The following is a 230,170-nucleotide window of genomic DNA, read 5'->3' as shown; positions in this document are numbered from 1 at the left end:
GTTCGCTCTTACGGGGTGCGGGGTGCTGGTGCTCAGAGGTGGGCGTACACGTCGTCCAGGGAGATGCCGCGGGCGACCATCATCACCTGGACGTGGTACAGCAGCTGCGAGATCTCCTCGGCGGCCGCTTCCTTGCCCTCGTACTCGGCGGCCATCCAGACCTCGGCGGCCTCCTCGACGACCTTCTTGCCGATGGCATGGACGCCCTTGCCGACCAGCTCGGCGGTGCGGGAAGTGGCGGGGTCGCCGTGGGCGGCCTTCTGCTGGAGCTCGGTGAAGAGCTCCTCGAACGTCTTCTTGGACATGGTGACGCTCAGCCTATGCCACATATCCGTTTCGTCAGCGCCAGGGTTCAGATACTGAGCGGAGGGTGGCCGCGGTCGCCACGGCCGCCGTCACCGCCTCGTGTCCCTTGTCCTCGCTGGAGCCTTCGATGCCCGCCCGGTCCAGGGCCTGTTCCTCGGTGTCGCAGGTCAGCACGCCGAAGCCGACGGGGACGCCGGTCTCGACCGAGACCTGGGTCAGCCCCTGGGTCACGCCCTGGCACACGTACTCGAAGTGCGGCGTGCCGCCGCGGATGACGACGCCGAGGGCCACGATCGCGTCGTAGCCGCGGCCCGCCAGGACCTTGGCGACCACCGGGAGTTCCCAGCTGCCGGGGACCCGGAGCAGGGTCGGCTCGTCGATCCCCAGGTCGTGCAGGGCGCGCAGGGCGCCGTTGACCAGACCGTCCATCACCTTGTCGTGCCACTGCGCCGCGATGACCGCGACCCGAAGGTCGCCCACATTGCGTACGGACAGCTCCGGTGCGCCCTTGCCGCTCACGTTCGTGTGTCTCCTCGTTGTGCTACTGGTTGCTGCAGGTGGACACGGGGGCCGTGTCCAGCCAGGGCAGGTCGTGTCCCATCCGGTCCCGCTTGGTGCGCAGGTAGCGGAGGTTGTGCTCGCCCGCCTGTACAGGCATCGGCTCGCGGTCGGAGACCTTGATGCCGTGCCGGACGAGGGCGTCGCTCTTGTCGGGGTTGTTGGTCATCAGGCGGACGCTGGTGATCCCGAGGTCCGTCAGGATCTGCGCGCCGGCGCCGTAGTCGCGGGCGTCGGCGGGCAGGCCGAGTTCGAGGTTGGCGTCGAGGGTGTCGCGGCCGTTCTCCTGGAGTTCGTACGCGCGCAGCTTGGAGAGCAGGCCGATGCCGCGCCCCTCGTGTCCGCGCAGGTAGACCACCACTCCCCTGCCCTCGGCCTGGATGCGCTGCAGGGAGGCGTCCAGCTGGGGGCCGCAGTCGCAGCGCAGGGAGCCGAACACGTCACCGGTGAGGCACTCGGAGTGGACGCGGACCAGGACGTCCTCGCCGTCGCCGATCTCGCCGTGCACGAGGGCGACGTGCTCGACGCCGTCGACGGTGGAGCGGTAGCCGTACGCCGTGAAGGTGCCGTGGGCGGTGGGGAGCCGGGTCTCGGCCTCGCGACGGACGGTGGGCTCGGCGGAGCGGCGGTAGGCGATGAGGTCCTCGATGGAGATGATCGTCAGGCCGTGCTTGCGGGCGAACGGGATCAGCTCGGGCAGCCGCAGCATCTCGCCGTCCTCGCCGGCGATCTCGACGATGGCGCCGGCCGGGCGCAGCCCCGCCAGGCGGGCGAGGTCGACGGCCGCCTCGGTGTGGCCATTGCGGACGAGGACGCCGCCGGACCTGGCGCGCAGCGGGAAGATGTGGCCGGGGCGGACGAGGTCCGACGGCTCCGCCGTGCCGCTCGCGAGGAGCTGGAGCGTGGTCGCCCGGTCGGAGGCCGAGATGCCGGTGGTCACACCGTGCGCGGCGGAGGCGTCCACGGACACGGTGAACGCGGTCTTCATCGACTCGGTGTTGTCGTCGACCATCTGCTGGAGTCCCAGCCGGTCGAGCTCCTCGGGCTCCATGGGGGCGCAGATCAGGCCGCGGCACTCGCTCATCATGAACGCGACGATCTCGGGCGTGGCGTGTTCGGCGGCGATGACGAGGTCGCCCTCGTTCTCGCGGTCCTCGTCGTCGACGACCACGACGGGGCGGCCCGCGGCGATGTCGGCGATGGCCCGCTCGATGGGGTCGAGCTTGAGGTCCTCGAAGCCTTCGGTGCTGTACAGGATCGGTGCCGTGGTCATGCCGGCGCTCCTTCCAGGACGGGCCGCGCGTCCTCGCGGGAGCGCAGCCACCAGTCGCGCATGCCCCACAGGACGAGTGCGCCGTAGATGACGTAGACGAAGCCGGAGAAGGCGTAGCCGTTCGCGAAGTTGAGGGGCACGCCGACCAGGTCGACGAGCAGCCAGGCGAACCAGAACTCGACCATGCCGCGCGCCTGGGCGTACATGGCGACGATGGTGCCGACGAAGATGTAGGCGTCGGGCCAGGGGTCCCAGGACAGGGTGGGGTACGCCTTGAAGAGCAGCGCCACCGCGACGGTGCCTGCGGCGGCCGCGGCGATCATCGCGCCGCGCTCGCGCCAGGTGGCGAACCGTACGGCGATGTGGCCGTCCTTGGTCTGCCCCTTGCCGCGCTGCCACTGCCACCAGCCGTACAGCGCGACGAGCATGACGACCGCCTGCTTGCCGGCGCTGCCGGTGAGGTGGCCGAAGAAGGCGCCGAAGAGGATCAGGCCGGCCAGGAACTGCACGGGCCAGGTCCATATGGAGCGTCGCCAGCCGAGGGCGAGGGCGGCCAGGCCGAAGAGGTTGCCGATCATGTCCGACCAGAGGATGTGCTGGCCGAACAGGGTGAAGGCCTCGGAGTTCAGCGAGTTCACTTGGCCGTCGCCCCTTCGGAGGAGAGCCGGTCGCCCAGCATCCGCTCGACGTACTTCGCGATGACGTCGACCTCGAGGTTGACCGGGTCGCCGGGCTGCTTCAGGCCGAGCGTGGTCAGGTCGAGGGTGGTGGGGATGAGGCTGACGGTGAAGTAGTCGGGGCCGGCGTCGACGACGGTGAGGCTGATGCCGTCGACGGTGATGGAGCCCTTCTCGACGACGTAGCGGGAGAGGTCCGCGGGGAGCGAGATCTTCACGATCTCCCAGTTCTCGGACGGCTTGCGCTCCAGCACCTCGCCGGTGCCGTCGACGTGACCCTGCACGATGTGCCCGCCGAGCCGGGCGCCGACGGCGGTGGGACGTTCGAGGTTGACGCGCGAGCCGACGGTGAGGGCACCCAGGCTCGAGCGGTCGAGCGTCTCCGCCATGACGTCGGCGGTGAACTCGTCGCCCTCGTGGTCGACGACCGTGAGGCAGACGCCGTTGACCGCGATGGAGTCGCCGTGCTTCGCGCCTTCGGTGACGACGGGGCCGCGCAGTCGGAAGCGAGACGCGTCGTCGAGGCTCTCGACAGCCGTGACGTGGCCCAGCTCTTCGACGATTCCGGTGAACACTTCCCGGGTCCTCCTGCCTCATTCGGGCACGGACTCCGGGGCTGTCGATGACGACAGAATGTACGAGCAGGGACACCGGGGGCGACGCCGGACAGGGCTCGCCTCCATGACGAACCGGTACGGCGGCGCGCACGAATGCCCGCCCGCCGCGCACTGCCTCCCATCCGGACTTTAACCGTCGGTCCAGGAATTTCACCTGGTCAACCGGCCGCTGGAGGCGACCGGGTCGCGGACTGTAACCGCCGGTTCGGACTTTCACCGACCCCGGAGTGCGCTGCTTCTGGTACAGGGCCAGTGTGCCACGCCTGATCGGCGTCCATGCGGGCGAATGCTGTGGGGTGCCTCACAGGCTGCATGGCTGGATTTCTTCGATCGGGGATTGGTCCATACCTATTGACGCACTGGTCTAGTCCTCTCTAGTGTCAGCGCAACTTCCGCGGACACGAACGCCATTGGGGTTCGGGAGGCCTCGGAGTCTGCAGAACCCCGCCCAGACGACCCGGCGGCGGTGACGACGGCCCTTGCCCGCCGCCGGGTCTCCCAAGTCCCGCTTCCGGTGGTTCTGGCAGGGTGACGGCATGACGACCGCGACCGCCGACGAGTTCGAGACCCACCGCCCCCGGCTGTTCGGCCTGGCCTATCGGATGCTGGGCTCCGCCGAGGAGGCCGAGGACACCGTCCAGGACGCCTATCTGCGTTTCAGCGGCGCCGACCGTGCGCGGATCGAACATCCGGCGGCCTGGCTCGCCAAGGTCGTCACCAACCTCTGCCTCACCCGGCTGACTTCGGCGAGGGCCCGGCGCGAGCAGTACGTCGGGCCCTGGCTGCCGGAGCCCGTGATCACCTCGGACGGCACGCTCGGACCGCTGGAGTCCGCCGAACAGCGCGACGCCGTGTCCATGGCGATGCTGGTCCTGCTGGAGCGGCTCACACCGACCGAGCGGGCCGTGTACGTCCTGCGGGAGGCGTTCGCTTACGGCCACCGGGAGATCGCCGAGGTGCTGGACCTGACCGAGGCCAACTGCCGCCAGCTGTACCGGCGGGCGGTCCAGCGGGTGGGTGAGGCGCGGTCGCGGTTCGAGCCGGCTCCCGAGCGGCAGGAGGAGCTCGTCGCGTCCTTCGTGGCCGCGGCCCGGGACGGTGATCTGGCCCGGCTGGAGAAGCTGCTGGCGGCCGACGTGGTCTGGTCGAGCGACGGTGGTGGCAAGGTCTCGTCGGCCCGGCGGCCGGTCGAGGGCCGGGAGAAGGTGTCCCGCTTCCTGGTGGGCGTGGTCGAGCGGTTCATGGAGGGCGTGCGCTTCACGACGGCCGAGATCAACGGCGAGCCGGCGGTGGCCGCCTGGGCGGGCGACACGCTTCTCGGCGTGGTCGCGCTCGAACTGAGCGACGGTCTCGTCGTGCACGCCCGAGCCGTGGTGAACCCGGACAAGCTGGGCTTCGCGGGCCGTCAGCTGGCCGGGGCACAGAAGGCCCCCTGAGGCCGGCTGTCACATTCCGCACCAGGTATTCGGTCCCAGTTGACGAGGGGCGCTCCACCCGGGAGCGCCCGGCGTCCGAAGGGGCTGAACAGCATGACCACCATTCTGGTGACCGGCGGCACCGGAACACTCGGCCGGCTCGTCACCGAGCGGTTGCGCGCGGACGGGCACGAGGTGCGGGTGCTGAGCCGGCACGCCCAGCCGTACGCCGTCGATCTGCGCAAGGGGGGCGCCGGTCTGGACGCGGCGGTGGCGGGCGTGCACACGATCGTGCACTGCGCGAGCTCGCCGGGCGGTGGCGACGAGGAGGCGGCGGCGCATCTGATCGCGGCGGCGCGCAGGGCGGGCGTACGGCACCTGGTCTACATCTCGATCGTCGGCATCGACCGGGTGCCGTTCGGCTACTACCGGAGCAAGCTGGCCGTGGAGGGGCTGATCGAGGAGTCGGGGCTCGGCTGGACCGTGCTTCGGGCGACGCAGTTCCACGACCTCCTCGTACGGGTGTTCGCGATCCTGTCGAAGTCGCCGGTCATGCTGCTGCCGGCCCGGGTGAAGGACCAGCCGGTCGAGGTGGCGGAGGTCGCGGACCGGCTCGCCCAGCTGGCCCTCGCGGCCCCCGCGGGGCGGGTCGCCGACATGGGCGGCCCCGAGGTACGGACCCTCGATTCCCTGGCCCGCGCCTACCTCAAGGCGACGGGACGGAAGCGGGCCGTGGTGAACGTGCCGCTGTGGGGGAAGGCGTACCGGGGGTTCCGCTCGGGCGGACATCTGACGCCGGAGCGGGCGGTGGGCAAGGGGACGTTCGAGGAGTATGTGGGGCGGATTGGGGGGCGGGGGCGCTGACCGGCGCTTCCATGGGGTGTGGGTGGCCTGGCGGTTGGTCAGGGCGGGTGGGCGTGGGTGGCGCTTGATCGGCGGCGGTCCGGGGCGCGGATTGAGCGGCGCCTGAAGGCGGTCCAGGGGCGGTAGGCCCTGAGCAGCGCTTCCCAGGCAGGGGCTCGGCCAGGCTTCCAAAGGCAGCGGCGACTGCCCGGGCGGGCGCGAGTGCCGGCGGACGGCGCCTGATCGGCGGTCCGAATCGGCGGTCCGAGGGGGACAGGCTCTGAGTGGCGGGTGCCAGGGACGGCCGCGCCCTGACCAGCGACTCCAGGCACGGCTACGCCCTGAACGGCACTCCCGGCCAGTCGGTCTGCCTCTGCAAGGGCCCGCCCTTGGAGGGGCGTTGTAGGTGGGAGCGGGCGGGTTACCGTTCCGGCGGTGCGAACAGGTCGTCCTGGGCGGCGTCCCGTGCGGTGAGCAGTGCGCCGCGCAGCACGGCGCCGCCGCCCAGTCCGCTGGGTCGGACCACCGTCACCAACGGCGACATCCGCCGGACCCGCTCCTCCACACGCCGGGCCAGCACGTCCCCGCCGGCCTGCCCGACCTCTCCGCCGAGGACCACGCAACCGGGATCGAGGATCGCGACCACCGAGGCGACACCGATGGCGAGGCGGTCGGCGAGAGCGTCGAGAAAACGGTCGGCGGAGGCCGGGCCCTGAGGTTGTTGGGCGGAGGCCGGACCATGAGGCTGGTCGGCAGACGCCAGGCCATGAGACCGGTCAGCAGGCGCCAGGCCATGAGACCGCTCGGCAGACGCCAGACCGTGAGACCGCTCGGCAGCCACCGCGTCGCGATGTGGGCCGGCGAACACCACGGGGCCGGAGGCATGGGACGCCTCGGCGGGTGTGCCGTAGGGGCGGGACGGCTCGGCAGGCCGCGCGGTGGTGGGATGCAGGTCGGCCCGCCCCGGGGTGTTCGAGGGGCGTGCCGCGGCTGGGCCGTCCGCACTGTCGGTCGCCTGCGTCGCCGCTGCCCGCTCGTCGACGGCGGCCGAGGCAGGGGGCGCTGCGTCCGAGGGGCTGGTCGTCTCGGCCCCTTCCGGGCCGTCGTAGGCGGGCGTCGGGCTTCCCCGCCCCGCAGGCCGCTGACCCGCTCCCTCGCCGACCAGCGCCACGGCTTCCCTGACCACCCCCGCCGCCGGCGGCTCGTGCACAGCGGCGCTCTCCAGGCTCAGACCGTGCGCGCCCGCCAGCTCCACCACCGCCGCCGACCCCGCCAGCGAGTGGAATCCCCCCTCGCAGTCCACCGCCGACGGCAGCCCCACCGTGCCCGGCACCGGCAGGAACCCGATCTCGCCGGTCCCGCCGGAGGCCCCGCGGCGCAGGGCGCCGTCGAGGACCACGGCCGCGCCGGTGCCGTGGCCGAGCCACAGCAGGACGAAGGTGTCCCGGCCCCGGGCCGCTCCGTCGCGCTGTTCCGCGAGGGCGGCGAGGTTGGTCTCGTTCTCGACGTTGACGCGGGCCTCGGGAAACCGTTCCTGAAGCGCGGCCACCAGGCGGCGGTGCCATGCGGGAAGGCCGGTCGAGTCGCGCAGCTCACCGCTGGCCGGGTCGATGAGGCCCGGGGCGCCGATGCCCACGGTATGGAGCCGGTCCGCGCCCGCCTCCTTCACGACCCGCTCCACCAGCGCCACCGCCTGTTCCACGGCGGGCCCGGTCCCCGTGTCGCCGCCGATCGGCACCGACGCCTCCGCGAGCACGGCCCCGACCAGGTCGGACACGACCACCGAGACGCCCTCGGTACGCACGTCCAGCGCCGCCAGATGGGCGCGGTCGGCGACGATGCCGTACAGCTTGGCGTTCGGCCCGCGCCGCTGTTCCCCCGCCTCGCCGACCACCGCGATCAGGCCGGCGGCGGTGAGGCGTTCGACGAGGTCGGCGACGGTCGGCCGGGACAGGCCGGTCAGCTGCTTCAACTGCCCTGCCGTCAACGGGCCCTCCTGCTGGAGCAGGCGCAGGGCGAGCCGGTCGTTGATGGCCCGGGCGGTGCTCGGGGATGCGGGCATGCCGGGATCCTCCCACGGCTGGTTTATCCGCTATCTATCAGGCAGGGTCCCTGATAGTTTACGGCGGCGACCGCAGGCCCGGAACCGACAGTGGGCCGCGAACCAGGGAGGGGCCGCAGAATGAGCGCAGTGGTCGACGAACAGCGCGAGGTCAAGCGCGCCCGGTACGCCGTGGCGGCCGTCTTCGCCGTGCACGGCGCTGTCACCGGCTCGTTCGCGACACGGGTGCCGTGGATCCAGGACCACGCCGGGGTCAGCCCCGGACAGCTGGGGCTGGCGCTCGCCTTCCCCGCACTCGGCGCCTCCGTGGCGATGCCGCTGGCCGGCAGCATCAGCCACCGCTTCGGCGCCCGGAACGCCCTGCGCGGACTGATCGCCCTGTGGACCCTGGCCCTCATCCTGCCCTCGATCGCCCCCAACCTGCTGACCCTGTGCCTGGCCCTGTTCGCCTTCGGCGCCACGGCGGGCATGGCGGACGTGGCGATGAACGCGCTCGGCGTCGAGGTCGAGAACCGCCTCGACCGGTCGATCATGTCCGGGCTGCACGGCATGTGGAGCGCGGGCGCCCTGATCGGCTCGGCGGCCGGCACGCTCGCGGCGCACCTGGGCACCGACGCCCGGCTGCACCACGCACTGGCCGCGGCCGCCCTCACCTTCCTCGGCGTCCTGGCCTGTCAGTGGGTCCTCGATCTTCAGCCCGCCGAGGACGAGGAGCCGCCGCCCCGGTTCGCGCTGCCGCCCCGTTCGGCGCTGCTGATCGGCGCGGTCGGGTTCTGCGCAGTCTTCGCGGAGGGCGCGAGCCTGGACTGGTCGGCGGTCTATCTGCGTGACCAGCTGGGGACCTCGGCCGGTCTCGCGGCGGCGTGCACGACCGGCTTCACGCTCACGATGGCGCTCGCCCGGATCGCCGGCGACAAGGTGGTGGACCGCTACGGCGCCGTGCGCACGGTCCGGTGCAGCGGCGTTCTCGCCACGCTCGGCGGGGTGCTGATCGTCGTGTCGGACCATCCGGCGGTGGCGATGGCCGGGTTCGCGCTGCTGGGCCTGGGCATCGCGGTGGTCGTCCCGCTGTGCTTCGCGGCGGCGGGACGCAGCGGCCCCAACCCCAGTCAGGCCATCGCGGGCGTCGCGACGATCACGTACACCTCGGGTCTCGTCGCCCCCAGCGCGATCGGCGGTCTGGCCCAGGCGACCAGTCTGATGGTGTCGTTCTGCGTGGTCACCGTTCTGGCCTCCGGCCTCGCCGTGTTCGCGGGCGTCCTGCGCGCCGGCGACCGCGAGCGCCCTCAGGTCGGCCGCCCCGAGGCGGCCGTTCCCGACCCGCGCCCCTGAGGGCCGCGACCGCGGCATCCCCATCGGGCTGGTACGCCGCCCGTCCGCTTCAGGACGGGCGGCCGTCCGGCGCGTCGTGAGCGGCCGGAAGCTCCCGTCCCAGGCGTGCGAGGGGGGACAAGGCCATCACCACCGGGGACAGCATCATGCCCGCGGCCGTCACCAGGAGGCTGGTACGCAGCCCCCACTCTTCGGCGAGGAATCCGCCGAGGAGTGAACCGAGCGGGGTCATCCCCATGCCCACGAACGTGATGGTCGCGGCCGCACGGCCTTGCATCCCGTCCGGGGTGACGGCCTGCCGGACGGCCATCACCGTGACGTTCACCAACTGGCCGCCGAACCCGAACACGAAGCCGACCGCGAGGAGCACGGGGACCGTCACCGCGGAGGAGCCGTGCAGTGCGGGTACACACAGGAACGCACCGTCGCCGAGTGCCGCCGCGCACACGAGCACCGCGCCATGACCGAACCGGCCCGGCAGGCGGGCGGCCAGCAGTGAGCCCAGGAGGGCACCCGGTCCCGCCGCCGCCAGCGCCAGCCCTACGACGGTGCCCGACAGGTGCAGTTCCCGCGGCAGGAAGAGCAGGTAGACGGTCATCATGGCCGCGAAGGAGAACTGGAAGGCGGCCGAGGCGAGACACACGGTCCGCAGCGCGGTGTCGCCGACGACGAACCGCAGACCCTCATGGATCCGCCGCCAGACCCGAGGGGGGCGTGCCGGGCGCTCCGGGAGCGATTCGGCTCGGCGGATCCGCCGGATCGACAGGAACGACAGCGCGAAGAACAGCGCGCCGGAGGCGGCCGCGACCGGGGCCGAGAACAGGGACACCAGCGCACCGCCGAGGGCGGGGCCGCCGATCTGGGCCGCGGACCGGCTGCCCTCGAGCGCGCTGTTGCCTCGCACCAGTTGGTCACGCCGCACCAGCCGTACGAGAGACGCCTGGTAGGCCACGTCGAAGAACACGGACAGGGCCCCGACGGCGAAGGCGAGCGCGAGCAGGCCGGGCAGGCCGAGCCAGCCGAGGAGACCGGCCAGGGCGGCGGCGCCCAGGGCCAGGGCCCGACCGGCGTCCGTGAGCACCATCGTCGTACGGGTCCGCCATCTGTCCACCCACGCGCCGGCGAAGAGCGAGAGCAACAGGATCGGCGCCTGCCCCACCGCACGGAGGACACCCAGCTGGCCGGCACTGGCGTCGAGCGTCAGGACGGCGAGCAGCGGCAGAACCACGAGACTTGCGTGTTCACCGAGTTGGGAGGCCGTCTGCCCCAACCAGAGACGACGAAAGTCGACGTCCCGCCACAGGCTTGACGGAACAGGCCGATCGGAACCGGATACAGCGGAGGAAGCGGACGGCACGGGATCCCTTGGGTCGCCGACAACGAGGCCCGCCGCCGAGCACTCGAAAGGTGCACCGGCAGATCAGGCAGGGAAAGGCTCGCTGTGCCGCGACATCAAGGGCAGCACGCGATGACAGGCCGGTCAGGGCCTACAACGTCAACGCGCGCTCGGAAGACCGACCATGTCTCAGCTCCTCGTGGACGACTCGCCGGGCCCGGACTCTAGCCGTCGGCGGGCCGACGCGACAGTCGGCATCACGTCACCTTCGTCAGCCGGACGAGCCGGCTGCCAGTGCGCGAAGCCGGCTTGTCGGCCAGGCCGCCCAGCCCGCGCAGCGTCGTCCGCACCGCCGACCTTCAGGAAACCCGCTGCGGGACCTGCCGCTCTGCTCCTCCCGCCGCTACCGCTTCCGCTCCGTCATGTCAGGCCAGCTCCGCGCCGGAGGCGACGACCACGCCGTACGCGTCGGCGATGGCCGCCAGCGCACTGCGGTGCAGCTCGTCGGCGGACACGTCCACGATCGACCGGGTGGCGCACGCGTCCGCCGGAACGGTCGGCTTGTTGCCGCGCAGCGCCGCCGACGCCGCGGTGTACGCGATGCACATGTGGGTCATGAAACCGGCGACGATCACGGTCTCGTTCCCGGCCTCGTCCACGAGCTTGCCGAGTTCGGTCCCGTGGAAGGCGTCCGGGGCCTGCTTGACGACCACGGGCTCGCCGTCCATCGGCGCCACATCGGGGTGGATCGCGCCGGTCTCCGCACGGATGTCGTAGGGCGAACCCTCGCCGTCGTCGTGCTGGACGTGGATGACCGCGGCTCCGGCCCGGCGGGCGCGGGACAGCAGGTCCGACGCCGCTTCCAGGGCGGGCTTCCAGCCGTCGAGTTCCATCACACCGCGGGTGTAGGTGTTCTGGTAGTCGACGAGGATGAGCGTCGAGGAGGCGAGGGCCGCCGGGGTGGTGTCGGCGCCGTCGAGTTCGCGCAGCGTCTTGCTTGCCACAGGTCTTCTCCAGGGTTGTTCCGGGGACTTGAGTAAGTTGTCCGACAGACCGCTGTTCAACAGACCGTTGAACACACATACGACGCTATGGGGCGCACCGGGATGTCGGCAATGACGCACTGTTTGCAGAAACCGACGCCCGTGTCCGTGAGCGAGACGGGGCTGCAGGTGGGGACCGTGAACCGGTTGATCGTCGTCGTGCTGTTCGAAGGTGTCGACCTCCTCGACGTCACCGGCCCGCCGGAGGTGTTCTCCCTCGTCCCGCGCGAGACCACGGAGCGAGTCGGCTACGAGGTCGTGCTGGCCGCCGAGACACCGGAGCCGGTGACGACGGCGGCGGGTGTGCGGATCCTGCCCGACACCACGTTCGACGAGGTCGGCGCACGGGCGATCGACACCCTGCTGGTGCCCGGCTCGGTCGAGGTCGACGGCGAGCACCGCATCCACCCCGTCGTCGAGCCCGGCACGGTGGCCCGGGTGAAGTCGTTGGCCGCCCGCGCCCGGCGCGTGGCCTCGGTGTGCGTCGGTGCGCACCTCCTCGCCGCCGCGGGGCTCCTCGACGGCAAGCGCGCCACGACGCACTGGTCCACCGCCGAGCGGCTCGCCGCCGACCATCCGGCGGTGCGGGTCGACCCGGATCCGATCTTCATCCGCGAGGCGGGCGAGGTCTGGACCGGCGCGGGGATCAGCGCCTGCCTGGACCTGTCACTCGCGCTGGTCGCGGAGGACTTCGGCGAGGCCGTCGCGCTGGGCGTCGCCCGCCAGCTCGTGATGTACATGAAGCGGCCCGGCGGGCAGGCGCAGTTCAGCGTGCCGTTGGAGCAGGTGTCCACGACGCGCCGTGTCGAAGATCTCCGGCACCACATCCTGAACAACATCGACCGGCCCCTGACCGTCCCGGACCTGGCCGCGTACGCGCATGTCAGCGACCGGCAGCTGACCCGGATCTTCAAGACCGAACTCGGCACGACCCCGCACGCCTACGTCGAGGCGGCCCGGGTGGAGCTGGCCGGAAACTTCCTGGAGACCACCGACGACACACTCGAACGGATCGCCTCCCGCTGCGGGTTCGGCACCGTCGACACCCTGATCCGGGCGTTCCGCCGCCGCCTCGCCACGACGCCGAGCGAGTACCGGGCCCGGTTCCGCGCCGCCCGGCCCACGCCGTAGAGCGCCTTCCCTCAGCGCGCCAAGTCATAGGCGTACGACGCCGTGAAGGTCCCCGGCCTCCCCTTGCACCCGTCCGACTCCCCCGGCAGCTTCACCCACAGATAGGCGTCGATCCGCGCCTCACCGGTACTCAGCGTCGGCGCCCGGCCCAGCTTGCGGCCCGCCGGATCGCACCACTCCCCGTCCGCCGGAGCCCCGGCGCCGTTGCGGCTGGTGTCGATGACGGCGCCCAGACCCGCCGGGCCGCCGAGGGCGTCGAGGACCTGTCGGTCGTAGGCGATCTCGTCGCTCGTGGCGTGGAAGTTGGAGACGTTGCTGAAGATGCCGTCGGAGGACGCGGCCGAGGCGGCGCCGGCCTGCTTCAGCCGCTCCGCCTGCTTCGCGGGCGTGTTCCAGCCGGAGTGCCCGGCGTCGTAGTACACGCGCGCCTTCGGGTTCGCCTCCTTGAAGGCGCGGCCCGCGCGGGCCAACGAGGCGAAGCGGTCGGCGCGTTCCCTCGCGGAGAGGCACTCGGACTGGGCGACGGCGTCGGGCTCCAGGATCACGATGACGTCGCCGGAGCCCAGCCCCGCGGCGAACCTGTCGATCCAGGCGTCGTACGCGTCGAGGTCGGGCGCCCCGCCCTCGGAGTACCCGCCGCAGTCACGGTCCGGTATCGCGTACGGCACGACCACCGGCACCCGCCCCAGCGCCGCGCCGCCCGAAGTGACCGCGCGGACCCGGGCGGTGACGGTCTGCGGTGTGAAGTCGGCGAACCACACCGCGGCCGGCTGGGCGGCGATCCGGGACTCGATGACGGCGTGGCGCGGGTCGCCGGCGTGGGCGCGGACCCATTCGAGGACCTGGGAGTCGGGGTGGCGGTAGAGACGGGCGGACACCACGGCCGGCTGCTGCTTCCGCTCGGTCCTGGTCGGCGAGGGCGTGGGGCTCGCGGGACTCGTGGGGCGGGCCTGCCTCCTCGGTGTCGGTGAAGCGGCCGTCGGCGAAGGGGACTTGGTGACCGACGGGGAGGCCGAGGGCACGAGCGGCAGGGGCTCCAGGCTCGGCGAGCGCGTCGTCGCGGGCGGCCCGGCCTCGTCGGAGCGCCCCCTGTCGTCGAGCGCGGAGATCATGCCGGTCGCGGAGCCGACGGCGACCACCGCGAAGGCGGCCACGACCATGGCGTGGCGCCGTACCGCCCTCCTGCGCTCGGACCTGCGTGCGGCCAGTCGCTGGGCACGTAAGCCTGGCACGGTCCTGCTCCCCCTCCCCCGACAGCGAGCGCGTTCCCCCGTTCTGGGGAAGCGCCGGGCCCGCCGACACTCCCGCCAGCCTAAAGCTGGGACTCTGCCCCCATGGCGCAATGCGAACAATTCACCACACCCGTGGACGCGGTCATCTCCCGTATGCGCGCCCTCGACGCGACCCTGCCCCAAGCCGACGGAGTCGCGGTCTTCAACCGCGTCTACCTCACCGTCACGGAGGCGGTCGACCGGCACATCGACGGCGGCCGGTTCACGGACGCGCGGGCCGCGATCACGCTGGACGTGCGGTTCGCGGAGCGGTATCTCGCGGCGGTGCGCACGGCCCAGGAGGAGGGGCGCCCGCCCGCCTGCTGGCGGCCCCTGTTCCAGATGCGCCGCCATCCCGGCGTACGTCCGCTGCAGTTCGCGCTCGCGGGCATCAACGCGCACATCGGGCACGACCTGGCGCTCGCCGTCGTGGACACCTGCCGTAGCCTCGACTGCGAACCCGCCGAGCTGGAGGACGAGTTCGACCGCGTGGGTGATCTCCTCGTCTCGCTGGAGGAGCGCATCCGCGAAGATCTGATGCCGGGCCCCGACCTGTTCCAGATCGCCGACCCGCTCACCCATCTGCTCGGTTCCTGGAGCCTGGAGCGGGCCCGGGACGCCACCTGGTCGGCGGCCCGCGCCCTGTGGGCGCTGCGCCGACTGCCGGACCTCGCCGAGGAGTTCACCGAGCGGCTGGACGGGGCGGTGGGGTTCGCGGGACGCATGCTGCTCACGCCACTGCCGGACTGATCCGGCCACTCCCGCGCCGAGGCATCTCAACCAGTAGATGAACGTTGTACGTTCGACATGACTGGACCTCTTGCGAAGGAGCACAGGCATGGCGACTCGGCTCGGACTCGCACTCCCCCAGAACAGGCAGTACGACCTCGGCAGGGACGTCCCGGACGTGGCGCGCGCCGCCGAGGCGGTCGGCTACGAGAGCCTGTGGGTGTACGAGCGCGCCCTGTTCCCCGAGCCCGCCACTCAGGGCCTGTACGGCATCGAGGGCCTGCCCTGGCCGGACGACTACCGCGGGGTCGCCGACCCGCTGGTCACACTCACGCTGGCGGCCGCGGCCACCGAGCGGGCCCGGCTCGGCACCAGCGTGCTGGTGGCCCCGCTGCACGTGCCCTTCCAGCTCGCCAAGTCGCTCGCGACCCTGGACGCGGCGAGCGGCGGCCGCCTCGTCGCGGGCCTGGGCACCGGATGGTCGCACGACGAGTACGCGGCCGCCGCCGTCCGTCCCTTCGAGGAGCGCGGCCGGGTCCTCGACGAGGTGCTGGAGGTCTGCCGCGCGGTCTGGGGCCCGGACCCGGTGTCGTACGACGGCCGGATCACGAAGATCGCCCCCGCCGTGGTCGGCCCCAAGCCGGCCCGGCCCATCCCGATCCTGCTCGCCGCCGCCACCCCCAAGGCGCGCCGCCGGCTGGTGGACCACGCCGACGGGTGGATGCCCGTCGCCCTGAGCGCCGAGTCGCTGGCCGAGCAGTGGCAGGAGTTGCAGGACCTGGCGGCCGAGCGGGGGCGCACGGAACCGATCCGGACGGTCGTGCGCACCAACGCGCGCTATTCCGCCAAGGGTTACGAGGGCCCCGACCGCCCGCCCTTCCACGGCAGCGTGGACCAGATCGTCGAGGACCTGGCCGCGTACGCCGAGGTCGGCCTGGACGAGATCTTCGTCGACCTCCAGAGCACCGTGCGCGACGCCCAGGAACTCAAGGACGTCGCCGCTCAGGTGTACGAGAAGGCGCGGGCCGCCGGGATCTGATCCGCCTCCAGGTGGCTCAGTCCTCGGGCAGCTCGACCGGCGCGATCTCGTCGTACAGGTCGCCCGGCCCCGGGTTGGTCGGGTCGGTGGCCCCGCCGAAGTGGTGCATGACGCCCCAGACCGCGTTCAGCGCGGTCTGGATCGCGCCCTCGGCCCAGCCGGCCGTCCAGGAGATGTCGTCACCGGCGAGGAAGATGCCCCGCTTGTCCTCGGCCAGCCGGTCCTGCATGAAGTGCGTGAACAGGCGCCGCTGGTAGCGGTAGTGGCCCGGCAGGTTGGCCTTGAACGCGCCCATGAAGTACGGCTCGTTCTCCCACGACACCGTCACCGGGTTGCCGATGATGTGCTTGCGGATGTCGACCTTCGGATAGATCTCGCCGAGCGACTTCAGCATGACCTCCATCCGCTCGTTCGCGGACAGCGGCAGCCACTTCAGGCTGTCGTCGCACCAGGTGTACGACAGGCAGATGACGGCGGGCTTGTCCGGACCGTCGTCGAGGAGGTAGGTCCCGCGGGTCATACGGTCGGTGAGCGTCATCGACATGACGTCCCGGCCGGTGTCCTCGTCCTTGTCCAGCCAGAAGGGCCGGTCGACGGGCACGAACAGCTTCGAGCTCTCCATGTAGTGGGTGCGCTCGATGGCCGTCCAGTGGTCGATCGGGAACAGCGAGTCGTCGCAGGCGATCTTCGACAGCAGCATCCAGGACTGCGCGGTGAAGACGGCCGCCTGGTAGGTACGGATGTCGCCGTTCGCGTCGGTCACGGTGATCCGGTTGCCCGCGGTGCGGTGCAGCCGGGTCACGGCCGGGCGGGGCGCGCCGTCCTCGTGCAGGCTCGCCAGCGAGGTGCCGTGGGCCCAGTGGACGATCTTCTCCGGCTCGCGCTCCCACAGGCGCAGCGGCAGCTGCTGGGAGCCGCCGACGATGCCGCGGTGGTGGTCGTCGGCCTCGGTGTAGACGACGCGCAGGATCTCCAGGATGGAGTTGGGGAAGTCGGTGTCCCAGCCGCCGGTGCCGAAGCCGACCTGGCCGAAGATCTCGCGGTGCCGGAAGGACTTGAAGGCCTCGGAGTCGCAGAGGAAGCCGTAGAAGGTCTGGTTGTCGAGCTTCTCGACGAGCTTCGCCCAGATCTCGCGGATGCGCGGGACGTCACGCTCGCGCATGGCCCGGTTCATGTCGGAGAAGTCGGCGCCCTCGTCGAGGCACTTGTTCCACGCGGCGGCGACGTCCCGGTAGACCTGCGGGAGGTCCTCGATCGTCTCGGCGTAGTGCGACTCGCCCTTGAGGTCGACGACCGTCGAAGGGGTCGCCTCGGCAAGAGGGTTGGGGAAGGGACGGGTCTGAAGGCCCACGAGGTCGATGTAGTGCTGGAGGGCCGTGGAGGACGGCGGGAAGCGCATCGCGCCCATCTCGGCGGTCAGGCCCTCGGTGCCCGGGCCGTCGAAGCCGACGGTCCGCAGCCGCCCGCCGATCTGGTCGGCCTCGTACACGACCGGCTTGAGGCCCATCTTCATCAGCTCGTACGCGGCCACGATGCCGGAGAGCCCGCCGCCGATGACCGCGACCTCGGTGCCGTGCTCCGTCGCCGGTATCTGGCCGAGGCCCGCCGGGTGGGCGAGGAAGTCGTCGTACGCGTACGGGAAGTCCGGGCCGAACATGGTGATCGGCGGCTGCTGCTCGTCGGCGTGCTGGACGGCGTTGGGCACCGTGGACGTCATGGGGTGCGGACTCCTTGCACAAACAGGGACTTCGGGGGCGAGGGGGGGGTGAGGCTCAGATCAAGGAGCCGTAGAGACCGGGGCGGCGGTCCCTCAGATACGGGTTCGCCTCGCGGGAGGCGGCGAGGAAGACGGGGTCGACGTCGGCGAGCACGAGCTCCTCACCGCGCCCGGCACGGGTGCGCGCGACCCCGTCGGGGCCGGCGAGGGTGGAGAGGCCGACGAACTCGAACTCCCCTTCCTGACCGGCCCGGTTGACGTACGCGACGTACATCTGGTTCTCGAAGGCGCGCACCGGGATCATCGACTCGGCGACGAACTGGAAGGGGTGCATCTGCGCGGTCGGCACGACGAGCAGGTCGGTACCGGCGAGGGCGTGGGCGCGGACGTTCTCCGGGAACTCGACGTCGTAGCAGATCAGAATGCCGACGCGGAGGCCGTCGATCTCGGCCTGGACGACCGGCTGGTCCCCCGCCGTGAAGTGGTCGCGCTCGAAGCAGCCGAAGAGGTGGGTCTTGCGGTGGTTGGCGAGCCGGGTGCCGTCGGCGGAGATCAGCTGGGCGGAGTTGAAGACGGCGTCGCCGGACCGCTCGGGGTAGCCGTAGGCGATCGCCAGGCCGTGCCGGGTCGCCGTCTCGGCGATCGCGTCCGCGCAGTCGCCGTCGGCGGGCTCGGCGAGGCGGGCGATGTCGTCGCCGATCGCGTACCCGGTCAGGAACATCTCCGGCGCGACCAGCAGCCCGGCGCCCGCGGCGGCGGCACGGCCCGCGGCGTCGTCGAGCACCTTGAGGTTCTCGACGGTCGAGCCGGGTCGGCCGGAGCTCTGGAGCAGGGCGGTGCGCATGCGTGATCCTCACCGGGCGGAAGGGGGTTTGGGGGCCATGTAGAAGGTACGGGCGGCTGACCAGGGCGGACAAGGAGGAGCCGTTGCGCGCCGGTGAGCGGTTCGTTGCGTCGGCCACGGGTCCGGCGGCGATTCGTTGCGCACCCTCGGACGGAGGTCCCGTCCTCCTCGGAGCGGAGGGGCGTACGGGCCTCCCCGCCGTGCGGCGGAGGCGGGGTCCCGTCCTCGGTGCGATGTGGCGGGGGCGGGCCGCCGCGAGAGTGGTGGCTGTCCGGTTGACCTGCGGAAAGGACCGCCATGAACCGCCGTACGAAGACCGTTGTGCTGTGCTGTGCGCTGCTGTTGCTCACCGCCGGAACGGTCGGTCCCGCCGCCACCGCGACGAGCGGACCGCCTCAGCGCGAGGCCGCCGCGCTCACCGGCACCGCCAAGCTGCACCGCTCGGCGGGGGACGACATCACGTTCACGTTCGACGCTCACCTCGCCGCCGCGGACAAGGCAGACCCGATGAAGGCCACCGGCACCTTCGAGTTCAGCCACTACCTCAACGACTGGGGCGCCCGGGCGAAGGCCAGGGTCGACTGCCTCATCACCGGCGGCAAGGTGGCCGTCGTCTCCGGCGTCATCACCGACTCCGACCTGCCCGGTGCCGAGGGCAAGCGGGTCGGCGTCACCGTGCACGACCTCGGCCGCCATGACCGGCTCGGCTACAGCTGGGCCTCCACGGGCCGCCCCGGCGCGGGGCAGGAGCCGCCCAAGTGCGTGAGCTCCGCCCCCTTCGAGAAGGTCAAGAACGGGACGGGCGACTTCACGGTCGTGCCCTGGCAGCCCGAGCTCTAGCGAGGACCAGCGCCGTCACCAGATAGGGAACCGCGAGCACAGCGAAGACGGTGCTGTGCGCCGCGCCCGCCCCGACCAGCGCGTACAGGCCGAACGTCGCGACGGTGGCCGCCTCCGTGCCCAGACCGGCCACGGAGGTGAGCGTGGCCCGGCGGGACTCGTCGATACGGTGCTGGAGGCGGGCGTCGGCAAGCACCTCCGCCACCTGGAACCCGCCGAAGGCGAGGCCGACCAGCGCGATTCCGGCGGTGCTGCCGGCCGCGGCTCCCACGGCCAGGGCGAGCGCGGAGCCCGCGAGCAGCGCCGCGAGCCCTCTGGTGCCGAGGCGTTCGGCCGGCCCGGTCAGCAGGCTTCCGGCGGTGACGCCCGCCCAGATCAGCAGGATCAGATAGGGCACGGTCGCCTCGGCGACGCCGAGGTCCCGGACCAGCAGCGGGGTGTACTCGTCGAGCGCGCCCCAGACGGCGGCGACGGCGGGGACCAGCAGCAGCGCACCGCGCACGGAACGGTCCCCGCGGACCTCGGCGAGTCCGGTACGCAGCGTCGTCGCCCAGCTGTCGCCCCCGGTCTCCGGCGGCACCCGGTGCTCCGGGAACCGGGTCGCCGTGGCCGCGGTCAGCAGACAGGCCAGGATGCTCGCCGCGCCGACGGCCGGATATCCGCCCAGGGCGACGACGGGTGCGGCGAGACCGACGGAGGCCATCGTCGCCACCAGCCGCGCGGCCCGGGCCCGGCCCATGACCCGCGCATACCGGTCGGCGGCACCCAGCCTCTCCAGTTCGTCGTACACCAGCGCCTCCAGCGCGCCGGAGCCGAGCGCTCCGCCGGCGCCCCACAGGACGAAGCCGAGCGCGAAGGCCCAGTACGACGGCACCAGCACCCACAGCCCGAAGCCGACGGCCGTGAGCAGCGGTCCGAGCCACAGCAACAGCCGCCGCGAGACGGCGTCGGCCCAGGCGCCGGAGGGGACCTCCAGCAGGACGGCGGTCACCGACCACAGGGCGAACAGGGAGGAGATCTGCCAGAGCGACAGGCCGGTGTCGGCGAACAGCAGCGCGTACACCGGGTAGAGCAGGACGAAGTCGTCGAGGAACGAGTAGCCGTACAGCGTGGCCGTGAGCCGCCGGACACCGGTGGCGGGCACACGCGCAGGTGAGAGTGTCATGAGGCCTTCCCGCAGGGACTGTTCGGACACCGGGGGTACGGCGTCCGAGGCGGCCCTCGGGAGGCACGGCTGGTGGATCAATGTCGCCAGGTCATGGCACCGATGGTAGGCGGACCGGGGGCAGGGGCGCAGCGAGAATTCCGCTGTGGGCACCCTCCGCCGGGAGGAGTCCGACGCCACGTGTCTCCGCCGAGCGGCGACGGAGGTCGGCCCTCGGGGGGACGCCGGTGTGCGGGGCCCCGCGCGAGACTGCCGGCATGGACGCCACCGAGATCCACGACCTGCCGTTCGTCGACGCGCACACGTCGATCGTCGCCGCGCCGCCGGACGCCGTCTGGCGAGCCATCGCAGACACCGTGGACCACCACTTCGCGAACAGGCCGGCCGCGGTCGCCGCGCGCCTCCTCGGCTGCGCCGACCGCTCGCCGACCCCCGGCTTCCCTGTGGTCACCGCGGAACCGGGGAATGAGCTGGCCCTCGCCGGAAGCCATCGCTTCTCGACGTATGCCTTGGTCTTCCGCCTGGAGGAGGCCACCAAGGGGCACACCCGGGTGCGCGCCGAGACCCGGGCCACGTTCCCTGGCCCGGCAGGCCGCCTCTACCGGCTCCTCGTGATCGGGACGCGCGGCCATGAACTGGCTGTACGGCGCATGCTGACGACCGTACGCAAACGCGCCCTCCAGGGGCGCGGGGAACTGCGCGACGAGCCACGATGAAGCTGCAGGCGGGCGACGGCACGACGCGGCACTGCCCCACGCCGCACCACCCGCGGAGCGCTACGTAGGCGACCCGGAAGAAAACCGCCGCAGCAACGGCGAAAGCACCAACACCGACTTGGTCCGCTCCACGAACGGCTCCCCCGCGATGCGCTCCAGCACCCGCTCGAAGTGCCGCATGTCGGAGGCGAAGACCTGCACGACCGCGTCCGCCTCACCGGTGACGGTCGACGCGGCCACGACCTCCTGATACCGCTCCAGCCCCCGCTGGATCGTCTCCGGCGAGGTGTTGCGCCGGCAGTAGATCTCGACGAACCCCTCGGTCTCCCAGCCGAGCGCCGCCGGATCCACCCGGACGGTGAACCCTGTGATGGCTCCGGTGGCGCGCAGCCGGTCCACGCGCCGTTTCACGGCGGGCGCGGACAGGCCGACGAGTTGCCCGATGTCCGCGTAGGAGCGGCGGGCGTCCTCGGCGAGGGCGTGCACGATGCGTTCGTCGAGATCGTTCAGCACTGCGGGTGGTTCACTTCACTTCTGACATGGCAAGACGGGACCGGCGATAGCCGTACAGGAAGTAGAACACGAGACCCGCGGCCATCCAGAACCCGAAGACGACCCAGGTCACGGTGTCCAGGCTGAACATGTTGTACGCGCAGAACAGGAAACCCAGCACCGGCAGCACCGGCCCGAACGGCACCCTGAACGTGCGCTCGAGCTCCGGCCGCTTGTAACGCAGCACGATGACGGCGATGTTGACCAACGCGAAGGCGAAGAGCGTGCCGATGCTGGTGGCGTCGACGAGCTTGCCCAGCGGGATGAGTGCGGCGAGGACACCGCAGAAGAGGGACACGATGACCGTGTTGAGGCGGGGCGCGCCGGTCTTGTGGTGGACCTTGCCGAGCGCCTTGGGCACCAGGCCGTCGCGGGACATCGCGAAGAGGATGCGGGTCTGGCCGTACAGCACGGTCAGGACCACGCTCGCGATGGAGATGACCGCGCCGAGCGCGAGCAGCGTCCCCCAGAAGGACTGGCCGCTGACGTCGTTCATGATCGCGGCGAGGGAGGCCTCCGAGCCCTCGAACTTCTTCCAGTTCCAGGCGCCGACGGCGACACCCGCGACGAGCACGTACAGCGCGGTGACGATGATCAGCGACAGCATGATCGCCCGCGGCAGGTCCCGCTTGGGGTCCTTCGCCTCCTCACCGGCGGTGGAGGCGGCGTCGAAGCCGATGTAGGAGAAGAACAGCGTGGCACCGGCGGCGCTCACGCCCGCCATGCCGAGCGGCATGAAGTCGGAGTAGTTGCCCGACTTGAAGCCCATGAAGCCGACCGCGCAGAACAGCACCAGCGCGGCGATCTTGACGGCGACCATGATCGTGTTGGCGCGGGCGGACTCACGGACGCCGCCGAGCAGGAACACCATCGCCAGCAGGACGACGATCAGGGCGGGCAGGTTGATGATCCCGCCCTCCCCGGGCGCCGAGGACAGCACGGCCGGGATGGTGACCCCGATCGTGCCGTTCAGCAGCTCGTTGAGGTACTCGCCCCAGCCGACGGCGACGGCGGCCACCGACACGCCGTACTCCAGCACCAGACACCAGCCGCAGACCCAGGCGACCAGCTCACCCATCGTTGCGTATGCGTACGAGTACGAGGAGCCCGCGACCGGGATGCTGCCCGCCAGCTCGGCGTACGACAGGGCCGAGAACAGTGCCGTGAGGCCGGCGATCACGAAGGCCAGGGTGACCGCGGGGCCGGCCTCCGGGACGGCGTCGCCGAGGACGACGAAGATGCCGGTGCCGAGGGTGGCACCGATGCTGATCATGGTGAGCTGCCACAGCCCCAGGGAGCGCCGCAGGGACCCTCCCTCACCCTGGCCACCCTCCGCGACCAGGTGTTCCACGGGCTTGCGACGCATCAGGCGCGCGCCGACACCCGGGGACGGTGGGCCGGTCTGAGTGCGGTTGTGCGGGGGTGCGCCTTGGTCGAGCACGCGCTGACTCCTTCGTCGCTGCCTCTCAGGGCGGCGGGGACCGGCGGCACCCTGCGACAGCAGGAACCCATCGAGCGGGGTCCCTGCCACGCCACGTACGAGGCGACAGCCTATGAGGAGCGGCGTTGCCGTCGTAATGCAGCAACCTTGCGCGTACCCGAAAGATCATTGCGTTCCTCGGGCCTGGGTGAGGGTTCGTTGCGCGGTGGCTTTCGACCGTTGCGCGGGAGCTGCTCAGAGCAGTTCCTTGACGAAGAAGGTGCACGCGTCGACGCAGTCGCGCAGCCGGCCGTCGTCGGTCTCGTAGGACCAGCGGTCGTAGTAGTCGATCAGGGGCTCGTAGCCGAGCCGGGCGTAGAGGGCGGCGGCGCGCGGATTGTCCTTCGCGACGCCGATGCCGACCGTGGTGATCCCGCGTTCCGCGGCGAGTTCCTCGGCAGCATGGATCAGTGCGGTACCGATGCCGCGCGAGCGCAGTTCCTCCGGCCACACACCGAGTCCGTTGATCTCCGGGCATCCCGGCCGCGCGGCACGCACTGCTGCGGCGTCGCAGCCGGTCCAGCGCATCTCCACGTGCCCGACGGGCAGCCCCTCGAGCCAGGCGACGAGGTACGTGCCCTCGCCCCGCTCCTGACGCGCGAACCGGCGGGCGTGGAACGAGCCGACTCCCTGCGAGCCGATGTGTTCGTCGAGCAGCGCCACATCGGCGGGCCCGCAGACCGTGATCTCCATGGGCCGACGGTAGCTCGCAGGGCATGCGAACGGCCCCCGATTTTCCCGGCGGACGGGACAACGGGGGCCGTAGGAAAAGGAGTTGGCGTCAGCTCCAGCTGGCGTGCAGCGGCTTGCCCTCCGCGTAACCGGCGGCGCTCTGGATGCCGACGACGGCCTTCTCGGCGAACTCCTCGAGAGAGCCCGCACCCGCGTAGGTGCAGGACGACCGCACGCCCGCGATGATCGAGTCGATCAGGTCCTCCACGCCCGGGCGGTCCGGGTCGAGGAACATGCGGGAGGTGGAGATGCCCTCCTCGAACAGGGCCTTGCGGGCGCGGTCGTACGCCGACTCCTCCGACGTACGGTTGGCCACGGCCCGCGCGGACGCCATGCCGAAGGACTCCTTGTAGAGCCGCCCGCTGGCGTCCTGGTGGAGGTCGCCCGGCGACTCGTAGGTGCCCGCGAACCACGAGCCGACCATCACGTTGGACGCACCGGCCGCGAGCGCCATGGCGACATCACGCGGGTGCCGGACGCCGCCGTCGGCCCACACGTGCTTGCCGTACTTCTTCGCCTCGGCGGCACACTCCAGCACCGCCGAGAACTGCGGCCGGCCGACCCCGGTCATCATGCGGGTCGTGCACATCGCGCCCGGGCCGACACCGACCTTGATGATGTCGGCGCCCGCCTCGATCAGATCCCGTACGCCCTCGGCGGCGACGATGTTGCCCGCGACGATCGGCACCTGCGGGTCGAGCGCCCGCACGGTCCTGATCGCGGCGATCATCGACTCCTGATGGCCGTGCGCCGTGTCGATGACGAGGGTGTCGACGCCCGCGTCGAGCAGCTGCTTGGCCTTGCCCGCGACGTCGCCGTTGATGCCGACGGCGGCCGCGATGCGCAGCTTGCCGTTGGCGTCGACGGCCGGCGAGTACAGCGTGGCGCGCAGGGCGCCCTTGCGGGTGAGGATGCCGGCGAGGCGGCCGCCCGCGTCGACGGCGGGGGCGTAGCGCCGGTTGTGGTGGTCGAGGGTGTTGAAGGCCTCGCGCGGGTCCTGGTCGGCGTCGAGGAGCAGCAGGTCCCGGGACATGACCACTTCGAGCTGGGTGAAGCGGTCCACGCCGGACAGGTCGGAGTCGGTGACGACGCCGATCGGCTTGAAGTCCTCGTCGACGACCACACCGGCGTTGTGCGCGCGCTTGGGCAGCAGGGCCAGCGCGTCGGCGACGGTCTGGTGGGGGGCCAGCACGATCGGGGTGTCGAGGACGAGGTGGCGGCTCTTGACCCAGGAGACGACCTCGGTGACGACCTCGATCGGGATGTCCTGCGGGATGACCACCAGGCCGCCGCGCCGGGCCATGGTCTCGGCCATACGGCGGCCGGCGATGGCGGTCATGTTGGCGACGACCAGCGGGATCGTGGTGCCCGTGCCGTCCGGGGAGCTGAGGTCCACGCCCTGCCGCGAGCCGACCGCACTGCGGCTCGGCACCATGAAGACGTCGTCGTACGTCAGGTCGTACGCGGGCTGGATGTCGTTGAGGAAACGCACGTGCTGCACATCCCAGTCGATCAGAGGTGGCCCCCGGACAGGTCAGCCAGGGGGAAGAGCACGTACTTCATTGTCCCATGCTGACCGGATTGCGATGCACGGTCGCTTCATACGAGCAGGTCAGAGGGGTCCTAGGAGGATCCTCCGAGAGCAACCGTCACGGAGAGTGCCGGCGTCCGGTCCACCGCCTCGGAGAAGACGTCCTGAGCGATCTCCCACTCGTCGGGCCGCGCCTTCGCATACGGCCGCCAGTTCCGTACGACGATCAGCAGCCCCTGCTCGACGGCACCCTCGGGCCAGACGGTGTGGTCGGAGAGGGAGTCGGCGAGGGCGTCCCAGTTGCGGCCGAACCAGTCGGGCAGGTCCAGGGCGCGGGCGCAGCGGTCCATCAGGCCCGCCTTGTCCGTGACCCCGTCGAGGTCCAGCGTGACCACGAGCTGCGTCATCTCAGTACCGCCAAGGTCGTAGTGATCGTGATGAACGAAGGGGCGGCCCCAGGCGGACCGCCCCTTATTCTGACACCCCGTCAGTTTCCGTCGGGATCGGCCCGGTTGAGCGCGGGCTTCGGCGTCTGTCCCGCCGTCATCAGCACGTCCGCCGCCGCCGTGTCCGTCACCAGGCTGGTGACGAGCCCCGACCGCAGCACCGCGTCGATCGCGGCCGCCTTGCGCTGCCCGCCGGCGATCGCGACGACCTCGGGGATACGGCGGAGCTGGTCGGCCTTGACCGTGATGCACCGCTCCCCCAGGTCCCGTCCGACCCGGCGTCCCTCGGCGTCGAAGAGGTGCGCGGACATCTCGGCGGCGACGCCGAGGGAGGCGTAGTGCGCCCGCTCCTCGTCGCTGAGCATGTCGTGCACCGTGGAGATGCCGGGCTCCCAGGAGCCGATGGAGACGCAGGCGACCGTGACCTTGTCGAAGTACTCGAAGGCCCGGGCGATCCCGGTCTGGTGACGCAGCGCCGCCGCGGTGGCCGCGTCCGGCAGCAGCATCGGCGCGTAGATGGGGTGGGCGTCGCCGCCGGAGACCTGGGCGGCACGGCGCACCGCCTCGACCGAACCGCGTTCGGCGGTTCCGGCGTCGTACACACCGGTCAGCTGCACCACCGTGCAGGGCGGCAGCCGGTCGAGGGCGGCCGCCATGTGGATGGTGGACCGGCCCCAGGCCAGGCCCAGCACATCCCCCTCGTTCACGAGTTCGCCGAGCAGGTCGGCGGCCACTTCTCCCAGGTTCTCCGGGTCGGGCGACTCCTCGGCCTCGGCCGGGGACTCGACCACGACGGCGTGCCTGAGGCCGTAGCGGGCGCGCAGCGCGTCGGAGCGCTCCGCGTCCAGCTCGGCCGGCACACGGATCTCGATACGCACCAGATCCCGTTCGAGAGCGGTCTCCAGGACCCGGGCCACCTTGAAGCGGCTGACGCCGAACTCCTCCGCGATCTGGATCTTGGACTTGCCCTCGAGGTAGAAGCGGCGGGCCATGGCCGCCGCCTGCACCAGCTCAGCGGGTCCCATCCGCATGGCTGACCGGCCCGCCGACATACCCGACACGGCGATCTCCTCACTGCTGTTCACACTCTGGATTCGCCGTTCATCCTTGCAGATCCGGCGCTCTTGATCCGCCCTGATGGCGGCCGTTCACGTTCCCTTGGTTCAGTGGTCGCATGCCCAGGCCGCGGTCTTCGTGACCGCCTCCGCCTGAGCGCGCAGTGCACGGACCGCTTCGGCCGGGTCCTCGGCCCCGTACACCGCCGATCCGGCGACGAAGACATCGGCGCCCGCCTCGGCGCACCGCTCGATGGTCGAGGCGGAGACCCCGCCGTCCACCTGGAGCCACAGCTGAAGTCCGTGCTTGCTGATCAACTCGCGGGTGCGGCGAATCTTCGGAAGCATGATGTCGAGAAACGCCTGACCACCGAAGCCCGGCTCGACCGTCATGATCAGCAGCATGTCGAGCTCGGGGAGCAGATCCTCGTACGGCTCGATGGGCGTCGCCGGCTTGAGCGCCATGGAGGCACGCGCGCCCTTGGCCCGGATCTCCCGCGCCAGCCGCACGGGTGCCGCGGCGGCCTCGACATGGAAGGTGACGGAGGAGGCCCCCGCTTCCACGTACTGGGGCGCCCACCGATCGGGGGCCTCGATCATCAGATGGCAGTCCAGCGGGGTGCCCGTCGCACGGGCCAGCGACTCTACGACCGGCACGCCGAGCGTGAGGTTCGGGACGAAATGGTTGTCCATGACGTCGACGTGGAGCCAGTCGGCTCCCTCGACCGCCTTCGCCTCGTCCGCGAGGCGGGCGAAGTCGGCGGACAGGATGCTGGGGTTGATCTGCGGGGCCATGACCCAAGACTGCCATGCCGGAGCACGAATGTTCGCGCCGGTACAGACCTGAGACGTTCATCGGATGTTGTGTCCGGTTCGCGCGCGCCATGCCGGGCGGCCGACCGGCTCCGCATACGGCTGGGGGGATGGCCATGACGGGGACCCAGGACGAGCGCCGGTCAGGGTCGGGGCGGCGGGGCGTCGCGCACCTGGTCTGCGGCCGACGCGCCAAGTGGGTGGTGCTCGTGCTGTGGCTGGCGGCGCTGTTCCTGACGGCGCCGTTCGCCCAGAAGCTGACCGACGCACAGGACAACGACGCGGCCTCCTGGCTGCCGGGGTCGGCGGAATCCACTCAAGTCCTGGAGATCTCCGAGAACTTCAGGCCGGAGCAGATCCCCGCGGTCGTCATCTACGCCCGCGACGGCGGACTGACGGCACCGGACCGGGCGGCGATCACCGAGGACGTGGCCGCGCTCAAGCAGCTGAGCGACCACGGCATACGGGGCTGGGAGACCCGGGGGCCGGTCTTCGACCGCGAGGCGGACCCGCGCGCGGCCCAGGTCCAGGTCCCGATCACCATGGACGAGAAGGGCTGGGACCGCATAGCGCCCGCCGTCGACTCCATCCGGGACATCGTCGGCGAGGGCGACGGCGGACTGGCCGTCCACATCACGGGCCCGGGCGGCACGTCCGCGGACTTCGCGGAGGCCTTCGAGGGCATCGACTCCACGCTGCTGCTGTCGGCGATGACGGTGGTCATCGTCATGCTCCTGCTGACCTACCGCAGCCCGACCCTGCTCCTGGTCCCCCTCATCTCCGTGATCGTCGCCCTGTTCACCGCACAGGCCTTCATCTACTTCCTCGCGGAACACGGGGGCCTGACGGTCAACGGCCAGAGCGCGGGCATCCTCACGGTCCTGGTCTTCGGGGCCGGCACGGACTACGCACTCCTCCTCGTGGCCCGCTACCGCGAGGAACTGCGCCGCCACGAGGACCGCCACGAGGCGATGGCCCTGGCCCTGCACCGCGCGGGCCCGGCGGTGATCGCCTCCGGCGCGACCGTCGTACTGAGCATGCTGGTCCTGCTGGCGGCGGACATGAACTCGACGAGGGGCCTCGGCCCGGTGGCCGCGATCGGCGTGACGGTGGGCCTCCTGGCCATGCTCACCCTCTTCCCCGCCCTCCTCGTCATCTGCGGCCGCTGGATCTTCTGGCCGGTGATCCCGCACCTGGGTACGGAGAACCCGGACGAGCGAGGCGTCTGGGCCCGCATGGGCCGCCGTATCACCCACCGCCCGCGCATGGTCTGGGCCGTCACGGCCATCGCCCTGGCGATCTGCTCCCTCGGCCTGATCCAGCTGCGCGCCGAAGGGCTGAGCAACGCCGACGCCTTCACCGACAAGCCGGACTCGATCACCGGCCAGGAGGTCTCCGCACGCTACTTCCCGGCCGGCAGCGGCGACCCAATGGTCATCGTCAGCAACCAGGCACAGGCCGTACAGGTGGGCCGCGCGGTAGCCGAGACACGGGGCGTCATCCCCGACTCACTGGGCCTTCCCCCGGGCACCAAACCCTCGTACGACGGCAAGGTGCTCTTCGAGGCGACGATGTCGGCCCCCTCCGACAGCGAGGCCGCGAAACAGACCGTCGAACGGGTCCGCGACGCCGTCCACGAGGTACCGGACGCGGACGCCCAGGTGGGCGGCGGTACGGCGGCCTTGCTGGACATGGACAAGGCGACAACCCACGACAACGTACTGATCATCCCGCTGGTCCTGCTCGTGGTCCTGCTGATCCTCTGCGCCCTGCTCCGCGCCCTGATCGCCCCACTCCTGCTGATCGGCACGGTGATCCTGTCGTTCGCCGCCGCGCTGGGCATCAGCGCCCTGGCCTTCCGCCACCTCTTCGACTACGCGGGCGAGTCGACCGACTTCCCGCTGTTCGTCTTCGTCTTCCTGGTGGCGCTGGGCATCGACTACAACATCTTCCTCACGACCCGCATCCGCGAGGAGGCCACCCACCAGGGCACCCGCCCCGGCGTAGTCACCGGCCTCGCCGCCACCGGCGCCGTCATCACCTCGGCCGGCCTGGTCCTCGCCGGCACCTTCGCCGCCCTGGGCACCCTCCCCATGGTCGCCTTCGCCGAAATTGGCTTCGCGGTCGCGCTGGGGGTGCTCCTGGACACGTTCATCGTCCGCTCGGTCCTGGTGACGGCCTTGTTCCTGGACGCGGGCCCGAAGGTCTGGTGGCCGCATCGGCTGGCGCGGGAGGACGGGGGGAGGGCGGCGGTTCCGGGGGTGGAGGAGGGGGTGGCTGAGCGGGGAGGTTGAGAGATGGCCGGGCCATACCCACGGCCAACGGCACCTCTCAACGCCCGTCCGCACCATCCAGCCCGTCCGGCGTTTGAGGACGAGGCCCCTTTTAAGGGCCGAAGCGGGGTCTGGGGCGGCAGCCCCAGCGGGGTCCAGGGGCGGAGCCCCTGGCGGGGCCGAAGGGGCAGCGCCCCTGGGGATGGGACGGGTAGGGGCGGCGGGGGCGAACAACAGCCACGGCCCACACCGACACCGGCCGCCGAACAACCGACACCGCGCCGCACCCCCCGCCTCAGCCCACCTGGCCCGCCCGGTCCACCTGACCCACCTTCCGAATCAACGCCAAATACATCGCATCCGTCCCATGCAGATGAGGCCACAACTGCACATCCGGCCCCTCCCCCAACTCCGGCACCCCCGGGAACAGCCCCCGAGCATCGATCAGCTCCGCATCGGCCCGCTGCTTCAACACGTCCTCGACAACGGCCCGAGTCTCCGCGAGATGCGGCGAACACGTGGCGTACCCGACCACCCCACCCACCCGCACAGAATCAAGAGCGACCTGCAACAGCCCCCGCTGCAGAGGCGCAAACCCCTCCAGGTCCTCCGGCCGCCGCCGCCACCGCGCCTCCGGCCGCCGCCGCAGCGCCCCGAGCCCGGTGCACGGAACATCCATCAGCACCCGGTCAAAACTCCCGGCTCGCCACGCCGGCCGCGTCCCATCACCAACGATGACCTGATACGGCCCCGGATTGCCCTCAAGTGCCTTGGCCACAAGCCCCGCCCGATGCGGCTGCTTCTCGGACGCGATCAGCATGGCCCCACGCTCAGCGGCCAACGCCCCGAGCAACGCCGCCTTTCCACCGGGCCCGGCACACCCGTCGAGCCACCGCTCATCGGGCCCGTCGAGAGGAGCGTTGGCAAGGGCGAGCGCAACCAGCTGACTCCCCTCGTCCTGCACCCCCGCACGCCCTTCCCGCACGGCCTCGATCGCCCCCGGCTCGCCACCCTCGGCCAGCCGCACGGCATACGGCGACCAACGCCCCGGCACAGCGGCCTCCTCGCCGAGCAGCTCCGCGGTCGTGGCCCGCCCCGGCCGCGCGACCAGCGTCACCTCGGGCCGCTCGTTGTCAGCCTGCAGCAACCGCTCGATCCCGGCCCGCCCGCCACCGAGCGAGTCCCACAGCGCCGAGACGACCCACCGGGGATGCGAGTGCACGACGGAGAGATGGTCCTCGGGATCCTCGTCGTAGGGCGGAGCGACCCGTTGGATCCACCCGTCGAGATCGTGCTGCGCGACTTTCCTCAGCACGGCGTTGACGAACTTGGCCCGCCCGTCCCCCAGCACGACTCGCGCGAGCTCCACGGACGCGGAAACGGCGGCATGCGGCGGAATCCGCGTCCCCAGCAGCTGATGCACACCCAGGCTCAGCACATCGAGCACCGGCGGGTCGACCTCACGCAGTGGCCGATCCACGCAAGCGGAGATGACGGCGTCGTACGTCCCCTGCCACCGCAGCGTCCCGTACACGAGCTCGGTGGCGAGCGCGGCGTCCCGCCCGTCGAAGTCGCCCTTCTCCCGTGCCTTGCGCAACAGCGGCGGCAGCACGAGGTTGGCGTACGCGTCTCGCTCGTCCACGGCACGCAGCGCCTCGAAGGCGAGAACGCGGACGGGGTCCTTCTTGGGCCGTCGGTAGGGCTTGCCGGGTTTGCGGGGCCGACGGGAGGTGTCGCTCACGAAAAAGGTGCTCCGGATTGCTGGATGAGATGTACGACCAGCCTACGTCGCACCGCCGGCCCGGCGTACGGCTGGTACACCCCGCGGCCGTCCCGTCGGTCAGCCCCGTCGATCAGCCCACGTCGGACAGGCCCCGGTCAGCCCCGTCGGTCAGCCCACGTCGCACAGGCCCCGGTCAGCCCCCGAGGCTCTCCCCATCGGTCAGACCCCGATGGCCATGCCTGACGTTCAGACGCCGAGGCTCTCACCGTCCCCGATCCGCACGCCCCGCGCCCAGTCCGCGGCCCGCATCGGCTTCTTGCCCTGAGCCTGCACCCACAGCAACTCGACGGCGTACGACCCGGTCCCGACGTACACGTTGTTCTTCCCGACGGACAGCACCCCCGGGGCGAGATCGTCCCGCCCGGGCACCGGCTGCACCTGGATGAGCTTGAGCCGCTCGCCGCGGAAGACGGTCCAGGCACCGGGCGCGGGGGTGCACCCGCGCACGACACGGTCGACGCGCAGGGAGGGAGCACTCCAGTCGATGTGGGCGTCCTCGACGTTGACCTTGGGTGCGAGGCTGATCCCCTCGGACGGCTGCGGTACGGCCTTCAGCGTGCCGTCCTCGATCCCGTCCATGGTCGCGGCGAGCAGCCCGGCGCCCGCGAAGGCGAGGCGGGTCAGCAGATCGCCGCTGGTGTCGGTGGCCCGGACCTCCTCGGTGACGGTGCCGTAGACGGGTCCGGAGTCGAGCCCTTCCTCGATGAGGAAGGTGGAGGCCCCGGTGATCTCGTCGCCCGCCATGATGGCGTGCTGCACGGGGGCGGCCCCACGCCAGGCGGGCAGCAGCGAGAAGTGCAGGTTGACCCAGCCGTGGGCCGGGATGTCGAGGGCGACGCGCGGGAGCAGGGCGCCGTAGGCGACGACGGGACAGCAGTCGGGGGCGATCTCCCTGAGCCGCTCCAGGAACTCGGGGTCGCGCGGCTTGGCGGGCTTGAGCACCTCGATCCCGGCATCCGCGGCCCGCTCGGCCACCGGGCTCGCCACCAGCCTGCGCCCACGCCCGGCCGGCGCGTCGGGCCGCGTGACGACGGCGGCCACCTCATGCCGCCCGGAGGCGATCAGAGCGTCCAGAGCGGGAACGGCGACCTCGGGGGTACCGGCGAAGACAAGCTTCATGGGTGGGTACGGGCCTCTCGGGCGGGGTTGGTTGGGCAACACACAAGTCTATGGGGGCGGGGCACAGGGGCTCACGTCGGCAGCACCGCAAACGAATGCGCCCCCTGTGAGCCCCGCGGGAGAGTCCGGCCGCTCGGCCAACTGGAAGCGTGTGATGCGAGGACAGGCACCTGACTGAGGCCGAGGACCGAGGCGCACCATCCCACCCGGGGGCGTAGGCATATGCCCACACGCCCCCAATGCGTGACCCGCGGAGCGCTCCCGCGTTGGTCAAGAAAGAGTTGACCACAACGGGCCGCATGCGCCGAATTCGCGGCCCTCTCCTTTTCACGCCGGTTCGAGAGGCTTGTTCATGGCCGACCACGCAACCCACGACGCCCAGGCTCGGGCCAGCCTGCACTTGCTGGTGCGGGACATCGAGCGGGTCCGCCGGCAGGTGGACGCACTGCGCACGCTCACCGCCCAACTGGGCAACGTCTACCGCCCGCGCCGCTCCGGTCCCTCCACGGGCTTCGTCGTCTACGGACGCGCCCCCGCCCCGACGGTCCGTCTCGCCCAGGAGCTGCGGGACAGCGTCGAAACCCTGGTCACGGCAGCCGTGGACTTCGACCGCTCACTCGGCTTCTCCTGGGACGCGGTGGGTTCCGCCCTCGGCGTCACCAAGCAGGCGGTCCACCGCCGCTACGGCGCCCGTCGCGCCGCCGCCCAGTCGGCGGCGGAGACCGAGCGGACGACCGAGCCTTCGGGATCCCGGACGGTCAACGTCACGACCGCCCTCCCCCCGGTGCCGACGGTCCCCGCGGCCCGCTCCATGCCCACGCAGCCGACGGCCGGCAGTCCCGCCCTCCGCGACGAGGCCCGACCCACGGCGTTCCCCGGCCCGCGCAACGGCTGACGCCTCCTCACTCTGCCCTCCTGGAACGCGACCGGGAGGGCAGCGGCATGCCGGGACACCGGAAGGCCGGTCTCATGGCCAGGACAACCGCACCCAGGACACCCGCGAGCCCGCAGGCACCAGGCACCAGGCACCAGGCACCAGGCACCAGGCACCAGGCACCAGGCACCAGGCACCAGGCACCAGGCACCAGGCAGTGTCCGCCGATGTCAGGCAGCGGGCAGCGTCACCCGATGTCAGGCGGATCAACCCGCACCCGCACCGCGGCCACGTCTCCCCCTCCCCGCGCCATCCGCGCCGCCTGCGCGGCCTTCAACGCGGCAGCCAACGCGGCCCCTCTCCCGGGCGGCACCCGGATCAACGCCCGGTCCCAGTGCTCCCCGGGCGGCGGTGCCCCCACCCGCCGCGGCCGCCCCACCGCCGTGACGGGCAGTGGCACGGGCCCCAACACCTCGGCCTCCGGCGGCATTTCGACCGTACGGAGGAACTCTGTGACCGCCTCCCCCGGCCCGGCCACGGAAGCCATCCGGGACACCGGCGGAAACCCCAACTCGGCCCGCTCGGCGAGCTCCCGCACCGCATGCCCGACGGGATCCCACCGCACCAGCGCCTGCACAGGCCGCAACGTGGGCTCGGCGACGACGACCACCGTCCCCCCGGCGCCCTGCGGCCGTACCAGCGAGGCGGCCCCGATCCACCGCCGCAACGCGTCCTCGCCCGCCCGCAGATCGGGCCGCCCGAGCATGGCCCAGCCGTCCAACAGCAACGCGGCCGCATACCCGCCCTCGGCAACGGGCTCGGCCCCCGGCGTGCTCACCACCAGCGAGGGAGTGCCCGGCACGGTGTCCAGCACATGCTCACGCCCGGAGGTCCGCACCGGAACCGCGGGAAAGGCCCGCCCCAACTCCTCGGCGGTCCGCCGCGCGCCCACCACTTGGGCCCGCAACCGGAACCCGCCGCACTCCGGACAGTGCCAGCCACCCTCCTCACGCCCACACCACCCGCACCGCAGATCCGCCCCCGAGCCCCGCGCCTCCAGGGGCCCGGAACAGTGCCGGCACCGAGCCGGCGCCCGGCAGTCGGCGCAGGCCATCCGCGGCACGTACCCGCGCCTGGGCACCTGTACGAGGACCGGCCCCTGCCGCAGCCCCTCCCGCACGACCTGCCAGGCGAGAGTCGGAAGCCGGGCGGCCCGAGCGGCCTCGTCCCGCGCGAGATCCGCATCCCCCACGGTCCGTACGAGCGGAGCCGCGCCCCGCACCCGCTCCCGGCCGGCGACGAGCGGCCGGGCCCAGCCGCTCTCCACGAGCTGGGCGGCCTCGACGGTGCAGCTCCAACTCCCCAGCAGAAAGCCGCACTTGTCCTGCGCGGCCCGAAGCAACAGCACTTCCCGCGCATGAGGCTGCGGGGCGTGCTGCTCGCTGTGGCTGTCGTCACCGTCGTCCCACAGCGCGACCAGCCCAAGGTCCTGCACAGGCGCGAACATGGCGGCCCGAGTCCCCACGACCGCCCGCACGCTCCCCCGCCGCACCGCGAGCCACTCCCGATACCGCTTCTCGGGCCCGGCATCAGCGGTCAGCACCGCATGCCGCCCCTCGCCCATGAGCGCCGTCAGGGCGGCATCGACCCGCGCGACGGCCCGCCCATCCGGCAGGACGACCAGCGCTCCGCGCCCGGAGGCCAGCGTCGCGACGACGGCCCGAGCCAGCTCCTCACTCCACTCGGGCCCGGGCAGCGCATTCCACACGGCCCGCGGCGCACCCCCGGCAGCCAGCGCCTCCAAAAAGAAGGCCCCCCGCTCGTACCGCCCCCAGGACCCCACCTCGGGCCTGCCAGGAGCCGGAAGCGCTGCCGGCGAGGGACGCTGCTCGGCCCGCGCACTGCGCGGCGGCACGGCCAGCTGCAACACATCGGCAAGCCCTCCGGCATACCGGTCGGCGACGGCCCGCGCGAGCCCCAACAACTCCTCACTCAAAACCCGCTCAGGCGAAACGACCTGCGCGAGCGCCGCGAGGGGCCCGGAGTAGTCGGACTCCGCGAGCCGCTCGACCAGGAACCCGTCAATGAGCCCCCCGCCCTCACGCCGCCCTTCCCGCACCCGATGCCGCCCGGCCCCGAACCGCACCCGCACCCGCACGCCGGGCTGCGCGTCGGCATCCAGCTCCTCCGGCACGGCGTAGTCGAAGTACCGATCAAGATGCAGCACACCCTTGTCGACCAGCACCCGCGCCACAGGCAGTTCCTTGGCCAGCGCGGCCCCCCGCCACGTCCGCGGCTTGGCCTTGGGCACCTTGGCCTTCCGCACACTCTCCCGAATAAGCGCAAGCTGCTCGGGCGGCGCCCCCTCGGCCCCACCACCCGTCTGCCCGTTCTCGCTGCTCACGCTTGCATTCTTACCAAACACCACTGACAACCGGCGGTGCCCGATCTCCCCCACGACGCCGGAACGCACTCTGCCTTGGCCCACTCGACCCCACCGTCCGGCCCTCGAACCGGTCGGCGGCCGGATTCGAACCAGCGAGGGGCTCCAGGGCACGGCCGTAGCACCGGGAGATCACCCGCGTACGATTCCGCAAGCACGTCTGGCCGGCCATTTCCGTGATCGTTTCAGCCGCCGACTTCGCGCCACGCTTTCCGGCGGCCTCCGGCTCGGTATCAGAACTGGAAACGGGAAACTCCGCTGCCCGCCTTGCTCGCCTGGATCAACAGGCCGACGCTGAGGGGGCCGGAAGGACCGAGAGACCAGGGGCGTCGGCCCAAGGGGGGAGTCAGGTGCTGGAGCAGCCACCTGTGTTCGGCGCGGAGTTACGGCGCCTGCGCATCGCGGCCGGGCTGACACTGACGCAGCTTGCGTCCTCTGTCCACTACAGCAAAGGACAGCTCAGCAAGATCGAGACGGGCCGCAAGCGTCCCTCCCCCGAACTGGCCCGCCTCTGCGACGCCACCCTCGGCGCACACGGCGCTCTCGTCGCACTGGCCCTCACACGACCGCAGAGCAACGCCGCAGGAGCCGTGCCCCGCGGGGAGGCGGAGACCGAGGACTGCCCGAGACCACAGGGTGCCCCGTCGCGCCGGCAGGTGATCGCCGTGGGCGCCGCCACGGTCCTGGCGACCGGGCCGACCGACCAGGTGACGGCAGCCGGCGGCCGGCGCCCGGACACGGCCGCGTTCGGCCTCACCGCCCCGGGCGAGCCCCTGTTGAGCGCCCACCGCGCCCTACTGGACCAGTACCGCCGTCTCGGCCAGGTGTCGCCCCCGAGCGCGGTGCTGCCCGTGGTGGCCGAGCAGACGCGTGCGCTGCGTGCGCTCGCGACCCGGACGGGTTCCCGGACCGGCCCCCAACTGCTCGCCCTGGCCGCGCGCTTCGCCGAGTACACGGGTTGGCTGTCCCAGGAGGCGGGCGACGAGAGCGCCGCGCTGCGCTGGACCGCGCACGCCGTGGACCTGGCCGCGGCCTCCGGGGACCACGATCTGGCGTCGTACGCCCTGGTACGCCGAGCGCTGATCACGTACTACCGCGGTGAGGCCGGCGACACCGTCGCCCTGGCCGAGGGCGCGCGCTCCGACCGCCTCCCGGCGCGCATCCGAGGGCTGGCGGCCCAGCGCGAGGCACAGGGCCACGCGCTCGCGGGCGACCACGACGCCTGCATGCGCGGCCTGGACCGAGCGCGCGCACTCCTCTCCAAGGACGTCGGTCCGAGCCCGGGCGCCCCGGTCCTGGGCACGACGCACCTCGTCGATCCGGTCACCATGATCACGGGCTGGTCTTTGGTGGACCTGGGCAGGCCCCGCGCGGCATCCGAGATCCTGGACCGTGAGTGCGCCCGGCTCCCTGCCGACGCCTGGCGCACCCAGGTCCGCTACGGCGTCCGCCGGGCTCTGGCACACGCGCTGGCCGGAGAGATCGACCACGCCTGTGAGCTCACCGAGCGACTGCTCCCGCTCGCCGTGAACGTGTCCTCGGCGACCGTCGCGACGGACCTGCGACGCCTGTCGCGCACGCTGTCCCGCCATCCCCGCAACCGGTCGTACCTGGCCGTGGCCCCACGCCTCACGGCAGCCCTCGTCCCCGCGCCTTAGCGGCACCGCCGCCTTCCCGTCCTCACGCCGTTCCGATCCCGTGCCCTTGAGCCAGAGAGGTCGATCCGCCATGCCCGACGTCTTCATCAACTACCGCTCCGGCGACGGAGAGCAGGCCGCCGCCACGATCGAGGAAGTCCTGTCCGCCCGGTTCGGGAAGGACCGCATCTACTACGCCAGCAAGTCGATCCCGCCCGGCACGCCCTTCGACGGCCATCTGATCCACGGCGTGCGGCGCAGCGGGGCGCTCCTGGCCCTCATCGGCCCCGCCTGGATCGGGCACGAGGCGCTGCGGAGCGACGGCGACTGGGTGCGCAGGGAGATCCAGGAGGCATTCCTTTGCGACATCCGGGTCATCCCCGTCCTGCTCGGACGCAGGACCGAGCGCCCTGCCAGGGACGACCTGCCTACCCCGCTGAGGAAACTCGCGGACTGCCAGAGCCTGCGTTACGACCACCAGAACAAGGAGTACGACCTGAAGCAGATCGGGGACACGCTGGCGAGGCTCGTCCCGGAGCTGGCCGCGGTCGACCGTGAGGCGGACGCCGAGCAGCCGCCCTCCGCCCCGAACCACAACACCGCGGGTGACGTGTACGGAGCGTCGGTGCAGGGGAGCACGGTCAACGGGGACATCAGCACCGTCCGGGAGGCCCACGGCCCCGTTCACATCGGCCCCAGCAACGTCCGTATGGGCGGCGGCGGCAATTACTTCCAGGGCGGCAACCAAGGCAGTATCCGGCAGAACTTCGGACGCTCGCGTGCCGAGGAGGACGACGAGCAGTGAGCGATCGAAACAGGGACATTTACCACACCAGCGTCCACAATCACTTCGGAGCCGCCGAGCAGCAACCCCTCCTCAACGCTCCGCCCGCCGCACCTCGCCGTGTCGCCGACGATCAACTCGTCCGATTGCAGCGCCAGTTCGCGCGTCCCCACGGGATCAATGCGGCGTACGACGTCCTGGCGGGCGAGCACACCGTCATCCTGCACGGGACGCCCGGCAGCGGACGGAACTCGGCCGCCCGCGTGCTGCTGTGCGAGCTCCCGCGCGACGGCGGCACATATCACGAGCTCACGCCGGAGAAGCCCGAGACGACCTCCGGGCGGTGGCTCTCCCTCGACCTCGTCGGTGAACAGGACCGCATGCTGCTCGACCTGTCCTCGTCGGACGAGCGGACCTGGCAGGCCGTAGAGGGAGAGCTGTCCGAATTCCGGTACGAGGTCCTGCGCAAAGGCGCGTTCCTCGCGCTGGTGCCGCCACACCAGTTCGAGGAGCAGCTGTCGCCGCAGTTCGCGCAGTTCCGCAGGGAGATCGGCCGGCCCGACGCGTGGGAGGCCCTCAACCGGCATCTGTGGCTCGTCGGAGTGCGGAAGAGCGTCCGGGGTCTGGCTCCTCCCGCCTTGCATACGTACCTGGACGCCGGGCCGCCCATGCACGAGCTGGCCCGGCTGGCCGAGCGCATCGGCGTCGCCGCCCGTGGGCAGGGTGACTTCGCCGCTTGGTGCGAGACCGCCCTCGCGGCCCAGACCGACCGCACACGCGACGTGACCGAGGCCGTACAGCGACTGCGCAAGGGCAGACAGCGCGCCCTGTTCCTCGCCATAGCCATGTTGGACGGCGCGCGCCCCGAAGCCGTGCACCGCGCCACGAACCTCCTCGTCGACGAGGCCGGCTCCGCCCATGACGACCGTCCGCTCCTGGAGCACAAGGCCCTTTCCCTACGGCTGGAGACGGTGGGAGCCGAACCGGGCTCGGACTCACGGGTGCGTTTCGCTCAGCCCGGCTTCGCGGCGGCAGCGCGTCGCCACTTCTGGACCGACCTGCCCGACGTCCGGAAGCCGCTGAGCGCCTGGTTGAACAAGGCCCTGAAGCTGCGTGAACTCGACGAGACGGACCGGGCGAAGCTCGTGGTCCGGTTCACCGACCTGTGCCTGAGCACGGGCGAGTTCGAACAGATCACCAGAATCGTCGAGCGGTGGACGCAGGACTCGTCCCACCGCCCGACCGAGGTCCGAGCCGCCGCTCATCTCCTCAAGCACGGCGTCGAGGACGAGCAGTGGCACGGCGACTTCAGGTCGAAGATCTACGACTGGAGCATCGGCCAGCCGCCGAAGCATCTGCGCGAAGTCCTGGTCGAGGTCTGCGCGAAGGTGATGTCGATCCACCACCCGGAACCCGCACTCGTGCGCCTCCATCACCTCGCCCGCAACGAGCCGCATCCGGGTGTCGTGGCCCGCAGGGCCCTGCTCGACTACGTGAACCAGGACGTCCGGCTGAAGCGCCGCCTGCTCGCCAGGCTGGCCACCACACAGGCCGAACGGCACCACCGTGCCGACGCCGATCTGTTCCTCGACTTCGCGGGGTTCCCCGATGACTTCCTCCTCGCGGCACCGACGCGGCAATGGCTCACCACGTGTTGGCGCATGGCCTTCGACCTGCTCCCCCCGCCTCGATGGGCACCCTGCACCACGAACTGGCTGGCCACGGCGGACCAGGTCGACTGCGAGCAGCTCGTCGAAGCAGCCCTGACCATCCTGGTGGACGCGGCCGACGCACGCTATCCGGTGCTCAGCCGTATCTACGCGGACGCCCGCCGGACCGTCTCACCCGAACTGGCCTCCCGCCTTCTGCGATCGATCGACACCGCGCACCGCGCCCGCTTCACACCCCGGGCGCCCGACCTGGAGGTGTCCCCTTCATGAGCTCCGGCCAGAAGACCGTCTCGGCGTTCCTCAGCATGATCAGTGCGCTGCTCGTCCTCATCCTCGGGCTGACACTGCGCTGGCCGCTATGGATGTGGCTGAGCGCGATCGCGGTGCTCCTCGCCACTTGGTCCATCGCTACGCACTCGGCGATCCGCGCACGCAAACGCGACCCCTTCCCACCCGGGTCGCTGATCGAGCAACCGGCTCCCCCGCCCGTGGAACGCCAGGAGCAGTACGTGAGCCGGGTCCCGCTGGCGAGCAGAGAGGCCGACTACTACTTCCTGTTCTCCGCCCGTGTGCGCTGGATCCCCATCGACCCCATGACCAGTGACCAGTCGGTCAACCCCGGCGCACTGGCCGTGGAGTCCGTACTCGCCCGCGCCGGCCGGATCACGGCGACCATGCACCCGTTCAAGAGCTCCCTCGTCCAGCATCAACTCAACGCCGCGCTGGCCGTCATGGAGCCGGACCGCGACGGCTATCTGCGTGCGATGGCGCTGGAGGTCGAACTGACGCTCACGGACGAGGACCAGGAGCGGCTGGACCGGTTGGCGGCGATCCGCAAGGACGAGGCCGTGTGGGAACACCAGCGCAGGTACGAGCAGAGCAAGCGCGAGTACCTGGGCGATGACGTGCTCACGAGCACGGGCAGCGCGGTCGTGTGGTGGCTCGCGAAGAACGACGATCACGTCGAGAAGACCGTGAAGGACATCGGCCTCCTGGCCAGGCTCTCCTCTGCGGCGAACGACCGGGAGATCGACGAGCCCTTCCGGTACCTGGTCCCGGAGGCGTTTCCGCCTCCCCCCGGGCAGGACTGGGCGATGGCGGCCCCCGTCCAGGAGGAGCCCCCCGTCGAGCGCCCGGCCACCACGCCTGCGGACCTCTTCTCCGACTTCTTCCGAAAGGTCGGATTCCGCCCCGGAGAGGACGAGGTCGCACTTGTGGCCGATCAGGTCGCGATGGCGATCGCCTCTCGGGACGCCGTGACAGCGGAAGAGATACGCCGGCGCTTCGGCGCTGTGCAGACACCTCCGCACACGAACGGTGCCGGACCCGCCCCGGCAACGGAGGACGACACCGGCCACCAGCCCTACGACGGCTGACACACGCCGAGGCCCGGCCCTGGTAGGGGGCCGGGCCTCGCAGGCACCGAAAGGTGAGGCCTTACAGCCCCACAGCCTTCCGCAACGCCTCCACCCGATCCGTCCGCTCCCACGTGAACTCCGGCAGCTCACGGCCGAAGTGACCGTAGGCGGCCGTCTGTGCGTAGATCGGGCGCAGCAGGTCGAGGTCGCGGATGATCGCGGCCGGACGCAGGTCGAAGACCTCGTCGATGGCCTTCTCGATCTTCTCGGCGTCGATCTTGGCCGTGCCGAAGGTCTCGATGAACAGGCCGACCGGCTCGGCCTTGCCGATCGCGTACGCCACCTGCACCTCGCAGCGGGAGGCGAGGCCCGCGGCGACGACGTTCTTGGCGACCCAGCGCATCGCGTACGCCGCCGAGCGGTCCACCTTGGACGGGTCCTTGCCCGAGAAGGCGCCACCGCCGTGACGGGCCATGCCGCCGTACGTGTCGATGATGATCTTGCGGCCGGTCAGGCCCGCGTCACCCATCGGGCCGCCGATCTCGAAGCGACCGGTGGGGTTGACCAGGAGGCGGTAGTTCTCGGTGTCCAGCTTGATGCCGTCGTCCAGCAGCGCCTTCAGCTCCGGCTCGACCACGAACTCCCGGATGTCGGGCGCGAGGAGCGAGTCCAGGTCGATGTCGCTCGCGTGCTGCGAGGAGACCACGACCGTGTCCAGGCGGACCGCCTTGTCGCCGTCGTACTCGATGGTGACCTGCGTCTTGCCGTCGGGGCGCAGGTAGGGGATGGTGCCGTTCTTGCGGACCTCGGAGAGGCGCTTGGACAGGCGGTGCGCCAGGAAGATCGGCAGCGGCATCAGCGTCGGCGTCTCGTCCGTCGCGTAGCCGAACATCAGGCCCTGGTCACCGGCGCCCTGGCGGTCCAGCTCGTCCTCGTCGCCCTCGACCCGGGACTCGTACGCCGTGTCCACGCCCTGCGCGATGTCCGGCGACTGCGCGCCGATCGAGACGGAGACGCCGCAGGAGGCGCCGTCGAAGCCCTTCTTCGAGGAGTCGTAGCCGATCTCGAGGATCTTGTTGCGGACCAGCGTCGCGATGTCCGCGTACGTCTTGGTCGTGACCTCTCCGGCCACGTGCACCAGGCCGGTCGTGATCAGGGTCTCGACGGCGACCCGAGAGGTCGGGTCCTCGCGCAGAAGCGCGTCGAGAATGGTGTCGCTGATCTGGTCAGCGATCTTGTCGGGGTGACCCTCGGTCACGGACTCCGAGGTGAACAGGCGACGGGACACAACGCTCCCTGTGGTTGCAGCGGCTGCTGGCTGATCATTGGCGGACGGGACGGGGGCTGCGCCCGGCGTCGTCCGAGGACAGTTTATCTGTCGCGTTCGGCCGCGGGCCCCCTGTCTCGCCTCTCGGGAGCGCTGTGACCTGCGGCACGGGCATTCTGCCCAATGCCGCACGCCCTTGGCCAGGGGCGCCACACCCGAATCGAGCAAGGCTCTAGAGAGAGCCGCAGCGCATCAAACATTCACATCAGTCGCCGCGTCACCAGGTCCCACACGATTTCGGCCAGGGCCTCCTTGGGCCCGTGCGGTACGGGGGTCTCGCTGCCGTCGGCGCCCAGGACGACCGCCTCGTTCTCCTCCGAACCGAAGGTCTTGCGCTCGCCCACCTCGTTCACCACCAGGAGGTCACAGCCCTTGCGCGCCAGCTTTTTGCGGCCGTTGGCCAGGACGTCGTCCGTCTCGGCGGCGAAGCCGACGATCACCTGGCCGGGGCGGGCGCGGTCGGCCGAGATCTCCGCGAGGATGTCCGGATTCCGCACCAGGACGATGGGGTCCGGGTCCTGGCCGTCCTTCTTCTTGATCTTTCCGGCGGCGTACGTGGCCGGGCGGAAGTCCGCGACCGCGGCCGCCATCACCACCGCGTCGGCGTCCGCGGCCGCCTTGAGGACCGCTTCGCGCAGCTGTACGGCCGTGCCGACCTGTACGACGTCCACGCCCGCCGGGTCGGGCAGGCCGGTGTTCGCCGCGAGCAGCGTGACCCGGGCGCCCCGGGCGGCGGCGGTGCGGGCGAGGGCGTAGCCCTGCTTGCCCGAGGAGCGGTTGCCGAGGAAGCGGACCGGGTCGAGCGGCTCGCGGGTGCCGCCGGCGCTCACGACGACGTGCCGGCCCTTGAGGTCCGTCTCGGTGACGCCCCGGGCCAGGACCCGGCGACAGACCTCGAAGATCTCCGCGGGCTCGGGCAGTCGGCCCTTGCCCGTGTCGACGCCGGTGAGGCGCCCGACGGCGGGCTCGATGACGACGGCGCCGCGGCGGCGCAGCGTCGCCACGTTCTCCTGGGTGGCCGGGTGCTCCCACATCTCGGTGTGCATGGCGGGCGCGAAGACGACCGGGCAGCGGGCGGTGAGCAGGGTGTTGGTCAGCAGGTCGTCGGCGAGGCCGTGCGCGGCCTTGGCGAGTGTGTCGGCCGTGGCCGGGGCGACGACCACCAGGTCGGCCTGCTGGCCGATGCGGACGTGCGGAACCTCGTGGACGTCGTCCCAGACCTCCGTCGAGACGGGATGGCCGGACAGGGCGGACCAGGTGGCGGCGCCGACGAAGTGCAGCGCGGAGGCGGTGGGCACGACGCGGACGTCATGCCCGGACTCCGTGAGTCTGCGCAGCAGCTCACAGGCCTTGTACGCGGCGATGCCGCCGCTGACCCCCAGAACGACCTTGGGCTTGTCCACCGGGCCTCCACTCATCGAACCGACGACTCCATGACACACCACAGGCCCGACAGCACGCTGCCGGGCCTGTGGAAAAGCCAGCTCAAAGCTGAAAATACTACTTACTTCGCGAGGCTTACTGTGCCGGGCCCTCGACGGCCTCGGACGTCAGGAGACCCGCGTTGATCTCGCGCAGGGCGATCGAGAGCGGCTTCTCGTGGACGTGGGTGTCGACGAGCGGACCGACGTACTCGAGGAGGCCCTCGCCGAGCTGCGAGTAGTACGCGTTGATCTGGCGGGCCCGCTTGGCCGCGTAGATCACGAGGCTGTACTTCGAGTCGGTGGCCTCGAGAAGCTCGTCGATCGGCGGGTTGATGATGCCCTCGGGCGCGGAGATGGAAGAGGACACGCTCTACCTTCCGATGGATGGGAAAGATTCAGTGCGACTGATCAGGCCTGAACGAAACGATCAAACCTCGACGGTCAGTCACGATCACACAACGTCCATCAAGGCTAGCAGCTCGCGCGCCACGTCCTCGACGGAGGTGTTGACCAAGGTCACGTCGAACTCCGGCTCGGCCGCCAGCTCGACCTTCGCCGCGTCCAGACGGCGCTCGATCACCTCGGGCGGCTCGGTGCCACGTCCGGTGAGTCTGCGCACGAGCTCCTCCCAGGAGGGAGGAGCCAGGAACACCAACTGGGCCTCGGCCATGGACTCGCGGACCTGCCGGGCGCCCTGGAGGTCGATCTCCAGGAGCACCGGCTCACCCGCCTCCAGCCGCTCCAGCACAGCCGCACGCGGCGTGCCGTAGCGGTTGCCGGCGAACTCGGCCCACTCCAGCAGCTCGCCGTTGGCGATCAGCTTGTCCATCTCCTCGTCGGTGACGAAGAAGTAGTGGACTCCGTGCCGCTCGCCGGGGCGGGGCTTGCGGGTCGTCGCCGACACCGAGAGCCAGACCTCGGGGTGTTCCTTGCGCATATGGGCGACGACCGTGCTCTTGCCGACCCCGGAGGGGCCGGAGAGCACGGTCAGTCGCGGACGTTCACTCATGCAGCGATTATTCCAGCAATCCCGGAGTGCCCGGGACTCCCGGTCCGGAGTTACCCGGACTCAGGAGCCGGTGCTGCCGAACTCGCGCTCCAGGGAAGCGATCTGGTTCGAACCGAGGCCACGCACGCGGCGGCTCTCGGAGATGCCGAGTCGCTCCATGATCTGCTTGGCGCGGACCTTGCCCACGCCCGGCAGGGACTCGAGCAGGGCGGAGACCTTCATCTTGCCGATGACGTCGTTCTCCTGGCCCTGCTTGATGACCTCGTGAAGGGAGGCGCCGGAGTGCTTGAGTCGATTCTTGACCTCGGCCCGCTCCCGGCGAGCCGCGGCGGCCTTTTCGAGCGCGGCTGCGCGCTGTTCAGGGGTAAGGGGCGGAAGAGCCACGCCTACGTCACCTCGGATGTTGAACTGTCGGATACGGACCGGTGAGGAACCTAGTCGCCCCACACCTGGGGAGCCACGAGCAACACGCTTGCCCGTTCACTCTCGTCGGAGACTAGCGGCCAAGTCCGCCAGAGTCAGCGAGAACAGAGGAAAAGTCCTGGTCAGCCTCCGTCAGGCCGGACATTTAGGACATAATGCCCCGGATTTGAGGATGTATTCAGACTCAAGTCGCCGCCGAGCCACTCATCGGAGGACTCGGCAAGCGGCTCGAACGATCCTGACGGCAGTCAGTCGACCGACACAGCCGCTCGGATCTCATCAGCGAAGCGTGACGCCGCGTCACGCAGCGCGACGACGTCGGGCCCGTGCCGCAGCACACCCCGGCTGACGTTCGGGACGACGTTGCGCACCGCCGCACCGAAGACCCGGGGAAGATCGGCGGGGGTGGCTCCCTGCGCCCCGATGCCGGGCGCGAGGAGCGGGCCGTTGATGTCGAGGTCGTACGTCGACAGGTCGCCGAGCGTGGCTCCGACGACGGCCCCGAAGGAACCCAGGGGGTCCTCCCCCGAGTTCTCGACAGCCAGGTGCCCGAGCATCGTCGCGCCGACGTTACGACCGTCCGCGCGGATCGCGTGCTGGACCTCGCCGCCCTCCGGGTTCGAGGTCAGTGCGAGCACGAACAGACCGGTGCCGCTCTCGCGCGCCAGCGCGATCGCCGGCGACAGCGACCCGTAGCCGAGATACGGCGAGACCGTCAGCGCGTCCGAGAACAGCGGGGAATCTCTCCGGAGGAAGGACTCGGCGTACGCGGCCATGGTCGAGCCGATGTCGCCGCGCTTGGCGTCCATCACGACCAGCGCCCCGGCCGCCCGCGCCTCCTCGACCGACTTCTCCAGGACGGCGACACCGCGCGACCCGAAGCGCTCGAAGAACGCGCTCTGCGGCTTGAGCACGGCCACCCGGTCGGCCATCGCCTCGACGACCGTGCGGCTGAACCGCTCCAGGCCGCTCACGTCGTCGTCCAGGCCCCACTCGGCGAGCAGGGAGGCGTGCGGGTCGATGCCGACGCACAGCGGGCCCCGCTCGTCCATCGCGCGGCGGAGGCGGGCACCGAAGGGTTCCAGAGCTGTCATGCGGCTTCCTCGGCCTTCCTGACGTCGGCGCCGACCGCGTCGGCGAGGGTGGCGTACGGGCTGGTGCGCAGGCGCGCGGCCAGCCCCTTGTGGATGGTGCGGCCCCAGAAGGGCCCCTCGTAGATGAAGGCGCTGTAGCCCTGGACCAGCGTGGCGCCCGCCAGGATCCGCTGCCAGGCGTCCTCGGCGTTCTCGACGCCTCCGACGCCCACGAGGGTGATCCGGTCGCCCACGCGCGCGTACAGACGCCGCAGCACCTCCAGGGAGCGTGCCTTCAGGGGCGCGCCGGAGAGGCCGCCGGTCTCCTTCACCAGAGAGGATTCGGATTTCAAACCGAGCCCCTCGCGCGCGATGGTGGTGTTCGTGGCGATGATCCCGTCCAGACCCAGTTCGACGGCCAGGTCGGCGACCGCGTCGACGTCCTCGTCGGCGAGGTCGGGCGCGATCTTCACCAGGAGCGGGACACGGCGGTTCGCGACCGTACGGTCGGCGGCCTCGCGCACGGCGGTCAGCAGCGGGCGCAGCGCCTCGGTGGCCTGCAGGTTGCGCAGCCCGGGCGTGTTCGGCGAGGAGACGTTGACCACCAGGTAGTCGGCGTACGGTGCCAGGCGCTCCGTCGACTTCACGTAGTCGCCGACGGCCTCCGTCTCCGGGACGACCTTGGTCTTGCCGATGTTGACGCCCACGACGGTCCTGAAGACGGGCTCGCGGGAGGCCAGACGGGCCGCGACGGCCAGTGAACCCTCGTTGTTGAAGCCCATGCGGTTGATCAGCGCCCGGTCCTTCACGAGCCGGAACAGCCGCTGCTTGGGGTTGCCCGGCTGCGCCTCCCCCGTCACGGTGCCGATCTCGACGTGGTCGAAGCCCAGCATCGACATCCCGTCGATGGCGACCGCGTTCTTGTCGAAGCCGGCGGCGAGCCCGAAGGGGCCGTGCATGCGCAGGCCGAAGGCCTCCGTGCGGAGCTCCTTGTAGCGGGGCGCGAGTGCGGCGGCGACGAACGTGCGCAGCACGGGGATGCGGACGGCGAGCCGGATCCAGCGGAAGGCCAGGTGGTGCGCCTGCTCCGGGTCCATCCGTTTGAAAACCAGACGGAAGAAAAGCTTGTACATGTCGGTGTCCTCTTGAAGTCTCTGGTGACCTCATGAAGAGGGGGACACCGTTTCCGGTGTCCCCCTCGTCGGCTGCTAGTCGCGGGCCGCGGTCAGGTGTTCCGCGTGTTCCTGGAGCGAACGGACGCCCACGTCACCGTGGTTGAGGGCGTCGATGCCCTGGACGGCGGCGGCGAGTGCCTGAACCGTCGTCAGGCAGGGCACCGACCGCGCCACGGCCGCCGTACGGATGTCGTAGCCGTCGAGGCGGCCGCCGGTGCCGTACGGGGTGTTGACGATGAGGTCGACCTCGCCGTCGTGGATGAGCTGGACGATGGTCTTCTCGCCGTTCGGGCCGGTGCCCTCGGACTGCTTGCGCACGACCGTGGCGTTGATGCCGTTGCGCTTGAGGACCTCGGCCGTGCCGGACGTGGCGAGCAACTCGAAGCCGTGGGCGACGAGTTCACGCGCCGGGAAGATCATCGAGCGCTTGTCGCGGTTGGCGACCGAGATGAAGGCGCGGCCCTTGGTCGGCAGCGGACCGTAGGCGCCCGCCTGCGACTTGGCGTACGCCGTGCCGAAGACGGAGTCGATGCCCATGACCTCGCCCGTGGAGCGCATCTCCGGGCCGAGGACCGTGTCGACGCCACGTCCGTGGATGTCGCGGAAGCGCGACCACGGCATCACGGCCTCCTTGACGGAGATCGGCGCGTCGAGCGGAAGTTCGCCGCCGTCGCCGTTCGCCGGGAGGAGCCCCTCCGCCCGCAGCTGGGCGATGGTCGCGCCCAGCGAGATCCGGGCGGCGGCCTTCGCCAGCGGCACCGCGGTCGCCTTCGAGGTGAAGGGAACCGTACGGGACGCGCGCGGGTTGGCCTCCAGGACGTAGAGGATGTCGCCGGCCATCGCGAACTGGATGTTGATCAGGCCGCGGACGCCGACGCCCTTCGCGATCGCCTCGGTCGAGGCGCGCAGGCGCTTGATGTCGAAGCCGCCGAGCGTGATCGGCGGCAGGGCGCACGCCGAGTCGCCGGAGTGGATGCCGGCCTCCTCGATGTGCTCCATGACGCCGCCGAGGTAGAGCTCCTCACCGTCGTAGAGCGCGTCGACGTCGATCTCGATCGCGTCGTCCAGGAACCGGTCGACGAGGACCGGCCGCGAGGGGCTGATCTCGGTCGACTCGGCGATGTAGGACTCCAGCCGGGTCTCGTCGTAGACGATCTCCATGCCGCGTCCGCCGAGGACGTACGACGGCCGCACCAGGACCGGGTAGCCGATCTCGTCGGCGATGGCCTTGGCGCCGGCGAAGGTGGTGGCGGTGCCGTGCTTGGGGGCCGGCAGGCCCGCCTCGGCGAGGACGCGTCCGAACGCGCCCCGGTCCTCGGCGGCGTGGATGGCCTCCGGGGACGTACCGACGATCGGCACGCCGTTGTCCTTCAGCGCCTGCGAGAGGCCCAGCGGGGTCTGGCCTCCGAGCTGTACGACGACACCGGCGACGGGGCCGGCCTGCTGCTCCGCGTGGACGATCTCCAGCACGTCTTCCAGCGTCAGCGGCTCGAAGTACAGACGGTCGGAGGTGTCGTAGTCCGTGGAGACGGTCTCCGGGTTGCAGTTGACCATCACCGTCTCGTACCCGGCGTCGCTCAGCGCGAAGGAGGCGTGGACGCAGGAGTAGTCGAACTCGATGCCCTGGCCGATGCGGTTGGGGCCGGAGCCCAGGATGATGACGGCCGGCTTCTCACGCGGGGCGACCTCCGTCTCCTCGTCGTAGGAGGAGTAGAAGTACGGCGTCTTCGCGGCGAACTCGGCGGCGCAGGTGTCGACCGTCTTGTAGACCGGGCGGATGCCCAGCGCGTGCCGCACCTCGCGCACGACGTCCTCGCGCAGCCCGCGGATCTCGCCGATCTGCTGGTCGGAGAAACCGTGCCGCTTGGCCTCGGCGAGCAGGTCGGGCGTCAGCTCGGGCGCCTCGGCGAGCTCGTCGGCGATCTCCTTGATGAGGAAGAGCTGGTCGACGAACCAGGGGTCGATCTTCGTGTACTCGAAGACCTCCTCGGGCGTGGCGCCCGCGCGGATGGCCTGCATGACGGCGTTGATACGGCCGTCGGTGGGCCGTACGGCCTCGCGCAGCAGCTCGGTCTTGTCGCCGGGCTCGCCGACGAACGTGAACTGGCTGCCCTTCTTCTCCAGCGAGCGCAGCGCCTTCTGGAAGGCCTCGGTGAAGTTGCGGCCGATGGCCATGGCCTCGCCGACCGACTTCATGGTGGTGGTCAGCGTGGAGTCGGCCTGCGGGAACTTCTCGAAGGCGAACCGGGGCGCCTTGACGACCACGTAGTCGAGCGTGGGCTCGAAGGAGGCCGGGGTCTCCTGCGTGATGTCGTTCGGGATCTCGTCGAGGGTGTAGCCGACGGCGAGCTTGGCGGCGATCTTGGCGATCGGGAAGCCGGTCGCCTTGGAGGCGAGGGCCGAGGAGCGCGACACGCGCGGGTTCATCTCGATGACGATCACGCGACCGTCCTCGGGGTTCACCGCGAACTGGATGTTGCAGCCACCGGTGTCGACGCCGACCTCGCGGATGACGGCGATGCCGATGTCGCGCAGGATCTGGTACTCGCGGTCGGTGAGCGTCATGGCGGGCGCCACGGTGATCGAGTCACCCGTGTGCACGCCCATGGGGTCGAAGTTCTCGATGGAGCAGACGACCACGACGTTGTCGTGCTTGTCGCGCATCAGCTCCAGCTCGTACTCCTTCCAGCCGAGGATGGACTCCTCCAGGAGCACCTCGGTGGTCGGCGAGAGGGTGAGGCCCTGGCCGGCGATGCGGCGCAGCTCCTCCTCGTCGTGCGCGAAGCCGGAGCCGGCGCCGCCCATGGTGAAGGAGGGACGGACGACGACGGGGTAACCGCCGAGCGTCTCGACGCCCGCGAGGACGTCCTCCATGGAGTGGCAGATGACCGAGCGGGCGGACTCGCCGTGCCCGATCTTGCCGCGGACGGCCTCGACGACCTCCTTGAACAGGTCGCGGTCCTCGCCCTTGTTGATGGCCTCGACGTTGGCGCCGATCAGCTCGACGCCGTACTTCTCGAGGGTGCCGGCCTGGTGCAGTGAGATGGCCGTGTTGAGGGCCGTCTGACCGCCCAGGGTCGGCAGGAGCGCGTCCGGGCGCTCCTTGGCGATGATCTTCTCGACGAACTCCGGGGTGATCGGCTCGACGTAGGTGGCGTCGGCGATCTCCGGGTCGGTCATGATCGTCGCCGGGTTGGAGTTGACGAGGATGACTCGCAGGCCCTCGGCGCGCAGGATGCGGCACGCCTGGGTGCCGGAGTAGTCGAACTCGGCGGCCTGGCCGATGACGATCGGGCCGGAGCCGATGACCAGGACGGACTGGATATCGGTGCGCTTAGGCACGCTGGCCCTCCATCAGGGATACGAAGCGGTCGAACAGGTAGGCGGCGTCGTGCGGGCCCGCTGCCGCTTCGGGGTGGTACTGGACGCTGAAGGCCGGCCGGTCGAGGAGGTGAAGGCCCTCCACCACGTTGTCGTTGAGGCAGACGTGGGAGACCTCGGCGCGGCCGTAGGGGGTGTCGGAGACCTTGTCGGTCGGGGCGTCGACGGCGAAACCGTGGTTGTGCGCGGTGACCTCGACCTTGCCGGTCGTACGGTCCTGCACGGGCTGGTTGATGCCCCGGTGGCCGTACTTGAGCTTGTACGTGCCGAAGCCCAGCGCCCGCCCCAGGATCTGGTTGCCGAAGCAGATGCCGAAGAGCGGGGTGCCGCGCTCCAGGACCGCCTGCATGACGGAGACCGGGTGGTCGGCGGTGGCCGGGTCGCCGGGGCCGTTGGAGAAGAACACGCCGTCCGGGTTCACGGCGTAGACGTCCTCGACGCTCGCCGTGGCGGGCAGCACGTGCACCTCGATGCCGCGCTCGGCCATCCGGTGCGGGGTCATGCCCTTGATGCCGAGGTCGACGGCGGCGACGGTGAACTTCTTCTCGCCGATCGCGGGGACGACGTACGCCTCCTTGGTGGCGACCTCGGCGGAGAGGTCGGCGCCCTTCATCTCGGGGGCCTGGCGCACCTCGGCGAGCATGGTGCCCTCGTCGGGCAGCGCGTTGCCGGAGAAGATGCCGACGCGCATGGCGCCGCGCTCACGCAGATGGCGGGTGAGCGCGCGCGTGTCGATGCCGGAGATGCCTACGACGCCCTGGTGGCGCAGCTCCTCGTCCAGCGAGCGCTTGGCGCGCCAGTTGGACGGCACGCGCGCGGGGTCGCGCACGACGTACCCGGCGACCCAGATCTGCTTGCTCTCCGGGTCCTCGTCGTTCACGCCGGTGTTGCCGACGTGCGGGGCGGTCATCACGACGACCTGGCGGTGGTACGACGGGTCCGTGAGGGTCTCCTGGTAGCCGGTCATGCCGGTGGAGAACACGGCCTCGCCGAAGGTCACCCCCACGGCCCCGTAGGCGCGGCCGCGGAAGATCCGGCCGTCCTCCAGGACGAGTACGGCGGGAGCCGCCTTGTGCCTCCGCGAGGCGGTCCCCTGGATGGAGGTCGTCATCGTTCGGCGCCTTCCGTGCTGTTGGTGTTGATCATGGAGTTAATGAGGTCGACCCACTCGTTGTGCTCGGCCGCGTGGTCCGAACGGAACCCGGAGTCGATCAGCCGGTCGCCGTGCGCCCACGTCACGACCAGCAGACCGCCCTCGGTCAGGACCTTGCCGGCGATGCCCTTGTCCAGCCGGGCCTCCCGCAGCTGTGCGGCCGGGACGAAGAAGTCGGCCGCCCCGGGGCGTACGACGTCCAGTCCCGCGTCCGTCAGCGTGAGCTCGACCCGGCTGCGGGTGCCCAGGCCGTGCGCCACGATGCGGTCCAGCCACTGACCGGCGGTGGTCGAGCCGTGGTAGCGGCCGCTCATGCTCAGTCTGGCCGGGCCGGGGTCGTCCGGCGCGCTGGGCAGCTCCGGCAGGTCGCCCTGGAGCGTGCCGCGCCACTTCCAGCCCTCGCGCATCAGCCAGTAGACGAGCGCGACGAAGAGGGCGAGTCCGACGACCCAGCCGACGCGGGCGGCCCAGTCGGTCACTTCGGCCGACTTCTGTTCGGCCGCGAGTCCGGTGCCGGCTGCGAGCAGTGTTGCAGGTGTCACGTGAGCTTCCCGTCGACGAGCGTGGCCTTGCCCCGGAGCCACGTGTGCGTCACACGGCCCGGCAGCTCACGCCCCTCGTACGGAGTGTTGCGGCTGCGCGAGGCGAAGCCCGCGGGGTCCACGGACCCACGGTATTCCGTGTCGACGAGCGTGAGGTTGGCGGGCTCACCAGCCGAGACGGGACGCCCGTGGCCCTTCGCCTGCCCGATCTCGGCGGGCTTGAAGGACATGCGCTCGGCGACCCCGGCCCAGGTGAGGAGCCCGGTGTCCACCATGGTCTCCTGCACCACTGACAACGCGGTCTCCAGGCCGACCATCCCCATGGCGGCCGCGGCCCACTCGCAGTCCTTGTCCTCGTGCGGGTGCGGGGCGTGGTCGGTGGCGACGATGTCGATCGTGCCGTCGGCGAGGGCCTCGCGCAGTGCCAGCACGTCACGCTCGGTGCGCAGCGGCGGGTTCACCTTGTAGACCGGGTTGTACGTGCGCACCAGCTCGTCGGTGAGGAGCAGGTGGTGCGGGGTGACCTCGGCGGTGACGTCGATGCCGCGGGACTTGGCCCAGCGGACGATCTCGACGGATCCGGCGGTCGACAGGTGGCAGATGTGGACGCGGGAGCCGACGTGCTCCGCGAGCAGGACATCCCGGGCGATGATCGATTCTTCGGCCACCGCGGGCCAGCCACCGAGCCCGAGCTCGGCGGAGACGATGCCCTCGTTCATCTGCGCGCCCTCGGTCAGCCGCGGCTCCTGCGCGTGCTGGGCGACGACGCCACCGAAGGCCTTCACGTACTCCAGCGCCCGCCGCATGATCACGGCGTCGTCGACGCACTTGCCGTCGTCGGAGAAGACGGTGACCCCGGCGGCCGACTCGTGCATGGCCCCCAGCTCGGCGAGCTTCCTGCCCTCCAGGCCGACGGTCACGGCGCCGATGGGCTGCACATCGCAGTAACCGTGCTCCTGGCCGAGCCTGTAGACCTGCTCGACCACACCGGCGGTGTCGGCGACGGGGAAGGTGTTGGCCATGGCGAACACGGCCGTGTAACCGCCGGAGGCGGCCGCGCGCGTGCCGGTGAGGACGGTCTCGGAGTCCTCGCGCCCGGGCTCACGCAGGTGGGTGTGCAGGTCGACCAGGCCCGGCAGCAGCACCTTGCCCCCGGCCTCGACGACCTGGGCGCCCTCGGCGCTCAGAGCGGCACCCACCTCGGCGATGGTTCCGCCCTCGATCAGCACGTCCTGCGGCTCGCCGCCGAGCACCTTCGCACCACGGATCAGGATCTTGCTCATCTGTCTTACTTCTCCTCGGTACGGGTGTGAGTGACGGCGGGCACGTTCTTGGAGTCGACCACCGCGCCGCCGAGCAGCAGGTACAGAACGGCCATCCGGATGGACACTCCGTTTGCGACCTGCTCGACAACGGTGCAGCGGTCGGAGTCGGCGACCTCGGCGGTGATCTCCATGCCGCGGACCATCGGGCCGGGGTGCATCACGATGGCGTGCTCGGGCATCTTCGCCATGCGGTCGCCGTCGAGGCCGTAGCGCCGCGAGTACTCGCGCTCGGTGGGGAAGAAGGCGGCGTTCATGCGCTCGCGCTGCACGCGCAGCATCATCACCGCGTCGGTCTTCGCCAGCGTGCTGTCGAGGTCGTACGACACCTCGCAGGGCCAGGTCTCGACGCCGACCGGCACCAGGGTCGGCGGGGCGACGAGGGTGACCTCGGCGCCGAGGGTGTGCAGCAGGTCGACGTTGGAGCGGGCGACGCGGCTGTGCAGCACGTCGCCGACGAGCGTGATGCGCTTGCCGGCGAGGTCCTGGCCGAGCCCGGCGTCCCGGCCGACGAGCCGGCGGCGCATGGTGAAGGCGTCCAACAGGGCCTGGGTGGGGTGCTGGTGGGTGCCGTCGCCGGCGTTGATGACGGCCGCGTCGATCCAGCCGGAGTTGGCGAGGCGGTACGGCGCTCCGGAGGCGCCGTGCCGGATGACGACGGCGTCGACGCCCATGGCCTCCAGGGTCTGGGCGGTGTCCTTCAGGGACTCGCCCTTGGACACGCTCGACCCCTTGGCGGAGAAGTTGATCACATCCGCGGACAGCCGCTTCTCGGCGGCCTCGAAGGAGATACGCGTGCGCGTGGAGTCCTCGAAGAAGAGGTTGACGATCGTGCGGCCGCGCAGGGTCGGCAGCTTCTTGATGGGCCGGTCGGCGACCCGGGCCATCTCCTCGGCGGTGTCGAGGATCAGGACGGCGTCGTCGCGGGTGAGGTCGGCGGCCGAGATGAGATGACGGTGCATCTGTCAGGCTCCGTAAGGAAGTTCGGGAGATTACGGGCAAGTGCGGGCATGCCGAGGAGCGGCGTCCCCGCCGGCTTGCTACTGGGTCTGCTTGGCACCGAGCAGCACGGTGTCGCGACCGTCCTCCTCGGCGAGCTGGACCTTGACCGTCTCCCGCAACGACGTGGGGAGGTTCTTGCCGACGTAGTCGGCACGGATGGGCAGTTCGCGGTGGCCGCGGTCGACGAGGACCGCGAGCTGGACCGCGCGCGGACGGCCGATGTCGTTCAGGGCGTCGAGGGCGGCGCGGATGGTGCGGCCGGAGAAGAGGACGTCGTCGACCAGGACGACGAGGCGGCCGTCGAGTCCGTCACCGGGGATCTCCGTGCGGGCCAGCGCACGCGGCGGATGCATGCGCAGGTCGTCGCGGTACATGGTGATGTCGAGCGAGCCGACCGGGATCTTGCGCTCGGTGATCTGCTCGAGCTTGGCGGCGAGCCGCTGGGCGAGGAAGACGCCGCGGGTCGGGATGCCGAGGAGCACCACGTCGTCGGCGCCCTTGGCGCGCTCGACGATCTCGTGGGCGATGCGGGTCAATACCCGCGCGATGTCAGGGCCTTCGAGGACGGGCCGGGCATCGGACGCTTGCGTGTCCTGCTGCTTGTCCATACGAAAAGGACCTCCTTCTCCGCCTCACGGGACGGACCTTAAAGGACGTCTGGTTTGCGCCATCCACCGTAGCAGGCCGGGGAGCCACCCCCATTCACCCACTTGGCCCAATCGGCCACCGATAGCACGGAAGCGTCGGTGTGGACCATTCGGCTTGACGCGCCAGAGTAACGCTGCGTAACCTCACAGTGAGTTACCAACCGCGCGGCATGGAACCCAAGCCAGCCGCGTCGACACAGTGTCCGGGGAGCTATATGTCCAGCGAATACGCCAAACAGCTCGGGGCCAAGCTCCGGGCCATCCGCACCCAGCAGGGCCTTTCCCTCCACGGTGTCGAGGAGAAGTCCCAGGGACGCTGGAAGGCCGTCGTGGTCGGTTCGTACGAGCGCGGCGACCGCGCCGTGACCGTGCAGCGCCTCGCGGAGCTGGCGGATTTCTACGGCGTTCCGGTGCAGGAGCTGCTGCCGGGCACCACGCCGGGCGGCGCCGCCGAGCCGCCGCCGAAGCTGGTCCTGGACCTGGAGCGGCTGGCCCACGTACCGGCCGAGAAGGCAGGTCCCCTGCAGCGCTACGCGGCGACCATCCAGTCGCAGCGCGGTGACTACAACGGCAAGGTGCTCTCGATCCGCCAGGACGACCTGCGCACACTCGCCGTCATCTACGACCAGTCCCCCTCGGTTCTCACCGAGCAGCTGATCAGCTGGGGTGTGCTGGACGCGGACGCGCGCCGCGCGGTCTCCCACGCCGAGGAGAGCTGAGCCCACCACGGGTTCGCCCCAGTCAGCAGAAACGTGGGGGGGGGGGGGGGGGGGGGGGGGGCGGGGGGGGGCCCCCCCCCCCCCCCGCGGGGGGGGGGGGGGGGGGGGGGGGGGGGGGGGGGGGGGGGGGGGGGGGGGGGGGTTTTGGGGGGGGGGGGGGGGGCCCGGGGCCCCCCGCGCCCGCGGCCCGCCGTAGGCGGGCCGCCTTGATCCGTGTGCCCCATCGATCTGTCCTTCGCGCAGAAGACCGCCGAAGCTGCCGTCGCCGCGCTCGGTGAGGACATCCGGGAATGGCCGGACGCCAACCCGATCAACCTCCAGGACCGTGCCTACGTCGGCGTGGCCTCCATGAACCACCAGTCCCAGCCCGGCTTCACCCGCATCCGCACGCCCTTCGTGTCCGGCAAGGACGCCGCCTACATCGCGGCCCGTACCGCGCACCTCACCGCCGACCCGGCCGACCTGCTCACCGCCCAGAGCCCCGGCGTCGGCCTCACCAAGCCCACCCCGCCCATGGCGGCCTGACCCCAACTCCCCGCCATTCGAACGTTGTTGAAAGGAGGTGAACACCCTATGTCTGAGGACCGGATCACCCAGCGCACCGTGACTGTGGTCATGGGCATCATCGCCCTCCTGGCGTTCGTCTTCTCCTTCGGTAACGTCTGGGCCCTGGCCCTGCGCCTGGGCGTCCCCGCCCCCATCGCACCGCTCATAGCCCCGATGGTGGACCTGTCCGTGGTCGGGCTCCTGGTCGCGCTGCGCTACCTGTCCCTGCGTGGCGTTCCGCCCGAGCAGATGAAGGCGGCCACCCGCCTCATGCACGTGTCCGGCCTGCTGACCCTGGCCCTCAACATCGCCGAACCCATCGTCGCCGGGCACTACGGCCGCGCCGCTGTCGACGCCGTGGCTCCCCTGCTCCTCCTCGGATGGGGAGCGGTCGGCCCCCAGCTCCTGCGCTCCTTCCACGCGGTCACCGTCGGCGCCACCGCCACGGCTGCCGAGACCGAACGGGCCGAGAACCCAGCCCCGGCCTCCGCCAACCTGGAACCCGTCTCGACGCCCGCACCCGCCACACCCAGACCGGTTTCCGACCGGCCCCGGTCGCTGCGGTCCCCGCCCCGGCCCCCGCCGCTCCCCCGCCTGTGGTCAAGGTGCCTGAGCCCCTGCTGGCCGAAGCGCGCTCCATCGCCGCATCGCATCAGGCCGAGCACGGCGAACCCATCACGGCGGCCCAGCTCAAGAGGCGGCTCGGCATCGGCCTGCCCATGGCCACCGCCCTCCACGCCGCCCTGTAGCGCCGCGCCCTCCGCCGGCCTTTCCGGCACCTCCCACCCTCGCCCGCCCCTGGGCCCACCCCGTCATGCCTGCGGGCAGCAGCCCGAGCGCACTGATCGCTGCTGCCCGCAGGTCCCACCCTCGCGCCAGAAGGGAGACCCCGCCACCCATGCGCCGCCCCCTCGACCTACGGCACATGATCAGCCCCAGCCTGCGGGACCTGATCGAACTGGCCAACACCCACGACTTCGACCGCGTCACCGAACAGGTCCGCAACCTGCACGGCTGCACCAGCCCCATCAACCTCCACGGCTTCACGGTCACCACCGACCCGGCCACCAAGGAAGTGATCCGCTCCTACCGCTCCGAAGACGAACCCTCCGGACGCCTGCTGACCACCTGCGGCAACCGCCGCGCCTCCCGCTGCCCCGCCTGCTCGCGCGTCTACGCCGCCGACACCTACCACCTCATCAAGGCCGGACTGTCCGGCGGCAAGAACGTCGCCGAAACCGTCCGCGACCACCCCCGCGCCTTCGTCACCCTCACCGCCCCCTCCTTCGGCCGGGTCCACAACCGCAAAGCCGACAGCGCGGGCAAGCTCCGTCCCTGTGCCTGCGGTGAAACCCACGCCGAAGACGCCCCCGAACTCGGCACCCCTCTCGACCCGACCACCTACGACTACACCGGCGCCGTGCTGTGGAACGCGCACGCCGGTCAGCTGTGGGCACGCTTCACCACCTACCTCCGCCGGGCCCTGGCCGAACGCCTGGGCATGACGCAGAAGGCGCTGAACGCCGCTCTGCGCGTCTCCTTCGCGAAGGTCGCCGAATACCAGAAGCGCGGCCTGGTCCACTTCCACGCCGTTATCCGCTTCGACGGACCCGACGGTCACACCACTCCGCCTCCGCCCTGGGCCACCTTCGACGTCCTCAAGGCCGCCGTGGGCCTGGCGGTCAAGCGTGCTCGCCTCACCGTCGCCTCCGACGCCATCGGTGAACGCGTCATCGCCTGGGGCCGCCGGTTCAGGGTGGACCCCATCACCGCCCTGGGCAACGGCGAACTCACCGACGCCAGGGTTGCCGAGTACACAGACGCCAAGGTCGCCGGATACGTCGCCAAGTACGCCACCAAGAACGCCGAAGGCGCGGGCACGGTAGACCGCACCCTCATGTGCCGCCCCTGCTCCGGACGCGGCTACGTACGCGGCCCCGACGGCTTCCACGACCGGTGCGACGACTGCGACGGCACCGGACAGGCCGAACCCATCAAGGCCCTGCCCGTCCAGCAGCACGTACGGCAGATGATCCGCACCGCATGGGACCTCGGCCATCTGCCGGAGTTCGCGCACCTCAAGCTCTGGAAGTGGGCCCACATGCTCGGCTTCCGCGGCCACTTCTCCACCAAGTCCCGCGCCTACTCCACCACCCTCGGCGCCCTCCGCGACGTACGCCGAGCCTGGCGCCTCGCCCAGGCCGAAGCCGCCCGTGCCCGCGCCGGCCTCCCCAACACCGACGAGAACACCACCCTCGTCACCGCCTCCTCGTGGACCTACCTCAGCAGCGGCTACCGCCCCGGCGAAGAACTCCTCGCCGCCCAGGTCCGCCACGACATAGCCCACACACAACGCCTCAAGCAGGAAGGGCTGGTGCCCGCATGACGACGGCCGTGCTCACCGTGGACCAGGTCGCCGAGCGTCTCGGCATCAGCCGGTGGAAGGTCCACGACCTGATCCGCTCGCGCGAACTCGCCTCCTTCAAGATCGGCCGCTGCCGCCGTGTCAGCGAATCCGCCGTGCACGCCTACATATCCCTCCAGACCGAACAGGAAGCCGCCTGATGGCCAAGCCGAAGAAGAACGCCAACAACGAGGGCACCATCTACGAGCGGAAGGACGGCCGTTGGGAAGGCAGTGCGTACGTGCTCACGACGGACGGCACGTACAAGCGGCGCAGTGTCTACGGCAACGTGGGATGAAGCGCACGAGAAGCTGACCAAGCTCAAGGCCGACTCCATCAACGGTCTCCCGGTGGCCACCAGCAAGATGACGATCGCCGAGTACCTGACGTACTGGCTGACGAACGTCGCCAAGGGAAAGGTGCGCCGGACCACGTACGTCAACTACGAGTCGCTGGTGCGCAACTACGTCACCACGGAGTTCGGCAAGAAGAAGCTCGTGCGACTCACCGCCCGCGACATCCGGGCCTTCCTCGCGAAGACGGCGGCCACCTGCCAGTGCTGCGCGCAGGGCAAGGACAAGAAGCGGCCGGAGCACAAGCGGCGCTGCTGCGCCCTCGGCAAGTGCTGCAAGAAGCTCCCCTCTGATCGGACCGTGCGCTTCCTGCTGGTGATCCTGCGTGCTGCTCTCCAGCACGCCGTACGTGAGGACGAGTTGCCCCGCAACGTGGCCCGGAACGTGGAGCTGAGCATGGGAACGAAGCGCGAGATCGAACCGCTCACGGCCAAGGAGGGGCGTCAGCTCCTGGCGGCGGCCCGTGACAACCGGCTGTGGGCCGCGTACGAACTGGCGGTGCGCATCGGCCTGCGGCGCGGTGAGCTGCTGGGGCTGCGCTGGTCGGACGTCGACCTTCACGAAGGAGTCCTCACCGTCCGGCAGGCCCTACAGCGGGTCGGCGGTGAACTGCTGATCGTCGCGCCGAAGACTCAGCGTTCGGCCCGTCGCGTGGCCCTGCCGTCCGAGTGCGTGACGGCACTCCGCGCCCAGCGCGCTCAGCAGCTCGCCGACAGGAAGGCGGCCGGTCACAACTGGAAGGGAACGGGCCAGGGCCTCGTCTTCACTACGAAGAACGGGACGCCCATCGAGCCGCGTAACCTGAACCGCTCCTTCGAGGCGCTGTGCGTCCGCGCCAGCGTCCGCAAGGTCCGCTTTCACGACCTGCGCCACACCTGCGCCTCGCTCCTCCACGAGCAGGGCGCCGACGCCCGCATGATCATGGAAGTACTTGGCCACAGCTCGATCCGCGTGACCATGGACATCTACACCTTCGTACGGCTCGACTCGCAGCGTTCCGCCTTCGATCGCGTCGGCGACGCGCTGAGGGCTGACGGCAACGATCCGGACGATGATGACGGCGCGGCCGGTGTCCCCGTAGCCGTCTGATCGGCTCCTCATCCGCCCTTTGAGGCGGTTGCCGTCAAACACTGCCGTCAAGGCAAAAATCAAAGGCCCTGTGGATCACTCCACAGGGCCTTTGACGTGCTGTGCACTCGGCAGGATTCGAACCTGCAACCTTCTGATCCGTAGTCAGATGCTCTATCCGTTAAGCTACGAGTGCTTGTTCTGTTTTCCCGCCGCTCCCGGCCCTTTCGGCCCGCTCGCGGCGACAGGAAGAACATTACATGACTGCCGCCGCCATGTGAAATCCGTTAGCCGTACCCCTTGTGACCTGCGGAAACGTCTCAAAGAGCCCCTCGTCGGCCGCATGGCGTCCCACCCCCGTCGAACCAACGAAGCCCCGGTCCGAGGACCGGGGCTTCGTGATCAGGCGCGGAGGCGGAGGGATTTGAACCCTCGATGGGCTTTAAGGCCCAAACCGCATTAGCAGTGCGGCGCCATAGACCGGACTAGGCGACGCCTCCAGCACAGCCGCTCGCGCGAGCGCGAGTGGTGCGTGCAGATGATGACACAGTCGAGCGGGGTGTCACCAATCGGCTCCCACGGTACTAGGCAGGGAGGCCGCAGGGCAAAGCCCTTCCCGGCGCGCTTCGGGAGACTTCGGGCCGGTGGGGCGGTGCGCAACATCCGGGGGCGTACGGCGTTAGTCAGGTCATGTTGCAGGCCAACCGTTCCACCCCGGCCCGGCGCCTTCGCCGGGCTCTCCTCGTCGCCGCCGGTTCCCTCGCGGCCGTCGGCTCCACCGCCGTCGGGCCCGCCTCCGCGCAGGCCCAGACCGCGCCCCTTCCCCTCGCGCCCTCGGCCCTGAAGGACCTGGGCCGCTCCGGCGATCACCTCACCGTCACCGTCCGCAACACCGGCGGCAGCGGTGGTGGTGATCGAACCTATGAGCTGTCCTGCCACCCGGCGGGCGGCGATCATCCCGACGCCCGCGGCGCGTGTGCCGCGCTCGACCGCGGCACCCGGTGGGGCAGGGACGTCTTCGCGCCCCCGTCGCAGGACGGTTTCTGCACCATGCAGTACGGCGGGCCGGCCACCGCGCATGTCACCGGTACCTGGGCCGGGCGCCCCGTGGACGCGCGGTACGACCGCAGTGACGGGTGCCAGATCGCCCGCTGGGACCGGCTCGTGCCGCTCCTTCCCGACCTGCGGAGGGAAGGGCAGCGGTCGTAGCCGGGGAGGAGGGCCGGGGAAGGACTGCCGTGCGGTTGACGTACCCGCGTGTCGTCATCGGTCGCACAGGCTTTCCATACCGGACGCACCGAGTCCGTAAAACTCCCGCGAAGGTCTCGCAAAAGCTGGAGTGAAGCCGGACGGGAGCCGGAAGGACGTCTGCACAGGCGGTCATACGTTCTGGGTCACTTCGTCGTGCGACCTCCCTCTCATCCGGCGTCGCGAGCGCAACCCCAGCCCTTAGACTCCCTCGCGTGACACGCTGCGGGACGGTTGGCAAGATGGCCCGAGCGGTCGGCAAGGTGCGGTAACAGGGAGGAAGCGTCTCGTGAGCAGCAGGCCATCCCGAGGCGCTGCTCGCCTCGCAGCCATACTCGACGCGCTTCCCGACGCATTGGTGCTGGTCAACGCCAACGGGACCGTCGTCAACGCCAACACCATCGCCCTGGAGGCCTTCGAGGCGCCGGGGACGGCGTTGGTCGGGCGCGGGCTGCTCGATCTGCTGCCCCACTTCGACTCCAAGCTGATTCCGGGCTCCATGCGGCGGCCGGATCACATGGATCCGCAGGGGCGGACCAAGCCGACCCGGATGATGGCCCGGCGGACCGACGGCAGCGAGTTCCCGGTCGAGGTCACGTCCGCGAATCTTGAGAACGGGCAACAGGCCTACGACAGCTACGGCTACACGGGTGACGAGCTGCTCATGCTCGTCGTGCGGGACCTTTCCGGGACCGTCGACACCGAGGCCGAGCTGGCGCGTTCGCAGCGGCAGACCGAGATGATCCTGCGGGCCGCGTCGGAAGGTGTCGTAGGGACCGACACCGAGGGGCGGATCGTCCTCGTCAATCCGGCCGCCGCTCAGATACTGGGTTACCGGGCCAGTGACCTGGGTGGACGGGAGCTGCACACGCTCGTGCTGCACTCCCGTGCCGACGGGTCCCCCTTCCCGTACGAGGAGTCCCCGCTCGCCGACACCCTGCGCTCGGGGCGCAAGCACCGGGTGCGGGGGCAGGTGCTGTGGTCCAAGGGCGGGGACAAGGTGTCCGTCGACCTGACGACCGCGCCCGTCCGCGACGGCGACCAGCTCGTCGGCGCCGTGATGACCTTCGCCGACCGGCGGCCCTACGACGCCCTCGCCGAGGAGAAGGCGGCGGAGGACGAGCGGCATGCCCAGGAGCTGGAACGGCTCGCCGAGGAGCACGCCTCCCAGCTGACCGCCCTGCGGCAGAAGCAGGTGGCCGAACTCGAGGAGCTCAAGGAGCGGCACGCGGAGGAGCTCGCCGCGGGCGAGGAGCGCTACGCCGCGCTCGGGGAGCGGGAGAAGGACCGGTACGAGGCGCTGGCGGGCCGGCATGAGCAGCTGCTGACGCTGCTCGCGCGTTCGCTGCGGGGTCCGCTCGACGAACTCCGTCGTGAGCTGGCCGCGCTCGCCGCGGACGACGCGGGCCAGTTGTGGCCCGAGGCCAACCAGGTGCTGCACCACCTCTCGGCCGGATACTCGCGGATCACGACGCTGATCGACAACGTCCTGGGCTACCAGCGGCTCGACTCGGACGGCGAGGGGGTCACCCGTACGAAGGTGATGCTCGACGCCGTCGTCGCCGCGGGTGTCGACGGGGCCGTCGAGCTCATCGGGCCCGGGCGGGTGCAGTTCGCGGTGCACGCGCCGCCCATCGAGGCCGAGGTCGACCCGCAGCGCCTCGCCACCGCGCTCGCGCATCTCGTCGCGGATGTCGCCGGCGTCGACGCCACCGGCAACTCGCCCGTGTCGGCGGGCGGTTACATGGACAACACCGTGGTCGTCGCGGCGGCCCAGCGCGGTGAGGTCGTACGGATCGAGGTGCGTGGGCCGTACACCGGGGGAGACCCGGTGCACGAGCCGATCGTGCGCGGGATCGTGCGGGCTCATGGTGGTGTGCTGCAGACGCACGAGGTGCCGGGGATGAGCGGCAGTGCGTACGTCCTCGAAGTGCCGATCGGCGGTGGGGCCGGGGCCGTTCCCGCCACTCCCGTCGAGGCCGGCGCGGCTGAGGCCGGTGACGGGACCGAGGCCGCCGTCGAGGGCGGCGAGCAGGGTGCCGGGGGCGGTCGGCGGCGGGCCCGGCGGTCCTCCGTCGACGCCTTCCTGGAGAGCGACACGCCCGGTGCCGAGGCCGAGGCAGGCGACGCCGAGGGCGCGGCGCCCACCGGTCGGCGGCGCAGGCGGGCGGCCGCGCCTGCGCCGGAGCTCCCGCAGGGCGCGGGGGACGGCGGCGAGGGCTCCGGCGGTACCGGGCGGCGGCGCGGGCGACCGGCCGAGAGCGGTGACGGCGGCGAGGGCGGCCCGGACGGCCAGGGCGGTGTCGCCGAGGGCTCCGTCGTCATGGCGGGCGAGCACGCTGCGGGGACCGCAGCCGTCGGCAACGGGCTCGGCGGGACCGTACCCCCGCAAGGCGTGCCCGCACCCAGTGGGCGACGTGCCCGGCGTGACGGCGGCGAGCAGCACGCGCTGCCGCCCGCGCTGCCTGCGGGCGGTGACGCCGCTCAGCCGGGTTCCGAGGTCGCTACGGCCGGTTCGGGTGAGGGCCCCCAGCCGACCGGGCGTCGGCGGCGTGCCCTGGCCGCGGCGGCCGAGCGCGGTGCCGCGCAGGCGCAGGAGACGGGGCCTCGTCAGGTGTTCGCGCTGCCGCCCGCCGCGGCGGACCGGACTGCCGCCGCCGACGGTGCGGACGGTGTGGACGGTGTGGAGGGGCAGGGCGGCGCGGAGCCGACTCCGGCCCCGGGTTCGGCTCCGGCCATGACTCCGACCACGGCTGCGGGTGCCGCTGCGGCTGCGACGGCTGCCGGGGCGGCCATGACTCCGGCTTCGCCTGGGGCTCCGGGCCAGATGCCGGATGCGGTTCCGGGTGCGGTTCCGGGTGCGGTCCCGGGTGCGGGTCAGGTGCCGGGTCAGGTGCCAGCTCCTGCGCAGGGTCAGGCCCCGGGTCAGGTCCAGGTTCCGGAGCAGGTACAGGTTCCGGCTCAAGCCCAAGTTCCGGGTCAAGCCCAGGTCCCCGGGCAAGGGGCCCCCGGTGACGTACTCGTCGACGAAGGCCGGCACGATGCCGTGTCGCACGACCAGTCCGAGGACCACACCCCGCCGCAGCCGCATCCGACCAGCGCGCCGACCGGGCGTCGTCGCCGGGCCGTGGGTCAGCCGGCGGAAGCCGCCGGGGCGCCGACGCAGGCTGCCGCCGGTCAGGGCGTGCAGCAGGGTCAGCCCCAGCCGGTGCCTGGCCAGCCCGCCTCCGCGCAGCCGGTGCCGGGCCAGCCCCTCCCCACCGAGGCAGCCCCGGCGCAGGGCGCCCCGGCCCCCCAGCCGTGGCCCGCTGCCGACGACACCTCCGGCGCGGGGACAGCCGTACCGGCGAACGTCGCCGCGGCGACCCCCGCGCCCCCGCACGCGGCCGGTGCTCCCGTCCCGCCGCAGGGCGCCGTCGGCCCCGTACCGCCGAATCCGAACGCAGCTCAGCAGGCGCAGCCCCAGCCCGCCCCGGGCACGCCTGCTCCGGGCACGCCGTTGCCTCCCGAGGCTGCCGCGGCGGCCCAGGCCCCCCAGCAGCAGCGTGCGGCGCAGCCGCTGCCTGCCGAAGCCGCCGCCGCTCCGGGTGCCCCCGTCGACCCGAACTCGACGCAGGGGCGGGCGATCAGTGTGCGGACGCTGGGGCAGGGAGTGCCCTTCACGCGGCAGGCGGCGCAGGTGCAGCAGCCGTCGGCGACGCCTCCCCCGCATCAGACCAGCGGTGGACGGCGCCGCAAGCTGGGTACGCCGCCCGACCCCGCCACCCGGACCGGCGCGCCGGCGGAGCAGGCGGCACGGCCGCATCCGCAGGCCGAGCAGCCGGTGCCCGCGCAGCCGGTTCCCGCCCCGTCGCCGCAGCCGTCGCTCGGCGGGCAGTCCCAGCCGTCGCAGGCCGGGCAGTCGCGGCTGGCGCCGATGACCGAGGGCGCCGGGCGGTCGTACGCCATAGGCGCGCCGGACGAGAACGCCGCCGAGGGACCCGAGCCGCTGGACGGGCCGGGCGGGGCCGTCGAGGTCGCCGACACTCCGCGCCCGCAGCCGATGGACGACGAGCTGCCGCCGGAGCCGCTGGACAACCCGCGGCGGCTGCTGGTGTGGCCGGCGCCGGACGTGACGACCCAGCAGGCGCTCAGTGACCGCGGCTACCGGCCCGTCATCGTGCACTCGCGCGAGGAGGTCGACGCCCAGATCGCGGCGTTCCCGGCCGCGCTGTTCGTCGATCCGCTGACCGGGCCGATCACGCGGACCGCGCTGCAGTCGCTGCGGCAGGCCGCCGTCGCGGCCGAGGTGCCGGTGATGGTGACGGCGGGGCTCGGACAGGCCTCACGGGAGGCGGCGTACGGCGCCGATCCCGCCGTCCTGCTGAAGGCGCTCGCGCCCCGGGACAGCGAGCAGCATCCACCGCGTGTCCTGCTCATCGAGGAGCACGCGGAGATCGCGCTGGCGTTGACCGCGACGCTGGAGCGGCGCGGGATGCAGGTGGCGCGGGCCGCGAGTGACGCCGACGCGGTGGCGCTGGCGGGCGACTTCCGGCCGAACCTGGTCGTGATGGACCTGATGCAGGTCCATCGGCGCCGGGCCGGGATCGTGGACTGGCTGCGTGCGAACGGACAGCTCAACCGCACCCCGCTCGTCGTCTACACCGCCGCCGTCGACCAGGCCGACCTGCCGCGGCTGGCCTCCGGCGAGACGGTGCTGTTCCTCGCCGAGCGGTCCACCAGCGGTGAGGTGCAGTCCCGGATCGTGGACCTGCTGTCTCGGATCGGGACGAACTGACCAACCGGCCGGCCGACGTGCGTCAGCGCGCGACGAGCCTGCGCGCCGCTTCCTTGACCGAGGCGCGCAGGCGGTCACGGTCACTGTCCTCGCCGCCCACCAGGATGCGGCTCATCTGAGGCACGACGGTGGCCCAGTTGGCCATCGCCACCAGCAGGAACAGCAGGTCCTGGGCCGGGATCGCGTCGGTGATCACGCCGCGGTCCTGGCCGTCGCGGACCGCGGCGACCTTGTGGGCGTAGTGCTCGTGGCGCTCGGTCTCGTCGGGCAGTTCCGTGCTGCCGTACTGGATGCCCTCCCAGTAGAGGAGGCGCAGCAGTTCGGGGTGGGCGGCGTGGTAGTCCATCAGCCGGTCCAGCCAGCCCTCGATGTCGTCCGGGTCGACCGGGACGGCTGCCGCGAGATCGACCATGGAGCGGCCGAGGACCTGGGAGAACAGCTGCGCCTTGTTGCCGAAGTAGGCGTAGATCAGCTGCTTGTTGGCCTTGGCCTCGGCCGCGATGCGGTCGATACGGGCGCCCGCGATGCCGTACCGGGCGAACTCGGCGACCGCCGCGTCGAAGATCCGGGCCTTGGTCGCCTCGGGGTCCCTTACTGCCATGGGATCAGGGTAGCGGGTAAGTAACCAACTGTTTGGTTGACGAGAGGGCGTGTGCGGCGCAGACTGTCGACAGGCATTCAACCAACCAGTTGGTTGCTAGAGACCCAGTTGGTTGCCAGAGAAGGCTCGAAGGACTCGAAGACTCGGAGGAGTCACTCCGCTCATGGCATCGACCACCACAGCTCACCCCCTCCGTACGCCCACCCCGGAGACGACGACGTCCCGCCTCTTCCTCCCCCTCATCGCCCTGTGCTCCGCCGTCACGGCCGCCAACATCTACCTCGCGGCCCCGCTCCTCTCGGTCATCGCCCAGGACTTCGGGACCGCTCCCTCGGCCGTGGCCTGGATCGCCTCGGTCGCACAGTTCGGCTACGCCGCCGGCCTGCTCTTCTTCGCCCCGCTCGGCGACCGCGTGAGCCGGCGTCCGCTGGTGGCCGTGCTGTCGCTGGCCACGACGGCGGCCCTGGCCGCGGGCGCGGCGGCGCCCGGGACCGGCGCGCTCGCGGCCGCGGTCCTCGTCGCCTCCGCCGCGACCGTCGTACCGCAGCTGCTCGTTCCGCTCGTCGCCGAACGCGCCCCCGCCGAACGCCGCGCCCGCCATGTCGCCGCCGTCATCGCGGGCCTGTTCACCGGCATCGTCGCGGCCCGCGTCCTCGGCGGCCTGGCCGGTCAGGCCTTCGGCTGGCGGTGGGTGTTCGTGGGGGCGGCCGTACTCACCGGCGCACTCGGCCTGCTGACGGCCACCGTCCTGCCGGCCGAGCGCCCCCGCCGCACCGGCGGCCTCTTCTCCGGTCTCACCGAGATGCCGGGCCTGGTGCGCCGCTCCCCCGACCTGTGGCGCGCATGCGTACGACAGGCCGGCATGTTCGGCGCCTGGAGCGCCCTGTGGACCTCACTGACGCTGCTGCTGACGGGCAAGCCGTACGACCTCTCGACCGCGACCGCCGGGCTCTTCGGCCTCTTCGGGCTGGCGGCGAGTGTCGTGGCGCCGCTCGCGGGCGGCCTGGTCGACCGTTTCGGCGCCGCCAAGGTCGTACGGTCCGCGTATCTGCTCGCCGCTCTGTCCGTGCCGCTGTTCTGGCTGGGCGGGCACGTGATGGTCGCGCTGTTCCTGGCCGCCGTCGCCATCCACGCCGCCCTGGTCGCCTCCCACGTCGCCAACCAGACCCTGGCCCTGACGACCACGACCTCCCCCGCGACCGCCAACAGCGCCTACGTCGTCGCCGGTTTCGCAGGCGGCGCCACCGCCTCGGCCCTGGCGGGCTTCGCCTTCGGACATTTCGGCTGGGGCGGAGTGTGTGCGGTGGCCGGGGTCTGGCTGGTGGTGGGGTGGGGGGTGACCGCTGGGCGGCGGTGACGATGACGGAGGGCGTGAGTCGTACGGCGGTGAGGGTGCCGTTTCTCGGTGGGTCGTGCGGTGCCGTACGTCGGTGGAGCGTACGGCGGTGCAGGTGCCGTACCTCAGGCAAGCCGTACCTCAGGCAAGTACTCGGCGGCCGGGACGAACCCGCCTCGTCCCGGCCGCCGTATGCGGGTCAGAGCTGGGTGACGTCCAGGTCGCCCTCGGCGTACTGCCTGCGCAGCACCTTCTTGTCGAACTTGCCGACGCTCGTCTTCGGCACCGCCGGGATGACCGTCCAGCGCTCCGGGAGCTGCCACTTGGCGATCTTGCCCTCGTCGGCGAGGAAGGCGCGCAGCGTCTCGAAGTCGGTGGTGGCGCCCTCCTTGAGGACGACGGTGGCCAGCGGACGTTCGCCCCACTTGTCGTCGGGGACGGCGACCACGGCGGCCTCGGCAACGTCCGGGTGGGACATCAGCGCGTTCTCCAGCTCGACCGAGGAGATCCACTCGCCGCCGGACTTGATGACGTCCTTGGCGCGGTCGGTGAGGGTGAGGAAGCCGTCGGGGGAGATGGTGCCGACGTCGCCGGTCTTCAGCCAGCCGTCCTCGCTGAACTTGTCGGCGGGGCGCAGGGGTTCGGCGTCGGGGCCGTTGTAGTAGGCGCCCGCGATCCAGGGGCCGCGCACCTCCAGCTCGCCGGCCGACTCGCCGTCCCAGGGGATGCGTTCGCCGCCGGGGCCGGTGAGACGGGCCTCGACGCTCGTCGGGAAACGGCCCTGGGTGAGGCGGTACGCGAACTCCTCCTCCGTACCGACCGCATGCGCCGGCGGCCGGGCGACCGTGCCGAGCGGGGAGGTCTCCGTCATGCCCCAGGCGTGGCAGACCCGCATGCCCAGCTTGTCGAACGCCTCCATGAGCGAGGGCGGGCAGGCCGAGCCGCCGATCGTGACCTGGCCGAGGGTGGAGACGTCCCGCGGCTTCGCGGTGAGCTCGGCGAGCAGGCCCTGCCAGATGGTGGGCACGGCGGCCGCGTGGGTCGGCTTCTCGCCCTCGATCATCTCGGCGAGCGGCGCGGGCTGCAGGAAGCGGTCCGGCATCAGCATGTTGACGCCGGTCATGAAGGTGGCGTGCGGCAGTCCCCAGGCGTTGACGTGGAACTGCGGGACCACGATCAGCGAGGTGTCCTGGTCGGTCAGGCCCATCGACTGGGTCATGTTGACCTGCATGGAGTGCAGGTAGACCGAGCGGTGGGAGTAGACGACACCCTTCGGGTCCCCGGTCGTGCCCGAGGTGTAGCACATGGAGGCGGCCTGACGCTCGTCCAGCTCCGGCCAGTCGTACGTGGTCGGCTTGTCGGCGATCAGCTCCTCGTACTCGTGCACCTGCACGGCCGCCCCCGCCAGCGCGGAACGGTCACCCGGCCCCGACACCACCACGTGCTCCACCGTCTTGAGGTGCGGCAGCAACGGGGCGAGGAGGGGGAGGAGCGAACCGTTGGCGATGACCACCCGGTCGGCCGCGTGGTTGACGATCCAGGCCAACTGCTCGGCCGGGAGGCGGAGGTTGAGGGTGTGCAGGATCGCGCCCATGGAGGGGATCGCGAAGTACGCCTCGACGTGCTCGGCGTTGTTCCACATCAGGGTCGCGACCCGCTCGTCGCCGGCCACGCCCAGGTCCTCGCGCAGGGCGTGCGCCAGCTGTGCCGCACGAGCGCCGACCTCGGCGAAGGAACGGCGGTGCGGCTCGGCCTCTCCGGTCCAGGTGATGACCTGCGATGAGCCGTGGATCGTCGACCCGTGGGTCAGGATCCTCGAGATCAGCAGCGGTACGTCCTGCATGGTGCTCAGCACGGCGTCCTCCCGGGGCGACATTGCCTACGCGGTAGTAAGGGTTGCGGAGATTCTGCGCGCATACCGCGCGGTATGTCACTAGGGGCGGGTGATCGATCATGTCACGTTGCGTTCATGGCGCCGTGACGATACGGGGGAGGCGGGGTCCCTTGGGGCGGGGCAGTCGGCCGGTGTGGGCTGGAGGGCCGACGGGGTGGAATGGCGGGCCAGCGGGGTGGAATGGGGGCCGACGGGGTGGAGGTGGGTTATGGGGCCGACTCGGTGGCCGACCTGGCCGGCGCAGCAGGTGACAGAGCCGCCGCGGGCCCGGGGGGAGGGCCTCACCGTCAGCCTGCGCCGGCGCCTAGCGGACCAGCCCCAGCTCAGGGTCCTCGCGCAGCTTCCCGAGCGCTCGTGACACCGCCGACTTCACCGTGCCGACGGACACCCCGAGCACCTCGGCGGTCTGGACCTCGCTGAGGTCCTCGTAGTACCGCAGGACGACCATCGCCCGCTGCCGGGCCGGCAGCCGCATGATCGCGCGCCACATCGCGTCGTGCAGCGCCTGCTTCTCAGCCGGGTCGTCGTGGCCGGGGGTGGGCTCCGGCTCGGGCAGCTCGTCGCAGGCGAACTCGTCGACCTTGCGCTTGCGCCACTGCGATGTCCGCGTGTTCAGCAGCGCCCTGCGCACATAGCCGTCGAGCGCACGATGGTCCTGGATGCGCTCCCAGGCGACGTAGGTCTTGGTGAGCGCTGTCTGCAGCAGGTCCTCCGCGTCGCTCGGGTTCGCGGTCAGCGAGCGGGCGGTACGCAGCAGCACCGGCTGGCGGGCCCGCACGTACGACGTGAAGGAGGGATACGTCGCATTCGGCAGGGACCGCGTCGCGGCGTCGGAAGCGCTGGTGCAGACGGGTGTGGTCATGGCTCCACGCTATGAGCGGGCCCTGCTCCAGCGGATCGGCCGCAGGTGCCGAAGCAACGTCCGCCTCAGGTTGTAGGGGTGGGGCTGACTCCACCTCCTGAAGGTGGACGAGCAGGGGACACCTACTGCGGGATTACCCCTGGGGGTCACCCGTCGGTGGCAAGGACCAGCCCCGACGTCGGCACGCCCGTGCCCGCCGTCACCAGCACCCGCTCCGCCCCGGGTATCTGGTTCACGGATGTCCCCCGCACCTGTCTCACCCCCTCCGCGATGCCGTTCATCCCGTGCAGATACGCCTCCCCCAGCTGCCCCCCGTGTGTGTTGAGCGGCAGCCGCTCCTCGGCCACGAAGTCCCCGGCCTCCCCCTTTCCGCAGAACCCGAACTCCTCCAGCTGCATCAGCACGAAGGGGGTGAAGTGGTCGTACAGGATCCCCACGTCGATCTCCCCCGGCCCCAGCCCCGCCGTCCGCCACAGCTGCCGCGCCACCACGGCCATCTCCGGCAGACCGGTGAGGTCGTCCCGGTAGAAGTTCGTCATCTGCTCCTGCCCTCGGCCGGCACCCTGGGCCGCCGCCGCTATGACAGCCGGGGGACGGGGCAGGTCACGGGCCCGCTCGGCGGACGTGACGACGAGTGCCTGGCCGCCGTCCGTCTCCTGGCAGCAGTCCAGCAGCCGCAGCGGCTCGACGATCCAGCGCGAGACCGCGTGGTCGGCGAGGGTGATCGGTCTGCCGTGGAAGTACGCGGCCGGGTTGGTCGCCGCGTACTTGCGGTCGACGACGGCCACCTGCCCGAACACCTCCGGCGTCAGCCCGTACGTGTGCAGATATCGCTGGGCCGCCATCGCCACCCAGGAGGCCGGCGTGAGCAGCCCGAACGGCAGCGACCAGCCGAGCGCCGCCCCCTCCGCCGACGGCTCCCGGTGCTGCACTCCCGACCCGAAGCGCCGCCCCGACCGCTCGTTGAACGCCCGGTAGCAGACCACCACCTCCGCGACCCCGGTCGCCACGGCGAGCGCTGCCTGCTGGATGGTCGCGCAGGCCGCGCCGCCGCCGTAGTGCACCCGGGAGAAGAAGGACAGCTCACCCATCCCGCAGGCCTGGGCCACGGTGATCTCCGGGCTGGTGTCCATCGTGAACGTCACCATCCCGTCCACGTCCCCCGGCGTCAGCCCCGCGTCGTCCAGCGCGGCCTGCACCGCCTCCACGGCCAGCCGGAGCTCACTGCGCCCGGAGTCCTTGGAGAACTCGGTGGCCCCGACACCGACAATCGCCGCCCGCCCGGCAAGTGTGTCCCGCACACGCATGCTCATGCCGGGCCCTCCGGTGATGCGGTGACCGTGGCCGTCGTCGAAGCGCTGCCCGCCGCTCCCGCTGACATGCTGTCCGCCGCCCTCGCCGGGACGGTGACCGCAGTCCCAGCCGGGACGGTAACCCTCACCGTGCCGGTCACGTGTCTGCCGATGCCGTTCGCGCCGACCACCCGTACCGTCGCCGTGTCGCCGTCGACCTCCTCGACCGTGCCCGTCAACACCATCGTGTCTCCCGGGTAGTTGGGCGCCCCGAGTCGTATGGCCACCTTGCGCAGCACGGCCGTCGGTCCGAAGTGGTCGGTGATGTAGCGGCCGACCAGGCCATTGGTCGTGAGGATGTTCATGAAGATGTCGGGAGAGCCCTTCTGATGGGCCAACTCCGCGTCGTGGTGCACGTCCTGGTAGTCGCGCGAGGCGATGGCACCGGCCACGATCAAGGTGCGGGTGATCGGGACCTCCAGCGGTGGCAGTCCGTCACCGGCCTTGATGCGGTTCCCCGCCACGCCCTCACCGGCGCTCATGTGACCACCTCCCGAATGTGCTGAGACTCCTGAGCGCGCCAGACCGGCAGCACCAACTCCTGGTCGTGCTCCTGGAATTCGAGCCGCACCGGCAGCCCGATCCTGACCTTGTCGTACGGCACCCCCACCACGTTGCCGATCATCCGCACGCCCTCGGCCAGTTCGATCAGGCCGACCGCGTAGGGCGGGTCGAAGGCGGGAAACGGTGGGTGGTGCATCACGACGTACGAATAGACCGTCCCCTCTCCACTCGCCTCGACCTTGTCCCAGTCCAGGCCGCCGCAGGCGTTGCAGCCGGGCAGCCAGGGGTGGCGCAGGGTGCCGCAGGCGGTGCAGCGCTGGATGAACAGGGTGTGCCGCTGGACGCCCTCCCAGAAGGCGGCGTTGTCACGGTTGACCACGGGGCGGGGGCGAGCAGGCTGCTCGCGTGGCCCCGACTGACCGGCCTGACGTGGCTGACCTGCCTGACGTGCCTGACCGGCCTGGCGTGCCTGACCCGCCTGACGTAACCGGTCGGGCCGATGCAACCGGCCGGCCTGGCGTATGGGTGCGTACTTGAGGATGCGGAAGCGGTGGGTGCCCGCCAGGTCGGTGCCGACGCGGATGTCCATGCGGGTCGTGACGAAGTAACCCGTGCCGAGCTTCGTCGTCTTCCTCTCCGAGACCGACTCGATCACCGAGTCGAAGGCGATCTCGTCCCCGGGCCGCAAGGGTCGTAGATACTCCTGCTCGCAGTCGGTGGCGACCACCGAGGTGTAGCCCGCCTCGTCGAGCAGCCCGAGCAGTTCCTCGTAGGCGTGCGCGCGTCCCGTATGGCCGGAGAGGCCGCTCATGGTCCACGCCTGGAGCATGGTGGGCGGAGCTATGGCGTCCAGCCCCGAGTACGCCGGGTTGGTGTCACCCATGGCCTCGCACCAGTGCCGGATCATGGGCGCGTTGACGGGGTCCTTGCCCACGCGCGACACAGCGGCACGCTCCCCCTCGTAGGCCTTCAGCCGCGTCTCGAACTCCTCGCGCGCTTCCGCCTCATGGCTCACCGCCGGCTCGTAGCTCACCGTCGCCCCCTCGTCCTCATCGCCCCACGGCGCATCGCACTGACACTTCTGGTACACCGCGAACACCGATCCGGTTCCCACGAGTTTTTGGGAACATCGCGAGGCGGTCGGGGTTCCGTGCCCAGACCCCGGTTCCCGGTCCCATCCCCAAAAACGAAGATTTCTGACTGTCCGTCAGATGCGTACCACTGTCAAGGCTGCAGCGGGCCGTCGAAGGCACCGGAAGACCGGCGCAGCCCGCCGGATGACTGCCGAAGCCCGCCGGATGGCTGCCGAAGCCCACCGGAAGACCGACGCAGCCGCACCGGAAGACTGCCGAAGGCCACCAGAAGACTGCCGAAGCCCACCGGCGGGCCATCGAATAGCCAGGAGGAACACGGAAAAACGCCTGCGCGGCGGCACCGAAGTACCGCCGCGCAGGCGCGTTGCACCCCACAGCACACCCCACAGATCCGAGGGGGCCGGCGCCTGAGCACCGGGGCGCCGGCCCCCTCAGCTCACCACCAGAGCGGAGTGAAGTTGACGGACGTGTTGTCGTCGCCCTGATTGACGGCCGTGAACGCGGAGCCGTTGACCTGGGCCGTGTTGCTCTGGTTCGAGGCACCGGAGCCGGTCGCCTGCTGCTGTGTGGTGGACGAGGTGCCGTAGTTGTCGCCGCCGACCCCGCTGCCGATGAGGCCCTGGGCGGCGTTCGTGACGGCCGCGCTGGATCCGTCGTCCGCGAAGGCACCGTTGTCCGCCGTCGCCACGCCGGTGAACAGTACGGCGGCGAGCGGGAGTGCGGAGACGGCTGCGATGACGCGGGCGGTACGGATGCTTGCCATGTTGTTCCTCCAGAACAGGTGCGCCCAGGCTCCCCGCCGGACGCGTAGGTAGTGCAGAAGTACTGGTCGTTCCAAGGCAGTTGGCCGACCGCCCTGGAGCTGTGCACGACGTCGCGAGATCAGAGTTGCCCACCGAATCCCCGGCGAACCACCCCGGAAGCCGCTATTCGCCCTGAAGCGTGATGACAAGTCGATAAACCCCTTTCGCCACTTCTAGCCGTCCAAGACGGGGTGGTACGGACAGCTCCACCTCAAGCCCCACAAGGGACGAAAGGTTCCAGCAGGCCGCCGACGAACCTCCGTCGACCGGCGGGTCACCCGGCGAGTCGCGCGGCGAGCCACAGTCCACCCCTCTTTCTTTTTTCGAACGTTCGTACGAACATGGAGTCATGGCCACCACCGACCGGCAGGCCACGACGCTGGCCCTCGCACACGCCCTGTCAGCCGCCGAACGCGGACTGGCCGTCATCCCCCTGTCCCGGACGAAACTCCCGGCCCTGCGCTCCCCGCACCGCGACGACCCCGGCCCGGTCCCCTGCCACGGCGAGTGCGGCCGCTTCGGACACGGCGTCTACGACGCCTCCACCGATCCCGCCCGCATCCGTGAACTCTTCGCGGCCGCCCCCTGGGCCACGGGCTACGGCATCGCATGCGGACTGCCCCCGCACCACCTGATCGGCATCGACCTCGACACCAAATCCGGTACGGACTCCTCCACCGCCCTGCGCGAACTGGCGCTGCGCCACCTGTTCACGATCCCGCCCACGGTGGTCGTCCTGACCCCCAGCGGCGGCCGCCATCTCTGGCTGACCGGCCCGCCCGACGTCGTCGTCCCCAACTCGGCGGGCCGCCTCGCACCCGGCATCGACATCCGCGGCGCCGGCGGCTACCTCGTCGGCCCCGGCTCCCGCACCGACCACGGCGTCTACAGCACCGCCCCCGGCACCTCCCACATCGCCCCCGCGCCCTGTCCGCGCGCCCTCCTGCGCCTTCTGCTCCCTCCGCCCCGCACGCACCACTCCACGCCCCCGTCGACAGGCGGTCACGGGCAGGGACTCGTCCAGTTCGTGCTCGCCGCCCACGAGGGCCAGCGCAACACCCGCCTGTTCTGGGCCGCCTGCCGCGCCTACGAGGACGGCATCGGTCCCGCCCTCACCGACCCCCTCCTCGAGGCGGCCCTCAACACCGGCCTGACCGAACGCGAGGCCCGCGCGACGATCGCGTCGGCTGCGCGGATGACGGGGCACCGGCCCTGACTAGGCACTGGCCTTGACGGGGCACCGGCCCTGACTGGGCACCCGCCTTGACGGGGCGCGCGGGCCTCGGCGCGCGCCCGATGAGGCGTCTCGGGGTCCTCAGGCGCCCGTCAAGGGACGTCCGGTGCCCGCAGGCGCCTGACCGGCACCTTGAAATTCACAGGAGCTCGATGCACCACCGCCCTAGAGTGCCGACCATGTCGCTGACCCGCGTCGTCCTCGCGTCCGGCCGCTCGCTCGACCTCTCCGAGCTGCGGTTCTCCTCGACGTACGGCGGAATGCTGGAGGGCTACCCGTGCAAGCCGGTCAACGACATGAAGATCAAGGGACTCGTCCGCGCCGCGGAACACGCCCACCCCGCCGTGCCGGTGCACCTCGTTCCGCCACCGCGCGAGTATCCCGACCAGTACGCGGGCGCGTTCGGCCCGGTCGAGGTGCTGCCGTCGGTGGCTTGCGTGGGCGCCTTCCACTCCACGGCCCTCGACCGTGACCACGACCCGGTCCTGTACCGCTCCGCCCTCACGATCATCTGGTTCCAGCCCACCGCGCGGGTGCCGTCCGGCTGCGACGCGGAGGAGGCACTGCGGGAGGTCGACTGGGAGGGGCTGGCGCGGGACTACGAGCTCTGACCCCACTCCCGGACGACAGCCGTGGCTGAGAAATCGGCTTGCCCCGAAGGGGAACCTGTCTGCCAGGGTCGGCCGATGACCACTTCCCGATGTGACCTGATGCGCTGGCAGTTCGATCTCACCTGGGCGTTGTTCGAGTACCACCTCGAACGGCTCCGCCCCGAGGACTTCCTGTGGGAACCGGGACCCCACTGCTGGACGGTGCGCCCGGCCGCCGACGGCACCTGGGTACCGGACTGGGCGGACACCGAGCCCGATCCCGTCCCCGTGCCGACCATCGCCTGGGTCAGCTGGCACATCGGCTGGTGGTGGAGCGTGGCCGCCGACCATCTACGGGGCCGAGCGCCCCGGGAGCGGACCGACATCACCTGGCCCGGAGACGGCCCGGCGACCGTCACCTGGCTGCGCGACCTGCGCACGGACTGGCTGGCCGCGCTGGAACGGCTCGACGACAGCGACCTGGACGCCCCGGCTACGTTCCCCTCGCCGAACGACCCGCAGTACACCGTCGGCCACATGATCGGCTGGGTGAACGCGGAGCTGATGAAGAACGTCGCGGAGATCGGGCAGTTGAGGCTGCTGCTACGGGCGCAGGAAGAGAAGAAGTCGTGAGACACGCCAAGGGCCGGCCGCCCTCATGATCTGCGAGAAGGGGTGCTCGGAAATCCGGGCCCCCCTTCTCACCTGGCCTTATGCCGTCTTACAAGCGGTGGGTGTGGGATTTGAACCCACGGTGACATCGCTGCCACGACGGTTTTCAAGACCGTTCCCTTAGGCCGCTCGGGCAACCCACCTCAGCCCCGGCCACCAGGGGCGGAGCGGGTACAGCGTACCGGCCGCGAGCGTGTCGCGGGGTTCGTGGTCCGTATGGGGCGCGGTTGCTCCAGTGCCGTGGGGGTCGGGCGGGATGAAAAGGGCTCGCCGTCACGTGTCGTCGCCCAGGCGGACCCCGTTGACGGCGGTGTCGAAGACCTGCCGGTACTCGTGCCATTGCTCGTCCGGCGCGGAGAGGTAGATCACGTACTGGGTGCCGTCGGAGCTCGCGAAGGCCAGCTCCGCCGCGCGGTACTTCCGTGCTCTGCCGTCGAAGGTGAACTCCCAGTACCCGGCAGGCCGGTCCCGGAAGGTCGTCTCGGCCATCCTCACCCGTTCGTAGCCGGGGTTGTCGCGGGCTGTCTGTTCCTCTTCCGTCTCACGCCAGTGCTGCAGCGGATCGGTGCCCGCGAACTCGACGACGTTGACCCGCAGGCCCACCAGTTCCGACGGGTCTATGTAGCCGACTTCGCCGCCGGACAACGTCTTGCGGGTCCAGCCGTCCCGTACGGGCACGGAGATGCCGGTGTCCGGCTTCTCGAGGTGGTACCCGGCGGGCACCGGGGGCACGGTGGGGCTGGTACTGGGGCGGGGGCTGGTGGTGCCGGAGGGAGTGGACGCCCCGGAGCCGGAGGCGTGCGTGCTCGGATCGTCGGCGCTGACCTTGAGCCACCACACTGCGCCGCCCGCCAGACAGGCGGCGAGTGTCACCGCCAGGACCGACCGCACCACCGTACGGCGGCGGTTGCCCTTGCCCTTGCTCTCGCCCTTGCCGCCGGGAGGCGCGAGACCCTCGGCGCGGTCCGGTCGCGTGGGGGAATCGAGGCGGGCGGTCCGGGGGCCGGTCACCTCGCGCAGGCGGCGTTCGACCTCGTGTACGTCCATGCGCTGTTCGGGATCCTTGACGAGCAGACCCTCGATCACCGGGGTCAGGTCACCGGCCCTGCGTGAGGGCTCGTACGGATCCGTGGCGATGGCGTACGCCGTCTCGATCGGGGTGTCGCGGCGGAACGGGTCGCGCCCCTCGACCGCCTGGTACAACGTCGCCCCCAGGGCCCACAGATCACTGGCGGGACCGGTCTCGGGATGCGCGCCCCTGAGCCGCTCGGGGGCCAGATAGCAGATGGAGCCGATCAGTTCGCCGGGCTTGGTCAGCGAGGACGTACCCGACTCCATGGCGATCCCGAAGTCGGTCAGGACGATCCGCCCGTCGTCACCGAGCAGCACGTTGGCGGGCTTGACGTCCCGGTGCAGGACCCCGGCGTCATGGGCGGCGCGCAGGGCCGCGACCATGGCCATGCCGATCCGGGCCGCCTCCTCGGGTGGCAACGCACCGCGCCGCTCCAGTACGTCGCTCAGCGTGACCGAGGGGACGTACTCCATGACGATGCACGGCAGCCCCTCGTCATCGACGACGTCGTGCACCACGATCACGTTGGGGTGGGTGATCCGGGCGGCGCTGCGGGCCTCGCGGCGGGTGCGCTCGTAGAGCGTGCGGATCTCGTCGTCCTGCAGGTGCGGCGGGATGTGCAGCTTCTTCACGGCGACGTGGCGGCCGAGCAGTTTGTCCTCGGCACGCCAGACGGTTCCCATACCGCCGCTGCCCACCCGCTCCACCAGCAGGTACCTGCCGCCGACGAGCCGCCCGAGATCGGACACCGCGAGACCGCCCCCTTGTCTGCTTACCATTCGCGGCTCCGCTTCCCATTCGCGAACAGTCGAGGTCGAGAAGGCACCATAGCCCATCCGAACGTATGGACACGGTCGCCCCCGAACGGCAACTTCCCGCGCGGGCAACGCAATCCAGAGCCGTTACCGTCCGACGAACAGCTCCCTGGCCGTCCGGTCCGTGCCGTCGCCTCGGCGAACGACAGTGAGAACGGATCTGAGAACGGATCTGAGAACGACAGTCAGACGGGCGCCTTCCCGGCGGCGAGGACGCGTGTGCGTCGCGTCCTGGTTCCCGACCGTCCGGAAGGCGCCCGCCCCTCCCCGAGGCAAGGGCAGCAAACAGGGCAACAAACGAACACGCGCGCGTACGTCGGCTCTGGTCGGAGCCGGACGTACGCGCGCGCGGCCGTTGTGTCAGCTGTCGCCGGTGCGGGAGCCCAGGGTGAGTTCGACCGTGTGGGACTGGCCGCCGCGTTCGTAGGTGATCGTCACCTTGTCGCCGGGCTTGTGCGTCCAGATCTCGCCGATCAGGGTGGGGCCGGAGTCGATCACCCGGTCGTCGAGCTTGGTGATGACGTCGCCGGGCTTGAGGCCGGCCTTGGCGGCGGGACCGCCCGCCTCCACGGCGTCCGAGCCGCTGGCGCCCTGTTCGGTGATCTTGGCGCCGTTGGTGGTGTCCTCCAGGGAGACGGAGGCACCGATCTTGGCGTACACCGGCTTGCCGGTCTTGATCAGCTGCTTGGCAACGTACTTGGCCTGGTTGATCGGGATGGCGAAGCCGAGGCCGATCGAGCCGGACTGGCTGGTGCCGCCCAGGCCGTTGGCGGAGGACTGGATCGCGGAGTTGATGCCGATGACGTTGCCCTGCGCGTCCAGCAGCGGGCCCCCGGAGTTGCCGGGGTTGATCGAGGCGTCCGTCTGCAGGGCGCTCATGTAGGAGGCGTTGCTGCCCGTGCCGTCGCTGGAGGCCACCGGGCGGTTCTTGGCGCTGATGATGCCCGTCGTGACCGTGTTGGAGAGGCCGAAGGGGGCGCCGATCGCGATGGTCGAGTCGCCGACCGCCACGTCGTCGGAGTTGCCCAGCGTCAGCGGCTTGAGGTCCGACGGGGCGTTCTTGAGCTTGATCACCGCCACGTCGTAGCCCTGCGCGTGGCCGACTACCTCGGCGTCGTACTTCTTGCCGTTCGGGAACGTCGCCGTGAGCTTGCCGCCGTCCACCGCGTCGGCCACCACATGGTTGTTGGTGACGATGTGGCCCTCGGTGTCGAAGACGAAGCCGGTGCCGGTGCCGCCCTCGCCGCTGCTGCTCTCGGCCTCGATGGTGACGGTGCTCGGCAGCGCCTTGGCGGTCACGGACGCGACCGTGCCCGGGTCGCGCTTGATGTCGCCACCGCTGTCGGCGGCGGAGACGGTCGTCGAGGAGCTGGTGTCGTCGTTCTTGGCCAGGGTGTAGCCGAGGCCGCCACCGAGGCCGCCCGCGACCAGCGCGGCGATGAGGACCGCGGCAAGCAGTCCACCGCGCCCGCGGCCGGACTTCGGCGCCGGCTGCTGGTAGGTGGCACCCCAGCCGAAGCCCGCACCGTCACCGGCACCAGAACCCGCACCGGCACCGGCACCGGCACCGGCACCGGCACCCCCTGCGACGGCACCGCTGTCGGCGTACGGCGGGGTGGGCGGCGGCGGAGGCGGCCAGGAGGCGTCGGGGGCCGAGCCCTGGGAGGCGGGCGGCTGCGCTCCGTTCGAGGCGGCCGGGGCGGCGGGCGGCTGGGCGCCGTTGGCAGCCGCTTCGGCGGCGTACGGCTGAGCCCCGTTCGCGGCAGCCTCGGCGGCGTACGGCTGAGTGCCGTTCGAGTTGGCCGGGGCGCCGTTCGGCACCGGCGGGAGCGGAGCGGTCGGGGCGGCATCGCCCTCGGGAGCCGGGCGCTCCTGGGATGCCGGAGCAGCAGGAGCATCCACCGGCACGGGAGGTGCGGACGGGGCCGGGGGTACCGCGGCGCCCTCGTTCTCGGTGCTCACAGCTTCTCTCCTCGATCCACGGCTGTAGTTTTCGGTCGCACTCGGTCACGCCCGTTCACGCCGATGAGTACTCGTCGGCGGTAGGTGCGCTTCAGCTGTGCATGTCTTTTTGTATGCCGTCAGCTTTTCCCACAAGCCGTCAGAGCACCATAAGCGGTGGCTGTGGGTCCACGGCCACTCTTTATATAGGGCACTTCCGGCGAAACAGGCGCAATCCCAGCATCCTCAAGACTGCTTCGGCCGCACGTCTACCCGCCTGCGGTGGGACCATGACGCGGTGACCCACGCACGGCAGCAGCAGATCCAAGTCGTCGCCCACCGCGGAGCCTCCGAAGACGCTCCCGAGCACACCCTGGCCGCATACAAGAAGGCGATCGAGGACGGCGCGGACGCCCTCGAGTGCGATGTGCGCCTGACCGCGGACGGCCATCTCGTCTGTGTCCACGACCGCCGCGTCAACCGTACGTCCAACGGCCGCGGCGCGGTCTCGGCCCTGGAGCTCGCCGAGCTCGCCGCCCTGGACTTCGGCTCCCGCAAGAACCGCGACTCGTGGAAGAACCGGGCCGAGGAGCCCGACTGGGAGTTCCGGCCCGAGGACCCCGAGGACACCTCCGTCCTCACCCTGGAGCGGCTGCTGGAGCTCGTCGCCGACGCGGGGCGGCGCGTGGAGTTGGCGATCGAGACCAAGCACCCGACCCGGTGGGCGGGGCAGGTCGAGGAGCGGCTGCTGGTCCTGCTGAAGCGGTTCGGGCTCGACACACCCGTCTCGGCCGAGGAGTCCCCGGTGCGTGTCATGAGCTTCTCGGCGCGCTCGCTGCATCGCGTGCGTGCCGCCTCGCCGACGCTGCCGACCGTCTATCTGATGCAGTTCGTCTCACCCAGGCTCCGGGACGGACGGCTGCCCGCGGGCGTCGGCATCGCCGGCCCCTCGATCCGGATCGTGCGCAGTCACCCGGCGTATGTGCAGCGCCTGAAGCGGGCCGGCCACCAGGTGCACGTCTGGACGGTGAACGAGCCCCAGGACGTCGATCTCTGCGTCGAACTGGGCGTCGACGCCATCATCACCAACCGCCCCCGCGCGGTGCTGCGCCAGCTGGGCCGCTGACGCACACACACGCGCGCGTGGCCGACGCACGGTCAAGGCGGCCGACGCACGGCCAAATCGTGCTCGGCGTACGGCCAAATCGCGAAGTCGGCTCAGGGCAAGAGCGTGGCTCGGCGCACGGCCAGGGCAAGTGGCCACAGCAAACCGCACACCCGGAAACCCCTAAAACCTCATCAATCCCTGCACAACCTCTTGACCCCGGAGTCCCTTCAGCCCCATCCTCCACTCTCGGTCACACCGTCGAATTCCAGCCATCTCGATTACAGGGAGTGCTCCGGCGCGTTCGGTCCGTATTCGATCGTTGCGAGTGCGTCACCGGACGTTGATTGGCCGGTTTCCGGTACAGGCCAATGGGGCATCCACACCGTGGCGTGGGGCAAAGGAGGTCTCGGGGGTGGCGTTGGTGGTGGCACAGGAGGTGCCCACGTCGTCGAGCATGGCCGTTCCCCATGGCCCTGCGGGCGTGGGGGAAGCGAGACACCGTATGCGCTCTCAGTTGCGCAGGGGTGGCGTGTCGGAATCGGTCATCGACGACGCCGTACTGATTCTTTCCGAACTCTTGAGCAACGCCTGCAAACACGGCCGGCCGCTCGGTGACGCACTGTCCGGGGACGGTGACGTGCGGGCCGCCTGGCGCGTGGACGCGGGCGGCAGACTCACCGTGGAGGTGACGGACGGCGGCGGGCCCACCCGCCCCGCTCCGGCCACGCCCTCGGTCACCGCGCACGGCGGCCGCGGGCTGAACATCATCACCGCTCTCGCCGACGACTGGGGCGTACGGGACGACGCCCGGGGTGAGGTCACGGTCTGGGTCGTGGTCCACGACGACGTTCATGATCCGGATGCCGGGCACCGCCGCGACGACTTCGCTACGCGCGTCGCTGCGCCGACGGTGGGCGCGATGTCCGGCCTCGACTTCGCGGACGCCTTCGACGACCTGGACTGACGGCACGCTTCCGACACAGGCACTGCTCCGGCAGACGCTGCTCCACCAGAGGCCCTGCTTCCGGCACGAGCCGGTGGGTTGTCCACAGGCTCCCGTCGCGCATGGCGTGAACGGCTAGGCTCGCGCCGTACGAGACGAGCCGTAACCGGGAGACACCCACGATGGCCAAGAAGCGACCCCAGACCAAGGCCAAGCGCCCGCAGCTCAGCGACGAGGAGATCCCGGTCGTCGGCGCACGCGAGCCCTGCCCCTGCGGCAGCGGCCGGCGCTACAAGGCCTGTCACGGCCGGGCCGCCGCGCACGCGGTGACCGAGCTGGTGCACCGCCCGTTCGAGGGGCTGCCGGGCGAGTGCGACTGGGTCGCGCTGCGCGAACTGGTGCCGGCCGCCACCGTCGAGCTGCCCCTGAAGGGCGGCCTCCCCGAGGGCGTCCCGTCCGTCACCCTGGCCACCGTCCTGCCGATGGCCTGGCCGGCCCTGCGCCGCGACGACGGCTCGGTCCTGCTGGGCCTGCAGAACGACACCGCGTCGGGCGACATCAGCCGCGACCTCGCCGACACGCTCCAGCAGGCCCTCACCGCGCCGCCCGGCACCCCGGTCCAGGGCCGCCGTGCCCCGGCCGACGGTCCGCGGCTGCAGGATCTGCTCGACCCCGAAGGCGCGTTCGAGCCAGTTGTGCACACGGGCTTCGAGTTCTGGGTACCGGACGCGGAGAACGCCACTCCGGAGGTGGCCGCCTCCCTGGAGCGGGCCAACGCCGCGGCCATCCCGACCGTGCGGCTGACCGGCGTGGACTCCGCCTACTGGTGCGAGACGCCGGAGAAGAACCACCTGCGCTGGGTCATGCCGCACCCCGAGGAGCAGCTTCTGGACGCCCTCGCGCGGCTGCACGCGGCAGGGAAGTCGAACCTCGGCGAAGGCACCCGTCTCGTGGGCTCCTTCCGCGCTCACGGCCTCACCGTGCCGGTCTGGGACCTGCCGAGCGGCGTCGGCGCGGAGGACGTGGAGAAGCCGGCGGCGGAGTTCGCCGAGCGCCTCGCCGGGGCCCTGGCCACCGACGCCCCGCTCACCGCGGACGAGCGTCGCGCGCGTGGCGGCCTGACCAACCGGCAGGTCACGCTCAGCTGACGAGCACTGCGGAGATCGGGTTCGGCTGAACGGCCGTTCAGCCGAACCGGCCCGCCCGGGAAGGGTGAGTCCCCTCACAACTCCCATGCGGAGCAAGGGAATCCGTGACTGGAAAGCCCGGATCGAATTTGCGAACCGCCGATCTCTTGTTACCGTTCGAGTAGCCCGGTTGCTGGTGCATCCCCCGTCGCCAGCAACCGGGTCTTTCCATGTGCGCACTCCTTTACGGAATGACGCCGCCTGTCAACCGCCCACAGCGGTCCCGGAATTGCCCGGCGAGGAGTTGCTCGCGGAGCGCAGCAGCAGCGGACCGCTCCCGGCCCGGGACGCGAACTCCGCGACCGCCGTGTAGGCGTCCAGATTCCCCCGAGTGCGCTCCCGAGGCGTCTCGCACGTTCCCGGCTCGTCCTCGGCGCCCCCGGCGCAGCGCATCTGCACCGTGCGCCCACCGGGCCCCATGAGACTCAGCACGGAGTCCAGCGCGCCGCCGGTCGCGTTGCGGAAGTAGGTGCGCGCCCAGGTCTCGTCGCCCTGCGTGAGGACACAGGTCTGCGCCTCGACGCCTTCGGGGGAGGTGAGTTCGGGACCGCAGCGGGCGGCGGTGGCAAGGCCCAGGCCGAGCAGCAGCGAGGAGTCGACGGACTCGGCGGCGGGCGCCTTGGCGTCGGCGGGACGAGACGGGCGTACGGCACCGTCCTTCGGAGCACGGGGGGAGGGCCGTACGGCCTCATGCGCGGACGTGCGTGCGGCGGCCCGGCTCGCGTCGACGACCTGGCCGGCGGCCGCCCAGGCCAGCGGCAGGGCGACCGCGGCCGCCGCGACGGACGCGAAGGCGATCAGACGGACTCTTCTACGATTCGGCCCGCGGCGATGCGACGACGGTGCCCTATTTCCCCTGATTTGACGCGGCATACAGCGGAATGTAACGACCGCTCGGGCATGCGCCGTTCCGCGCGCGCCGTTCGGCCCTACAACTCGGGCGCGCTCACACCCGTACGAGTGAGGGCCTCAACCACGGCATCCACCACCGCCTCCACGTCCGGCACCCACGGGGAGGCCGAACCGGGCAGCGGGGCGCGCTGCCAGCTGATGGAGCCCTGGCCCGTCTCGGACGGGGGAAGGGCGATGTAGCCGCCCTCGCCGTGGAAGCGGAGGGAGCCGGGGACGAAGTCCTTGGCGTAGAGCAGTTCGCCCAGTTGCTCCATGGAGTAGGGCTTCACGAGGATCGCCCAGCGGGCGGGCGAGGCGACGACCGGGCCGAGGCGCATGCCCATGCGGTCGAGTGCGGTGAGTGCGTGAGCGGCCGGCAGGGCGGGGAGGCTGACCGCGCAGGGTGCCGTGCCGCCGGTGGCGAGGATGATCGGGGCCGTGGGCCGGTTGGTCCACCACCAGCGCACCATGCGCTCGTCGGTGGTGGCCGCGAGGAGGCCGGGGTCGAAGGGGTGGGCGCCGGGCACCGTGCACTCCGGGTCGGGGCAGCCGCAGCGGGAATGCCCCTGCGGGTGCGTCGTCACGCCCGGGAGTACCGGCCAGCGCCATTCCGTCGCGAAGGACAGGGCCGCGCTGATCAATTCAGGCCTCCCGTCGCCGCGCAGGAGCCTGCGTCGCCTTCCGAGGATCTCGCGCATGAGCGCTCGTTCCTTTCCGTTGCACCGCTGGCAACACCGTGGTCACATCACACCATGTGTCGATCACTTCACTGTGCGTACCTGTTGGCGCATCACACCCCTGCCTTGGGCAAGGGAAACCCCTATGGGCCGAACGCTGACTGCTTCCGCGGCCACCTCGCCCGTACTGCGTCTGTCAAAAGCATGGGCGTGGCGTGGGGTGGCGAAGTCTGGCGTTTAGCGTCGCGCGTATTTCTCTTCGCCTCCGCCGCGGGAGGATGGGGCCGGCCGCCGGTGGCTAAGACGCCCGGGTCCGTCACCAGGTTCCGGGTGGTTGTCAACCACCCCTGGTCTTCACCGAGTACGTACCCATCACGACCGCTGTGACGCTCCGTGGAGCGAAACCAGTCGACCGCAATACCCCGTTCCCTGAGGCAGTTTTAGGCCAACTTTGCCTTTATGCAAGAGGTCTACGCCGAGTGCTCTGGTTACCCACGGACACCAGGAATCCCGGCAGGACAATGCTGGACATCCCCTCACGAGTGCGTGTACATGTGGAGACACTGCTACCGGCGCAGAATGACATGGGGGTTTGCGATGCTTTTGAGCAATACGCACCGGCCGGAAAGCCGGACGCCATGAACGCCCCTCACCCTCCGAAAGTGGCCGGAATCGATTCAACGGTTCCCTCGCCCGCACACACTGTCGCGCCCACGCCCGCGGCGTCGGGAACCGCAGCGGTCCCCCCACCCCACGCACCAGGGGCGCTTCTTCAGGACCGTCTCGCCGGCTGGGTCTCGGACCTCACGACACTCCACGAACTCACCGAGCGCCTGGCCCGCACGGACGCACTCGCCGAAGCCCTCCAGGAACTGCTGCGCGCCGGAGCCGCCCTCGTGGGTGCCCGGCGCGGCCTCGTCGTGCTGGAACCGGCCGACGGGCTGGGCCCGGACAAGACGATCGGGCTGGGCCTCGCCCGCGCCGACCTCGGTCACATCGAGACCGTCCCGCGCAGCTCGCTGTCGTTCGGCAGGATCCTCGACGGTCTTCCGGGCGGTGACGGCGAGATCGCCGAGCCCGACCTGTTCGCCGCGGACGGACTCGACCCGCGCCACCGCGAGGTGGCCGCCCGCCTCGGCTACGCCGCGAGCTACGCGCTCCCCCTGTCCACCGAGACCGCCGGCCGCCTCGGCGCCGCCGTGTGGCTGTACGACGAGCCCGCCGAACCCGCCGAACGCCAACGCCACCTCGTCGGCCTGTACGCCCGCTACGCCACCGAGCACCTCGCCCGGCTCCTCGAAGTCGAGCGCACGCGCGCGTGCATGAAGACGATGGCCGAGGAACTGCTCCCCTCCCGCCTGCCCCGCATGGCCGGCGTCCAGCTCGCCGCACGGCACCGCACCGGCCCGCGCGGGGGCGGCGACTGGTACGACGCGCTGCCGCTGCCGGACGCCGCGCTCGGCCTGGCCGTCGGCTCGGTGACCGGGTCCGGGCCCAGCGCCATCGCCGCGATGGGACGGCTGAGGGCCAGCCTGCGGGCGTACGCCGTCATGGAGGGCGAGGACCCGGTCGCGGTCCTGTCCGACCTGGAACTGCTCCTCAGACTCACCGAGCCGGCCCGCTGCGCCACCGCCCTGTTCGCCTACTGCGAGCCCGCCCTGCGCAAGATCACGCTTGCCGGCGCCGGGCACACCCCGCCGCTGCTGATCGGCGACCGGCGCACGGAGTTCGTGGAGACCTCCGTGTCCGCGCCGCTGGGCATGCTGGCCTGCTGGGAGGCGCCGAGCGTGGAGCTGACGGTGGAAGCCGGAGAGACGGTTCTGCTCTACACCGACGGCCTGCTGCACCGCACCGGCGACCCCACCGACCGGGCGTTCACCCGGCTGCACTCGGCGGCGGCCGGGGTGCCGAGGGCCTTGCGGCACGATCCGGACGCGGTCGTCGACCACGTCCTGCGGACGGTGCTGCCGAACGGGCTGGACGCGGCGGACTCCGAGGAGGACGTGGTGCTGCTGGCGGCACGGTTCGAGTAGGTGGCCGTGAGCGGCCATAACAGGTTCCCTGGCCGCGGCATGGCAACTCTCGGTGACGTCCCCTTCTACCCTGAGCTCCCCTCTGTACGACCGTACGATGGACGGGGTCCAGTGCCGTATCAAGGAGGATGACCGTGGCCGACGAGCTCGATCCGGAGACCCCGGAGACTGAGTCGGAAGAGCCGATCAAGCAGCGGAAGAACGGACTGTACCCGGGCGTGTCCGACGAACTCGCCGAGAACATGAAGTCCGGCTGGGCCGACACGGAACTGCGCGACCTGGAGCCGATCCCCCAGGCCGCCGAGACCGCCGCACGGCGCGCCGCGCTGTCCGCGCGCTTCCCGGGTGAGCGTCTGGTGATTCCCGCGGGCAACCTGAAGACCCGCTCGAACGACACGGAGTACGCCTTCCGGGCGTCGGTCGAGTACGCGTATCTCACCGGCAACCAGACCGAGGACGGCGTGCTCGTCCTGGAGCCCGTGGCCGACGGTCACCAGGCGACGATCTACCTCCTGCCGCGCTCCGACCGGGAGAACGGCGAGTTCTGGCTGTCCGGCCAGGGCGAGCTGTGGGTCGGCCGCCGGCACTCGCTCACCGAGGCGGAGAAGCTGTACGGCATCCCGGCCTCCGACGTGCGCGAGCTGGCGGACAAGCTCCGCGAGGCGACGGGCCCCGTGCGCGTGGTGCGTGGCTACGACGCCGGCATCGAGGCCGCGCTGACCGACAAGGTCACCGCCGAGCGGGACGAGGAGCTGCGGGTCTTCCTGTCCGAGGCGCGGCTGGTCAAGGACGACTTCGAGATCGGCGAGCTGCAGAAGGCCGTCGACTCGACCGTGCGCGGCTTCGAGGACGTCGTGAAGGTCCTCGACAAGGCCGAGGCGACGTCCGAGCGCTACATCGAGGGCACGTTCTTCCTCCGCGCGCGCGTCGAGGGCAACGACGTCGGCTACGGCTCCATCTGCGCGGCCGGTCCGCACGCCTGCACGCTGCACTGGGTGCGCAACGACGGGCCCGTGCGCTCGGGTGATCTGCTGCTGCTCGACGCGGGCGTCGAGACGCACACGTACTACACCGCCGACGTCACGCGGACGCTGCCGATCAACGGCCGGTACAGCGAGCTCCAGAAGAAGATCTACGACGCCGTGTACGACGCTCAGGAGGCCGGTATCGCGGCGGTGAAGCCGGGTGCGAAGTACCGGGACTTCCATGACGCGGCCCAGCGTGTGCTGACCGAGCGGCTCGTGGAGTGGGGGCTCGTCGAGGGGCCCGTGGAGCGGGTGCTGGAGCTGGGGCTGCAGCGGCGATGGACGCTGCACGGGACGGGGCACATGCTCGGCATGGACGTCCATGACTGCTCTGCGGCGCGGACGGAGACGTACGTGGAGGGGGTGCTGGAGCCGGGGATGGTGCTGACCGTCGAGCCCGGCCTGTACTTCCAGGCCGACGACCTGACCGTGCCGGAGGAGTACCGGGGGATCGGGGTGCGGATCGAGGACGACATCCTGGTGACCGAGGACGGCAACCGGAACCTCAGCGATGGGCTGCCTCGGCGGTCGGACGAGGTCGAGTCCTGGATGGCGGCGCTGAAGGGCTGACGTTGCATTGATGGCCGGATACCCAGAGGGGTGTCCGGCCATCATTGCGGTCTGCGGGTTGTGGGGGCTGGTCGCGCGCACGCGGCGGTAGCCGCATATCGGTACAGCCCCGCGCCCCTAAGGGGGTTGGGATGGACCTGCATCTGGAACTGGCCGTCGGCGACGGCCGTCGTGCCGGGCTTGAGCGGGCGCTGAGGGACGCCGTACGAGACGGACGGCTCGCTCCCGGGGAGCGGTTGCCTGCCACGCGGCGGTTTGCCTCCGAGCTCGGCATCTCGCGGAACACCGTGAAGGCGGCATACGACCAACTTGTCGCCGAGGGATATCTCACCGCCCGGCAGGGGGCCGGTACGCAGGTGGCCTCGCTGCCTTCGGCGGACGCAGAGGCGGCCAACGGCGCCGCACGCGCGCGTGAGCCGCGGTTCGATCTGCGGCCGGGGAGTCCGGATGCCGGGGCGTTTCCGGCGGCTGCCTGGTTGCGGGCGTTGCGGCGGGCCATCGCCACGGCGCCCTCGCCGGCGTACGACTACGGCGATCCGCGCGGTCGTATCGAGTTGCGGACCGCGCTGTCGGGGTATCTGGGGCGGGCGCGTGGGGTGATCGCGCCGCCGGAGCGGATCGTGATCACCTCCGGGTATGTGCAGGGGTTGGCCCTCCTCACGCGCGTGCTGGAGGGCGGCGTCATCGCCATGGAGGATCCGGGGTTGCCGTTCCATCGGGAGGTGGTGCGGCGCAACGGCGGCGCCGTCGTGCCTGTGCGGGTCGACGAACGTGGTCTGTGCGCCGAGGAGTTGGGGGACTGCGCTGCCGTCGTCGTCACGCCCGCGCACCAGTACCCGACCGGTGTGACCCTGCACCCGGAGCGGCGGCGGGCGCTCAGTGACTGGGCACGCGCGCGTGGCGGGCTGATCGTCGAGGACGACTACGACGGGGAGTTCCGTTACGACCGTCAGCCCGTAGGCGCGCTGCAGGGGATGGCACCGGGGCAGGTGGCGTACCTGGGCACGGCCTCGAAGACCCTCGGACCCGCGCTGCGGCTCGGCTGGATGGTGCTGCCGCCGCACCTGGTCGACGCCGTGGCCGACGCCAAGCTGCACAGTGACCATCACACCGAGTCCATCGGCCAGTTGGCGCTCGCCGAGCTGATCGACAGCCACGCCTACGACCGTCATGTGCGTGCCTGCCGGCTGCGGTACCGGCGGCGCCGGGATCAGCTCCTGGATCGGCTGGGGGCGCACCGGCATGTGCGGGGGATCGCGGCCGGGCTGCACGCGCTGGTGGAGGTCGACGACGAGGCGCGGGTGCTGGCGCGGGCGGAGGAGGAGGGGCTCGCGGTGGGGCATCTGGGGGAGCACTGGCATACGCCGGGCGGCGCCGAGGGGCGGCCGCAGGGGCTCGTCGTGGGGTACGGGACGCCTCGGGAGCGGGTGTATCCGCAGGCGTTGGAGGTGCTGGGGAAGGTACTGGGGCAGGTGCCGGAGCGCGGTTGAATTGGGGCAGTGAAAGGGCCGGTGATTGGGCCTGATGAAGGGCCCACTGCTTCCCTAGTGTCGTCTGCGTGACGAACTCCCTCGTACCGCCCGCCGGTCCCCAACGCCTCCTCGCCCTCGCCCAGTTGAGCAACTCGGTCGGGGACGGCGCCTACTACACGACATCGGCCCTGTACTTCACCCAGGTCGTGGGCCTCGCCCCCGCGCGCGTGGGGATCGGGCTGACCGTCGGGTGGGCCGTCGGCTCGCTGGTCGGGGTTCCGCTGGGGCGGCTCGCCGATCGGCGTGGTCCGCGCGGTACGGCGGTGCTGCTGGCCCTGGCGACGGGGCTTGCGGTGGCGTCCTTCACGGTCGTGCGCGGCTTCGTGCCCTTCGTGCTGGCCGCGTGTGTGTACGCCGCCGCGCAGTCCGGGCTCGGGGCGGCCCGGCAGGCGTTGCTGGCGGGGCTGGTGCCCGCCGGGGAGCGGACCGGGCTGCTCGCGCATCTGCAGTCGACGCTCAACGCCGGGCTCGCGGTGGGTGCGGGGCTGGGCGGGCTGGCGTTGCACGCCGGGACGCGAGCCGCGTATCTCGGGGTGTTCGCGCTGGACGCGGTGAGCTTCCTGGTGTGTGCGGGGTTGTTGACGCGGGTGCCGGCCGTGCGGCCTGGGCCGGTGCGGAAACGTCACGGCGGCGGGGTCCTGCGCGACCGGCCGTATGCCCTCGTCGCGCTCCTCAACACCGTGCTGCTGCTCCGGCTGCCGCTGCTCAGCCTCGTGCTGCCGCTGTGGATCACCCGCAGGACCGAGGCGCCCGCCTGGCTGGTCTCCGCGCTGTTCGTGCTCAACACCGGTGCGGTGATGGTCTTCCAGGTGAGGGCGGCGCGCGGCGTCACGGGCCTCGCCACCGCCACGCGCGCGGTGCGGCGTGCGGGCTGGGTGATGCTCGGCGCGTGCGCGGTGTTCGCGCTGTCGGCGGGCGCCTCGCTGTGGGTGGCCGTCGGTTTCCTGGTGGTGGGGGCGGTGCTCCAAGTGGTCGCCGAGATGGGGCAGTCGGCGGGTTCCTGGCAGCTGTCGTTCGACCTGGCTCCGGAGAGTCGCGTCGGCGAGTACCAGGGCCTGTTCGGGACCGGCGTCACGATAGCCCGCACCCTCGGCCCGCTCCTGCTGACGGCCCTGCTGGTGGAGTGGGGGACGCCGGGCTGGCTGTTGCTGGGCGGGGCGATGCTGGCGGCGTCGTACGCGATGGGACCGGCGGCTCGGTGGGCCGCCGGTCGCCGGGCGCGCGAGGCCGTCAGGCGGCCCGTGCTCGTGCCGTGACGGGCAGCGCGTCCAGGAACAGCGCCCCCGCGAGCAGCCCCGCGCTCCCCCGTGGGCTCCACGCGCGCGCGTGCAGGTCGGCATCGAGCGCGACCAGGGCCGCCGCGCCGGCCTCGGTGGCCGTACCGCCCGCTTCGAGGACTCCGCGTGCGCCCGCCTGGACCTGCCGTAGGCCGAGGGGGCCCGCGGTGTACAGCAGTTCGGTGTCCTGCAGGGTGGACATCACGGTGAGCAGGGCGTCCAGGCGGGCCTGCTCCTCCGTGGCGCCGGCCGTGCGGGCGGTGGCCAGCGCGTCCAACGCCCGCCGTACGTGCGGGAATCCGGCCCGCGCCTCGCCCCGGGCCCCGGCGGCGCCGTACTTCGCGGACACCGAGGAGCCCCGGGAGGGCCTGCGCGGGGCGCGCTTGTCGGGGTGCGCGGCGATCCGCTTGGCGGTGGCGGCCACGTCCCGCGCCCCGGCCCGGGGGTCCAGCGCGGCCGCGGCGACCAGCAGGCCCAGCGCCCACAGCGCGCCCCGGTGGCCGCCGCCCGCGAGGTGCACCGAGTGCTCGGTGCACCTGCCGATCGCACCCAGTTCGCTGCGGAGCGCGGGCGTCGGCTCGCCCGTACGCCGGGCCGCGGCGGCCATCGCTGCGAGGCCCGGCGTGAGCGCCTTGGCCGACCAGCGCAGCAGGCGGTGGTCCCGGCGGGTGGCAGGGGCGCCGAGGTCGCGCGGGTCGGGCAGGCCCGGCTTGGGCGCCAGGGCCAGTTGTCCGGTCAGCGCGGTCACGGCGGCCTGCGCCAGCGCCTCGTCCTCGCGGCTGCTCATGGCCGTACCTCTACGAGGAGGCCGAGGCGGAGGCCGACGGGGCGTCGCTGGGCGGGGCGCCCGTCGGGGCACCGCTCGGCGGCGTACCGCCCTCGCCGCCACCGCCGCCGCTGCCCGCGCCGGTGTTCTCGGCGTCCGGGTCGACGCCGATGGTCAGGAAGCCCTTGTAGCCCTTGGACGGGTCCTTCTTGTGGACGGCCTTGAGGGTGAGCAGGCCGCTGGAGGCGCCGCCGCCGTCGTAGACCATGTCGTTGTCGAGGGTGGTGTAGCTGCCGGAGTGCTTGGAGTAGGGCTCCAGCGTGAAGATCTCCTCGGCTATGTCGTCGGCGAAGAACAGCTGGCCGGTGTAGTTGACCTTGCCGCCCTCGTAGGTGCCGTCCTCCTTCTGACCGCCGGTGTGCACCTTGAGGTGGATGTGGCAGGTGCGCGGCGTGTACCAGCCCGGGAAGATCGTCTCGAACTTGACGACCCCGTTGGCGCCCGCGATCTGGTAGCCGCGCAGATACGTGTTGTCGTTGGCGGTCGAGCCGTCCTCGCTCTCGGCGGGCGCGGAGCCGCCGGGGTTGGCCGTGGTGTAGCCGGAGTAGTAGCCCCAGGCGTCGCAGTGCCAGATCTCCACGGCCGCGCCGGAGACCGGGGTGCAGCCGTCGGTGGCGTCGACGACGGTGAGGCGCAGCGTCAGCGGGACACCGCTCTTGCCCTCGGTGATGTCCTTCCTGACCAGGGCGTTGTCGAGGTAGTAGGGGCCTTCGGTGACGCTCGACATCAGCGTCATGCAGCTGCCGGCGCTCTCCGAGGCGGTGGTGGAGGCCGTCGTGGCGGCGTCGGCCGTGGTCGTGCCGGTGTCGGCGAAGGCCGCCTGGTAACCGGCGACGGCGAGCCCGCCCGCCGCGACCGTTCCTCCGGTCACCGCGAGGGCGCGGCGCCGGGTGATCGACTTGCCCGTGTGGTTTCCCGTCATGACCGGGAAATTAGGGACGCCGTCCGTCAGGAGCATGGGGTGGCGCTGTGCGGGGACTGTGAGTCCTGAGGAAGCTGAAGTCGGCGGCACGGGGTGGCGGTTGGCGAGTCGGTCAGCCGTAGGGTTCACTGCACGCTTCTTCGGCTCCCGCGGTCAGGTCGCCGACGGGCTGGCCCAGTTACCGGCATCCACCGGCCGCGAGCGGTGACGCGGCGCGCTACACCGCCACCAGCGGGGCGTCTTCCCTCCATTTGAGGATCTTGTCGAAACTCACCACCGCTCCGCCCCGCCCCGGCTTGTTGCCGATCTGGACGTGGTCGGCCAGTTCCTCGATGAGGCAGAGCCCCCGGCCGTGTTCGGCGTCGGTGGCCACCGGGCGCGGGGCGCGCGGCGGTGCGGTGAAGCCGGGGCCCGAGTCCGTGACCTCGATGTGGCACTTCTCGCCGTCGAGGTAGGCCGTGACGCGGTAGGCCTGGGGGGAGCCGTCGGGCGCGGTGTCGCCGCCGTGCTCGACGGCGTTCGCGCAGGCCTCGCTGAGGGCGACGGAGAGGTCGTACGACACATCGGGGTCGACGCCCGCGGTCTCCATGGTGCCGATCAGCAACCGCCGGGCGAGCGGCACGCTCGCGGCTTCCCGCCGCAGATGGAGTGACCACCAGATGCTCATGCTCCAGCCTCCTGGCCGCGGCTCGACATACCGTTACGTATTGCCGCGAGTGCCCCGCTGTAAGCACATCATTGACGTGATGCCGCCCATATGGTCGATGCGCCCACAAGGGAATCGGTGTATGTGGGGGCGGCCCACACCAGAGAGTGATCTTCCGGTCGTACGGCTCCTATTGCCTCGTACGTCTTCAACCGGCCCGTACGTCATCTTGCGGACCTGCCGTATGGCGGCCTCAAGGCCAGTGCGATGATGACCCCGCCATGACTGCCCCCCACCCGCGCACGGCGCGCTCCGGAAGTGATCTCCGGATCCTGCGGGCCGCGGTGTTCGCCGCGGTCTGTGTCGTGCTGGCCGCGGTGGGGCACGTGCTGGGGTCCTGCGCCGCGATCCCGCTGTGGACGCTGGGCGCCGGGTTCCTCGGTGTGCTTCTGGTCACGGTGCCGTTCGCGGGACGCGAGCGTTCGCTGTCCGGGATCGCGGTGCTGCTCGCGGTCGGCCAGACCGTCCTGCACACCCTGTTCGGGCTCGGGCAGCACGGCGCGAGTGCCGGGGCGGCCACGGCCACCGGAGCCTCCTCCGCGTCCGCCTCCGTGTCCGACGCCGCGCTCGTGGAGCAGGCGGCGCGGCTCCTCTGCGGGACCGCCGCGGCGGCGATCAGCCCGGCCCAGGCCCAGCGGCTCCTCACCGAGGCGCGGATCAGCCCGGCCACCGGGGTCCATGCCTCACATCCGTCGATGGACGCCCTGTCCGGCATCACCGACTCCGCCACCGGATCCAGCACTTCGCTGCTGCCGTCCCTGCCCATGGTGCTCGCCCACGTTCTCGCGGCGGTCCTCGCGGGGTGGCTGCTGCGGCGCGGGGACCTGGCCCTGCTGCGCATCGTCGAGATGTCCACGCTGTCGGCGCACTCGGTCGCCGAGGGGGCGTCCGTACGATCCCTGCGCGGGGCGCTCGCGCTGGTACGCGCCCTGCGTGCCGGGCTGCCGGGCGCGCCCGAGGCGGGCCCGTGCATCCGGTGCGCCGACTGGTTCGGCCCGTCCGAGCCCCGCACCCTGGCACTCCAGCACACGGTGATCAGGCGCGGCCCGCCGGCCGCCGCACTCGTCCTCGCCGCCTGACGCGACGCGACCGCCACTCCACTGAGGTGGGCTGAGGGGCCGCCGTCGTGCGGCACACGCGCGTGCCCGAGTTTCCGATCGAGGGAACAGCTCCTTTTCGCCGTTCCGCTGCTTTCCCGCCTGATCGGGCACCCCTGCGCACGCGTACTCCTCTTCACCACCGAAATCTCGAATCTCACCCACAGTGGAGTGCTCCGAATGAAGGCCTCTCGCATCGCCGCCGCAGGCGCCCTCGCCGGCACGGCCGTGCTCGCCCTGTCCGTCCCCGCCTTCGCCCACGTCAGCGTGCAGCCGGAGGGAACCGCCGCCAAGGGCGGTTACGCGGTCGTCGACTTCAAGGTGCCCAACGAGCGCGACAACGCCTCGACCACCAAGCTCGAGGTCACCTTCCCGACCGACCACCCGCTGGCCTCCGTGATGCCGCAGCCCGTTCCCGGCTGGACGGCCAAGGTCACCAAGTCCACGCTGGACAAGCCGCTGGAGATGCACGGCAAGAAGATCACCGAGGCCGTCACCAAGGTCACCTGGACCGCCGACGGCAAGGGCATCGAGCCCGGCTTCTTCCAGAAGTTCCCCGTCTCCGTCGGCACCCTGCCCGAGGACACGGACGAACTCGTCTTCAAGGCCATCCAGACGTACTCCAACAAGGAGGTCGTGCGCTGGATCGAGGTCCCGCAGGACGGCCAGGAGGAGCCGGAGAACCCGGCCCCGGTGCTCGAGCTGTCCGCCGCCGAGGACGGTCACCACGGCTCGTCGTCGTCCGACGAGGCCTCCGACTCCGACGACGCCGAGGCCGCCTCCGCGAAGACCGCCGCCGCCGAGCCCGCCGACAGCAGCGACACCACCGCCCGCGTCCTGGGCGTGGTCGGCATCGTCGTCGGCGCGCTGGGCGTTGCGTACGGCGTGGTAGCCGGGCGTCGGCGCACCGACGCCTGACGCCCCCTTCGGTTCACGGCGCGCGCCGGGGCACGCCCCCGGTGCGCGCCGGAGCTCTCACAACTGGGACATTTTTTTCTATGTGTAAGAAGACTCGTCATGCGTAAGAAGACCTTCGCCGCGGCCGCACTGCTCGCCGCCGCAACCCTGACCCTCTCCGCCTGCGGCAGCGGCCCCGACAGCGGCGACTCGCCCGTCTCCGTGGTCTCCGAGGAAGCCGGCTCGGACAAGGCCGCCATCGTCCTCGACAAGCCGTTCGAGAAGCCGGACCTGGTCCTCACCGACACGAACGGCAAGAAGTACGACCTCCGCAAGGAGACCCAGGGCAAGCCGACGCTGATCTACTTCGGCTACACCAACTGCCCGGACGTCTGCCCGCTGACGATGAACAACATCGCCGTCGCCAAGAAGCAGCTGCCCAAGGCGCAGCAGGACGAGCTGCGCGTCGTGTTCGTCACCACCGACCCGGAGCGCGACACCGCCTCCGCGCTCGGCAAGTGGCTCAAGGGCATCGACCCGCAGGTCGTCGGGCTGACCGGCGACTTCGACACCATCCAGGCCGGCGCCCGCACCCTCGGTATCAGCATCGAGCCGCCACACAAGGACAAGAACGGCAAGATGGTCTCCACCCACGGCACCCAGGTCGTCGCGTTCTCGCCGAAGACCGACGCCGGGTACGTCCTCTACACCGAGGACGCCCAGGTCGACGACTACACCAAGGACCTCCCCAAGCTCATCAAGGGGGAGAAGCCGTGAGGCGTCTCGTCGCGCCCGTCGCGGTACTGACCGGGGCCCTGGTCCTCGCGGGCTGCGGTTCCGGTGACTCCAAGGCCGAACTGTCCGTCAGCGGCGCCTACATGCCGCAGCCGGTCTCCGACTCCATGGCGGCCGGCTTCCTGACGGTCACCAACAAAGGCGGTACGAAGGACGAGTTGACCTCCGTCACCAGCGACGTCGGCGACGTGACCGCCCACGAGACCGTCGGCTCGTCGATGCGGGAGGTCAAGGACATCGACGTCCCCGCGCACGGTCGGCTCGTGTTCAAGAGCGGCGGCAGCCATCTGATGTTCGAGAACCTGAAGCGGAAGCCGAAGCAGGGCGAGAAGGTGACCGTCAAGCTCCACTTCGCCGAGTCCGGCACGGTGACGGTCGAGATACCGGTGAAGTCCGCGACGTACAACCCGACGACCGGACACTGAGGGAGAGAACGCCTTGACCCAGACCACCGCCCCCCGTGTCCGGACCCTGGCGCCGCCCTCCCGCGTCCGGACCCCGGTACTGCTCCCGCGTGCCCGGATGCTGGTGCTGCTGTTCCTGGCCGCCACCGGCCTGCTCCTCGCCGGTGCCGGGCCGGTCTCCGCGCACGCCGCGCTGACCGGCAGCGACCCCCAGCAGGGGGCGGTGGTCGACAAGGCCCCGACGCAGGTCTCACTGACCTTCTCCGAGAAGGTCGCCCTCTCCGACGACTCCCTGCGCGTGCTCGACCCCAAGGGCAAGCGCATCGACCGCGGCGGCCCGGCCAACCTCACCGGCACGACGTACGCCGTGAAACTCCACAGCGGCCTGCCCGACGGCACGTACACCGTCACCTACCAGGTGGTGTCCGAGGACAGCCATCCCGTCGCCGGCGCCTACACCTTCTCCATCGGCGCCCCCTCACAGACCACCGTCTCCGTCTCCGGCCAGACAGCGGGCGGCGGGATCGTCGGCGCGCTCTACGGGTTCGGGCGGTACGTGTCGTACGCCGGCTTCATCGTCATGGTCGGCGCCGCCGCCTTCGTGCTCGCCTGCTGGCAGCGCGGATCGGGGGTGCGGGCGCTGCAACGGCTCGTCGTCTCCGGCTGGCTGGCGCTGACCGCCGCCACGCTCGGGCTGCTGCTCCTGCGCGGCTCGTACACCGGCACCGGGAAGCTCGGCGACATCTTCGACCTGGACCTGCTCGGGCAGGTGCTGCAGACCAAGACGGGTGCCGCGCTGGTCTCCCGGCTGCTTCTGCTCGCCGCCGCGGCACTGTTCATCGCCGTGCTGTTCGGGGCGTATGACAAGCGGGAGGAAGAGGAGAAGCGGGACCTCACCTTCGGGCTCGCGATCGGCGGGACCGTCGTGGCGGCAGGGCTCGCGGCGAGCTGGGCGATGTCCGAGCACGCCTCGACCGGGCTCCAGGCCGGGATCGCGATGCCGGTCGACGTCGTCCACCTGCTGGCCGTCGCGGGCTGGCTCGGCGGGCTCGCCGCACTGCTCGTCGCGCTCTACCGGGCACCCGCGGACACACCGGTCGACGCCTCCGCCGTACGACGGTTCTCGCGCGTCGCCTTCGGCAGCGTGCTCGCGCTGGTCGCGACCGGCATCTACCAGTCGTGGCGGCAGCTCGGGTCGTGGTCGGCGTTCACCGGGACGCGATACGGGCAGTTGCTGCTGGTCAAGATCGGGCTCGTGGTGCTGCTGGTCGGGATCGCGTGGATCTCGCGGCGGTGGACGGCACGGCTGGCGGAGACGGTCGTGGTGGAGCCGCGGAAGGCGAAGGGCGCGGCTGAGGGCGAGGAGCAAGCGGGCGCGGTCGGGACGGACACCGCTGAGGTCGAGACGGACACGGTCGAAGGGGAGGCCGGCGAGAGCGAGGCCGTCGAGGGCGAGAGCGGGACGGACACAGTCGAGGGCGAGGACAAACCCGTCGAACGTGGGGCTGTCGAGGGCGAGCGGGAGCACGCCGTCGCGCAGGCCACCACCTCGGCCTCCATCTCCACCTCTGGCAACCAGGCCTCCGCACCCGCTTCCGGCAAGCAGGGCGCCTCGGCCGCCGTCCCCGGCGAGAAGGGCGACGAATCCAAGGCGGGCGACTCCCGGCGCGCCGCCCAGCTCGCCCGGCAGCAGGCCGCGATCGACACGGCACGGCAGAAGCAGCAGCGGGACGCCGACCCGAACCGGTTCGGACTGCGCCGCTCGGTGCTGGCCGAGGCGGGTGTCGCCGTCGTCCTGCTCGCCGTCACCACCATGTTGACGTCGACCGAACCGGGGCGGACGGAGGAGGAGGCCAAGGCGGCCACGTCGGCCGCTTCCGCCGACGCGTCGGCGGCCGGGGCGCTCACCCTGGACATGTCCTTCGACACCGGTGGCGAGGACGGCAAGGGCGTCGTACGGATCGACCTCGATCCCGCGCGCGTGGGCGGGAACGAGATGCACGTCTACGTGGACCGGCCCAACGGCCGCGCCTTCGACGTTCCCGAGGTGAAGGTCGCCTTCACCCTCGAGTCCCAGGACATCGGTCCGCTGCCCGTGGTCCCCGACCACATCACCACCGGACACTGGTCGGCGAACGGAGTGCAGATCCCCATGGCGGGCGAGTGGAAGATCGCCGTCACCGTGCGGACCTCCGACATCGACCAGACCACCGTTTCCAAGAACGCGCAGATCGGCTGAACCGCACCATGGCTGACCAGTCCATTCCGGAGGCCCGCAGCCCCGAGAAGGCACTTAATGACGGCGTTCTGGAAAACGCCCCCAGGGACGACGACGCCTCCCCCAAGGAGGGCATCTCGCGGCGTCGGCTGCTCGGGACCGCCGGTGCCGGCGGGCTGGTGCTCGGTGCGGCCGGCGGCGCCGTGGGATACGCCGCCCGGCCGGCCGAGGCGACACCGCTCGCCTCGCTGGGCGCCGATCAGGTGATGTTTCACGGGAAACATCAGCCCGGCATCCTCCAGCCACTCCAGGCACGCGGCCATGTCGTCGCCTTCGACCTGGCGGCGGGCGCGGGCCGCAAGGAGGCGGCGGCATTGCTGCGCCGCTGGTCCGAGACGGCACAGCGGCTGATGGCGGGCGAGGCGGCCAAGCAGGACGACACGGATGTGGCCCGGGACGCCGGGCCGTCGTCGCTGACGATCACCTTCGGCTTCGGGTACAGCTTCTTCGCGCGGACCGGCCTGGAGAAGGAGCGGCCGGTCTCCCTGGACCCCCTGCCCGACTTCTCCTCCGACCAGCTCGACAAGGCGCGCAGCAACGGGGACCTGTGGGTGCAGATCGGCGCCAACGACGCCCTGGTCGCCTTCCACGCCCTGCGCGCGATCCAGAAGGACGCCGGCCAGGCCGCCAAGGTGCGGTGGCAGATGAACGGCTTCAACCGGTCGCCGGGCGCCACCGCGCACCCGATGACGGCGCGCAATCTGATGGGCCAGATGGACGGCACGCGCAATCCGAAGCCGACGGACGCCGACTTCGACCAGCGCGTCTTCGTGCCGGAGTCCGGCTCGAAGGACCCGGCCTGGATGGCGAACGGCTCCTACGCCGTCGTACGCCGTATCCGCATGCTCCTCGACGACTGGGAGCAGCTCTCGGTCAAGGAGCAGGAGGACGTCATCGGGCGCCGCAAGTCCGACGGGGCGCCGCTGTCCGGGGGCACCGAGACGACCGAGATGGACCTGGAGAAGACGGACAAGGCAGGGAACCTGGTCGTTCCCCTCAACGCCCACGCGCGCATCACCCGGCCCGACCAGAACGGTGGCGCGGCGATGCTGCGGCGCCCGTTCTCGTACCACGACGGCATCGACGCGGACGGGGTGCCCGACGCGGGGCTGCTGTTCATCTGCTGGCAGGCCGACCCCCTGCGCGGATTCGTCACCGTCCAGCGCAAGCTCGACCGCGGCGACGCCCTGTCGCAGTTCATCCGGCACGAGGCGAGCGGGCTGTTCGCCGTGCCGGGCGGGGCGGCGGAGGGCGAGTACGTGGGGCAGCGGTTGCTGGAGGGGTGACGCCGGGGCGAATCGTGGTGAGGCCGACGCCGGGGTGACGCCGGGGGGGGCGAATCGCGGTGACGCCGACGCCGAGGTGATGCCGGGAAGCGGATCGCGGTGACGCCCACGTCGGGGTGGCCCTTTCGACGGCCGGGTGAGATCTGCACGCCGCGTTCCACAAGGCCCATTAGGGTGAGGTCATGCCAGCGAGCTACGCCTATCTCGGCCCCGAGGGCACCTTCACCGAAGTCGCCCTGCGCACCCTTCCCGAGGCCGCGACCCGGGAGCTGATCCCGTACGTGTCCGTTCAGTCCGCGCTCGACGCTGTGCGCGTCGGCGAGGCCGAGGCCGCGTTCGTACCGATCGAGAACTCCGTCGAGGGCGGGATCACGACCACGCTCGACGAGCTGGTCGCGGGCAAGCCGTTGATGATCTACCGCGAGGTGCTGCTGTCGATCACCTTCGCACTGCTGGTCAGGCCCGGCACCAAGCTGTCGGACATCAAGACGGTCTCCGCACACCCGGCCGCCCAGCCGCAGGTGCGCAACTGGCTGAAGAAGAACCTCCCGGACGCCCACTGGGAGTCCGCCGCCTCGAACGCGGACGCCGCGCGCCTGGTCCAGGAGGGCCAGTACGACGCCGCCTTCGCGGGCGAGTTCGCGGCCGCCCGGTACGGCCTGGAGGCCCTGGAGACCGAGATCCACGACGCGGAGAACGCCCAGACCCGGTTCGTGCTGGTGGGCAGGCCGGCCCGGCCCGCGGCGCCGTCCGGCGCGGACAAGACGTCCGTCGTGCTGTGGCAGCGCGACGACCATCCCGGCGGGCTGCGCGACCTCCTGGGCGAGTTCGCCACGCGCGGCATCAACCTGATGCTGCTGCAGTCCCGGCCCACCGGCGCGGGCATCGGCAACTACTGCTTCTGCATCGACGCCGAGGGACACATCTCCGACCGTCGGGTGGCCGAGGCGCTGATGGGGCTGAAGCGGATCTGCCTGGAGGTGCGGTTCCTGGGCTCGTATCCGCGCGCGGACATGACGCCGGGAGATGTACGGCCGCCGCGTCTGGGGACGTCGGACGAGGCGTTCGTGTCGGCGGCGGACTGGGTGGCGCGGTGCCAGGACGGGCGGTTCTGAGCGGCCCGTGACGAGCGTTCGGGACCGGCCCGGTGGCGGCTGGTTCCGACGGCTCCCGCACAGGTTTCACGCCAGTACTACCAGCTTATTGTCGTTATCCACAGGCGTTATCCACAGGTACTCATCTCGACCTGGGGACAAGTCGACAAGCAAGGGTGAGTCTGTCGACAAATCGGTCCTTGGGGCGATCAGGCGTCCACCCTTGCGCAAGTCACCCTTCGTCCACTCTTTTCCTTTGAGCAATCCTTTGGAGCGACCGCTTTCCACTCGAAAGTGCGGATGGATAGAGTTTGTCCTGGGAATCCTCGACTCGCTCGACGCGTTGCGGAGTGATCGATTCCGACATCCACAGTCCATCCACACACCCTGTGGATAACTCTTCCCCGGCTGGGGATCCCTGTGGACAACGACGGCCCAAATCCCGTTCTCCACAAGGGAATCGAGTCAACCGGCCGCCGCGCGCCTGCCCCGTTCCAGGGAGTGAGACGCCTTTTATTGACACACCTCGCAATTCACTCATAGCGGAACGTAAGCCGTGGCCCGGAATAGTGAGTCGTGGGCTGTCACCCCGCCCCGGTAGCCTTGAGCGCGTGATTGACCTTCGCCTGCTCCGTGAGGACCCCGACCGAGTGCGCGCCTCGCAGCGCGCCCGTGGAGAGGACGTCGCGCTCGTCGACGCCCTCCTGTCTGCCGACGAGCGGCGCAGGTCGTCCGGCGTCCGCTTCGACGAGCTGCGTTCCGAGCAGAAGAACCTCGGCAAGCTCATCCCCAAGGCCTCCGGCGACGAGAAGGCCGAGCTGCTGAAGAAGGCGAGCCAGCTGGCCGCCGACGTCAAGGCGGCCGACGCCGAGCAGACCGAGGCGGACGAGGAGACCAAGCGCCTCGCGCTCCAGCTCGGCAACCTCGTGCACCCCGACGTCCCGGTCGGCGGCGAGGAGGACTTCGTCGTCCTGGAGACGCACGGCACCATCCGCGACTTCGGCGCCGAGGGCTTCGAGCCCAAGGACCACCTGGAGCTCGGCGAGGCGCTGGGCGCCATCGACGTCGAGCGAGGCGCCAAGGTGTCCGGCTCGCGCTTCTACTACCTCACCGGCGTCGGCGCCCTGCTGGAGCTGGCCCTGGTCAACGCGGCGATCGCCCAGGCCACCGAGGCCGGCTTCACCCCGATGCTCACCCCGGCGCTGGTCCGCCCGCGCGCCATGGAGGGCACCGGCTTCCTCGGCCAGGCCGCGGAGAACGTCTACCACCTGGAGAAGGACGACTACTACCTGGTCGGCACCTCCGAGGTCCCGCTCGCCGCGTACCACATGGACGAGATCCTCGACGCCGAGAAGCTGCCGCTGCGCTACGCGGGCTTCTCGCCCTGCTTCCGCCGCGAGGCGGGCACGTACGGCAAGGACACGCGCGGCATCTTCCGCGTGCACCAGTTCGACAAGGTCGAGATGTTCTCGTACGTCGCCCCCGAGGACGCGGAGAACGAGCACAAGCGGCTCCTGGACTGGGAGAAGCAGTGGCTCACCGGCCTCGAGCTGCCCTTCCAGGTGATCGACGTGGCCTCGGGCGACCTGGGCGCGTCGGCGTCCCGCAAGTTCGACTGCGAGGCGTGGATCCCGACCCAGGGCAAGTACCGCGAGCTGACCTCGGCGTCCAACTGCGACGGCTTCCAGGCCCGCCGGCTGTCCGTCCGCATGCGTGACGGCAAGAAGGTGCAGCCGCTGGCGACGCTCAACGGCACGCTGTGCGCCGTACCGCGCACGATCGTGGCAATCCTGGAGAACCACCAGCAGGCCGACGGCTCCGTCCGGGTCCCCGAGGTGCTGCGCCCCTACCTGGGCGGCCGGGAAGTCCTGGAGCCGGTGGCCAAGTGAGCGAGGCGGCCCCCGAGGCTTCCGGCGAGGTGTCCGGGGGCTTCCCGTACAAGCTGATCGCGACCGACCTCGACGGAACGCTCCTGCGCTCCGACGAGTCGGTCTCCCAGCGCACCCGTGACGCCCTCGCCGCGGCCACCGCGGCGGGCGCCGCGCACATCGTCGTGACGGGCCGCGCCGTCCCGTGGACGCGGCACATCCTCGACGACCTCGGCTACGAGGGCCTCGCCGTCTGCGGTCAGGGCGCCCAGGTGTACGACGCCGGCGAGCACCGCCTGCTGACGTCGGTGACCCTGGACCGACAGCTGGCGGGCGTGGCGCTGGCCAAGATCGAGGCGGAGGTCGGGCCGCTGTTCCTGGCGGCGAGCCGTGACGGGCTGGACGGCGACGTCCTGGTCGGCCCCGGCTACGCGGTCACGGGCTCGCTCCCGTCAACTCCGTTCACGGACGCCTCGGATCTGTGGAGCGCCCCGCTGAACAAGATCTACATACAGCATCCGGATCTGTCCGACGACGAGCTGGCAGAGGCCGCCCGCCAGGCCGCCGGCGGCTTCGTCACGGTGGCCATGGCGGGCGAGGGCATCGTCGAACTGCTGCCCCTGGGCCTGTCCAAGGCAACGGGCCTGTCGCTGGCGGCCCGCCGCCTCGGCCTGAAGGCCGTCGACACGCTCGCCTTCGGCGACATGCCGAACGACATCCCGATGTTCGCGTGGTCGGCCCGTGGCGTGGCCATGGCCAACGCGCATGAGGAGCTCAGGGCAGTGGCGGACGAGGTGACGTCTTCCAACGAGGAGGACGGCATCGCGGTGGTGCTGGAGCGGTTGCTCGGCTGACGCCGGTGACCGCTGCCGGTGGTCGTACCCGCGTGACTGCGGGCCTCGTGCCGTTGGGGCGGGACGGGTGGGCGCGGCGGCACCTTGCAGCGCCGAGTTCCACGTCCTGCCCGCCCGTCCCAACGCACGGCGCCCCTGTGTGAGGGGCGGAAAGTGGGAAGGCGGCCCACGCCGACGCTGCGCGCCGCGTGCTCGAAGCGGCCGCCCCGGGCAGTTCCCCGTGCGGTACGGACTCTACGGAGGGGTAGCGATTACTCCGGAGTCCGCCGCCGACTGCCCTGTCGGGAGCTCGACGTACTGCCGTGCATGGACATCGCCGAACTCCTCTCCCAGTACGTGGCGCCGAACTCGCCGTCCGGCGGTGTGGACACAACCACTTTGCCTGTACGACGAGTTGGGCGCCACTGATTAAAAGCCCTGGTGAGGCGCCGCACCCCGGTAACCGGAGGCGCCCCTCACCGGCGGCGCCACTTGCGTCGGCGCCCCTTGCTGAAGAACCATCCGGCGGGCGGCTCGTCGGAGCGCCACGGCTGCGGCTCGGGCTTCTCGCGACGCCAGCGGGCGGCCAGCATGCGGGCGCGGGCGGACGGTTCGGAGGTCTCGGCGGACCGTATGAAGTCCTCGTCCAGGACGAGGTCGTCCCAGTCGTCTGCCATCCCCGTTCCTCTCAGCCGACCGTTCCCATGTGCTCAGTGTGCCCGGACAGTGGTGAAGCCTCCGTCAAGAGCGGGCCCCGTCAAGGGCCCGGCTCTTTACGTCTCACGGACGAGTCACTCCTCACCGGCGAGCGTCAGCGACCGCAGCTTCTGTCCCGCGTACCAGGTCGCCACCACCGTGACCACGGCCAGCAGCACCGTCGCCGTCGTCAGGCCGACGTCCGACGTCACCATCTCCCCGCCTGCGACCTTCTGCGCCACCGCCAGCGCCCACTGCTGGACGCTCAGCGTGCGCGCCCCCTCCACCAGGGAGCCGAACAGGGCCTCCCAGACGAGCGCGTAGACGAGCCCGAAGACCACCGCGTGCCGGGACACCGTGCCGAGCAGCAGGAAGAGGGCGGCGTAGGCGATGGAGGCGACCAGCGCGGCCACCGTGTAGGCGACGGCGATCTGCTGGCCGTTGCCGTTCAGGATGAACCCGGCGATGAAGGTGGGCAGGGCCGAGAACACCATCGTCACGGCGATCGCCACGATCAGCTTGGTGAAGATGATCGTCGACCGTTTCACCGGCTTGGACAGCAGATACACCACGGAGCCGTCGTCGATCTCGGGCCCGATCGCGCCCGTGCCGGCGATGACGCCGATGATCGGCACCATGGTGGCGAGCGCGAGCCCGCCGAGCAGGTCGGAGGCGGTCTGGTCGTCGGCTCCGGCGAGAGCGCGCACCACCACGGAGACCGCGATGAGCAGCAGCGGCAGCGCGCCCAGGATGAGGGCCCGGCGGCGGCCGAGCAGTGCTCGGTAGGTGAGTCGGGCGACTGTGGGGTCGTACATCTTGGCCTCCTACGCCGCGACGAGATACGAGAAGACGGACTCGAGGGACTCGTCGGACGGCGAGACCGTGAGCAGACGGATGCCGTGGTCGCGCGCCACCCGCGGCAGCAGGGCCGTGAAGCGGCCGAAGTCGACCGCCTGGATGTGCAACGCGCCCTCGGCCAGGTCGACCTCGATCCCGGACGTCGACGGATCGGCGATCAGCGCGGCGGCGAGAGTACGGTCGTCGCTGGAGCGCACCAGGTAGCGGTGCGGGCGGTCGGTCATCAGGCGACGGATCTTGCGGAAGTCACCGCTGGCCGCGTGCCGTCCGGCGACGACCACCTCGATGTGCCAGGCGAGTTGCTCGACCTCTTCGAGGATGTGGGAGGAGAACAGCACCGTGCGGCCCTCGTCGCCCATGCGTCGCAGCAGGTCCATGAGTTGCATGCGCTGGCGCGGGTCCATGCCGTTGAAGGGCTCGTCGAGCAGGAGCAGCGAGGGGTTGTGGACGAGGGCGCTCGCCATCTTCACGCGCTGGCGCATGCCCTTGGAGTACGTCTGGATCTTGCGGTCCTGCGCGTACTCCATCTCGACCGTGGCCAGGGCCTTTTGGGCGGCCTTGGCGCCCAGGCCGTGCAACTCGGCGTTGGCGACGACGAATTCGCGCCCGGTGAGGAAGTCGTACATCGCCTCGCGCTCGGGGACGATGCCGATGTGCTTGTAGATCGACTCGTTGCGCCAGACCGGCTGTCCATCGAGGGTGACGGTGCCGGTGGAGGGGGCGAGGAAGCCGCCCATCATGTTGATGAGGGTGGACTTTCCGGCGCCGTTGGGGCCGAGGAGGCCGGTGACGCCGGGGCCGATCGTCATGGTGATGTCGTTGACGGCGACCACGTTGCCGAACCAGCGGGAGACGTGGTCGATGGAGAGCGTGGTCACAGTCCGACCTTTCGGTAGCGGCGCATCAGGAGGCCGTAACTCGCAGCGATCAGGCCGAGGGTGACGAGGACGTAGACGACGCCCACGCCGTCGCTCGGGCCCACACCGCCGGGGAACGCGGAGCGCGCGCCCAGGAAGGCCGACTGCACCCCGTCGATGAGGGTGACCGGCGAGAACAGCCCGATCCAGGCGATGGCGCCGCTGCTGCCCCCTCCGTCGCCGAGGGACTGGGCGTGCGCGATGGCCTGGAGGGTGGACACCGCGCCGTAGGAGATGGTCAGGACGGCGATCACGGCCGCGATGCCGAAGCCCCGGCGCGGGGTGACGGATGCGATGACCAGGCCGAGGCCGGCGAAGAGCAGAGAGAGCAGTGTCACGGAGACGAGTCCCTGTGCGAATCCCTTGGTCTGGTCGGCGAAGTCGAGCTTGGCCAGCAGCGCGCCCACGTAGAGCACGATCAGCGGGGCCGCGGTGAGGATGAACAGCGCGGAGGCCAGCGCCGCGAACTTCGCCCGTACGTAGTCGGCGGTCTCGATGGGCCGCGAGAAGTACAGCGGTACGGTCTTGAAGCGCAGGTCGCGCGAGACTGACTGGGGTGCCTGCGAGGCGACGTACAGGCTGATGACGGCCTGCATGATGATCGCGTAGCGCGTGTAGTCGACGGGCAGGTCCTTGGCCTTGGTGGCGACCGCGACGGCCACCATGATGGCCGCGGGCACGCACATCACCACGAAGAGCAGCATCGGCAGCACCTTGGACTTCACCGAGCGGCCGAGGCCGTAGGCGCCGCGCAGGGACTGCGAGTAGAGGGACCGCGTGGCGTAGGAGCGGCCTAGGCGGGGGCCGTCGTAGCTGCGGTAGCCGATGTTGTGGATGCGGGTCTGGTCACCCGGGTGTGTCGCTACGGGATGTTCAACCGCCATGGCCGACCGCCTCCTTCCGCTGTGCGTCGGTGCTCTGCTCGCTGCCCTGCTCGGTGTCCGTGAAGACCTCCGAGATGTGGTGCCGGCGCTGTTCCATGCGCACCAGGCCGAGGCCGAGGTCGGCGACCACGTCGCGCACCAAGTCGTAGGTCTCGTCGCCCCGCGCGGTGAGCAGCAGGATGTGGCCGGCGCCGGGAAGGCCGCCGCTGCCGTCGAGAACGTCCACCCCGCGCGCGTGGAGTGCGTCGCGCACCGCGCGGGTGCCGTCCGGGTGGTCGTCGGTGTCGGTGACCTCGATGGCGAGGGTCGTCGTGGTCTGGGTGAAGTCGGTGGTGGAGCTGGACCGCAGGAGCTTGCCGCCGTCGATGATGACGACGTGGTCGCAGGTGCGCTCCAGTTCGCCGAGGAGGTGCGAGGTGACCAGGACCGAGATGCCGAAGTCGGTGTGGATACGTCGGATGAGGCCGAGCATCTCGTCGCGGCCGACGGGGTCGAGGCCGTTGGTCGGCTCGTCCAGAAAGACCAGCTGCGGGTCGTGCACCAGGGCCTGCGCCAGCTTCACACGCTGCTTCATACCGGTCGAGTAGCCGCCGATGGGGCGGTAGCGCTCCTCGTACAGACCGACGTGGCGCAGCGTGTCCGCGGTGCGCTCGCGCGCGGCCGTGGGCGGCAGGCCGGACATGCGCGCCATGTGCACGACGAACTCGGTGGCCGAGACGTCGGGCGGCAGACAGTCGTGCTCCGGCATGTACCCGACGCGCTCGCGGATGGCGCCGCCCTTGGTGGCGACGTCGAGGCCGAGCACTTCGGCGCGGCCCTCGGTGGCGGGGGACAGACCCAGCAGGATCTTGATCAGTGTGGACTTGCCGGCTCCATTGGCTCCGACGAGTCCGGTCACACCGGGCCCGACGTCCACGGAGAGCCGGTCAAGCGCGGTCACCCTGGGGAACCGCTTGCTCAGGCTTTCGGTCGCGATCACAGTCACGCTTCGAAGGTAGTGACACGGGCCACGCCGGTCGTCACCCCGCAGAGCTGTCTTGGGATCAGACTCCAGGACTACGGGGCCCTAGGGGTCACCCCTGAAGTCGAACAACTCGGCCCAGGTTTTCCACATCGTCGGAGACGTCGGCGGGGGTGTCCCCGGAGACTCAGCGAGGTTTTCCACAGCCCTCGGCGACCCTATTGACGCAGCCTCTAACAACTGTCACATTCACCGGTGTCAAGTTACGGGCACGTACCGCAGTCAGCGTGGACGAAGTGGGGCGGTGGCATGACTACGGCGGCGACAGGCGAACTCCGTGCGGATTCCGCGGAATTGCGGGGGTTCAGGCAGGTCCAGCGGTTGGCGTACGAGTGCGCCGAGGCCGTCGCGGCGCGGCTGGAGCCGGGTATCACCGAGCGCGAGGCGGCGCGTATGCAGCGCGAGTGGCTGCTCGAGCGCGGTGTGCGGGACTGGTTCCATCTCCCCTTCGCCTGGTTCGGGGACCGCACGGCGTTCGTGGACTTCCGCATCCCGCTGCAGTTCTTCCCCACCAACCGCCGACTGGAGCCCGGGATGCCGTTCATCCTGGACATGGCCCCTGTGTACGACGGCTACACGGCCGACATCGGCTACTCGGGCTCGCTCGGCATCAACCCCGTCCAGGACAAGCTGATGGCCGACCTGGAGGCGCATCGGGAGCTGATCCTTCGCGAGGTGCGTGAGCGGCGGCCGCTGCGGGAGATCTACGAGGACGTGGACCGGCTCATGGTCCGCCAGGGCTATGCCAACCGGCACCGCGCCTATCCCTTCGGTGTGATCGCGCACAAGGTCGACCGGGTGAAGCAGCGCCGCTGGTCGGCACATGTCTTCGGGTTCGGCACCCAGTCCCTGAAGGGCCTGGCGAGCGACGCGCTGCACGGTCACCGCGAGGGCTGGTCCCCGCTGTGGTCCCCGTACCGCTTCTCCGACCACCCGCCGCAGCCGGGCCTGTGGGCGGTCGAACCACACCTGGGCTTCAGGGGTACGGGCGCTAAGTTCGAGGAGATCCTGGTCGTCACCGACTCCGCGGATCCCGAGGAGAGCGCCTTCTGGCTGGACGACGATCTGCCGCATGTGCGGCGCTGGGCGGAGGAGAAGTGACGGTGCCGGTGACTCTTCAGGGCGCGCGTGAACGCCGGGTGCGCACCGGCGGGGTCGAGCTGTGCGTCGCCGAGCTGGGCGACCCCGGGCAGCCGACGGTGATCCTCGTGCACGGCTATCCGGACAGCAAGGAGGTGTGGTCCGAGGTCGCGCCGCGGCTGGCCGACCGCTTCCATGTCGTGCTGTACGACGTCCGCGGCCATGGCCGCTCCACGGCACCGAAGCCGCTGCGGGGCGGCTTCACGCTGGAGAAGCTGACGGACGACTTCCTGGCCGTCGCGGACGCGGTCAGCCCGGACCGGCCCGTGCATCTGGTGGGCCACGACTGGGGCTCGGTGCAGTCCTGGGAGTTCACCACCGTCAAGCGCACCGAAGGCCGGATCGCCTCCTTCACCTCCATGTCCGGCCCGTCCCTCGACCACTTCGGTCACTGGATCAACAGGCGCCTCAAGCACCCCACCCCGCGCCGGATCGGCCAACTCCTCGGCCAAGGCGCCAAGTCCTGGTACGTCTACGCGCTGCACACGCCCGTGCTGCCCGAACTGGCCTGGCGCGGCCCTCTCGGCAAGAGCTGGCCAAGGCTGCTGGAGCGCTTCGAGAAGGTGCCCGGCGCCGGCTACCCGACCCCGTCCCTGCCGACGGACGCGGCGCACGGGGCGTGGCTGTACCGCGACAACGTACGGGCCCGGTTGCGCCGTCCGCGCGCGGACGCGTACGCGCACGCGCCCGTGCAGCTCATCACGCCCCTCGGGGACGCCTTCCTGTCGGAACGGCTCTACGACGAACTGGAGCTGTGGGTTCCGCAGTTGACCCGGCGCACGCTTGCGGCGAAGCACTGGATCCCGCGCAGCCGCCCCGATCAACTAGCTGCCTGGATCACGGAATTCGTGACCTCCGTGGAGGGCGGGCGGCCGGAGGCGGTGACGGGGACGGGGAAGTACGCCGACCGCTTCGGCGGGCAGCTCGTCCTGGTCACCGGCGCCGGCAGCGGCATCGGGCGGGCGACGGCGTACGCGTTCGCCGAGGCAGGCGCGCGCGTGGTGGCCGTCGACCGGGACGCCGAGGCCGCGGCCCGCACGGCCGAGATGTCCCGTCTGATCGGCGCCCCCGCGGCCTGGGCGGAGACGGTCGACGTCTCCGACGAGCAGGCCATGGAGAAGCTCGCCGAGAAGGTCGCCACCGAGTACGGCGTGGTGGACGTCCTGGTCAACAATGCAGGGATCGGCCTGTCGGGCTCCTTCTTCGACACCACACCGGAGGACTGGAAGAAGGTCCTCGACGTCAACCTGTGGGGCGTCATCCACGGCTGCCGCCTGTTCGGCAAGCAGATGGCCGAGCGCGGCCAGGGCGGCCACATCGTCAACACCGCGTCGGCGGCGGCGTACCAGCCCTCCAAGGCACTGCCCGCCTACAGCACCTCCAAGGCAGCCGTACTGATGCTGAGCGAGTGCCTGCGCGCGGAGCTGTCGGGCCAGGGCATCGGTGTCACCGCGATCTGCCCCGGCTTCGTCAACACCAGCATCACCTCGACCGCGCACTTCGCCGGCGTCGACGCCGAGGAGGAGAAGCGGCGCCAGAAGAAGTCCGCGCGGCTGTACGGGCTGCGGAATTATCCGCCGGAGAAGGTCGCCGACGCCATCCTGCGGGCGGTGGCGCGGGGCGAAGCCGTAGTTCCCGTGACGCCAGAGGCACGTGGGGCGTACCTCATGTCGAGGTTCACACCGAGAGTGCTGCGTAGGATCGCGCGATTGGAGCCGCCGCTATGAGCTCGGCGATGGGCGGCGAGTTCGGCGCCACCCCTACAAATGCAGCGCCACCGCCACGAGTTCGGCACCACCCCTATGAGTGAGGTCAGCCGCTTCGCCGACCAACGCGGTGAGGCCGGCCACGCGGCCGGCGGGCCGGCCCCTCCCGCCTACCGGATCGAGGACCTCGCGCACCTCAGCGGTGCCACCGTCCGCACCATCCGCGCCTACCAGGACCGAGGCCTGCTCCCTCGCCCCGAGCGCCGCGGCCGGGCCAACGTCTACTCCGAGGCCCACCTCGTCCGCCTGCGCCAGATCGCCGACCTCCTCGACCGCGGCTACACCCTGGCCTCCATCAAGGAACTCCTGGAGGCCTGGGACGCCGGCCGGGGCCTCGGCGGGGTGCTCGGGCTGGTCGCCGAGGTGGACGGGCCGTGGACCGACGAGGAGGCGGTAAGGATCTCGCGCGCCGAGTTGGACGAGCGCTTCGGCGGCGCCCCGGACGACGCGGCGGTGGCCGATGCCGTGGACCTCGGCGTCCTGGAGTCGGTCCCCGGCGACGAGGATTCTTTCCTCGTTCCGAGCCCTCAAGAACTCGCCGTGGCCGTTGAGTTGCATGCGGCCGGGGTTCCTCTGGCCGCGATCTCGGGCCACCTAAGGGAGTTGAGAGGTCAGGTCGAGCACATCGCCGCCCGCTTCCTGGAGTTCACCACCGAACATGTCTTCGCCCGTTACCTCGACGGCCCACACCGTCCGACCGACGCCGAAACGGCCGAGGCGGCCTCTCTCGTACGACGGCTGCGACCGCTCGCCCAGCAGACCGTGGACGCGGAACTCGCTCGTGCCATGCACCTGTTGGCCGTGCGGCACCTGCGTCAGCGCCTGGACTCGGGCGACACCCCGGATCTGCGGAATCGGACGCGTTCCGTGACCCTCCCCGTCGACACGATGGCCGCCGTGGAGAGGCTTGTTGGCACCGAGCAGGCTTCGTCCTTCATCGCGCTGGCGGCCGAACGGGAGGTGCGTGCCCGCGCCTTGGACCAGCTCGCCACAAGTCACATTGCGTCAACTGACCTTGACGAAACCTCTTGAGGCGACGGGTCGTTGTCCACAGAATCGCCAATTCCCCTGTGGATAACCGCACTTGGTTGTGGATCAAACATCCGGAGCGAAATCATTCGCGTGATTCACACCGCTCCCGGCACGCTGGTCGCATGGACGAAAGACGCATTGTGAAGGTGTCGAAGTACCTCTCGAAGCACCTGCGCCATCAGCCCGAGCGCATCGGGCTCACGCTCGACGAGGCCGGCTGGGTCGAGATCGACACCCTGATCGCCGCCGCGGCCGCGCACGGATTCCGGTTCACCCGAGAAGAGCTGGACCACGTGATCGCCGCCAATGACAAACAGCGCTTCGCGATCGAGGGCACCCGGATCCGCGCCAGCCAGGGCCACAGCATCGACGTCGACCTCGGACTGCCCCCGGCGACGCCCCCGCCGTACCTCTACCACGGCACCGTGGCCGGCAATCTGGACGCGATCCGCGCCGAAGGGCTGCGGCCCATGAACAGGCACGACGTGCACCTCTCATCCGACCGCGAGACCGCCACGCGGGTCGGCGCCCGGCGCGGCCGCCCCGTGGTGCTCTCCGTGGACGCCGGCGCCATGCAGCGCGACGGCCATGTCTTCCACGTCAGCGCGAACGGCGTGTGGCTGACGAAGGCGGTGCCGCCGGAGTATCTGCGCTTTCCCGAGTCGCACTGACCCTGCGCCCGGCAAGATCAGTGGTATGGACCATTGCAGGGACCGTCACAAGGAACACCTCCCCACTACCGAAGCCGCCGTCACCGCCCTCCGAACGGTCGCCGCGGAGTACGGGCGCGAGATCGAGGTGAGCCATGACATCGGCGCCGACCAGACCTTGCGCCGCAGCGCCGCGGGCGTCGGAATCACCACGGACCGGGACGGCTCACTGCCCCACGAGGCGTACGTCGAGTTGGGCGGCCTGCCCCGCGTGAGCGTACGGCTCTATCCGGAGGACGACGCGCTGATCACCGTCGGGCGTCGAATGCCCCGACGTCCGGCGCGACGATGTGCCCGCCTTCCTCCGCTCCCTCTACGACGGCCTGGCCAACGTCAAGGCGCGCCGCTTCCCGCCGGGCCACTTCCTGATCGTGCCGCTGCCGGGCGACCGCACGTATCGGGAGTACATGCCGATGATCGGCCTCACTCCGTGGCTGAGCAGCCGCGTGCGGTGACTGTTTCACGTGAAACCCGTGCGGCCGCTTAGGCTCGACAATATGAGTCTGCGCCTGAGCACCGTGATCCTCCCGTACCGCCGCTGGTCCGAGGGGGGCCGCGAGGCATGGCAGCGCGCGGAGCAGCTCGGCTTCCACACCGCGTACACCTACGACCACCTGTCCTGGCGCACCTTCCGGGACGGCCCGTGGTTCGGTGCCGTGCCGACGCTGACCGCCGCCGCGGCCGTCACCGACCGTCTGCGGCTCGGCACCCTGGTGACCTCGCCGAACTTCCGGCATCCGGTGCCCTACGCCAAGGAACTCATCTCCCTCGACGACATCTCCGGCGGTCGCTTCACGCTCGGCGTCGGTGCGGGCGGCTCCGGATTCGACGCCACCGTGCTCGGCCAGGACCCCTGGACGCCGCGCGAGCGGGCCGACCGGTTCGCCGAGTTCGTCCAGCTGCTGGACCGGCTGCTGACCGAGGACTCGGTGTCGTACGAGGGCGACTTCTATTCGGCGCACGAGGCGCGGAACATCCCGGGCTGTGTGCAGCGCCCCCGGCTGCCCTTCGCGGTCGCCGCGACGGGACCGCGCGGACTGCGGCTCGCGGCGCGGTACGGGCAGGCGTGGGTGACCACGGGCGACCCCAAGCTGTACGAGAACGGCACTTCTGAACAGTCGGTTCAAGCCATTCGTGGACAAGCCGAGAAGCTGGCCGACGCCTGCGCCGAGATCGGCCGGGACACCGCCGACCTCGACAAGGTCCTGCTCACCGGTTTCACCCCTGACCGCGGCCGTCCGCTGGAGTCCCTCGACGCGTTCGTGGACTTCGCGGGGCGCCATCAGGAACTGGGATTCACCGAGATCGTGGTCCACTGGCCGATCCCCGACTCCGACTTCGCGGCCGACGAGAAGGTCTTCGAGCAGATCGCCATGGAGGCGGCGGCTCAGCTGCGGTGAACCGGTCGCGCGCGACAGTGCTGGTCAGGGCCGCGTGGGCAGGTATCGCAGGGGCAGTTTCTCCTCAGGTGCCGCCTCAGATGTGCGGACTGCCGCACGGTCGTGCAGGCATATGCGGGAGAATGACCCGGTGACCTCAGCGACTCGACAGCCCCAGACCCCGGCCGCCGCCGCTGTCCGCCCGCGGCTCATCGCCACCGACCTGGACGGCACCCTTCTGCGGGACGACAAGTCGGTCTCCCCCCGCACGGTGGCCGCGCTGGCCGCCGCCGAGGACGCGGGCATCGAGGTGTTCTTCGTCACCGGCCGCCCGGCCCGCTGGATGGACGTCGTCAGCGACCACGTCCACGGTCACGGCCTCGCGATCTGCGGCAACGGCGCGGCCGTGGTCGACCTGCACGGCGGTCCCGGCGCCCACCGGTTCGTGAAGGTGCGGGAGCTGGCGCGGGAGAACGCGCTGGACGCCGTACGGCTGCTGCGCGAGGCGGCTCCGGGCACGGTGTACGCGGTGGAGCAGACGTACGGCTTCTACCAGGAGCCGGACTATCCCAAGCTGCACATGGAGATACCGGACGAGCTCGCGCCGGCCGAGGACCTCCTGGCGCCGGACGCCCCCGGGGCCGGCGAGCCCGTGCTCAAGATCCTCGCCTACCACCGCACCCTCGATCCCGACGCCTTCCTCACCCTCGCCCGCCTCGCCATCGGGGACCGCGCCAATGTCACCCGTTCCAGCCCCAGCGCCCTGCTGGAGATCAGCGGCCCCGGCGTCTCCAAGGCCAGCACGCTCGCCCTGTGCTGCGCCGAGCGCGGTATCTCGCACGAGGAAGTCGTGGCCTTCGGGGACATGCCGAACGACGTCGAGATGCTGACGTGGGCGGGCCAGTCGTACGCCATGGGAAATGCGCACCCGGATGCCGTCGCCGCCGCGTCGGGGCGGACGGTCGCCAACAACGAGGACGGTGTGGCGGTCGTGATCGAGGAGCTGCTGGCACGGCGGGACTAGACCCGGGCCGACCTCCTATCCCATCTCGACCCCCCGCGCCGCCAACCACCGCACCGGGTCCACCGCCGAGCCCATCTCCGCGGTGATCCGCACTTCGAAGTGCAGGTGGGGCCCCGTGGAGTTGCCGGTCGTGCCCGTCTGGCCGATCCACTGCCCGGTGTCCACGCGCTCGCCCTGGTCGACGGCGGCGGAGGCGAGGTGGGCGTACTGCGTGTAGTAGCCGTCCGCGTGCCGGACGACGATCTCCATGCCGAAGGCGCCCCCGCACGACACCCTGACCACGCGCCCGTCCCCGACCGCCCGCACCGGCGTGCCGATCGGCACCGCGAAGTCCTGCCCGGTGTGCTGGTTCGCCCACCGAGCCCCGCCGCTGCCGAACGCCGCGGACAGCTCGTACGACTCCACCGGCGCGACCCACTCGGTCGTGAAGTCCGTCCGCGGTTGGTCGAGGCGCACGGCACCGGCGCAGGAGCCCGCGGCCACGGAGGCGTCGGCCTGCCCCTGCAACTGCCACCGCGCCGCTTCGAGCTTCTGCTCGATGCCCTTCTTCAGCTCGGCGAGCTCGGCGTTGCGCCTGTCCAGGGCCTGCCAGGCCGCCTCGGCCCTCGCCTCGTCCGCGACCAGCCGGGCCTCGGCGCGACGGTTCTTCTCGATGGCGTTGCTGACGGCCAGGTTCGTCTGCGAGAAGACGTGCTGACCGCGCATCAGCTGGTCCGGGCTCTTGGCGAGGATCAACTGCGCGGTGAGCGGCATCCCGCCGCTGCTGCGGTACTGGGCGCGTGCGATCCGGCCCAGGTCCTCGTGCAGGATGCCGATCTGCCGTCGCTCGCGGTCGAGTAGCGCCTCGATCCGCCGTGCCTTCGCCCGCTGCGCCTCGGCCTTCTGCCGCCCCGCCTCGTACCGCTGCGTCGCCAGGGCCGCGTCCTCGTACAGCCGCGCCACCTGCGCTCCGAGGCCCAAGTCACCGCCGGTTCCCCCGCCGTCGCGGGCGGGGGTGTCCTTCCCGTCACCGGCGGCGTCGGCAGCCGGGGCCACGAGGAGGGCCAGCGCGCACAGCAGCGCCGGAACGAGCAAGCGTTTACGGCGATATGAGCGCATGTCAGCGATCCTGGCCCGCGGACCGGGTCCGGGTCTCGTTCGGGTCGTACGCCTGGGGGACTTCTTGCTGCGGACGGGTCAGTACGGCTGTTGACGCGGCGTCGACGAGCGGTCCCCCGCCGGACAGCACTCACCCACGGCCACGGGCCGGTCGCGCGCTACGCCGCCCCCACCAGGGAATCCGCCTCCTCCTCCCGCTCCACCATCCCCCGCAGCGGCCCGTCCACAGCGGCCAGCTCCGCGAACGTCCCCCGCTGCACCACACGCCCCTCGCCCAGGACGACCACCTCGTCCACCGCTTCCAGACCGGCCAGTCGATGGGTGATGAGCAGGGTCGTACGGCCCTCGGTGGCGGCCAGCAGGTCGGCGGTGAGGGCGTCGGCGGTGGGCAGGTCGAGGTGCTCGGCGGGCTCGTCGAGCACGAGGACGGGGAAGTCGGCGAGCAGTGCACGGGCCAGCGCGAGCCGCTGCCGCTGTCCGCCCGACAGCCGCGTCCCGTGCTCGCCCACGAGCGTGTCCAGCCCGTCGGGCAGGCTCTCGGCCCAGTCGAGCAACCGGGCGCGCTCGAGGGCGTCCCGCAGTTCGGCGTCGGTGGCGTCCTTCCTGGCGAGGAGCAAGTTCTCGCGCACGGAGCTGTCGAAGAGGTGCGCGTCCTGCGCGCACAGACCGACGAGCCGCCGTACGTCGTCGCCGTCCAGCGCGTACGCGTCCACGCCGCCCAGCGTGTAGGAGCCCGCGTCCGCGTCCAGGAAGCGCAGCAGGACCTGCGCCAGCGTCGTCTTGCCGGACCCGGACGGGCCGACCACGGCGATCCGGCGCCCCTCGTCCAGGGTCAGGTCGAGGCCGGCGAGCGCGTCCCTGCCCTGCCCCGCGTGACGGGTGGTCAGGCCCCTGACGGCGACCGGGAAGGGCGACGCGGGCGCCTGCCGGGGCTGCTCCGGCTCCCGTACGGGCCCGGGGGCGTCCAGCACCTCGTACACGCGCTCCGCGCTCTTGCGCACCCGCTGCCGGTACTGCACGGCGAGCGGCAGCCCCAGGACGGCCTCGAAGGCAGCCAGGGGGGTCAGGACGACCACGGCCATCGCCACGCCGCCCAGCCGCCCTTCGGCGACCGCCTGGGCGCCCACGAGGGCGGTGGCGGCGACGGTGAGCCCGGAGACCAGCGCGATGAGTCCGTCGCCGAGCGCGGTGGCGGTGGCGGCCCGCGAGGCGATCCGGGTGAGCACCCCGTCGGCCCGCCGCACTTCGGCCGTACGGCTGGGCAGGGCGCCGGCGACGGTGAGCTCCGCGGTGCCGGTGAGCAGATCCGTCACGCGTGTCGCGAGCACCCCGCGGGCAGGGGCCAGCCTGCGCTCGGCACGGCGGGCGACGGCACCCGTGACGAGCGGGACACCGGCCCCGGCCGCCAGGAGCCCCACCGCGAGCACGGCACCGGCCTCGGGCAGCAGCCACGCGGTGAAGCCGACGGCCCCGGCGGACACCACGGTCGCCGCGGCCGCGGGCAACAGCCACCGCAGCCAGTAGTCCTGCAGCGCGTCCACGTCGGCGACGAGCCGCGACAGCAGATCGCCGCGACGCGTGCGGCGCAGCCCGGCGGGCGCGAGCCGTTCCAGCCGCCGGTACACGGCGACCCGGGTGTCGGCCAGCATGCGCAGGACAGCGTCGTGCGACACCAGCCGCTCGGCGTAGCGGAACACGGCCCGCCCGATACCGAAGGCCCGCGTCGCCGTCACGGCCACCATCAGGTACAGCACGGGCGGCTGCTGCGAGGCCCGCGAGATGAGCCACCCAGAGGTCGCCATGAGCCCGACGGCGCTGCCGAGCGCGAGGCTCCCGAGCAGCAGCGCGAGGGCGAGGCGACCGCGCCGGGGGCCGGACATGGCGCGGACCCGGGCAAGGGCACCCCGTGCGTCTGCATCCGTCGCGGGAGACACGGCCTCGGTGTCGTCCGTAACGGAACCTTCGTGCGCTTCCCGCTCGATCGGACGGACAACGGACGCCCCGGGCAAGGCCTCTGCCTGCACAGGTGCCACGGCTTCCGCGAGCCGCACCACCCGGTCTGCAACGCCCAGCAGCGCCGGCCGATGCACCACCAGCAGCACCGTCCGCCCCACCGCCAGCCTCCGCACGGCCTCGACGACCTCGGCCTCGGTGGCCCCGTCGAGCGCGGCCGTCGGCTCGTCGAGCAGCAGTACGGGCCGGTCCGCGAGGAACGCCCGGGCCAGCGCGAGCCGCTGCCGCTGCCCCGCGGACAGCCCGGTCCCGTCCTCACCCAGCACGGTGTCGACGCCCCGGGGCAGCGCGTCCACGAACTCCAAAGCCCCGGCGTCCCCCAGCGCACGTCGCACGGCGGCATCGTCCGCGTCAGGGCGCGCCAGTCGTACGTTCTCGGCGATCGTCCCGGCATACAGATGCGGCCGCTGCGGCACCCAGGCAATGCGTGAGCGCCATTCCCGCAGATCGAGTTCGGCGAGATCGACTCCCCCGACCAGCACCCGTCCCTCGGCGGGCCGCACGAATCCCAGCAACACGTTCAGCAGCGTCGACTTGCCCGCGCCGCTCGGCCCGACGAGCGCGACCGTCTCCCCTGGCTCGACGGCGAGAGACACGTCCGCCACGGCGTCGGTGGACCGCCTGGGGAAGCGGACGGAGACGCCCTCGAACGACACCGTCCCCGTCGGCACCGCAGCGGTCCCCGAGGCCGGCACCGGAGTCTCCAGCACCTCGAAGATCTCCTCGGCCGCGGCCAGCCCCTCGGCCGCCGCGTGGTACTGCGCGCCCACCTGACGCAGCGGGAGATAGGCCTCGGGCGCCAGCACGAGGACGACCAGGCCGTCGTACAGATTCATCTCGCCGTGGACGAGCCGCATGCCGATCGTCACGGCGACCAGGGCCACCGAGAGCGTCGAGAGCAGTTCCAGCGCGAAGGAGGAGATGAAGGCGATCCGCAGGGTCCGCATGGTCGCCCTGCGGTACTCGCCGGTGATCCGCCGGATCGACTCGGCCTGCGCCTTGGCCCGCCCGAACACCTTCAGAGTCGGCAGCCCGGCGACGACGTCCAGGAAGTGCCCGGACAGCCGGGACAAAAGCCGCCACTGACGGTCCATCCGGGACTGCGTGGCCCAGCCGATCAACATCATGAAGATCGGAATCAGCGGCAGGGTGCCGACGATGATCGCCGCCGAGACCCAGTCCTCGGTCACGATCCGGGCCAGCACGGCCACGGGCACGACCACCGCGAGCCCCAACTGCGGCAGATAGCGCGAGAAGTAGTCGTCGAGGGCATCGACTCCGCGCGTGGCGAGGGAGACGAGCGAGCCGGTTCGCTGTCCGCTCAGCCAGCCGGGCCCCAGTGCAGCCGACCGCTCCAGCAGCCTCACCCGTAGCTCCGACTTCACCGCCGCGCTCGCACGGTGAGCGGCGAGCTCGGTGAGCCACGCAACGACCGCGCGGCCGACCGCGACGGCCGCCAACAACAGCAGGGGAGTGCGCAGTTCAGCGGCGGACATCCCGTGCTCGAACGCCCCTACCACCGCCTCGGCGATGAGCATCGCCTGTGCGATGACCAGCACCACACCGACGGCACCCAGGCCGACGACCGCGATCAGGAAGAGGCGAGTGGTGCGGGCGTATCGGAGGAGACGCGGATCGATCGGTTTCACGTGAAACATGCCCTTCGGTCCAGGGCGGGGTGTTTCACGTGAAACATCGTGAACCACCCCGCCCGCAACGGACTCAGTGCGTGGCCCCCGCAGCGGCGTCCGCGGCAATGTGCTGCGTGCCGATCCGCTTGCGGAACACCCAGTAGGTCCAGCCCTGGTAGAGCATGACAATCGGCGTGGCGATCACCGCGCACCAAGTCATGATTTTCAGGGTGTAGGGGCTCGACGAGGCGTTGGTGACCGTGAGGCTCCACTCGTCATTGAGCGAGGACGGCATGACGTTCGGGAAGAGCGTCAGGAAGAGCATCGCCACGGCGGCCACGATGGTCACACCGGAGAAGGCGAACGACCATCCCTCGCGCCCGGCCTGGTTCGCCAGCAATGCCGCCACCAGCGCGGCTACGGCCACCACGAGAGCGACCAGGCTCTGACCGTCGCCGTTGTCGACCTGCGTCCAGAGCAGGAAGATCAGCGCCAGCCCAGCGGCGACGAGACCGACCCACAGGGCCAGAGACCGAGCCCGCTCCCGGATCTCCCCGACGGTCTTGAGCGCGGTGAACACCGCCCCGTGGAAGGTGAACAGCGTCAGCGTCACCAGACCACCGAGCAGCGCATACGGGTTGAGCAGGTCCAGGACGGTGCCGACGTACTCATGACTCTGGTCGAGCTTCACGCCCCGCACGATGTTGCCGAAGGCCACACCCCACAGGAACGCCGGGATCAGCGAGCACCAGAAGATCGCGTGCTCCCAGTTGCGCTGCCAGTTCTCCTCAGGCCGCTTGGCCCGGTACTCGAAGGCCACGCCCCGGACGATCAGGCAGACCAGGATGAGGAGCAGAGGCAGGTAGAACCCGGAGAAGAGCGTGGCGTACCACTCGGGGAAGGCGGCGAAGGTAGCACCGCCGGCTGAGAGCAGCCACACCTCGTTGCCGTCCCAGACGGGGCCGATGGTGTTGATCAGCACCCGCCGCTCGGGCCGGTTACGGGCGAGCAGCTTGGTGAGGACGCCCACCCCGAAGTCGAAGCCCTCCAGGAAGAAGTAGCCGATCCACAGGACGGCGATCAGGACGAACCAGACGTCGTGAAGTTCCATGACTGTGCAGCTCCCTCGGCCTAGTACGAGAAGGCCATCGGCTTGTCGGCGTCACGGGAGTCGCCGCCGATCTTCGTGGGCGGGTTCAGGTCGGCCTCCGTCAGCTCGGGCGGCCCGGCCTTGATGTACTTCGCCAGCAGCTTGACCTCGACGACGGCGAGGATGGCGTAGAGCGTGGTGAAGACGATCATCGAGGTGAGGACTTCGCCCTGGGAGACGCCGGGGGAGACCGCGTCACGGGTGCGCAGGACGCCGTAGACGACCCACGGCTGGCGGCCCATCTCGGTGAAGATCCAGCCCCAGGAGTTGGCGATCAGCGGGAAGGCCAGGGTCCAGATCGCGATGCGCCAGTACCACTTCGTCAGCTTGGGGCCGAGCGCCTTCTTCGGGAGCAGCACCAGATGCGGCACCTCGTCATCTCCGACCCTCAGGTGCCGCGGCAGCAAGAACTTCTTGCGGGTCAGCCAGAGCCCGATCAGACCGATGGTGAACGACGCCATACCGAAGCCGATCATCCAGCGGAAGCCCCAGTAGGCGACGGGGATGTTGGGCCGGTAGTCGCCGGGCCCGTACTTCTGCTGCTCGGCCTTGTTGACGTCGTTGATGCCCGGGACGTACGAGGTGAAGTCGTCCTTGGCCAGGAAGGACAGCAGGCCCGGAATCTCGATGGCGACCTTGTTGTGGCCCTTGTCCACGTCGCCGATGGCGAAGACCGAGAAGGGCGCCGGCTCCTCGCCGTCCCACAGCGCCTCGGCCGCGGCCATCTTCATCGGCTGCTGCTCGTACATGATCTTGCCGAGGACGTCGCCGCTGATCGCGGTGAGCATGCCGCCTATGACGACGGTGACCAGGCCGAGCCGCAGCGAGGTCTTCATCTCACGGATGTGCTTCTTGCGCAGCAGGTGGAAGGCGGAGATGCCGACCATGAACGCCCCGCCGGTGAGGAAGGCCGCCGAGAGGGTGTGGAAGGCCTGCGCAAGCGCGGTGTTCTGGGTCAGCACGAGCCAGAAGTCGGTGAGCTCGGCCCGTCCCTTCGCCTCGTTGATCCGGTAGCCGACCGGGTGCTGCATCCACGAGTTGGCCGCGAGGATGAAGTACGCCGACAGGATCGTGCCGATGGAGACCATCCACATACAGGCCAGGTGGATCTTCTTCGGCAGCTTGTCCCAGCCGAAGATCCACAGGCCGATGAAGGTGGACTCGAAGAAGAAGGCGATCAGAGCCTCAAAGGCGAGCGGAGCACCGAAGACGTCACCGACGAAGCGGGAGTAGTCGGACCAGTTCATGCCGAACTGGAACTCCTGCACGATGCCGGTGACCACACCCATCGCGATGTTGATCAGGAAGAGCTTGCCCCAGAACTTCGTTGCTCTGAGGTACTTCTCCTTCTCCGTGCGCACCCAGGCGGTCTGCAGCCCGGCCGTCAGGGCGGCCAGCGAGATCGTCAGGGGGACAAACAGAAAGTGGTAGACGGTGGTGATACCGAACTGCCAGCGCGCCAGAGTCTCCGGCGCCAAAGCCAGGTCCACGTCGCCGCTCCTTACCTACGCTTGTGAAAGCGTTCACATTCACAAGCAATTATGCAGCACCCACTTTCCGTCCCCTGAGGGGGGTCCCTCATAAGGGTCAACCTCTTGGCGCGAACTTCAACATATTGTTGAATCGCCTGCATGCAGACACAGACACCGCTACGGATACGGATCTCCTGGCCCGCGGGACACCTCACCGCGGCCCTCGACGACACCCCGACCACGCAGGCCCTCGCCAAGGCCCTGCCCCTCGTCTCCACCGCCCGCACCTGGGGCGAAGAGGTCTACTTCGACATGGGCGTCGCCGTTCCACGTGAAACCAACGCCCGACAGGTCGTCGACCCGGGCACGGTCGCCTTCTGGACGGACGGAGACGCGCTCGCTCTCCCCTACGGGCCCACGCCGATCTCGCGAGACGACGAGTGCCGCCTCGCGAGCCCGTGCAACGTCCTCGGCCACATAGACGGTGACCCCCGCCTGCTGGCAACCGTCCGCGACGGCGACCCCGTGCGCGTGGAACTCGTGGACTCCTGACCTGCTTGCGGAGCCCTACAGCTCCTTGGCTGCTCGCGGAGCCCTACAGCTCCTTGCGGAACCCTTCCGCCACCTTCAGGAAGATGTCGTTCGCCTCGGCCTCCCCGACCGTCACCCGCACACCCTCGCCCGGGAACGGTCGGACCACCACGCCGTGCTGCTCGCACGCCGCCGCGAAGTCGACCGTGCGCTCCCCCAGCCGCAGCCACACGAAGTTGGCCTGGGTCTCGGGCACCGTCCAGCCCTGGGCACGCAGCCCGTCGACCACGCGATTGCGCTCGCACACCAACGAACCGACCCGGCCGAGCAGTTCATCCTCGGCGCGCAGCGAGGCGATGGCCGCGTCCTGCGCGAGCTGGCTCACCCCGAAGGGCACGGCCGTCTTGCGCAGCGCCGCCGCGACCGGCTCATGGGCGATCGCGAAGCCGACACGGAGGCCGGCGAGGCCGTACGCCTTGGAAAACGTCCGCAGGACACAGACGTTCGGCCGCTCACGGTAGATCTCCACACCGTCCGGCACCTCGGGATCGCGGATGAACTCGCGGTACGCCTCGTCGAGCACCACGAGCACATCGCCGGGCACCCGGTCGAGGAACCGCTCCAGCTCGGCCCGCTTCACGACCGTACCCGTCGGATTGTTGGGGTTGCAGACGAAAATCAACCTGGTGCGGTCGGTGATGGCGGCGGCCATCGCGTCCAGGTCGTGCACATCACCCGGGGTCAGCGGCACCTTCACGGACGTGGCACCGCTGATCTGCGTGATGATCGGGTACGCCTCGAAGGACCGCCAGGCGTAGATGACCTCGTCGCCGGGTCCGGAGGTGGCCTGCAGCAGCTGCTGGGCGACGCCGACCGAGCCGGTGCCGGTGGCCAGGTGGGAGGCCGGCACGCCGAAGCGCTCGGACAACTCGTTCATCAGCGCCGTGCACATCATGTCCGGGTAGCGGTTGAAGGACGAGGCGGCGGCCGTCACGGTCTCCATCACGCCGGGCAGCGGCGGATAGGGGTTCTCGTTGGAGGACAGCTTGTAGGCCACCGGACCACCGGCCGCGGCGGGCTTGCCGGGCTTGTAGGTCGGAATCCCCTCCAGCTCGGCGCGCAGCTTGGGGCTCGTCTCGCTCACCGCAGTCCTCCTCGCGACCACCGACGGCCCATCACCACCGCCGGCTCCAATACTCCTCACCTTATGAGGATTCCGCGCCGATGCGTACAGGTGTGACGCCCTCGAGTGCAGACCCCTTCTGCCACACCAGCATCAGGGGCATCGTCGTACGAAGTTGTACGAATTGGGGGGGCGCGTCACACATATATCTATGCGCCGGTGGCTCGCGCCGTGGCGCGCATCCCCCGTGAAGGTGAGTTGAGACCTCTTCGAAACATCGGGCACTTGGCAGGCCCATGCGCGCCGACAAGTCAGGTCTTACGATTGGAACGTTCAACTCCCTTGCTTTCCAAGGGGATTGATGATCTATGACCTTGCAGAAACGTGCCTGTCAACGCGTGCATATGCGTCCGCACTACCCCACCGCATGAGCCCTACTATCGGCTCGCCATGACAGCAGCAGGGAAGCACCAGGTGAGCCGCGCGGAAACCTCACGCCGAGGCAGTCGACCCGGCCGGGCCGGCATCAGAGACGTGGCCGCCGCTGCCGGAGTCTCCATCACGACCGTCTCCGACGCCCTCAACGGCAAGGGCCGGCTCCCGGACGCCACCCGACGCCATGTTCGCGAGGTCGCCGACCGGCTGGGCTACCGGCCCTCGGCCGCCGCCCGCACACTCCGTACCGGCAAGTCAGGTCTCATCGGCCTGACCGTGACGACATACGGGGATGAACCTTTCACCTTCACGGAGTTCGCGTACTTCGCCGAGATGGCCCGCGCGGCCACCTCGGCCGCGCTCGCCCGCGGCTACGCCCTGGTGATCCTCCCCGCGACCTCGCGCCACGACGTCTGGTCGAACGTCGCCCTCGACGGCACGGTCGTCATCGACCCGTCCGACCAGGATCCGGTCGTCAGCGAGCTGGTCAGACAGGGTCTGCCGGTCGTCTCCGACGGCCGCCCGGCCGGTTCGCTCCCGGTCACCGCCTGGGTCGACAACGACCACGAGGCCGCCGTACTCGGCATCCTCGACCACCTGGCCGACGCGGGCGCCCGCCGGATCGGACTGCTGACGGGCACCACGACGGACACGTACACCCACCTGTCGACCACCGCCTATCTGCGCTGGTGCGAGCGGGTCGGCCAGGATCCGGTGTACGAGGCCTACCCGGCGCACGACCCCTGCGCCGGCGCCGTCGCCGCCGACCGGCTGCTCGCCCGCCCCGACCGCCCCGACGCGGTCTACGGCCTGTTCGACCCGAACGGCACCGACCTGCTCGCCGCCGCCCGCCGCTACGGCCTGCGCGTACCGGACGATCTGCTTCTGGTCTGCTGCAGCGAGTCCACGGTGTACGCCAACACCGAGCCGCCCATCACCACGCTCTCCCTGAAGCCGCGTCGCATCGGCACGGCCGTGGTCCAGCTCCTCATCGACGCCATCGAGGGGGTCGCGTCGGACCAGCCGGTCGAGCAGGTGATACCTACCGAGCTGATCGTGCGTACCTCGTCCCAGCGACGTCCGCCGCGTACGACGGTCAGCCCACCTCGGTCACCCGAGGAGCGGTAGGAGCTGGTCGGGGGAGGGCACAAGCAGGTCGAGGAGCGAAGAAAGCGCGGTCATCGGGCGGCCGAAGCCGTGCCCAATCGGGGCGAAAGCCGCGGTGAACAGGAGTCCTGCTCCGATTCACCACCCCTGGGTCATCACATGGCGCGATCGGCATTCCTATGATGGGCCCACGACACCCGCGGGCCGCTGCGACCAGGCAGTCCGATGCGGTGCAGCTGCGGCGCGATGGTGGAGGGGTCTGATGACTCAGGGGGCCGGTCAGGGACCCGAGATGGAGCGGACGGCGACGTTGCGCGACTTCCGAGTGCCCGCTTACGTCCACGAGACCGGTCCGTACGCCCACAGCATGCACCCGGGCGACGTCGCCCCACCCCTCGACGAGGCCTATCCGGAGGGCTACACGCCCACGGAGCGCGACCTGCCCGTGATCAACCGCGGTGACACCCTTCAGGTGACCGTCGACCCCGCGTCCGTGCCGGCTCCGCAGCCGGCGGACAGTCCGGGCCCGCTCTTCGTCGTCGGTGATGTGCACGGCTATCTCGACGAGTTGGTCGCCGCCCTCCAGGAGAAGGGCCTCATCGACTCGGCGGGTAACTGGTGCGCGGGCACCGCCCGGCTGTGGTTCCTCGGCGACTTCACCGACCGCGGCCCCGACGGCATCGGCGTCATCGACCTCGTGATGCGGCTGTCGGCGGAGGCCGCCGCGGCCGGCGGCTACTGCAAGGCCCTGATGGGCAACCACGAGTTGCTCCTGATCGGCGCCAAGCGGTTCGGCGACACCCCGGTCAACTCCGGTGCGGGCACCGCCACCTTCCAGGCCGCCTGGCTGCTCAACGGCGGCCAGAAGACCGACATGGACCGTCTCCAGGACCACCACCTGCAGTGGATGTCCCGGCTGGACGCCATGGAGCAGGTCGACGGCCATCTGCTCGTGCACTCGGACACCACCGCCTATCTCGACTACGGCGACTCGATCGAGGCGGTCAACGACACCGTCCGCGAGACGCTCACGCGCAACGACGCCGACGAAGTCTGGGACCTGTTCCGCAAGTTCACCAGGCGGTTCTCCTTCCGCGACGAGGGCGGCGCCGACCACGTTCGTTCCCTGCTCGATACGTACGGCGGCACCCGCATCGTTCACGGCCACAGCCCCATTCCGTACCTGCTGGGCGAGGTCGGCTCCGAGGAGGGCGAGGACAGCGCCGGGCCCGTGATCGAGGGACCGCACGTCTACGCCGACCGCCTCGCGATCGCGATGGACGGCGGCGTGACCATGGCCGGGAAGCTGCTGGTCCAGCAACTTCCCCTGGATATCTGAACGTTCACCGGGCAGACGTCCCCCATGGCGCAGTGACGGAAGACGGCGCAGGCCAGGGCCCAATTTTGTCAAACCCCCTGTCACCGTGTGCCGTCACCGCTCTACCATCGGCTTATCCGTAGCAGGCTCCCCTCCGTTTCTGCCCGACGGCTCGTTGGCATGCGAGCCCCAAGCCCTACGGAGCATCGGGGGATGCACATGAACAGCGTTCCGCAGCACCTGCACAGCGAGGACCGCCAAGAGTACGAGCGGATCCTCGATGAGGCGCTGCGCTCCGCACCACACCGCCCGGAACTGTCCGCTGTCGGACAGCGGCTCAACTCCGAACAGCTGCGCACCATGGCGCTCAACGCCACCGCACTCATCACGGCGGCCGCGGCGACCGAGTACCAGCACTATGTGAAGGTCCGCGAGGAACTGCGCCAGCCGGCGCCGTCCACCCCGCCGTCCACCCGCGAGTCCAGCTCCACCGAGCCGGGCACGGGTGCGATGGGGCTCGCCACCACCATGGGAGAAGTCGCCGAGACCGCCGGCCCCGGCGTCGTCGCCGTGGTCGCCGTCCTGGCGCCCGTCCTCGCGGGCACCGCCGCGGCGATCTTCCTGCTCGTCGGCTACATCCTGAAGATGCTCGATCCCGAGCCGGCGTTCGCCCAGACGATGCTCACCACCGGATGGGTGTTCGGCGCCGTGGCGGCGGCCGCGATCCTGGTCGCCGCCGTCGGACTCCTGCTCACCGCCCTGCGCAACCGGCCGGCATTCGACGGCGGTCCGTACGGCGAACTGAGCGAGGAGGTGGCCCGGGCCAGGGAGGCCTGGCGCGAGGCCCTCCTGGAGCGCGGCATCCTGCCCTTCCTGCGGGAGGCGCTCGCCGACCCCGGCACGGCATCGGCACTGCACCGCACACCACCGTCGACGCCGGCCGGCCGTATCCCGAACCTGGGCTACGACCGCCCGGGTTTCAGCAGCCCGGACGACGGCGGCTCCCGGGGCTCACGGCCGAGCTTCTCCAGCCCGGACTACACGAGCCCGGACTTCGGAGGGCCGGAACACCAGCCGGAGTAGTGCCCCGGCTTGCGCCGCCGCCGTAGGAGGGCCCCCGTCAGGGGACCCGCCTCCACGGTGGAGCCCCGGGAGACCTCCTCGGGGGGCGCAGGCCGAGCACCTGGCAGCACGCCCGAAAGCGGGACAGCGCGCCAGGCGCCGAGGCATGGCGCCCTGGGTCAGGACGTCGAGGTCAGTCCGCCATCGGCAGGTACACCCGGTTGCCGGCCGCCGCGAACTCCTTCGACTTCTGAGCCATGCCCTCCTCGATCTCCTCCTGGGACCCGCCGTGTTGGCGACGGATGTCCTGGGAAATCTTCATCGAGCAGAACTTCGGCCCGCACATGGAGCAGAAGTGGGCCGTCTTGGCGGGCTCGGCCGGAAGGGTCTCGTCGTGGAACTCCCGTGCCGTGTCCGGGTCGAGAGCCAGGTTGAACTGGTCCTCCCACCGGAACTCGAAGCGGGCGTCGGACAGTGCGTCGTCCCACTCCTGCGCACCGGGATGCCCCTTGGCGAGATCGGCCGCGTGGGCGGCGATCTTGTAGGTGATGACGCCGGTCTTGACGTCGTCACGGTTGGGCAGGCCCAGGTGTTCCTTGGGCGTGACGTAGCAGAGCATGGCCGTGCCCCACCAGGCGATCATCGCGGCACCGATGCCGGAGGTGATGTGGTCGTACGCCGGCGCGACGTCAGTCGTCAGCGGACCGAGCGTATAGAACGGAGCTTCATCGCAGATCTCCTGCTGCAGGTCGATGTTCTCCTTGATCTTGTGCATCGGGACATGTCCCGGGCCCTCGATCATGGTCTGTACGTTGAAACGCTTGGCGATCGTGTTGAGTTCCCCGAGCGTCCTCAACTCCGCGAACTGCGCCTCGTCGTTGGCGTCCGCGATCGAGCCGGGCCTGAGGCCGTCACCCAGCGAGTACGTGACGTCGTACGCCGCGAGGATCTCGCAGAGCTCCTCGAAGTTCTCGTACAGGAAGCTCTCCTTGTGGTGCGCCAGGCACCACGCCGCCATGATGGAGCCGCCGCGGGAGACGATGCCGGTCTTGCGGTTGGCGGTGAGGGGTACGTACGGCAGGCGCACGCCCGCGTGGACCGTCATGTAGTCCACGCCCTGCTCGGCCTGTTCGATGACCGTGTCCTTGTAGATCTCCCAGGTCAGCTCCTCGGCGCGGCCGTCGACCTTCTCCAGCGCCTGGTAGAGCGGCACCGTGCCGATGGGCACGGGGGAGTTGCGCAGCACCCACTCACGGGTGGTGTGGATGTTGCGGCCGGTCGACAGGTCCATGACCGTGTCGGCGCCCCAGCGGGTGGCCCAGGTCATCTTCTCGACCTCCTCCTCGATGGAGGAGGTGACCGCGGAGTTGCCGATGTTGGCGTTGACCTTCACCAGGAACCGCTTGCCGATGATCATCGGCTCGATCTCCGGGTGGTTGACGTTGGCGGGCAGCACGGCACGGCCTGCCGCGATCTCCTCGCGGACCACTTCCGGAGAAACGTTCTCCCGGATGGCCACGTACTCCATCTCGGGCGTGATCTCGCCGCGGCGTGCATAGGCGAGCTGCGTGACCGCCCCGCCGTCACGGCTCCGGCGCGGCTGGCGCGGCCGTCCGGGGAAGACCGCGTCGAGGTTGCGCAGGCCGCCACGCGGCGAGGTGTGCTTGATCCCGTCGTCCTCGGGACGAACGGGACGGCCCGCGTACTCCTCGGTGTCGCCGCGGGCGATGATCCAGTTCTCCCGCAGCGGGGGCAGCCCCCTGCGGACGTCGGTGTCGGCGAGTGGATCGGTGTACGGGCCGGAGGTGTCGTACAGGGTGACCGACTGCCCGTTGGTGAGATGCACCTGGCGGACCGGCACCCGCAGATCGGGGCGTGAGCCCTCGACATACGCCTTGTGCCAGCCGATGGACTTCCCGGCCTCCTCGGACTTGTCGTCCTGAACGGAGGCAGGCGTGCGCGCGTCCTTGATGGTCATGAGACCTACTCCCTACGCCGGCATTACCCGGTAACAGGTTCGGCGGTCGACGCAGCGGTTTCCGTCTGCCGACGTTTCGTGGGGAACGTCACTCTCTTCGGATGATGTTCCACGTGAAACATCGCAGGGACGGAGGTCAGCGCCCTCTCAGCCCGGTGCTCCGAGCTCCCGCGTGTACAAAGGTGGCTCCACGCTAGCGTCAATTCGGGCGCGGTGAACAGAGGGCCCCGCTCGTTCTTGCGATGATCGGTCGGTGACCACGACGCATGAGCCTCCGTACCCACCGCCCGAGCCGCCCCACGGCTCCGGCTTCGGAAACGGTCCCAGAAACGGCCCCACGCGGGCCAACGGCCGTACAGACGGCCGGGGTTCGGAGGTCGCCGGAGGCAGATACGACGGTGGGTACGGGCCTGGTCCCGGAAGCGGCCATGGCAATCCAGCGGCTGGTTCCGACGGCTGGCACGAACACGGAAATGGGGCCGGTGGGATGCAGGGACACGGAAACGGGGGCGGTGGTGGGCACGGGCGTGGGCCCGGATCCGGCGGCTTCCGCGGTCCCGGCTCTGGTGGCCTGCATGATCAGGGCAGCGGCGGCGGCTCAGCGGGGCAGGGGCCCGGTCCGGGTGACGGTCACGATTCCGGTGGTGGCCATGGGCACGGGTCGGGATCCGGCGGATCGCATAGCGGCGGTAACGGCGGCGACGGTAGTGGCGGTGGCGGGGGGCATGCCCACTCCCACAGTCACGCCCACGGTCCCGCTGCGCCCGTCTCCCGGCACCTGCGCAAGGTCATCGCGGCGATCCTGATCCCGTTCGCCGCAGCGGTGGTGGTGGGGCTCGCTGTGCTGTGGCCGGGCGGTGCCCCGCCGCACGAGCGTACGGGGGTCGGCTTCGACCGGCAGACGTACCAGGCCACAGTCACCAAGGTGGTCGAGGTGAGCTGCAAGGACGTCGGCGCCTCTGGAGTGCCCCCGACCGGCGACACCTCCACTGCCGAGGGTTCCTCCGCGGTGCAGCAGGAGAACGGCACCTGCAAGAAGGCGACGATCCGCGTCGACACAGGCAATGACAAGGGCCGCACTTTCACCGAGATCGTGCAGCCCGACCAGTCACGCCAGTTGCACGAGGGCCAGGACGTCGTGGTCGCCTATGAACCCTCCGCGCCCAAGGACCTGCAGTATTCGGTCACCGACGTGAACCGCAGGGTCCCGATGGCGCTGCTCGCCGGCATCTTCGCACTCGCCGTCGTCCTGGTGGGCCGGATGCGCGGTGTCATGGCGCTGGTCGCGCTGGCCATCAGCTTCCTGGTGCTGACCTTCTTCATCCTCCCGGCGATCCTGCAGGGCTCGAACCCGCTGGTCGTGGCGGTGGTGGGGGCGAGCGCGATCATGCTGATCGCCCTCTACATGTGCCACGGGCTGTCGGCCCGTACATCCGTGGCCGTGCTCGGCACACTGCTCTCGCTGCTGCTGATCGGCCTTCTGGGCTCGGGGTTCATCGACTGGGCCGCGCTCACCGGCAACACGGACGACAACACCGGTCTGATCCACGGGCTGTACCCGTCGATCGACATGAGCGGTCTGCTGCTCGCCGGCGTCATCATCGGCTCGCTGGGTGTCCTCGACGACGTGACGGTCACCCAGACGTCCGCGGTCTGGGAGCTGCACGAGGCCAACCCGACGATGGGCTGGCGCGGGCTGTACCGCGCCGGTATCCGGATCGGCCGCGACCACATCGCGTCCGTCGTCAACACACTGGTCCTCGCCTACGCCGGCGCCGCGCTGCCGTTGCTGCTGCTCTTCTCGATCGCGCAGAGCAGCGTCGGCACGGTCGCCAACAGTGAGTTGGTGGCGGAGGAGATCGTGCGCACGCTGGTGGGCTCCATCGGCCTGGTCGCGTCGGTGCCCGTCACCACGGCTCTCGCCGCCCTGGTGGTCTCGGCCGACCGGCCGGAGCGGGGGGCGTTGCCCGCAGGTGCCCAGCCGGTGCCGACGGGCGGGCAGTCGGGGCAGGGACAGCCTTCGGGACAGCAGGCTCCGGGCCGGGGCGGGCGGGGACGACGCCGTAAGCGGTGACGGCCACGGCTGCCGATCCCGCCCAGTCGGCGGCCCGCTCATCCGACGGAACACGGCGCACGCCCGCGAAGAAGAAGCGTTCCCGCGCGCCCCGGCAGTGCCCTCTCAGCGCCGCGGCGAAGCGTTACGCCACTCCCTCGCCGCTGTAACGCGTCAGCCCGCGCTCTGCTCCTCCGCCAGGATGCGGTCCAGGGCCTCGTCGAGGTGTGCGTCGAAGTCGGCGAGCGCACCCTCCTGCCCGAGCGGCACCAGCTTGTCGGTGCGGTCGAGGAAGGCCACCAGGGGCGCCACCGAGGAGCGGAACAGCGCCTGATCGGCACCGACCTGAAGCCGGATCAGGACGTCGCCCAGCGTCTCGGAACCGGCCGGTGAGACCCGTACATCTCCCTCCCCGCACGGTCTGCCCACCCCGTCGACCAGCAGCTCGCGGCCGAAAGCCCAGGTCACGGGGGCATCACCGGGCAGGTGGAAGGTCAGCCGTACGGCATAGGGATCACAGGTCTCGTAGCGCAGCTCCACCGGGATGCGGAAGGAGAGCTCCTCGGACACGAGAAAGCTCATCATGACCTCTGCCTGTACGGACTCGCGCATCGCCTACCCCGTCGTTTGCCTTCGACTGGCCGGGAACGGACCCGACACTGTGGAATCTTGCTGAACGTACACGAGAGATCACAAGGAGTGAGTTTTCAGATACTGATAGAGATTGCCAGTGACCCGAGGAGCCGCCCGACCTCGTCCTGCAGCTGCCGTGCCGCCGAGAGCAGCCGGTCGGCCTGATGAGCGGGGAGGGAAATGGCCATCGTCGCGGCCGTGGTGCCCACCGTGATCGGAATCGCCGCGCACACCGTGCCCAGCGCGTATTCCTGACGCTCGGTCACCGGCTCCATCCGACGCGTCCGTTCGAGGCGTTGCAGCAGCGTGCGGCTGTCGCGCACCGTGTACGGGGTGATGGACTGCACGGGATGGCGGTCGAGGTGATCGCGGCGGGCGTCCTCGTCCAGCTGGGACAGCAGGCACTGGCCGATGGCGTGCGCGTGGCCGGTCTCCCGGAAGTCGGCCCATTCCTCGACCGCCGGATTGCCCGGCGTGTCCGAGACGCACATGACCTCGATCTCGCCGTCGCGGTACTGGGCGTAGTAAACGGGGACACCGATGGCATCACGCCATTGGGCGAGTGCTTCGGCGACCGTGCTGCGACGTTTCTGCTGGGCTCCGCTGCTGCCCAGCCGAACCGCCGCCTCGCCGAGGAAGAACAGGCCCTTGTCCCGGCGCAGATAGCCTTCGTGAACCAGGGTCCGCAACAGGTGGTACGCGGTGGGCAGCGCGAGGCCCGTCTCGCGGGCGAGTTGCTTCGCGGGAGCGCCGTACTCGTGCTCGGCGACGCATTCCAGCAGGCGCATCGCACGCTGGACGGATCCGATGAGCGTCGCGGAGTGCGGCTGCTCGGGGGATGTCGGGGAGGCCTGCCTCGGTACCTTGGGTACGGAGGAGCGCGACCGTCCGAGGGGTGCGTGGGGTTCTGAGGGTGCGGTGTCAACCGTGGCCAAGGGTCACTCCCAAAGGCGCGAGGGGGGAGCCCGTGCGGGGGAACACGGGAGGGGGTGCACGCCGCTCGCGGGGGCGTCCCCGCGTCGATTTCCGGACTCTATTCGTCCGCCACCGCTCACAGACGCCCCGCCCGGAAAACTTCCCTCGCCCGAGGGAACCGGTGATTCCTGTTACCGCCACCCCGTCCCCACGGCCCTCATCAGCCGCTGCCGACCCTCACCAGTCGCTGCGCGACGACGAACTCGACGTGAACTTCCGTACGACGTAGATCAGTCCACCGACCAGTGCCACGAAGACCAACAGCTTGAAGAGCAGTCCGATGACGAACCCGACGACACTGGCTATCAACCCGCCGAACACGACCAGGGCGATGACAGGCACCGCGATCCACTTCACCCACCACGGCAGTCCTGCGAAAATCTCACGCATCGCCCTCGTCCTTACCTCTCAGCCCGTCACAGTGCCGGGTCCGATCCTTCGAATCTGCTGATTCCCTGCACTCGATGCTAGGGCTGCCAGGTGCCCCGGCGGGGGCCTCGCAGCCCTTGTCCTCCCCTGATCGATCCCCTAGGGAACCCCGAGGCCAAAGGTCAGCTTTCGGGCGGAGAGAACACCACGAGCACCCGGAGGTCCTCGCTGATGTGGTGGAACTTGTGGGCGACCCCGGCCGGCACATACACCACACTGCCGCGCGCCACCTGTGTGGTCTCCATGCCGACGGTGATCTGAGCGCGCCCGCTCACAACGAAGTAGACCTCGTCCTGGTTGTGCGGCTTCTGTGGATCGTGCTCGCCGGCGTTGAGCGCGTACAGACCGACCGACATGTTCCGCTCCCGCAGAAACTGCAGGTAGGCGCCCTCATTGGCGGCGCGCTCCGCCTCCAGTTCATCCAGCCGGAATGCCTTCATCGCTCTCGTCCGCCCTTGTCACAGTGCCCGTGGCCGATCTCGTCTGCCACGATCAGACACATGAAGAATTTCGTAGTCAAGACGATCGCCAACGCGGGGGCCCTGGCGGTCGCTGTGTGGCTGCTCGACAAGATCACCCTCACCGGTGACAGCACGGGCAAGAAGATCGGCACCCTGCTCATCGTCGCGCTGATCTTCGGCGTGGTGAACTTCCTGGTCAAGCCGATAGTCAAGCTCCTGAGCCTCCCGCTGCTCATCCTGACACTCGGCCTGTTCACACTGGTCGTCAACGCGCTCATGCTGCTGCTGACCTCGTGGCTCGCGGACAAGCTCGACCTGAGCTTCCATGTCGAGGGCTTCTGGACCGCCGTACTCGGCGGCCTGATCATCTCGATCGTCTCCTGGGCGCTCAACGTCGTCCTGCCCGACGGGGACTGAACATCCGATGACCTACCGCGTCTGCTTCGTGTGCACCGGCAACATCTGCCGCTCCCCGATGGCCGAGTCCGTCTTCCGCGCCCGCGTGGCGGAGGCCGGGCTCGACGGCTTGGTCGAGGTCGACAGCGCCGGCACCGGCGGCTGGCACGAGGGCGACCCGGCCGACCCGCGCACCGTCTCCGTCCTCGAGGAGCACGGCTACGACGGCGGCCACACGGCCCGGCAGTTCCAGCAGTCCTGGTTCGCCCGCCTCGACCTCGTCGTCGCGCTCGACGCCGGGCATCTCAAGGCGCTGCGCCGCCTCGCGCCCTCGCCGGAGGACGCGGCGAAGGTGCGGCTGCTGCGCTCTTACGACCCCGCCGCGGGTGAGGACCTCGATGTACCCGACCCGTACTACGGGGGCCGGGACGGCTTCGAGGAGTGCCTCGAGATGGTGGAGGCGGCAAGCTCAGGCCTCCTCACGGAGGTCCGCGAACAGGTGGAGGGGGAGGCGGCATGAGCGGTACGGGTCCTCAGGGGGTGCCTTCCGGGGGCGGAGAGGGCACGCGCGCGGTGCGGGCCGGGCTGCCCGAGCCGGTCAAGTACGAGCCGACCCTGCCGGGTCCGGTGTTCGCCGCCCACTACCACCTGCCGGGCGAGCCCACGGGGCCGTACACCTACGGCCGCGACGAGAACCCGACCTGGACCCGCCTGGAGCGCGCCATCGGCGAGCTGGAGGCGCCGGGGGAGGACGGTGTCGAGACGCTGGTCTTCGCGTCCGGCATGGCCGCCACCTCGTCCGTGCTCTTCTCCCAGCTGCGCGCCGGGGACGCGGTCGTCCTGCCCAGCGACGGCTACCAGGCGCTGCCCCTGGCCCGGGCGCAGCTGGAGGCGTACGGCATCGAGGTGCGCACGGCGCCGACCGGCGGGGACGCCCAGCTCGGCGCCCTGGACGGCGCGAAGCTGCTGTGGATCGAGAGCCCGTCGAATCCCGGCCTCGACGTGTGCGACATCCGACGGCTCGTCGAAGCGGCACACGCGCGTGGCGCACTCGTCGCCGTCGACAACACGCTCGCGACGCCGCTCGGGCAGCGGCCACTGGACCTCGGCGCCGACTTCTCCCTGGCCAGCGGCACCAAGCAGCTGACAGGGCATGGCGACGTACTGCTGGGATACGTCACCGGCCGCGACGCCGATGCCATGGCCGCCGTACGGCGCTGGCGCAAGATCGTCGGGGCGATTCCGGGGCCCATGGAGGCCTGGCTCGCGCACCGTTCCCTCGCCACGCTCCAGCTGCGTGTGGAGCGGCAGAACGCCAATGCCCTGGCGGTCGCCGAGGCGCTGAACAACTGGCCGGAGGAGCTCGGGGTGCGTTATCCGGGGCTTCCCGGCGATGCCTCTCACAAGATCGCCTCGCAGCAGATGCGATCATACGGGTGCGTGGTCTCCTTCACGCTGCCCACGCGCGCGCGTGCCGAGCGCTTTCTCGACGCCCTGCGGCTCGTCGACGACGCGACCAGCTTCGGCGGGGTGCGATCCACGGCCGAGCGACGCGGACGCTGGGGCGGCGACGCCGTACCGGAGGGCTTCATTCGTATGTCGGTCGGCGCGGAGGATCCCGAGGATCTGGTGGCCGATGTGCTGCGCGCGCTGGACGAATCGGCGGAGTGATCGGGTTCGCCCCGGCAGCTCCGCCCTCCGGCTGCGTAGAACGGTAGAACGGACGGTCCGAACCTCCCCCCTCGTGGCTCGGACCGTCCTCGGTTCTGCGCGCGAAGAACCGCGCGAACAAGGCTAGTTGACTCTCTGTCAGTGTCCAATCACAGTAGCGACAGCGACCTATCGACTTATTTATAGTTGGGCCCTGCCCTGGGGGTGGGGAGAAGGGCGGGGAAGGGGAGGATGTGGCATGGATCTGGCCTTGTTGCGCACTTTTGTGACGGTGCACCGGGCCGGCTCCTTCACCCGTGCCGCCGCGCTGCTCGGGCTGTCACAGCCGGCGGTGACCTCCCAGATACGCACCCTGGAACGACAGTTGGGCCGCCCCCTGTTCCTGCGGCAGGCCCGCGGAGTGACACCTACGACCATCGGAGACGAACTCGCCCACAAGGCGGCACCGCACCTCGACGCCCTGGTGGAGATCGCCGAGACGGGTCTGGACGACGAGTCCTCCTTACGCACCCTGCACCTCGCCGGCCCTCCTGAGTTCACCGCCGAGCGGGCACTGCCCGCCCTCACCGAGCTGACCGGCGAAGACGGCCAAGGCTTCGCCCTGCGCACGTCCTTCGGCAACGCCGAGGAGACCCTCGAAGGGCTGGCCGCCGGGCATCACGATCTGGCCATCTGTACGGCCCGTCCACGTGGCGCTCTGCTCACGGCGGCTCCGCTCTGCGACGAGGAGCACGTCCTCGTCGCCGCTCCCCGCTGGGCCGACCGGATCGGCTCGGGGACGCTGCGCCTCAAGGGGGCACACGCGCTGGAGGAGATCCCCGTGGTGGAGGTGCATGAGTCCCTGCCCTTCGTCTCCCGCTACTGGGCTTCGGTCTACGACTCCCGACCCGCCGCTCCGGGCACCGTGATCGTCCCCGACCTGCGCGCGGTCCTCGCCTGCGCGGCCGCGGGGGCAGGGCTGGCCGTGTTGCCCCGCTATCTGTGCGCGGACGCCTTGGAGCGCGGCGACGTCGTCGCCCTGCACGATCCGCCGGTGCCGCCACTGCGGACGTACTTCCTGGTGGTCCGCACCGGCACGTTGGCGATGCCGCACATCGCGCGGGCCCACGAGTGGTTGCTGCGAGCGGCTTCCGACTGGTCCTGAGCAGGGCATTGAGGTCTGTGACGCCGTGAGCTCGACCGGTGACTTCTTGCGATGTTTCACGTGGAACCAGCCGGGCCACATTTCTCCCATGACCGTCCGACCCGTGGTCAAGCGCACCGCACGCGCCGTTCTCCTGGACGGCGACGATCTGATCCTGATCAAGCGCACCAAGCCTGGTCTGGATCCCTACTGGCTCACTCCCGGTGGTGGGGTCGAGCCGACGGACACGACTGTCGTCGAGGCCCTGCACCGCGAGGTGTACGAGGAACTCGGCGCCAAGATCATCGACGTGGTGCCCTGCTTCGTCGACACCGTCGAGCACATAGGCGAGGACGGCGGCGCTACGGGCGTGAAGGTGCAGCACTTCTTCGTCTGCCGCCTGGAGTCGATGGACCCGTCCTTGCGGCACGGCCCCGAGGTGGACGAGCCCGTCGGCGAGTACGAGATCGTACGGGTGCCGTTCACCCGGGTCGGGATCGCCTCTGTCCATCTCGTACCGCTGTCACTACGGCACTACCTGGACGGGAACATCGAGGGCGTCCGCGCCATGCACGCCCCCGACCTGGGCTGACACCGACGGCCGGGTCGGCTTTGGCGCGCTCCTCAGTCCCCGGTGGTGACGAGTTCCTCCACCGAGTCATGGCGTATGCGCTCGGACGGAACGCCCACGTGCCTCAGCGCATCCACACCGCTGCGGATCATGCCAGGCGGTCCGGAGACATAGGCGTCGTACTCGGTCCAGGGCCCGTACTCGCGTATGGCATCGGGAAGCTGGAGCAGTCCGTGCCGGTCCACGACGGGGCGGACCTCCAGCCAGGGGTGGGACTGCTGGAGTCGGAGCATCGTGTCGATGTCGTACAGGTCCTGATGGGTACGGGCGCCGTAGAAGACCTCTACAGGTCGTCGTTCGCCGTGCTCGGCGACGTCTTCGACGAGTGCCTTGATGGGCGCTATGCCAGTACCTCCGCCCACGCAGAGCAGACCGCTGTCGGTGGTGTGGTCCACGGTCATCGAACCTGTTGGCGGGCCGAGCCGGATGATGTCCCCCGGCCGGGCCCGGTGCACCAGCGCGTTGGAGACCCAGCCCGCGGGCACGGCTTTCACATGGAACGTCAGCAGGCCGTCGGAGCGGGGTGCGGAGGCGAAGGAATAGTGCCGCCAGATCCGCGGCCACCAAGGCGTCTCCAGGCTCGTGTACTGCCCGGCGAGGAAGGGGTAGGGCTGGTCTGGGCGGACGGTGACGACGGCGATGTCCGAGGTCCTGAGGTCGTGTGACACGACCTCCGCGTACCACCAGGCGGGGGCGCGCAGTTCGTCCGCGGCCGCCGCGTCGATCATGACCTGCGAGATCTTCGTGTACGCCCGCACCCAGGCGACTTCCGTCTCCGCGTCCCAGACGCCGGCGGCGTACTTGTTCAGCGCGCCGATGAGGCACTCGCCGACGGCCGGGTAGTGCTCGGGGCGGGTGCCGTACTTGCGGTGACCACGACCGAGGTTCTGCAGATAGTCGACGAGGACGGGCGTGTTGTCGATGTGCTCGGCCGCGGTGAGCAGCGCCTTGAGCAGCCGGTCGCGCTGGGTGTCCATCGCGGCCGGGAACAGGGAGCGCAGGTCGGGGTGGCGTACGAAGAGCAGCGCGTAGAAGTACGAGGTGACCTTGTCGGCCACGGGAGCGACCTCGGCCATCGTCCGACGGATCAGGAGGGCGTCCGGGGAGGCGGGTTGGGCCGGGGCGGGGCGCTGGGTAGGTACGTGCAGTTGGGGGGAGGGCGGCGATATGGGGCTGGAGCCTGATATCGCCGAGTGGGCGGTGGTGGCCGGGGCGGCGGCGGGAGCAGAGGGCGCTCGGCTTGGGGTAGGGGCAGGTGCAGCCGGCCCTTGGCTGCCGACTGTGGCGGGAGCGGGCGTTGGGGCAGGCGTCGACAGTGGGGGCGCCGGCGGCAGGTGACCCGGAGGGGGCATGCCGGGCGTCGCTATCCCAGTAGGCGCCTCTCGCTCCGGGGGCAGTGTGCCGTGGCTCGCGCGGTAGGCGTCGGGGGAGCCGGGCCCAGGGCTCCAGGTCGGGTCAGAGGACGCGTTCGATGCTCGGCCGGGATCGCCGGCGCCGTATCCGGGCCCGAGGGGGGTCCGTTCCGGGGCCGGGCGTGAGGCGGGGTCCGGTGTTCCGGGACCGGCGTCGGCGTCGGCGTCGGCGTCCGCGGGGGTCGGCGCTGCCGGGCCGACCGCCGTGGCAGGCTGTGTGCCGTCCTGGGCCGACGGCGACGTGTCGTCGCCCGTCGCCGTCCGGCCGACCGGGCGCATCGCGGCCAGGCGGCGGCCGTCGGCCGTCTCCTGTTCGCTGCCCGGAGTCGTCGCCGGCTGCTTGCGCGGAGTGAACCAGCCGCCCCCGCCGCCGGAAGTGCCGTTGTCGGCCGACGTGGTGGTCGGAGCGTCCATGGTGTGCCTCGCCTCGAACATCTTTCGGTCGGTCTGCGCACTTCCTCGGTCGGAATGTGCCTGCTTCCCCCCGTGACGGCTTGCTTTCCCCCGTTCGTTACCGCGACCAATACGGCCACATTCAACCCGTATTCACACTCGGTACGGACAAGTAAGGCGAGAGTGTGACATTGGCCGCAGTGCTCTCACCGCAGCGTCCCACCGCGCCTGGGCGCTCCGGCCGCATACCCGTGAATGCGGGTCTTCGATCTCTCCGTCCCGTTAGGCTGCATTGCCTTGCGCTCGGTCCGCGTTGGGAGTCTGCATCACAGCTCGGACACGAACCGGAGTCGACCCTACCGGCCGATGCCCCGATCACAAGTCCCCCCTGCCTCCCTCACGAATTGGGCGAGGCAGCGAACGACTAATTCCTTCAATTACCGGCTAGTGCGCACCAATTCATAGGCTTCCCACAGATCCATCCCCATGTAGGTGTGGGTCGCGAGGCCGGCGAGATGACTGTCGGCGTTGACAGCGACGGAGACCGGGACGGCACCGAAGAGGTCCTTGTCCGACAGCGAGTCGCCATAAGCGACGCAATCGGCCCGCGTTACCCCGAACTCCTCACAGAGCCGGTCGGCGATGAGGACCTTGGCCGCGGCACTGAGAACTCCGGCCGGGTCGACGGGCTCGGTGAACGGCACTGCTGGAAAGCGCGAGCCGTACGCCGCGTGCGCGCCCCAGCCCGTCAGCCGCTCCACGAAGAAGGAGGGCGAGAGCGATACGACCGCGCAGTAGTCACCCTGTCCCCTGATCTCCGCCCAGACCTCACGGATCCGGGCCAGCCAAGGAGCGCCCTCGAAAGCGGCCGCCACATGAGCGTCGGTGAGATCCACCCAGAGCGCGTGTACCCGCGCCGCATACTCGGGCGGCCCGATCAGCCCTGCCGAGATTTCCCGGTCAAGCGCCACGGTCTCGGCTTCCAGCCCGAGTTGCCGCGAGATCTCGACAGGGGCAGAAGTTCCATGCAGAAGCGTGCCGTCGAGGTCGAAGAGGTGAAGTCTCGCCATGGGCCTTGAGGCTAATGGGATGCGCTCTGTAACCCCTCGCCGGAGACCGTCATGGCCGGAGACCGTCTTTGCTTGAGGCTCCTGCCCTTGATGATCGCTCGCCTGCTCGATGCCGGCCGTTTCTCCATGTTTCACGTGAAACACCCAGCGTCCAGAGGCACGCTGTGCGTCGGCCCACGACATGGCCAAAAGCTCGTACGTCTCCCTGTAAACGGCTGGACGACCAGGGCCGTCGTCAGACAGCCTGACCTGCGTGCCGACTCCTTCCCTCGCCGCTCTGCCCATCCGCCGTCTGACGCCTCGCGATCTCATCGCCTGCGCTGACTTGTCCGAGGATCGGGGCTGGCCCCGTGAGGAACACAAGTGGGGGTTCCTCCTCACTGCCGGGAAGGGCTACGGCATCGACGACCCCGACGGCGGGCTCGTCAGCGCCTGCGTCGTAACGGAGTACGGGCCGGGACCGCACGACCGCCTCGACCTCGGGGCCATCGGCATGGTCCTGGTCGCCGAGCGGCATTCCCGCCAGGGCATCGGGCGTCGGCTGATGCGTCACGTCGTCTCCGCGATGGGCACGACACCGCTGACGCTGCACGCGACGCCGAACGGCCAACCGCTCTACGAGGAACTCGGCTTCAAGGTCACCGGCCGGGCGGAGATGCTGTGCGGGCACTTCACGCCCGGCCCCTCGGGGCCGTCGGTCGTCACGCGCGGCGCCACCGCTGAGGACCTCACCGAGATCCTGCGGCTCGACGAGGACGTGTTCGGCGCCGATCGCACGCACATCATCACGCGGCTACCTGCGTTCGCCGACCAGCTGCGCGTTGCCGAGGAGAACGGCCGGATCATCGGATACGCGGGGGCCTGGCCCAACATGGCCACGCAGGTCGTGGGCCCGCTGATCGCCCGCGACACCGAGACCGCCAAGGCGCTGATCGCCTCCCTCGCCGCTCACAGCGACCGCCCGTTGCGCACCGACATCGACGTACGCCACGAGGAGTTGCTGGCCTGGGCGAAGGAATGCGGTCTGGCCTCCGTCGCCTTCAACGCGGTCATGACGTACGGCATCTCGGAACTGCCCGGCGACTGGACCCGGCGGTTCGCTCCGCTGACGGTGGCGGCGGGCTGAGACTCTCACGGGAGACGCCGGTCCCGTCGGGGACCGGCGTCTCGTTGTCGATGGCTTCGTTGCTGGTGGCTCCGTTGTCGACGCCTTCGTTGTCGATGCTGGGAGTCGTCGATGCTGGGGTGTCGTCAGGCGAATGCCTCGATCGCGGCCTTCGCGAAGTGATGGTCCTGCTCCGGCGCTCCGCCACCCACCCCGATCGCGCCGATCAGCCGGCCGTCCCGATGGATCGGCACACCGCCCGCGATGAACAGGAGCGGTCGGTCGAGCGCGGTGGGCAGGGTATGGAAGAGACCGCCAGGCTGTACGGCGTCGACGAGATCGGCAGTGGGGGCGTCGAGCTGGAGTGCCGTGTAGGCCTTGCGGGTGCTGGTCTCCCCGGAGATCAGCACAGCCCGGTCGTCCCGTCGGAATGCGAGCAGATGGCCGCCGGCATCCAGGACAGTGACGCTGACGGTCACCCCGGCGCTCTCGGCGGCCCGGTGGGCCGCGGCTACGAGGACATCGGCGTCCTGGGTGGTCAGAGGGGCAACGGCGGTGGCAGTGCTCATGAGGGCTTTCTCCTCGGGTGTGGTGCGTGGTGCTGAGGTGGTGCTCAAGGTGCCGGAGGTGCGGGAGCGGCCCTGACCCCGCACGCAGTTCGTCTCAGTGGTGTATGGCGGCGGCTCGCTGCTCGGTGGGCGCGGTGGCCGTGAGGACGGTGCTGGAGGATGCTGCGTCCCGGCGCTCCAGTGCGGCCGAAAGGAGAGCGAGCAGCAGCGCGGCCGCGGCCAGGGCGGCGCCCACCCAGTTGGGGGACGTGTAGCCAAAGCCTGCCGCGATGACGATCCCGCCGAGCCATGCGGAGAGGGCATTGCCGAGGTTGAAGGCGCCGATGTTCACCGCCGAGGCCAGCGTCGGGGCGCCGTGTGCCTGGTCGAGGACGCGCTTCTGCAGTGGGGGGACGGTGGCGAAGCCCAGGGCGCCGATCAGCGCGATGGTGACGGCAGCGAGGACCTTGTTCTGGGCCGTGAGCGTGAAGAGCGCGAGCACGACGGCGAGGGCGCCCAGGGAGACGTACAGCATGGGCATCAGCGCGCGGTCGGCGTACTTCCCGCCGACGAGGTTTCCGCCCACCATGCCGAGCCCGAAGAGGACCAGCAACCAGGTGACGGAGCCGTCGGCGAAGCCCGCGACATGGGTCATCATCGGTGCGATGTAGGTGATGGCCGCGAAGACGCCGCCGAAGCCGAGGACCGTCATCGCCATGGCGAGCAGGACCTGGGCGTTCTTGAACGCGGCCAATTCGTGGCGGAGACGTACGCCCTGGGGCTGGGGCAGGTCAGGGACGAGCTTGGCGATGCCGACCAGGCCGACGACGCCGAGGGCGGCGACGATGCCGAAGGTGACGCGCCAGCCGGCAGCCTGCCCGACGAACGTGCCCAGCGGGACGCCGACGACGTTGGCGACGGTCAGGCCGGTGAACATCATCGCGATGGCCCCGGCCTTCTTGTCCGGGGCGACCAGGTCTGCCGCGACGACCGAGCCGATGCCGAAGAAGGCGCCGTGGGCGAGCGAAGCGACCACACGGCCGATCAGCATGACGCCGAAGTTAGGAGAGAGAGCGGACAGCAGGTTGCCGACGATGAACAGTCCCATCAGCAGCATCAGCATCCGCTTGCGGGAAACCTTGGTGCCAAGCACGGTCATCAGTGGAGCGCCGAGGACCACGCCGAGCGCGTAGCCGGTCACGAGCAGCCCTGCCGTGGGGATGGAGACCCCGAAGTCGCCCGCGACCTCGGGCAGCAAACCCATGATCACGAACTCGGTCGTTCCGATTCCGAAGGCCCCGATCGCGAGGGCCAGAAGCGCGAGAGGCATGTAGGAGTACACCTTCCCAAAAATTGCAAGAGCGCTTTACGACTGATGACAATACTTGCAAACGCGTCATAGTTGCAAGCGCGGACTATCCCACTTCTGCTCTACTCTGGCTTCAGCCGCTCTGGCCCGGAGGAAAAGCCATGACCGCCACGGACCCCACGCTCACCGCCCTCGCCCAGGGCTGGTGCGCCCTCTCCCTGCTGCACGGCAGGATCGAGGCGCACATCGAGCGCGCCCTGCAGACCAAGCACGACCTGAGCGTGCGCGAGTACTCCCTGCTCGACGTGCTCGGCCGCCAGCACGACGGCGAAGGCGGGCACCTGCAGATGAAACAGGTCGCCGACGCCGTCGTCCTCAGCCAGAGCGCCACCACCCGGCTCGTCACCCGCCTCGAGGACCGCGGCCTGCTCTCCCGCTACCTCTGCCCCACCGACCGCCGCGGCATCTACACCGACGTCACCGACGCAGGCCGCAAACTCCTGGAAGAGGCACGGCCGACCAACGAGGCCGCATTGCGCGAAGCCCTCGACGAAGCCGCCAAGAACCCCGAACTCGCCCCACTGGTCCGGGCCGTGGAGACGCTTCCGACCCCCGCATAGGGTGCGAATATGGGAGACCTTGAAATACGAGCCGCCGTCGCCGATGACGTCTCCGCGATCGTCGGCATGCTCGCAGACGATCCGCTGGGCGCCCAGCGCGAATCACCGGAGGACCTGACGCCTTACCTCGCCGCACTTGAGCGGCTCAGCAGCGATCCGAACCAGCACCTGGTCGTCGCGGTCCGTGAGGGCCGAGTCGTCGGCACGCTCCAGCTCACGGTCATTCCCGGGCTGTCCCGCAAAGGCGCGGCCCGCTCCATCATTGAAGGCGTACGCATCCACGCCGATGAGCGCGGCAGCGGCCTCGGCACGCAGCTCATCGAGTGGGCGGTCGCCGAATCCAGACGCCAGAACTGCCAGTTGGTGCAGTTGACCTCCGATAACACGCGTACAGACGCCCATCGCTTCTATGAGCGGCTCGGCTTCACGGCCTCGCATGTGGGCTTCAAGCTCACGCTGTGACTTGGTGAAGGCGCCTGTTTCACGTGAAACAGGCGCCTTCACCAAGCGGTCAGAACGAGCCGCTCCCCCGCCATCCGTCGGGATCCACGCCACCCGGCACTGCAGCCCCCTCGTCGTACGGCTGACGCGTGAAGACGAACGACCCGAGGTCCAGATGGTCGACGGCGCCGTTCGGTCGTCGCACGGCCTTCAGGAGCTCGCCTGCGTAGTAGCCCTCCAAGCCCGTCCATGTGCCGTCACCGTTGGCCCGGAACCGGGAACGGCGACCCTTGCCGGACAACGGCTCCAACGAGACCAGCCCGTCGGCCGTCAGCCGCAGACCGAAGGCATGGGTTCCCCAGTACCACTGACCTGCCAACTCCAGTGCCGCTGATTCGACCTCGTGCATCGGACGCCAGGGCTCGGGGATGCGCGGCTCGGCCTCGGCGACGATGCGGACGAGGTCGGCGGCCACGGAGAACAACAGAGGGCCAGAAGTGCAGTTGGCCAGGACGATGGCCGCCACATCGTCCTCCAAGCCGACAGTGAGGCAGGCAAGGAAACCTGGCAGGGAGCCCGTGTGTCCGACCAGGGTCCTGCCGTCCTGATGCCGGATCTCCAGCCCCAGGCAGTACGCATAACCGCTCGCCACGTCCGCCGCCTCCGGCGGAGCGGCCGGCGTCCTCATCTCCCGCAGCGACTCGGCGCTCAGCACACGGTCGTCGCCCTTGGCCAGAAAGACCGCGAACCTAGCCAAGTCGCCGGTCGTCGACCACAGTTGACCAGCCGACGCCATCAGGCCGAGGTCTTCGACGGGCTCGGGAAGCATCACATCGGCCCAGGGATGCACCGCCCAGCCGCCCGCGTGCGGCGCCTGCGGTCGCGTACTCGTGCGATGCAGGCCCAGGGGTTCGAGCACTTCACGCCGGAGTACGTCCTCCCAGGAAGCCCTCCGAAGCTTCTCGACGAGCGTGCCCAGCAGCGCGTAGCCGGGGTTCGAGTAGTGGAATCGACGGCCGGACGGGTGCAGGAGGGGCTGCTCGCCCAGGACGTCGGAGAGCCCGGGCCGCAGTGATGCGGGGCTCCGCTCCCACCACGGTCCCGGCGTCTCGGCCGCCAGCCCACTCGTGTGCGCGAGTAGTTCGGCGATGGTGGCCTCCCCCACACCTGTCCCGGGCAGATGCTTCTCCAGCGGGTCACCGAGGTCGAGCAGTTCCTCGTCACGCAGGCGCAGGACGAGAAGCGCCGTGAAGGTCTTGGTGATCGAGCCGATTCGGTACTGCACGTTCTCGTCCGGCGCGTGCCCGTCCACCGACGTACGCGAGCCGTGCCACACGGTCCGGCCGTCCCGTACAACTGCGGCGACCAGCGAGGGCGCACGCCCTTCGGACTGTGCCACGGCGATGCGGTGCAGCAGCGCCCGGCGGGTGGTGGGGAGCAGCTCTTCCTGAGATGTCGTCATGCCCCCAGTCCACCCTGGTGGACTCTCGGGAGTCGAGCGCATATCCCCGGGTGAGGTGGATCATGTCTGTGCCATGTCCACGAACCGCGAGTAGTGGCCCTGGAAGGCCACCGTGATCGTCGCCGTCGGGCCGTTACGGTGCTTGCCCACGATGATGTCCGCCTCGCCGGCGCGCGGCGACTCCTTCTCGTAGGCATCCTCACGGTGCAGCAGGATCACCATGTCGGCGTCCTGCTCGATGGAGCCGGACTCACGCAGGTCGGACACCATCGGCTTCTTGTCCGTGCGCTGCTCGGGGCCACGGTTGAGCTGCGAGAGCGCGATCACCGGGACCTCCAGCTCCTTGGCCAGGAGCTTGAGATTACGGGACATGTCCGAGACCTCCTGCTGACGGCTCTCGGAACGCTTCGAACCACCGGCCTGCATCAGCTGCAGATAGTCGATGATCACGAGCTTGATGTCATTGCGCTGCTTCAGCCGACGGCACTTCGCACGGATCTCCATCATCGACAGGTTCGGGGAGTCGTCGATGTACAGCGGCGCCGCCGATACCTCGGGCATGCGCCGCGCCAGGCGTGTCCAGTCCTCGTCCGTCATGGTGCCGGAGCGCATGTGGTGCAGGGCCACGCGCGCCTCGGCCGACAGCAGACGCATCGCGATCTCGTTGCGGCCCATTTCCAGGGAGAAGATGACGCTCGCCAGGTTGTGCTTGATCGACGCCGCCCGCGCGAAGTCCAGCGCAAGCGTGGACTTACCCATGGCGGGACGGGCCGCGATGACGATCATCTGGCCCGGGTGCAGACCGTTGGTGAGCGAGTCGAGGTCCGTGAAGCCGGTGGGCACACCCGTCATCTCGCCGCTGCGCGAGCCGATCGCCTCGATCTCGTCGAGCGCGCCCTCCATGATGTCGCCGAGCGGCAGATAGTCCTCGCTGGTGCGCTGCTCGGTGACCGCGTAGATCTCGGCCTGGGCGCGGTTGACGATCTCGTCGACGTCGTCGTCGGCCGCGTATCCCATCTGCGTGATGCGGGTGCCGGCCTCGACCAGGCGGCGCAGTACGGCGCGCTCATGGACGATCTCCGCGTAGTACTCCGCGTTCGCGGCCGTCGGCACCGTCTGGACGAGGGTGTGGAGATACGAGGCGCCGCCCACCTTGTTGATCTCGCCGCGCTTGGTGAGCTCGGCGGCGATCGTGATGGGGTCGGCCGGCTCGCCCTTGGCATAGACGTCGAGGATCGCCTGGAAGATCGTCTCGTGTGCGGGCTTGTAGAAGTCGTGGCCCTTGAGAACCTCGACGACATCGGCGATGGCGTCCTTGGACAGGAGCATGCCGCCGAGGACGGACTGCTCGGCGTCGAGATCCTGCGGCGGAACCCGCTCGAAGGCCGACCCACCGCCGTCCCACTCGCCGTTGTCCCGGCCGCGATCATGCTGCTCGCCGCGTCCCCCGGCCCCGTCACCGCGTCGGCGGGAGGCAGGCAGACGATCACTGGGACCGCTGTCGGCCCACGGGTCGTCCAAGGGCTCGGAAATGCTCAACCGAGCCACCTCCTCCCGTCCGCCGAGCGGACCTCGCCGTGCCCTCAGTTCTACGGCACGCCACTGACAAAGTAAGAGGCCCAACTCCGGTTCAGGCTCGCCGGTTTTGTGAGGTTTTCACGGTCGGCGGACGGAGCGGGCGCCGGACAACGGTAGGCCCGCAGGCACCGTCAGCCAATCTGGTTATCCACAGGCCATGTGGACGACGGCCCGGATGCTGTGGAGAACTCCACAAAACCTGTGCACGAGGCGGTGGACAGCCCTGTGAACAAGCCTCACAAGAATTCCAGACACCCACGCTGACCTGCTCATTTACCGTCCACCGGCTGTGCAGAAGAAAAACTTCCCCAGTCGGACCAAGATCGCTTCGAACGGTACACAGAAGTACACAGCACGAGACGGTGAGTAAGGGTCACAACTGCATTGCATCTCTTACCTGTGGACGATTAGATTGGTGGCCATGACACAGGCCCCCGCGACTCCTACGGCCACACGGCGAAAGCACGACCGAGAGATCGTCGCACTCGCCGTTCCGGCCTTCGGCGCGCTCGTCGCCGAGCCCCTCTTCGTCATGGCCGACAGTGCGATCGTCGGCCATCTCGGCACCGCACAGCTCGCCGGACTCGGGGTCGCCTCGGCTCTTCTCATGACAGGCGTCAGCGTCTTCGTCTTCCTCGCCTACGCCACCACGGCCGCCGTTGCCCGACGCGTCGGCGCGGGTGACCTCCAGGCCGCCATCCGCCAGGGCATGGACGGCATCTGGCTGGCTCTCCTGCTCGGTGCCGCCGTCATCGCAGTCGTTCTGCCCACCGCGCCGTATCTCGTGGAACTCTTCGGCGCCTCGGACACAGCAGCCCCCTACGCCACCACCTATCTGCGGATCTCGACACTCGGCATACCGGCCATGCTCGTCGTACTCGCCGCCACCGGCGTCCTACGCGGACTGCAGGACACCAAGACTCCGCTCTACGTCGCCGTCGCTGGCTTCGTCGCCAACGCCGCCCTCAACGCGGGCCTCGTCTACGGCGCCGACCTTGGCATCGCGGGCTCCGCCTGGGGCACCGTCATCGCCCAGTGCGGCATGGCCGCGGCCTACCTCGTGGTGGTCGTCCGCGGAGCCCGCAAGCACGATGCTTCCCTACGCCCCGACGCAGCCGGGATAAGGGCCTCCGCACAGGCCGGCGTGCCCCTGTTGGTCCGCACCCTCTCTCTGCGGGCGATCCTGATGATCGCCACGGCCGTCGCAGCCCGCCTCGGGGACGCCGACATCGCGGCACACCAGATCATCCTGTCGCTGTGGAGCCTGCTCGCTTTCGCGCTGGACGCCATCGCCATCGCCGGGCAAGCCATCATCGGCCGCTATCTCGGTGCCGGCGACGCCGAGGGCGCCCGAGCCGCCTGCCGCCGCATGGTGGAGTGGGGCATCGCAGCCGGCGTCGTACTCGGCCTGCTCGTGGTGATCGCCCGACCGATCTTCCTGCCGCTGTTCACCAGTGACACGGTCGTCAAGGAAACGGCGCTTCCCGCCCTCCTCGTGGTGGCGCTCTCTCAACCGATCTGCGGCGTCGTCTTCATCCTGGACGGCGTCCTGATGGGGGCGGGTGACGGTCCCTACCTGGCGTGGGCCATGGTGCTCACCCTGGCGGTGTTCACCCCGGTGGCCCTACTCGTCCCCGCGTTCGGCGGCGGTCTCACCGCAGTCTGGGCAGCCTTGACGCTGATGATGACGGTGCGCATGCTGACCCTCTGGGCACGCACGCGCTCGGGCCGCTGGATCGTCACCGGCGCGACGCGCTGAATGTTTCACGTGAAACACGCTGTTTCACGTGAAACGGGCCAGATCCGCTCTCTGTGCAGCGAAGGGGCCGTACCCCGCCGGGTACGGCCCCCTCATTCAGCTGTTCAAGCCGAGCGCAGCGATCAGGCCGCGACGACCTCGATGTTGACCTTGGCGGCAACCTCGGGGTGCAGACGCACGGACGTCTCGTGGGCGCCCAGAGTCTTGATCGGCGCACCGAGCTCGATGCGGCGCTTGTCGACCTCGGGGCCACCGGCAGCCTTGATCGCCGAGGCGACGTCGGCCGGGGTGACGGAACCGAAGAGACGACCGGCCTCGCCGGAGCGGACGGCCAGACGGACCTTGACGGCCTCGAGCTGGCCCTTGATCTGGTTGGCCTGCTCGATGGTCTGGATCTCGTGGATCTTGCGAGCACGACGGATCTGCTCGACGTCCTTCTCGCCGCCCTTGGTCCAGCGGATAGCGAACTTCCGCGGGATCAGGTAGTTGCGAGCGTAACCGTCCTTGACGTCGACGACGTCGCCCGCGGCACCGAGGCCGGAGACCTCGTGGGTGAGGATGATCTTCATGTGTCGGTCACCCTTCCCTTATCGCGCGGTGGAGGTGTAGGGCAGCAGCGCCATCTCACGGCTGTTCTTCACGGCCGTGGCGACGTCACGCTGGTGCTGCGTGCAGTTGCCGGTCACGCGGCGGGCACGGATCTTGCCGCGGTCGGAAATGAACTTCCGCAGCATGTTCGTGTCCTTGTAGTCCACGTACGTGACCTTGTCCTTGCAGAAAGCGCAGACCTTCTTCTTCGGCTTGCGCACAGGCGGCTTCGCCATGGTGTTTCTCCTGTGTGATCAAGAAGTTTGGGTACGACCCGCCCCTCGGCCCAAGGCCTAGAAGGGGGGCTCGTCCGAGTAGCCGCCACCGCCGCCGCCGGAGTTTCCACCCCAGCCGCCGCCACCGCCCTGCTGGCCACCGGCGGGAGCACCGGTCGCCCACGGGTCGTCAGCGGGAGCGCCGCCGCCCTGCTGACCGCCGCCGGGGCCACCGCCCCAGCCGCCGCCACCCTGGCCGCCACCGCCACCGCCGCCGTAACCACCCTGGCCACCGCGGCCGGCGGTCTTGGTGACCTTGGCCGTGGCGTTGCGCAGGCTGGCGCCGACTTCCTCGACATCCAGCTCGTAGACCGTGCGCTTGACGCCCTCACGGTCCTCGTAGGACCGCTGCTTCAGCCGGCCCTGCACGATGACGCGCATGCCTCGCTGGAGCGACTCCGCGACGTTCTCCGCCGCCTGACGCCAGACCGAGCAAGTGAGGAAGAGGCTCTCGCCGTCCTTCCACTCGTTCGTCTGGCGGTCGAAGGTGCGGGGAGTGGACGCGACACGGAACTTCGCGACCGCCGCACCGGAGGGGGTGAAGCGCAGCTCGGGGTCATCGACAAGATTGCCGACGACCGTGATGACGGTCTCGCCTGCCATGGGGGAACCTCTCGGCGGGTTTGCTGCTGGCTGCTTGTGCTGCTACTCGAATCCCGAGATGAGCTGAGCGGGAAAGCTCAGTGGGTCTCGGGACGGAGGACCTTGGTCCGGAGGACCGACTCGTTCAGGTTCATCTGGCGGTCGAGCTCCTTGACGACCGCAGGCTCGGCCTGCAGGTCGATGACCGAGTAGATGCCCTCGGGCTTCTTCTTGATCTCGTACGAGAGACGACGACGGCCCCAGGTGTCGACCTTCTCGACCTTGCCGTTGCCCTCACGGACGACGGAGAGGAAGTTCTCGATCAGGGGGGCGACAGCGCGCTCCTCCAGATCGGGGTCGAGGATGACCATCACCTCGTAGTGACGCATGTGGAACCCACCTCCTTTGGACTCAGCGGCCACGGTCGTTCCGTGGCAGGAGGGTTGTGATGCGTACGCAACGGTATCGGCCGCCACTGACAATCGGAGGTGACCTCGCGGTTCCCCGAGCTGGCCCGGGCAGACACCGGTGCAGACGGTACACACTACCTGCACACCGGCGTCCGGTTGAAATCCGGGCGCCGTCACCGACAATCTGTACACATCGGGTGTGTATGGCGCTACGATGCGCCGCCTTCCGCAGGAGGTGCCCTATGGCACAGGCAATGCGACCCAACACCGTCGGAGGCCTTTTCGCCACGGACGGAAAGCCCCACCCTCTCCAGGACACCCTGCTCGCGGTGACCCTGGTGCTGGGCATCACGGCCTTCGTCACGGCGATGTTCCACCACCTGCACCTGCTCAGCTCCTGGACCGGTCTGGTGGGGATCCTCACCGGCGCGTACGGCCAGTGGATCTCGGAGACGACCCGCGAGCGCTTCGGGCTGATCATCGGCCTCGGCGCCTCGGCGGTCGGCTTCTTCCTCGGCATGGCGCACGGCGGCCTCTTCGGCGGGGTCTTCTGACGCCAGGGCACCGTCCTCCGAAGAACCGGCCACGGAGACTGCCCTCCGAACACCGGTAGAACAGCGCATAGAACACCACCGAACGCCTCGGTGGCCCACGGGGCCGGGGCGAAGCTTCCATACGCCCAGTCGGGGCGCTCCCAAGGCGCAGTAGGCTTCGGCGCGAGAGCCGGAGCCCCTGTACCCATGGGGACACACCAGCCCGAGGAGCGCCCCGAATGAGCCTGACCCTGAGGACGATCAGTCGCGAGCAGCATCTGGCATACATCCAGAGCCTGCCGTCGGCGAGCCACATGCAGGTTCCGGCCTGGGCGGACGTCAAGGCGGAGTGGCGCTCGGAGAGCCTCGGCTGGTTCGACAAGAGCGGCGAACTCGTCGGGGCCGGCCTCGTCCTCTACCGGCAGCTGCCCAAGATCAAGCGCTATCTCGCCTACCTGCCCGAGGGCCCGGTCATCAACTGGTTCGCGCCTAATCTGACCGACTGGCTGGAACCGATGCTCGCGCATCTGAAGCACCAGGGCGCCTTCTCCGTGAAGATGGGCCCGCCGGTGATCATCCGGCGCTGGGAGGCCACCTCCATCAAGGCGGGCATCCAGAACCCGGACGTGAAGCGACTGAGGGACATCGAGGCCGACTTCATCGAGCCGCGCGCCTTCGAGGTCGCCGACAAGCTGCGCCGTATGGGCTGGCAGCAGGGCGAGGACGGTGGCGCCGGCTTCGGCGACGTCCAGCCCCGCTACGTCTACCAGGTGCCGCTGGCCAACCGGTCCCTCGAAGAGGTCCACAAGAACTTCAACCAGCTGTGGCGCCGCAACATCAAGAAGGCCGAGAAGGCCGGCGTCGAGGTCGTCCAGGGCGGTTACCAGGACCTCGCGGAGTGGCAGCGCCTGTACGAGATCACGGCCGTGCGGGACCATTTCCGGCCGCGTCCGCTGTCGTACTTCCAGCGCATGTGGACGGCCCTCAACACCGAGGACCCCAACCGCATGCGGCTGTACTTCGCCCGCCACAACGGTGTGAACCTGTCGGCGGCGACAATGCTGATCGTCGGCGGGCACGTCTGGTACTCCTACGGCGCCTCCGACAACATCGGCCGTGAGGTCCGGCCCTCGAACGCGATGCAGTGGCGGATGCTGCGCGACGCCTACGCGCTCGGCGCGACCGTCTACGACCTGCGCGGCATCTCCGACTCGCTGGACGAGACCGACCACCTCTTCGGCCTGATCCAGTTCAAGGTGGGCACGGGCGGGCAGGCCGCCGAGTACCTCGGGGAGTGGGACTTCCCGCTGAACAAGTTGCTCCACAAGGCGCTCGACATCTACATGTCGCGCCGCTGACCTCCCGTTCTCTGCTTCGATACCGTCAACTGCTGCACCGGCGATAGCTTCCATACCTCTGATACACCGCAGCCACGAGAAAGGTTCCAGGTCCGGCCATGGCGCTCACGCTCTACGTCGACACCGCGCGCTGGCGGGCGCACCACAAGCACGTGCAGGAGCAGTTCCCGGGACTCGTCCCGGTCTGCAAGGGCAACGGCTACGGGTTCGGGCACGAGCGGCTGGCGGAGGAGGCCACGCGACTGGGCTCGGACGTCCTCGCCGTCGGTACGACGTACGAGGCCGCACGCATCAAGGACTACTTCGGCGGTGACCTGCTGGTACTGACGCCGTACAGGCGCGGCGAGGAGCCTGTACCGCTGCCCGACCGGGTCATCCGCTCGGTGTCGTCGGTGGACGGCGTGTACGGCCTCGTCGGCGCCCGCGTCGTCATCGAGGTGATGTCCTCGATGAAGCGGCACGGCGTGAGCGAGCGCGATCTGCCGCAGCTGCACGCTGCCATAGAGAATGTACGGCTCGAGGGGTTCGCCATCCACCTGCCGTTGGACCGTACCGACGGCTCGGACGCCGTCGAGGAGGTCATCGGCTGGATGGACCGTCTGCGTGCCGCGCGGCTGCCGCTGCACACGATGTTCGTCAGCCACCTGAAGGCCGAGGAACTCGCCCGCCTGCAGCAGCAGTTCCCGCAGACCCGCTTCCGGGCCCGTATCGGCACCCGGCTGTGGCTGGGGGACCACGAGGCCACGGAGTACCGCGGAGCGGTCCTGGACGTCACGCGCGTCTCCAAGGGCGACCGCTTCGGCTACCGGCAGCAGAAGGCGGCCTCCGACGGCTTCCTGGTGGTCGTGGCGGGCGGTACCTCGCACGGGGTGGGTCTGGAGGCCCCGAAGGCCCTGCACGGCGTCATGCCGCGCGCCAAGGGCGTCGCCAGGGCCGGCCTCGCCACCGTCAACCGGAACCTTTCTCCCTTCGTATGGGGCGGCAAGCAGCGCTGGTTCGCGGAGCCGCCGCACATGCAGGTCTCCATCCTGTTCGTCCCCTCGGACGCTCCCGAGCCGAAGGTCGGCGACGAGTTGGTGGCCCATCTGCGGCACACCACCACGCAGTTCGACCGGCTCGTCGACCGCTGACCGAACGCCGTCGGCACTGAAGCGACCTCCGCTCGGCACTCCGTAACGGGGGAAGGCCGTACACGGACTCTTCCGTGTACGGCCTTTCGCGTGCCCTGTCTACGTCCTGTTCGCTCAGAGCGAACCGCCGGTCGCCCCCTGCTTGCCCCACTCCACTTGCGGTGCGTCGAAGTGGGCCGCGTGCCGCGGGGGATGGGCTGCGGGGCCGAGCACGAACACGTCGTCCGCCCGGTCGAGCACGCCGCCCGAGGGATCGTCGTCACCGCCTCGGCGCACCGGGTCACGTTCCGGCATGAGGATGTCCCGTACGACGACGGCGCACAGGTACAGCGTCCCGAGCAGGTGCACGCCGATGGCCCAGTGGTAGCCGTCGGGCGGCAGTCCCTTGTGGGCGTCCCCGCTGGTCGTGTACGCGAGGTACATCCAGATCCCGAGGAAGTACGCCACCTCGCCCACCTGCCAGATGAGGAAGTCCCGCCACCTCGGCCGGGCCAGCGCGGCCAGCGGCACCAGCCACAGCACGTACTGAGGCGAGTAGACCTTGTTGGTGAGGATGAACGCCGCGACGATCAGGAAGGCCAGCTGCGCGAAACGCGGACGTCGCGGCGCGGTGAGCGTGAGCGCGGCGATGCCGGCACAGCACACCAGCATCAACAGGGTGGCGAGCGTGTTGACGGTTTCCGTGCTCAGCGGGTCCGTGGAGTTCTGGGCCATGATCAGCCAGAAGGAGCCGAAGTCGACGCCTCGTTCCTGGCTGAACCGGTAGAACTGCGACCACCCGTCCCAGGCGAGGAGCATCACCGGAAGGTTCACGACGAGCCAGGCGACGGCAGTGCCGCCCAGCGCCTTCCCGAAGTCCCGCCACTTGCCCGCACGCCAGCACAGGACGAGCAAGGGGCCGAGGAGGAAGACGGGATAGAGCTTGGCGGCCGTGGCGAGCCCCAGCAGGATGCCGAAGGCGAGGGAGCGGCCGCGCGACCACATCAGCATCGCGGCGGCCGTCAGTGCGACGGCCAGCAAGTCCCAGTTGATGGTCGCGGTCAGCGCGAAGGCGGGCGCGAGGGCGACCAGCAGTCCGTCCCAGGGGCGCCGGGCGTGCGTGCGGGTCACACAGACGGCGATGACGGCCGCGCACACCATCAGCATCCCGGCGTTGACCATCCAGTACCACTGCTCCTGGTCCTGGATACTGCCGCTGCCCGGCGTGAGCCAGGACGCCACCTCCATGAACACACCGGTCAGTACCGGATATTCGAGGTACTGCATGTCGCCGGGGAGCTTGTCGAAGTACGGCACCAGCCCGTCGGCGAAGCCGCGCCCCTGGTAGAGGTGCGGGATGTCCGAGTAGCAGGCATGCGTGTACTGCGAGCTGGCGCCGAAGAACCATGCGCCGTTGTAGCAAGGGGCCTTCTGGACCAGACCGAGGGCGAACATGCCGATCGCCACGAGCGCGACGATGCGCACGGAAGTCCACCAGGACGTTCCGAGCAGGGCACGCCGTCCGATGGGGCCACCGATCAGCTCACTCCCGCTCGCGGCGACCTCGTCCTCCTTGGTCGGCCGCACCGGGTCCGGCTCGTGCACGCTCGTGGGCGTCGTCTCTGCACTGGGCATGGGGCACATCCTGCCGTACGTGTCTGAGAACGGTGCGAGGGCGACGGTGTGCGACGGCTGAGTGTTTCACGTGAAACCGACGTTTCACGTGAAACAGCACCCCGCCTGAAGCCCGGCCGAGGCACCGTTCGAGGGTGTGGGAGAGGGGCTGGACAGCCGTATAAGCGGCAAAGGCCGGTGGCCGGCACCCCCACTTCATGGGTGCCGGCCACCGGCCTTCTCGCGTCAGGTGAGACCGCCGGTCAGCCTGATGGTCCGCCGAAGATGCCTCCATTGCCGTTGGCATTGCCTCCGGAGTTATCCGTTTCCGTCGCCGTGGGCGTAGGTGTTGAAGTCACGCCCCCGTCCGAGCCACCGTTCTGCCCACCGTTGGCGGTGTCGCACTGCCAGCTGAGGTCGTCACAGGTCTCGCTAGGTGTCGGCGACGGCGAGATCAGCGACTCAGAGGGCGACGGCGACGGGCTCGGGCTCTCCTCGACAGTCTCGGTGGGCGTCGGCACCACGGTCGGCGTCGGCGTGTCGTTGATGATCTCGCCGATGGGTTCGGCCTCCGGGAAGGGCTCCAGAGTTCCGTAACTCTTCATCGCCTCGATCATGTAGTCCTTCCAGACCTGAGCCGGGATGTCACCACCGTGGATCGACGTCACGCCACCGGTGCCGTTCATGGACAGCAGCTTGCCCTTGGCGGGGTCCGTCCGGAACAGGGTCACGGCGGTGGACAGTTCCCTGGTGTACCCGACGAACCACGCCGACTTGTTCTCGTCGGTCGTACCCGTCTTGCCGGCCACCGGGAAGCCGATGTCCGCGACCTTCTTACCGGTGCCGTTCTGGACCACGTTCTCCAGGACGTCCGTCACGTTGTTCGCGATGTTGGCGTCCATGGCGGTCTGCTTCGCCGGGGGCTCGAAGCCCTTGAGCTCCTCACCATCCTTGATCACCTTTGTGACGGAGTACGGCTCGTAGTGCGTGCCCTCGTTGGCGAAGCTCCCGTACGCGTCGGCCATGCGGATGGCGCTCGGCGTCGACGTACCCAGCGAGAAGGACACGTTCCTGATGTTGGCCTGGTCGAAGAAGCTCGACGAAATGCCCATGTCGTTCGCGAGCTTCTGGGTGTTGGACAGGCCCACGTCGATGCCCAGCTGCGCGAACGGGCTGTTGATGGACTGCTCCATGGCCTTCTCGAGCGTCACCATGCCCCAGGCCTTGGTGCCCTCGTTCTTCTGCCGGAACGGCTTTCCATTGTCGCCCATGATCGGGTCGCCGTTCTGGTTTTTGATCACCAGAAGGTCGTTGCCGTTGTACTTGGCCAACGGCGAGAGCGGCTCTCCATCGGTCTCGTAGGTCCCGTACTTCATCGCGGCGGCCAGCACGATGGGCTTCCAGGTCGATCCGACCGGCACACCCAACGTGTTGGCGTTGTTGGAGTAGTGACCCTTGTCGTAGCCCTCGCCGCCGTACAGCGCGACGATCGCTCCGCTCTTGGGGTCGACCGACGCGCCGCCGAACTGGACGTACTTGTCCTTCTCGCGTTTCTTGGGGTCGAGGAAGCTCTTCTGCGTCTTTTTGACGGCCGCCGCCAGCTCGTTGACCTTCTTCCTGTCGAAGGTCGTGTAGATGCGGTAACCGCCCTTCTCCAGGTCCTCGGGGGACAGGCCCGCCTTCTTGGCGACGTATTCCTTGGCGATGTCGATGAGATAGCCGCTCTGCCCGGACAGGTTCGAGTTCTGCTTCTTGAAATCCGGGAAGCTGCCGACCTTGCCACGCTCGGCCGCTGACATGCGCCCCACCTCAACCATGCGGCCCAGGATCCACGACCAGCGTTCCTTGGCCCGCTCGGTGTTGGCCTCCACCGTGGCGCCCGACCCCACACCGCCGTCGGGGTTGTAGAAGTTCGGGCCCTTCAGTACGGCGGCCAGGAAGGCGCACTGCGAAGTAGTGAGGTCCTTGGCGTCCACGCCGAAGTACGCCTGGGCCGCCGCCTGGATGCCGTAGGCGTTTCGGCCGTAGTAGGCGGTGTTGAGGTAGCCGGCCAGAATCTCGTCCTTCGACATCTTCTGGCCGACCTTGATGGAGATGAACAGCTCCTTGAACTTACGGGAGATCGTCTGCTCCTGGCTCAGGAAGGTGTTCTTCACGAACTGCTGGGTGATGGTCGAACCACCCTGCGTCTCGCCACCCCTCGCCATGTTGAGGAGGGCACGCCCGATACCCGCCGGGTCGATGCCGTTGTCCTCGTAGAAGGACGCGTTCTCGGCGGAGACCACCGCGTCCTTCATCTCCTTCGGAATCTCCGCGTTGCTCACGAGCTGACGGTTGGTCTGACCGCCGGTCGACGCCATCTGCTTGCCGTTGGACCAGTAGAAGACGTTGTTCTGAGCCAGGGCCGTGTCCTGTGCCTTCGGGATGCCCACCATGGCGTACCCGAAGCCCGCGGCAGCGACCAGACCGCCCATGAAGGCGAGGAACGCCCCCGCGACAAGCCGCCACGACGGCACCCAACGCGCCACCCCATACTTGCCCGCGCGCGGATAGTCGACGAACCGCTTCCTGCCGGGCGGGGCCGCGCGTCCTCTGCCGCGCCCGGGGCCGTTCGGCCCGCCGGGAGCGGCACGGCGGCCGCCCCGGCCCGGTTCGGCCGCTCTGCGGCGGCCGGCTCCACTTCTCTGGGCCGCGCGGCGTGCCTCGGCGCGGCCGCCGTACGGCCGTTCCTCGCCTCCCGAACCGCTGGAACCCGACCCGTACGAGTCGGAAGGAGATCCGGTGGCGCCTCGCGGTGCCGCTCGGCGGCCGGCGGACGAGCCGGGCTGGCCGCGTCGGGCCGCGGCACGTCCGCCTCCCTGCGGCTGCGGCGGTTTGCGACGGTGCTCGCTCATCGAACGACTACTCCTCGGGCAGGCGCACCTCTGGGCGCCTGGCAACGGCGGCTGATTTCCGGTCCCCCCGAAGTACGGATGCGGTCGGTTCCGCATTCACCCGTACTGCACCAAGGACGACGACGCCCTCAGGTGTCACTCGGTTCCCGGTGGTGTGCATGGCGCACAGACTACGCACCGTCAAAGCCCACCCAGCCCCGAACTTCACCCCAAATCCGGCAACTCGCTCCACATGAATCGTTGATGTGATCCCGTTCACCGTTCCCCCACTTGTCGCGTCCGGAAGGCCGTTCTATCGTCGTGATGTATCGAGTCGATACATCAGCGCGAGATATGACGAGGAGGCGAGGGGATGAGCCGACGTTCCGGGATCCTCGAGTTCGCCGTACTCGGACTGCTCCGCGAATCCCCGATGCACGGCTACGAGCTGCGCAAACGACTCAATACGTCACTGGGTGTGTTCCGTGCGTTCAGCTACGGCACGCTCTATCCCTGCCTCAAGACGCTGGTCGCCAACGGCTGGTTGATCGAGGAAACCGGGAACACCGTCGAGGACGCCCTCGCCGCACCACTCGCAGGACGTCGCGCCAAGATCGTCTACCGGTTGACGGCGGAAGGTAAGGAGCACTTCGAGGAACTGCTCTCACAGACCGGCCCCGACGCGTACGAGGACGAGCACTTCGCTGCCCGATTTGCCTTCTTCGGACGCACGCCGCAGGACGTACGCATGCGCGTACTGGAGGGCCGCCGCAGCCGGCTGGAGGAGCGCCTGGAGAGGATGCGCGCCTCCCTGGCACGCACTCGGGAGCGCCTCGACGACTACACGCTTGAGCTCCAGCGCCACGGGATGGAGTCCGTGGAGCGCGAAGTGCGCTGGCTGAACGAGCTCATCGAGAGCGAGCGGGCCGGGCGGGACCTGAAGGGTTCCGCTTCCGGGGGGTCCGCTCAGCAGGACACGACATCTGGAGAGCCGGGCGATCTGCCCCGTTCCGGGGGTAGTCCCGGAACGGATTCGCCCGGCGACACCGCCACGTGAGAGCCCAGTCAGGGCCTCACTCGTACACACAGGGAGCAACCGGAATGGGTTCGGTTCGCGTAGCCGTCGTCGGCGTTGGCAACTGCGCCGCGTCGCTGGTTCAGGGAGTCGAGTACTACAAGGACGCCGACCCGGCGTCCAAGGTCCCCGGCCTGATGCACGTGCAGTTCGGCGACTACCACGTCCGTGACGTCGAGTTCGTCGCCGCCTTCGATGTCGACGCGAAGAAGGTCGGCCTCGACCTCGCGGACGCCATCGGTGCCAGCGAGAACAACACCATCAAGATCTGCGACGTGCCGCGCACCGGCGTGACCGTCCAGCGCGGCCACACCCTCGACGGCCTCGGCAAGTACTACCGCGAGACCATCGAGGAGTCCGCCGAGGCCCCGGTCGACGTCGTCCAGGTCCTCAAGGACAAGCAGGTCGACGTCCTCGTCTGCTACCTGCCCGTGGGCTCCGAGGACGCGGCGAAGTTCTACGCCCAGAGCGCCATCGACGCCAAGGTCGCCTTCGTCAACGCCCTGCCGGTGTTCATCGCCGGTACGAAGGAGTGGGCGGACAAGTTCACCGAGGCGGGCGTCCCGATCGTCGGCGACGACATCAAGTCCCAGGTCGGCGCGACCATCACGCACCGCGTCATGGCGAAGCTGTTCGAGGACCGCGGCGTCATCCTGGACCGCACGATGCAGCTGAACGTCGGCGGCAACATGGACTTCAAGAACATGCTCGAGCGTGACCGCCTCGAGTCGAAGAAGATCTCCAAGACGCAGGCCGTCACCTCCCAGATCCCCGACCGGGACCTCGGCGAGAAGAACGTCCACATCGGCCCGTCCGACTACGTCGCCTGGCTCGACGACCGCAAGTGGGCCTACGTCCGCCTCGAGGGCCGCGCCTTCGGTGACGTCCCGCTGAACCTGGAGTACAAGCTCGAGGTCTGGGACTCCCCGAACTCCGCCGGCGTCATCATCGACGCCCTGCGCGCCGCGAAGATCGCCAAGGACCGCGGTATCGGCGGCCCGATCCTCTCCGCGTCCTCGTACTTCATGAAGTCCCCGCCGGTGCAGTACTTCGACGACGAGGCCCGCGAGAACGTCGAGAAGTTCATCAAGGGTGAGGTCGAGCGCTAAGCAGACGGCGCCGCACTAAGAACGCTCCTGCCAGAGCTGCTGAGGGTCCCCGGGTTGCACCACCCGGGGACCCTCCCCATATGTGAGGCTGTGCCCCATGTCCGTCGTACGCGACCTGCGGGTCCTGCTGCGCTTCCGGAACTTCCGGCGCCTGCTCGTCGTACGCCTGCTCTCGCAGGGCGCCGACGGCGTGTACCAGACCGCGCTCGCCACGTACGTCGTCTTCTCACCGGAGAAACAGACCTCGGCCGCCGCGATCGCCTCCGCAATGGCGGTACTTCTCCTGCCGTACTCCCTGGTGGGCCCTTTCTCCGGCGTCCTGCTGGACCGCTGGCGCCGCCGCCAGGTGCTTCTGTACGGCAGCCTGCTGCGCACGGTACTGGCTTCGGCGACAGCCGTGCTGATCATCACCGAGGTACCGGACTGGCTCTTCTACGTCTCCGCCCTGTGCGTCACCGCCGTAAACCGCTTCGTTCTGTCCGGCCTGTCCGCCGCGCTGCCACGCGTGGTCGACGACGAGCGTCTGGTCATCGCCAACTCCCTTTCCCCGACCGCCGGAACGCTCGCCGCGAGCGTAGGTGCCGGTCTGGCCTTCCTCGTACGACTGGTGGCCTGGGACTCCGATGCCGCCGTGGTGCTCCTGGGAGCGGCCCTGTACCTGTGCGCGGGGCTGGCGGCACTGCGCATGTCACGAGAACTGCTGGGGCCCGACCGGGAGTTGGTGCAGCCGCGCCTCGCAGCGGCGGTCTCCGGCACCGCGCGCGATCTGGCGGCAGGGGTACGCCATCTCGCAACGCCGCCGCGGAGGGAGGCCGTCTGGGCACTGTTCACGATGACTCTGATGCGCTTCTGCTACGGCGCCCTGTTGGTGACGCTGCTGATGCTCTGCCGGTACGCCTTCTCTTCGAACGCCGATGACGGACTCGCCCTGCTGGGGGTGGCGTTGGGGATTTCCGCCGCCGGCTTCTTCGCGGCGGCCGTGGCGACACCGTGGGCGGCGGCACGGCTGGGCTCCGGCCGCTGGATCGCCGTGTGCGCGGGGGCCGCCGCAGTCCTGGTGCCCGCACTCGGCCTGCCGTTCGCCACAACTCCCATGCTGGCCGCGGCATTCGTGCTCGGCCTGACGACACAGGGGGCGAAGATCGCGACGGACACGATCGTGCAGGCCTCCGTCGAGGACGGCTTCCGCGGCCGGGTCTTCTCCGTCTACGACGTGCTGTTCAACGTCGCCTTCGTCAGTGCCGCCGGCGTCGCCGCCCTGATACTGCCGCCGGACGGCCGCTCGACACCGCTCGTTGTCGCAGTCGCCGTTATCTACGCGGCAGTTGCTGGCGCTATGGGCCGCTTCGAACGCCGCTCGGTGTCACATCAATGACACAGAGCCACTCCCGGCCGCTCAAGTGTCAGTGGGGACCGATAACTTACGTGCGTCTTATTTCCGCGCTCAGTTCGCGCGACGCACCCAAGTTCTAGGGGGACCCCCAAGTGACAACTCCGCCGCCCCAGGGCAACCCGTACGCCCAGGGCCAGAACCCGTACGCCCAGGCTCAGCAGCCCTACGGCCAGCCCCAGGGCCAGGCCCCGTACCCGCCCCAGGGCGGGTACCCGCAGCAGCCGGGCCAGCCCGGGTTCCCCCCGCAGGGGGCGGCACCGTACGCGCCGGTTCCGCCGCAGCAGCCGCGCCGCGGCTTCAACTTCAAGACGATCAAGAACATCCTTGCCGTCGTGGCCGTCAGCATCATGATCATCGTCGGCTACATAATGAGCCAGGACGACGCGAAGAACGCCGCGGAGGGCGATTGCCTGAAGGCCCCGTCATCGTCGGTCTCGGATGACACCCTGGAGGTTGTGGACTGCTCCTCCTCCGAGGCCGAGGTGAAGGTACTCAAGAAGATCAAGGGGCACTACACGTCACTCACTGCCCAGACCGAGTGCAGCAAGGTGGAAGGGTCCACCAGCCTCTACACCGAGACGATGAAGACAGGCACCAGCGACGACGAGTTCCTGCTGTGCCTCAAGGACCTCTGATCTGATCTCTCCAATGCGCTGAGGGGCGGTGTTTCACGTGAAACACCGCCCCTCAGCGCATCTGGGCGCATGTTTCACGTGAAACATGCGCCCGTTTCACAGCCTCAGCCTTGCTCGGCCCACCATTCCTTGAGCGCCGCAACCGCCTCGTCGTGCGACATCGGCCCGTTCTCCAGCCGAAGCTCCAGCATGTGCTTGTACGCGCGACCAATAACGGGCCCCGGCCCGACGTCGAGGATCTCCATGATCTGGTTGCCATCGAGGTCGGGACGGATGGCGTCCAGTTCCTCCTGCTCCTGGAGCTGAGCGATCCGCTCCTCCAGGCCGTCATAGGCGCGGGACAGCGCGGTCGCCTTGCGCTTGTTGCGCGTCGTGCAGTCCGAGCGGGTCAGCTTGTGGAGGCGGTCCAGGAGCGGGCCGGCGTCACGGACATAGCGGCGGACGGCGGAGTCCGTCCACTCTCCGGTGCCGTATCCATGGAAGCGCAGGTGGAGTTCGACCAGACGTGAGACGTCCTTCACCAGCTCGTTGGAGTACTTGAGCGCCGTCATGCGCTTCTTCGTCATCTTCGCGCCGACCACCTCATGGTGGTGGAACGAGACCCGGCCGTCCTTCTCGAAGCGGCGCGTGCGCGGCTTGCCGATGTCGTGCAGCAGCGCGGCGAGCCGGAGGGTCAGGTCGGCGCCGTCCTCCTCCAGTGCCATCGCCTGCTCCAGGACGATCAGCGTGTGCTCGTAGACGTCCTTGTGCCGATGGTGCTCGTCGCTCTCCAGGCGCAGCGCCGGCAGCTCGGGCAGCACACGATCCGCGATCCCCGTGTCGACCAGCAACGTCAGACCCTTGCGGGGGTACGCGGACAGGATCAGCTTGTTCAGCTCGTCCCGCACTCGCTCCGCCGAGACGATCTCGATGCGCTGGGCCATCTCCTTCATGGCCGTCACCACCTCGGGAGCCACCTCGAAGTCGAGCTGTGCCGCGAAGCGTGCGGCCCGCATCATGCGGAGCGGGTCGTCCGAGAAGGACTCCTCGGGAGTGCCCGGCGTACGCAGCACACGCTCCGCCAAGTCCTCCAGACCGCCGTGCGGGTCGATGAACTCCTTCTCCGGAAGGGCGACGGCCATCGCGTTCACGGTGAAGTCACGCCGGACGAGGTCCTCCTCGATCGAGTCGCCGTACGACACCTCGGGCTTGCGCGAGGTCCGGTCGTACGCCTCCGATCGGTAGGTGGTCACCTCGATCTGAAAGCATCGGTCAGCGTCTCCGACGCGGGCGTCCTTCTGGGCCCCGACCGTGCCGAAAGCAATACCGACCTCCCACACGGCGTCCGCCCACGGGCGCACGATCTTCAACACGTCCTCGGGACGAGCGTCGGTCGTGAAGTCCAGGTCGTTGCCGAGCCGGCCGAGCAGCGCGTCCCGGACCGACCCGCCGACCAGGGCGAGTGAGAACCCGGCCTCCCGGAAACGGCGGGCGAGGTCGTCGGCGACCGGGGCAACCCGCAGCAGTTCACTCACCGCGCGGTGCTGCGCCTGGCTCAGGGCGCTGGGCTTGTCTTCGTTGGCGTTCGGCACAACAGAAGAGGGTACGTGGCCCGGGCGACCGGCATCGCCTCCATTAAACGTGCACATCCGAGGGCGCAGACAGCTCCGCAAATACGGGCACAAGGCCTGCCCTTACGACGTACGAAAACGCTCCCCTTTATAGGGGCACATACGGGACATGCCGACGGTCTGAACCGATCTTGTGGAGCAGACCGCGGCACTTCCCCTCAGCGCGCATCGTTACCATGCGTGGACGCACATTCCGACGACCACTGACGACGACGAGGGACGGGCGAGCGCGTGGCCGAGGCGGCAGACTTCCAGGGGATGAGTCCCTCACCTGCCCGCCGGTGGCTGCGGCGCACCGGAGCACTGATCGCCGGGGCGCCTCTGCTGGCCGGCCTGCTCCAGCTGCCCGCGGCCACGCCCTCGCACGCCGCCGGGCAGGACTCCCTGAAGGCCGCCTCCGGCTCGGGCACGGTGGCCGTCGCTGTGGACTCGCTCACCCCCTCTGTCCCCGGTGACGGCGACACACTGACCGTGTCCGGCACGGTGACCAACAAGGGCAAGCAGGCGGTCACCGACGCGCAGGTCGACCTGCGCCTGGGGTCCGCGCTGAACACGCGCTCGGACATCGACACGGTCGCCCAGCGCGCCGGCTACCAGGACGGCCTCGACGGGGCACCGGTGGGCGGGAAGTACGTCAAGGAGTTCTCCAAGCTCACTCCGGGCGTCTCCCAGCGCTTCAGCATCTCCGTGCCGGTCGACGATCTGGACCTCGGAAGAGACGGGGTCTACCCGCTCGCCGTCTCCCTGTCCGGCGAGACGTCCGCGCAGCCCTGGGATCAGGTGCTCGGCATCCAGCGGACCTTCCTGCCGTGGCAGCCCGACGGGGCCGACACGAAGACCCGTACGACGGTGCTGTGGCCGCTCATCTCCACCGCGCACATGACCGCGCAGACGGGGTCGAACGAGTCACAGACGCCGGTCTTCGGCAACGACGACCTCGCCAAGGAGATCTCACCCGGCGGCCGCCTGCAGCAGCTCGTGTCGCTGGGCAGGGAGCTCGACGTCACCTGGGTGATCGACCCCGACCTGCTGGCCTCCGTGGATGCGATGACGGACAACTACCGCGTGCAGGGCGAGGGCGACACGACCACGGCGGGCACCCATCAGGCGGTCGCCAACCAGTGGCTGGCCGAGTTGCAGGAGGCGGTGCAGGACAAGGAGGTCGTCGCCCTGCCCTTCGCCGACCCCGACCTGGCCTCACTGGCGCACAACGGCACCAACGTCACCGGCTCGCTGAACCACCTCAAGGAAGCCACCGACGTCGCCGCCGACACGGTCGAGTCCATCCTTCACGTGGAGCCGACCACCGACTTCGCCTGGCCCGTGAACGGCGCCGTCGACCCGTCCATCGTCAAGGTCGCCACCTCCGCCGGCGCGGACAAGGTGATCACCCGCAGCGACAGCCTGGTCGAGACGAGCGGCCTGCCCTACACGCCCTCCGCGGCCCGCCCCATCGGCGGCGGCACGACAGCGGTCGTCGCGGACGCCAGGATGTCCACGTTGTTCCAGGGGAACCTGACAAGAGCGTCGAGTTCGACGCTCGCCGTGCAAAGGTTCCTGGCCCAGAGCCTGGCCCTCAATCTCCAGTCGGACAAGCAGCGCAGCATCGTCGTCGCCCCACAGCGCATGCCGACGGCAAGCCAGGCCCAGGCTATGGCCGAGGCGGTGACGGCACTCCAGGACGGCACGTGGTCCCAGTCCCAGGAGCTCACCGCCGCGGCCACGGCCAAGCCCGACCCCGGCGCCACCACGAAGGTGCCGGCCGCCTCCCGGTACCCCTCCTCGCTGCGCAAGCAGGAGCTGCCGCGATCGGCCTACGAGCAGATCGCGACCACGCAGGACAAGCTCGACAAGTTCAAGGTCATCCTCAGCAAGGAGGCCCGCGTGGTGACGCCCTTCGGGCGTGCCATGAACCGCGAGATGTCCACGTCGTGGCGCAGCCGCTCCGGGGAGGCCGCGGACTATCGCAATGCCGTGGAGGCGTACATCGACTCCCTGGCCGGCCAGGTCACGCTGATCGACAAATCGGAGACCAAGCTCTCCGGCCGCAGCGCCACGATCCCCGTGACGGTGCAGAACAACCTGGTGCAGGGCGTCGAGCACCTGGTGCTCCGGCTCACCTCGAAGAGCCCGAGGCGCCTCGAGATTGATGACGATCGCTTCTCCGAACAGCGCGTCACGGTGTCCGGCGGGCACAGCCAGACGGTGAAGTTCCCCACCTCGGCTCAGGCCAACGGCCAAGCCACGGTGGTCGCCCAGCTGTTCACGGAGGACGGCCAGCCGTACGGCGCACCCGTCACCTTCGACGTGAAGGTCACCGAGTTCACGGCCACCGTGATGCTGGTCATCGGCGGCGGCTTCCTCCTGCTCGTCCTCGCCGGCTTCCGGATGTATACGCAGCGCAAGCGCGCGGCCGCGCGTACGGCAGAGGAGAACGACGCCACGGAGACAAGCGAGGCCGACGGCGGACCGGAGAACCAGGAAGGCCCCGAGGACCGTCTCACGCCCGAGGACTTCCCTGAGGAGGAATCCGGCACCGGTACCCGGGCAGCCGCCCCGGAGCAGCAGCCGAGTGACCTGACACCGGACACCGCAACGGAAAGCGCCGACCCGTCCGGCACGGGTGAGAGAGTGGACCGTTGAGCGATGTCGTGGCCGGTGGGCCCGGGACGATGAGGTGGGGTAGCCATGAACGCGCCGTACGACGGTGACCGCGGCCAGGCCGCGGGCAGCTCGGGGCACCCCGAGGGCCCGCCGCCCGAGCACGGCCAGGTGCCACCGCAGCACCCCGCGGACATGTACCTCCAGGACACCTACGACCAGGACCCCTACCGGGCCCAGGACCTCACCGCCCAGGACCCGGTCGCCGAGGCCTTGTACGACCGTGCCGCCCACCCGCCGCCCCCTCCGGGCACGTACCAGCCGCAGCAGCCGCTGTACGGCCAGCCGCCGCAGTCGCCGTACGCCCCCGACCCGCATGTATGGGCTCAGACCCCGGCGCCCGAGCCGGACAGCCCGAACCAGTACATGCCGTACGGCGACGATCCCCGCACAACCCAGTACGTGGGCGTCGACGACCTCGTCACGCACTCCACCGAGGAGCGCCCCGAGCACGACGCCTTCGCTCACCTCTTCCGCGACCAGCAGCAGGGCGGGCATCCGCAGTACCAGCCGCCGACGGTTCCGGCACCTTCCCAGGCACCGGCCCCAGGCCCGGCTGCGGGGCCGACTGGGGGCTCGTACGAGGCTGCTACGCCGTCTGCCGCGCCCGAGGCGACCGCGGCATCGCCCGCTCCCGCCCCGGCACCTGCCGCGAAGAAGGGCGGGCGGGCCGGCGGGCTGCTGAAGTCGAGCGCTGTGATGGCGGCGGGGACGATGGTCTCCCGCCTCACCGGGTTCGTCCGCTCCATGATGATCGTCTCGGCCCTGGGCCTCGGTCTGCTCGGTGACTCCTTCCAGGTCGCCTACACGCTGCCGACGATGATCTACATCCTGACTGTCGGCGGCGGCCTCAACTCCGTCTTCGTGCCCCAGCTCGTGCGCGCGATGAAGGACGACGAGGACGGCGGCGAAGCGTACGCGAACCGTCTTCTGACCCTGGTGATGGTGGCTCTGGCCGCGCTCACCACTCTGGCGTGGTTCGCCGCGCCGCTCCTGGTCCGTGCACTGTCCAACCCCGTGGCCACGGACCCCGCGGCCAACGAGGTCGCCATCACCTTCACCCGCTTCTTCCTGCCCTCGATCTTCTTCATGGGCGTCCACGTGGTGATGGGCCAGATCCTCAACGCCCGCGGCAGGTTCGGCGCGATGATGTGGACACCGGTCCTGAACAACATCGTCATCATCGTGACGCTCGGCTTGTTCCTCTGGGTGTACGGCACCGCGGAGCACTCCGGTATGAGGGTCACGACCATCCCGCCGGAGGGGCAGAGGCTTCTCGGCGCCGGTGTTCTGCTCGGCCTCGTCGTCCAGGCTCTCGCGATGATCCCGTACCTGCGCGAGACCGGCTTCCGGCTGCGGCTGCGCTTCGACTGGAAGGGGCACGGCCTCGGCAAGGCCGCCATGCTGGCCAAGTGGACGATCCTGTTCGTCCTGGCCAACCAAGCGGGTGCGCTCGTGGTCACCCAGTTGTCCACTTCGGCCGGCATCGACTCCCGCGTCGACGGCACCGGCTACGCCGCCTACGCCAATGCCCAGCTCATCTGGGGCCTCCCGCAGGCCATCATCACCGTCTCTCTGATGGCCGCCCTGCTGCCCCGCATCTCCCGCTCAGCCGCCGAGGACGACGCCGGCGCGGTGCGCGACGACATCTCCCAGGGCCTGCGCACGACGGCGGTCGCGATCGTGCCGCTCGCCTTCGGATTCGTCTCACTCGGCGTCCCGATGTGCACGCTGATGTTCGGCTCCTCGGGCACCAGCGAGGCCACGAACATGGGCTTCATGCTGATGGCCTTCGGGCTCGGCCTGATCCCCTACTCCGTGCAATACGTCGTCCTGCGTGCCTTCTACGCCTACGAGGACACCCGCACGCCCTTCTACAACACGGTCATCGTCGCGGCGGGCAACGCTATCGCTTCAGCCATCTGCTACTTCGTCCTTCCGCCCCGCTGGGCCGTGGTCGGCATGGCCGCCTCGTACGGCCTGGCCTACGCGATCGGCGTCGGTGTCGCCTGGAACCGGCTGCGCAAGAAGCTGGGCGGCGACCTGGACGGCGCCCAGGTGATGCGGACCTACGCGAGACTCTGCATTGCCTCGGTGCCCGCAGCACTGCTGAGCGGTGCGGCCTGCTACGGGATCGCCCGGACCCTCGGTCAGGGCGTCCTCGGCTCCTCCGCCGCCCTGCTGGCGGGCGGAGCCGTGCTCCTCGGCATCTTCTTCGTCGCCGCACGTCGGATGCGCATCGAAGAGCTGAACTCACTGGTCGGCATGGTTCGCGGGCGCCTGGGTCGCTGAAGCTGGGGTATGCGCACAACCATCGTCCGCCACCGTGTGTCGTGCATAGCGGCGGACTGTGGGCACAATTGGTTCGGCGTCGGACGGCGCGCACGGAGTCGTACGGCGCGCAATAGATGGGGAGGCAGGAACGACGGTGGCGGAACGGAGCACGGCTGCCGTCGACGTGGCAGACAACAGCGGCGACGAGCCGCTGACCGCTCAGGCGGACCAGTCCACGGCCGACGGGGTGGCCAAGAATCGGGAGCGGGACACGGACACCGACGAGGCACAGGGGAGTGGCGGGACCGAGGGTCCCGGAAAGGCCTCACCACCCGAGCTGCACAGCGGCCACAAGCTCGCCAGACGCTATCGCCTCGAGGAGTGCGTCACCCGTCTGGACGGTTTCAGCAGTTGGCGTGCGGTCGACGAGAAACTCCGTCGCGCCGTCGGCGTCCACATTCTGCCCGCGGACCATGCGCGGGCCCGTTCCGTGCTGGCCGCGGCCCGCTCCTCCGCGCTGCTCGGTGACCCCCGCTTCGTCCAGGTCCTCGACGCCGTCGAGGAGAACGACCTCGTCTACGTCGTCCACGAGTGGCTTCCCGACGCGACCGAACTGACGACGCTGCTCGCCTCCAGCCCGCTGGAGGCGTACGAGACCTATCAGATGGTCACGCAGGTGTCCGCCGCCATGGCCGCCGCCCACCGCGAGGGCCTGGCCCACCTCCGCCTCAACCCGAACGCCGTACTGCGCACCTCCTCCGGCCAGTGGCGCATCCGCGGCCTCGCGGTGAACGCCGCACTGCGCGGCATCAGCTCCGACACCCCGCAGCGCACCGACACGGAGGCCATCGGCGCGCTGCTGTACGCCGCGCTCACCCAGCGCTGGCCGTACGAGAGCGACGCCTACGGCCTGTCCGGGCTGCCCAAGGACGTCGGCCTGATCGCCCCCGACCAGGTGCGTGCCGGCGTCCACCGTGGTCTTTCCGAGCTCACCATGCGTGCGCTGGTCAACGATGGCGCGACCGCGTCCCGGCACGAGTCCGCGTGCGCGACGCCGGAGGAGTTGGTGAAGGCGATCGGCGAGATGCCCCGCATCCGTCCGCCGGAGCCGTCGTTCACGGCCCCACCGGAGTACCAGCGCACGACGTACCAGCAGGGCACGTACGGCCGCCAAGCCCAGCATCCTGGCGCCACCCAGCCGGTCCCGACCCCGCCGCCCCCACTGCAGAGCCGCACGGGCAAGGCCCTGAAGTGGGCCGTCTCGGCCCTTCTGATCGCCGCTCTCGGCCTTGGCAGCTGGCAGCTGGCCGATGCGCTCATGGACCAGGGTGGCAAGTCCGAGGACAACAACCAGACGCAGACGACGGATGAGGACGGCGGCGACAAGCCCGCTGCGCCCCTGAAGCAGGTCCCGATCGACAGTGTGCAGGAGTTCGCGCCGAGCGGGTCCGGGATACAGGAGGACGAGGTCCAACTCGCCGTCGACGGCAAGGCGGACACCGCGTGGGTCACCCCGCAATACCGGGGATACCCCAACTTCGGGAACCTGCCGCAGCGCAAGGAGGGCAGTGGACTGATCCTGGACCTCGGAAGCGTCAAGAACGTGTCCCGCCTCGACATCACCATGTATCGCAGCGGGCAGACCGCCGAGGTGCTGGCAGCGGATGCCGATGCCTCGGCTCCCACATCCCTGAGTGAATTCTCCCAGCGGTTGACCAAGCTGTCGTCCACCGGCTCGAGCCTCCAGGTCGAACTGAAGAAGCCGATCCGTACCCGGTACGTTCTCATCCACATTACGGAACTGCCGGAAGACGGGTCTGCGGATCTGTTCCGCGGTGGCATCTCGGAGGTCGAGATCAAGGGCTGACGGAAGCCAAGGCTCGCGATGTGCCTGAGGGCCTGCGCTCAGGACTTTCTCCACGATGCCGCGAACTCGCCTAGAGTTGCCCACGGGAGGGGCCGATGGCAGAGGACGCCGGATACGGCGATGCAAGCGACCAGCACCTTCTCGCCTGCCATGTAAAAGGCGACCCCGATGCCTTCGGTGAGCTCGTACGCCGTCACCGCGACCGGCTCTGGGCGGTGGCGCTGCGGACGCTCGGTGACCGCGAGGAGGCCGCTGACGCCGTCCAGGACGCCCTCGTTTCCGCCTACCGGGCCGCCCACACCTTCCGAGGCCAGTCGGCCGTCACGACCTGGCTGCACCGGATCACGGTGAACGCCTGCCTGGACCGCGCCCGCAAGGCCGCCTCCCGGAAGACCTCCCCCGTCGACGACACCGAGCGCCTGGAGCAGTTGCTGGAGCCCCACGAGGAGGCATCGGCTCCCGCAGAGCGCAACGATCTGCACCGCCAGCTCCTGGAGGCCCTCGGCACGCTCCCGCCGGACCAGCGCGCGGCGCTCGTTCTGGTGGACATGCAGGGCTACCCGGTCGCGGAAGCAGCCCGGGTCCTCGATGTACCGACCGGCACGGTCAAGAGTCGATGCGCACGCGGCAGAGCCAGACTGCTGCCTCTACTCACTCATCTACGGCCGGAAAGTGCCGGTGGTGGCAAGGACCCCGGCGGGAGGCGGAACCGGACGCAGGGGACATCCGTCCCACCGGCAGCGGGTCCACAGACCACGGAGCAAGCCACGGAGCCGCGCGATACCGGGCCGAGTGATTCAGCTGCAGTGAAGGGCGGAGGTGGGCGAGCGTGACTTCCACGACAGACACGGCCGGGCACCCGGACGTCGCCGAGCTCTCCGACCTCACCGAGGGCCTTCTCCCCCCGGCCAGGACCGCAGATGTACGGCGGCATCTGGACGAGTGCGAGCTGTGCGCGGACGTCCACGCATCACTTGAGGAGATCCGGGGACTGCTCGGCACGCTACCCGGACCGACGCGCATGCCCGCCGATGTCGCGGGACGGATCGACGCGGCCCTCGCCGCAGAGGCGCTGCTCAACGCCACGGCGCCCGATGACGTCGACCAGCCAAAGCTCTCCGGCGCCGCCCGCTCGGTCTCGGGAGCGGACGACAGCACGCATGTTTCACGTGAAACATCGGTAACGACAGACCGTCCGGCAGGCCGTGCCCGCTCCTCGACCACCGGCCCTGGCCGCAAGGACCGCAAGAAGGTCGGCCGACGCAAGGTCGCGGTTCTCAGCGCCGCATTCACGGCCGCCGCCCTGGGTCTCGGCTCTGTGCTGCTGACCTCGCTGATGGGGGGCGGAGGGGCCGGTCCATCGGCCGGCGGCGGGCAGACCTCCGCAGACACCTTCTCCGCAGCGAAACTGGAGAAACAGGTCTCCGATCTCCTCGCCAAGCGCGAGAGCTCCCCAGGTAGCTCCCGCGCTCCGGAACGGAGCCTGGGCGTGGAAGGCGGGCCCGACACCAAGAGCCCCCACGTCCTGCGTGAGATCACGGTGCCCGAGTGTGTCAGGAAGGGCATCGGCCGGGATGACGCGGCGCTCGCCACTGAGGAAGGCGTCTACGAGGGGAAGGACGCTCTGCTCGTCGTGCTGCGCGATGCCTCTGACGTCACCCGGGTCACCGCCTACGTCATGGACGCGACGTGTGTGAAGCAGCCGTCATCGACCACGGCCAAGGTTCTCCTGAAGGACTCCTACGCACGCTCCTGAGAAGTCGGCGCTTCGTCTCCCTCAGGCGTGACAACTCCTACAGTGTGGCGTCACCGTGTGCCCGGACACAGTGGGAATGCGCGCCCCTTAGGATCCGTTGGGTGGGGTGAGAGTTCTGAAAGGCGCTCCCCCGGTCCGACGACGCAGTCCAGAGACGAGGAATCAAGCCGTGAGCGACGTCCGTAACGTGATCATCATCGGCTCCGGGCCCGCCGGCTACACGGCGGCGCTCTACACCGCGCGCGCGTCGCTGAAGCCGCTCGTGTTCGAGGGGGCCGTCACCGCCGGCGGTGCGCTCATGAACACGACCGAGGTGGAGAACTTCCCGGGCTTCCAGGACGGCATCATGGGCCCCGAGCTCATGGACAACATGCGGGGCCAGGCGGAGCGCTTCGGAGCCGAGCTCGTCCCGGACGACATCGTCAACGTCGACCTGAGCGGTGAGATCAAGACCGTCACGGACACCGCGGGCACGGTTCACCGAGCGAAGGCCGTCATCGTCGCCACCGGCTCGCAGCACCGCAAGCTTGGTCTGCCGAACGAGGACGCGCTCTCCGGCCGCGGTGTCTCCTGGTGTGCCACCTGCGACGGCTTCTTCTTCAAGGACCAGGACATCGCCGTCATCGGCGGCGGCGACACCGCGATGGAGGAGGCCACCTTCCTCTCCCGCTTCGCCAAGTCCGTGACCATCGTCCACCGCCGTGACACCCTGCGCGCCTCCAAGGCGATGCAGGACCGCGCCTTCGCCGACCCGAAGATCAAGTTCGTCTGGGACAGCGAGGTGGCCGAAGTCCAGGGCGAGCAGAAGCTCTCCGGCCTGAAGCTGCGCAACGTCAAGACCGGCGAGCTCTCGGACCTGGCGGTCACCGGCCTGTTCATCGCGATCGGCCACGACCCGCGAACCGAGTTGTTCAAGGGCCAGCTGGAGCTGGACGAGGAGGGCTACCTCAAGGTCGACGCGCCCTCCACGCGGACCAACCTGACCGGTGTCTTCGGCGCCGGCGACGTGGTGGACCACACCTACCGCCAGGCCATCACCGCGGCCGGCACCGGCTGCTCCGCCGCCCTCGATGCCGAGCGCTTCCTCGCCGCCCTCGCGGACGAGGAGAAGGCCGAGCCCGAGAAGACCTCTGTCTGACCCCCACCCACCCCACCACGCACCAAAGTTAAGGAGCCCGCCGTGGCCGGCACCCTGAAGAACGTGACCGATGACTCCTTCGAGCAGGACGTCCTCAAGAGCGACAAGCCCGTCCTGGTGGACTTCTGGGCCGCCTGGTGCGGACCGTGCCGCCAGATCGCGCCGTCCCTCGAGGCGATTGCCGCCGAGTACGGTGACAAGATCGAGATCGTCAAGCTGAACATCGACGAGAACCCGGGTACGGCCGCCAAGTACGGCGTCATGTCCATCCCGACGCTGAACGTCTACCACAACGGCGAGGTCGCCAAGACCATCGTCGGCGCCAAGCCGAAGGCCGCGATCGTGCGCGACCTCGAGGACTTCATCGCCGAGTGACGTTTCACGTGAAACACGAATGGGCCAACCCTGATGGGTTGGCCCATTCGCTTTGAGGGGGCAGCTCGCTCTACAGCGGCCTCAGCGCCGGTTCCTTCTGCACTGCTCCCAGAAGCCGGTCGATCGCCATCTCCACGTCTTCCTTCCAGGACAGGGTCGTCCGCAGCTCCAACCGCAAGCGCGGAGAGGTGGGGTGAGGGCGAACTGTCTTGAAGCCCACGGCCAGCAGATGGTCCGCAGGAAGAACACACGCAGGCTCTTTCCAGCGCGCGTCTCCGAAGGCCTCGATCGCCTTGAAGCCCCGCCGCAGTAGATCCTTGGCGACCGTCTGGACCATCACCCGCCCCAGCCCCTGACCCTGGTAGCCCGGCATGATGAACGCGGTCATCAACTGCACCGCGTCCGGTGAGACGGGGCTCGTGGGGAAGGCCGTCGAGCGCGGGACGTAAGCAGGTGGGGCGTACAGCACGAAGCCGACCGGTACATCGTCGACGTAGACGACCCGACCGCAGGAGCCCCAGTCCAGCAGGACGGCCGAGATCCAGGCTTCCTTCTCCAGAGCTGCAGTGCCGGCTTTTACCGCGGCTTCACCGCTGACCGGGTCCAACTCCCAGAAGACACACGCCCGACAGCGCTTGGGAAGGTCCTGAAGGTTGTCCAGCGTGAGCGGTACGAGCCGACGGCCCATGAAGGCTGTTCCTCGCTTCCTTCGCCCGCGGCGTCGCGAGCGGCTGTCAGGGCGCTCCGTTCCCTGAGCAGGCTGCCGACGAACCCGCCGACCGCGCCCAGCCCAAGGCCCGCGCTCACCAGTCCGGTGCGGCTCACCATTCGCATGGACCCCGCCTCCCCTAAGAGGTCTGCCAGGTGGATGCGCCATACCAGAACGCATCGTATCCATGATGCGATTCCATCGATACCGTCAGAAAGCAAAGAGCGGGCCGTGTTCCGGTACACACCGGACACGGCCCGCGTGGGTAGGCCGGGAAGCAAAACCGGCCTGCCGCCTCAGGCTTCGGCTTCCTCCGCGTCATCGTCGAGGAGACTCTTCTGAAGAGCCAGCCTCTCGCCCGGAGCGAGCGTGCTGAGGATCCTCTCGAGGTCCTCCGGGGAGGCGAACTCGACGGTGATCTTGCCCTTCTTCTGGCCCAGTTCGACCTTCACCCGAGTCTCGAAGCGATCCGAGAGCCGGGTCGCGAGATCGGACAGCGCGGGGGAGGGAACCGAGCCGGCCCGCGGCCCCCTGGAACGCTGGGTCTTCTGCGGCCGGGAGCCCATCAAGGTCACGATCTCCTCGACGGACCGGACCGAAAGCCCCTCGGCCACCACCCGGTACGCCAGCCGCTCCTGCTCCTCCGGATCCTCGACGGAGAGGAGTGCCCTCGCATGCCCGGCGGAGAGCACTCCGGCGGCGACCCGGTTCTGCACCTTCGGCGAGAGCTTCAGCAGGCGCAGGGTGTTGGAGACCTGCGGACGGGAACGGCCGATACGGTCCGCCAGCTGGTCATGCGTGCAGTTGAAGTCCTTCAGCAGCTGATCGTAGGCGGCCGCCTCTTCGATCGGATTCAGCTGAGCACGGTGCAGGTTCTCCAGGAGGGCATCCAGGAGGAGCTTCTCGTCGTCCGTGGCCCGCACGATCGCAGGGATCGCATCAAGGCCGGCCTCACGGCAGGCCCGCCAGCGCCGCTCACCCATGATGAGCTCGTACTGTGCGGGGCCGATCTGCCGCACGACGATCGGCTGGAGGAGACCGACCTCCTGGATGGAGGTGACGAGTTCCTGCAAGGCGTCATCGTCGAAGACCTCACGCGGCTGCCGCGGGTTCGGCTTGATCGCATCGAGGGGGATCTCCGCGAAGTGGGCGCCCATGGGAGGCGCAGGCGTCTCCACGGCGCCGTTCAGCGACGGCTCCTCGGTTTCATGTGAAACAGGCGGCAGTGTGGCCACCTTCGCCGCGGCCACCCCGCGCTCTGTCAGCACCGGGACAGCGGCCGGGGACGGGGAGGCAGCACCCCCCACCGCAGCCGGGGCCACCGTCTTCTCTGTCGGTGCAGCAGGGATCAGTGCGCCGAGACCACGACCCAAACCCCTCCGTCGCTCGCTCACTGGATCCCCTCCACCATGCTCGGGTTGCTCTGGGCGCCGATATGGGCGTGCGTCGGGTCGTAACTGACGCCAACACCCCTCAGCGCGATTTCTCGTGCCGCCTCAAGATAGGACAGGGCACCGCTCGATCCCGGATCGTAGGTCAGCACCGTCTGTCCATAGCTCGGCGCCTCGGAGATACGAACCGAGCGGGGAATGCTCGTCCGAAGCACCTCGTCGCCGAAGTGATTGCGCACCTCGTCCGCGACCTGGGACGCGAGCCGGGTCCGGCCGTCGTACATGGTCAGCAGGATCGTCGAGACGTGCAGGGCGGGGTTGAGGTGCCCCCGCACCAGGTCGACGTTGCGCAGCAGCTGACCGAGGCCCTCCAGCGCGTAGTACTCGCACTGGATCGGGATCAGGACCTCCTGCCCGGCCACCAACGCATTGACCGTCAGCAGGCCGAGCGAGGGCGGGCAGTCGATGAGGATGTAGTCCAGCGGCTGCTCGTAGGCCTGGATGGCCCGCTGCAGTCGGCTCTCACGCGCCACCAGGGACACCAGCTCGATCTCCGCACCGGCGAGATCGATCGTGGCGGGGGCACAGAAGAGTCCCTCGACGTCGGGGACCGGCTGGACAACTTCCGCGAGCGGCTTGCTCTCGACCAACACGTCGTAGATGGAAGGCACTTCGGCGTGATGGTCGATCCCCAGGGCTGTGGACGCGTTGCCCTGCGGGTCGAGGTCAATGACCAGCACACGGCTGCCATGAAGGGCCAGCGACGCGGCAAGATTGACGGTCGTTGTCGTCTTGCCCACGCCCCCCTTCTGGTTGGCGACCACCATCACGCGGGTCTGCTCGGGCCGTGGCAGGCCCTCGCCGGCGCGGCCTAGAGCTTCCACCGCCAGTTGGGCAGCACGACCGATGGGAGTGTCGTCCATCGGGGGCGGTGTTTCACGTGAAACATCCTCCCCCATCGACTCGGTACGGGGACCGGGGACCGGATCGGTCATCGGTCCCGCGATGTTGGCGTCGGACCGCAAGGATTCACTCTCCTCGACTTCAGGCTCGCAATGAACAGAGCCTCCCATGTCTTCGGGGTCGTGAACCAGTGAGGCCTGTTGTTCTGTGGAGAAATCCACCTCTGTGGACAACTCCGTGCCCCTCAAGGGGGACGGAGCGTCATCGGAAGCAGCTCCTCCAAGGGATCCGAGGGGCTTTCGGTCGCGGGGTTCGGCCGCAGCGCGGCCGCGACTGATGATGCCGTGCAGCAGTGAGCGACGTTTCACGTGAAACACGATGCACAGCAGCCCTGGCTGAACTGTCGCGACACTCCGGCGTGCGTAGGTTTGCCAGCTTGTGTGGAGTACGTCTCGTCGTCAGGACGGATCAGCGTCGCCGACGCGCGCGACCCGTCCTGGCCGCCTTCGCCCTCTTCGCAGCGAAGCGCACACCGCCCGGGCTCTCCCCGACCTCGACGCGCACGACCGTGGACATCGGGTCCACCACGCCCTCCCCGACATGGAGGATCGACGTCTCTACCGCGCCCAGCTTGCTCAGAGCCGTCGCCGCGCTCTTCAGCTCCTCTTCCGCCGTGTCGCCCTTGAGGGCGAGCATCTCACCGTAGGGACGCAACAGCGGAATGCCCCAGGTGGCCAGCCGGTCCAGCGGTGCCACCGCACGCGCGGTGACGACATGCACCGGCGTCAGCTTCCCCATGACCTCTTCGGCACGACCACGGACGACCGTCACATGATCCAGGCCCAGCAACTCCACGACCTCCGTCAGGAAGTTCGTACGGCGCAGCAGGGGCTCCAGGAGCGTGATCTTCAGGTCCTCGCGCACGAGCGCCAGGGGAATGCCGGGTAGTCCGGCACCCGAACCGACATCGCACACCGTCACGCCCTCAGGCACGACCTCGGAGAGCACCGCGCAATTCAGGAGATGCCGCTCCCACAAGCGGGGCACCTCACGCGGGCCGATCAGGCCGCGCTGCACACCCGCCTCGGCGAGCAGTTCGGCGTAGCGGACCGCATCAGCGTAGCGATCGCCGAACACCTCACGCGCCTGCTCAGGCGCAGGGGGGAGCTCCGCTGCCTCCGTCACGGGGACCGTCCTTCCGTACCGCCGGCGCCCGGGCGCCGGCCACCAGAACCACCAGAACTATCAGGCTGACAAAGTTCGGCCCCGCCTGCGGGCAGACGGGGCCGGGGGAACGTACGGGCCGATCAGGCAGGAAGCACGACGACGAACCGCTGCGGCTCCTCGCCCTCGGACTCGCTGCGCAGGCCCGCGGCCTTGACCGCGTCGTGCACGACCTTGCGCTCGAACGGCGTCATCGGCTTCAGCTTCACGGGCTCACCGGAGCTCTTGACCTCGGCGGCGGCCTTGGCACCGAGCTCAGACAGCTCGGCACGCTTCTTGGCCCGGTAGCCCGCGATGTCCAGCATGAGCCGGCTGCGGTCTCCGGTCTCCCGGTGCACGGCCAGACGCGTGAGCTCCTGCAGCGCCTCCAGCACCTCGCCGTCACGCCCGACCAGCTTCTGCAGGTCTCGGCTCCCCGCGTCGCTGATGATCGAGACAGCGGCGCGGTCAGCCTCGACGTCCATGTCGATGTCGCCGTCGAGATCGGCGATGTCGAGCAGACCCTCGAGGTAGTCCGCCGCGATCTCACCCTCCTGCTCCAGGCGGGTCAGGGTGTCTGCACCCTCGGCAGCGGCGGAGGTGGTGCCTTCCGTCACGGGATGGGCTCCTTCTTACTTCTTGGACGGGGACTTGGGGCGCTGCGGGCCGCCCTTGCGCTGCCCGGACTGGGCCTTGCTGCGGGCGCCGCCGCCGGGCTTCTGCGCGGCCTTCTTGGCGCCCTCGGGCTTGACGTCCTCGGGCTCGTCGGACTTCTTCAGCGACGTCGGCTCACCGGCCTGCTTCGGACCGCCACCCTGACGCTGGGACTTGCTCTGCCGCTTCGGCTGCTGACGCTTGGGAGCGGCAGCGGTGGTCGGCGTACCGTCCTCGGTCACGGTGGCAACAGCGCCCTCGCTCTTCACCACGGTGCCATCGGCCTGCGCCGCGAGACCGGCCTTGTTCAGTCCGTTGATGAACTTGCGCTCGTACTCGTTGCGGTCGCGGCCCTTGGCCACGATGGCCTTGACGATGGCGCGCTCGCCGCGGCCGCGGGTCTTGCCGTGGTGCGTGACGTGCTTGGTCAGGCGCTCCAGGTACGCGGCCTGAGCCGTGGAACCCGGGGTCGGGTTGTTGCGGATGACGTACATCTGCTGGCCCATGGTCCACACGTTGGTGGTCAGCCAGTAGACGAGAACACCGACGGGGAAGTTGATGCCGAAGACGGCGAACATGATGGGGAAGACGTACATCAGCATCTTCTGCTGCTGCATGAACGGCGTCTTCACCGTCGTGTCGACGTTCTTCGTCATCAGCTGGCGCTGCGTGTAGAACTGCGACGCCGACATCAGGATGATCATGACCGCGGTGACGATGCGGACCGTGGTCAGCGAGGCTTCGAGATCCGCGACGGCCGAGGAGCTATCGGTGAACTTCGCGGCCAGCGGGGCACCGAAGATGTGCGCCTTCTGCGCGCTCTGCAACAGACTCTGGTTGATGACACCGATGGTGTCGTTGTTCGCGATGCTGTTGAGCACGTGGTACAGGGCGAAGAAGAACGGCGACTGCGCCAGGATGGGAAGGCACGAGGAGAGCGGGTTGGTACCCGTCTCCTTGTACAGCTTCATCATCTCTTCGGACTGACGCTGCTTGTCGTTCTTGTAGCGCTCCTGGATCTTCTTCATCTCCGGCTGGAGCGTCTGCATGGCCCGGGTCGCCTTGATCTGCTTCACGAAGAGCGGAATCAGGCAGATACGGATCAGAATCACCAGGGACACGATGGACAGGCCCCAGGCCCACCCGGTGTCATCGCCGAAGAGAGCGCCGTACACCTTGTGGAACTGGACGATGACCCAGGAAACGGGTGTCGTGATGAAGCTGAAGAGGCTGGCAATCGTGTCCACTAATCATGCTCCTTGGACATGGGACGGGGTCTCTGCGGCCGGGCTCGGAGGGACTTTCCCTTCGGTGGCCGTTTCGGCGGCGGAGTGCCCGCCCTTGCGTGCGCGCCAAGCGTTGCGCAGCATCTCGTGCCACCGAGGACGCTTACGCGGCGGGACATGGTCCACCCCGCCCAGCGACCACGGATTGCACCGCAGGATGCGCCAGGCGGTGAGCGCCGTGCCCTTGATCGCACCGTGCCGGTCGATGGCCGTATAGCCGTAGTGAGAGCACGACGGGTAGTACTTGCACACCGGCCCGAGCAGCGGACTGATCGTCCACTGGTACAGCTTGATCAGAGCCAGCAGCGGGTACTTCATCGCGCGCCCCCTCCCAGCAGCCGCTGCAGAGCGGCATCCAGGTCTTGGGCCAGCTGTGCATGGTCGGCGTCACCCGCACCGGGCAGCGCTCGTACGACTACCAGGCTACCGGGGGGCAACTGGTCGACTCGATCGCGCATCAGATGACGAAGCCTGCGCTTCACCTTGTTCCGCACGACCGCGCCGCCCACTGCCTTGCTCACGACGAAACCCGCACGCGTCGGGGGAGCGCTCTCCCCAGGCGCGTGCGGGTCCGTGGCACCGCTACGAAAGTGGACGACGAGGTGCTGGCGTCCTGCCCTGCGTCCTCGTCGAACCGCGGTCGCGAAGTCCTCGCGCCGCCTCAGCCGGTTCTCGGTGGGCAGCACGACGTCATGACCTGACCGGGATCAGGCGGACAGACGGGCGCGACCCTTGCTACGGCGGGACGCGAGAATCGCGCGGCCGGCACGGGTGCGCATACGCAGCCGGAAGCCGTGGGTCTTCGCGCGACGACGGTTGTTCGGCTGGAAGGTGCGCTTGCTCACTCGGGGGCTCCAGAAATAAATCGGTAGTTGCGGGGTGCCGTCCTGGCTGTCACCGTGCGCCCACGAGTAGCTCGCAGTAACGCCCGAGTGCACCGCTTCCCGATCACCGAAACGCGATCTGTGCCCATCGGAGGCAGGCGGCAGCAGCCATCGACAACTCGACCTGGTTACGGTACGCGCGGCTGCGCCATCCGGTCAAACCAGCGGTCACCGGGAGACACTATCCACAGGCTGGGGACAACAACTTGAACCGCACCCGTCGCCCTGACTACCGTGGCTGAACTCCGATTCGTTCCCTTGTCCCCTTGAATCTGGGTCCACCCGATTTGAATCCCGACCCGTCCCACCATCACACGTTCGTGGGACCCGTGAGAGAGCGTGCCCTGTGGCTGACGTACCTGCCGATCTTGCCGCAGTGTGGCCACGAGTACTGGAGCAGCTCCTCGGTGAGGGCCGCGGACAGGGGGTCGAGGCGAAGGACGAACACTGGATCCGGCGCTGCCAGCCGCTCGCGCTGGTCGCCGACACCGCCCTGCTCGCCGTACCCAATGAATTCGCGAAGGGCGTACTGGAGGGCCGTCTGGCCCCGATCGTCAGCGAGACCCTGAGCCGCGAATGCGGCCGTCCCATCCGCATCGCGATCACCGTCGACGACTCCGCCGGCGAACCCCCGGCCCCGCCGGCGCCCCCTGCCCCGCCCCAGCCCCGCTACGAGGAACCGGAGCTCCCCTCGTACGACGGCTACGGCCGCCGCCGCGCCGACGACCACCGGTCCGGCGGCTCCAACGACCCCCTGCCCACAGCCCGCCCGGCCTACCCGAGCGAGTACCAGCGCCCCGAGCCCGGCCCCGGCAGCTGGCCGCGCCCGACGCAGGACGACTACGGCTGGCAGCAGCAACGGCTCGGCTTCCCGGAGCGGGACCCGTACGCATCGCCGTCGCAGGACTCCTATGCACAGGACTCGTACGCACAGGACTCCTACGGCCCACCCTCCCAGGACTACCGCCCGCAGCCCATGGAGCGGCCGTCGTACGACGGACACCGTCCCGACTACGAGCAGCAGCGGCCCGACTACGACCAGCCGCGCGGCGACTACGACCGTGACGGCCGTCGCGAGCTGCCCGAGCCGCCCCCGGGCTCCGGCCATGTGCACCGCGGCGGCCCCGTCGGCGCGAACCTGCCCACCACCGGCGCCCCCGGCCCCCTGGCCGCCCAGCCCGCGCCGGCGCCCGGGCCCAACGAACCGACCGCGCGTCTGAACCCGAAGTACCTCTTCGACACGTTCGTCATCGGCGCCTCCAACCGCTTCGCCCACGCGGCCGCGGTCGCCGTCGCCGAAGCACCCGCGAAGGCCTACAACCCCCTGTTCATCTACGGGGAGTCGGGCCTGGGCAAGACGCACCTGCTGCACGCGATCGGACACTACGCGCGAAGCCTGTACCCCGGCACGCGCGTGCGGTACGTGAGCTCGGAGGAGTTCACCAACGAGTTCATCAACTCCATCCGCGACGGCAAGGGCGACAGCTTCCGCAAGCGCTACCGCGAGATGGACATCCTGCTCGTCGACGACATCCAGTTCCTGGCGGACAAGGAGTCGACGCAGGAGGAGTTCTTCCACACCTTCAACACGCTCCACAACGCCAACAAGCAGATCGTGCTCTCCAGCGACCGGCCGCCCAAGCAGCTGGTCACGCTGGAGGACCGGCTGCGGAACCGTTTCGAGTGGGGTCTGATCACCGACGTCCAGCCGCCCGAGCTGGAGACGCGTATCGCGATCCTCCGCAAGAAGGCGGTCCAGGAGCAGCTCAACGCCCCGCCGGAGGTGCTGGAGTTCATCGCCTCCCGGATCTCGCGCAACATCCGCGAGCTGGAGGGCGCGCTGATCCGGGTGACGGCGTTCGCGTCGCTCAACCGGCAGCCGGTGGACCTGGGCCTGACCGAGATCGTCCTCAAGGACCTCATCCCCGGCGGCGACGACGCGACGCCGGAGATCACCTCGACGGCCATCATGAGCGCGACCGCCGACTACTTCGGCCTCACGGTCGAGGATCTGTGCGGCAGCTCGCGCGGCCGCCAGCTCGTCACGGCCCGCCAGATCGCCATGTACCTGTGCCGCGAGCTGACCGACCTGTCGCTGCCGAAGATCGGCGCGCTGTTCGGCGGCCGCGACCACACCACGGTGATGCACGCCGACCGCAAGATCCGCAATCTGATGGCCGAGCGGCGCTCCATCTACAACCAGGTCACCGAGCTGACCAACCGCATCAAGAACGGCTGACACAGACAGAGCCACGACGTCGAGGGCGCCCCCGGGACGAGTTCCCGGGGGCGCCCTTCTTCGTCCCGCGGCCACCCGCTGTTCGATTACCTGCCGCGTTACGGTCTCTCTCCACAGATTCGGTGACTTTTTCCCGTCCACATCCTGGGGACTGGGAAGTTGTCCAGATCGTGTCCACAGCTCCCTGGGTCGGGAGACCATCAAGCGAGGTCAGGCGCCTGTGGATTGGTGGACGAAGGATCTCCACAGACTGTGGACAGCGCGTCGATCCACAGGCTGTGCATGAAGTTGTCCACCGACAACCCACAGGCTGAGGATGGTTGTCCCCAGTGATCCCCAGCTTCTCCACATCGCTGTCCACTGTTCGGCAACGCGACGCGCCTCCTCACCGTGTCGAGTGAAAGCCGTCACATGGAGATGCCGGGTTGGGCTGTGGGAAAGGTGGGTAAAGCTGGGGACGGCACTGGGGAGAAGTCGCCCCAGCCTGTGCACGGCGTGTGCAGAACTTTCCGTTCTCCACAGAGACGCCCAGTTGTCCACCGCCTCCGCCCACAGGGCCCGTGGACAAAATTTCCCGCCTGACCTGCGAAAACAGGGTTATCCACGGTTTCCACAGGCCCTACTACTACTCCCAACTAGAGAGAGCTGGGAATCCGTTTCGAAGAGGGCCCTGTGCACAACTCGCTGCTCGGCTCCCGGCTGCCCCTCGTCACGACTTGACCCCGAGAGGCACCTACTGTCAGTGGGGTGCGTCAGACTGGTCCCGGTGTCCTTCCCCTCACTGGGGCCGATGACACCGAGACAGACGACGAAGCCAGGCAGGCCGAGAAGCGCCGGCAACAGCAGGAGGCGGCAACAGTGAAGATCCGGGTGGAACGCGACGTACTCGCGGAGGCCGTGGCCTGGGCGGCGCGCAGCCTCCCGGCCCGTCCGCCGGCGCCTGTCCTCGCCGGCCTCCTCCTCAAGGCCGAGGACGGCCAGCTGAGCCTGTCCAGCTTCGACTACGAGGTGTCCGCGCGCGTGTCCGTGGAGACCGAGGTCGAGGAGGAGGGCACGGTCCTGGTCTCGGGCCGCCTGCTCGCCGACATCTGCCGCGCTCTGCCCAACCGCCCGGTGGAGATTTCCACAGACGGTGTACGGGCGACCGTGGTCTGCGGCTCCTCGCGGTTCACACTCCACACCCTGCCTGTGGAGGAGTACCCGGCACTGCCGCAGATGCCGAACGCCACGGGCACCGTCCCCGGCGAGGTCTTCGCGTCCGCGGCCGCCCAGGTCGCCATCGCGGCCGGCCGTGACGACACGCTGCCCGTTCTCACCGGTGTGCGGATCGAGATCGAGGGCGACACGGTGACGCTGGCGTCCACCGACCGCTACCGCTTCGCGGTCCGCGAGTTCCTGTGGAAGCCGGAGAACCCGGAGGCCTCGGCGGTCGCCCTGGTCCCGGCCAAGACGCTCCTGGACACCGCCAAGGCGCTCACCAGCGGTGACAGCGTCACGCTGGCGCTGTCCGGCTCGGGGTCGGGCGAGGGCCTGATCGGCTTCGAGGGCGCCGGGCGTCGTACGACGACCCGCCTTCTGGAGGGCGACCTCCCGAAGTACCGCACGCTGTTCCCGACGGAGTTCAACAGCGTCGCCGTGATCGAGACCGCCCCCTTCGTGGAGGCCGTCAAGCGCGTGGCCCTGGTCGCCGAGCGCAACACCCCGGTGCGGCTGAGCTTCGAGCAGGGCGTGCTCATCCTGGAGGCCGGTTCCAGCGACGACGCACAGGCTGTGGAAAGGGTCGACGCCCAGCTGGAGGGCGACGACATCTCGATCGCCTTCAACCCGACGTTCCTGCTGGACGGCCTGAGCGCCATCGACTCCCCGGTCGCCCAGCTGTCCTTCACGACGTCCACAAAGCCGGCGCTGCTGAGCGGCAAGCCGGCGGTGGACGCGGAGGCGGACGAGGCCTACAAGTACCTGATCATGCCGGTGCGCCTGAGCGGCTGAGCGCCCCGGTCGCCGTGAGTTGTCCACAGGCCGGTGGAGAAGTGTTCCCGGCCTTGGGGAAACCGCAGGTGAGGGCGTACGTATGAGCGCGTATGCCCACAGCTGTGCGCGGACGTCCGGGTTTAGGCTCGGACGCGGGCACGAGGGTGCCCCAGGGGTGCGAGGGCGCCCCGCACGCCACACAGCGACCTAAGGAACACAACTGATGGAGCTCGGTCTCGTCGGCCTCGGCAAGATGGGCGGCAACATGCGCGAGCGGATACGCCGCGCGGGCCACACCGTCGTCGGATACGACCGCAACGCGGACCTCGCCGATGTCCACAGCCTGGAAGAGCTTGTGGGCAAGCTCTCGGGCCCGCGGGTGGTCTGGGTGATGGTCCCTGCCGGTGCCCCGACCCAGTCGACCATCGACGAGCTCGCCGAGCTGCTGGAGCCCGGTGACGTCGTGGTGGACGGCGGGAACTCCCGCTGGACGGACGACGAGCGGCACGCCGAGGAGCTGGCGGCCAAGGGCATCGGTTTCGTCGACTGCGGCGTCTCCGGCGGCGTCTGGGGCCTGGAGAACGGCTACGCGCTGATGTACGGCGGCGACGCGGAGAACGTCGCCAAGGTGCAGCCGATCTTCGACGCACTCAAGCCCGAGGGTGACTTCGGCTCGGTGCACGCCGGCAAGGTGGGCGCGGGGCACTTCGCGAAGATGGTCCACAACGGCATCGAGTACGCGATGATGCAGGCCTACGCCGAGGGCTGGGAGCTGCTGGAGAAGGTCGACTCCGTGACCGACGTCCGGGAGGTCTTCCGCTCCTGGCAGGAGGGCACGGTCATCCGTTCCTGGCTGCTGGACCTCGCGGTGAACGCCCTCGACGAGGACGAGCACCTGGACAAGCTCAGGGGTTATGCACAGGACTCCGGTGAGGGACGCTGGACTGTGGAAGCCGCCATCGACCACGCGGTGCCGCTGCCGGCGATCACCGCGTCGCTGTTCGCGCGGTTCGCGTCCAGGCAGGACGACTCCCCGCAGATGAAGATGATCGCGGCGCTGCGGAACCAGTTCGGCGGCCACGCGGTCGAGACGAAGTAGCCGTCGAGCACGACCGCCGCAAGCGGCCGTCGGGAAGCTGTCGGCAACGGCCGTCGGAGAACAGAACACGTAATCCACACCCTGGGGATGGCACCCTGGCACCCTCAGGAGTGACCCGGTTGTCCACAACTGGGGAAAGTTGAAGCACACGTTGGGGGAGGTCGGCGAACGACCATGCACGTCACGCATCTGTCGCTGGCCGACTTCCGCTCGTACGCCCGGGTCGAAGTCCCACTCGACCCGGGCGTCACCGCCTTCGTGGGCCCCAACGGCCAGGGCAAGACGAACCTCGTGGAGGCCGTCGGCTATCTCGCCACCCTCGGCAGCCATCGCGTCGCCTCCGACGCTCCCCTCGTCCGCATGGGCGCCGACCGGGCGATCATCCGCGCCCAGGTCAGGCAGGGCGAGCGGCAGCAGCTGGTCGAGCTGGAGCTGAACCCCGGCAAGGCGAACCGGGCCCGTATCAACAGGTCCTCGCAGGTCAGACCCCGTGACGTGCTCGGCATCGTGCGGACCGTCCTGTTCGCGCCTGAGGATCTCGCCCTGATCAAGGGCGACCCCGGTGAGCGGCGCCGTTTCCTCGACGAGCTGATCACCGCCCGCTCTCCGCGCATGGCGGGGGTCCGCTCCGACTACGAGCGGGTCCTCAAGCAGCGCAACACCCTCCTCAAGACGGCCGCGCTGGCCCGTCGGCACGGCGGCCGCACGATGGACCTGTCCACCCTCGACGTCTGGGACCAGCACCTCGCACGCGCGGGTGCCGAGTTGCTCGCCCAGCGCCTGGACCTGATCGCGGCGATCCAGCCGCTGGCCGACAAGGCGTACGAGCAGCTGGCTCCCGGCGGCGGCCCTGTCGCCCTGGAGTACAAGCCGTCGGCTCCCGGCGAGGCGCACACGCGCGATGACCTCTACGAGCAGCTGATGGCGGCGCTCGCCGACGCCCGCAAACAGGAGATCGAGCGCGGCGTCACCCTCGTAGGCCCTCATCGGGACGATTTGCTTCTCAAACTCGGTCAGCTGCCCGCCAAGGGATACGCCTCGCACGGTGAGTCCTGGTCCTACGCGCTGGCGCTCCGCCTGGCCTCGTACGACCTTCTCAGGGCCGAGGGAAACGAACCGGTGCTGGTCCTGGACGACGTCTTCGCCGAGTTGGACAGCCGGCGCCGCGAGCGTCTGGCCGAGTTGGTCGCGCCCGGTGAGCAGGTCCTGGTGACCGCCGCGGTCGACGACGACGTACCGCATGTGCTGTCGGGGGCGCGGTACGCCGTGGCCGAGGGGACGGTGGAGCGCGTATGAGCGAGCACCCGTCGAAGAACCCGTCCGAGGACGCCCCCAAGAAGGCGGCCGAACCCTCCGGTGTCGACCTCGCGCGCGTGGCGCTGCGGGCGGCCAAGGAGCAGGCACGCGCGCGTGGGGACGCGGCGCGGCAGAAGAAGCAGGCGCGGCGCGGGGGCCTGCGCTCCGGCGCGCGGGCGGACGGCCGCGACCCCTTGGCGCTCGGCGCTGCCATTAACCGCTTGATCACCGAGCGGGGTTGGGAGACCCCGGCGGCGGTGGGCGGGGTGATGGGCCGTTGGCCGCAGATCGTGGGCGACGACGTCGCCAAGCACTGTGTGCCGGAGAAGTACGACGAGGACGAGCGGGTCCTGGTCGTGCGCTGCGACTCGACGGCGTGGGCGACGAACCTGCGATTGCTCGCCCCGACGCTGGTCGCCCGCCTCAATGAGGACCTCGGTCATGGCGCGGTGCGGCAGATCAAGGTGAACGGCCCCGGCGGCCCCGCCCGCCGTTACGGCCCCCTGCGCGCGCCCGGCAGCACCGGTCCCGGCGACACCTACGGCTGACCGGACCGGCCGGCACGCGCGTGTCCGGCGTCGGTGGTGGGGGCGAGCGGCGGCGTCCGTGTCGTCGTGATCCGGGCTGCGGAGCCACCGCCACAGCAGTCCCGTCGGCCCCTTTTTCCACAGGTGATGGACATCACATCAGTGGTCGTCGGCGGTCCCGGCGCAGGGTCGGCGACCCCCTTGTCGTACAACCGCACGCGGTTGCGAATCGCGACCTGACTCCGAAGTAGCCAAGGGTTGACGGTCGGAAGCGCTGAGTGCCTCCCTGAGCCTCTTGGAGCCCCCTTCCGTATATCGGGAGTCGGCCGAGCCGGGTTCAGGGCGCCACATGCGGACTCAGGTACCGGCAAACCCCCATCACTGTCGGCGCAACCGGTAGACTGGAGGCCAATCCCGCCCCAATCGTGGGGACCGTCCGGGAAAAGCTGAGCAACGCTGATCAAGGCTTACCAACGCAACATGCCGCAGCCGCTCCGGCAACCCGCCGACGAGCCTGGCTCGTGCTGTGCCAGAAAGGGCGCTTCGTGGCCGATTCCGGCAACCCCAACGAGAACATCCTGTCCACCGACGCCGGCGCCAACGGCGCGGTGACCCCGTCGAACGGCGAGGTCACCGCCTCGTACGACGCCAGCGCCATCACCGTCCTCGAGGGTCTGGACGCGGTCCGCAAGCGCCCCGGCATGTACATCGGCTCGACCGGTGAGCGCGGACTGCACCACCTCGTGTACGAGGTGGTCGACAACTCCGTCGACGAGGCGCTGGCCGGCCACGCGGACACCATCGAGGTCACGATCCTCGCCGACGGCGGCGTGCGCGTCGTCGACAACGGCCGTGGCATCCCGGTCGGCATCGTGCCCTCCGAGGGCAAGCCGGCCCTCGAGGTCGTGCTGACCGTGCTGCACGCGGGCGGCAAGTTCGGCGGCGGCGGCTACGCGGTCTCCGGTGGTCTGCACGGCGTGGGTGTATCCGTCGTGAACGCGCTGTCCTCGAAGGTCGCCGTCGAGGTCAGGACCGACGGCCACCGCTGGACGCAGGACTACAAGATGGGCGTCCCCACGGCGCCGCTGGCCCAGCACGAGGCCACCGAGGACACCGGCACGTCGGTGACCTTCTGGGCCGACGGTGACATCTTCGAGACCACCGAGTACTCCTTCGAGACGCTCTCGCGGCGCTTCCAGGAGATGGCGTTCCTCAACAAGGGTTTGACGATCAAACTCACTGACGAGCGCGAGTCGGCGAAGGCCACCTCCGGGGCGGACGAGGCGGGTGCCGACGAGAAGGCCGAGGTCAAGACCGTCACGTACCACTACGAAGGCGGCATCGTCGACTTCGTGAAGTACCTCAACTCCCGCAAGGGAGACGTGGTGCACCCGACGGTGATCGACCTCGAGGCCGAGGACAAGGACAAGAGCCTCTCCCTCGAAGTCGCGATGCAGTGGAACAGCGGCTACAGCGAGGGCGTGTACTCCTTCGCGAACATCATCCACACCCACGAGGGCGGTACGCACGAAGAGGGCTTCCGCGCCGCGCTGACCTCGCTGATCAACAAGTACGCGCGCGACAAGAAGCTGCTGCGCGAGAAGGACGACAACCTCACGGGTGACGACATCCGCGAGGGTCTGACCGCGATCATCTCGGTGAAGCTGAGCGAGCCGCAGTTCGAGGGCCAGACGAAGACCAAGCTGGGCAACACGGAGGCGAAGACCTTCGTGCAGAAGGCGGTCTACGAGCACCTCAACGACTGGCTGGACCGCAACCCGAACGAGGCGGCGGACATCGTCCGCAAGGGCATCCAGGCGGCCACCGCGCGCGTGGCGGCCCGCAAGGCCCGCGACCTGACGCGTCGTAAGGGCCTGCTGGAGACGGCGTCCCTGCCGGGCAAGCTCTCCGACTGCCAGTCGAACGACCCCACCAAGTGCGAGATCTTCATCGTCGAGGGTGACTCCGCCGGCGGTTCGGCCAAGTCCGGCCGTAACCCGGAGTACCAGGCGATCCTCCCGATCCGAGGCAAGATCCTCAACGTCGAGAAGGCGCGGATCGACAAGATCCTGCAGAACCAGGAGATCCAGGCGCTGATCTCCGCCTTCGGCACGGGCGTGCACGAGGACTTCGACATCGAGAAGCTCCGCTATCACAAGATCATCCTGATGGCGGACGCCGACGTCGACGGCCAGCACATCTCCACACTGCTGCTGACCTTCCTGTTCCGCTTCATGCGGCCCCTGGTCGAGGCCGGGCACGTGTACCTCTCCCGCCCCCCGCTGTACAAGATCAAGTGGGGCCGGGACGACGTCGAGTACGCCTACTCGGACCGTGAGCGTGACGCGCTGATCGAGATGGGCCGTCAGCGCGGCAAGCGCGTCCGCGAGGACTCCATCCAGCGCTTCAAGGGTCTCGGCGAGATGAACGCCGAGGAGCTGCGCGTGACCACGATGGACCAGGAGCACCGCGTCCTCGGCCAGGTCACCCTCGACGACGCCGCCCAGGCCGACGACCTGTTCTCGGTCCTCATGGGCGAGGACGTCGAGGCCCGCCGCCAGTTCATCCAGCGCAACGCCAAGGACGTCCGCTTCCTCGACATCTGAGTCGGTCTCAGCTGACCGCACCAGGAAGGACCTTCACCAGCAATGACCGACGAGAACACTCCCGTCACTCCTGACGAGGGACAGACCCTGCGTGTCGAGCCCGTCGGGCTCGAGACGGAGATGCAGCGCTCGTACCTCGACTACGCGATGTCCGTCATCGTCTCGCGTGCGCTGCCCGACGTCCGCGACGGCCTCAAGCCCGTCCACCGCCGCGTCCTGTACGCCATGTACGACGGCGGCTACCGCCCCGAGCGCGGCTTCTACAAGTGCGCGCGCGTGGTCGGCGACGTCATGGGCAACTACCACCCCCACGGCGACAGTTCGATCTACGACGCCCTGGTCCGCCTCGCGCAGCCGTGGTCGATGCGGATGCCGCTGGTGGACTCCAACGGCAACTTCGGCTCCCCGGGCAACGACCCGGCGGCGGCCATGCGCTACACCGAGTGCAAGATGGCGCCGCTGTCGATGGAGATGGTCCGTGACATCGACGAGGAGACCGTCGACTTCACGGACAACTACGACGGCCGCTCCCAGGAGCCGACCGTCCTGCCGGCCCGCTTCCCGAACCTGCTGATCAACGGTTCGGCCGGTATCGCGGTCGGCATGGCCACCAACATCCCGCCGCACAACCTGCGCGAGGTCGCGGCCGGCGCCCAGTGGTACCTGGAGAACCCCGACGTCTCGCACGAGGAGCTGCTGGACGCGCTCATGGAGCGCATCAAGGGCCCCGACTTCCCGACCGGCGCCCTCGTGGTGGGCCGCAAGGGCATCGAAGAGGCGTACCGCACCGGGCGCGGCTCCATCACCATGCGCGCGGTCGTCGAGGTCGAGGAGATCCAGAACCGCCAGTGCCTGGTGGTCACGGAGCTGCCCTACCAGGTCAACCCCGACAACCTCGCGCAGAAGATCGCCGACCTGGTGAAGGACGGCAAGATCGGCGGCATCGCGGACGTCCGCGACGAGACGTCGTCCCGCACCGGCCAGCGCCTGGTCATCGTGCTGAAGCGCGACGGTGTCGCCAAGGTCGTCCTGAACAACCTCTACAAGCACACGGACCTGCAGACGAACTTCGGTGCCAACATGCTGGCGCTCGTCGACGGCGTCCCGCGCACCCTCTCCCTGGACGCGTTCATCCGCCACTGGGTGACGCACCAGATCGAGGTCATCGTCCGCCGCACGCGCTTCCGCCTGCGCAAGGCCGAGGAGCGCGCCCACATCCTGCGCGGCCTCCTCAAGGCCCTGGACGCCATCGACGAGGTCATCGCGCTGATCCGGCGCAGCGACACCGTCGACATCGCGCGCACGGGCCTGATGGACCTCCTGGAGATCGACGAGATCCAGGCCAACGCCATCCTCGAGATGCAGCTGCGCCGACTGGCCGCCCTGGAGCGCCAGAAGATCGTCCAGGAGCACGACGAACTCCAGGCGAAGATCACCGAGTACAACGAGATCCTGGCCTCGCCGGTCCGCCAGCGCGGCATCGTCAGCGCGGAACTCGCCGCGATCGTCGAGAAGTACGGCGACGACCGCAAGACCATGCTGGTGCCCTACGACGGCGACATGTCCATCGAGGACCTGATCGCCGAGGAGGACATCGTCGTCACGGTCTCGCGCGGCGGTTATGTCAAGCGGACCAAGACCGTCGACTACCGCGCGCAGAAGCGCGGCGGCAAGGGCGTACGCGGCACGAAGCTGAAGGAAGACGACATCGTCGACCACTTCTTCGTCTCGACCACGCACCACTGGCTGCTGTTCTTCACCAACAAGGGCCGCGTCTACCGGGCGAAGGCGTACGAGCTGCCGGACGCCGGACGTGAGGCGCGCGGCCAGCACGTCGCCAACCTGCTGGCCTTCCAGCCGGACGAGGCGATCGCCGAGATCCTCGCGATCCGCGACTACGAGGCGGCGCCGTACCTGGTGCTCGCCACGAAGGCCGGACTTGTGAAGAAGACGCCGCTGAAGGATTACGATTCGCCCCGCTCCGGCGGCGTGATCGCGATCAACTTGCGTGAGCGCGAGGACGGTTCCGACGACGAACTGATCGGCGCCGAGCTCGTCTCGCCCGACGACGATCTGCTCCTGATCAGCAAGAAGGCACAGTCGATCAGGTTCACGGCCACGGACGAATCGCTGCGCCCCATGGGCCGTGCCACCTCCGGCGTCAAGGGCATGAGCTTCCGCGAGGGAGACGAGCTGCTCTCGATGAATGTTGTTCGAACCGGTACGTTCGTGTTCACTGCCACCGACGGTGGGTACGCGAAGCGGACCCCTGTCGACGAGTACCGCGTCCAGGGCCGCGGCGGCCTCGGTATCAAGGCCGCCAAGATCGTGGAGGACCGCGGTTCGCTCGTCGGGGCGCTGGTGGTCGAGGAGACCGATGAGATCCTCGCCATCACGCTGGGCGGCGGTGTGATTCGTACGCGAGTCAACGAGGTCAGGGAGACGGGCCGTGACACCATGGGCGTCCAACTGATCAACCTGGGCAAGCGCGATGCCGTGGTCGGTATCGCTCGTAACGCCGAGGCGGGACGCGAGGCGGAGGAGGTCGACGGCGATGTGGCCGTCGACGAGACCGCCGAGGGTGCCGCGACCACCGGCACGGACGAGGGTGAGGCACCCTCGGCCGAGTAGCACGAGGAGAGAGTCATCGTGAGCGGAGCCACGGGCGCCGGATCGTCCGGTACCTCGACCGGTTCTACGGCCGGCAAGGACACGGACGGCGGCGGCCGTGGCTCCGCCGCGCGTGCGGCGGACACGCACACGACCCAGCTGAAGGCGATCAAGTCGCCGGCGAAGGACTCGCCCGCGCCAGAAGCACCTGGATCCCAGGGGGGAACCGTGTCGGACACCCGAGGCTCGCAGCCCCAGCAGTACGCGGCCGGCGCGGGCCCTGCTGCTCCGGGCGCCCAGCCGCAGCCGCAGCCCACGCCGACAGGGGCGCAGCAGGCGGCCTCCGCGCCCTCGGCTTCACCGCTGCCGGGGGAACGGCAGCCGCAGCAGCCCTCCGGGCCCTACCACCCCCCGCAGGCCTACCAGACGCCCGCTCCGGAGAGCGCGGTACGCCGGCCGCGCACGGGGGCGGGAGCACGCACGACGCCGCGCACCCGCAAGGCGCGCCTGCGCGTGGCCAAGGCCGACCCCTGGTCGGTGATGAAGGTCAGCTTCCTGCTCTCCATCGCGCTGGGCATCTGCACGATCGTCGCGGCCGCGGTGCTCTGGATGGTCATGGACGCGATGGGCGTGTTCTCGACGGTGGGCGGCACGATCTCCGAGGCGACCGGCTCGAACGAGTCGAACGGCTTCGACCTGCAGTCCTTCCTGTCGCTGCCGCATGTGCTGATGTTCACGTCGATCATCGCGGTCATCGACGTCGTCCTCGCGACGGCGCTGGCGACGCTCGGCGCGTTCATCTACAACCTCTCCGCCGGCTTCGTGGGCGGCGTCGAGCTGACGCTCGCGGAGGACGAGTGAGGGTGACCGAGGCCGGATGACGGTTGCCGCCGGAGACGGTTTCAAACCTCTCCTGGCGGTCCACCGACAACCGATTTTGGGACTGCCCATGTCGTGCGCTAATCTTCAAGAGTCAGCGCGCGGGACACACCGCAGAGCGCGGCGGGGCTATAGCTCAGTTGGTTAGAGCGCATCCCTGATAAGGATGAGGCCACAGGTTCAAATCCTGTTAGCCCCACCAGCCAAAAGACCCCCGGACCATCGTCCGGGGGTCTTTTGACATCTCCAGTTGACATCACCATGGACGCCAACCGCGGTGATCGGCTGCGGGCAGCCGATCAGCGGGGCCTCCGGCAGCTCTGCGAGCATCGTCACAGACGACTCAATCCGGGCGCCGAGTTGGATGCCGAGCCCTGGGAGGCTCAGGATGACGCCTGTGTCCGGGTGTTGAGGGGCGGCTTCCTCCACCGCCTGCGCAGGTCGTCGGCGGCTGTGCGAGGGGCTTCCAGCTGGATGAGGAAGGCGACGATCTGCTGGACGCATGCTGACCAGGACAGCGGCGGTCTGTGACAAGGCCTGGTCAGCCTGCTCCTCAATGGAGGCTGGCAACCGACACATGCCCGCAGACCAGCGATCTCCTTTTCCAGTTCCTGCAACTCCCGGCGCTCTCCAAGGCCGCTAGCTCCGCCCCCCCCCACGCGGCCCGGGCCCCAGTAGCCCCGGTAGGGCCTGCGCGGCCGTCTCTGCCCCGCTCCAGCCCGGCGGCGTCCGTGCTGCCGCATCTGGTCGGACCGAGGACCACGAGGCGCGAGCACCGCACCTGGGCGGCGACGGTCAGAACGACGCCTCGATGCCTCCGGCGACGGATCGGCCGACACCGGGACGGAGAGGGCGCCATTCCCGGCCGGAGGCTCGACGTGGCGGCCCGGGATGGGGCGGGCCGTAGGTGGTGGTTGAGCAAGTAGCGACGTATGGGGTGCACTTGCCTGTGAAGCAGTAGGAGCCTCGGCGGCGAGCGAGCCTCAAAGCGCATCTACCGCGAGCCGAAGGCTCGCGGTAGATGCGGGGATTCAGGCTGCCACCGGTACGTCTGGAAGCCGGCGGTGTTCCAGATGGTTCCTTGCCGGATGGGCGCCGCGGAACCCGCCACTCCCCATGGAGTGATGGACGCACGCCAAGGCGGACGGAACACTGCCGCAAAACGGCGTGGCGTCGGCCTCGTCCATCTCGAAGCGGACGGCCGAGGCGTTGCCGATCGTGAGCAAGGTCGCGGCGGCGATACCACCGAGGAGAGCGGCTATCCGTGCTGTGCACAAGGTAGTTGCTGCCTTTGGCGACTCTTCAGTTGGAGCGCTGTGCGTCTAGAGCTGCCCAGCGCCTCCGGCATCAAGTGGCCCCCGTCCCCGCCAGTCGCAGGATGCTCCGGACCACTTGCCACCTGGTCGCCGCCCCGACCGAGGACGTCGATGACCCGATCGCCTCGCCCGGACAGTTCTGCCCACGCCGTCGTGGCTGACTGTCGTCAGCCCCGCCAGCGAAAAGACCCCGAGTCCACACGGACCGGGGGGCTTTCGCACGCACGATTGTCAGTGCCGGATGAGAGCCTGACGGCATGATCGTCGAACGGGCATACGCGCATGTTGCCGCGGGCGAGCCGGGTGAGGAGAGCCAGTGGCCGTGGTCGGTGCCATGCGTGCGGCAGCTGCTGGACGACGGCCTGAAGTTCACCGCGCCGGTCACGTTCCTGGTGGGGGAGAACGGCTCGGGCAAGTCGACCCTCGTCGAGGCGCTGGCGGAGGGGTTCGGCCTGGACTCCTGGGGCGGATCCGCGGGCTACCGGTACGCCAGTGGGCGTGAGCCGTCGGCGTTGGGCGGGCGGATAAAGTTCGAGGCGACGGCGGCCGGCCGCCGCATGCTGCGCGGGCCGCGCACACGCCGTAGAGGCTTCTTCCTGCGGGCGGAGACCGCGCTGGACGCGCTGGGCCGGGAGCAGGAGACGGGGCGGCTGTCCGGGGCCGCGGACGAGATGAGCCACGGCGAAGGCTTTCTGATGGCCTTCCGAGAGCGGTTCCAGGAGCCGGGGCTGTACGTCCTGGACGAGCCCGAGGCCGCGCTGTCCTTCGCTTCTTGTCTTCAACTCGTCGGGCTGCTGCATGAACTGGGGCGTTCCGGCGCGCAGATCATCTGCGCCACGCACTCACCCGTGCTGACGGCGCTGCCCGGCGCCGAGATCATCGAGGTGGGCGACCACGGAATGCGTCCCGCCGCATGGCGGGAACTGGAACTCGTCGACCACTGGAGGCGTTACCTCAACGACCCTTGGGCCTACCTCCGGCACATCGTCGAAGGGGGATGAGGTACGTCGTAGGGGGTCGGCGTCCTGAGCGGTGCTGTATATGAGCAGTGCCGTGTATGAGCGGTGCTGTGCTTGAGAGGTACTGACTAGGAGCGGTGCTGTGTACGCAAGCTCCCTGTGACGGTGCGGTTGGGACAACGGGGTTACGCAGTTACGACTCGGGGCGAGACCGTGGGCTCAGCGCTGGTGCGGGACCAGGGGCTGGGCGGGGGGCGCGGCGGAGTCGCAGGCGCCGACGGCCGAGGTGGGCGGGGCCGCTTCGGTGTCCGTGAGCGGACGGTGGCGGCAGCTGGGGGTCTTGCCGTGCGCCTCGGCGCGGATGCGCTGCTTCATCGTGGGGGGCAGTGCTCTGGCGTAGGACCAGGCCCACTGGGGCATCGCCGGCACTGTCAGCTGGGTGCTGGTGTCACGCTCGCTGTCGCTCTTGCGCGCCGCCTCCTTGTGCGGTGCGGCCGCGGCGGCGGTCGTCGTGACGAATCCGAGCGCCGTGCACAGCGCGAGGAAGGCGGTGACGATGGTGGTCCACAGGTTCATGACCTTGTTCCGGGCCATGGCCCCTCACTTTCGGGTTGGGCGATTTGCGTACTTTCCTCATGATGTGTATGGGGGCCGAGAAGTCATGGACCGACGCCCATGAAGTGCCGATCTTCAGATGAACACCACTCGAATAGGCGCATCGGACCTGAAAAGTGCCGGAAGTGAAGGAAGGGGAGCAAAGTCACCATCTGTCGAGGTGCCATCACTCTCTGATCGCGGCGCCGTAGGCCGCTCCTACTGCGGTCCACCGGACGGCAGTTGAGCCCCGGCGCAGGTCACCGATCGATATCGGTCGGTGTGTATAGTCGGGCGCCAGAGGTCCCCTACGTCAAGGAAAGACGAGGTCGCGCGGTGAAGAAGCTTCTCCTGGTCGCACTGGCCGCCATCGGCGGGCTCCTCGTGTACCGCCAGATCCAGGCGGATCGCGCCGAGCAGGATCTGTGGACGGAGGCGACTGACTCCGTGCCCACGGGTTCGTGAGTCACCACAGCGGAATCTGAACAGACCCCGGCCGCCCTCGCGGTCGGGGTTTTGTGTGCTCGCCGAGAGCTCGTCGGGTTCGCGTCGCGTTCTCGCCGTCCCTTGTCGTGTCGCGGAGTGTCGTGGCTTCGAGTTGCGGGAGCGGCGCGGACGTCCTAGAGCCGGGCGTTTCGGACGGTCGTACGGATTGCGCGGGTGACGAGCGGCCGGGCTGGGCAGGATGGGCGACGGTCGATGGTCCGGTACGACGAGGGGCGGCGCGTGATGGGGCGGCGGCGTACGGCGCGGTGGCGTCGCGCGGGGATGAGGCGCGGACATCACTCCGCACGCGCGCGTGCGGCCGGCGTAGCCGCACTGCTGCTGTGTACGACGGCTGCCCTGCCGGGCGGGTCCGCGCTCGCGGCCGGGACGCCGAGCCCGTACGCCATCGCTCCGGACGCCCGCCCCGTCACCGCCGCTACGGACGCCGCGGACGCCGCACCCCTCGTGCCCGGCACGACGTACAAGAGCTCCCTGGCGAGCGGCGCGAAGAGCTACTACCGCCTCGACCTCGACGCCACCTCCGACGCGTACGTCTCCGCGACGGCCATCCCCGCCCCCGGCACCACCGTCGCCGCGGGCGACGGCGTCAAGGTGTCCGTGCAGGACGCCGACGACCGTGACTGCTCCTTCGGCATCGAGACCTTCGGCATCGTCCGCACCCCGCGTCCGATCACGGCGTGGGCCGCACGCGAGGTCTCCTCCAAGCGGCCTCGCTGCGAGGGTGCGGGCACCTACTACGTGACCGTCGAGCGCGTCGGTACGGCGGATTCCGCCCCGGACATCTGGGACCTGGAGATCTTCGCCGCCTCCGAGCCGCCCCTGAAGCAGGCCGGTGCCACGAACCCTCCCGAGGCCTGGAACTCCACCTCACCAGAGCCCGTCATCGGCGGGAGTGTGCGCCGCGTCGGCGGCACCGGATTCGCCTCGGCGGTACCCGTCGGGCAGGGCGTCTGGAACTCCGGCATCGAGCCTGGCCGGACGCTGTTCTACGAGGTGCCGCTCGACTGGGGCCGGCAGCTGTCCGTCACCGCCGAACTGGGCGGTTCGAACGGCCGCGACGGCCATGTGTCCGGTGCGCTGAACCTCTCGCTCTACAACCCTGTGCGCGGCATCGTCGACGACGCGAGCACCAGCTACAACGGCAGGCAGGAGAGCGTCGAACTCGGGCCACTGCCGCCGGTCGCGTACGAGAACCGGTACGCCGTTCCCAAGCGGGTCAAGGCCATGCGGTTCGCCGGTTCCTACTACCTCGCGGTGCACCTCGCGGCCGACGTGGCCGAGATGTACGGCGATGGGCCGCTCCAGCTGACGTTGCGTGTGGGGGTGGGGGGTGCGGCGGAGGCCGGACCTGGCTATGCGGGGGAGTCGGAGCCCGGAGACGTCTTTCAGGTCGCGGAAGGCGATCGGTGGGTGGCTGCGGGGGGTGGGGCCGACGGGGGTGGCGGTGACGCAGCGATGACCGTGCTCGCGGTGAGCGGGATCGGTATGGGGACTTTGGTGCTGGTGGTGCTGGGGGTGTGGACTGTGGTGGCCCGGCGGCGGGTTGGGGCCTGGTAGAGCGGAGTCCTGGCCGGGAGAGTGCCGGGGGTCGGCTGGGGGGCGGGAGCTGGCCGGCTCGGGATCCGGGGCGCGCTGGCGAGGGGCGCTGACTGGGCCACTCGGGCAGCTGCGCTCGGGACCTCGGCCGTCGGCAGCGGGCTCAAATGCGGGTCAGTGCCCAGAAACCCACGGCGTAGCAGGCCAGCGCCAGCAGCAGGAGCGGGACTGTCACCTTGGCGGGCGGGCCGGGCCGTCGTGCGAGGCCGGGGGAGGCGCGACGTGTGGCGCGGTGGCCGCCGCGGCGGCGAGGCTGCCGAATTGAGGGCTCCGAAGGTGGAACCTGCGGGCTCTGAGCGGTGTACGAAGCAGTAGAGGCCTCGACGCGCTGGTGCTGCGCCGGCGTCGGCGGCTGAGTCGGGTACTGCGGTGCGTGCGAGTGGGGGGAGGACAGGACGTGCGTGTTGTCGTAGGGGGAGATGTGAGCGGAGTGATGCTGCGCGCCCTGGTGCGACTGGCCCACGTGTCTCTGTGCCTGTGCCTGCATATGGGCTGGTGCCTGTGGCGCGTGGGGCTGAGGTGGGGGCGTTTGAGTCCACGGGGAGGACCCTGTGTCCTCAGGCGGGGGCAGGTGGAAGCTGCCGGTGTCCGACATGGTGAGAGGAGCGTCCCTGTCGCTGGGCTGCGATGGGATGGATGGCTCCTGAGCGGGGGGCTGCTGGGACCCGGGTCGGGGTGTGGGCGGGGCGGGCGTGGAGGGGGGCACCGAGGCCTCCGAGGCCGGGGCCGGCCCTGCCACGCTGTGCCGTGGATCGCTCGATACGGAGCCGAGGCCGGCTCCGGCTCCGTCGGCCCTCCCGGCTCCGGAGCCCTGCGGTGCGGAGCCGCTGCCGGTCGCCATGGAACCGGAGCCTGTCGGTACGTACCCCGGGCCGCGCCGTACAGCACCGGTGCCCATCCGCCCCGAGCCGGTGCCACCAGCACCCGCGGTGCCCGTGCCGAACTGCTGGGAGCCACCCCTGCCCCGGTCGACTCCTGGCGCCGGTTTGAGCGGCCCGCCCGCCTCGTACCCCGGTGGCAGCGGCCCGAGTTGGTCGAAGATCTCGATCAGCTCGTCGTCGGGCCCCGGCTCCGGCAGGAGCTCGGCCGCCGAGGCGAGAGCCTTGCGGGCCCCGGTGGCCGTGCGGAACCGCGCCTGCGGATCGGGCTGCAGCAGCGAGGCCACGACCTGCCACAGCGGTTCGGGAATTCCCTTGGGCGCACCGGGAGTTCCGTGCGCGGCGAAGTACTGGACGAGCGCCTTGGTGTCCGGCTTGGCCCCCTCCAGCAGATACAGAGCGACCAGTCCTACGGCGAACAGGTCGGCGGGGAAGTCCGGTTCCGCGCCCATGAGTTGCTCGGGCGCCAGGTAACCGGGCGTTCCCACCACGAGGTTGGTCTCGGTCAGGCGGGGTTCGCCCAGCCGCATGGCGATGCCGAAGTCGGACAGGCGCAGCCGCGGGCGAGCTGTGCCGGTGGCCTCGAGCAGCAGATTGGCGGGCTTGATGTCGCGGTGGACGACGCCCTCCGCGTGCACGGCGGCCAGACCGGCGAGGAGCTGGTCGAGGAGCGTGCAGACGAAGGAGGGTGGCAAGGGGCCGTAGTCCCCGATGAGATGGACCAGCGAACCGCCGGCCACCAGGTCCATGGTGAACAGGACCTTGTCGTCGTCGGCGGCCCAGCTGGCGGGCGCGAGCACATGGGGGTGATCGATCCGGAGAGCCTGTTCGCGGACGAACCGCAGCAGGGAGTGCGCGTCGCTCTGCTGCAGGACCTTGGCGGCCACATACCGGCGGCGGCGGTGGTCCCAGGCACGCCAGACGGCGCCGACGCCTCCGCGTCCGATCGGGTCGACCAGTTCGTACCGGCCGGCGAAGACCTCACCCATGGCTGCGCGTCGCTCCTCCCCCTTCGGTTACCCCCCTTGCTTCCCCCTCGACGAGCGATACGACTCCCCTCGCTGCCCGCTCCCTTCGCCGACTCCCCCGTCGGCCCTTCGTGAACCCATTCGCGGGCTCCCCGTTGCCGCCTGCCCTTCGCGCCCTTCCCGGTGAGAGACACGCCCCCGTCGTGATCCCACCGTGAACGGCCGGCTCCCCCGCCTGGCCGCGTCGGTGAACCGCACGGCCTGCCTCACCACGGCCTGTTCATGACCGCCCAGAACCTGGGCCGACGGCCCGGCAGCCGAACCCCCTTCGGCGACCGGGCCTCGGGGTCAGTTCTGGTGGGACTGGTAGTGCGTGACCGCGTCGGAGGTGCGGCCGGCGCCGTACACCCGAAGGAACTCTGCCAGTTCCGGGTGGGTGGGGGCGAGGGTGTCGGCGGCCTCGATGATGTCCCCCGCAGCGGCCACCGAGCGCAGCAGCGACTGGATCTCGCGGACAACCCGCTTGACCGTGGGCGCCCCTGAACTGCTTGTCGTCTGCGTCGTGTTGCTGAGCACCGAGCCCCCCTGCGACTTCTTGATCTCCTCCATGCGGTCCGTGGCCTCGGCCGCGCTCACGCTGCCGTCCGCGACCTGCCCCGCCAGGTCCTGCAGCAGCTGCACCCGCTGGACCACGGCGGGATTGCCGATCTTCGCCCGCTGGCCGCTCATCAGCTGCGACAGCATCGGTGCGGACAGTCCCAGTACCCCCGCGAGACGAGCCTGGTTGAGACCAAGATCGTCGATGAGCTTACGGAAGAGCGCCCCCAGCGGCTCCCCGTACCAGTTCCGCTGCAGTTCCCGCGCTCTTGCGGTCGCTTCCTGCTGTGCGGCGTCCATTGCGTCTCCCCATCGCTTCCCCAAAAACCGTGGTTCGCTGTAGCGAACCACGCCGAGCATCTTACGGAGAGTGGTCGTTCATCGGGACCCCCAATCTTTTTGCGAGATACGGGGGGCGACCCGGTACTCTGGTCTGCGGCACCTGCCGGTACGTGGTTCTTCCGGTGGGATGCTCCCTTTCCGGGGCCTTAGCTCAGTTGGTAGAGCGCTGTCTTTGCATGGCAGATGTCAGGGGTTCGACTCCCCTAGGCTCCACACCTCGTACCGGTCAGACGCCCTCGCGGGCTCTGGCCGGTTTTGCATTCCGTGGGCTCCAGGCGCAGCCGGTTCCTGGGTGACGTGCATCACGTGACCGGTGGTGGGGTGGTTGCTGGTGTTTGCGCAAATCGGTGCGGCGAATGCGGCATGCAGGGTGGACGGTAGGTGTCCCACGCGGCGCCAGGGGCGCGCGCTCCGGTATCGAGGCCTTGCGTGAGCTGGTGTGAACGCGCGCGAGTAACCAGGAAGATGCACTCCGTTAAGAACATATGTGCGGGACCTGCACACGCGGCCCGTTGCAAACGTCATCGTGCGGTGAGTGCGTAAACACGCCCCATCCCGAGGTTGCCGGGGGCACTGACAGGCCTCGCGTGACATCAGGACGGCACAGCACCACCGGCCAACTGTCCGCGCCAGATGGACGTCGTCTTCCTGCACTTCGACCCCGGCCACAGCGCGGTCGAGACAGCAGTCGCCCTCGGCATCGGCCCCAGCCGGTGGCAGTGCGCCGCCCGCCCCGCCGCTCCGTGGGTCGCTGGCGAGGGCGCCGAGGAGGAGAAACAGGCGGCCTTGCCGTGAGCACGGGCCTGAGCGGAGGTGATGTTCCACGTGAAACATCACTGTGGGGCGGGAGACCCTCAAGTCCTCCGCCCCACAGCGCAGTTCGTCGTGCAGGCCGTCACCAGCCCTCACACGTCAGCTGCCCTCACATCACCGGCCCTCGTCGCGCCGGGCAGCCTCCTCCTCGGCCTCCTTCGCCTGGACCTCAGGATCGAGAACCGACTGGCCGCTGCCGTCCACCGAAGAAAGACGGCTCGACTCCGGCACCTCGGTCGCGGCAGGGGGCTCGACCAACCAGTCCGGGTTGGCCTGCTTGTCCCACCACTTCCAGGCGGCAAAGGCACCACCCGCGAGAACACCGACCAACGCCAGCACCCTCGCGGCACGGCCGGCCTTGGCACGCCGCTGGTGCTTGCGCACCAGTTTCTCGATCTCCTTCGGCGAGACCTGACCGCGCAGCGCAGCCAGCGCGGCGGCACCACGCGCAGCGGCCTCGCCCCTGACGGGCCCGGCCGCGGCCACCGCCTGCTCGATCCTCGGCCGGGAATAGTCGGCGGCCTGCCGAGCCGCCTTGCGCGTACGGGCGGCCGCCTCATGAGCAGCCAGATCGACCTTCGGCGGCACATGTGCACGGGCCTGCTCCAGACGCGGCGCGACATGCACCCCGTACTGCAGCAGGGCTTGCGCGCGGGCCTGCTCGGTGGCCTGCGTCACCTTCGGCGCGAGCCGTACGCGTGCCTCGTGTGCGTAGTGCGCGGCCCTGTCCTTGGCGGTGTCGGCGTAGGGCGCCACCACTTCCGCGGCGTGCAGCACGCTGTCCTTCGCCGAGCCGGTCGCGGCGCGCACGCTGTCAATGCGGGTCACGGGATCCTCCTCCTCGGTGGCGTACGGTATTTCGACTCTCCACCCTTTTACGGATCATGCCTCCCCGACCGCTCCGCAGCATGCGAAGGCAGGCATATGGGTGCGGATGGAGTTGATCGAGTGCAATAGCGGATCAATAAGGGACAACGGGAGCTTGTCGTCGACAATGCCACGGATCCCCGCGCCGCGCGCCCTAACCCGGGAGTACTCGAGCAGTTTTCTGCAAGGGATCGCCCAGGTTGCGTGCCCATGAACGAGCGACGGGCGACGTGAGCCGCCGTCCGTGCGAGGATCGGGGAGTCACAGAAAGACAACGGAAGGCAGATCGTGGCCGAGCAGCTCTACGCCACCCTGAAGACCAACCACGGCGACATCCAGGTCCGGCTCCTCCCGAACCACGCGCCGATCACGGTCAAGAACTTCGTCGAGCTAGCCAAGGGCGAGCGTGAGTGGACCAACCCCACCACCGGTGAGAAGTCCACCACCAAGCTCTACGACGGCACGGTCTTCCACCGCGTCATCAGCGGCTTCATGATCCAGGGCGGCGACCCCCTCGGCAACGGCACCGGCGGCCCCGGCTACCAGTTCCAGGACGAGTTCCACCCGGACCTCCGCTTCGACAAGCCCTACCTGCTCGCCATGGCCAACGCAGGCCCGGGCACCAACGGCTCGCAGTTCTTCATCACCGTCTCCCCGACGACCTGGCTGAACCGCAAGCACACCATCTTCGGCGAGGTCATCGACCCCGCCAGCCAGAAGGTCGTCGACGCCATCGCGACCGTCCAGACCAACCCGCGCACCGACCGCCCGGTGAGCGACGTCGTCATCGAGTCGGTCCTCGTCGAGACCCGCGAAGGCTGAGCCCGAGACGCAGCCGAGTCCGACACCTCCCGCAGGGAACCAAACGCCCCGCTCGTCCGTAAGGATGAGCGGGGCGGTGTATTGAGGACGTGCACCGCGTAAGACGACCTAGGGGACCTCATGGACCAGCCGGCAGGCAGCCCGCAGGACGCGCAGAGCCTGCCCGTCTGCTACCGCCACCCGGATCGCGAAACCGGCGTCCGCTGCACCCGCTGTGAGCGCCCCATCTGCCCGGACTGCATGGTCAGCGCGTCCGTCGGCTTCCAGTGCCCCCATTGCGTCCGCACCGGCTCCGGCACAGGGCACGCCCCCACCGCCTCCCAGCCCCGCACGCTGGCCGGCGGCACCATCACGGCCGACCCCCGGCTGTTCACCAAGATCCTCATCGGCATCAACATCGCGGTCTTCATCGCCGTGCACGCATGGTCGTCACTGCTCAACGACCTCGTCCTCCTCGGCGCATGGCCACCGGCCCCGTTCACGCCCACCGAGGGCGTCGCCGGAGGCGAGTGGTACCGCCTGGTCACCTCGATGTTCACCCACGAGGAGCCATGGCACATCGGCTTCAACATGCTCAGCCTGTGGTTCCTCGGCGGCCCCCTGGAAGCCGCCCTCGGCCGCGCACGCTACCTCACCGTCTACTTCGTCTCGGGCCTGGCGGGCAGCGCCCTCGCCTACCTGCTGACCTCTCCCACCACGGCCACGCTCGGCGCCTCCGGTGCCATCTTCGGCCTGTTCGGCGCCACCGCCGTCCTGATGAGGCGGCTCAACTACGACATGCGGCCGATCATCGCCCTGCTGGTGATCAACCTGATCTTCACCTTCAGCCCAGGCTTCAACATCTCCTGGCAGGCCCACATCGGTGGCCTGGTCGCCGGCGTCATCACGGGGTACGCGATGGTCCACGCCCCGCGCGAACGCCGCACTCTCGTGCAGTACGGGGCTTCCGCTCTCGTACTGGCTGTCGTGGTGCTCCTGACCCTGCTCAGGACCGCGCAGCTCACCTGACGCGTCCTGTTGTCCACAGCGTGTGGCGGATCTTGTGCACGCTGTGCGGGAACAACTGTGCCCCCTGTCTGGAACCGGCGTTTCCACAGGTCAGGCAGGGGGCGAACAGGCTTTCGACAAGTCGTGGTTGACCGGTAGTTCCGTCACACCGGCGTCAACTGTCGATGGGTTATCCACAGATCGTCTTTCTTTTTCAACACTGTGGAAAACGGCTGTGGATAACTCACCGGATAGCCCTGGGCAGAGCTGCGTTCACCGCTGCTTGGCCGCTACTTCCACTGCGTGGAGACGCCGAATCCGGCGGCGATGAAGCCGAAGCCCACGACGATGTTCCAGTTGCCCAGCGCATCGATGGGCAGCGAACCGTCGGTCACGTAGAAGACGACGATCCAGGCGAGGCCGATGAGGAACATGGCCAGCATCACGGGGGCGACCCACGCGCGGCTGTTCAGCTTGATGGCGGTCGCCTGCTTCGACGGCGGCGGCGTGTAGTCGGCCTTCTTGCGGATACGTGACTTCGGCACGAGGGTCTCTCCTGTCGATGCGCTGCGTGGCCGCGCAGGGAACTGTGGCTGGCTCGGGGCAGCGTACAAGGGGACTCTGATTGCTCCCCCGGGCGTCCGTTAGCGTAGTGCTTCCGCGGCGCCGAAGGAGATAAGGGTACGTTGAGCAATTCTGCCGACTCCCCCGGGTCAGGATCCAGTCCTGTCCGCAGCCGTTTCCGGCCGGTGCGGGTGCTGACCGCGGCTGTCTTCGCTCTCGCGGGGCTCATATTCTTCACGAGTTTCAACACGGCCAAGGGCACCAACATCCGCACGGACGCCTCGCTCCTGAAGCTTTCGGACCTGATCCAGGAGCGCAGTCACGAGAACGGCGAGCTCAACGAGTCCAACGCGGCCCTGAGGGACGACGTGGAGGCGCTGGCCGAGCGCGACGACGGCAGCACCAAGGCCGAGGACGACAAGCTGGCGGCGCTGGAGCAGCGTGCGGGGACGCAGAAGCTGACGGGCGAGGCGATCACGGTCACGCTGAACGACGCCCCGCCGGACGCCACGGCCAAGCTTCCTGGTTATCCCGAGCCGCAGCCGGACTATCTGGTCATTCACCAGCAGGATCTCCAGGCCGTGGTCAACGCGTTGTGGCAGAGCGGTGCCAAGGGCATCAAGGTCATGGACCAGCGGCTGATCTCCACCAGCGCGGTGCGTTGCGTGGGCAACACCCTGATCCTTCAGGGCCGGGTCTACTCGCCGCCGTACAAGATCACGGCGGTCGGTGACCCGGAGAAGATGCAGAAGGCGCTCGCGGCTTCGCCGGCGATCCAGAACTACATGGTGTACGTCAATGTCTACGGTCTCGGATGGAAAGTCACCGAGGACGGGACGGTGACTCTGCCGGGCTACTCGGGCACAGTGGATCTGCGGTACGCCAAGCCCGTGGAGTGAGCCTTCTCTGGAGCTGCCGGTGCGTGTTGTCGTCAGGACCGTCAGCGAGCTGTGTATCACCGTGGGCACGGTGATCGTTCTTTTCGTCGTCTATGTACTGTTCTGGACCGGCGTGAAGGCCGACCACGTCATGGACGATCAGATCGATCGGTTACAGGAGCGGTGGGCGCAGGGGGCGGTGCGGCCGACGGATGCGGAATCCGGTGGCGCCGCGAGTCCGGGCAGGAACCCGCAGTCGAGTCCGCCGAAGCCCGCGCCGTACACCGCGGACGAGCCTTTCGCGATCATGTACATCCCGCGTCTTGGTTTCACGTGGAACAAGCCGGTGCTCGAAGGCACCGCCACCAAGACCCTCAAGAAGGGGCTGGGCCACTACGCGAATACCGCCCAGCTCGGTCAGAAGGGCAACTTCTCGGTGGCCGGCCACCGGCGTACGTACGGTGATCCGTTCAAGGACTTCCCCAGGCTGCGTCCCGGTGATGCGGTGGTGCTGACGGACGGGACGTCCTGGTTCACGTATCGGATCGACAAAGGCCCTTACAAAACACTGCCCACGGATATTGAGGTGATCGATCCTGTGCCCCGTAAGTCGGGGTACACGAGGGAGGGCCGTTATCTGACCCTGACCACGTGCGATCCGGAGTGGGGGCACAGTCACCGGCTGATCGTGTGGGCGCATCTGGACTCCGTCCAGCCTGTGGAGGCCGGGAAACCGGAGGCGTTGCGCCGTTAGTCTGGTGGCTGTACGGCGTGAGTCTGGTGCCGTGGTGCGACGGAAGGGACGGCATGTACGGCTGGATCTGGCGGCATCTGCCGGGGAATGCGTGGGTGAGGGCGCTGATCTCGCTCGCTCTGGTCGTGGCCGTGGTCTACGTCCTGTTCAACTACGTCTTCCCGTGGGCCGAACCGCTCCTGCCCTTCAACGATGTGACGGTGGACAACCAGTGAGCGCGCGCATCCTTGTCGTGGACAACTACGACAGCTTCGTCTTCAACCTGGTCCAGTACCTGTATCAGCTGGGCGCCGAGTGCGAGGTGCTGCGCAACGACGAGGTGTCGACGGCGCACGCCCAGGACGGCTTCGACGGCGTGCTGCTGTCGCCGGGTCCGGGTACGCCGGAGGAGGCCGGGGTCTGCATCGAGATGGTGCGCCACTGTGCCTCGACCGGGGTGCCGGTCTTCGGTGTCTGTCTCGGTATGCAGTCGATGCAGGTGGCGTACGGCGGTGTGGTGGATCGTGCGCCGGAGTTGCTGCACGGTAAGACCTCGCTGGTCGAGCATGCGGGCAGGGGTGTCTTCGCGGGCCTGCCGACGCCGTTCACGGCGACGCGCTACCACTCCCTCGCCGCCGAGCCGGAGACGGTGCCGGCCGAGCTGGAGGTGACCGCGCGTACGCACGACGGCATCATCATGGGCCTGCGGCACCGTGAACTTCCGGTCGAGGGTGTGCAGTTCCACCCCGAGTCGGTGTTGACCGAGCACGGGCACCGGATGCTGGCCAACTGGCTGGTGGAGTGCGGCGACCAGGGTGCGGTGGCGAGGTCGGCGGGGCTCGCCCCGGTGGTGGGCAGGGCCACGGCGTGACCGCGCTGCGCCCCGAGCGCGAGTCCGGCGCCGCGTACGGGGAGTCCTTCACGGATTCCTACGGCGGCGCCGGCGACCAGGGCACCTCGTACGGGCAGCAGCCGTACGAGGAGTCCGGTGCGCTCGGGGAGTGGTACGGCGGGGAGGGGTACGTCGCTCAGGGGCAGGGCGCCGGGGGGTATGGCGCTGACGGTCACGGCGGCGAGGGCTATGGGGGCGAGGGCTACGGCGCTGCCGGTTACGGCGCCGAGGGGCCTGCCGCGTCCCAAGAGCCGTACGCGGAACCGCATGTGGAACCGTATGCCGAGCCGCGCGTGGAACCGCACGTTGAACCGTATGCGGAGCCGTACATACCCCCGCCCGATGACGAGACCGTGGCGTTGCGGATAGCCGATCCGCCCGTCGGCGAGTCCAAATCGGCTTCTGCGGCCTCCTCCGCCCCTCCAGCCACAGGAACCCCTATGGGCGGCCGTGCGGCCCGTAGAAAGGCCGCCAAGCGGCGTCACGGGCGTCATGGCGGCTCCCGTCAGGAGTCCGAGGCCGGTGAGGCGGCGGAGAGTGGCTCGGAGGCTTCTCAGGCCCCGCTCTCGCGGGTGGAGGCCCGTAGGCAGGCGCGGGCGCGCAGGCCCAGTCCGGCCGTCCTTGCCAGCCGGGCGATCGGTGAGGTGTTCATCACCACCGGCGTGCTGATGCTGCTGTTCGTGAGCTATCAGCTGTGGTGGACGAACGTCCGGGCGCATGCGCAGGCGGACAGGGAGGCGAGCAGCCTTCAGGACGACTGGGCGAGCGGCAAGCGTGCCCCGGGGACGTTCGAGCCGGGGCAGGGGTTCGCCATCCTGCACATTCCGAAGCTGGACGTCGTCGTTCCGATCGCGGAGGGCGTCAGCAACAAGAAGGTGCTCGACCGGGGCATGGTCGGTCACTACGGCGAGGGCAAGCTGAAGACGGCGATGCCGGATGCCAAGACCGGGAACTTCGGGCTGGCCGGGCATCGTAATACGCACGGCGAACCGTTCCGGTACATCAACCGGCTCACGCCCGGCGACGAGATCGTCGTGGAGACGCAGGACAAGTATTTCGTCTACAAGATGGCGTCGATCCTGCCGGTGACGTCGCCGAGCAATGTGAGCGTGCTGGATCCGGTTCCGCGGGACGCGGGTTTCACCAAGGTGGGGCGTTACATCACGCTCACCACGTGCACGCCGGAGTTCACCAGCAAATACCGGATGATCGTCTGGGGCAAGATGGTCGAGGAACGGCCGCGCAGCAAGGGCAAGCCGGATGCGCTCGTCAGTTAAGGGCAGATGAACGTGGCAGCGACGACCGACGACACCGAGCACGCGGAGCGCACCGCCGCGACCGAGTCCCAGCGCCGGCCGGCTCGACGCCGCGGCATGGGCCGGATCGCGATGGCGGTCAGCGTGTTCGGGGAACTCCTCATCACGGCGGGCCTGGTGCTGGGCCTGTTCGTCGTCTACTCCCTGTGGTGGACGAACGTCGTCGCCGACCGTGAGGCGAGCAAACAGGCCGACAAGGTCCGTGACATCTGGGCCCACCAGGACGACGGGGACTCCGGCCGTCCCGCCGAGTTCGACTCGAAGAACGGCATCGGCTTTCTGCACGTGCCCACGATGAGCGGGGACGACATCCTGGTCGAGAAGGGCACGTCGTCGAAGGTCCTCAACGATGGCGTGGCCGGCTACTACACCGACCCGGTCAAGGCGACCCTGCCGACCTCGGGCAAGAAGGGCAACTTCTCCGTCGCTGCCCACCGCGACGGCCATGGCGCGGAGTTCCACAACATCCACAAGATCAAGAAGGGTGACCCGATCGTCTTCGAGACGAAGGACAAGTGGTACGTCTACAAGGTCTACGCCATCCTTCCCGAGACCTCGAAGTACAACGTCAAGGTCCTCTCCGCCGTCCCGAAGGAGTCGGGGAAGACGAAGGCGGGCCGCTACATCACGCTGACGACGTGCACGCCGGTGTACACGAGCCGGTATCGGTATGTGGTGTGGGGGGAGCTGGAGCGGGTGGAGAAGGTCAATGAGCAGCGGTCGTTGCCGGAGGAGCTGCGCTGACTGACCCCCTCTTTGAGGGGGGGCAGTCATTAACATGGCGAAGGCCCGAAGCCGCAACTTGCTCTTGCGGCTTCGGGCCTTTCGCGTGCGATGCCTATCGCAGTGCTTTGAGACGCACTCCCGCGCTCCATGCCTCCAACTCGTCGCGGTTGACGGTGATGACTCCGCTCAGATCGGCGATCGCTTGTGCTTCGCTGCTGAAGTTGCAGGTGGCGACGAAGAGCGCGATATCGACCTGGCCGATCGCGCGCGTTGCTCCGGCGAACTTCTGCATGTCAGCGCTGGGGACGGACACGCGACCGGTCCGGTTCTTGCACTGGACGGCCAAGCTGCGTCCGTCCGCTGTGCGCCCGGTGACGTCGATGCCCCGGTCGCTGCGGGCCTGCCGTACGACGACGTCCGTGCAGCCGTCCCGGCGCAGCAGGTCGGCGACATGACGCTCGAACGCCTGCCAGGTCATGGCCGCGATGGAGGCCCTGACTTGGTCGGTCGGAGCGTCTCCTTCCAGGGTGCTGATCCGCCGGTGGTGCCAGCAGAGCTTGGCTTCGACGTTCTCGATGTCCTTGCGGAGTTCGATGAGTTCGCGGCGGTGTTCGCCGGCGGTGGCGATCAGGGCGTTGAACATGGGGACGACGGTCTTGCCGAGAACGTGGGCGATGCGCTGGTCGATGTGGTCGTCGAGGGAGACGATGTCGGCGGGGGCTGGGGTTTTCCACAGGCTGTGTGCGGGCCGCGTACTCCATGTCGAGGAGGTACACGCGCACCTGACGTGCGACTTCGCTGTCTCGGAGCAGCATGGCGACGTTGAGGACGGCTCGGCGTGACCAGACGGCCAGGCTGGAGCGCCGCTGTGGATAACCACCTCCGGAAGTGGAACTCACATTGAGTTCCTGAAATTCACGCAGGTCAGCACCGCGCAGCACCTGCATGCCGTTGGACTCCAGCTCCTGCCGATGGCGGCTGAGCAGGTTGTTGATGACTGTCTCGGCGACCTCGAAGTACGCCGCCACCATCGCCGTAGTCACATGCATCCCGTCCGGCAGCAGCGACAGCGCCTTCACCCTGTCGAGTACGTCGGTTCGTTCCTGCACGCTGTCGCGCAGGCTCTTCGACTCCAGCAGTGCCGACTCGTTGATCACGTTCTGCCCTTCCGTTCGTGTGGTGTGGCCGTATGGCCCGGGGCAGAGCTCTGACTCCCCACCCCACCCGATCAACGAGTCGTGAAATGGGAAGACACGATCGACGGAGGAACGCATGTCCTACGAGTTCGTGGTCACGGCAGCCGGACATGGCTGAGCCCCGGCACCCTGAGCAGGGCGCCGGGGCTCAGCCATGTAGGCCGGGGTCAGTCCTCCGTGCGGGCGGACGTTCCTGTCACGCCGCCGAAGATCTGGCCGCCATTGTCATTGCCACCGTTGTTTCCGCCGTTGTTGCCGAAACTAACGGTGGTCAGCGTGACCTGGGTGCTCGCCGGGTCGTCGACCTGCTGGTTGCCCTTCGGGTCCTGATCGGTGACGAAGGCGGTGTCGCTCTGGTCGCTGCCGTTGGCGAATTGGATGTTGGTGAAGCCGGCTGCCTGCAGGGTCTGCTTGGCCTGGCCCACCGTCTGACCGACGACGTTGGGGACCTGGGTCTTCTGCTGGGCCTGCTTTCCGATCTGAATGTTCACCGAGGAGTTCTTGTCAGCCGAGCTGCCCGCCTCCGGCGAGGTCGCGATGACCTTGCCGACCTGGTTCGGGTCCTGGGTCTCCACCTCGGTGCAGTTGCCGACCAGGTTGTTGGCCGTCATCTGGGCCTTCGCCTCGTCGCAGGACTTGCCGAGGACGTCCGGCACGGTGGCCTTCTCCTCCTCCTTGGCGACGGTGAGGGTGATCGTCGTGCCCTTTTCCTGCTCCGTGTCACCCTTGGGGTCCTGGTCGATGACGACGCCCGGAGTGCGGTCGGACTCCTCGGTCTTCTGCTCGACCTTGAAGCCCTTGTCCTCGAGCTGGGCCTGCGCCTTGTCGAAGGTCAGGCCTGTGACATCCGGCACAGCCAACTTCGGCGCACCGGTCGACACCACGATGTTGACCGTGGAGTTCTTCTCGACCGTTGTCTTGGCGGCAGGGTCCTGGTCGCAGATCTTGCCCTTGGGCTGGTCCTCGCACTCCTTCGGCGTGACCGTCCCCAGCTTGAGGTCGACGTTGCCGAGAAGTTCTTTCGCGCTGGTCTCCGTCTCGCCGACGAGGCTCGGTACGGGCACCGTGTTGTTGCTCGCCCCCTGGCCGTCGAACACCCACTTGCCGATGAGGATCGCGCCCACGAGTACCAGCACGGCCGCGACGGCCAGCAGGATCGTCGAGGTGTTGGACTTCTTCTGGCGGCGTCGGTCGACGCGGTCGTCGTAGCCGTAGCCGCCGTCGTCGGGGTTCATGGGCGGCAGCATCGACGTGGCGCCGGCGTCCGTGGCGCGCAGGGCCGTGGTCGGCTGGTCGTCGGGGTAGCCGCCGTAGCCGACGGAGCCCATGGCCGCGGTTGCCGCCACCGGCTGGCCGTCGAGGCAGGCCTCGATGTCGGCACGCATCTCGTCGGCGGACTGATAGCGGTAGTTGGGGTCCTTGACCAGGGCCTTCAACACGATCGCGTCCATCTCGGGCGTGATCTCGGGGTCGAAGACGGACGGGGCCTGGGCCTCCTCGCGGACGTGCTGGTAGGCGACCGCGACCGGGGAGTCGCCGACGAAGGGCGGGCGGACCGTCAGGAGTTCGTAGAGCAGACAGCCGGTCGAGTACAGGTCCGAGCGGGCATCCACCTGCTCGCCTTTCGCCTGCTCCGGCGAGAGGTACTGGGCGGTGCCGATGACGGCCGCGGTCTGGGTCATCGTCATGCCGGAGTCGCCCATGGCGCGGGCGATGCCGAAGTCCATGACCTTGACCTGGCCGTTGCGCGTCAGCATGACGTTCGCGGGCTTGATGTCGCGGTGGACGATGCCGTTGCGGTGGGCGTACTCCAGGCCCTGGAGGATGCCGATGGTCATTTCCATGGCGCGCTCGGGCAGGAGCTTGCGGCCGCTGTGCAGCAGCTCGCGGAGCGTCGAGCCGTCCACGTACTCCATGACGATGTACGGGATCGACACGTTGTCGATGTAGTCCTCGCCCGTGTCGTAGACCGCGACGATCGCGGGATGGTTGAGCGAGGCGGCCGACTGGGCCTCCCGGCGGAACCGGGCCTGGAAGGACGGGTCGCGCGCGAGGTCCGCTCGCAGCGTCTTCACCGCCACGGTGCGGCCGAGGCGGGTGTCATGCGCGAGGTAGACCTCCGCCATGCCACCACGACCGAGCACCTGGCCCAGTTCGTACCGGCCGCCGAGGCGACGCGGCTCTTCCATAGCTACCTACCAGCCCTCTCCGTCGGTCCCGCCCTCACCCTTGTGGGTGTGGCGGTGGTCCGTCCGGGCATACCGTACCCGGCTCATCTTGTGTGACCTGGCCAAGCCCGTAACCCGATACAGGACCGGTATCGCAACGTGCACCGATGTGAAGGGGACGTGAGCGGGGTCACTTCCTGTTGCCGATGACCGCCTCCATGACCTTCTTTGCGATGGGGGCCGCGAGGCCGCCGCCGGAGATGTCGTCGCGGACCGCGTTCTCGTCCTCGATGACCACGGCCACGGCGACGGGTGAGCTGTTGTCGCTGAGCTTGGCGTAGGAGATGAACCACGCGTAGGGGTTCTCGCTGTTGTCCACGCCGTGCTGGGCGGTACCGGTCTTGCCGCCCACCTTGACGCCGCTGATCTGCGCGTTCTTACCCGTGCCCTTCTCGACGACCGTCTCCATCATCGACTGCAGGATCTCCGCGTTCGCCGCCGAGAGCGGCTTGCTGAGCTCCTCGGGCGTCGTCGTCTCGAGGGGGTCGAGGTTGTGGGTCTGGACCTCGTCGACCATGTACGGCTTCATCAGCGTGCCGTCGTTGGCGACGGCCGAGGCCACCATGGCCATCTGCAGCGGGGTGGCGGCGGTGTTGAACTGGCCGATGGAGGACAGCGCGGTCTGCGAGGGGTTCATGTCGTCGGAGAAGACCGACGCGCTGGTGCGGACCGGCGTGAACTGCTCCTCGGTGAAGCCGAACTTCTTGGCTTCTTCCAGCATCTTGTCGTTGCCGAGGTCGGAACCGACCTTGCCGAAGACGGTGTTGCAGGAGTACTGCAGGGCGACCCGCAGCGTCGCGTTCTTACAGGGGATGTTGCCCTCGTTCTTCAGCACGGTCGTGGTGCCCGGCATGGTCCACGGCAGCGGCGTCTTGGTGGGCGAGTCCGCGTCCGTGTAGAGGCCGTTCTCGAGTGCCGCGGCGGCGGTGACGACCTTGAAGGTCGAGCCGGGCGGGTAGACCTCGCGCAGCGCCCGGTTGAGCATCGGGTCGTCGGGGTTGTTCTTCTTCTGGAGCTTCTTCCAGGCCTCTTCGTCGGAGGTGCTGCCGCCGGCGATCGTGCCGGGGTCGTACGACGGGTAGGAGGCCAGCGCCAGGATCTTGCCGGTGGACGGCTCGATGGCGGCCACGGCGCCCTTGGCGCCCTGCGCCTTCAGGCCGTTGTACGCGGCTTTCTGCGCGGCGGCGTTGAGGGTGGTGACGACGTTGCCGCCTTCCCTCTCCTTGCCGGTGATCATGTCGAGGGTGTTGCGGAAGAAGAGGCGGTCGTCGGTGCCGCTGAGGATGCCGTCCTCGATGGACTCCAGCTGGTTGGCGCCGTAGGCCTGCGAGACGAAGCCGGTGACGGGCGCCCACATTGCGCCGTTCTTGTAGGTGCGCTTGTACTTGAAGTCGCCCGTCGTCGTCTCCGCGTACCCGGTGATCGGGTTTCCGCCGACGATGATGTCGCCGCGCGGTGTGGCATAGCGCTCGATGGCGACCCGGCGGTTCTTGGGGTCGTCCTTCAGGCTGTCGGCCTTGACGTACTGGAGCCAGTTGTCCCGGATGAGCAGGGCGAGGATGAGCAGGCCACAGAAGATCGCGATCCGGCGCAGGGGCTTGTTCATGTCGGTCGGACCACCTGGGTCATCTCGGCGTCGGGGTTCGGGGCGGGGGCGGGCGCCGGGCGGCGCGCGGTGTCGCTGATGCGGATGAGTACGCCGATCAGTGCCCAGTTGGCGATGACGGAGGAGCCGCCGTACGCCAGGAAGGGCATCGTCATACCGGTCAGCGGGATCAGGCCCATCACACCGCCGGCCACGACGAAGACCTGGAGCGCGAAGGCGCCGGAGAGTCCGATGGCGAGCAGCTTGCCGAAGGGGTCGCGGGCGGCGAGGGCGGTGCGCACGCCGCGCTCCACGATCAGGCCGTAGATCAGGAGGATCGCCATGACGCCGGCGAGGCCCAGCTCCTCGCCGAAGGTGGCGAGGATGAAGTCGGAGTTGGCGGCGAAGCGGATGAGCTCGGAGTGGCCCTGGCCCCAGCCGGTGCCGAGGGTGCCGCCGGAGCCGAAGGCCCACAGGGCCTGCATCGACTGCTCGGAATGGCCGGCGACGCCCTGCTGGCTGAGGGTGTACTCGCGCATCGGGTCGAGCCAGGCGGCGACACGCTGCTGGACGTGCGGTTCGAAGCTGGCCACGCCGACGGCGCCGGCCCCGGACATCAGCAGACCGAAGACGATCCAGCTGGTCCGCTCGGTGGCGACGTACAGCATGATGACGAACATTCCGAAGAACAGCAGCGACGTGCCGAGGTCGGTCTCGAAGACCAGGATGAGGATCGAGATCATCCAGACGACGATGATCGGGCCGAGGTCGCGGCCGCGCGGCAGGTACAGGCCCATGAAGCGGCGGCTGGCGAGGGCCAGTGCGTCGCGCTTGACCATGAGGTAGCCGGCGAAGAAGACCGCCAGCACGATCTTGGCGAACTCACCGGGCTGGATGGTGAAGCTGCCGACCTGGATCCAGATCTTGGCGCCGTACGTGAGTTCGGCGCCGAGGCCCGGGACCAGCGGGAGCAGCAGCAGGATCAGCGCACCGACCATGGAGATGTAGGTGTAGCGCTGCAGCGTGCGGTGGTCCTTGAGGAAGATCAGCACCACGATGAACAGGGCGATCCCCATCGCCGTGTAGATCAGCTGGTTGGTCGCCTTGCCGCCGGCCTGGCCGATCTGTTGCAGCAGCTTCGACTGGTCCAGCCGCCAGATGGCCACCAGCCCCAGTCCGTTCAGCAGCGTCGCCAGCGGCAGCAGCAGCGGGTCCGCGTAGGGCGCGAACTTCCGTACGGCGAGATGGCCCACGCCGGCCAGCAGGCCGAGCCCCACTCCGTAGCTGAGCAGCCCGGCCGGCACCTGGTCGTCGATCGCCAACCCCACGTTGGCGTAGGCGAACACCGGGATGACGACCGCGAACACCAGCAGCGCGAGCTCGGTGTTGCGCCGGCTCGGCGCGCCGATCGCGCCGATCGTGGACGTGTGGTGCGTCGGCGAGTGCGTTGAATTCGTACCGCTCATGGATGTGACGGGGCCTCTCACGGCTTGCCTACTGCGTACCGCAGTTCGAGACGACCTTCTGCTCTTCCTCCGAGAGAGTGGGGCCGGGGTTTGGCGTCGCAGTCGGTGTCGGGGAGGTGGACGGGTTCGGGGAGTTGGTGGCCGACGGATTCGGCGTGGGTGTCGCCTTGGACGTAAGAGAGGTACGGGTGGTTCCCGTGGTGCCTCCGGCCTCGCCCTCGCCCGTCCTGGAGTTCTTCTCGTTCTCGGCGGCCTGCTGCTCGGCGCGCTTCTGGCACGCGGAGGCCTGCAGGGCGAGCTCGTCGATCTTCGCCTGGGCGTCCTTCAGGCCGCCCTCGGTGATGGTCCCCTCGACCAGCTTCTTCTGGTACGGCGGCAGGTACTTGAGTTCGATCTCGGGGTGGTCCTTCTCCACCTTCGAGAGCGAGACCCAGGCCAGGTCCTGGCTGATCCCGCGGTACAGCGCGACGTGTTCCTCGTTTGCGCCGACGTAGTACTGGGTCTGCGTCCAGCGCCAGCCGCCGTACAGGCCGCCGCCGATCACGCCGAGCGCGAGGGCGATGTAGAAGGATCTCTTCAGCCACTTGCGGCCCTTGCGGGGCTTGACGAAGTCGTCGTCGCCGTAGTCGCCGAAGCTGCCGGCCGGGATGTAGCCGGTGGTGTCGCCGGAGCCGGGCGGGCCGAACTCGCCGCCTCCGCCGCCCTGTCCGGGCACCGGGCGGCCGAGCCCGGAGGCGCGTCCGGCGGGGGTCTGCATGATGCCGTTGTCGTGCAACTGGTGCTGGTTCTCGGCGACGGCGCCGACCACGACCGGGGTGTCGGACAGCTGCCCGGCGAGGGTGTCGCCGGTGTCCAGGTCGAGGACGTCCGCGATGATCACGGTGATGTTGTCGGGGCCGCCACCGCGCAGCGCGAGCTGGATGAGCTCCTGGACGGTCTCCTGGGGGCCCTGGTAGCTGGCGAGGGTGTCCTCCAGGGTCTGGTGGGACACCACGCCGGACAGGCCGTCGGAGCAGATCAAGTACCGGTCGCCGGCGCGGACTTCGCGGATGGAGAGGTCGGGCTCGACGTGGTCGCCGCTGCCCAGCGCGCGCATCAGCAGGGAGCGCTGCGGGTGGGTGGTGGCTTCCTCTTCGGTGATGCGGCCCTCGTCGACGAGGCGCTGCACCCAGGTGTGGTCCTGGGTGATCTGCGTGAGGACGCCGTCGCGCAGCAGGTAGGCGCGTGAGTCGCCGACGTGGACGAGGCCGAGCCGCTGGCCGGTCCACAGCAGGGCCGTCAGGGTCGTCCCCATGCCCTCGAGCTGGGGGTCTTCCTCGACCATCGAGCGCAGCTGGTCGTTGGCGCGCTGTACGGCGGTGCCGAGCGAGGTGAGGAGGTCCGAGCCGGGGACGTCGTCGTCGAGCGCGACGATGGTGGAGATGGCCTCGGAGGAGGCGACCTCGCCGGCGGCCGCGCCGCCCATGCCGTCGGCGATGGCGAGCAGGCGGGGTCCGGCGTATCCGGAGTCCTCGTTGCCCTCCCGGATCATGCCTTTGTGCGATCCGGCGGCGAAGCGCAGTGACAGACTCATGCGCACCTCGCCTGTCGGCTCCGGGTACATCCGCACGGTGCCCACCCTCCGGTCGGGAGCGCGCCGGGGCCCGGTGTGGGGGCCCACGCCGCGTGCTCGCTCCGCTCGCGCCTATTCATGATGTAGCACTACTTCCGCAGCTCGATGACGGTCTTGCCGATGCGGATCGGCGCGCCCAGCGGAATCGGTGTGGGGGTCGTCAGCCGCGTTCGGTCGAGGTACGTGCCGTTGGTGGAGCCCAGGTCCTCGACGATCCACTGGCCGTCGCGGTCCGGGTAGATCCTGGCATGTCGGCTGGAGGCGTAGTCGTCGTCCAGCACGATGGTGCTGTCGTGCGCCCGGCCCAGGGTGATGGTCTGGCCCTGGAGCGCGACGGTGGTGCCGGTGAGGGTGCCCTCGGACACGACCAGCTTGGTGGGGGCGTTACGGCGCTGGCGGCCGCCGCCCTGCTGGCCGCGCTGCTGCGGAGGCGCCGCCTGCCGGGCGGCCTGCTGGGACCGGCCGGCCTCGCGCCTGGAGCCGCGCTGGGTGACGCGCGTACCGAACAGGTCGCTGCGGATGACCTGCACGGCCACGATCACGAACAGCCACAGTACGGCCAGGAAACCCAGCCGCATGACCGTGAGGGTCAGCTCTGACATTGCCCCCGCTTCACCCTTCGGCTTGCCGGTAAATGATGGTGGTGCTGCCCACGACGATCCGCGAGCCGTCGCGGAGCGTAGCGCGGGTGGTGTGCTGCCCGTCCACCACGATGCCGTTGGTGGACCCGAGATCCTGGATCGTCGAGGGCGTTCCGGTCCGGATCTCACAGTGCCGGCGGGAGACGCCGGGGTCGTCGATCCGCACGTCGGCTTCGGTGCTGCGGCCCAGCACCAGCGTCGGGCGGGAGATCTGATGGCGGGTGCCGTTGATCTCGATCCAGTAGCGGGTGCGTCCGCCGGCGGCGGGAGCCGCGGGGCGCTGGCCGCCCGCGGGCTGCGGGTAGCCGTAACCGCCGGGTCGGCCGCCGGGTGGCGGCGCGGCCGGCATGGGCGGGGCGCCGGCGGGTGCGGCGGCCGGCGGGTAGCCGTAGCCGCCCTGGCCCTGGGCACCACCGGGCCGCCCGGCCGGGGCGGCGGGTGCGGGAGCCGGTCGGCCGCCGCCCTGCTGGTCGGTGGAGCCGGCGAGCGTACGGCTGCGCACGCGGTACAGGCCGGTGTCGAGGTCGTCGGCCTTCTCCAGATTGACCTTGATCGGGCCCATGAAGGTGTAGCGCTGCTGCTTGGCGTAGTCGCGGACCATGCCGGCGAGCTCGTCGCCGAGCTGGCCGGAGTAGGGGCTCAGGCGCTCGTGGTCCGGCGCGCTCAGCTCCACGATGAAGTCGTTGGGGACGACCGTGCGGTCGCGGTTCCAGATGGTCGCGTTGTTGTCGCACTCGCGCTGGAGCGCTCCCGCGATCTCCACGGGCTGGACCTCTGACTTGAACACCTTGGCGAAGGTGCCGTTGACCAGACCTTCGAGACGCTGCTCGAACTTCTTCAGGACTCCCATGGGGCACCTCCTCCGTCGCCTGCTTCGTCCTGCATCCCGCCGGGCGGGCGCTGCCTTACCTGGTACTGCTTACTGATCGTATCCACGCGCCGGTCAATCGGCTGGTTCCCCCTGTCGGCCCGGTCGACGGGTGTCGACGCCCTCGAAGTTCCCTGTGGGGCTCTGCTTCGAACTCCTCAGGGACATCGTCCTGCCATGGATCGTAGAGGCGGCCGCAAACCAGTGTCCCGCACCTGACTGTGGACCCCTACCGGCTCCTGGACAGATGCGTGGTACCGGTACGAGGTTGATACGTGAACAGGTACTCGTCGATACGGAACGGCGGGCGCCGCGGGTTGGTCGGTGCTGTCGGGGGGAGTGCCGACGGTGCTGGTGGGCGGCTGCCCGGGGGTAAGGGATGTGAACCCACCCTGGCCGGCGTGCTAATGTTCTGCGTGTCGGAAGGCGCCGGACCGCAAGGAAAGAAGCCCGAGGACACACCCAATGCGCGGGTGGCGGAATAGGCAGACGCGCTGGATTCAGGTTCCAGTGCCCGCAAGGGCGTGGGGGTTCAACTCCCCCCTCGCGCACGCTGAGAAACCGATGAAACGGGTCTCTGCAGGTGACGGAAGTCACCGCAGGGGCCCGTTTCTCGTTTTCATGATCGCTGTGAGGCATCACACAGCCTGATCAGGTCACACCACAGGCCCCGACGCGTGAGCTATCTCACGGGTGGGGCCTGGCTTCGCTGTGCTGCTGTTGGGTGGTTTCGGCATGATGCGGTAGCGAGGCAGTGCCAGCGACCCTCGACACCAGCGGCCCGCGACGAGGATCGCGCCGTGCGTGCCGGCCTGCTTGCCGAGCTGGTCCGCGCGGTAGTCGTAGACGGGCTTGAAGCCCATGGCGGGAGCTGGGAGGACTTCAAGGTGGGTGTGCCGTCGTCAAGGAGTACGGCGTCCTGCTCGGTGTCACGGGGCACATGAGATGGGCGTCGTAGCCGAAGAGGTACGCGACCACGGCCCCGGCTTCCCGCCCGACCTGCTGCATCTCCTCGCGGCCGACTTCGCGGACGGCGGTTCGGCGGTGCCAGGTGATACGCGTACTGCTCCTCCCGGTGCCGGGGCTGGCCATGTCCACGGGAATCGGGCTCTGGCGCAGATCTTGGGGAGCAGTCGCGGAGGGCAGCCGCAGTGTTCGGTTGCGAGGGTTCGGGGTTGGGCGAGACCGGGGCTCCAGTCGGCGACGCCGGTGTCGACGGAGAGGTCGGTGCGGTTGGTGCGGCCGATGAAGACAAGGCTGATGCCGGTCTAGTTACGCATCAGGCCGACCTGCTGCGCGGTGACGAAGACGTCGGACCCGTTGTCCATGCCGTTCGCGATGCGGTCGGCGATGGGGCGGAACCGGGAGGCCTTGGTGATGGCGATGATGTAGCGCAGCATGCCGCGCGCCTGGGCGGTGCGGTCGGTGCCGCGGATGCCGAGGTCCCTGAGGCTGTTCTCGAGGCTGAACTTGCTCAGGTTGACGGCGGTCAGCGACTGGTTCGCGACGCGGGCGAGGGCGTCGTAGCCCTCCTTGCCGAGGAACCAGTTGTCGTCGGTGGCGTCCTCCTTGCCGGGGATGTCGGAGGCGAGGTTCAGGACGAAGTCGTGCGGGGTGTCGCTGGAGAAGAACCGCACGATGCAGAAGTCGCTGAGCCGTACGACCGCATGCAGCGCGGGGGTGTGGTTGCCGCTGCTGATCACAATGTCGGCGAAACTCCGGGTCTCCGTGTTGTCGGTGATGACGACGTTCACCCCGGTGTCGACGTCGGGTGGGACGCGGCCGTTGGCCGAGGTCTCGGCGAGGTTCCGCAGCTGGTCGAGCATGGTCAGATAGGCGCCCGAGCCGCGGTTGATGTTCCAGTGGACCTGTGGGAAGTCGACGTGTTTCTTGCCGGCGACGGTTTCGGCGTTGATCGTCCCACGGTCCGTCGCCGTCGAGCCGGATGTCTCGGTTCCCCTGGGCGCCAGCATGATCACCAGGACTCCGAGAAGGACGGACAAGGCGACCACGAAGAGGACGCTGGTGGGCATGGCGTGCTCCGGTTGTTCGACGTGCAGCGATGTCACGACCGACGCTCACAGCCGGGAGGTTGTTTGGCAGGCCCCTTTTGCCGCCACAGACAATTCCGGAGGATCTAATTCCACATTACTTGTCCGGACGTCAACGTAAGGCAGTGCGCGGGAGCGACGGGTCGCGGAGCTCCGGCGTACGGTGGCTGCCCGGCAACCTGCTCGACGCCCCGCCCGCCTCTTCGCGCCGGGGCCGAAGCTGTCGCCCGCGCGCTCGCCCCGCGCACGTTTCCCGGAGCGATGGCCGGCGACGGCCAGGCCACGGGAGTGTGGAACAGACTGCAGGAGTCGTTCGTGCGGCAGCTGATGTCAGCGACCGGCGAAAGCGGCCATCCCCTGGGTCTTGGTCCAACTCGATGCCGGCTCGCTTTGCGGCAAGACGGGAGGCCATGGCGTCACAGCCGAGGTACGAACCGGGACGGTGACCGGCACACCGACGCGAAGGCACCTCGGGAGCCGCCGGCGCCGCAGTGTGCAGCCCGCGGTGTGGGGGACGGGAATCGTCGAACGGTTCCCCGCGAGGACACACGGCGAGGGCACCCCGTGCTCGCGCAGCACGGAAGAGATCCGGTCCCAGTCTCCGCGGGCCCGGTGGACGACGGCGAGGAGCCCGAACGCGGCAGGGAGCGCCGGCAGGGCGTAGGCCGGCAGCAGGAACCGCGGCGCGGCGTCGGGGACGAGGAAGAGATACGGCGCCGCCGTGGCCACCGCCACCGACAGCCACAGTGGTGCGGCAACGGGTCGAGGGATCCGACGGGAGAGCTGTCCATGAAGATCCGGAAGACCGGCCGCCGTCGAATGGCCGTGCGGGCGCAAGTGCCAGGGCTGGATCGAGGTCCGCTGCGGCAAGTGCGACCACGGCCACTACTTCTGGTACTACCCGTGCAAGGGCTTCACGGGCCTCCAGATCAACAGGCCGGTGACGAACACGGACGGCACGGTGAAGGGCATGTGGTTCTGGGCTAACGCGAACTGGACATGCTGACCCGGCCACTTTCATGATCCACGGAGCCGGTCAGGGGCAGACCCGCCTGTACGGCCGGTCCGGAACGTAGGTGCGCCACTGCGCCCGGGTCAGCTCCGCGTTCCCGGTACGGGAGCAGACGAGGGACACCGCGCGGTCCGGATCCACCACGTACCGCTGGAGCGGGACGTGCTTGCCGCCCGCGTACAGCGTGGTGCTGTCCGGGCTGAAGGCGAGCGTGTCGACGCTCTCACCGGGGGTGGGAAGAGAAGGACCGAGGGGTTGCTGGGTTGCGATGTCCCAGAGTTGGACGGTCCCCGCGTCGCCGCCGACGGCAAGCGTGCTGCCGTCCGGACTGAACGCGAGAGCCGTGATCGCCTCGGCTGAGTCGGAGGACGGATCGACGGGCGCCAGAAAGACGTTCCTCAGGATGCCCGCTCGGTGCCGGAGGTCGCCGTCCCACAGGGCCACCCGCCCGGTCCAGTCGCCCGCCGCCAGACCGGAGCCGTCGGGAGCGAAGGCGATGGCTCCGATGCTGTCGTGCTGGACGAGGTCATGGGCGTGGGACCGGCCCGCTCGGACGACGCGGTTGTCGGTCACGAGGAGCCCGCCGTCCGGGCTGACGGCCAGATGACCGCCGCCGGGGCCGGGCAGGAGCGCCGTCCTCCGCTGCCGAGTGGTGTCCCATGTCTCGTTGTCGTAGCCGTCCTCGGTCAAACGTCCGGTGAGGAGCGTACGACCGCCCGGTCCCAGGGCGATCGTGTCCGTGGGCGTCGAGGACGCCGTCGCCAGGTCCACAGTGGTCTGCACCCGGCCGGCGGCCACGTCCCACACCGTCAGACGCTGAGACGCCGTGTCCCAGGGGACGAAGATTCCGTACGCGAACGTGCCGCCGTCGGGGCTGAAGGACAGCAAAGGCTCGGTGACGGCCGCGGGGACCTCCGGCATGCCGTTGCGGGAGACGGGAAGTGACGGGGTCGGCAGGGTGCGCAGCAGACGGCCGTCGCGCGTGTTGCGCAGCTGGAAGACGTAGCGGTCACCGATACGTTCGGCGGTGGCGAGCGTCCTGCCGTCGGGGCTGAGCCGGACCCCGGCGAGCGGACTCTTGCGCCAGGCGCGGGTGAGCGTCGTGGTGAGGTCGAGGGTGTGGACCGTGCCCCCTTCGAGGTACCGCAGCAGGGGCCGCGAGGAGTCCCAGGCGAGACCGGAGAGCGCCTCGTTGGCCAAGGAGTGCCGGAAAACGGGGGCACCGCCGGTGGACAAACGCCACACGCTGATCTCCCGGCCCCCGCCGGTCGCCAGGAACGAGCCGTCCGCGCTCACGACGGCCCAAAGGGCACCTGGATGGGTGACGTCGGCGAGCTGCCGTCCCGAGGTGGTGTCCCATACACGCACCCGGTCCCCGGCGAGAGCGAGGAGCCGGCCGCCGGTGAGGCCCAGGAAGGCGTCGTCCCCACAGACGCCGCGAGCGCTCGTCCAGGCGCCGGAGCGGACGCTGCGCGCGGAGGTGTCCCAGACCTGTGGGGCCCGGCCGCGCGGGCAGACGGCCAGTAGCCGGTCGTCGTCGGCCGCTGCGTGGGTGAGCTCCCCGCTGCCGGCCGAGGGGGTCCGGAAGACCAGATGGCCGTCGGTGAGGGAGTAGAGCCCGGCCCGGTCGTCGTCCGGGCTCCTCACCAGGTAGTTGTGGCCGCTTGCCCCGAAGGTCACGGTGTCCCTGAACGGCAGGGGGTCCCCGATCCAGCGCCTCGTTCGGGTGTCCCACAGCCGCTGGGTGTCCTGGGCGGTCTGGATGACGAGCACCCGGCCGCCCGGAGCCGCGCCGAGTAGCGCCCCGTGAGGTACCGGTCCCGAGGCGATACGGCGGTGGGTGCCTACATCCCACGTTCGCCAGGTGCCGTCGCTGATGCTGAGCAGAGTGCGCCCGGAGACGTCGAGGTACCGCTCCGGTGTGTCACCGGGCGCCGGGTCGGTGAAGTTGTCCAGTTCGGGCTGGGCCAGTGCGCCCAGCAGGGCTCGGCGGGATTCCGGCAGCTCAGAGATGCGCCATGCGGCGGCGCCGAGCAGCATCGCGGTGCGCGGGTCGGTGGTACGCAGCGCGTCGGCGACCGCGGCCACCCGGCGGGCCGCCGTGTCGGTGGTCTTCTTCTCGCTGTCCTGACGCAGTCGCACGGCGGTCAGGCCGACGACCAGGGCCACCGCCAGCACGGCGCAGAGCGAGGCCGTGAGTATGCGGCTGCGGCGCCGGGCCCGGGTGGCGGCCCGCTCTTCCGTCGTCCGCTGCTCCGCCGCGGCGACCAGGAAGGCCGTCTCCTCGGACGTCAGGCCGTCGTGGCCGCGGTCGTCGCCCGCGAACAGTTCCTCGGCCCGCGCCAGGCGGGTGCCCCGGTAGAGCGTGCCCGGGTCGCGGTCGTGCTCCAGCCAGGTGCGGGTGGCGTCGGTCAGCTGCCGGTGGTGGCGCAGCCGCTCCCGGTCCGCGTCGATCCACTCGCGCAGCCGCGGCCAGCAGGTGATGAGCGCCTCGTGGGCGAGCTGCACTCCGTCGTCGTCGGTGGTCAGCAGCCGGGCCCGGGTCAGCCGCCCGGCGACGGCTCGCACCTCGGGGTCCTCCCACCCGGCCATTTCCTCCCAGCTGAGCGGGCGGCGCGTGTCGGCGTTGCCCTGGCCGGGCTCGACCATCCGCAGGAGCAGGTGCCGGGCGGCGTGCGCCTGCGCCGGTGAGAGCTCCCCGTACGCCTCCTCGGCGCTGGCCGCGATCGCGCCGCGGACCCCGCCGGCCGCTTCGTACGCGGCCAGGGTCAGCATCCGTCCCTTGCGCCGCCGCCAGGTCTCCAACAGGGCGTGGGACAGCATCGGCAGTGCGCCGGGCTCGTCGAGCACGTCCTCGACGATCCGTGCGGTCAGGGTCCGCTCCACGATGAGCCCGGCCGCCTGCGCGGGACCGACCACCGCCTCGCGCAGCTCGTCCGCGGTCATGGACCTGACCAGGAGCCCGCTGGTGTGCAGCGCCTCCGCCAGTCGCGGGTGCTCGGCGCACCGCGCGTAGAAGTCGGACCGTACGGCTATGAGCACGCGCAATCGGCTCCCCGGGTCGCGCGCGGCGAGCAGGAGGTCGAGGAAGCGGTCCCGCTCGGCGCGCTCGCGGCAGAGGGTGAAGACCTCCTCGAACTGATCCACCACCACCCAGCTCTCCGGATCGTCGGC

196 protein-coding genes, 6 tRNA genes, 4 pseudogenes and 2 riboswitches are annotated in these 230,170 nt (G+C 69.7%); of the genes and pseudogenes, 101 read left to right on the top strand and 105 right to left on the bottom strand.

The window, feature by feature from the left end; translation table 11 throughout:
• Nucleotides 1–32: 32 nt before the first annotated feature.
• Genes ACIREI_RS26035 through ACIREI_RS26015 form a run of 5 tightly spaced genes read right to left on the bottom strand, consistent with a single transcriptional unit; the run spans nt 33 to nt 3,389 of the window.
• Nucleotides 33–305: a phosphoribosyl-ATP diphosphatase gene (locus ACIREI_RS26035; protein WP_023552153.1), complete on the bottom strand. Its 273-nt coding sequence runs from the start codon at nt 303–305 to the stop codon at nt 33–35.
• A 34-nt stretch (nt 306–339) separates the two neighbouring features.
• Nucleotides 340–825: a 6,7-dimethyl-8-ribityllumazine synthase gene (ribH, locus tag ACIREI_RS26030; protein ID WP_403337243.1), complete on the bottom strand. Its 486-nt coding sequence runs from the start codon at nt 823–825 to the stop codon at nt 340–342.
• Between the two features lie 22 nt (nt 826–847).
• Entirely contained in the window at nt 848–2,137 is a 1,290-nt protein-coding gene (locus tag ACIREI_RS26025; RefSeq protein ID WP_403337240.1) for a bifunctional 3,4-dihydroxy-2-butanone-4-phosphate synthase/GTP cyclohydrolase II, read from the bottom strand.
• Nucleotides 2,134–2,775, bottom strand: a complete 642-nt coding sequence (locus ACIREI_RS26020) for a nicotinamide riboside transporter PnuC (protein ID WP_403337237.1) — start codon at nt 2,773–2,775, stop codon at nt 2,134–2,136. Before ACIREI_RS26020 ends, ACIREI_RS26025 begins: the two co-directional genes overlap by 4 nt.
• Entirely contained in the window at nt 2,772–3,389 is a 618-nt protein-coding gene (locus tag ACIREI_RS26015) for a riboflavin synthase (protein WP_403337234.1), read from the bottom strand. The genes ACIREI_RS26020 and ACIREI_RS26015 overlap by 4 nt, the downstream gene beginning before the upstream one ends.
• A gap of 146 nt (nt 3,390–3,535) precedes the next feature.
• Nucleotides 3,536–3,666, bottom strand: a riboswitch (FMN riboswitch).
• Between the two features lie 301 nt (nt 3,667–3,967).
• Between ACIREI_RS26015 and ACIREI_RS26010 the strand changes: the two genes are divergently transcribed.
• Both ACIREI_RS26010 and ACIREI_RS26005 read left to right on the top strand, forming a co-directional pair.
• Nucleotides 3,968–4,867, top strand: a complete 900-nt coding sequence (locus tag ACIREI_RS26010) for an RNA polymerase sigma-70 factor (protein ID WP_403337231.1) — start codon at nt 3,968–3,970, stop codon at nt 4,865–4,867.
• A gap of 93 nt (nt 4,868–4,960) precedes the next feature.
• Nucleotides 4,961–5,710 (top strand): SDR family oxidoreductase, encoded by a 750-nt coding sequence (locus ACIREI_RS26005; RefSeq protein WP_403337228.1) that lies wholly within the window; start codon nt 4,961–4,963, stop codon nt 5,708–5,710.
• A gap of 400 nt (nt 5,711–6,110) precedes the next feature.
• On the opposite strand, the pseudogene ACIREI_RS26000 reads toward ACIREI_RS26005, so the two are convergent.
• A pseudogene (locus ACIREI_RS26000) lies at nt 6,111–6,344 on the bottom strand (ROK family transcriptional regulator); the annotation flags it as partial.
• 501 nt (nt 6,345–6,845) lie between these two features.
• Nucleotides 6,846–7,751 (bottom strand): annotated as a pseudogene (locus ACIREI_RS25995) (ROK family transcriptional regulator); the annotation flags it as partial.
• 120 nt (nt 7,752–7,871) lie between these two features.
• Here ACIREI_RS25995 and ACIREI_RS25990 point away from each other — a divergent pair.
• Nucleotides 7,872–9,083 carry an MFS transporter gene (locus ACIREI_RS25990; protein WP_403337225.1) on the top strand — a complete coding sequence of 404 codons (1,212 nt, stop codon included), beginning with the start codon at nt 7,872–7,874 and terminating at the stop codon, nt 9,081–9,083.
• 49 nt (nt 9,084–9,132) lie between these two features.
• Here the strand turns inward: ACIREI_RS25990 and ACIREI_RS25985 are convergent, their stop codons facing one another.
• On the bottom strand, nt 9,133–10,440 hold the full coding sequence (locus ACIREI_RS25985) for an MFS transporter (protein ID WP_403337222.1): 1,308 nt from the start codon (nt 10,438–10,440) through the stop codon (nt 9,133–9,135).
• A 404-nt stretch (nt 10,441–10,844) separates the two neighbouring features.
• A complete protein-coding gene (locus ACIREI_RS25980; protein WP_403337219.1) occupies nt 10,845–11,423 on the bottom strand; it encodes a cysteine hydrolase family protein in 579 nt (192 codons plus the stop codon).
• Nucleotides 11,424–11,591: 168 nt separating this feature from the next.
• On the opposite strand from ACIREI_RS25980, the gene ACIREI_RS25975 reads away from it, so the two are divergent.
• Complete coding sequence (locus tag ACIREI_RS25975) at nt 11,592–12,593, top strand: GlxA family transcriptional regulator (RefSeq protein ID WP_403337420.1); 1,002 nt, start codon at nt 11,592–11,594, stop codon at nt 12,591–12,593.
• A gap of 11 nt (nt 12,594–12,604) precedes the next feature.
• Here ACIREI_RS25975 and ACIREI_RS25970 read toward each other — a convergent pair whose 3' ends face one another.
• Entirely contained in the window at nt 12,605–13,753 is a 1,149-nt protein-coding gene (locus ACIREI_RS25970; RefSeq protein WP_403337417.1) for a glycoside hydrolase family 6 protein, read from the bottom strand.
• A 174-nt stretch (nt 13,754–13,927) separates the two neighbouring features.
• Here ACIREI_RS25970 and ACIREI_RS25965 point away from each other — a divergent pair, with 174 nt between their 5' ends.
• Both ACIREI_RS25965 and ACIREI_RS25960 read left to right on the top strand, forming a co-directional pair.
• Nucleotides 13,928–14,614 (top strand): DUF5995 family protein, encoded by a 687-nt coding sequence (locus tag ACIREI_RS25965; protein WP_403337216.1) that lies wholly within the window; start codon nt 13,928–13,930, stop codon nt 14,612–14,614.
• An 88-nt stretch (nt 14,615–14,702) separates the two neighbouring features.
• Nucleotides 14,703–15,632: an LLM class F420-dependent oxidoreductase gene (locus tag ACIREI_RS25960; RefSeq protein ID WP_403337213.1), complete on the top strand. Its 930-nt coding sequence runs from the start codon at nt 14,703–14,705 to the stop codon at nt 15,630–15,632.
• A gap of 16 nt (nt 15,633–15,648) precedes the next feature.
• Here ACIREI_RS25960 and ACIREI_RS25955 read toward each other — a convergent pair whose 3' ends face one another.
• Together ACIREI_RS25955 and ACIREI_RS25950 are read right to left on the bottom strand one after the other, a co-directional pair.
• On the bottom strand, nt 15,649–17,349 hold the full coding sequence (locus tag ACIREI_RS25955) for a flavin monoamine oxidase family protein (protein WP_403337210.1): 1,701 nt from the start codon (nt 17,347–17,349) through the stop codon (nt 15,649–15,651).
• 55 nt (nt 17,350–17,404) lie between these two features.
• Nucleotides 17,405–18,193 carry a carbon-nitrogen hydrolase family protein gene (locus ACIREI_RS25950; RefSeq protein ID WP_403337207.1) on the bottom strand — a complete coding sequence of 263 codons (789 nt, stop codon included), beginning with the start codon at nt 18,191–18,193 and terminating at the stop codon, nt 17,405–17,407.
• A 297-nt stretch (nt 18,194–18,490) separates the two neighbouring features.
• On the opposite strand from ACIREI_RS25950, the gene ACIREI_RS25945 reads away from it, so the two are divergent.
• Nucleotides 18,491–19,033, top strand: coding sequence for a Repetin (locus ACIREI_RS25945; RefSeq protein ID WP_403337205.1), 543 nt, complete (start codon nt 18,491–18,493; stop codon nt 19,031–19,033).
• On the opposite strand, the gene ACIREI_RS25940 is transcribed toward ACIREI_RS25945, so the two are convergent.
• Nucleotides 19,002–20,198, bottom strand: coding sequence for an MFS transporter (locus ACIREI_RS25940; protein ID WP_403337202.1), 1,197 nt, complete (start codon nt 20,196–20,198; stop codon nt 19,002–19,004). The two genes, ACIREI_RS25945 and ACIREI_RS25940, sit on opposite strands and share 32 nt — an antisense overlap.
• 257 nt (nt 20,199–20,455) lie before the next feature.
• Here ACIREI_RS25940 and ACIREI_RS25935 point away from each other — a divergent pair, with 257 nt between their 5' ends.
• A complete protein-coding gene (locus tag ACIREI_RS25935) occupies nt 20,456–20,914 on the top strand; it encodes a hypothetical protein (protein ID WP_403337199.1) in 459 nt (152 codons plus the stop codon).
• Nucleotides 20,915–20,974: 60 nt separating this feature from the next.
• Here the strand turns inward: ACIREI_RS25935 and ACIREI_RS25930 are convergent, their stop codons facing one another.
• The 7 genes from ACIREI_RS25930 to rpe form a co-directional block, all read right to left on the bottom strand.
• Entirely contained in the window at nt 20,975–21,427 is a 453-nt protein-coding gene (locus ACIREI_RS25930) for an Lrp/AsnC family transcriptional regulator (RefSeq protein ID WP_015661832.1), read from the bottom strand.
• Nucleotides 21,428–21,437: 10 nt separating this feature from the next.
• Complete coding sequence (locus ACIREI_RS25925) at nt 21,438–22,907, bottom strand: amino acid permease (protein WP_403337196.1); 1,470 nt, start codon at nt 22,905–22,907, stop codon at nt 21,438–21,440.
• Nucleotides 22,908–23,141: 234 nt separating this feature from the next.
• Nucleotides 23,142–23,639 carry a GNAT family N-acetyltransferase gene (locus ACIREI_RS25920; RefSeq protein WP_403337193.1) on the bottom strand — a complete coding sequence of 166 codons (498 nt, stop codon included), beginning with the start codon at nt 23,637–23,639 and terminating at the stop codon, nt 23,142–23,144.
• An 88-nt stretch (nt 23,640–23,727) separates the two neighbouring features.
• The gene (locus ACIREI_RS25915; protein ID WP_403337415.1) at nt 23,728–25,170 is read right to left on the bottom strand and encodes a GuaB1 family IMP dehydrogenase-related protein; all 1,443 of its coding nucleotides are present in this window, start codon (nt 25,168–25,170) and stop codon (nt 23,728–23,730) included.
• A gap of 131 nt (nt 25,171–25,301) precedes the next feature.
• On the bottom strand, nt 25,302–25,616 hold the full coding sequence (locus ACIREI_RS25910) for a barstar family protein (protein ID WP_403337191.1): 315 nt from the start codon (nt 25,614–25,616) through the stop codon (nt 25,302–25,304).
• A gap of 80 nt (nt 25,617–25,696) precedes the next feature.
• Nucleotides 25,697–26,740 carry a sugar-binding transcriptional regulator gene (locus tag ACIREI_RS25905; protein WP_403337188.1) on the bottom strand — a complete coding sequence of 348 codons (1,044 nt, stop codon included), beginning with the start codon at nt 26,738–26,740 and terminating at the stop codon, nt 25,697–25,699.
• A gap of 78 nt (nt 26,741–26,818) precedes the next feature.
• Nucleotides 26,819–27,505 (bottom strand): ribulose-phosphate 3-epimerase, encoded by a 687-nt coding sequence (gene rpe / locus ACIREI_RS25900; protein ID WP_403337185.1) that lies wholly within the window; start codon nt 27,503–27,505, stop codon nt 26,819–26,821.
• A 134-nt stretch (nt 27,506–27,639) separates the two neighbouring features.
• Between rpe and ACIREI_RS25895 the strand changes: the two genes are divergently transcribed.
• Nucleotides 27,640–29,817, top strand: coding sequence for an MMPL family transporter (locus tag ACIREI_RS25895; protein ID WP_403337182.1), 2,178 nt, complete (start codon nt 27,640–27,642; stop codon nt 29,815–29,817).
• Between the two features lie 274 nt (nt 29,818–30,091).
• Here ACIREI_RS25895 and ACIREI_RS25890 read toward each other — a convergent pair whose 3' ends face one another.
• Both ACIREI_RS25890 and fmt read right to left on the bottom strand, forming a co-directional pair.
• Entirely contained in the window at nt 30,092–31,537 is a 1,446-nt protein-coding gene (locus ACIREI_RS25890; protein ID WP_403337179.1) for an RsmB/NOP family class I SAM-dependent RNA methyltransferase, read from the bottom strand.
• 228 nt (nt 31,538–31,765) lie between these two features.
• On the bottom strand, nt 31,766–32,698 hold the full coding sequence (fmt, locus tag ACIREI_RS25885) for a methionyl-tRNA formyltransferase (RefSeq protein ID WP_403337176.1): 933 nt from the start codon (nt 32,696–32,698) through the stop codon (nt 31,766–31,768).
• Nucleotides 32,699–33,050: 352 nt separating this feature from the next.
• On the opposite strand from fmt, the gene ACIREI_RS25880 reads away from it, so the two are divergent.
• The gene (locus tag ACIREI_RS25880; protein WP_403337173.1) at nt 33,051–33,593 is read left to right on the top strand and encodes a hypothetical protein; all 543 of its coding nucleotides are present in this window, start codon (nt 33,051–33,053) and stop codon (nt 33,591–33,593) included.
• A 226-nt stretch (nt 33,594–33,819) separates the two neighbouring features.
• On the opposite strand, the gene ACIREI_RS25875 is transcribed toward ACIREI_RS25880, so the two are convergent.
• The gene (locus ACIREI_RS25875) at nt 33,820–35,976 is read right to left on the bottom strand and encodes a primosomal protein N' (protein ID WP_403337170.1); all 2,157 of its coding nucleotides are present in this window, start codon (nt 35,974–35,976) and stop codon (nt 33,820–33,822) included.
• Nucleotides 35,977–36,365: 389 nt separating this feature from the next.
• On the opposite strand from ACIREI_RS25875, the gene ACIREI_RS25870 reads away from it, so the two are divergent.
• From ACIREI_RS25870 to ACIREI_RS25855, 4 genes are all read left to right on the top strand, one after another.
• Complete coding sequence (locus tag ACIREI_RS25870; RefSeq protein WP_403337167.1) at nt 36,366–37,673, top strand: helix-turn-helix domain-containing protein; 1,308 nt, start codon at nt 36,366–36,368, stop codon at nt 37,671–37,673.
• Between the two features lie 70 nt (nt 37,674–37,743).
• On the top strand, nt 37,744–38,457 hold the full coding sequence (locus ACIREI_RS25865; protein ID WP_403337164.1) for a toll/interleukin-1 receptor domain-containing protein: 714 nt from the start codon (nt 37,744–37,746) through the stop codon (nt 38,455–38,457).
• Complete coding sequence (locus ACIREI_RS25860) at nt 38,454–40,376, top strand: hypothetical protein (protein WP_403337162.1); 1,923 nt, start codon at nt 38,454–38,456, stop codon at nt 40,374–40,376. The genes ACIREI_RS25865 and ACIREI_RS25860 overlap by 4 nt, the downstream gene beginning before the upstream one ends.
• Complete coding sequence (locus ACIREI_RS25855; protein ID WP_403337159.1) at nt 40,373–41,482, top strand: hypothetical protein; 1,110 nt, start codon at nt 40,373–40,375, stop codon at nt 41,480–41,482. Before ACIREI_RS25860 ends, ACIREI_RS25855 begins: the two co-directional genes overlap by 4 nt.
• 61 nt (nt 41,483–41,543) lie before the next feature.
• Here the strand turns inward: ACIREI_RS25855 and metK are convergent, their stop codons facing one another.
• The 13 genes from metK to pyrR form a co-directional block, all read right to left on the bottom strand.
• Nucleotides 41,544–42,752 carry a methionine adenosyltransferase gene (gene metK, locus ACIREI_RS25850; RefSeq protein WP_403337157.1) on the bottom strand — a complete coding sequence of 403 codons (1,209 nt, stop codon included), beginning with the start codon at nt 42,750–42,752 and terminating at the stop codon, nt 41,544–41,546.
• A gap of 239 nt (nt 42,753–42,991) precedes the next feature.
• Nucleotides 42,992–44,194, bottom strand: a complete 1,203-nt coding sequence (coaBC, locus tag ACIREI_RS25845) for a bifunctional phosphopantothenoylcysteine decarboxylase/phosphopantothenate--cysteine ligase CoaBC (RefSeq protein ID WP_403337412.1) — start codon at nt 44,192–44,194, stop codon at nt 42,992–42,994.
• A gap of 115 nt (nt 44,195–44,309) precedes the next feature.
• Entirely contained in the window at nt 44,310–44,582 is a 273-nt protein-coding gene (rpoZ, locus tag ACIREI_RS25840) for a DNA-directed RNA polymerase subunit omega (protein WP_003988945.1), read from the bottom strand.
• An 84-nt stretch (nt 44,583–44,666) separates the two neighbouring features.
• Nucleotides 44,667–45,224 (bottom strand): guanylate kinase, encoded by a 558-nt coding sequence (gene gmk, locus ACIREI_RS25835; RefSeq protein ID WP_030048841.1) that lies wholly within the window; start codon nt 45,222–45,224, stop codon nt 44,667–44,669.
• A gap of 60 nt (nt 45,225–45,284) precedes the next feature.
• Nucleotides 45,285–45,608 carry an integration host factor gene (locus ACIREI_RS25830; RefSeq protein ID WP_003977346.1) on the bottom strand — a complete coding sequence of 108 codons (324 nt, stop codon included), beginning with the start codon at nt 45,606–45,608 and terminating at the stop codon, nt 45,285–45,287.
• 287 nt (nt 45,609–45,895) lie between these two features.
• The gene (gene pyrF / locus ACIREI_RS25825) at nt 45,896–46,741 is read right to left on the bottom strand and encodes an orotidine-5'-phosphate decarboxylase (RefSeq protein WP_403337153.1); all 846 of its coding nucleotides are present in this window, start codon (nt 46,739–46,741) and stop codon (nt 45,896–45,898) included.
• Nucleotides 46,738–47,853 carry a quinone-dependent dihydroorotate dehydrogenase gene (locus ACIREI_RS25820; RefSeq protein WP_403337150.1) on the bottom strand — a complete coding sequence of 372 codons (1,116 nt, stop codon included), beginning with the start codon at nt 47,851–47,853 and terminating at the stop codon, nt 46,738–46,740. The genes pyrF and ACIREI_RS25820 overlap by 4 nt, the downstream gene beginning before the upstream one ends.
• A gap of 75 nt (nt 47,854–47,928) precedes the next feature.
• A complete protein-coding gene (carB, locus tag ACIREI_RS25815; protein ID WP_403337147.1) occupies nt 47,929–51,237 on the bottom strand; it encodes a carbamoyl-phosphate synthase large subunit in 3,309 nt (1,102 codons plus the stop codon).
• A complete protein-coding gene (carA, locus tag ACIREI_RS25810) occupies nt 51,230–52,387 on the bottom strand; it encodes a glutamine-hydrolyzing carbamoyl-phosphate synthase small subunit (RefSeq protein WP_403337144.1) in 1,158 nt (385 codons plus the stop codon). Before carA ends, carB begins: the two co-directional genes overlap by 8 nt.
• On the bottom strand, nt 52,384–52,971 hold the full coding sequence (locus tag ACIREI_RS25805; protein ID WP_403337141.1) for a hypothetical protein: 588 nt from the start codon (nt 52,969–52,971) through the stop codon (nt 52,384–52,386). Before ACIREI_RS25805 ends, carA begins: the two co-directional genes overlap by 4 nt.
• Entirely contained in the window at nt 52,968–54,254 is a 1,287-nt protein-coding gene (locus tag ACIREI_RS25800; RefSeq protein ID WP_403337138.1) for a dihydroorotase, read from the bottom strand. Before ACIREI_RS25800 ends, ACIREI_RS25805 begins: the two co-directional genes overlap by 4 nt.
• A 5-nt stretch (nt 54,255–54,259) precedes the next feature.
• A complete protein-coding gene (locus ACIREI_RS25795; RefSeq protein ID WP_403337135.1) occupies nt 54,260–55,255 on the bottom strand; it encodes an aspartate carbamoyltransferase catalytic subunit in 996 nt (331 codons plus the stop codon).
• Nucleotides 55,256–55,333: 78 nt separating this feature from the next.
• A complete protein-coding gene (pyrR, locus tag ACIREI_RS25790; RefSeq protein WP_302002141.1) occupies nt 55,334–55,903 on the bottom strand; it encodes a bifunctional pyr operon transcriptional regulator/uracil phosphoribosyltransferase PyrR in 570 nt (189 codons plus the stop codon).
• A gap of 254 nt (nt 55,904–56,157) precedes the next feature.
• Here pyrR and bldD point away from each other — a divergent pair, with 254 nt between their 5' ends.
• The 7 genes and pseudogenes from bldD to xerC all read left to right on the top strand — a co-directional run bounded on the left by bldD (nt 56,158) and on the right by xerC (nt 61,053).
• Entirely contained in the window at nt 56,158–56,661 is a 504-nt protein-coding gene (gene bldD, locus ACIREI_RS25785) for a transcriptional regulator BldD (protein WP_004002691.1), read from the top strand.
• A gap of 213 nt (nt 56,662–56,874) precedes the next feature.
• Nucleotides 56,875–57,186, top strand: coding sequence for a hypothetical protein (locus ACIREI_RS25780; protein ID WP_403337132.1), 312 nt, complete (start codon nt 56,875–56,877; stop codon nt 57,184–57,186).
• 48 nt (nt 57,187–57,234) lie between these two features.
• Nucleotides 57,235–57,956, top strand: a pseudogene (locus ACIREI_RS25775) (DUF2637 domain-containing protein).
• A 149-nt stretch (nt 57,957–58,105) separates the two neighbouring features.
• Nucleotides 58,106–59,593: a replication initiator gene (locus tag ACIREI_RS25770; protein WP_403337130.1), complete on the top strand. Its 1,488-nt coding sequence runs from the start codon at nt 58,106–58,108 to the stop codon at nt 59,591–59,593.
• On the top strand, nt 59,590–59,772 hold the full coding sequence (locus ACIREI_RS25765) for a helix-turn-helix domain-containing protein (protein WP_365140282.1): 183 nt from the start codon (nt 59,590–59,592) through the stop codon (nt 59,770–59,772). Before ACIREI_RS25770 ends, ACIREI_RS25765 begins: the two co-directional genes overlap by 4 nt.
• Complete coding sequence (locus tag ACIREI_RS25760) at nt 59,772–59,909, top strand: hypothetical protein (RefSeq protein ID WP_403337128.1); 138 nt, start codon at nt 59,772–59,774, stop codon at nt 59,907–59,909. Before ACIREI_RS25765 ends, ACIREI_RS25760 begins: the two co-directional genes overlap by 1 nt.
• The gene (xerC, locus tag ACIREI_RS25755) at nt 59,887–61,053 is read left to right on the top strand and encodes a tyrosine recombinase XerC (RefSeq protein ID WP_403337126.1); all 1,167 of its coding nucleotides are present in this window, start codon (nt 59,887–59,889) and stop codon (nt 61,051–61,053) included. The genes ACIREI_RS25760 and xerC overlap by 23 nt, the downstream gene beginning before the upstream one ends.
• A 102-nt stretch (nt 61,054–61,155) precedes the next feature.
• Here xerC and ACIREI_RS25750 read toward each other — a convergent pair.
• Both ACIREI_RS25750 and ACIREI_RS25745 read right to left on the bottom strand, forming a co-directional pair.
• Nucleotides 61,156–61,228, bottom strand: a tRNA-Arg gene (locus ACIREI_RS25750).
• Between the two features lie 213 nt (nt 61,229–61,441).
• Nucleotides 61,442–61,532 (bottom strand) — tRNA-Ser (locus tag ACIREI_RS25745).
• 190 nt (nt 61,533–61,722) lie between these two features.
• Here ACIREI_RS25745 and ACIREI_RS25740 point away from each other — a divergent pair.
• Both ACIREI_RS25740 and ACIREI_RS25735 read left to right on the top strand, forming a co-directional pair.
• On the top strand, nt 61,723–62,241 hold the full coding sequence (locus ACIREI_RS25740) for an SSI family serine proteinase inhibitor (RefSeq protein WP_403337123.1): 519 nt from the start codon (nt 61,723–61,725) through the stop codon (nt 62,239–62,241).
• 397 nt (nt 62,242–62,638) lie between these two features.
• Nucleotides 62,639–67,057: a PAS domain-containing protein gene (locus ACIREI_RS25735; protein ID WP_403337410.1), complete on the top strand. Its 4,419-nt coding sequence runs from the start codon at nt 62,639–62,641 to the stop codon at nt 67,055–67,057.
• 22 nt (nt 67,058–67,079) lie between these two features.
• On the opposite strand, the gene ACIREI_RS25730 is transcribed toward ACIREI_RS25735, so the two are convergent.
• The gene (locus ACIREI_RS25730) at nt 67,080–67,658 is read right to left on the bottom strand and encodes a TetR family transcriptional regulator (protein ID WP_403337120.1); all 579 of its coding nucleotides are present in this window, start codon (nt 67,656–67,658) and stop codon (nt 67,080–67,082) included.
• A gap of 163 nt (nt 67,659–67,821) precedes the next feature.
• On the opposite strand from ACIREI_RS25730, the gene ACIREI_RS25725 reads away from it, so the two are divergent.
• Nucleotides 67,822–69,015, top strand: a complete 1,194-nt coding sequence (locus ACIREI_RS25725) for an MFS transporter (RefSeq protein ID WP_403337118.1) — start codon at nt 67,822–67,824, stop codon at nt 69,013–69,015.
• A 178-nt stretch (nt 69,016–69,193) separates the two neighbouring features.
• Here the strand turns inward: ACIREI_RS25725 and ACIREI_RS25720 are convergent, their stop codons facing one another.
• The 6 genes from ACIREI_RS25720 to ACIREI_RS25695 all read right to left on the bottom strand — a co-directional run bounded on the left by ACIREI_RS25720 (nt 69,194) and on the right by ACIREI_RS25695 (nt 75,463).
• Nucleotides 69,194–70,870 (bottom strand): long-chain fatty acid--CoA ligase, encoded by a 1,677-nt coding sequence (locus ACIREI_RS25720; RefSeq protein ID WP_403337115.1) that lies wholly within the window; start codon nt 70,868–70,870, stop codon nt 69,194–69,196.
• Nucleotides 70,871–71,192: 322 nt separating this feature from the next.
• A complete protein-coding gene (locus ACIREI_RS25715) occupies nt 71,193–71,750 on the bottom strand; it encodes a SigE family RNA polymerase sigma factor (RefSeq protein WP_403337112.1) in 558 nt (185 codons plus the stop codon).
• A 146-nt stretch (nt 71,751–71,896) separates the two neighbouring features.
• The gene (locus ACIREI_RS25710; protein ID WP_403337109.1) at nt 71,897–73,063 is read right to left on the bottom strand and encodes a lipid-transfer protein; all 1,167 of its coding nucleotides are present in this window, start codon (nt 73,061–73,063) and stop codon (nt 71,897–71,899) included.
• Nucleotides 73,060–73,551 (bottom strand): MaoC/PaaZ C-terminal domain-containing protein, encoded by a 492-nt coding sequence (locus ACIREI_RS25705; protein ID WP_403337407.1) that lies wholly within the window; start codon nt 73,549–73,551, stop codon nt 73,060–73,062. The genes ACIREI_RS25710 and ACIREI_RS25705 overlap by 4 nt, the downstream gene beginning before the upstream one ends.
• A gap of 29 nt (nt 73,552–73,580) precedes the next feature.
• Entirely contained in the window at nt 73,581–74,639 is a 1,059-nt protein-coding gene (locus tag ACIREI_RS25700) for a bifunctional MaoC family dehydratase N-terminal/OB-fold nucleic acid binding domain-containing protein (RefSeq protein WP_403337106.1), read from the bottom strand.
• A 497-nt stretch (nt 74,640–75,136) separates the two neighbouring features.
• Nucleotides 75,137–75,463, bottom strand: coding sequence for a hypothetical protein (locus tag ACIREI_RS25695; protein WP_403337104.1), 327 nt, complete (start codon nt 75,461–75,463; stop codon nt 75,137–75,139).
• A 389-nt stretch (nt 75,464–75,852) separates the two neighbouring features.
• Between ACIREI_RS25695 and ACIREI_RS25690 the strand changes: the two genes are divergently transcribed.
• The 3 genes from ACIREI_RS25690 (at nt 75,853) to ACIREI_RS25680 (ending at nt 77,960) form a co-directional block, all read left to right on the top strand.
• On the top strand, nt 75,853–76,719 hold the full coding sequence (locus ACIREI_RS25690; protein WP_403337101.1) for a bifunctional DNA primase/polymerase: 867 nt from the start codon (nt 75,853–75,855) through the stop codon (nt 76,717–76,719).
• A gap of 197 nt (nt 76,720–76,916) precedes the next feature.
• Complete coding sequence (locus ACIREI_RS25685; protein WP_403337098.1) at nt 76,917–77,348, top strand: hypothetical protein; 432 nt, start codon at nt 76,917–76,919, stop codon at nt 77,346–77,348.
• A gap of 75 nt (nt 77,349–77,423) precedes the next feature.
• Nucleotides 77,424–77,960, top strand: a complete 537-nt coding sequence (locus tag ACIREI_RS25680) for a DinB family protein (protein WP_403337095.1) — start codon at nt 77,424–77,426, stop codon at nt 77,958–77,960.
• Nucleotides 77,961–78,055: 95 nt separating this feature from the next.
• Here the strand turns inward: ACIREI_RS25680 and ACIREI_RS25675 are convergent.
• From ACIREI_RS25675 to ACIREI_RS25665, 3 genes are all read right to left on the bottom strand, one after another.
• Nucleotides 78,056–78,142, bottom strand: a tRNA-Ser gene (locus ACIREI_RS25675).
• A gap of 130 nt (nt 78,143–78,272) precedes the next feature.
• The gene (locus tag ACIREI_RS25670; protein WP_403337092.1) at nt 78,273–79,820 is read right to left on the bottom strand and encodes a protein kinase; all 1,548 of its coding nucleotides are present in this window, start codon (nt 79,818–79,820) and stop codon (nt 78,273–78,275) included.
• A gap of 426 nt (nt 79,821–80,246) precedes the next feature.
• Nucleotides 80,247–81,848: a S1C family serine protease gene (locus ACIREI_RS25665; protein WP_403337089.1), complete on the bottom strand. Its 1,602-nt coding sequence runs from the start codon at nt 81,846–81,848 to the stop codon at nt 80,247–80,249.
• 277 nt (nt 81,849–82,125) lie between these two features.
• Between ACIREI_RS25665 and ACIREI_RS25660 the strand changes: the two genes are divergently transcribed.
• The 3 genes from ACIREI_RS25660 to ACIREI_RS25650 all read left to right on the top strand — a co-directional run bounded on the left by ACIREI_RS25660 (nt 82,126) and on the right by ACIREI_RS25650 (nt 85,026).
• Nucleotides 82,126–82,953 carry a glycerophosphodiester phosphodiesterase gene (locus ACIREI_RS25660; protein ID WP_403337087.1) on the top strand — a complete coding sequence of 276 codons (828 nt, stop codon included), beginning with the start codon at nt 82,126–82,128 and terminating at the stop codon, nt 82,951–82,953.
• Nucleotides 82,954–83,260: 307 nt separating this feature from the next.
• Nucleotides 83,261–83,899: an ATP-binding protein gene (locus tag ACIREI_RS25655; protein ID WP_403337084.1), complete on the top strand. Its 639-nt coding sequence runs from the start codon at nt 83,261–83,263 to the stop codon at nt 83,897–83,899.
• A gap of 161 nt (nt 83,900–84,060) precedes the next feature.
• Nucleotides 84,061–85,026, top strand: coding sequence for a DUF5926 family protein (locus tag ACIREI_RS25650; protein ID WP_403337081.1), 966 nt, complete (start codon nt 84,061–84,063; stop codon nt 85,024–85,026).
• Nucleotides 85,027–85,269: 243 nt separating this feature from the next.
• Here ACIREI_RS25650 and ACIREI_RS25645 read toward each other — a convergent pair whose 3' ends face one another.
• On the bottom strand, nt 85,270–85,938 hold the full coding sequence (locus ACIREI_RS25645; protein ID WP_403337079.1) for a hypothetical protein: 669 nt from the start codon (nt 85,936–85,938) through the stop codon (nt 85,270–85,272).
• A gap of 56 nt (nt 85,939–85,994) precedes the next feature.
• Nucleotides 85,995–86,654 (bottom strand): bifunctional DNA primase/polymerase, encoded by a 660-nt coding sequence (locus ACIREI_RS25640; protein WP_403337076.1) that lies wholly within the window; start codon nt 86,652–86,654, stop codon nt 85,995–85,997.
• A 500-nt stretch (nt 86,655–87,154) separates the two neighbouring features.
• Here ACIREI_RS25640 and ACIREI_RS25635 point away from each other — a divergent pair, with 500 nt between their 5' ends.
• The 4 genes from ACIREI_RS25635 to ACIREI_RS25620 all read left to right on the top strand — a co-directional run bounded on the left by ACIREI_RS25635 (nt 87,155) and on the right by ACIREI_RS25620 (nt 93,049).
• Nucleotides 87,155–88,666 (top strand): PP2C family protein-serine/threonine phosphatase, encoded by a 1,512-nt coding sequence (locus ACIREI_RS25635; protein ID WP_403337073.1) that lies wholly within the window; start codon nt 87,155–87,157, stop codon nt 88,664–88,666.
• 128 nt (nt 88,667–88,794) lie between these two features.
• Nucleotides 88,795–90,261, top strand: a complete 1,467-nt coding sequence (locus ACIREI_RS25630) for an aminopeptidase P family protein (RefSeq protein ID WP_403337070.1) — start codon at nt 88,795–88,797, stop codon at nt 90,259–90,261.
• A 131-nt stretch (nt 90,262–90,392) separates the two neighbouring features.
• Nucleotides 90,393–91,751 (top strand): PLP-dependent aminotransferase family protein, encoded by a 1,359-nt coding sequence (locus tag ACIREI_RS25625; RefSeq protein ID WP_403337067.1) that lies wholly within the window; start codon nt 90,393–90,395, stop codon nt 91,749–91,751.
• A 68-nt stretch (nt 91,752–91,819) separates the two neighbouring features.
• A complete protein-coding gene (locus ACIREI_RS25620) occupies nt 91,820–93,049 on the top strand; it encodes an MFS transporter (protein WP_403337065.1) in 1,230 nt (409 codons plus the stop codon).
• On the opposite strand, the gene ACIREI_RS25615 is transcribed toward ACIREI_RS25620, so the two are convergent.
• From ACIREI_RS25615 to ACIREI_RS25605, 3 genes are all read right to left on the bottom strand, one after another.
• On the bottom strand, nt 93,024–93,857 hold the full coding sequence (locus tag ACIREI_RS25615; RefSeq protein WP_403337062.1) for a triphosphoribosyl-dephospho-CoA synthase: 834 nt from the start codon (nt 93,855–93,857) through the stop codon (nt 93,024–93,026). The two genes, ACIREI_RS25620 and ACIREI_RS25615, sit on opposite strands and share 26 nt — an antisense overlap.
• A 10-nt stretch (nt 93,858–93,867) precedes the next feature.
• Nucleotides 93,868–94,818 carry an intradiol ring-cleavage dioxygenase gene (locus ACIREI_RS25610; RefSeq protein WP_403337059.1) on the bottom strand — a complete coding sequence of 317 codons (951 nt, stop codon included), beginning with the start codon at nt 94,816–94,818 and terminating at the stop codon, nt 93,868–93,870.
• A gap of 217 nt (nt 94,819–95,035) precedes the next feature.
• Nucleotides 95,036–95,485: an ATP-binding protein gene (locus ACIREI_RS25605; protein ID WP_403337057.1), complete on the bottom strand. Its 450-nt coding sequence runs from the start codon at nt 95,483–95,485 to the stop codon at nt 95,036–95,038.
• Nucleotides 95,486–95,745: 260 nt separating this feature from the next.
• On the opposite strand from ACIREI_RS25605, the gene ACIREI_RS25600 reads away from it, so the two are divergent.
• From ACIREI_RS25600 to ACIREI_RS25560, 9 genes are all read left to right on the top strand, one after another.
• The gene (locus ACIREI_RS25600) at nt 95,746–96,603 is read left to right on the top strand and encodes a hypothetical protein (protein ID WP_403337054.1); all 858 of its coding nucleotides are present in this window, start codon (nt 95,746–95,748) and stop codon (nt 96,601–96,603) included.
• A 198-nt stretch (nt 96,604–96,801) separates the two neighbouring features.
• Entirely contained in the window at nt 96,802–97,539 is a 738-nt protein-coding gene (locus tag ACIREI_RS25595) for a YcnI family protein (RefSeq protein WP_403337051.1), read from the top strand.
• Between the two features lie 99 nt (nt 97,540–97,638).
• Nucleotides 97,639–98,295 carry an SCO family protein gene (locus ACIREI_RS25590; protein WP_403337049.1) on the top strand — a complete coding sequence of 219 codons (657 nt, stop codon included), beginning with the start codon at nt 97,639–97,641 and terminating at the stop codon, nt 98,293–98,295.
• Nucleotides 98,292–98,738 (top strand): copper chaperone PCu(A)C, encoded by a 447-nt coding sequence (locus ACIREI_RS25585; protein ID WP_403337046.1) that lies wholly within the window; start codon nt 98,292–98,294, stop codon nt 98,736–98,738. Before ACIREI_RS25590 ends, ACIREI_RS25585 begins: the two co-directional genes overlap by 4 nt.
• Nucleotides 98,739–98,835: 97 nt before the next feature.
• Nucleotides 98,836–100,956, top strand: a complete 2,121-nt coding sequence (locus tag ACIREI_RS25580; RefSeq protein ID WP_403337404.1) for a copper resistance protein CopC — start codon at nt 98,836–98,838, stop codon at nt 100,954–100,956.
• A gap of 8 nt (nt 100,957–100,964) precedes the next feature.
• Complete coding sequence (gene efeB, locus ACIREI_RS25575; protein ID WP_403337044.1) at nt 100,965–102,281, top strand: iron uptake transporter deferrochelatase/peroxidase subunit; 1,317 nt, start codon at nt 100,965–100,967, stop codon at nt 102,279–102,281.
• A 182-nt stretch (nt 102,282–102,463) separates the two neighbouring features.
• Nucleotides 102,464–103,396 carry a prephenate dehydratase gene (pheA, locus tag ACIREI_RS25570; protein ID WP_403337041.1) on the top strand — a complete coding sequence of 311 codons (933 nt, stop codon included), beginning with the start codon at nt 102,464–102,466 and terminating at the stop codon, nt 103,394–103,396.
• 590 nt (nt 103,397–103,986) lie between these two features.
• On the top strand, nt 103,987–105,264 hold the full coding sequence (serS, locus tag ACIREI_RS25565; RefSeq protein ID WP_403337038.1) for a serine--tRNA ligase: 1,278 nt from the start codon (nt 103,987–103,989) through the stop codon (nt 105,262–105,264).
• On the top strand, nt 105,261–106,097 hold the full coding sequence (locus ACIREI_RS25560) for an HAD family hydrolase (RefSeq protein WP_403337035.1): 837 nt from the start codon (nt 105,261–105,263) through the stop codon (nt 106,095–106,097). The genes serS and ACIREI_RS25560 overlap by 4 nt, the downstream gene beginning before the upstream one ends.
• Nucleotides 106,098–106,552: 455 nt before the next feature.
• Here ACIREI_RS25560 and ACIREI_RS25555 read toward each other — a convergent pair whose 3' ends face one another.
• From ACIREI_RS25555 to ACIREI_RS25535, 5 genes are all read right to left on the bottom strand, one after another.
• Nucleotides 106,553–106,753, bottom strand: coding sequence for a hypothetical protein (locus ACIREI_RS25555; RefSeq protein ID WP_062708039.1), 201 nt, complete (start codon nt 106,751–106,753; stop codon nt 106,553–106,555).
• 114 nt (nt 106,754–106,867) lie between these two features.
• Complete coding sequence (locus ACIREI_RS25550; protein WP_403337032.1) at nt 106,868–107,587, bottom strand: ABC transporter permease subunit; 720 nt, start codon at nt 107,585–107,587, stop codon at nt 106,868–106,870.
• Between the two features lie 9 nt (nt 107,588–107,596).
• A complete protein-coding gene (locus tag ACIREI_RS25545) occupies nt 107,597–108,508 on the bottom strand; it encodes an ABC transporter ATP-binding protein (protein WP_403337029.1) in 912 nt (303 codons plus the stop codon).
• Entirely contained in the window at nt 108,505–109,431 is a 927-nt protein-coding gene (locus ACIREI_RS25540; protein ID WP_403337028.1) for an ABC transporter permease, read from the bottom strand. Before ACIREI_RS25540 ends, ACIREI_RS25545 begins: the two co-directional genes overlap by 4 nt.
• The gene (locus ACIREI_RS25535; protein ID WP_403337401.1) at nt 109,421–110,410 is read right to left on the bottom strand and encodes an ABC transporter ATP-binding protein; all 990 of its coding nucleotides are present in this window, start codon (nt 110,408–110,410) and stop codon (nt 109,421–109,423) included. Before ACIREI_RS25535 ends, ACIREI_RS25540 begins: the two co-directional genes overlap by 11 nt.
• Nucleotides 110,411–110,701: 291 nt before the next feature.
• On the opposite strand from ACIREI_RS25535, the gene ACIREI_RS25530 reads away from it, so the two are divergent.
• The 7 genes and pseudogenes from ACIREI_RS25530 (at nt 110,702) to ACIREI_RS25500 (ending at nt 117,503) form a co-directional block, all read left to right on the top strand.
• Nucleotides 110,702–111,553: a M24 family metallopeptidase gene (locus tag ACIREI_RS25530; protein WP_403337026.1), complete on the top strand. Its 852-nt coding sequence runs from the start codon at nt 110,702–110,704 to the stop codon at nt 111,551–111,553.
• Between the two features lie 8 nt (nt 111,554–111,561).
• On the top strand, nt 111,562–113,319 hold the full coding sequence (locus tag ACIREI_RS25525; protein ID WP_403337398.1) for an SDR family oxidoreductase: 1,758 nt from the start codon (nt 111,562–111,564) through the stop codon (nt 113,317–113,319).
• Nucleotides 113,320–113,394: 75 nt separating this feature from the next.
• The gene (locus tag ACIREI_RS25520; RefSeq protein ID WP_403337396.1) at nt 113,395–114,390 is read left to right on the top strand and encodes a MerR family transcriptional regulator; all 996 of its coding nucleotides are present in this window, start codon (nt 113,395–113,397) and stop codon (nt 114,388–114,390) included.
• Between the two features lie 122 nt (nt 114,391–114,512).
• A complete protein-coding gene (locus ACIREI_RS25515; protein ID WP_403337023.1) occupies nt 114,513–115,061 on the top strand; it encodes an RNA 2'-phosphotransferase in 549 nt (182 codons plus the stop codon).
• Between the two features lie 25 nt (nt 115,062–115,086).
• Nucleotides 115,087–115,555, top strand: a pseudogene (locus tag ACIREI_RS25510) (hypothetical protein).
• A 42-nt stretch (nt 115,556–115,597) separates the two neighbouring features.
• Entirely contained in the window at nt 115,598–116,500 is a 903-nt protein-coding gene (locus ACIREI_RS25505) for an LLM class flavin-dependent oxidoreductase (RefSeq protein ID WP_403337020.1), read from the top strand.
• 130 nt (nt 116,501–116,630) lie between these two features.
• Nucleotides 116,631–117,503 (top strand): HAD hydrolase family protein, encoded by an 873-nt coding sequence (locus tag ACIREI_RS25500; protein WP_403337018.1) that lies wholly within the window; start codon nt 116,631–116,633, stop codon nt 117,501–117,503.
• Nucleotides 117,504–117,518: 15 nt separating this feature from the next.
• On the opposite strand, the gene ACIREI_RS25495 is transcribed toward ACIREI_RS25500, so the two are convergent.
• The 4 genes from ACIREI_RS25495 to ACIREI_RS25480 form a co-directional block, all read right to left on the bottom strand.
• Nucleotides 117,519–118,601 carry a M23 family metallopeptidase gene (locus ACIREI_RS25495; protein ID WP_403337015.1) on the bottom strand — a complete coding sequence of 361 codons (1,083 nt, stop codon included), beginning with the start codon at nt 118,599–118,601 and terminating at the stop codon, nt 117,519–117,521.
• A 158-nt stretch (nt 118,602–118,759) separates the two neighbouring features.
• On the bottom strand, nt 118,760–122,272 hold the full coding sequence (gene cydD / locus ACIREI_RS25490; protein WP_403337012.1) for a thiol reductant ABC exporter subunit CydD: 3,513 nt from the start codon (nt 122,270–122,272) through the stop codon (nt 118,760–118,762).
• 64 nt (nt 122,273–122,336) lie between these two features.
• The gene (gene cydB, locus ACIREI_RS25485; protein ID WP_403337009.1) at nt 122,337–123,356 is read right to left on the bottom strand and encodes a cytochrome d ubiquinol oxidase subunit II; all 1,020 of its coding nucleotides are present in this window, start codon (nt 123,354–123,356) and stop codon (nt 122,337–122,339) included.
• 20 nt (nt 123,357–123,376) lie between these two features.
• Nucleotides 123,377–124,885 (bottom strand): cytochrome ubiquinol oxidase subunit I, encoded by a 1,509-nt coding sequence (locus ACIREI_RS25480; protein WP_403337007.1) that lies wholly within the window; start codon nt 124,883–124,885, stop codon nt 123,377–123,379.
• A 141-nt stretch (nt 124,886–125,026) separates the two neighbouring features.
• Between ACIREI_RS25480 and ACIREI_RS25475 the strand changes: the two genes are divergently transcribed.
• On the top strand, nt 125,027–125,419 hold the full coding sequence (locus ACIREI_RS25475) for a cyclophilin-like fold protein (RefSeq protein WP_403337004.1): 393 nt from the start codon (nt 125,027–125,029) through the stop codon (nt 125,417–125,419).
• A gap of 43 nt (nt 125,420–125,462) precedes the next feature.
• Here the strand turns inward: ACIREI_RS25475 and hisC are convergent, their stop codons facing one another.
• Entirely contained in the window at nt 125,463–126,542 is a 1,080-nt protein-coding gene (gene hisC / locus ACIREI_RS25470) for a histidinol-phosphate transaminase (RefSeq protein WP_403337001.1), read from the bottom strand.
• A gap of 429 nt (nt 126,543–126,971) precedes the next feature.
• On the opposite strand from hisC, the gene ACIREI_RS25465 reads away from it, so the two are divergent.
• From ACIREI_RS25465 to ACIREI_RS25455, 3 genes are all read left to right on the top strand, one after another.
• Nucleotides 126,972–128,084, top strand: coding sequence for a LacI family DNA-binding transcriptional regulator (locus ACIREI_RS25465; RefSeq protein WP_403336998.1), 1,113 nt, complete (start codon nt 126,972–126,974; stop codon nt 128,082–128,084).
• Nucleotides 128,085–128,325: 241 nt separating this feature from the next.
• Entirely contained in the window at nt 128,326–129,402 is a 1,077-nt protein-coding gene (locus tag ACIREI_RS25460; protein WP_403336996.1) for a metallophosphoesterase, read from the top strand.
• Nucleotides 129,403–129,594: 192 nt separating this feature from the next.
• Complete coding sequence (locus tag ACIREI_RS25455; RefSeq protein WP_403336993.1) at nt 129,595–130,464, top strand: hypothetical protein; 870 nt, start codon at nt 129,595–129,597, stop codon at nt 130,462–130,464.
• A gap of 172 nt (nt 130,465–130,636) precedes the next feature.
• Here the strand turns inward: ACIREI_RS25455 and thiC are convergent, their stop codons facing one another.
• Nucleotides 130,637–132,421, bottom strand: coding sequence for a phosphomethylpyrimidine synthase ThiC (thiC, locus tag ACIREI_RS25450; protein ID WP_403336990.1), 1,785 nt, complete (start codon nt 132,419–132,421; stop codon nt 130,637–130,639).
• A riboswitch (TPP riboswitch) is annotated at nt 132,414–132,603 on the bottom strand. Its footprint overlaps the gene before it by 8 nt.
• Before the next feature lie 305 nt (nt 132,604–132,908).
• On the opposite strand from thiC, the gene ACIREI_RS25445 reads away from it, so the two are divergent.
• Nucleotides 132,909–134,495, top strand: a complete 1,587-nt coding sequence (locus ACIREI_RS25445) for a YibE/F family protein (protein WP_403336987.1) — start codon at nt 132,909–132,911, stop codon at nt 134,493–134,495.
• 153 nt (nt 134,496–134,648) lie between these two features.
• On the opposite strand, the gene ACIREI_RS25440 is transcribed toward ACIREI_RS25445, so the two are convergent.
• From ACIREI_RS25440 to ACIREI_RS25425, 4 genes are all read right to left on the bottom strand, one after another.
• Entirely contained in the window at nt 134,649–135,086 is a 438-nt protein-coding gene (locus ACIREI_RS25440; protein ID WP_062707976.1) for an SsgA family sporulation/cell division regulator, read from the bottom strand.
• A gap of 95 nt (nt 135,087–135,181) precedes the next feature.
• Nucleotides 135,182–135,916: an IclR family transcriptional regulator gene (locus ACIREI_RS25435; RefSeq protein WP_403337393.1), complete on the bottom strand. Its 735-nt coding sequence runs from the start codon at nt 135,914–135,916 to the stop codon at nt 135,182–135,184.
• A gap of 343 nt (nt 135,917–136,259) precedes the next feature.
• Nucleotides 136,260–136,472: a DUF5326 family protein gene (locus ACIREI_RS25430; RefSeq protein ID WP_030857134.1), complete on the bottom strand. Its 213-nt coding sequence runs from the start codon at nt 136,470–136,472 to the stop codon at nt 136,260–136,262.
• Nucleotides 136,473–136,633: 161 nt separating this feature from the next.
• Nucleotides 136,634–136,951, bottom strand: coding sequence for a cupin domain-containing protein (locus ACIREI_RS25425; protein ID WP_019755167.1), 318 nt, complete (start codon nt 136,949–136,951; stop codon nt 136,634–136,636).
• 60 nt (nt 136,952–137,011) lie between these two features.
• Between ACIREI_RS25425 and ACIREI_RS25420 the strand changes: the two genes are divergently transcribed.
• The 5 genes from ACIREI_RS25420 (at nt 137,012) to ACIREI_RS25400 (ending at nt 140,754) form a co-directional block, all read left to right on the top strand.
• Complete coding sequence (locus tag ACIREI_RS25420) at nt 137,012–137,389, top strand: phage holin family protein (RefSeq protein WP_403336982.1); 378 nt, start codon at nt 137,012–137,014, stop codon at nt 137,387–137,389.
• Between the two features lie 7 nt (nt 137,390–137,396).
• Entirely contained in the window at nt 137,397–137,888 is a 492-nt protein-coding gene (locus ACIREI_RS25415; RefSeq protein ID WP_403336979.1) for a low molecular weight protein-tyrosine-phosphatase, read from the top strand.
• Nucleotides 137,885–139,039: a cystathionine gamma-lyase gene (locus ACIREI_RS25410; RefSeq protein WP_403336976.1), complete on the top strand. Its 1,155-nt coding sequence runs from the start codon at nt 137,885–137,887 to the stop codon at nt 139,037–139,039. The genes ACIREI_RS25415 and ACIREI_RS25410 overlap by 4 nt, the downstream gene beginning before the upstream one ends.
• 238 nt (nt 139,040–139,277) lie before the next feature.
• Nucleotides 139,278–140,183: a LysR family transcriptional regulator gene (locus ACIREI_RS25405; protein ID WP_403336974.1), complete on the top strand. Its 906-nt coding sequence runs from the start codon at nt 139,278–139,280 to the stop codon at nt 140,181–140,183.
• 88 nt (nt 140,184–140,271) lie between these two features.
• A complete protein-coding gene (locus ACIREI_RS25400) occupies nt 140,272–140,754 on the top strand; it encodes an NUDIX domain-containing protein (RefSeq protein WP_403336971.1) in 483 nt (160 codons plus the stop codon).
• 32 nt (nt 140,755–140,786) lie between these two features.
• On the opposite strand, the gene ACIREI_RS25395 is transcribed toward ACIREI_RS25400, so the two are convergent.
• On the bottom strand, nt 140,787–142,640 hold the full coding sequence (locus ACIREI_RS25395; protein ID WP_403336969.1) for a globin domain-containing protein: 1,854 nt from the start codon (nt 142,638–142,640) through the stop codon (nt 140,787–140,789).
• Nucleotides 142,641–143,035: 395 nt separating this feature from the next.
• Complete coding sequence (locus ACIREI_RS25390) at nt 143,036–143,668, bottom strand: HAD family hydrolase (protein WP_403336967.1); 633 nt, start codon at nt 143,666–143,668, stop codon at nt 143,036–143,038.
• Between the two features lie 253 nt (nt 143,669–143,921).
• Between ACIREI_RS25390 and ACIREI_RS25385 the strand changes: the two genes are divergently transcribed.
• Nucleotides 143,922–144,794 carry a GNAT family N-acetyltransferase gene (locus ACIREI_RS25385; protein WP_403336964.1) on the top strand — a complete coding sequence of 291 codons (873 nt, stop codon included), beginning with the start codon at nt 143,922–143,924 and terminating at the stop codon, nt 144,792–144,794.
• A gap of 125 nt (nt 144,795–144,919) precedes the next feature.
• Here the strand turns inward: ACIREI_RS25385 and ACIREI_RS25380 are convergent, their stop codons facing one another.
• Together ACIREI_RS25380 and ACIREI_RS25375 are read right to left on the bottom strand one after the other, a co-directional pair.
• Entirely contained in the window at nt 144,920–145,342 is a 423-nt protein-coding gene (locus tag ACIREI_RS25380; RefSeq protein WP_403336961.1) for a heme-binding protein, read from the bottom strand.
• Nucleotides 145,343–145,436: 94 nt separating this feature from the next.
• The gene (locus tag ACIREI_RS25375; RefSeq protein WP_403336958.1) at nt 145,437–146,651 is read right to left on the bottom strand and encodes an MFS transporter; all 1,215 of its coding nucleotides are present in this window, start codon (nt 146,649–146,651) and stop codon (nt 145,437–145,439) included.
• A gap of 140 nt (nt 146,652–146,791) precedes the next feature.
• Between ACIREI_RS25375 and ACIREI_RS25370 the strand changes: the two genes are divergently transcribed.
• Together ACIREI_RS25370 and ACIREI_RS25365 are read left to right on the top strand one after the other, a co-directional pair.
• Nucleotides 146,792–147,250, top strand: coding sequence for a MarR family winged helix-turn-helix transcriptional regulator (locus ACIREI_RS25370; RefSeq protein ID WP_403336955.1), 459 nt, complete (start codon nt 146,792–146,794; stop codon nt 147,248–147,250).
• Between the two features lie 9 nt (nt 147,251–147,259).
• A complete protein-coding gene (locus ACIREI_RS25365; protein WP_403336952.1) occupies nt 147,260–147,712 on the top strand; it encodes a GNAT family N-acetyltransferase in 453 nt (150 codons plus the stop codon).
• A 49-nt stretch (nt 147,713–147,761) separates the two neighbouring features.
• Here the strand turns inward: ACIREI_RS25365 and ACIREI_RS25360 are convergent, their stop codons facing one another.
• Nucleotides 147,762–149,153: a serine hydrolase domain-containing protein gene (locus ACIREI_RS25360; protein ID WP_403336949.1), complete on the bottom strand. Its 1,392-nt coding sequence runs from the start codon at nt 149,151–149,153 to the stop codon at nt 147,762–147,764.
• 60 nt (nt 149,154–149,213) lie between these two features.
• The gene (dnaB, locus tag ACIREI_RS25355) at nt 149,214–150,692 is read right to left on the bottom strand and encodes a replicative DNA helicase (RefSeq protein WP_403336946.1); all 1,479 of its coding nucleotides are present in this window, start codon (nt 150,690–150,692) and stop codon (nt 149,214–149,216) included.
• A 460-nt stretch (nt 150,693–151,152) separates the two neighbouring features.
• Between dnaB and ACIREI_RS25350 the strand changes: the two genes are divergently transcribed.
• A complete protein-coding gene (locus tag ACIREI_RS25350) occupies nt 151,153–152,490 on the top strand; it encodes an MATE family efflux transporter (RefSeq protein WP_403336943.1) in 1,338 nt (445 codons plus the stop codon).
• Nucleotides 152,491–152,612: 122 nt separating this feature from the next.
• Here ACIREI_RS25350 and rplI read toward each other — a convergent pair whose 3' ends face one another.
• The 4 genes from rplI to rpsF form a co-directional block, all read right to left on the bottom strand.
• The gene (gene rplI / locus ACIREI_RS25345) at nt 152,613–153,059 is read right to left on the bottom strand and encodes a 50S ribosomal protein L9 (RefSeq protein WP_403336940.1); all 447 of its coding nucleotides are present in this window, start codon (nt 153,057–153,059) and stop codon (nt 152,613–152,615) included.
• Between the two features lie 18 nt (nt 153,060–153,077).
• Nucleotides 153,078–153,314: a 30S ribosomal protein S18 gene (gene rpsR / locus ACIREI_RS25340; protein ID WP_003949403.1), complete on the bottom strand. Its 237-nt coding sequence runs from the start codon at nt 153,312–153,314 to the stop codon at nt 153,078–153,080.
• Between the two features lie 57 nt (nt 153,315–153,371).
• Nucleotides 153,372–153,956, bottom strand: a complete 585-nt coding sequence (locus tag ACIREI_RS25335; protein WP_403336937.1) for a single-stranded DNA-binding protein — start codon at nt 153,954–153,956, stop codon at nt 153,372–153,374.
• A gap of 77 nt (nt 153,957–154,033) precedes the next feature.
• On the bottom strand, nt 154,034–154,324 hold the full coding sequence (gene rpsF, locus ACIREI_RS25330; RefSeq protein WP_005482942.1) for a 30S ribosomal protein S6: 291 nt from the start codon (nt 154,322–154,324) through the stop codon (nt 154,034–154,036).
• A gap of 263 nt (nt 154,325–154,587) precedes the next feature.
• Between rpsF and ACIREI_RS25325 the strand changes: the two genes are divergently transcribed.
• The 3 genes from ACIREI_RS25325 (at nt 154,588) to ACIREI_RS25315 (ending at nt 157,366) form a co-directional block, all read left to right on the top strand.
• The gene (locus tag ACIREI_RS25325; protein WP_403336934.1) at nt 154,588–154,899 is read left to right on the top strand and encodes a hypothetical protein; all 312 of its coding nucleotides are present in this window, start codon (nt 154,588–154,590) and stop codon (nt 154,897–154,899) included.
• 218 nt (nt 154,900–155,117) lie between these two features.
• On the top strand, nt 155,118–156,236 hold the full coding sequence (femX, locus tag ACIREI_RS25320; RefSeq protein ID WP_128435528.1) for a peptidoglycan bridge formation glycyltransferase FemX: 1,119 nt from the start codon (nt 155,118–155,120) through the stop codon (nt 156,234–156,236).
• A 98-nt stretch (nt 156,237–156,334) separates the two neighbouring features.
• Entirely contained in the window at nt 156,335–157,366 is a 1,032-nt protein-coding gene (locus ACIREI_RS25315; protein WP_403336931.1) for an alanine racemase, read from the top strand.
• Between the two features lie 114 nt (nt 157,367–157,480).
• Here the strand turns inward: ACIREI_RS25315 and ACIREI_RS25310 are convergent, their stop codons facing one another.
• Together ACIREI_RS25310 and ACIREI_RS25305 are read right to left on the bottom strand one after the other, a co-directional pair.
• Nucleotides 157,481–158,980, bottom strand: coding sequence for a glycosyltransferase family 87 protein (locus ACIREI_RS25310; RefSeq protein WP_403336928.1), 1,500 nt, complete (start codon nt 158,978–158,980; stop codon nt 157,481–157,483).
• A gap of 242 nt (nt 158,981–159,222) precedes the next feature.
• The gene (locus ACIREI_RS25305; RefSeq protein WP_403336925.1) at nt 159,223–161,853 is read right to left on the bottom strand and encodes a transglycosylase domain-containing protein; all 2,631 of its coding nucleotides are present in this window, start codon (nt 161,851–161,853) and stop codon (nt 159,223–159,225) included.
• Nucleotides 161,854–162,205: 352 nt separating this feature from the next.
• Between ACIREI_RS25305 and ACIREI_RS25300 the strand changes: the two genes are divergently transcribed.
• From ACIREI_RS25300 to ACIREI_RS25285, 4 genes are all read left to right on the top strand, one after another.
• The gene (locus ACIREI_RS25300; RefSeq protein WP_403336923.1) at nt 162,206–162,889 is read left to right on the top strand and encodes a helix-turn-helix transcriptional regulator; all 684 of its coding nucleotides are present in this window, start codon (nt 162,206–162,208) and stop codon (nt 162,887–162,889) included.
• A gap of 44 nt (nt 162,890–162,933) precedes the next feature.
• Nucleotides 162,934–164,016: an inositol-3-phosphate synthase gene (locus ACIREI_RS25295; RefSeq protein WP_403336921.1), complete on the top strand. Its 1,083-nt coding sequence runs from the start codon at nt 162,934–162,936 to the stop codon at nt 164,014–164,016.
• A gap of 97 nt (nt 164,017–164,113) precedes the next feature.
• Nucleotides 164,114–165,391 (top strand): MFS transporter, encoded by a 1,278-nt coding sequence (locus ACIREI_RS25290; protein ID WP_403336918.1) that lies wholly within the window; start codon nt 164,114–164,116, stop codon nt 165,389–165,391.
• Nucleotides 165,392–165,501: 110 nt separating this feature from the next.
• The gene (locus ACIREI_RS25285) at nt 165,502–166,044 is read left to right on the top strand and encodes a hypothetical protein (RefSeq protein WP_403336915.1); all 543 of its coding nucleotides are present in this window, start codon (nt 165,502–165,504) and stop codon (nt 166,042–166,044) included.
• 104 nt (nt 166,045–166,148) lie between these two features.
• On the opposite strand, the gene ACIREI_RS25280 is transcribed toward ACIREI_RS25285, so the two are convergent.
• Nucleotides 166,149–167,615: a CCA tRNA nucleotidyltransferase gene (locus ACIREI_RS25280; protein ID WP_403336912.1), complete on the bottom strand. Its 1,467-nt coding sequence runs from the start codon at nt 167,613–167,615 to the stop codon at nt 166,149–166,151.
• Nucleotides 167,616–167,885: 270 nt separating this feature from the next.
• Between ACIREI_RS25280 and ACIREI_RS25275 the strand changes: the two genes are divergently transcribed.
• The 7 genes from ACIREI_RS25275 (at nt 167,886) to trxA (ending at nt 177,725) form a co-directional block, all read left to right on the top strand.
• The gene (locus ACIREI_RS25275; RefSeq protein WP_403336909.1) at nt 167,886–170,297 is read left to right on the top strand and encodes a DUF6049 family protein; all 2,412 of its coding nucleotides are present in this window, start codon (nt 167,886–167,888) and stop codon (nt 170,295–170,297) included.
• A gap of 45 nt (nt 170,298–170,342) precedes the next feature.
• A complete protein-coding gene (gene murJ, locus ACIREI_RS25270; RefSeq protein WP_403336906.1) occupies nt 170,343–172,607 on the top strand; it encodes a murein biosynthesis integral membrane protein MurJ in 2,265 nt (754 codons plus the stop codon).
• A gap of 136 nt (nt 172,608–172,743) precedes the next feature.
• Nucleotides 172,744–174,456: a protein kinase family protein gene (locus ACIREI_RS25265; protein ID WP_403336904.1), complete on the top strand. Its 1,713-nt coding sequence runs from the start codon at nt 172,744–172,746 to the stop codon at nt 174,454–174,456.
• 95 nt (nt 174,457–174,551) lie between these two features.
• Entirely contained in the window at nt 174,552–175,289 is a 738-nt protein-coding gene (gene sigM / locus ACIREI_RS25260) for an RNA polymerase sigma factor SigM (protein ID WP_403336901.1), read from the top strand.
• Nucleotides 175,286–176,212 carry an anti-sigma factor family protein gene (locus ACIREI_RS25255; RefSeq protein ID WP_403336898.1) on the top strand — a complete coding sequence of 309 codons (927 nt, stop codon included), beginning with the start codon at nt 175,286–175,288 and terminating at the stop codon, nt 176,210–176,212. The genes sigM and ACIREI_RS25255 overlap by 4 nt, the downstream gene beginning before the upstream one ends.
• Before the next feature lie 169 nt (nt 176,213–176,381).
• On the top strand, nt 176,382–177,350 hold the full coding sequence (trxB, locus tag ACIREI_RS25250) for a thioredoxin-disulfide reductase (RefSeq protein WP_403336895.1): 969 nt from the start codon (nt 176,382–176,384) through the stop codon (nt 177,348–177,350).
• Between the two features lie 42 nt (nt 177,351–177,392).
• Entirely contained in the window at nt 177,393–177,725 is a 333-nt protein-coding gene (gene trxA / locus ACIREI_RS25245; protein ID WP_062707865.1) for a thioredoxin, read from the top strand.
• 70 nt (nt 177,726–177,795) lie between these two features.
• On the opposite strand, the gene ACIREI_RS25240 is transcribed toward trxA, so the two are convergent.
• From ACIREI_RS25240 to rpmH, 9 genes are all read right to left on the bottom strand, one after another.
• Nucleotides 177,796–178,413, bottom strand: coding sequence for a GNAT family N-acetyltransferase (locus ACIREI_RS25240; RefSeq protein WP_062145546.1), 618 nt, complete (start codon nt 178,411–178,413; stop codon nt 177,796–177,798).
• A gap of 317 nt (nt 178,414–178,730) precedes the next feature.
• The gene (locus ACIREI_RS25235; RefSeq protein WP_403336892.1) at nt 178,731–179,828 is read right to left on the bottom strand and encodes a ParB/RepB/Spo0J family partition protein; all 1,098 of its coding nucleotides are present in this window, start codon (nt 179,826–179,828) and stop codon (nt 178,731–178,733) included.
• Nucleotides 179,825–180,898, bottom strand: coding sequence for a ParA family protein (locus ACIREI_RS25230; RefSeq protein ID WP_403337390.1), 1,074 nt, complete (start codon nt 180,896–180,898; stop codon nt 179,825–179,827). The genes ACIREI_RS25235 and ACIREI_RS25230 overlap by 4 nt, the downstream gene beginning before the upstream one ends.
• Before the next feature lie 298 nt (nt 180,899–181,196).
• On the bottom strand, nt 181,197–181,913 hold the full coding sequence (rsmG, locus tag ACIREI_RS25225) for a 16S rRNA (guanine(527)-N(7))-methyltransferase RsmG (protein WP_403336889.1): 717 nt from the start codon (nt 181,911–181,913) through the stop codon (nt 181,197–181,199).
• A gap of 122 nt (nt 181,914–182,035) precedes the next feature.
• Nucleotides 182,036–182,548 (bottom strand): R3H domain-containing nucleic acid-binding protein, encoded by a 513-nt coding sequence (locus ACIREI_RS25220; RefSeq protein ID WP_079307551.1) that lies wholly within the window; start codon nt 182,546–182,548, stop codon nt 182,036–182,038.
• 15 nt (nt 182,549–182,563) lie between these two features.
• Nucleotides 182,564–183,832 (bottom strand): membrane protein insertase YidC, encoded by a 1,269-nt coding sequence (gene yidC / locus ACIREI_RS25215; protein ID WP_403336886.1) that lies wholly within the window; start codon nt 183,830–183,832, stop codon nt 182,564–182,566.
• 3 nt (nt 183,833–183,835) lie between these two features.
• The gene (yidD, locus tag ACIREI_RS25210) at nt 183,836–184,189 is read right to left on the bottom strand and encodes a membrane protein insertion efficiency factor YidD (RefSeq protein ID WP_128435547.1); all 354 of its coding nucleotides are present in this window, start codon (nt 184,187–184,189) and stop codon (nt 183,836–183,838) included.
• Nucleotides 184,186–184,557 carry a ribonuclease P protein component gene (gene rnpA / locus ACIREI_RS25205; protein WP_403336882.1) on the bottom strand — a complete coding sequence of 124 codons (372 nt, stop codon included), beginning with the start codon at nt 184,555–184,557 and terminating at the stop codon, nt 184,186–184,188. The genes yidD and rnpA overlap by 4 nt, the downstream gene beginning before the upstream one ends.
• A 21-nt stretch (nt 184,558–184,578) precedes the next feature.
• Entirely contained in the window at nt 184,579–184,716 is a 138-nt protein-coding gene (gene rpmH / locus ACIREI_RS25200) for a 50S ribosomal protein L34 (RefSeq protein ID WP_003956500.1), read from the bottom strand.
• Nucleotides 184,717–185,101: 385 nt separating this feature from the next.
• Here rpmH and dnaA point away from each other — a divergent pair, with 385 nt between their 5' ends.
• The 10 genes from dnaA to ACIREI_RS25150 all read left to right on the top strand — a co-directional run bounded on the left by dnaA (nt 185,102) and on the right by ACIREI_RS25150 (nt 200,299).
• A complete protein-coding gene (gene dnaA, locus ACIREI_RS25195) occupies nt 185,102–186,994 on the top strand; it encodes a chromosomal replication initiator protein DnaA (protein WP_403336879.1) in 1,893 nt (630 codons plus the stop codon).
• An 858-nt stretch (nt 186,995–187,852) separates the two neighbouring features.
• Nucleotides 187,853–188,983 carry a DNA polymerase III subunit beta gene (gene dnaN / locus ACIREI_RS25190; protein WP_403336876.1) on the top strand — a complete coding sequence of 377 codons (1,131 nt, stop codon included), beginning with the start codon at nt 187,853–187,855 and terminating at the stop codon, nt 188,981–188,983.
• A 205-nt stretch (nt 188,984–189,188) separates the two neighbouring features.
• Nucleotides 189,189–190,064, top strand: a complete 876-nt coding sequence (gene gnd / locus ACIREI_RS25185) for a phosphogluconate dehydrogenase (NAD(+)-dependent, decarboxylating) (protein ID WP_403336873.1) — start codon at nt 189,189–189,191, stop codon at nt 190,062–190,064.
• A gap of 174 nt (nt 190,065–190,238) precedes the next feature.
• The gene (gene recF, locus ACIREI_RS25180) at nt 190,239–191,360 is read left to right on the top strand and encodes a DNA replication/repair protein RecF (RefSeq protein ID WP_403336870.1); all 1,122 of its coding nucleotides are present in this window, start codon (nt 190,239–190,241) and stop codon (nt 191,358–191,360) included.
• Nucleotides 191,357–191,908, top strand: coding sequence for a DUF721 domain-containing protein (locus ACIREI_RS25175; RefSeq protein WP_403336867.1), 552 nt, complete (start codon nt 191,357–191,359; stop codon nt 191,906–191,908). The genes recF and ACIREI_RS25175 overlap by 4 nt, the downstream gene beginning before the upstream one ends.
• A 524-nt stretch (nt 191,909–192,432) precedes the next feature.
• Nucleotides 192,433–194,493 (top strand): DNA topoisomerase (ATP-hydrolyzing) subunit B, encoded by a 2,061-nt coding sequence (gyrB, locus tag ACIREI_RS25170; protein WP_403336864.1) that lies wholly within the window; start codon nt 192,433–192,435, stop codon nt 194,491–194,493.
• A 42-nt stretch (nt 194,494–194,535) separates the two neighbouring features.
• Nucleotides 194,536–197,124 carry a DNA gyrase subunit A gene (gyrA, locus tag ACIREI_RS25165; protein ID WP_403336862.1) on the top strand — a complete coding sequence of 863 codons (2,589 nt, stop codon included), beginning with the start codon at nt 194,536–194,538 and terminating at the stop codon, nt 197,122–197,124.
• A gap of 18 nt (nt 197,125–197,142) precedes the next feature.
• On the top strand, nt 197,143–197,964 hold the full coding sequence (locus tag ACIREI_RS25160; RefSeq protein ID WP_403336860.1) for a DUF3566 domain-containing protein: 822 nt from the start codon (nt 197,143–197,145) through the stop codon (nt 197,962–197,964).
• Nucleotides 197,965–198,107: 143 nt separating this feature from the next.
• Nucleotides 198,108–198,184 (top strand) — tRNA-Ile (locus tag ACIREI_RS25155).
• A gap of 1,371 nt (nt 198,185–199,555) precedes the next feature.
• Complete coding sequence (locus ACIREI_RS25150; protein ID WP_403336858.1) at nt 199,556–200,299, top strand: AAA family ATPase; 744 nt, start codon at nt 199,556–199,558, stop codon at nt 200,297–200,299.
• A 177-nt stretch (nt 200,300–200,476) separates the two neighbouring features.
• Here the strand turns inward: ACIREI_RS25150 and ACIREI_RS25145 are convergent, their stop codons facing one another.
• Complete coding sequence (locus ACIREI_RS25145; RefSeq protein ID WP_301999079.1) at nt 200,477–200,851, bottom strand: DUF6344 domain-containing protein; 375 nt, start codon at nt 200,849–200,851, stop codon at nt 200,477–200,479.
• Nucleotides 200,852–201,187: 336 nt separating this feature from the next.
• Here ACIREI_RS25145 and ACIREI_RS25140 point away from each other — a divergent pair, with 336 nt between their 5' ends.
• Both ACIREI_RS25140 and ACIREI_RS25135 read left to right on the top strand, forming a co-directional pair.
• The gene (locus ACIREI_RS25140; protein WP_003999697.1) at nt 201,188–201,316 is read left to right on the top strand and encodes a DLW-39 family protein; all 129 of its coding nucleotides are present in this window, start codon (nt 201,188–201,190) and stop codon (nt 201,314–201,316) included.
• Nucleotides 201,317–201,550: 234 nt separating this feature from the next.
• Nucleotides 201,551–202,915, top strand: a complete 1,365-nt coding sequence (locus ACIREI_RS25135) for a hypothetical protein (protein ID WP_403336855.1) — start codon at nt 201,551–201,553, stop codon at nt 202,913–202,915.
• 142 nt (nt 202,916–203,057) lie between these two features.
• On the opposite strand, the gene ACIREI_RS25130 is transcribed toward ACIREI_RS25135, so the two are convergent.
• Together ACIREI_RS25130 and ACIREI_RS25125 are read right to left on the bottom strand one after the other, a co-directional pair.
• A complete protein-coding gene (locus tag ACIREI_RS25130; RefSeq protein ID WP_403336852.1) occupies nt 203,058–204,821 on the bottom strand; it encodes a serine/threonine-protein kinase in 1,764 nt (587 codons plus the stop codon).
• A gap of 327 nt (nt 204,822–205,148) precedes the next feature.
• On the bottom strand, nt 205,149–205,697 hold the full coding sequence (locus ACIREI_RS25125) for a hypothetical protein (protein WP_062707807.1): 549 nt from the start codon (nt 205,695–205,697) through the stop codon (nt 205,149–205,151).
• A 182-nt stretch (nt 205,698–205,879) separates the two neighbouring features.
• Between ACIREI_RS25125 and ACIREI_RS25120 the strand changes: the two genes are divergently transcribed.
• Together ACIREI_RS25120 and ACIREI_RS25115 are read left to right on the top strand one after the other, a co-directional pair.
• Nucleotides 205,880–205,952, top strand: a tRNA-Ala gene (locus ACIREI_RS25120).
• 420 nt (nt 205,953–206,372) lie between these two features.
• Nucleotides 206,373–206,534: a hypothetical protein gene (locus ACIREI_RS25115; RefSeq protein ID WP_403336849.1), complete on the top strand. Its 162-nt coding sequence runs from the start codon at nt 206,373–206,375 to the stop codon at nt 206,532–206,534.
• A gap of 132 nt (nt 206,535–206,666) precedes the next feature.
• Here the strand turns inward: ACIREI_RS25115 and ACIREI_RS25110 are convergent, their stop codons facing one another.
• On the bottom strand, nt 206,667–207,380 hold the full coding sequence (locus ACIREI_RS25110) for a DUF5324 family protein (RefSeq protein ID WP_403336846.1): 714 nt from the start codon (nt 207,378–207,380) through the stop codon (nt 206,667–206,669).
• Between the two features lie 327 nt (nt 207,381–207,707).
• Here ACIREI_RS25110 and ACIREI_RS25105 point away from each other — a divergent pair, with 327 nt between their 5' ends.
• Together ACIREI_RS25105 and ACIREI_RS25100 are read left to right on the top strand one after the other, a co-directional pair.
• Complete coding sequence (locus ACIREI_RS25105) at nt 207,708–208,241, top strand: peptidylprolyl isomerase (protein ID WP_403336843.1); 534 nt, start codon at nt 207,708–207,710, stop codon at nt 208,239–208,241.
• Nucleotides 208,242–208,361: 120 nt separating this feature from the next.
• Nucleotides 208,362–209,249 (top strand): rhomboid family intramembrane serine protease, encoded by an 888-nt coding sequence (locus ACIREI_RS25100; RefSeq protein ID WP_403336841.1) that lies wholly within the window; start codon nt 208,362–208,364, stop codon nt 209,247–209,249.
• A gap of 269 nt (nt 209,250–209,518) precedes the next feature.
• Here the strand turns inward: ACIREI_RS25100 and crgA are convergent, their stop codons facing one another.
• Nucleotides 209,519–209,773 (bottom strand): cell division protein CrgA, encoded by a 255-nt coding sequence (gene crgA, locus ACIREI_RS25095; protein ID WP_030047324.1) that lies wholly within the window; start codon nt 209,771–209,773, stop codon nt 209,519–209,521.
• Nucleotides 209,774–209,914: 141 nt separating this feature from the next.
• Here crgA and ACIREI_RS25090 point away from each other — a divergent pair, with 141 nt between their 5' ends.
• From ACIREI_RS25090 to ACIREI_RS25065, 6 genes are read left to right on the top strand one after another with little or no spacing between them, the layout of a single operon-like run.
• Nucleotides 209,915–210,691, top strand: coding sequence for a DUF881 domain-containing protein (locus tag ACIREI_RS25090; RefSeq protein ID WP_403336838.1), 777 nt, complete (start codon nt 209,915–209,917; stop codon nt 210,689–210,691).
• 19 nt (nt 210,692–210,710) lie between these two features.
• Complete coding sequence (locus ACIREI_RS25085) at nt 210,711–211,424, top strand: class E sortase (RefSeq protein WP_403336835.1); 714 nt, start codon at nt 210,711–210,713, stop codon at nt 211,422–211,424.
• 17 nt (nt 211,425–211,441) lie between these two features.
• Complete coding sequence (locus ACIREI_RS25080) at nt 211,442–211,639, top strand: hypothetical protein (protein ID WP_199830144.1); 198 nt, start codon at nt 211,442–211,444, stop codon at nt 211,637–211,639.
• Nucleotides 211,636–212,274, top strand: coding sequence for an aminodeoxychorismate/anthranilate synthase component II (locus ACIREI_RS25075; RefSeq protein WP_403336832.1), 639 nt, complete (start codon nt 211,636–211,638; stop codon nt 212,272–212,274). The genes ACIREI_RS25080 and ACIREI_RS25075 overlap by 4 nt, the downstream gene beginning before the upstream one ends.
• The gene (locus ACIREI_RS25070) at nt 212,271–213,572 is read left to right on the top strand and encodes a class E sortase (RefSeq protein ID WP_403336830.1); all 1,302 of its coding nucleotides are present in this window, start codon (nt 212,271–212,273) and stop codon (nt 213,570–213,572) included. Before ACIREI_RS25075 ends, ACIREI_RS25070 begins: the two co-directional genes overlap by 4 nt.
• Nucleotides 213,573–213,578: 6 nt before the next feature.
• Nucleotides 213,579–214,355, top strand: a complete 777-nt coding sequence (locus ACIREI_RS25065) for a class E sortase (protein ID WP_403336827.1) — start codon at nt 213,579–213,581, stop codon at nt 214,353–214,355.
• A gap of 94 nt (nt 214,356–214,449) precedes the next feature.
• Here ACIREI_RS25065 and ACIREI_RS25060 read toward each other — a convergent pair whose 3' ends face one another.
• The 7 genes from ACIREI_RS25060 to ACIREI_RS25030 form a co-directional block, all read right to left on the bottom strand.
• Entirely contained in the window at nt 214,450–214,980 is a 531-nt protein-coding gene (locus ACIREI_RS25060) for a restriction endonuclease (protein ID WP_403336824.1), read from the bottom strand.
• Nucleotides 214,981–215,700: 720 nt separating this feature from the next.
• Nucleotides 215,701–217,722, bottom strand: a complete 2,022-nt coding sequence (gene pknB / locus ACIREI_RS25055) for a Stk1 family PASTA domain-containing Ser/Thr kinase (RefSeq protein ID WP_403336821.1) — start codon at nt 217,720–217,722, stop codon at nt 215,701–215,703.
• Nucleotides 217,723–217,891: 169 nt separating this feature from the next.
• Complete coding sequence (locus ACIREI_RS25050) at nt 217,892–219,367, bottom strand: peptidoglycan D,D-transpeptidase FtsI family protein (RefSeq protein ID WP_403336818.1); 1,476 nt, start codon at nt 219,365–219,367, stop codon at nt 217,892–217,894.
• Entirely contained in the window at nt 219,364–220,812 is a 1,449-nt protein-coding gene (locus tag ACIREI_RS25045) for an FtsW/RodA/SpoVE family cell cycle protein (protein ID WP_403336815.1), read from the bottom strand. The genes ACIREI_RS25050 and ACIREI_RS25045 overlap by 4 nt, the downstream gene beginning before the upstream one ends.
• A gap of 28 nt (nt 220,813–220,840) precedes the next feature.
• Nucleotides 220,841–222,385 carry a Stp1/IreP family PP2C-type Ser/Thr phosphatase gene (locus ACIREI_RS25040; protein WP_403336813.1) on the bottom strand — a complete coding sequence of 515 codons (1,545 nt, stop codon included), beginning with the start codon at nt 222,383–222,385 and terminating at the stop codon, nt 220,841–220,843.
• Nucleotides 222,386–222,513: 128 nt separating this feature from the next.
• Nucleotides 222,514–223,026 (bottom strand): FHA domain-containing protein, encoded by a 513-nt coding sequence (locus ACIREI_RS25035; protein WP_403336810.1) that lies wholly within the window; start codon nt 223,024–223,026, stop codon nt 222,514–222,516.
• A 10-nt stretch (nt 223,027–223,036) separates the two neighbouring features.
• Nucleotides 223,037–223,915 carry an FhaA domain-containing protein gene (locus ACIREI_RS25030; protein ID WP_403336807.1) on the bottom strand — a complete coding sequence of 293 codons (879 nt, stop codon included), beginning with the start codon at nt 223,913–223,915 and terminating at the stop codon, nt 223,037–223,039.
• Between the two features lie 485 nt (nt 223,916–224,400).
• Between ACIREI_RS25030 and ACIREI_RS25025 the strand changes: the two genes are divergently transcribed.
• Nucleotides 224,401–224,484, top strand: a tRNA-Leu gene (locus tag ACIREI_RS25025).
• Between the two features lie 105 nt (nt 224,485–224,589).
• Here the strand turns inward: ACIREI_RS25025 and ACIREI_RS25020 are convergent.
• From ACIREI_RS25020 to ACIREI_RS25010, 3 genes are all read right to left on the bottom strand, one after another.
• A complete protein-coding gene (locus ACIREI_RS25020) occupies nt 224,590–224,796 on the bottom strand; it encodes a hypothetical protein (RefSeq protein WP_403336804.1) in 207 nt (68 codons plus the stop codon).
• 405 nt (nt 224,797–225,201) lie between these two features.
• A complete protein-coding gene (locus tag ACIREI_RS25015) occupies nt 225,202–225,966 on the bottom strand; it encodes a ribosome-inactivating family protein (RefSeq protein WP_403336802.1) in 765 nt (254 codons plus the stop codon).
• Nucleotides 225,967–227,020: 1,054 nt separating this feature from the next.
• A partial coding sequence (locus ACIREI_RS25010) for a WD40 repeat domain-containing protein (RefSeq protein ID WP_403336799.1) occupies nt 227,021–230,170 on the bottom strand: 3,150 nt, incomplete at its 5' end.

The sequence above is a fragment of the Streptomyces sp. NPDC093591 genome (assembly GCF_044764885.1).
Classification (GTDB): Bacteria; Actinomycetota; Actinomycetes; order Streptomycetales; family Streptomycetaceae; genus Streptomyces.
The sequence above is the reverse complement of the archived record's forward strand: the minus strand, read 5'-3'. Positions and strand labels throughout refer to the sequence as shown.

Coding starts and splice junctions, on each gene's coding strand:
- ACIREI_RS26035 (WP_023552153.1), bottom strand. CDS start 305: ATGTCCAAGAAGACGTTCGAGGAGCTCTTCACCGAGCTCCAGCAGAAG.
- ACIREI_RS26025 (WP_403337240.1), bottom strand. CDS start 2,137: ATGACCACGGCACCGATCCTGTACAGCACCGAAGGCTTCGAGGACCTC.
- ACIREI_RS26010 (WP_403337231.1), top strand. CDS start 3,968: ATGACGACCGCGACCGCCGACGAGTTCGAGACCCACCGCCCCCGGCTG.
- ACIREI_RS26005 (WP_403337228.1), top strand. CDS start 4,961: ATGACCACCATTCTGGTGACCGGCGGCACCGGAACACTCGGCCGGCTC.
- ACIREI_RS25990 (WP_403337225.1), top strand. CDS start 7,872: ATGAGCGCAGTGGTCGACGAACAGCGCGAGGTCAAGCGCGCCCGGTAC.
- ACIREI_RS25970 (WP_403337417.1), bottom strand. CDS start 13,753: ATGGTCGTGGCCGCCTTCGCGGTGGTCGCCGTCGGCTCCGCGACCGGC.
- ACIREI_RS25965 (WP_403337216.1), top strand. CDS start 13,928: ATGGCGCAATGCGAACAATTCACCACACCCGTGGACGCGGTCATCTCC.
- ACIREI_RS25960 (WP_403337213.1), top strand. CDS start 14,703: ATGGCGACTCGGCTCGGACTCGCACTCCCCCAGAACAGGCAGTACGAC.
- ACIREI_RS25955 (WP_403337210.1), bottom strand. CDS start 17,349: ATGACGTCCACGGTGCCCAACGCCGTCCAGCACGCCGACGAGCAGCAG.
- ACIREI_RS25950 (WP_403337207.1), bottom strand. CDS start 18,193: ATGCGCACCGCCCTGCTCCAGAGCTCCGGCCGACCCGGCTCGACCGTC.
- ACIREI_RS25945 (WP_403337205.1), top strand. CDS start 18,491: ATGAACCGCCGTACGAAGACCGTTGTGCTGTGCTGTGCGCTGCTGTTG.
- ACIREI_RS25940 (WP_403337202.1), bottom strand. CDS start 20,198: ATGACACTCTCACCTGCGCGTGTGCCCGCCACCGGTGTCCGGCGGCTC.
- ACIREI_RS25935 (WP_403337199.1), top strand. CDS start 20,456: ATGGACGCCACCGAGATCCACGACCTGCCGTTCGTCGACGCGCACACG.
- ACIREI_RS25920 (WP_403337193.1), bottom strand. CDS start 23,639: ATGGAGATCACGGTCTGCGGGCCCGCCGATGTGGCGCTGCTCGACGAA.
- ACIREI_RS25910 (WP_403337191.1), bottom strand. CDS start 25,616: ATGACGCAGCTCGTGGTCACGCTGGACCTCGACGGGGTCACGGACAAG.
- rpe (WP_403337185.1), bottom strand. CDS start 27,505: ATGGCCCCGCAGATCAACCCCAGCATCCTGTCCGCCGACTTCGCCCGC.
- ACIREI_RS25895 (WP_403337182.1), top strand. CDS start 27,640: ATGACGGGGACCCAGGACGAGCGCCGGTCAGGGTCGGGGCGGCGGGGC.
- fmt (WP_403337176.1), bottom strand. CDS start 32,698: ATGAAGCTTGTCTTCGCCGGTACCCCCGAGGTCGCCGTTCCCGCTCTG.
- ACIREI_RS25880 (WP_403337173.1), top strand. CDS start 33,051: ATGGCCGACCACGCAACCCACGACGCCCAGGCTCGGGCCAGCCTGCAC.
- ACIREI_RS25865 (WP_403337164.1), top strand. CDS start 37,744: ATGCCCGACGTCTTCATCAACTACCGCTCCGGCGACGGAGAGCAGGCC.
- ACIREI_RS25855 (WP_403337159.1), top strand. CDS start 40,373: ATGAGCTCCGGCCAGAAGACCGTCTCGGCGTTCCTCAGCATGATCAGT.
- gmk (WP_030048841.1), bottom strand. CDS start 45,224: ATGAGTGAACGTCCGCGACTGACCGTGCTCTCCGGCCCCTCCGGGGTC.
- pyrF (WP_403337153.1), bottom strand. CDS start 46,741: ATGACAGCTCTGGAACCCTTCGGTGCCCGCCTCCGCCGCGCGATGGAC.
- ACIREI_RS25820 (WP_403337150.1), bottom strand. CDS start 47,853: ATGTACAAGCTTTTCTTCCGTCTGGTTTTCAAACGGATGGACCCGGAG.
- carA (WP_403337144.1), bottom strand. CDS start 52,387: ATGACGACCTCCATCCAGGGGACCGCCTCGCGGAGGCACAAGGCGGCT.
- ACIREI_RS25800 (WP_403337138.1), bottom strand. CDS start 54,254: ATGAGCAAGATCCTGATCCGTGGTGCGAAGGTGCTCGGCGGCGAGCCG.
- ACIREI_RS25795 (WP_403337135.1), bottom strand. CDS start 55,255: ATGCACCGTCATCTCATCTCGGCCGCCGACCTCACCCGCGACGACGCC.
- pyrR (WP_302002141.1), bottom strand. CDS start 55,903: ATGGACAAGCAGCAGGACACGCAAGCGTCCGATGCCCGGCCCGTCCTC.
- bldD (WP_004002691.1), top strand. CDS start 56,158: ATGTCCAGCGAATACGCCAAACAGCTCGGGGCCAAGCTCCGGGCCATC.
- ACIREI_RS25770 (WP_403337130.1), top strand. CDS start 58,106: ATGCGCCGCCCCCTCGACCTACGGCACATGATCAGCCCCAGCCTGCGG.
- ACIREI_RS25765 (WP_365140282.1), top strand. CDS start 59,590: ATGACGACGGCCGTGCTCACCGTGGACCAGGTCGCCGAGCGTCTCGGC.
- ACIREI_RS25760 (WP_403337128.1), top strand. CDS start 59,772: ATGGCCAAGCCGAAGAAGAACGCCAACAACGAGGGCACCATCTACGAG.
- ACIREI_RS25740 (WP_403337123.1), top strand. CDS start 61,723: ATGTTGCAGGCCAACCGTTCCACCCCGGCCCGGCGCCTTCGCCGGGCT.
- ACIREI_RS25730 (WP_403337120.1), bottom strand. CDS start 67,658: ATGGCAGTAAGGGACCCCGAGGCGACCAAGGCCCGGATCTTCGACGCG.
- ACIREI_RS25725 (WP_403337118.1), top strand. CDS start 67,822: ATGGCATCGACCACCACAGCTCACCCCCTCCGTACGCCCACCCCGGAG.
- ACIREI_RS25720 (WP_403337115.1), bottom strand. CDS start 70,870: ATGTCGCCCCGGGAGGACGCCGTGCTGAGCACCATGCAGGACGTACCG.
- ACIREI_RS25715 (WP_403337112.1), bottom strand. CDS start 71,750: ATGACCACACCCGTCTGCACCAGCGCTTCCGACGCCGCGACGCGGTCC.
- ACIREI_RS25710 (WP_403337109.1), bottom strand. CDS start 73,063: ATGAGCATGCGTGTGCGGGACACACTTGCCGGGCGGGCGGCGATTGTC.
- ACIREI_RS25695 (WP_403337104.1), bottom strand. CDS start 75,463: ATGGCAAGCATCCGTACCGCCCGCGTCATCGCAGCCGTCTCCGCACTC.
- ACIREI_RS25690 (WP_403337101.1), top strand. CDS start 75,853: ATGGCCACCACCGACCGGCAGGCCACGACGCTGGCCCTCGCACACGCC.
- ACIREI_RS25685 (WP_403337098.1), top strand. CDS start 76,917: ATGTCGCTGACCCGCGTCGTCCTCGCGTCCGGCCGCTCGCTCGACCTC.
- ACIREI_RS25680 (WP_403337095.1), top strand. CDS start 77,424: ATGACCACTTCCCGATGTGACCTGATGCGCTGGCAGTTCGATCTCACC.
- ACIREI_RS25650 (WP_403337081.1), top strand. CDS start 84,061: ATGGCCAAGAAGCGACCCCAGACCAAGGCCAAGCGCCCGCAGCTCAGC.
- ACIREI_RS25645 (WP_403337079.1), bottom strand. CDS start 85,938: ATGCCGCGTCAAATCAGGGGAAATAGGGCACCGTCGTCGCATCGCCGC.
- ACIREI_RS25640 (WP_403337076.1), bottom strand. CDS start 86,654: ATGCGCGAGATCCTCGGAAGGCGACGCAGGCTCCTGCGCGGCGACGGG.
- ACIREI_RS25635 (WP_403337073.1), top strand. CDS start 87,155: ATGCTGGACATCCCCTCACGAGTGCGTGTACATGTGGAGACACTGCTA.
- ACIREI_RS25630 (WP_403337070.1), top strand. CDS start 88,795: ATGACCGTGGCCGACGAGCTCGATCCGGAGACCCCGGAGACTGAGTCG.
- ACIREI_RS25625 (WP_403337067.1), top strand. CDS start 90,393: ATGGACCTGCATCTGGAACTGGCCGTCGGCGACGGCCGTCGTGCCGGG.
- ACIREI_RS25615 (WP_403337062.1), bottom strand. CDS start 93,857: ATGAGCAGCCGCGAGGACGAGGCGCTGGCGCAGGCCGCCGTGACCGCG.
- ACIREI_RS25610 (WP_403337059.1), bottom strand. CDS start 94,818: ATGACGGGAAACCACACGGGCAAGTCGATCACCCGGCGCCGCGCCCTC.
- ACIREI_RS25605 (WP_403337057.1), bottom strand. CDS start 95,485: ATGAGCATCTGGTGGTCACTCCATCTGCGGCGGGAAGCCGCGAGCGTG.
- ACIREI_RS25600 (WP_403337054.1), top strand. CDS start 95,746: ATGACTGCCCCCCACCCGCGCACGGCGCGCTCCGGAAGTGATCTCCGG.
- ACIREI_RS25595 (WP_403337051.1), top strand. CDS start 96,802: ATGAAGGCCTCTCGCATCGCCGCCGCAGGCGCCCTCGCCGGCACGGCC.
- ACIREI_RS25590 (WP_403337049.1), top strand. CDS start 97,639: ATGCGTAAGAAGACCTTCGCCGCGGCCGCACTGCTCGCCGCCGCAACC.
- ACIREI_RS25580 (WP_403337404.1), top strand. CDS start 98,836: ATGCTGGTGCTGCTGTTCCTGGCCGCCACCGGCCTGCTCCTCGCCGGT.
- efeB (WP_403337044.1), top strand. CDS start 100,965: ATGGCTGACCAGTCCATTCCGGAGGCCCGCAGCCCCGAGAAGGCACTT.
- pheA (WP_403337041.1), top strand. CDS start 102,464: ATGCCAGCGAGCTACGCCTATCTCGGCCCCGAGGGCACCTTCACCGAA.
- ACIREI_RS25555 (WP_062708039.1), bottom strand. CDS start 106,753: ATGGCAGACGACTGGGACGACCTCGTCCTGGACGAGGACTTCATACGG.
- ACIREI_RS25550 (WP_403337032.1), bottom strand. CDS start 107,587: ATGTACGACCCCACAGTCGCCCGACTCACCTACCGAGCACTGCTCGGC.
- ACIREI_RS25540 (WP_403337028.1), bottom strand. CDS start 109,431: ATGGCGGTTGAACATCCCGTAGCGACACACCCGGGTGACCAGACCCGC.
- ACIREI_RS25530 (WP_403337026.1), top strand. CDS start 110,702: ATGACTACGGCGGCGACAGGCGAACTCCGTGCGGATTCCGCGGAATTG.
- ACIREI_RS25520 (WP_403337396.1), top strand. CDS start 113,395: ATGAGTGAGGTCAGCCGCTTCGCCGACCAACGCGGTGAGGCCGGCCAC.
- ACIREI_RS25515 (WP_403337023.1), top strand. CDS start 114,513: ATGGACGAAAGACGCATTGTGAAGGTGTCGAAGTACCTCTCGAAGCAC.
- ACIREI_RS25505 (WP_403337020.1), top strand. CDS start 115,598: ATGAGTCTGCGCCTGAGCACCGTGATCCTCCCGTACCGCCGCTGGTCC.
- ACIREI_RS25495 (WP_403337015.1), bottom strand. CDS start 118,601: ATGCGCTCATATCGCCGTAAACGCTTGCTCGTTCCGGCGCTGCTGTGC.
- cydD (WP_403337012.1), bottom strand. CDS start 122,272: ATGTTTCACGTGAAACCGATCGATCCGCGTCTCCTCCGATACGCCCGC.
- cydB (WP_403337009.1), bottom strand. CDS start 123,356: ATGGAACTTCACGACGTCTGGTTCGTCCTGATCGCCGTCCTGTGGATC.
- ACIREI_RS25475 (WP_403337004.1), top strand. CDS start 125,027: ATGCAGACACAGACACCGCTACGGATACGGATCTCCTGGCCCGCGGGA.
- ACIREI_RS25465 (WP_403336998.1), top strand. CDS start 126,972: ATGACAGCAGCAGGGAAGCACCAGGTGAGCCGCGCGGAAACCTCACGC.
- ACIREI_RS25460 (WP_403336996.1), top strand. CDS start 128,326: ATGACTCAGGGGGCCGGTCAGGGACCCGAGATGGAGCGGACGGCGACG.
- ACIREI_RS25455 (WP_403336993.1), top strand. CDS start 129,595: ATGCACATGAACAGCGTTCCGCAGCACCTGCACAGCGAGGACCGCCAA.
- thiC (WP_403336990.1), bottom strand. CDS start 132,421: ATGACCATCAAGGACGCGCGCACGCCTGCCTCCGTTCAGGACGACAAG.
- ACIREI_RS25445 (WP_403336987.1), top strand. CDS start 132,909: ATGCAGGGACACGGAAACGGGGGCGGTGGTGGGCACGGGCGTGGGCCC.
- ACIREI_RS25440 (WP_062707976.1), bottom strand. CDS start 135,086: ATGCGCGAGTCCGTACAGGCAGAGGTCATGATGAGCTTTCTCGTGTCC.
- ACIREI_RS25430 (WP_030857134.1), bottom strand. CDS start 136,472: ATGCGTGAGATTTTCGCAGGACTGCCGTGGTGGGTGAAGTGGATCGCG.
- ACIREI_RS25425 (WP_019755167.1), bottom strand. CDS start 136,951: ATGAAGGCATTCCGGCTGGATGAACTGGAGGCGGAGCGCGCCGCCAAT.
- ACIREI_RS25420 (WP_403336982.1), top strand. CDS start 137,012: ATGAAGAATTTCGTAGTCAAGACGATCGCCAACGCGGGGGCCCTGGCG.
- ACIREI_RS25415 (WP_403336979.1), top strand. CDS start 137,397: ATGACCTACCGCGTCTGCTTCGTGTGCACCGGCAACATCTGCCGCTCC.
- ACIREI_RS25410 (WP_403336976.1), top strand. CDS start 137,885: ATGAGCGGTACGGGTCCTCAGGGGGTGCCTTCCGGGGGCGGAGAGGGC.
- ACIREI_RS25405 (WP_403336974.1), top strand. CDS start 139,278: ATGGATCTGGCCTTGTTGCGCACTTTTGTGACGGTGCACCGGGCCGGC.
- ACIREI_RS25400 (WP_403336971.1), top strand. CDS start 140,272: ATGACCGTCCGACCCGTGGTCAAGCGCACCGCACGCGCCGTTCTCCTG.
- ACIREI_RS25395 (WP_403336969.1), bottom strand. CDS start 142,640: ATGTTCGAGGCGAGGCACACCATGGACGCTCCGACCACCACGTCGGCC.
- ACIREI_RS25390 (WP_403336967.1), bottom strand. CDS start 143,668: ATGGCGAGACTTCACCTCTTCGACCTCGACGGCACGCTTCTGCATGGA.
- ACIREI_RS25380 (WP_403336961.1), bottom strand. CDS start 145,342: ATGAGCACTGCCACCGCCGTTGCCCCTCTGACCACCCAGGACGCCGAT.
- ACIREI_RS25375 (WP_403336958.1), bottom strand. CDS start 146,651: ATGCCTCTCGCGCTTCTGGCCCTCGCGATCGGGGCCTTCGGAATCGGA.
- ACIREI_RS25370 (WP_403336955.1), top strand. CDS start 146,792: ATGACCGCCACGGACCCCACGCTCACCGCCCTCGCCCAGGGCTGGTGC.
- ACIREI_RS25365 (WP_403336952.1), top strand. CDS start 147,260: ATGGGAGACCTTGAAATACGAGCCGCCGTCGCCGATGACGTCTCCGCG.
- ACIREI_RS25360 (WP_403336949.1), bottom strand. CDS start 149,153: ATGACGACATCTCAGGAAGAGCTGCTCCCCACCACCCGCCGGGCGCTG.
- ACIREI_RS25350 (WP_403336943.1), top strand. CDS start 151,153: ATGACACAGGCCCCCGCGACTCCTACGGCCACACGGCGAAAGCACGAC.
- rplI (WP_403336940.1), bottom strand. CDS start 153,059: ATGAAGATCATCCTCACCCACGAGGTCTCCGGCCTCGGTGCCGCGGGC.
- rpsR (WP_003949403.1), bottom strand. CDS start 153,314: ATGGCGAAGCCGCCTGTGCGCAAGCCGAAGAAGAAGGTCTGCGCTTTC.
- ACIREI_RS25335 (WP_403336937.1), bottom strand. CDS start 153,956: ATGGCAGGCGAGACCGTCATCACGGTCGTCGGCAATCTTGTCGATGAC.
- rpsF (WP_005482942.1), bottom strand. CDS start 154,324: ATGCGTCACTACGAGGTGATGGTCATCCTCGACCCCGATCTGGAGGAG.
- ACIREI_RS25325 (WP_403336934.1), top strand. CDS start 154,588: ATGGCACAGGCAATGCGACCCAACACCGTCGGAGGCCTTTTCGCCACG.
- femX (WP_128435528.1), top strand. CDS start 155,118: ATGAGCCTGACCCTGAGGACGATCAGTCGCGAGCAGCATCTGGCATAC.
- ACIREI_RS25315 (WP_403336931.1), top strand. CDS start 156,335: ATGGCGCTCACGCTCTACGTCGACACCGCGCGCTGGCGGGCGCACCAC.
- ACIREI_RS25310 (WP_403336928.1), bottom strand. CDS start 158,980: ATGCCCAGTGCAGAGACGACGCCCACGAGCGTGCACGAGCCGGACCCG.
- ACIREI_RS25305 (WP_403336925.1), bottom strand. CDS start 161,853: ATGAGCGAGCACCGTCGCAAACCGCCGCAGCCGCAGGGAGGCGGACGT.
- ACIREI_RS25300 (WP_403336923.1), top strand. CDS start 162,206: ATGAGCCGACGTTCCGGGATCCTCGAGTTCGCCGTACTCGGACTGCTC.
- ACIREI_RS25295 (WP_403336921.1), top strand. CDS start 162,934: ATGGGTTCGGTTCGCGTAGCCGTCGTCGGCGTTGGCAACTGCGCCGCG.
- ACIREI_RS25290 (WP_403336918.1), top strand. CDS start 164,114: ATGTCCGTCGTACGCGACCTGCGGGTCCTGCTGCGCTTCCGGAACTTC.
- murJ (WP_403336906.1), top strand. CDS start 170,343: ATGAACGCGCCGTACGACGGTGACCGCGGCCAGGCCGCGGGCAGCTCG.
- sigM (WP_403336901.1), top strand. CDS start 174,552: ATGGCAGAGGACGCCGGATACGGCGATGCAAGCGACCAGCACCTTCTC.
- ACIREI_RS25240 (WP_062145546.1), bottom strand. CDS start 178,413: ATGGGCCGTCGGCTCGTACCGCTCACGCTGGACAACCTTCAGGACCTT.
- ACIREI_RS25230 (WP_403337390.1), bottom strand. CDS start 180,898: ATGGGAGGCTCTGTTCATTGCGAGCCTGAAGTCGAGGAGAGTGAATCC.
- yidD (WP_128435547.1), bottom strand. CDS start 184,189: ATGAAGTACCCGCTGCTGGCTCTGATCAAGCTGTACCAGTGGACGATC.
- gnd (WP_403336873.1), top strand. CDS start 189,189: ATGGAGCTCGGTCTCGTCGGCCTCGGCAAGATGGGCGGCAACATGCGC.
- recF (WP_403336870.1), top strand. CDS start 190,239: ATGCACGTCACGCATCTGTCGCTGGCCGACTTCCGCTCGTACGCCCGG.
- ACIREI_RS25175 (WP_403336867.1), top strand. CDS start 191,357: ATGAGCGAGCACCCGTCGAAGAACCCGTCCGAGGACGCCCCCAAGAAG.
- gyrA (WP_403336862.1), top strand. CDS start 194,536: ATGACCGACGAGAACACTCCCGTCACTCCTGACGAGGGACAGACCCTG.
- ACIREI_RS25150 (WP_403336858.1), top strand. CDS start 199,556: ATGATCGTCGAACGGGCATACGCGCATGTTGCCGCGGGCGAGCCGGGT.
- ACIREI_RS25145 (WP_301999079.1), bottom strand. CDS start 200,851: ATGGCCCGGAACAAGGTCATGAACCTGTGGACCACCATCGTCACCGCC.
- ACIREI_RS25135 (WP_403336855.1), top strand. CDS start 201,551: ATGGTCCGGTACGACGAGGGGCGGCGCGTGATGGGGCGGCGGCGTACG.
- ACIREI_RS25130 (WP_403336852.1), bottom strand. CDS start 204,821: ATGGGTGAGGTCTTCGCCGGCCGGTACGAACTGGTCGACCCGATCGGA.
- ACIREI_RS25125 (WP_062707807.1), bottom strand. CDS start 205,697: ATGGACGCCGCACAGCAGGAAGCGACCGCAAGAGCGCGGGAACTGCAG.
- ACIREI_RS25115 (WP_403336849.1), top strand. CDS start 206,373: ATGGACGTCGTCTTCCTGCACTTCGACCCCGGCCACAGCGCGGTCGAG.
- ACIREI_RS25100 (WP_403336841.1), top strand. CDS start 208,362: ATGGACCAGCCGGCAGGCAGCCCGCAGGACGCGCAGAGCCTGCCCGTC.
- ACIREI_RS25065 (WP_403336827.1), top strand. CDS start 213,579: ATGAACGTGGCAGCGACGACCGACGACACCGAGCACGCGGAGCGCACC.
- ACIREI_RS25060 (WP_403336824.1), bottom strand. CDS start 214,980: ATGTTCAACGCCCTGATCGCCACCGCCGGCGAACACCGCCGCGAACTC.
- pknB (WP_403336821.1), bottom strand. CDS start 217,722: ATGGAAGAGCCGCGTCGCCTCGGCGGCCGGTACGAACTGGGCCAGGTG.
- ACIREI_RS25050 (WP_403336818.1), bottom strand. CDS start 219,367: ATGAACAAGCCCCTGCGCCGGATCGCGATCTTCTGTGGCCTGCTCATC.
- ACIREI_RS25045 (WP_403336815.1), bottom strand. CDS start 220,812: ATGAGCGGTACGAATTCAACGCACTCGCCGACGCACCACACGTCCACG.
- ACIREI_RS25040 (WP_403336813.1), bottom strand. CDS start 222,385: ATGAGTCTGTCACTGCGCTTCGCCGCCGGATCGCACAAAGGCATGATC.
- ACIREI_RS25035 (WP_403336810.1), bottom strand. CDS start 223,026: ATGTCAGAGCTGACCCTCACGGTCATGCGGCTGGGTTTCCTGGCCGTA.
- ACIREI_RS25030 (WP_403336807.1), bottom strand. CDS start 223,915: ATGGGAGTCCTGAAGAAGTTCGAGCAGCGTCTCGAAGGTCTGGTCAAC.
- ACIREI_RS25020 (WP_403336804.1), bottom strand. CDS start 224,796: ATGGGCTTCAAGCCCGTCTACGACTACCGCGCGGACCAGCTCGGCAAG.
- ACIREI_RS25015 (WP_403336802.1), bottom strand. CDS start 225,966: ATGCCCACCAGCGTCCTCTTCGTGGTCGCCTTGTCCGTCCTTCTCGGA.